Origin of the sequence: Lentzea aerocolonigenes (genome assembly GCF_000974445.1) — a bacterium.
Taxonomy (GTDB): domain Bacteria; phylum Actinomycetota; class Actinomycetes; order Mycobacteriales; family Pseudonocardiaceae; genus Lentzea; species Lentzea aerocolonigenes.
Window position 1 is genome coordinate 1 of the sequence record NZ_BBOJ01000007.1, and the last position, 230686, is coordinate 230686.

General features: G+C 69.6%; 180 protein-coding genes (1 of these 180 cut by a window edge). 84 read left to right on the plus strand and 96 right to left on the minus strand.

Going from position 1 to position 230686, the window contains the following annotated elements:
* From AOM45_RS14750 to AOM45_RS14760, 3 genes are all read right to left on the minus strand, one after another.
* Positions 1-626: IS110 family transposase (locus AOM45_RS14750; RefSeq protein WP_201779975.1), on the minus strand; the 626-nt coding region annotated here is incomplete at its 3' end.
* Between the two features lie 624 nt (positions 627-1250).
* Entirely contained in the window at positions 1251-2444 is a 1194-nt protein-coding gene (locus AOM45_RS14755) for an HNH endonuclease signature motif containing protein (RefSeq protein ID WP_059362458.1), read from the minus strand.
* Positions 2445-2815: 371 nt separating this feature from the next.
* Positions 2816-3418, minus strand: a complete 603-nt coding sequence (locus tag AOM45_RS14760; RefSeq protein ID WP_301314043.1) for a hypothetical protein — start codon at positions 3416-3418, stop codon at positions 2816-2818.
* Positions 3419-3531: 113 nt separating this feature from the next.
* Between AOM45_RS14760 and AOM45_RS14765 the strand changes: the two genes are divergently transcribed.
* A complete protein-coding gene (locus AOM45_RS14765; RefSeq protein WP_156093917.1) occupies positions 3532-4989 on the plus strand; it encodes a hypothetical protein in 1458 nt (485 codons plus the stop codon).
* Here the strand turns inward: AOM45_RS14765 and AOM45_RS14770 are convergent.
* The 3 genes from AOM45_RS14770 to AOM45_RS14780 all read right to left on the minus strand — a co-directional run bounded on the left by AOM45_RS14770 (position 4979) and on the right by AOM45_RS14780 (position 8648).
* A complete protein-coding gene (locus tag AOM45_RS14770; RefSeq protein WP_236703559.1) occupies positions 4979-5743 on the minus strand; it encodes an endonuclease/exonuclease/phosphatase family protein in 765 nt (254 codons plus the stop codon). The genes AOM45_RS14765 and AOM45_RS14770 overlap by 11 nt on opposite strands.
* Positions 5744-5795: 52 nt before the next feature.
* Positions 5796-7781: an elongation factor G gene (fusA, locus tag AOM45_RS14775; protein WP_030468686.1), complete on the minus strand. Its 1986-nt coding sequence runs from the start codon at positions 7779-7781 to the stop codon at positions 5796-5798.
* A 240-nt stretch (positions 7782-8021) separates the two neighbouring features.
* Positions 8022-8648 (minus strand): hypothetical protein, encoded by a 627-nt coding sequence (locus AOM45_RS14780; protein ID WP_156093916.1) that lies wholly within the window; start codon positions 8646-8648, stop codon positions 8022-8024.
* A 51-nt stretch (positions 8649-8699) separates the two neighbouring features.
* Between AOM45_RS14780 and AOM45_RS14785 the strand changes: the two genes are divergently transcribed.
* From AOM45_RS14785 to AOM45_RS14800, 4 genes are all read left to right on the plus strand, one after another.
* Complete coding sequence (locus AOM45_RS14785; RefSeq protein WP_030468684.1) at positions 8700-9287, plus strand: SGNH/GDSL hydrolase family protein; 588 nt, start codon at positions 8700-8702, stop codon at positions 9285-9287.
* Between the two features lie 71 nt (positions 9288-9358).
* Positions 9359-10507 (plus strand): xylose isomerase, encoded by a 1149-nt coding sequence (gene xylA, locus AOM45_RS14790; protein ID WP_030468683.1) that lies wholly within the window; start codon positions 9359-9361, stop codon positions 10505-10507.
* A 1-nt stretch (position 10508) separates the two neighbouring features.
* Positions 10509-11891 (plus strand): xylulokinase, encoded by a 1383-nt coding sequence (gene xylB / locus AOM45_RS14795; protein ID WP_030468682.1) that lies wholly within the window; start codon positions 10509-10511, stop codon positions 11889-11891.
* A gap of 79 nt (positions 11892-11970) precedes the next feature.
* Positions 11971-13110 (plus strand): ROK family protein, encoded by a 1140-nt coding sequence (locus tag AOM45_RS14800; protein ID WP_030468681.1) that lies wholly within the window; start codon positions 11971-11973, stop codon positions 13108-13110.
* Here AOM45_RS14800 and AOM45_RS14805 read toward each other — a convergent pair.
* Positions 13067-13384 carry a DUF6223 family protein gene (locus AOM45_RS14805; protein ID WP_030468680.1) on the minus strand — a complete coding sequence of 106 codons (318 nt, stop codon included), beginning with the start codon at positions 13382-13384 and terminating at the stop codon, positions 13067-13069. The genes AOM45_RS14800 and AOM45_RS14805 overlap by 44 nt on opposite strands.
* A 132-nt stretch (positions 13385-13516) precedes the next feature.
* Between AOM45_RS14805 and AOM45_RS14810 the strand changes: the two genes are divergently transcribed.
* The 3 genes from AOM45_RS14810 (at position 13517) to AOM45_RS14820 (ending at position 16538) form a co-directional block, all read left to right on the plus strand.
* On the plus strand, positions 13517-14599 hold the full coding sequence (locus AOM45_RS14810; RefSeq protein ID WP_030468679.1) for a sensor histidine kinase: 1083 nt from the start codon (positions 13517-13519) through the stop codon (positions 14597-14599).
* Positions 14596-15249 (plus strand): response regulator, encoded by a 654-nt coding sequence (locus AOM45_RS14815; protein WP_030468678.1) that lies wholly within the window; start codon positions 14596-14598, stop codon positions 15247-15249. The genes AOM45_RS14810 and AOM45_RS14815 overlap by 4 nt, the downstream gene beginning before the upstream one ends.
* Positions 15250-15332: 83 nt before the next feature.
* Positions 15333-16538, plus strand: a complete 1206-nt coding sequence (locus tag AOM45_RS14820) for a pentapeptide repeat-containing protein (protein WP_051783763.1) — start codon at positions 15333-15335, stop codon at positions 16536-16538.
* Here AOM45_RS14820 and AOM45_RS14825 read toward each other — a convergent pair.
* Positions 16514-17347 (minus strand): patatin-like phospholipase family protein, encoded by an 834-nt coding sequence (locus AOM45_RS14825; protein WP_051783762.1) that lies wholly within the window; start codon positions 17345-17347, stop codon positions 16514-16516. The genes AOM45_RS14820 and AOM45_RS14825 overlap by 25 nt on opposite strands.
* 155 nt (positions 17348-17502) lie before the next feature.
* Here AOM45_RS14825 and AOM45_RS14830 point away from each other — a divergent pair, with 155 nt between their 5' ends.
* Complete coding sequence (locus AOM45_RS14830) at positions 17503-20049, plus strand: MGH1-like glycoside hydrolase domain-containing protein (RefSeq protein ID WP_236703561.1); 2547 nt, start codon at positions 17503-17505, stop codon at positions 20047-20049.
* On the plus strand, positions 20046-21428 hold the full coding sequence (locus AOM45_RS14835; RefSeq protein ID WP_030468674.1) for an alpha-amylase family protein: 1383 nt from the start codon (positions 20046-20048) through the stop codon (positions 21426-21428). Before AOM45_RS14830 ends, AOM45_RS14835 begins: the two co-directional genes overlap by 4 nt.
* Here the strand turns inward: AOM45_RS14835 and AOM45_RS14840 are convergent.
* Complete coding sequence (locus AOM45_RS14840) at positions 21370-22380, minus strand: AI-2E family transporter (protein WP_035910738.1); 1011 nt, start codon at positions 22378-22380, stop codon at positions 21370-21372. The two genes, AOM45_RS14835 and AOM45_RS14840, sit on opposite strands and share 59 nt — an antisense overlap.
* The gene (locus AOM45_RS14845) at positions 22380-22796 is read right to left on the minus strand and encodes a DUF7144 family membrane protein (RefSeq protein ID WP_059362462.1); all 417 of its coding nucleotides are present in this window, start codon (positions 22794-22796) and stop codon (positions 22380-22382) included. Before AOM45_RS14845 ends, AOM45_RS14840 begins: the two co-directional genes overlap by 1 nt.
* Positions 22797-22944: 148 nt before the next feature.
* Between AOM45_RS14845 and AOM45_RS14850 the strand changes: the two genes are divergently transcribed.
* Genes AOM45_RS14850 through AOM45_RS14860 form a run of 3 tightly spaced genes read left to right on the plus strand, consistent with a single transcriptional unit; the run spans position 22945 to position 25757 of the window.
* Positions 22945-24765, plus strand: coding sequence for a glycoside hydrolase family 15 protein (locus AOM45_RS14850; RefSeq protein WP_030468671.1), 1821 nt, complete (start codon positions 22945-22947; stop codon positions 24763-24765).
* Positions 24766-24801: 36 nt separating this feature from the next.
* Positions 24802-25287, plus strand: a complete 486-nt coding sequence (locus AOM45_RS14855; protein ID WP_030468670.1) for a DUF1269 domain-containing protein — start codon at positions 24802-24804, stop codon at positions 25285-25287.
* On the plus strand, positions 25284-25757 hold the full coding sequence (locus tag AOM45_RS14860) for a potassium channel family protein (RefSeq protein ID WP_051783758.1): 474 nt from the start codon (positions 25284-25286) through the stop codon (positions 25755-25757). Before AOM45_RS14855 ends, AOM45_RS14860 begins: the two co-directional genes overlap by 4 nt.
* Here the strand turns inward: AOM45_RS14860 and AOM45_RS14865 are convergent.
* The 3 genes from AOM45_RS14865 to AOM45_RS14875 form a co-directional block, all read right to left on the minus strand.
* Positions 25723-27012 (minus strand): MFS transporter, encoded by a 1290-nt coding sequence (locus AOM45_RS14865; protein WP_030468668.1) that lies wholly within the window; start codon positions 27010-27012, stop codon positions 25723-25725. The genes AOM45_RS14860 and AOM45_RS14865 overlap by 35 nt on opposite strands.
* Before the next feature lie 76 nt (positions 27013-27088).
* Complete coding sequence (locus AOM45_RS14870) at positions 27089-27793, minus strand: hypothetical protein (RefSeq protein ID WP_030468667.1); 705 nt, start codon at positions 27791-27793, stop codon at positions 27089-27091.
* On the minus strand, positions 27790-28791 hold the full coding sequence (locus AOM45_RS14875) for a hypothetical protein (RefSeq protein ID WP_030468666.1): 1002 nt from the start codon (positions 28789-28791) through the stop codon (positions 27790-27792). The genes AOM45_RS14870 and AOM45_RS14875 overlap by 4 nt, the downstream gene beginning before the upstream one ends.
* Positions 28792-28926: 135 nt before the next feature.
* Between AOM45_RS14875 and AOM45_RS14880 the strand changes: the two genes are divergently transcribed.
* The gene (locus AOM45_RS14880; protein WP_156093915.1) at positions 28927-29151 is read left to right on the plus strand and encodes a hypothetical protein; all 225 of its coding nucleotides are present in this window, start codon (positions 28927-28929) and stop codon (positions 29149-29151) included.
* A 22-nt stretch (positions 29152-29173) separates the two neighbouring features.
* The gene (locus AOM45_RS14885; protein WP_081902222.1) at positions 29174-31765 is read left to right on the plus strand and encodes a winged helix-turn-helix domain-containing protein; all 2592 of its coding nucleotides are present in this window, start codon (positions 29174-29176) and stop codon (positions 31763-31765) included.
* Positions 31766-31845: 80 nt separating this feature from the next.
* Here AOM45_RS14885 and AOM45_RS14890 read toward each other — a convergent pair whose 3' ends face one another.
* The 7 genes from AOM45_RS14890 to AOM45_RS14920 all read right to left on the minus strand — a co-directional run bounded on the left by AOM45_RS14890 (position 31846) and on the right by AOM45_RS14920 (position 36752).
* On the minus strand, positions 31846-32046 hold the full coding sequence (locus tag AOM45_RS14890) for a hypothetical protein (protein ID WP_030468663.1): 201 nt from the start codon (positions 32044-32046) through the stop codon (positions 31846-31848).
* 21 nt (positions 32047-32067) lie between these two features.
* Positions 32068-32349: a hypothetical protein gene (locus tag AOM45_RS14895; protein ID WP_030468662.1), complete on the minus strand. Its 282-nt coding sequence runs from the start codon at positions 32347-32349 to the stop codon at positions 32068-32070.
* 657 nt (positions 32350-33006) lie between these two features.
* A complete protein-coding gene (gene ligA / locus AOM45_RS14900; protein WP_030468661.1) occupies positions 33007-35001 on the minus strand; it encodes an NAD-dependent DNA ligase LigA in 1995 nt (664 codons plus the stop codon).
* A gap of 57 nt (positions 35002-35058) precedes the next feature.
* Positions 35059-35529 (minus strand): DUF6653 family protein, encoded by a 471-nt coding sequence (locus tag AOM45_RS14905; protein ID WP_030468660.1) that lies wholly within the window; start codon positions 35527-35529, stop codon positions 35059-35061.
* Positions 35522-36100, minus strand: a complete 579-nt coding sequence (locus tag AOM45_RS14910; protein ID WP_035910735.1) for a TetR/AcrR family transcriptional regulator — start codon at positions 36098-36100, stop codon at positions 35522-35524. The genes AOM45_RS14905 and AOM45_RS14910 overlap by 8 nt, the downstream gene beginning before the upstream one ends.
* Positions 36101-36136: 36 nt before the next feature.
* Positions 36137-36367, minus strand: coding sequence for a hypothetical protein (locus AOM45_RS14915; RefSeq protein WP_030468658.1), 231 nt, complete (start codon positions 36365-36367; stop codon positions 36137-36139).
* A 10-nt stretch (positions 36368-36377) separates the two neighbouring features.
* Positions 36378-36752, minus strand: coding sequence for a MerR family transcriptional regulator (locus AOM45_RS14920; protein WP_030468657.1), 375 nt, complete (start codon positions 36750-36752; stop codon positions 36378-36380).
* Positions 36753-36869: 117 nt separating this feature from the next.
* Between AOM45_RS14920 and AOM45_RS14925 the strand changes: the two genes are divergently transcribed.
* The gene (locus AOM45_RS14925) at positions 36870-37892 is read left to right on the plus strand and encodes a glycoside hydrolase family 5 protein (RefSeq protein WP_030468656.1); all 1023 of its coding nucleotides are present in this window, start codon (positions 36870-36872) and stop codon (positions 37890-37892) included.
* Here AOM45_RS14925 and AOM45_RS14930 read toward each other — a convergent pair.
* The 4 genes from AOM45_RS14930 to AOM45_RS14945 are packed head-to-tail and all read right to left on the minus strand — an operon-like array spanning position 37846 to position 41555.
* A complete protein-coding gene (locus AOM45_RS14930) occupies positions 37846-38838 on the minus strand; it encodes an acyltransferase family protein (protein ID WP_156093913.1) in 993 nt (330 codons plus the stop codon). The genes AOM45_RS14925 and AOM45_RS14930 overlap by 47 nt on opposite strands.
* Positions 38835-39788, minus strand: a complete 954-nt coding sequence (locus tag AOM45_RS14935) for a D-alanine--D-alanine ligase family protein (protein ID WP_051783756.1) — start codon at positions 39786-39788, stop codon at positions 38835-38837. The genes AOM45_RS14930 and AOM45_RS14935 overlap by 4 nt, the downstream gene beginning before the upstream one ends.
* Before the next feature lie 55 nt (positions 39789-39843).
* Positions 39844-40953 (minus strand): alanine racemase, encoded by a 1110-nt coding sequence (gene alr / locus AOM45_RS14940; RefSeq protein ID WP_051783754.1) that lies wholly within the window; start codon positions 40951-40953, stop codon positions 39844-39846.
* Positions 40938-41555, minus strand: coding sequence for a M15 family metallopeptidase (locus AOM45_RS14945; RefSeq protein WP_030468652.1), 618 nt, complete (start codon positions 41553-41555; stop codon positions 40938-40940). Before AOM45_RS14945 ends, alr begins: the two co-directional genes overlap by 16 nt.
* Positions 41556-41699: 144 nt before the next feature.
* Between AOM45_RS14945 and AOM45_RS14950 the strand changes: the two genes are divergently transcribed.
* The 3 genes from AOM45_RS14950 (at position 41700) to AOM45_RS14960 (ending at position 44459) form a co-directional block, all read left to right on the plus strand.
* Positions 41700-42494: an MBL fold metallo-hydrolase gene (locus tag AOM45_RS14950; RefSeq protein ID WP_030468651.1), complete on the plus strand. Its 795-nt coding sequence runs from the start codon at positions 41700-41702 to the stop codon at positions 42492-42494.
* Positions 42495-42515: 21 nt separating this feature from the next.
* Positions 42516-43367: an NAD(+)/NADH kinase gene (locus AOM45_RS14955; protein WP_030468650.1), complete on the plus strand. Its 852-nt coding sequence runs from the start codon at positions 42516-42518 to the stop codon at positions 43365-43367.
* A 150-nt stretch (positions 43368-43517) separates the two neighbouring features.
* A complete protein-coding gene (locus tag AOM45_RS14960; RefSeq protein ID WP_030468649.1) occupies positions 43518-44459 on the plus strand; it encodes an alpha/beta fold hydrolase in 942 nt (313 codons plus the stop codon).
* Here AOM45_RS14960 and AOM45_RS14965 read toward each other — a convergent pair.
* A complete protein-coding gene (locus tag AOM45_RS14965; RefSeq protein ID WP_081902228.1) occupies positions 44440-45747 on the minus strand; it encodes an MFS transporter in 1308 nt (435 codons plus the stop codon). The genes AOM45_RS14960 and AOM45_RS14965 overlap by 20 nt on opposite strands.
* 149 nt (positions 45748-45896) lie before the next feature.
* Here AOM45_RS14965 and AOM45_RS14970 point away from each other — a divergent pair, with 149 nt between their 5' ends.
* Genes AOM45_RS14970 through AOM45_RS14985 form a run of 4 tightly spaced genes read left to right on the plus strand, consistent with a single transcriptional unit; the run spans position 45897 to position 49118 of the window.
* Positions 45897-47099, plus strand: coding sequence for a cytochrome P450 (locus AOM45_RS14970; protein ID WP_030468647.1), 1203 nt, complete (start codon positions 45897-45899; stop codon positions 47097-47099).
* Between the two features lie 4 nt (positions 47100-47103).
* Positions 47104-47763, plus strand: a complete 660-nt coding sequence (locus tag AOM45_RS14975; protein ID WP_030468646.1) for a TetR/AcrR family transcriptional regulator — start codon at positions 47104-47106, stop codon at positions 47761-47763.
* A gap of 15 nt (positions 47764-47778) precedes the next feature.
* Positions 47779-47973: a ferredoxin gene (locus AOM45_RS14980; protein ID WP_030468645.1), complete on the plus strand. Its 195-nt coding sequence runs from the start codon at positions 47779-47781 to the stop codon at positions 47971-47973.
* Positions 47970-49118, plus strand: a complete 1149-nt coding sequence (locus tag AOM45_RS14985) for an NAD(P)/FAD-dependent oxidoreductase (RefSeq protein WP_035910731.1) — start codon at positions 47970-47972, stop codon at positions 49116-49118. Before AOM45_RS14980 ends, AOM45_RS14985 begins: the two co-directional genes overlap by 4 nt.
* On the opposite strand, the gene AOM45_RS14990 is transcribed toward AOM45_RS14985, so the two are convergent.
* Entirely contained in the window at positions 49066-50055 is a 990-nt protein-coding gene (locus AOM45_RS14990; protein WP_030468643.1) for a PucR family transcriptional regulator, read from the minus strand. The genes AOM45_RS14985 and AOM45_RS14990 overlap by 53 nt on opposite strands.
* Before the next feature lie 97 nt (positions 50056-50152).
* On the opposite strand from AOM45_RS14990, the gene AOM45_RS14995 reads away from it, so the two are divergent.
* Positions 50153-51097 (plus strand): alpha/beta hydrolase, encoded by a 945-nt coding sequence (locus tag AOM45_RS14995; RefSeq protein WP_030468642.1) that lies wholly within the window; start codon positions 50153-50155, stop codon positions 51095-51097.
* Positions 51098-51276: 179 nt separating this feature from the next.
* Positions 51277-52467: a glycoside hydrolase family 5 protein gene (locus AOM45_RS15000; RefSeq protein WP_030468641.1), complete on the plus strand. Its 1191-nt coding sequence runs from the start codon at positions 51277-51279 to the stop codon at positions 52465-52467.
* A gap of 367 nt (positions 52468-52834) precedes the next feature.
* Here AOM45_RS15000 and mmuM read toward each other — a convergent pair whose 3' ends face one another.
* Entirely contained in the window at positions 52835-53722 is an 888-nt protein-coding gene (mmuM, locus tag AOM45_RS15005; protein WP_269083645.1) for a homocysteine S-methyltransferase, read from the minus strand.
* Positions 53723-53732: 10 nt separating this feature from the next.
* Positions 53733-54152 carry a hypothetical protein gene (locus AOM45_RS15010; protein ID WP_030468639.1) on the minus strand — a complete coding sequence of 140 codons (420 nt, stop codon included), beginning with the start codon at positions 54150-54152 and terminating at the stop codon, positions 53733-53735.
* A gap of 307 nt (positions 54153-54459) precedes the next feature.
* Here AOM45_RS15010 and AOM45_RS15015 point away from each other — a divergent pair, with 307 nt between their 5' ends.
* The 10 genes from AOM45_RS15015 to AOM45_RS15060 all read left to right on the plus strand — a co-directional run bounded on the left by AOM45_RS15015 (position 54460) and on the right by AOM45_RS15060 (position 68485).
* Positions 54460-57102, plus strand: coding sequence for a glycoside hydrolase family 9 protein (locus AOM45_RS15015; RefSeq protein ID WP_156093912.1), 2643 nt, complete (start codon positions 54460-54462; stop codon positions 57100-57102).
* Positions 57103-57283: 181 nt separating this feature from the next.
* On the plus strand, positions 57284-58306 hold the full coding sequence (locus tag AOM45_RS15020) for a LacI family DNA-binding transcriptional regulator (RefSeq protein ID WP_156093911.1): 1023 nt from the start codon (positions 57284-57286) through the stop codon (positions 58304-58306).
* 402 nt (positions 58307-58708) lie between these two features.
* A complete protein-coding gene (locus AOM45_RS15025) occupies positions 58709-59989 on the plus strand; it encodes an ABC transporter substrate-binding protein (RefSeq protein WP_030468636.1) in 1281 nt (426 codons plus the stop codon).
* A complete protein-coding gene (locus tag AOM45_RS15030; RefSeq protein WP_030468635.1) occupies positions 59989-60948 on the plus strand; it encodes a carbohydrate ABC transporter permease in 960 nt (319 codons plus the stop codon). Before AOM45_RS15025 ends, AOM45_RS15030 begins: the two co-directional genes overlap by 1 nt.
* On the plus strand, positions 60945-61763 hold the full coding sequence (locus AOM45_RS15035; protein ID WP_030468634.1) for a carbohydrate ABC transporter permease: 819 nt from the start codon (positions 60945-60947) through the stop codon (positions 61761-61763). Before AOM45_RS15030 ends, AOM45_RS15035 begins: the two co-directional genes overlap by 4 nt.
* 2 nt (positions 61764-61765) lie before the next feature.
* Positions 61766-63145, plus strand: coding sequence for a GH1 family beta-glucosidase (locus tag AOM45_RS15040; RefSeq protein WP_081902221.1), 1380 nt, complete (start codon positions 61766-61768; stop codon positions 63143-63145).
* Positions 63142-64161 carry a LacI family DNA-binding transcriptional regulator gene (locus tag AOM45_RS15045; protein WP_030468632.1) on the plus strand — a complete coding sequence of 340 codons (1020 nt, stop codon included), beginning with the start codon at positions 63142-63144 and terminating at the stop codon, positions 64159-64161. The genes AOM45_RS15040 and AOM45_RS15045 overlap by 4 nt, the downstream gene beginning before the upstream one ends.
* An 87-nt stretch (positions 64162-64248) precedes the next feature.
* Positions 64249-64584 carry a hypothetical protein gene (locus AOM45_RS15050; protein WP_156093910.1) on the plus strand — a complete coding sequence of 112 codons (336 nt, stop codon included), beginning with the start codon at positions 64249-64251 and terminating at the stop codon, positions 64582-64584.
* Between the two features lie 275 nt (positions 64585-64859).
* On the plus strand, positions 64860-66869 hold the full coding sequence (locus AOM45_RS15055; RefSeq protein ID WP_236703573.1) for a cellulose binding domain-containing protein: 2010 nt from the start codon (positions 64860-64862) through the stop codon (positions 66867-66869).
* A 17-nt stretch (positions 66870-66886) separates the two neighbouring features.
* Positions 66887-68485, plus strand: coding sequence for a cellulase family glycosylhydrolase (locus AOM45_RS15060; RefSeq protein WP_030468629.1), 1599 nt, complete (start codon positions 66887-66889; stop codon positions 68483-68485).
* 73 nt (positions 68486-68558) lie between these two features.
* Here AOM45_RS15060 and AOM45_RS15065 read toward each other — a convergent pair whose 3' ends face one another.
* The gene (locus AOM45_RS15065) at positions 68559-69389 is read right to left on the minus strand and encodes an alpha/beta fold hydrolase (protein WP_051783752.1); all 831 of its coding nucleotides are present in this window, start codon (positions 69387-69389) and stop codon (positions 68559-68561) included.
* 138 nt (positions 69390-69527) lie between these two features.
* Here AOM45_RS15065 and AOM45_RS52870 point away from each other — a divergent pair, with 138 nt between their 5' ends.
* Positions 69528-71162: a helix-turn-helix transcriptional regulator gene (locus AOM45_RS52870; RefSeq protein ID WP_051783750.1), complete on the plus strand. Its 1635-nt coding sequence runs from the start codon at positions 69528-69530 to the stop codon at positions 71160-71162.
* 73 nt (positions 71163-71235) lie between these two features.
* Here AOM45_RS52870 and AOM45_RS15075 read toward each other — a convergent pair whose 3' ends face one another.
* Positions 71236-71793 (minus strand): NADPH-dependent FMN reductase, encoded by a 558-nt coding sequence (locus AOM45_RS15075; RefSeq protein WP_030468626.1) that lies wholly within the window; start codon positions 71791-71793, stop codon positions 71236-71238.
* Positions 71794-71879: 86 nt separating this feature from the next.
* Here AOM45_RS15075 and AOM45_RS15080 point away from each other — a divergent pair, with 86 nt between their 5' ends.
* A complete protein-coding gene (locus AOM45_RS15080) occupies positions 71880-72482 on the plus strand; it encodes a TetR/AcrR family transcriptional regulator (RefSeq protein WP_051783748.1) in 603 nt (200 codons plus the stop codon).
* Here AOM45_RS15080 and larE read toward each other — a convergent pair.
* Genes larE through AOM45_RS15130 form a run of 10 tightly spaced genes read right to left on the minus strand, consistent with a single transcriptional unit; the run spans position 72469 to position 81782 of the window.
* Positions 72469-73269, minus strand: coding sequence for an ATP-dependent sacrificial sulfur transferase LarE (gene larE, locus AOM45_RS15085; protein WP_030468624.1), 801 nt, complete (start codon positions 73267-73269; stop codon positions 72469-72471). The two genes, AOM45_RS15080 and larE, sit on opposite strands and share 14 nt — an antisense overlap.
* Positions 73269-74408: a nickel pincer cofactor biosynthesis protein LarC gene (gene larC, locus AOM45_RS15090; RefSeq protein WP_035910725.1), complete on the minus strand. Its 1140-nt coding sequence runs from the start codon at positions 74406-74408 to the stop codon at positions 73269-73271. Before larC ends, larE begins: the two co-directional genes overlap by 1 nt.
* 58 nt (positions 74409-74466) lie before the next feature.
* On the minus strand, positions 74467-75147 hold the full coding sequence (gene larB / locus AOM45_RS15095; protein WP_030468622.1) for a nickel pincer cofactor biosynthesis protein LarB: 681 nt from the start codon (positions 75145-75147) through the stop codon (positions 74467-74469).
* The gene (locus AOM45_RS15100; protein WP_156093909.1) at positions 75144-76265 is read right to left on the minus strand and encodes a glycerate kinase; all 1122 of its coding nucleotides are present in this window, start codon (positions 76263-76265) and stop codon (positions 75144-75146) included. The genes larB and AOM45_RS15100 overlap by 4 nt, the downstream gene beginning before the upstream one ends.
* Positions 76262-77545 carry a nickel-dependent lactate racemase gene (gene larA, locus AOM45_RS15105; RefSeq protein WP_030468620.1) on the minus strand — a complete coding sequence of 428 codons (1284 nt, stop codon included), beginning with the start codon at positions 77543-77545 and terminating at the stop codon, positions 76262-76264. Before larA ends, AOM45_RS15100 begins: the two co-directional genes overlap by 4 nt.
* Positions 77545-78393, minus strand: a complete 849-nt coding sequence (locus AOM45_RS15110) for an amidohydrolase family protein (protein ID WP_030468619.1) — start codon at positions 78391-78393, stop codon at positions 77545-77547. The genes larA and AOM45_RS15110 overlap by 1 nt, the downstream gene beginning before the upstream one ends.
* Positions 78390-79235 carry a fumarylacetoacetate hydrolase family protein gene (locus AOM45_RS15115; RefSeq protein WP_030468618.1) on the minus strand — a complete coding sequence of 282 codons (846 nt, stop codon included), beginning with the start codon at positions 79233-79235 and terminating at the stop codon, positions 78390-78392. The genes AOM45_RS15110 and AOM45_RS15115 overlap by 4 nt, the downstream gene beginning before the upstream one ends.
* 32 nt (positions 79236-79267) lie before the next feature.
* A complete protein-coding gene (locus AOM45_RS15120; protein WP_030468617.1) occupies positions 79268-80236 on the minus strand; it encodes an aldo/keto reductase in 969 nt (322 codons plus the stop codon).
* The gene (locus tag AOM45_RS15125; RefSeq protein WP_030468616.1) at positions 80229-80981 is read right to left on the minus strand and encodes an SDR family NAD(P)-dependent oxidoreductase; all 753 of its coding nucleotides are present in this window, start codon (positions 80979-80981) and stop codon (positions 80229-80231) included. Before AOM45_RS15125 ends, AOM45_RS15120 begins: the two co-directional genes overlap by 8 nt.
* Positions 80982-81002: 21 nt before the next feature.
* Complete coding sequence (locus AOM45_RS15130; protein WP_030468615.1) at positions 81003-81782, minus strand: FadR/GntR family transcriptional regulator; 780 nt, start codon at positions 81780-81782, stop codon at positions 81003-81005.
* Positions 81783-81935: 153 nt separating this feature from the next.
* On the opposite strand from AOM45_RS15130, the gene AOM45_RS15135 reads away from it, so the two are divergent.
* The 8 genes from AOM45_RS15135 (at position 81936) to AOM45_RS15170 (ending at position 90738) form a co-directional block, all read left to right on the plus strand.
* Positions 81936-83201 (plus strand): ABC transporter substrate-binding protein, encoded by a 1266-nt coding sequence (locus AOM45_RS15135; RefSeq protein ID WP_030468614.1) that lies wholly within the window; start codon positions 81936-81938, stop codon positions 83199-83201.
* Positions 83202-83205: 4 nt separating this feature from the next.
* Positions 83206-84147, plus strand: a complete 942-nt coding sequence (locus tag AOM45_RS15140) for a carbohydrate ABC transporter permease (RefSeq protein WP_174517907.1) — start codon at positions 83206-83208, stop codon at positions 84145-84147.
* A complete protein-coding gene (locus AOM45_RS15145; RefSeq protein ID WP_030468612.1) occupies positions 84147-84974 on the plus strand; it encodes a carbohydrate ABC transporter permease in 828 nt (275 codons plus the stop codon). The genes AOM45_RS15140 and AOM45_RS15145 overlap by 1 nt, the downstream gene beginning before the upstream one ends.
* A 1-nt stretch (position 84975) precedes the next feature.
* The gene (locus AOM45_RS15150) at positions 84976-86142 is read left to right on the plus strand and encodes a mandelate racemase/muconate lactonizing enzyme family protein (RefSeq protein WP_030468611.1); all 1167 of its coding nucleotides are present in this window, start codon (positions 84976-84978) and stop codon (positions 86140-86142) included.
* 10 nt (positions 86143-86152) lie between these two features.
* Positions 86153-86500, plus strand: coding sequence for an L-rhamnose mutarotase (locus AOM45_RS15155; RefSeq protein WP_030468610.1), 348 nt, complete (start codon positions 86153-86155; stop codon positions 86498-86500).
* Between the two features lie 348 nt (positions 86501-86848).
* Entirely contained in the window at positions 86849-89212 is a 2364-nt protein-coding gene (locus AOM45_RS52875; protein WP_030468609.1) for a ricin-type beta-trefoil lectin domain protein, read from the plus strand.
* Positions 89213-89300: 88 nt separating this feature from the next.
* The gene (locus AOM45_RS15165) at positions 89301-90266 is read left to right on the plus strand and encodes a hypothetical protein (protein ID WP_156093908.1); all 966 of its coding nucleotides are present in this window, start codon (positions 89301-89303) and stop codon (positions 90264-90266) included.
* Between the two features lie 61 nt (positions 90267-90327).
* On the plus strand, positions 90328-90738 hold the full coding sequence (locus AOM45_RS15170) for a Calx-beta domain-containing protein (RefSeq protein ID WP_030468607.1): 411 nt from the start codon (positions 90328-90330) through the stop codon (positions 90736-90738).
* Here the strand turns inward: AOM45_RS15170 and AOM45_RS15175 are convergent.
* The 3 genes from AOM45_RS15175 to AOM45_RS15185 all read right to left on the minus strand — a co-directional run bounded on the left by AOM45_RS15175 (position 90716) and on the right by AOM45_RS15185 (position 97332).
* Positions 90716-93499: an AfsR/SARP family transcriptional regulator gene (locus AOM45_RS15175; protein WP_269083646.1), complete on the minus strand. Its 2784-nt coding sequence runs from the start codon at positions 93497-93499 to the stop codon at positions 90716-90718. The genes AOM45_RS15170 and AOM45_RS15175 overlap by 23 nt on opposite strands.
* Positions 93500-93556: 57 nt before the next feature.
* The gene (locus tag AOM45_RS15180; protein WP_063757053.1) at positions 93557-96667 is read right to left on the minus strand and encodes a glycosyl hydrolase family 95 catalytic domain-containing protein; all 3111 of its coding nucleotides are present in this window, start codon (positions 96665-96667) and stop codon (positions 93557-93559) included.
* A gap of 131 nt (positions 96668-96798) precedes the next feature.
* The gene (locus tag AOM45_RS15185) at positions 96799-97332 is read right to left on the minus strand and encodes a DEAD/DEAH box helicase family protein (protein WP_030468604.1); all 534 of its coding nucleotides are present in this window, start codon (positions 97330-97332) and stop codon (positions 96799-96801) included.
* A 124-nt stretch (positions 97333-97456) separates the two neighbouring features.
* Here AOM45_RS15185 and AOM45_RS15190 point away from each other — a divergent pair, with 124 nt between their 5' ends.
* The 3 genes from AOM45_RS15190 to AOM45_RS15200 all read left to right on the plus strand — a co-directional run bounded on the left by AOM45_RS15190 (position 97457) and on the right by AOM45_RS15200 (position 103483).
* Complete coding sequence (locus AOM45_RS15190; protein WP_030468603.1) at positions 97457-98470, plus strand: LacI family DNA-binding transcriptional regulator; 1014 nt, start codon at positions 97457-97459, stop codon at positions 98468-98470.
* Positions 98471-98970: 500 nt separating this feature from the next.
* Positions 98971-100731: an RICIN domain-containing protein gene (locus tag AOM45_RS15195; protein WP_236703579.1), complete on the plus strand. Its 1761-nt coding sequence runs from the start codon at positions 98971-98973 to the stop codon at positions 100729-100731.
* A gap of 169 nt (positions 100732-100900) precedes the next feature.
* Positions 100901-103483 (plus strand): glycoside hydrolase family 9 protein, encoded by a 2583-nt coding sequence (locus AOM45_RS15200; protein ID WP_051783742.1) that lies wholly within the window; start codon positions 100901-100903, stop codon positions 103481-103483.
* Positions 103484-103525: 42 nt separating this feature from the next.
* On the opposite strand, the gene AOM45_RS15205 is transcribed toward AOM45_RS15200, so the two are convergent.
* The 5 genes from AOM45_RS15205 to AOM45_RS15225 form a co-directional block, all read right to left on the minus strand.
* The gene (locus AOM45_RS15205) at positions 103526-106612 is read right to left on the minus strand and encodes an AfsR/SARP family transcriptional regulator (protein ID WP_051783740.1); all 3087 of its coding nucleotides are present in this window, start codon (positions 106610-106612) and stop codon (positions 103526-103528) included.
* A 206-nt stretch (positions 106613-106818) separates the two neighbouring features.
* Positions 106819-107340 (minus strand): RICIN domain-containing protein, encoded by a 522-nt coding sequence (locus AOM45_RS15210; protein ID WP_030468599.1) that lies wholly within the window; start codon positions 107338-107340, stop codon positions 106819-106821.
* A 102-nt stretch (positions 107341-107442) separates the two neighbouring features.
* Positions 107443-108231, minus strand: coding sequence for a hypothetical protein (locus AOM45_RS15215; RefSeq protein WP_030468598.1), 789 nt, complete (start codon positions 108229-108231; stop codon positions 107443-107445).
* Positions 108228-108758, minus strand: coding sequence for a SigE family RNA polymerase sigma factor (locus AOM45_RS15220; RefSeq protein ID WP_030468597.1), 531 nt, complete (start codon positions 108756-108758; stop codon positions 108228-108230). The genes AOM45_RS15215 and AOM45_RS15220 overlap by 4 nt, the downstream gene beginning before the upstream one ends.
* 110 nt (positions 108759-108868) lie before the next feature.
* A complete protein-coding gene (locus AOM45_RS15225; RefSeq protein WP_030468596.1) occupies positions 108869-111562 on the minus strand; it encodes an RICIN domain-containing protein in 2694 nt (897 codons plus the stop codon).
* A 352-nt stretch (positions 111563-111914) separates the two neighbouring features.
* Here AOM45_RS15225 and chvE point away from each other — a divergent pair, with 352 nt between their 5' ends.
* Genes chvE through AOM45_RS15245 form a run of 4 tightly spaced genes read left to right on the plus strand, consistent with a single transcriptional unit; the run spans position 111915 to position 118891 of the window.
* Positions 111915-113000 (plus strand): multiple monosaccharide ABC transporter substrate-binding protein, encoded by a 1086-nt coding sequence (gene chvE / locus AOM45_RS15230; protein WP_030468595.1) that lies wholly within the window; start codon positions 111915-111917, stop codon positions 112998-113000.
* A gap of 26 nt (positions 113001-113026) precedes the next feature.
* Positions 113027-114532, plus strand: coding sequence for a multiple monosaccharide ABC transporter ATP-binding protein (gene mmsA, locus AOM45_RS15235; RefSeq protein WP_035910767.1), 1506 nt, complete (start codon positions 113027-113029; stop codon positions 114530-114532).
* Complete coding sequence (gene mmsB / locus AOM45_RS15240; RefSeq protein WP_030468593.1) at positions 114529-115743, plus strand: multiple monosaccharide ABC transporter permease; 1215 nt, start codon at positions 114529-114531, stop codon at positions 115741-115743. The genes mmsA and mmsB overlap by 4 nt, the downstream gene beginning before the upstream one ends.
* 43 nt (positions 115744-115786) lie before the next feature.
* On the plus strand, positions 115787-118891 hold the full coding sequence (locus tag AOM45_RS15245; RefSeq protein WP_030468592.1) for a family 43 glycosylhydrolase: 3105 nt from the start codon (positions 115787-115789) through the stop codon (positions 118889-118891).
* Between the two features lie 102 nt (positions 118892-118993).
* On the opposite strand, the gene AOM45_RS15250 is transcribed toward AOM45_RS15245, so the two are convergent.
* The 6 genes from AOM45_RS15250 to AOM45_RS15275 form a co-directional block, all read right to left on the minus strand.
* Entirely contained in the window at positions 118994-120949 is a 1956-nt protein-coding gene (locus tag AOM45_RS15250) for a family 43 glycosylhydrolase (protein WP_030468591.1), read from the minus strand.
* Complete coding sequence (locus AOM45_RS15255) at positions 120946-122685, minus strand: glycoside hydrolase family 27 protein (protein ID WP_030468590.1); 1740 nt, start codon at positions 122683-122685, stop codon at positions 120946-120948. The genes AOM45_RS15250 and AOM45_RS15255 overlap by 4 nt, the downstream gene beginning before the upstream one ends.
* A gap of 68 nt (positions 122686-122753) precedes the next feature.
* Entirely contained in the window at positions 122754-124220 is a 1467-nt protein-coding gene (locus AOM45_RS15260; RefSeq protein WP_081902226.1) for a glycoside hydrolase family 62 protein, read from the minus strand.
* Between the two features lie 32 nt (positions 124221-124252).
* Positions 124253-125254: a cellulose binding domain-containing protein gene (locus AOM45_RS15265; protein ID WP_030468588.1), complete on the minus strand. Its 1002-nt coding sequence runs from the start codon at positions 125252-125254 to the stop codon at positions 124253-124255.
* A 161-nt stretch (positions 125255-125415) separates the two neighbouring features.
* A complete protein-coding gene (locus tag AOM45_RS15270; protein WP_030468587.1) occupies positions 125416-126468 on the minus strand; it encodes a LacI family DNA-binding transcriptional regulator in 1053 nt (350 codons plus the stop codon).
* A 127-nt stretch (positions 126469-126595) separates the two neighbouring features.
* Positions 126596-127354: a FadR/GntR family transcriptional regulator gene (locus AOM45_RS15275; protein ID WP_030468586.1), complete on the minus strand. Its 759-nt coding sequence runs from the start codon at positions 127352-127354 to the stop codon at positions 126596-126598.
* Between the two features lie 258 nt (positions 127355-127612).
* Here AOM45_RS15275 and AOM45_RS15280 point away from each other — a divergent pair, with 258 nt between their 5' ends.
* A complete protein-coding gene (locus AOM45_RS15280) occupies positions 127613-129988 on the plus strand; it encodes a ricin-type beta-trefoil lectin domain protein (protein ID WP_030468585.1) in 2376 nt (791 codons plus the stop codon).
* A gap of 67 nt (positions 129989-130055) precedes the next feature.
* Here the strand turns inward: AOM45_RS15280 and AOM45_RS15285 are convergent, their stop codons facing one another.
* Positions 130056-131438, minus strand: a complete 1383-nt coding sequence (locus AOM45_RS15285) for a glycoside hydrolase family 6 protein (protein ID WP_030468584.1) — start codon at positions 131436-131438, stop codon at positions 130056-130058.
* 544 nt (positions 131439-131982) lie between these two features.
* On the opposite strand from AOM45_RS15285, the gene AOM45_RS15290 reads away from it, so the two are divergent.
* The 8 genes from AOM45_RS15290 (at position 131983) to AOM45_RS15325 (ending at position 144398) form a co-directional block, all read left to right on the plus strand.
* Positions 131983-133374 carry a glycoside hydrolase family 10 protein gene (locus AOM45_RS15290; protein ID WP_030468583.1) on the plus strand — a complete coding sequence of 464 codons (1392 nt, stop codon included), beginning with the start codon at positions 131983-131985 and terminating at the stop codon, positions 133372-133374.
* A 104-nt stretch (positions 133375-133478) separates the two neighbouring features.
* Complete coding sequence (locus AOM45_RS15295; RefSeq protein WP_236703581.1) at positions 133479-134825, plus strand: glycoside hydrolase family 43 protein; 1347 nt, start codon at positions 133479-133481, stop codon at positions 134823-134825.
* A complete protein-coding gene (locus AOM45_RS15300; RefSeq protein ID WP_236703588.1) occupies positions 134801-136153 on the plus strand; it encodes an extracellular catalytic domain type 1 short-chain-length polyhydroxyalkanoate depolymerase in 1353 nt (450 codons plus the stop codon). The genes AOM45_RS15295 and AOM45_RS15300 overlap by 25 nt, the downstream gene beginning before the upstream one ends.
* Positions 136141-138987 carry a glycosyl hydrolase family 95 catalytic domain-containing protein gene (locus AOM45_RS15305; protein WP_030468580.1) on the plus strand — a complete coding sequence of 949 codons (2847 nt, stop codon included), beginning with the start codon at positions 136141-136143 and terminating at the stop codon, positions 138985-138987. Before AOM45_RS15300 ends, AOM45_RS15305 begins: the two co-directional genes overlap by 13 nt.
* Positions 138988-139032: 45 nt before the next feature.
* Positions 139033-140334 (plus strand): CE1 family esterase, encoded by a 1302-nt coding sequence (locus AOM45_RS15310; RefSeq protein WP_030468579.1) that lies wholly within the window; start codon positions 139033-139035, stop codon positions 140332-140334.
* Between the two features lie 29 nt (positions 140335-140363).
* Positions 140364-141641: a ricin-type beta-trefoil lectin domain protein gene (locus AOM45_RS15315; protein ID WP_030468578.1), complete on the plus strand. Its 1278-nt coding sequence runs from the start codon at positions 140364-140366 to the stop codon at positions 141639-141641.
* A gap of 112 nt (positions 141642-141753) precedes the next feature.
* Positions 141754-143094 carry a ricin-type beta-trefoil lectin domain protein gene (locus tag AOM45_RS15320; protein WP_051783738.1) on the plus strand — a complete coding sequence of 447 codons (1341 nt, stop codon included), beginning with the start codon at positions 141754-141756 and terminating at the stop codon, positions 143092-143094.
* Between the two features lie 2 nt (positions 143095-143096).
* Positions 143097-144398, plus strand: a complete 1302-nt coding sequence (locus tag AOM45_RS15325; protein ID WP_030468576.1) for a ricin-type beta-trefoil lectin domain protein — start codon at positions 143097-143099, stop codon at positions 144396-144398.
* A gap of 55 nt (positions 144399-144453) precedes the next feature.
* Here AOM45_RS15325 and AOM45_RS15330 read toward each other — a convergent pair whose 3' ends face one another.
* The gene (locus AOM45_RS15330) at positions 144454-146154 is read right to left on the minus strand and encodes an ABC transporter permease subunit (RefSeq protein WP_035910709.1); all 1701 of its coding nucleotides are present in this window, start codon (positions 146152-146154) and stop codon (positions 144454-144456) included.
* Positions 146151-147680, minus strand: a complete 1530-nt coding sequence (locus AOM45_RS15335) for an ABC transporter substrate-binding protein (RefSeq protein WP_236703590.1) — start codon at positions 147678-147680, stop codon at positions 146151-146153. Before AOM45_RS15335 ends, AOM45_RS15330 begins: the two co-directional genes overlap by 4 nt.
* A gap of 54 nt (positions 147681-147734) precedes the next feature.
* Between AOM45_RS15335 and AOM45_RS50875 the strand changes: the two genes are divergently transcribed.
* Entirely contained in the window at positions 147735-147959 is a 225-nt protein-coding gene (locus AOM45_RS50875) for a hypothetical protein (protein WP_156093907.1), read from the plus strand.
* A 118-nt stretch (positions 147960-148077) separates the two neighbouring features.
* On the opposite strand, the gene AOM45_RS15340 is transcribed toward AOM45_RS50875, so the two are convergent.
* The 6 genes from AOM45_RS15340 to AOM45_RS15365 all read right to left on the minus strand — a co-directional run bounded on the left by AOM45_RS15340 (position 148078) and on the right by AOM45_RS15365 (position 156876).
* Positions 148078-149103, minus strand: coding sequence for a LacI family DNA-binding transcriptional regulator (locus tag AOM45_RS15340; RefSeq protein WP_030468573.1), 1026 nt, complete (start codon positions 149101-149103; stop codon positions 148078-148080).
* 258 nt (positions 149104-149361) lie between these two features.
* Positions 149362-151092 carry a glycoside hydrolase family 6 protein gene (locus AOM45_RS15345; RefSeq protein ID WP_030468572.1) on the minus strand — a complete coding sequence of 577 codons (1731 nt, stop codon included), beginning with the start codon at positions 151090-151092 and terminating at the stop codon, positions 149362-149364.
* Between the two features lie 20 nt (positions 151093-151112).
* The gene (locus tag AOM45_RS15350) at positions 151113-151565 is read right to left on the minus strand and encodes a hypothetical protein (RefSeq protein WP_030468571.1); all 453 of its coding nucleotides are present in this window, start codon (positions 151563-151565) and stop codon (positions 151113-151115) included.
* A complete protein-coding gene (locus AOM45_RS15355; RefSeq protein ID WP_035910707.1) occupies positions 151565-152818 on the minus strand; it encodes a lytic polysaccharide monooxygenase in 1254 nt (417 codons plus the stop codon). The genes AOM45_RS15350 and AOM45_RS15355 overlap by 1 nt, the downstream gene beginning before the upstream one ends.
* Positions 152819-152829: 11 nt before the next feature.
* On the minus strand, positions 152830-155700 hold the full coding sequence (locus AOM45_RS15360) for a glycoside hydrolase family 48 protein (RefSeq protein ID WP_030468569.1): 2871 nt from the start codon (positions 155698-155700) through the stop codon (positions 152830-152832).
* A gap of 243 nt (positions 155701-155943) precedes the next feature.
* Positions 155944-156876, minus strand: a complete 933-nt coding sequence (locus AOM45_RS15365; RefSeq protein ID WP_030468568.1) for a pectate lyase family protein — start codon at positions 156874-156876, stop codon at positions 155944-155946.
* A gap of 167 nt (positions 156877-157043) precedes the next feature.
* On the opposite strand from AOM45_RS15365, the gene AOM45_RS15370 reads away from it, so the two are divergent.
* Positions 157044-157808 carry a pectate lyase gene (locus tag AOM45_RS15370; RefSeq protein WP_156093905.1) on the plus strand — a complete coding sequence of 255 codons (765 nt, stop codon included), beginning with the start codon at positions 157044-157046 and terminating at the stop codon, positions 157806-157808.
* Between the two features lie 33 nt (positions 157809-157841).
* Here AOM45_RS15370 and AOM45_RS15375 read toward each other — a convergent pair whose 3' ends face one another.
* From AOM45_RS15375 to AOM45_RS15400, 6 genes are all read right to left on the minus strand, one after another.
* On the minus strand, positions 157842-158987 hold the full coding sequence (locus AOM45_RS15375; protein WP_030468566.1) for an enolase C-terminal domain-like protein: 1146 nt from the start codon (positions 158985-158987) through the stop codon (positions 157842-157844).
* Positions 158984-160255: an ABC transporter substrate-binding protein gene (locus AOM45_RS15380; RefSeq protein WP_030468565.1), complete on the minus strand. Its 1272-nt coding sequence runs from the start codon at positions 160253-160255 to the stop codon at positions 158984-158986. Before AOM45_RS15380 ends, AOM45_RS15375 begins: the two co-directional genes overlap by 4 nt.
* Positions 160256-160264: 9 nt before the next feature.
* Positions 160265-161146 (minus strand): carbohydrate ABC transporter permease, encoded by an 882-nt coding sequence (locus AOM45_RS15385; RefSeq protein ID WP_030468564.1) that lies wholly within the window; start codon positions 161144-161146, stop codon positions 160265-160267.
* On the minus strand, positions 161143-162018 hold the full coding sequence (locus tag AOM45_RS15390; RefSeq protein ID WP_035910749.1) for a carbohydrate ABC transporter permease: 876 nt from the start codon (positions 162016-162018) through the stop codon (positions 161143-161145). Before AOM45_RS15390 ends, AOM45_RS15385 begins: the two co-directional genes overlap by 4 nt.
* A complete protein-coding gene (locus tag AOM45_RS52880; RefSeq protein ID WP_081902220.1) occupies positions 162015-164198 on the minus strand; it encodes a pectinesterase family protein in 2184 nt (727 codons plus the stop codon). Before AOM45_RS52880 ends, AOM45_RS15390 begins: the two co-directional genes overlap by 4 nt.
* A gap of 163 nt (positions 164199-164361) precedes the next feature.
* Entirely contained in the window at positions 164362-165537 is a 1176-nt protein-coding gene (locus AOM45_RS15400; protein ID WP_030468561.1) for an MFS transporter, read from the minus strand.
* A 73-nt stretch (positions 165538-165610) separates the two neighbouring features.
* Here AOM45_RS15400 and AOM45_RS15405 point away from each other — a divergent pair, with 73 nt between their 5' ends.
* Complete coding sequence (locus AOM45_RS15405) at positions 165611-166594, plus strand: LacI family DNA-binding transcriptional regulator (RefSeq protein WP_030468560.1); 984 nt, start codon at positions 165611-165613, stop codon at positions 166592-166594.
* On the opposite strand, the gene AOM45_RS52335 is transcribed toward AOM45_RS15405, so the two are convergent.
* The 6 genes from AOM45_RS52335 to AOM45_RS15435 form a co-directional block, all read right to left on the minus strand.
* Positions 166595-167563: a cellulose-binding domain-containing protein gene (locus AOM45_RS52335; protein ID WP_201779976.1), complete on the minus strand. Its 969-nt coding sequence runs from the start codon at positions 167561-167563 to the stop codon at positions 166595-166597.
* A gap of 98 nt (positions 167564-167661) precedes the next feature.
* Entirely contained in the window at positions 167662-169164 is a 1503-nt protein-coding gene (gene araA, locus AOM45_RS15415) for an L-arabinose isomerase (protein ID WP_059362465.1), read from the minus strand.
* Between the two features lie 17 nt (positions 169165-169181).
* A complete protein-coding gene (locus tag AOM45_RS15420; RefSeq protein ID WP_030474300.1) occupies positions 169182-169835 on the minus strand; it encodes an L-ribulose-5-phosphate 4-epimerase in 654 nt (217 codons plus the stop codon).
* On the minus strand, positions 169835-171517 hold the full coding sequence (araB, locus tag AOM45_RS15425) for a ribulokinase (RefSeq protein ID WP_236703605.1): 1683 nt from the start codon (positions 171515-171517) through the stop codon (positions 169835-169837). Before araB ends, AOM45_RS15420 begins: the two co-directional genes overlap by 1 nt.
* 1180 nt (positions 171518-172697) lie before the next feature.
* Positions 172698-173894, minus strand: coding sequence for an HNH endonuclease signature motif containing protein (locus tag AOM45_RS15430; protein WP_059362468.1), 1197 nt, complete (start codon positions 173892-173894; stop codon positions 172698-172700).
* Positions 173895-174516: 622 nt separating this feature from the next.
* Positions 174517-175500 carry a LacI family DNA-binding transcriptional regulator gene (locus tag AOM45_RS15435; RefSeq protein WP_030474303.1) on the minus strand — a complete coding sequence of 328 codons (984 nt, stop codon included), beginning with the start codon at positions 175498-175500 and terminating at the stop codon, positions 174517-174519.
* Positions 175501-175954: 454 nt separating this feature from the next.
* Between AOM45_RS15435 and AOM45_RS15440 the strand changes: the two genes are divergently transcribed.
* The 6 genes from AOM45_RS15440 (at position 175955) to AOM45_RS15465 (ending at position 181850) form a co-directional block, all read left to right on the plus strand.
* Positions 175955-176932, plus strand: a complete 978-nt coding sequence (locus tag AOM45_RS15440) for an ABC transporter substrate-binding protein (RefSeq protein ID WP_169792639.1) — start codon at positions 175955-175957, stop codon at positions 176930-176932.
* Positions 176933-177011: 79 nt separating this feature from the next.
* Positions 177012-178541 (plus strand): sugar ABC transporter ATP-binding protein, encoded by a 1530-nt coding sequence (locus tag AOM45_RS15445; protein ID WP_059362475.1) that lies wholly within the window; start codon positions 177012-177014, stop codon positions 178539-178541.
* A complete protein-coding gene (locus AOM45_RS15450) occupies positions 178538-179518 on the plus strand; it encodes an ABC transporter permease (RefSeq protein WP_059362478.1) in 981 nt (326 codons plus the stop codon). Before AOM45_RS15445 ends, AOM45_RS15450 begins: the two co-directional genes overlap by 4 nt.
* Positions 179515-180495, plus strand: a complete 981-nt coding sequence (yjfF, locus tag AOM45_RS15455) for a galactofuranose ABC transporter, permease protein YjfF (RefSeq protein ID WP_059362481.1) — start codon at positions 179515-179517, stop codon at positions 180493-180495. The genes AOM45_RS15450 and yjfF overlap by 4 nt, the downstream gene beginning before the upstream one ends.
* A 7-nt stretch (positions 180496-180502) precedes the next feature.
* Positions 180503-181375: an expansin EXLX1 family cellulose-binding protein gene (locus AOM45_RS15460; protein ID WP_236703610.1), complete on the plus strand. Its 873-nt coding sequence runs from the start codon at positions 180503-180505 to the stop codon at positions 181373-181375.
* A gap of 43 nt (positions 181376-181418) precedes the next feature.
* Positions 181419-181850, plus strand: a complete 432-nt coding sequence (locus tag AOM45_RS15465) for a nitroreductase family deazaflavin-dependent oxidoreductase (RefSeq protein ID WP_030473662.1) — start codon at positions 181419-181421, stop codon at positions 181848-181850.
* A gap of 19 nt (positions 181851-181869) precedes the next feature.
* On the opposite strand, the gene AOM45_RS15470 is transcribed toward AOM45_RS15465, so the two are convergent.
* The 3 genes from AOM45_RS15470 to AOM45_RS15480 form a co-directional block, all read right to left on the minus strand.
* Positions 181870-183348, minus strand: a complete 1479-nt coding sequence (locus tag AOM45_RS15470; protein ID WP_236703617.1) for a cellulose binding domain-containing protein — start codon at positions 183346-183348, stop codon at positions 181870-181872.
* Between the two features lie 199 nt (positions 183349-183547).
* Positions 183548-184765 carry a hypothetical protein gene (locus AOM45_RS15475; RefSeq protein ID WP_156094445.1) on the minus strand — a complete coding sequence of 406 codons (1218 nt, stop codon included), beginning with the start codon at positions 184763-184765 and terminating at the stop codon, positions 183548-183550.
* A 284-nt stretch (positions 184766-185049) separates the two neighbouring features.
* Positions 185050-186651, minus strand: coding sequence for a PHP domain-containing protein (locus tag AOM45_RS15480; protein ID WP_051784769.1), 1602 nt, complete (start codon positions 186649-186651; stop codon positions 185050-185052).
* Positions 186652-187041: 390 nt separating this feature from the next.
* On the opposite strand from AOM45_RS15480, the gene AOM45_RS15485 reads away from it, so the two are divergent.
* Complete coding sequence (locus AOM45_RS15485; protein ID WP_030473658.1) at positions 187042-188103, plus strand: AraC family transcriptional regulator; 1062 nt, start codon at positions 187042-187044, stop codon at positions 188101-188103.
* Here AOM45_RS15485 and AOM45_RS15490 read toward each other — a convergent pair whose 3' ends face one another.
* The 13 genes from AOM45_RS15490 to AOM45_RS15550 all read right to left on the minus strand — a co-directional run bounded on the left by AOM45_RS15490 (position 188104) and on the right by AOM45_RS15550 (position 207284).
* Positions 188104-189495, minus strand: coding sequence for an aldehyde dehydrogenase family protein (locus AOM45_RS15490; RefSeq protein WP_051784767.1), 1392 nt, complete (start codon positions 189493-189495; stop codon positions 188104-188106).
* Positions 189492-190817, minus strand: coding sequence for a flavin-containing monooxygenase (locus tag AOM45_RS15495; RefSeq protein ID WP_030473656.1), 1326 nt, complete (start codon positions 190815-190817; stop codon positions 189492-189494). Before AOM45_RS15495 ends, AOM45_RS15490 begins: the two co-directional genes overlap by 4 nt.
* Positions 190818-190859: 42 nt before the next feature.
* The gene (locus AOM45_RS15500; protein ID WP_051784766.1) at positions 190860-192008 is read right to left on the minus strand and encodes an MFS transporter; all 1149 of its coding nucleotides are present in this window, start codon (positions 192006-192008) and stop codon (positions 190860-190862) included.
* Between the two features lie 3 nt (positions 192009-192011).
* On the minus strand, positions 192012-192893 hold the full coding sequence (locus AOM45_RS15505; RefSeq protein WP_030473654.1) for an SDR family NAD(P)-dependent oxidoreductase: 882 nt from the start codon (positions 192891-192893) through the stop codon (positions 192012-192014).
* A gap of 168 nt (positions 192894-193061) precedes the next feature.
* The gene (locus tag AOM45_RS15510; RefSeq protein WP_030473653.1) at positions 193062-195074 is read right to left on the minus strand and encodes a cellulase family glycosylhydrolase; all 2013 of its coding nucleotides are present in this window, start codon (positions 195072-195074) and stop codon (positions 193062-193064) included.
* 12 nt (positions 195075-195086) lie between these two features.
* Entirely contained in the window at positions 195087-196541 is a 1455-nt protein-coding gene (locus AOM45_RS15515) for a glycoside hydrolase family 43 protein (RefSeq protein ID WP_030473652.1), read from the minus strand.
* On the minus strand, positions 196538-198598 hold the full coding sequence (locus tag AOM45_RS15520) for an alpha-galactosidase (RefSeq protein WP_030473651.1): 2061 nt from the start codon (positions 198596-198598) through the stop codon (positions 196538-196540). Before AOM45_RS15520 ends, AOM45_RS15515 begins: the two co-directional genes overlap by 4 nt.
* Positions 198595-200577, minus strand: a complete 1983-nt coding sequence (locus AOM45_RS15525; protein WP_035913896.1) for a beta-galactosidase — start codon at positions 200575-200577, stop codon at positions 198595-198597. The genes AOM45_RS15520 and AOM45_RS15525 overlap by 4 nt, the downstream gene beginning before the upstream one ends.
* The gene (locus AOM45_RS15530; protein WP_051784764.1) at positions 200574-202610 is read right to left on the minus strand and encodes a glycoside hydrolase family 31 protein; all 2037 of its coding nucleotides are present in this window, start codon (positions 202608-202610) and stop codon (positions 200574-200576) included. The genes AOM45_RS15525 and AOM45_RS15530 overlap by 4 nt, the downstream gene beginning before the upstream one ends.
* A 38-nt stretch (positions 202611-202648) precedes the next feature.
* A complete protein-coding gene (locus tag AOM45_RS15535; RefSeq protein WP_030473648.1) occupies positions 202649-203677 on the minus strand; it encodes a LacI family DNA-binding transcriptional regulator in 1029 nt (342 codons plus the stop codon).
* A gap of 6 nt (positions 203678-203683) precedes the next feature.
* Entirely contained in the window at positions 203684-204661 is a 978-nt protein-coding gene (locus AOM45_RS15540) for a carbohydrate ABC transporter permease (RefSeq protein WP_030473647.1), read from the minus strand.
* Complete coding sequence (locus tag AOM45_RS15545; RefSeq protein ID WP_236703626.1) at positions 204658-205605, minus strand: ABC transporter permease; 948 nt, start codon at positions 205603-205605, stop codon at positions 204658-204660. The genes AOM45_RS15540 and AOM45_RS15545 overlap by 4 nt, the downstream gene beginning before the upstream one ends.
* Positions 205602-207284 carry a type 2 periplasmic-binding domain-containing protein gene (locus AOM45_RS15550; RefSeq protein ID WP_051784763.1) on the minus strand — a complete coding sequence of 561 codons (1683 nt, stop codon included), beginning with the start codon at positions 207282-207284 and terminating at the stop codon, positions 205602-205604. The genes AOM45_RS15545 and AOM45_RS15550 overlap by 4 nt, the downstream gene beginning before the upstream one ends.
* A gap of 160 nt (positions 207285-207444) precedes the next feature.
* On the opposite strand from AOM45_RS15550, the gene AOM45_RS15555 reads away from it, so the two are divergent.
* Together AOM45_RS15555 and AOM45_RS15560 are read left to right on the plus strand one after the other, a co-directional pair.
* Positions 207445-210276 carry a glycoside hydrolase family 3 protein gene (locus tag AOM45_RS15555; RefSeq protein ID WP_030473644.1) on the plus strand — a complete coding sequence of 944 codons (2832 nt, stop codon included), beginning with the start codon at positions 207445-207447 and terminating at the stop codon, positions 210274-210276.
* A gap of 421 nt (positions 210277-210697) precedes the next feature.
* Positions 210698-211666, plus strand: a complete 969-nt coding sequence (locus tag AOM45_RS15560) for an acetylxylan esterase (RefSeq protein WP_030473643.1) — start codon at positions 210698-210700, stop codon at positions 211664-211666.
* On the opposite strand, the gene trpC is transcribed toward AOM45_RS15560, so the two are convergent.
* The 3 genes from trpC to AOM45_RS15575 all read right to left on the minus strand — a co-directional run bounded on the left by trpC (position 211659) and on the right by AOM45_RS15575 (position 214342).
* The gene (trpC, locus tag AOM45_RS15565) at positions 211659-212441 is read right to left on the minus strand and encodes an indole-3-glycerol phosphate synthase TrpC (protein WP_156094446.1); all 783 of its coding nucleotides are present in this window, start codon (positions 212439-212441) and stop codon (positions 211659-211661) included. The genes AOM45_RS15560 and trpC overlap by 8 nt on opposite strands.
* Positions 212442-212520: 79 nt before the next feature.
* Positions 212521-213213, minus strand: a complete 693-nt coding sequence (locus AOM45_RS15570) for a glycoside hydrolase family 12 protein (RefSeq protein ID WP_030473641.1) — start codon at positions 213211-213213, stop codon at positions 212521-212523.
* Positions 213214-213322: 109 nt separating this feature from the next.
* Positions 213323-214342, minus strand: a complete 1020-nt coding sequence (locus AOM45_RS15575; protein WP_035913894.1) for a LacI family DNA-binding transcriptional regulator — start codon at positions 214340-214342, stop codon at positions 213323-213325.
* A gap of 217 nt (positions 214343-214559) precedes the next feature.
* On the opposite strand from AOM45_RS15575, the gene AOM45_RS15580 reads away from it, so the two are divergent.
* Both AOM45_RS15580 and AOM45_RS15585 read left to right on the plus strand, forming a co-directional pair.
* Positions 214560-215561 carry a LacI family DNA-binding transcriptional regulator gene (locus AOM45_RS15580; RefSeq protein WP_030473639.1) on the plus strand — a complete coding sequence of 334 codons (1002 nt, stop codon included), beginning with the start codon at positions 214560-214562 and terminating at the stop codon, positions 215559-215561.
* A gap of 184 nt (positions 215562-215745) precedes the next feature.
* A complete protein-coding gene (locus AOM45_RS15585) occupies positions 215746-216648 on the plus strand; it encodes a cellulose binding domain-containing protein (RefSeq protein WP_030473638.1) in 903 nt (300 codons plus the stop codon).
* Here the strand turns inward: AOM45_RS15585 and AOM45_RS15590 are convergent, their stop codons facing one another.
* Complete coding sequence (locus AOM45_RS15590) at positions 216649-218835, minus strand: glycoside hydrolase family 95 protein (protein WP_035913893.1); 2187 nt, start codon at positions 218833-218835, stop codon at positions 216649-216651.
* Positions 218836-219112: 277 nt separating this feature from the next.
* On the opposite strand from AOM45_RS15590, the gene AOM45_RS15595 reads away from it, so the two are divergent.
* Positions 219113-220300 (plus strand): MFS transporter, encoded by a 1188-nt coding sequence (locus AOM45_RS15595; protein ID WP_035913898.1) that lies wholly within the window; start codon positions 219113-219115, stop codon positions 220298-220300.
* Here AOM45_RS15595 and AOM45_RS15600 read toward each other — a convergent pair whose 3' ends face one another.
* Positions 220301-221719, minus strand: a complete 1419-nt coding sequence (locus tag AOM45_RS15600) for an RICIN domain-containing protein (RefSeq protein WP_030473635.1) — start codon at positions 221717-221719, stop codon at positions 220301-220303. It lies immediately after the preceding gene.
* 249 nt (positions 221720-221968) lie between these two features.
* Here AOM45_RS15600 and AOM45_RS15605 point away from each other — a divergent pair, with 249 nt between their 5' ends.
* From AOM45_RS15605 to AOM45_RS15640, 8 genes are all read left to right on the plus strand, one after another.
* Complete coding sequence (locus tag AOM45_RS15605) at positions 221969-222709, plus strand: FadR/GntR family transcriptional regulator (protein WP_051784762.1); 741 nt, start codon at positions 221969-221971, stop codon at positions 222707-222709.
* Positions 222710-222887: 178 nt separating this feature from the next.
* Positions 222888-225266, plus strand: coding sequence for a non-reducing end alpha-L-arabinofuranosidase family hydrolase (locus tag AOM45_RS15610; RefSeq protein WP_236703634.1), 2379 nt, complete (start codon positions 222888-222890; stop codon positions 225264-225266).
* Between the two features lie 633 nt (positions 225267-225899).
* Positions 225900-226580 carry a haloacid dehalogenase type II gene (locus AOM45_RS15615; RefSeq protein WP_030473632.1) on the plus strand — a complete coding sequence of 227 codons (681 nt, stop codon included), beginning with the start codon at positions 225900-225902 and terminating at the stop codon, positions 226578-226580.
* Between the two features lie 29 nt (positions 226581-226609).
* A complete protein-coding gene (locus AOM45_RS15620; RefSeq protein WP_030473631.1) occupies positions 226610-227884 on the plus strand; it encodes an NAD(P)/FAD-dependent oxidoreductase in 1275 nt (424 codons plus the stop codon).
* A 54-nt stretch (positions 227885-227938) separates the two neighbouring features.
* The gene (locus AOM45_RS15625) at positions 227939-228883 is read left to right on the plus strand and encodes an ABC transporter substrate-binding protein (protein ID WP_059362484.1); all 945 of its coding nucleotides are present in this window, start codon (positions 227939-227941) and stop codon (positions 228881-228883) included.
* Entirely contained in the window at positions 228883-229806 is a 924-nt protein-coding gene (locus tag AOM45_RS15630; RefSeq protein ID WP_059362487.1) for an amino acid ABC transporter permease, read from the plus strand. The genes AOM45_RS15625 and AOM45_RS15630 overlap by 1 nt, the downstream gene beginning before the upstream one ends.
* Positions 229803-230570, plus strand: a complete 768-nt coding sequence (locus AOM45_RS15635) for an amino acid ABC transporter ATP-binding protein (RefSeq protein ID WP_059362490.1) — start codon at positions 229803-229805, stop codon at positions 230568-230570. Before AOM45_RS15630 ends, AOM45_RS15635 begins: the two co-directional genes overlap by 4 nt.
* A gap of 2 nt (positions 230571-230572) precedes the next feature.
* Positions 230573-230686, plus strand: partial view of a RidA family protein gene (locus tag AOM45_RS15640; protein WP_201779977.1) — the 5' end (the start) only. It continues 378 nt past the right edge of the window; the window shows 114 of its 492 coding nt (coding positions 1-114); the start codon lies at positions 230573-230575; the stop codon falls past the right edge of the window.

Sequence of the window (230686 nt, forward strand, 5' to 3'; positions counted from 1 at the left end):
CGGCGCAGGATCAGGCCGGTGACGGTGTCGATCTCGAAGCCGAACGCGTCGATCAGCCGGCACTGCGAGTTCACCCTGGCCCGCAACACCGGGTCCAGCGGGGCCGCCGCGAGCAGGGCACGCCCGCGCACCCCGAACAGGTCGGTGACCGGCAGCCGCAGGCCCTGCTTGGCCAGCACCGCGTGCACGCCCGCTTTCAACCCCGATCGCCGGCCGACCAGCCGGCACCGGTACCGGACCAGCTCACGTAACTCCCGCACCTCCGGCGGAGCGATCCACGCCTCGGGCAGGCGGCCCATACGCAGCAGGTCCGCCAGATCGGTGGCATCCCGCACATCGTTTTTCACCCGCCGGGTCGTGAATCCCTTGATCCCCAGCGGATGCGCCAGATGCACGTGCGCACCCGCTTCCGCGAGCACGTCCGCGGCCCAGTACCAGCCATAGGTGGCCTCCAGCACCACCTCCGGCTCCTCACCGGCCTTGGCGATCTCGGCCATCAACGCCATTGGATCGTTCACGATCCGCACCGCGTCCAGCCGCTCACCCTCAGCGGTCATCCGCACGATCACCGAACGAGATCGGTGCAGATCGATCCCGACGAACTGTTTCCCGTCATACTCAGACACAGGGGCCTCCCTTGCGTGAGGACTTAGGCAACCCGAGTGTCCGCTCGGGACCCACCAGGAGCGAGGCCCCGCTCCTTCATCGCATCAAGCCCCAATCGCAGTCATGCGTGGTTGCGTTGGGTTGTTCGGCTCACCCCATTGCCGCTTGCCCGATGACGCATAGCCCTGTCCGGCTCGGCTTCGCCATCGCGGTTGGTGGGGGCTCGGCTTCGCCGTTGTGACGTTGGTGGCGGGAGGTTCTGCTCGGCTTCGCCATTGCGGTTGGCGGGTGCTTGGCTTTGCCATTGCCGCGTTGTGGTGGGCGATTCAGCTTGGCTGCGCTGTTGTCGCTTGGCTTCGGCTTCGCGAGATTGACCCCCATTGGACGTGACCTCATTGAATTGACCCCGCGGAACTGTCTCCACGCGGTAGACGTATCACGCGGGAGGAAGAACCGGTCGCCTATGTAGGCGTTGGCCGGTCAGTGTTGGCGAGGCACCTCGGCGCGGTCGGGCAGTGGTGACGGCGGTGCCTGTCCGTGGGCATGGCGGCAGGCGTCAACGTCGCCTCGCCGTGCTCAGGCGTAGTTGATCAACACCGCCTCACAGGTGGTCAGGCAGCATCGCTGTGCCTGCCTGGCGGCGGTCAGGCGATGTTGATCGGGTTGCGTCTTGGCTTTTGTTGGGGGTCGAGCCAGTCGGGTGCGTAGAAGGTCGGGATGCCGTTGACCATCCTGACGTTCCACTTGCTCTGGTGGATGAGTGTGTGGTGGTGGCGGCAGAGCAGCACTGCGTTGTCGACGGAGGTGTCGCCGCCATTGGCCCAGTGCTGGACGTGGTGGGCGTCGCAGTGTCTGGGCGGCCTACCGCAACCGGGAAAGGCGCAACCCCGGTCTCGGGCGACCAGGGTCCGCCGGATCCCGGCCGGGAAGGTGCGGGTCTTGCGACCGATGTCCATCGGCTGACCCTGGCTGCCCAGCAGCAGCGGGATGATGCCCGCATTGCAGGCGAGCTGGCGGACCTGCTCGGCGGGGATGTGATCGCCGTTGTCGAGCATGCCCTGCCCGACCCGGTTGGCGAGGTCCTCGTGCCGCATCGTCACGGTCAGCGTGACCGGCTCGCCGCCGTGCTCGGGCAGCTGGTCGGCGCGCAGCATCAAGTCGATCAGGTCGGCGAGGGCGTCGCCTTCGCGTTCGGAGCGGCTGCGCTCGTCTGGGCCTTGCCCGGTGTCGGGGCGGGGCTTGGCCAGCGGATCCAGCAACGCCTCGTACTTCGCACCGGCGACCTTGTCCAGCTTCGCCCGGATCTCCAGCCGCCCGTTCTTCCACTGCATCAAGTGCTGATTCGTCGGCGGCGCGGGCTCAGGATCACGCGGCTCCGGATCGTTCTGGTAGAGGCTGTAGGCCAGTTTCGCACCCAGGGTGCGGACTGTGGCGGGCTCGAAGTCGCGGGCGTACCCCACCACCGTGACTTCATGTTCGGCGGGCACGGTCTTCATCACCGCCGCGACCGCCGCGACGTGGTCGACCGACAGCGCGCCCTCGGCCACCGCCTCCGCCGTGAGCGGAAGCTTAGGAGCGAGTTCGCTGCCGGTCGGGGTGATCTCATTCGTCAGCAGCGCGGCAGTGTCGATCCACCGCTTGGCGACGTGAATGTCCCAGCGGACGACGTGCCGCAACACCTTCGGCAAATCCTTGTAGCCGAGCTCGCTCGCGGCTCCGCGCCGATCCAATTCGGCGACGATCTGCAACGCGGCATTCTCACGGACCCGGATTTCCGTCACCTCGTCGACGAGACTGCGGAGCAGCTCGTCGGTGGAGAGGAGGCGGGTTTCGATCACGTGTTCTAATCTACCGCAAGATCACGACCAGATAACGGGTAAAGCCGCACACGATAGGGTGAACCAAGCGATGGCGAAGCCGAGTCGAACCGGGCAATGCGAACGCGGGCAAGCGGTAATGAGGTGGGCCGAACAACGAACGCAACCACGCACGCGTGCGATTGGGGCTTGACTTTGGGAGCGAGGTGCTAGCCTTTTCGGATCGGGCGGGTGCGGAGCATCCGACCTTTTCCGCCCGACACAGCGCCTCGCAAGGGCCCCGAAGTCAAGCCCCAATCGCAATCGTCGCGAAGCGGCGATGAAATGACCCGGCTCGTCATACAACCCACGCAACCACCACCGCAAAAGCGACCCGCGCACCCCAGAAAGCCTCAGTAAACGCAGGGCGGCCGGTACCCGTCGATCCTCAACCCGCGAAACTCCAGGTCATTGGGCGTCTTACCAACGAACACCAGCCCACGGGCATCATCAAGGGCCTCGGCAAGCGGATACGCAGGTGCGCCCAGCTCCGGCAAGACGGTCCACCGAGACGGCGCGAAGCTGAAGAACCGAGTCACCAGCCGCCCCCGCGTCGACGGGATCTTGGTGACCCACTTGTCACCGCCACTCCAGTGCGAGGCTGGCCGCAGCTGCGCGTACAGGTCGTCCCGAGCGCGGTAGGTCATCCAGAACCCACGAGACCCACTCAGGTCGGCCTGCGCCTCGAACTGGTTGCCGAGCCACACGACCATGACGTGCCAGTCGTTCGACAAAAACTTGATCTTCGCCGAGTAGCCGTGCGACCGAGGAACCAGGATGCTGCCGGTAGCAGGCGAGGTCGCACCCTCGCCACTGGCCAGCCACTGCTGCAACCGATCGATGGACGGCGTGTCGCACTCACGGCCGTGAGAGGCCGAGGCAGAAGCGGTCCCGGTCAGAAGGAGCAGCGCGTACGCGATCACCGCGACGCGGCCGAGCGTTGAGTTCATGCGCATCTGGCGGACGGTAGCGGAAATTGGTATGAACCATTCCGTTCACTGTTGACGCCGGCACGGTTACCCAGGACAGCGGATTGTGAGCCCTGTTCACAACAACCACTGTGTGCCTGGTGCACTCCGCCAGATGCATTGCATTGTTCAGCGTCATAACGGTTCTGACCGTTCAGCTCACCGCGCCGGCCGCAGCGTCGGAGGGCTGCTCCCCCACCATCGACGAGCGGAAGTTCGCCTCGGCCTCCACCTTGCGCGCGTTGAACGCCACCGTTGCCGCGTTCGGTGTCCGGTCGACCGGAAGCCCTGCCCACCAGCGCCTGATCTCCTGGCTGGAGCGTCACGTCGACCGGCTTCCCGGTGTGTCCGTGCGGTCCGAGCACTTCGGGATCCAGCGGTGGCAGCCCGGGCCCGGGCTGCTCGTGTCGGACGGCGTGGTTCCGGTCGCCGCCGCGATTCCCTACTCCGCGCCCGGTTTGCGCTCGGGTGAGCTGGTCAGGTTGCCCGCCGGCACGCCGATCACCGCAGCCAACGCGCGCGGGAAGGTGGTGCTGCGCGACTTCCCGGCCGTCGACCGCGGGTATCTCGCCGAGCCGTTCCTCAACCAGGACATGGTCGACGCGGGGCTTGCCGAGGCCGCCGGGGTGGTCGTCGCGTTTCCGTTTCCGCACGAGCAGGTGAAGGGCTACTGGGATCCTCATCTCGGCACGCACTACCGGGTGCCCGGTGTGTTCGTCGGGGCGGACGCGGCGGCGAAGCTCCAGGCCGGCGCCCAGACTACGGTCGGGGTTCTCGCGGCACGTGTACCGGCTGTGACGCGGTCGTTGGTCGCCACGCTGCCCGGCATCAGCAACGAGCGGATCGTGCTCGACACCAACACCGACGGTGTGGGGTGGGTGCAGGAGAACGGAACGGTCGCGCTCCTCGCCCTCGCCGAGCACTTCGCCCGCCTGCCGTTGCGGTGCCGGCCGCGGACGATCGAGTTCGTGTTCGCCACGGGGCACCTGCACCGGCCCGCCGAGGGCAGCGAGTTCCGGGCGCGGGCGCTCGACGCCGAGTACGACTCCGGGTCCGTGGCGTTCGCGTTCGTGCTGGAACACCTGGGCACGCGGGAGTTCCTGCCCGGCAACGGTTCTCTTCAGCCGACAGGCGCGGCGGAGCCGTCGGGGTGGTTCGCGGGCAGTCCCGCACTGACCCAGGCCGCTTTCACGGCGCTGTCCGGAAGGAGCGTGGATCGCACGTTCGTCCTGCCCGGCGCCGACGTCCCGGTGCCGGACAGGACGCCGCCGCAGTGCTCGTTCGGTGGCATCGGCACGCACTTCCACTCGCACCTGATCCCGACGATGGCGATGATCTCCGGTCCGTGGACGCTCTGGGCGCCCGCGTTCGGCGCCGAGGCCGTCGACCACGAACGGATGCGACGTCAGGTGCTCGCCGCCGGTGACGCCATCACGGCGCTGAGTCCCCTACCGCGGGACCAGATCGCAGGGCCGTACACCGACCTTCGAAGAGCGCGGGCCGGTGGCGCGCCGACGTGTTCGCACGACCTGCCGCCGGAGTGGGCACCTAGACCCTGATCAGCGCCTGCACCGGCAGGTGGTCGGACGGGTACTGGCCGTCGCGGTGGTAGGTGTTGATCGCGGCGGCCTCGACGGTGACGCCGCGGGTGAGGATCCAGTCGATGCGCGGGCCGTCCGGGACGAGCGGGCCGTAGCCGTGGAACGTCCCGTACGCCGGGGTGGTCTGAGGGCCCGCGAGCCACGAGTCCTCCAGCCCGTCGGTCAGCACGGAGTACGTCGGTGACGCCGTCGCCACCGCGTTGAAGTCACCGGTGAGCACGACCGGCAGCTTCAGCGTGTCGATCCGCTGGTGGACGAACTCCGCGCTGCGCAGGCGGGAGTTCTCCGACTCGTGGTCGAAGTGGGTGTTCACGACGACGAACTGCCTGCCCGTCGCGCGGTCGGCGAACCGGACCCACGTCACCATGCGGATCACGTTGTTGCCCCACGAGCGCGAGCCCACGACGTTCGGCGTCGCGGACAGCCAGTGGTGGTCGAACTCGAGCGGCTCCAGCCGGAGCGTGTCGAAGAAGATCGCCATGAACTCGTCGTGGCTGCCGCCCGCACGGCCGAGCCCGACCCAGTCGTAGTGGTCGGGCAGGTCGTGGGCGATGTCGAGCAGCTGGCCGTACAGGCCTTCTTGCGTGCCCAGCACCGCGGGCAGCTCGTTGAGCAGGAGCTGGGCCATCACGGGTCGCCTGGCGCGCCACGAGTTCGGCTCGGCGTCCGAGGCGTAGCGCAGGTTGAACGACATGACGGGCAAGGTCGACATCCGACTGAGCATGGCACAGGCCGGCTTCAGTTGAAGCCGGCCTGCGTTCCACCTACGCCGGCGCGTAGCCGGTCGGGCGGGCCGAGAACGTGCCGCGGCCCTGCGTCCGGCTGCGCAACCTCGTCACGTACCCGAACATCTCGGCCAGCGGCACGCTCGCCGTGACCACCGTCGTACCGGCCCTCGCGACGGAACCGAGGATCCGGCCCCGGCGCGAGGCGAGGTCACCCAGCACGCCACCGAGGTACTCCTCCGGCACGGTGACCGTGACCTCGGCGATCGGTTCGAGCAACGTCATCGCGCCCGCCTTCAAGGCCTCGCGCAGGCCCAGCCGGCCGGCCGTGCGGAACGCCATCTCCGACGAGTCCTTGACGTGCGTGGACCCGTCGGTGAGCGTCACGCGCAGCCCGGTCACCGGGTGGCCGAGCGGTCCCTCGGCCAGCGCGTCGCGGCAGCCCTGTTCGACCGCGCGGACGAACTCCTGCGGCACGCGCCCGCCGGTGACCGCCGAGCGGAACTCGAACCCGGTCTCCAGCGGCTCGGTGTCGATGACGACGTGAGCGAACTGGCCGGCACCTCCGTCCTGCTTCACGTGCCGGTAGACGAATCCCGTGACACCGGCGGCGACGGTCTCGCGGTAGGACACGCGCGGGCGTCCCGTGGTGATCTCGATGCGGTGGGTCGTGCGCGCCTTCTCCACCGCGACCTCCAGGTGCAGCTCGCCGAGGCCCGACAGCACCGTCTGGCCGGTCTCCGGGTCCGTCGCCACGCGCAGGGACGGGTCCTCGTCGACCAGGTGCGCGAGCGCCTCGGTCAGCCGCGCGTTGTCCGCGCTGGTCCGCGTCTCCACGGCCACGGACACGACGGGGTCGGCCGACACCGGCGGTTCGAGGAGCAGCGGAGCCGTTGGCGCGCACAGGGTCGTCCCCGTGCGAGCCGACTTCAGCCCCACCAGCGCCACGATGTCACCCGCGACGGCGCAGTCGACCGGCGTGTGCCGATCGGCCTGCACCCGCAGGATCCTGCCGATGCGTTCGTTCCTGCCGCCCACCTGGACCGTCTCTCCCTTGTGGAGGGTGCCCGAGTAGACGCGGACGAACGTCAGCCGCCCGGTGGCGGTGGCGTTCACCTTGAACACCAACGCCGCGAACGGCGCGTCCGGATCCGGTACCCGTTCCTCGCCGTCGACGCCGCGCACCGCCGGAACGTCCACAGGGGACGGGAGGTACGCGATCACCGCGTCCAGCAACGGTTCCACACCCCGGTTCCGGTACGCCGAGCCGCACAGCACGACGGTTCCGAGACCTCGCCGAGTCAGTTCCTTCAGCGCGTTTCTCAGGGTCTGCTCGGACAGTCCTCCGGCGAAGAACTCCTCCACGACTTCGGGATGCAGTTCCGCCACCGCCTCCTCCAGCAGGTGACGGCGCCGTTGTGCCTCTGCCAGCAACGTTTCCGGCACCGGCCCTTCGGTCAGGGAGTCCTCCCAGGTGAGTGCGACCATCCGCACCAGGTCGACGACGCCGGCGAACCCGTCCTCGGCACCGATCGGCAGCTGCACGACGAGCGGCACGGTGTGCAGCCGCGTTCGCAGCGACTCCACGGCCGTGTCGAGGTCCGCGCCGGGCCGGTCGAGCTTGTTGACGAACGCGATCCGCGGCACGCCGTGCCGGTCCGCCTGCCGCCACACCGACTCGCTCTGCGGCTCGACGCCCGCGACACCGTCGAACACGGCGACAGCGCCGTCGAGGACCCGCAGCGACCGTTCGACCTCGTCGGAGAAGTCGACGTGGCCGGGCGTGTCGATGAGGTTGATGCGATGACCGTCCCACGTGCAGCTCACGGCCGCGGCGAAGATCGTGATGCCGCGGTCGCGTTCCTGCGGGTCGAAGTCCGTGACGGTCGTGCCGTCGTGGACCTCACCGCGCTTGTACGTGGTGCCGGTGGCGAACAGAACCCGTTCGGTGAGGGTGGTCTTGCCCGCGTCGACGTGGGCGAGGATGCCCAGGTTGCGGACGGCGTTCAACGTGGTCGTGCGCATGGCTGAGTGCCTTTTCGTGGTGAAAGGACGTGCAGGTCAGCGCGATGAGCCGACGAACGGCGTGTTCGTCAGACGCTCCGGTGCCCGGCGCGCAGCGGGCAGCCGGGGTGCGAGGACACGAGGATCACGTCGAAGCGGGACGGGAGGACGACAACGGCGGTACGCACGGCCGGTCCCTCCTCGTCGCTCGGTGATGTTGATCGTGGAGTGTAGACACACGAACGCTCGCACGACAGCGGTTTATCGACTCAGCAGCGCCTGGGTCTTCTCCGCGACAGTGCTAACAACCGGCCACAGCTCGTTGTTCCGCCAGTTGGCCACACCGGCCGTCGCGATGGTGTCCAGGAGTTCGCGCAGCTCGTGGACCGCGTCCACCTCCTGCTGGTCGCGGAACACGTCGCCGAGCTCGAACGAGAGCCGCGGGTTCATGACGTCCTGGACGGCCCACTGCTGCAGGACGTGTCCCGGCAGCACCTGAGCGAGCCGGTAGTAGAAGTCGGCGCGCTTCAACGGCCGGCGCACCCCCGCGTGGATGGCCGCGTCACGTGCCCACCACTCGACGACCTTCTCCGCTTCCTCCCGCGACTCCCACTGCCGCAGCTCGCGCCGCTTCAACGGCTTGGTGAGCTGGCGCTGCACGGCCGGCTGGTAGACCCCGCGCACGCGGAAGTTCGTCAGGTGCACGCGCGGCAGGACCATCTGGGACACCGGTCCGGGGCTGCCGCGGTGCCGGCCGACCACGACGACGTCCTGCCCGCCGTCACCCCACTGCGGTGGCAGCACCCACACCTTCGTGCCGGCCGAGAAGTGCTTCAGGTCGGTGGCGGCGACGTTCGCGACCACGCACCACCCCAGGAGTTCGTCCACCGTCACAGTCTGCGGCGGAACACCGTTTCGACGCTCGCCGTTTTACGGGACATGCGTCTGCGTTTGCTCGGTGACTCCATCGCCGCGGGCGTCGGCAGCACGCGTGGAGAGGACACCCTCGGCCCACTGCTCGCCGCACGTCTCCGCGCGGCAGGACACCACGTCGACCTGAGGGTCCACGCCGTGCCCGGTGCCCGCTCTGCCGACCTGAAAGCGCAGGTCCGGACCGCGATCGCGGGCGGAGTCGACCTCGCCGTGATCGTCATCGGCGCGAACGACCTGACCAGGTTCGTCCCCGCCCACGTCGGCGCGCAGCAGCTGCACGACGCCGTCGCGGACCTGCGCGGTGCGGGTGCGCGGGTCGTCGTCAGCACCGCGCCCGACCTGAGCGTGGTCGCGCACGTACCGCCCGCGTTGCGCGCCGTCGTGTCGACCGTGAGCCGCGACTACGCCCAGGCGCAGCTGCAGGCCGTCATCCGGGCGGGCGGAGTCGTCGCGCACGTCGAACGTGCCGTCTCGGCTCGGTTCGCCGCTGATCCGGCGTTGTTCGCCACCGACCGCTTCCACCCGTCCGCCGCCGGCTACCGCGTCATCGCCGAGGCGCTCGCGCCCGCGGTCGAGGCAGTTCTGCAAGCCTGACCGATTGCGATCACGGCACGCGCGTCGTACTGTCCGCACTAAGTTCAAGCATTGAACGAATGAGGTGGATCATGACGGCGCCCACTCCGGCGGACAAGTTCTCCTTCGGTCTCTGGACCGTGGGCTGGCCGGGTCGCGACCCGTTCGGCGACGCCACGCGGCCGGACCTGGACGTGGTCGAGGCGGTGCAGCGGCTGGCCGAGCTCGGGGCCTACGGGATGTCGTTCCACGACGACGACCTGTTCGGGTTCGCGGCGACCAACCGGCAGCAGCAGATCGACCGGCTCAAGGCCGCGCTCGACGAGACCGGCCTGGTCATCCCGATGATGACGACGAACCTGTTCACCCACCCGGTGTTCAAGGACGGCGGATTCACCAGCAACGACCGCGGTGTGCGGCGGTTCGCGCTGCGCAAGGTGCTGCGCAACATCGAGCTGGCGGCCGAGCTCGGCGCGAAAACCTACGTGCTGTGGGGCGGCCGTGAGGGCTCCGAGTACGACACGGCCAAGGACGTGCGGGCGGCGCTCGACCGGTACCGCGAGTCCATGAACCTGCTGACCCAGTTCGTCACGGACCGGGGCTACGACATCCGGTTCGCGCTCGAGCCGAAGCCGAACGAGCCGCGCGGCGACATCCTGCTGCCGACGATCGGGCACGCGCTCGGGTTCATCTCGACGCTCGACAAGCCGGAACTCGTCGGGCTCAACCCCGAGGTCGGGCACGAGCAGATGGCCGGGCTCAACTTCGTGCACGGCATCGCGCAGGCGTTGTGGCAGGGCAAGCTCTTCCACATCGACCTCAACGGTCAGCGCGGCATCAAGTACGACCAGGACCTGGTGTTCGGCCACGGCGACCTGATGAACGCGTTCGCGCTGGTCGACCTGCTGGAGACCGCCGGCTACGACGGTCCGCGGCACTTCGACTACAAGCCGTCACGCACCGAGGACATCAAGGGCGTGTGGGACTCCGCCGCGGCGAACATGCGGATGTACCTGCTGCTCAAGGAGCGCGCCGCCGCGTTCCGCGCCGACCCAGAGGTGCAGGAGGCGCTGCAGGTCGCGGGCGTCGCCGACCTGGGCAAGCCGACCCTGAACGACGGGGAGTCCTACGACGACCTCCTCAAGGACGACAGCTTCGACCCGGAGAAGGCGGCCGAGCGCGGCTTCGGGTTCGTGCGGCTGAACCAGCTCGCGCTCGAGCACCTCGCGGGAGCGCGCTGACATGACGCTCGTCGCGGGCGTCGACTCCTCGACGCAGTCGTGCAAGGTCGTGGTGCGCGAGGCGGAGACCGGCGAGCTCGTCCGGGAGGGCCGCGCCACGCACCCGGACGGCACCGAGGTGCACCCGTCGCACTGGTGGGACGCGCTGCAGTCCGCGCTGTCGGACGCCGGAGGGCTCGACGACGTCGCGGCGCTGAGCGTGGCGGGCCAGCAGCACGGCATGGTCTGCCTCGACGAGGACGGCGAGGTCGTGCGGGAAGCGCTGCTGTGGAACGACACCCGTTCCGCAGCGGCCGCGGCCTCCCTGACCGACGAACTGGGCGCGCAGCAGTGGGCTGAGCGGATCGGCCTGGTGCCGGTCGCGTCGTTCACGATCACCAAGCTGCGCTGGCTCGCCCAGCACGAACCGGCCAACGCGGCGCGCACCGCGGCGGTCTGCCTGCCGCACGACTGGCTGACGTGGCGGCTGCGCGGCACCGGGGACCTGGGCGACCTGGTCACGGACCGCTCGGACGCGTCCGGCACCGGCTACTTCGACTCGGTGACGGACAAGTACGTGCCGGACCTGGTGTCGCTGGCGCTGGGCCGTTCCGACGTGGCGCTGCCGCGCGTGCTCGGTCCCGCCGAGTTCGTCGACGGCCCGGTGCGGCTCGGCGCGGGTGCCGGGGACAACGCGGCGGCGATGCTGGGTGTCGGCGGCGGCGCGGACGTCGTGGTGTCGCTCGGCACGTCCGGCGTCGTCACGGCGACGAGTGAGGTGCGGGCGTCGGACGCGTCCGGGATCGTGGCGGGCTTCGCGGACGCCACGGGCCGGTACCTGCCGCTCGCGTGCACGTTGAACGCCGCCCGCGTGCTGGACGCGACCGCCCGGATGCTGGGCGTCGACCTCGCGACGCTGAGCTCGCTGGCGCTGTCCGCCAAGCCCGGCGCGGAAGGCGTGGTGATGGTGCCGTACCTGGAGGGTGAACGGACGCCGAACCTCCCGGACGCGACGGGTGCGCTGCACGGCCTGACGCTGACGAACGCCACACCGGCGAACATCGCGCGTGCCGCCGTGGAGGGCATGTTGTGCGGGCTCGCGGTGGGGCTCGACGCGTTGGCCGAGCAGGGTGCGGACGTCACCGGTGTGCGGCTGGTGGGCGGGGCGGCGGTCTCGCCCGCGGTGCGGGAGATCGCGCCGGTCGTGTTCGGGGTGCCGGTGACCGTGCCGGCGCCGGGTGAGTACGTCGCGGACGGTGCGGCCCGGCAGGCGGCGTGGACGCTCGCCGGTGGGGCGACACCGCCGGAGTGGACGCTCGCGGAGAGCCGGCGGTACGAGGCGGACGCGGTGCCGGAGGTGCGGGCCCGGTACGCGGACGCGGCGCAGAAGTACCTGAGCCGATGAGCAGCGCCGAGGAGGTGCCGCACCCCTGCAAGCCCGGCGGGGTGCGGCTCCCCCGGTCGTCACCGCGATACTGGGCGCGATGACCACCGTCGACCACCTGCGACAGGTTCGCCTCGGCAACCTGCGAACGGTCCTGCTCGCACTCGTCGACCGTCCCGGCTCGCGGGCCGACCTCGCGGCCCGCACCGGTCTCACCAAAGCCACCCTCTCCAACCTCACCGAACCGTTGCTGGCCAACGGGATCCTCCTCGAGGAGCCCGCGGCCCTCACCGGCATGGGCAGGCCGTCCAAGCCACTGCGCTTCCACCCGGACGGACCGGTCGCGATCGGCGCGGAGATCAACGTCAGCCACCTCGCCGTCGAGACCCTCGGCCTCGACGGCGAGACCCTCCAGCGCCACCTCGTGCCCACCGACATCCGCAAATCCACGCCGGACGAGGTGCTCGACCGCGTCGCCGAGCTGATCAACCAGATCTCCGGACCGCGCAAGCACCTCGGCGTCGGCTTGGCGATCCCCGGCGTGGTGCACGACGGCGTCGTCGTCCGGGCCCCCAACCTGCCGAAACTCGTCGGCGCGCCACTCGCCGAAGGGCTGCGCCGCCGCCTCGGTCTCGACGTCGAGCTCGACAACGAGGCCAACGTCGCGGCGCTCGCGCACCTGTGGCCTCACCACCTCGCCGGCGAGGACTTCGTGCACGTCTCCGCCGACGTCGGCATCGGTGCGGGCGTGGTCCTCAACGGCGAGGTGTACCGCGGTGTCAGCGGGTTCGCGGGCGAGCTCGGGCACGTCGTGATCGAACGCGACGGTGTCCGGTGCACGTGCGGCAGCCGGGGCTGCGTCGAGCGGTACGCGGGTCTCGACGTCATCCTGCGCGAGGCGGGACGACGCCGGCTCGACTCGCTCCAGAAAGCACTCGACGCGGGTGATCCCAAGGCGCTCAAGGCGGTCCGCGACGCCGGAGAGGCGCTCGGGGTCGGACTGGCGACGCTGATGAACCTCTTCGACGTGCCGACGGTCGTGCTCGGCGGCAGCTACGCCGTGCTGCACGAGCACCTCAGCGCCGCCGTCCAGTCCGAAATGGACGGCCGGGTGCTCGCCGGCGGCGAGCGGCACACCCGGTTGATCGCCTCACCCCTCGGCGAGTTCGCCGTGGCGCGGGGTGCGGCGGGACTGGTCACCCGGCGCGCCGTGCACCAGCCCGAGCGCCTTTTCGCATAGCCAGTCCGCCCAGGCCGGCGGCGGCCAGCCCCACGACCAGGGAGAGGTAGCCACCGACGATGCCGTAGCCGGTGCCGGGGCCGCCCTTGGCCATGAGCACGACCAGCAGGCCGATCACCGCACCGACGGCACCCGTCCCCACCGCCACGACGGCACCCCGTCCACGCCTCAGAGCCAGCACGCCCAGCACAACTCCGACGATTCCGATCGCGGCGCCCACCAGCGACCAGGCACGTCCCGCGGTCATCTCATATGCAGCAACAGCAAGATTCATGGCAAGAGCATGTCTTCGGCGCCCACCGCGAGTCGTCGTGCGCGCGCAGACAACCACTACTGCGCTCGTAGTAGATCAACAGTCCTCCCCGTGCAGGATCTACCAGCGCGAACATCGGATTAAGGTGCACGCATGAACGCGCGTTGGCTGGACTGGGTGATCGCCGCCGGAGTGGCGGCGAGCCTCGTGACCGCCGGGCACCCCGCCACCGGGCCCGGTTACGCGTTGCTGGCCGCGAGCGGGCTCGCGCTGGCGGCGCGCAGGACGGCGCCGGTCGCGGTGCTGGCCGCCACGGGACTCCTCGCGCTGGGCTACCAGGCGACCGGCGCCGACGTGCCGGTGATCGCGTTCCTGTTCGCGGTCTACTCGACGATGAGGGCTGGCCACCGGGTCGTCACGCTCGTTGGCTCGGTCCTGATGCTCGCCGCGCTCCCCGTCGCGGCGCTCCTCTCGCCCCGCGACCTCACCACCTACGAGGCGTTCGCGCAGACCCGGGACGTCCTGCAGATCGCGTGGCTCATCGCCGCCGCGGCCGCCGGTGAAGCGCTCAGGCAGGCCGAGCGCAGGGCCGACGAGGCCGAACGCACCCGCGAGGAGACCGCGCGCCGCCGTGCCAACGAGGAACGCCTGCACATCGCGCGCGAGCTGCACGACTCGCTCACCCACCAGATCTCGGTGATCAAGCTCCAGGCCGAGGTCGCGGTCCACCTGGCGCAGAAGCGCGGCGAGGACGTGCCGGAAGCCCTCGTGGCCATCCGGGACGCGGGCCGGGAGGCGGCCAGGGAGCTCCGCGCGACGCTGGAAGCGCTCAGAGACGACGACAAGAACCCGCCGCACGGCATCGACGACGTCGCCGAGCTGGTGCAACGCGCCCGAGCCACCGGTCTCGACGCGCAGCTGACCATCGAGGGCCGCAACACCGACGTGCCGGCCGCCGTGGAACGCACGGCGTACCGGATCGTGCAGGAGTCGCTGACGAACATCGCCCGCCACGCCGCCGCCGCGACCGCGCAGGTCCGCATCGACTTCCGTCCCGACGCGCTGCTCATCCGTGTCGACGACGACGGCAAGGCCTCTCCCAAGACGTCCGAACCGGGCGTCGGACTGCTCGGCATGCGTGAACGCGTCACCGCACTCGGCGGCAGCCTCCAGGCCGCACCGCGCACCGAGGGCGGGTTCACCGTGCAGGCCGAACTCCCGGTGGCACAGCCGTGATCCGCGTGCTCCTGGTCGACGACCAGCCGTTGATCCGCAGCGGCTTCCGCGCGTTGCTCGACGCGGAGGACGACATCGAGGTCGTGGCAGAAGCGGCGAACGGCTCCGAAGGCGTCGACCAGGCCCGGCGGCACCTCCCGGACATCGCGCTGATCGACATCCAGATGCCGGACGTCGACGGCATCGAGGCGACCAGGCGCATCGCCGCCGATCCGGCCCTCGCGGCCGTCCACGTCGTGATCCTGACCAACTACGGCCTCGACGAGTACGTCTTCCACGCGCTGAAGGCAGGCGCGGCAGGGTTCCTCGTGAAGGACGTGCAGCCGGAGGACTTCCTGCACGCCGTCCGGGTAGCGGCCCGCGGCGACGCACTGCTCGCCCCGTCGATCACCCGCCGGCTGATCGACCGGTACGTCAGCCAGCCGCCGCGGCAGAACGTGAGCCTCGGGCAGCTCACCAACCGCGAACGGGAAGCCGTCGTGATGGTCGCTCGTGGTCTGTCGAACGACGCGATCGCGGCGGCCATGGTGATCAGCCCGCTCACCGCCAAGACGCACGTGAACCGCGCGATGACCAAGCTGCACGCACGGGACCGCGCGCAGCTCGTGGTCATCGCCTACGAGTCGGGCCTGGTGGTGCCGCAGGCCTGATGAACACGGGCTGGTCTGCGGTGTAACGCAGGTGAAGCCGAGCTCCGATCAGGTAGGCGAACCCGCGTGATCGGAGGTCAGCTTTGAGCTTCCCCAGGCGCCTCGTCGCCGTCGGGCTCGTGGGCACGGTGCTGATCCTGATCAGCCTGATCACGTTGACCAGCTGGCAGACCTGGGCCGGGATCGGCGACTTCCTCTGGCAGAACCGCATCCGGATCCTGCTGATCGGCCTGGGCTCGTACCTCCTGTTCGTCGCGATCAGGAACACCCGCCGGTTGATGGTCCGCCGACCGCGGTCGCCCGCGTTGAGACCCGCGGTCGTCGTCGGCGCCGGGGTGATCGTCGCCGCCGTCGGCTGGGGTGCGACGAGCTGGCTGCTGGCGGAGGCGAACAAGGCGCCTGCGGACGCCCGGCCGCAGGCCCGAGTCGAGGCGATCAAGACGGGCCTGAGCATCGGCGCGGGCACCGGTGGTGTGTTCGCGCTGCTGCTGGCGGTTCGGCGGCAGTGGCACCAGGAGATCACCGCCGCGGACACCAACCTCGACGCCTCGGAGAAGCGGATCACCGAGCTGTACACGAAGGCGGTCGAGCAGCTCGGCTCGGACAAGGCACCGGTTCGGCTGGGCGGCCTGTACGCGTTGGAACGGCTGGCGCAGAACAACGAGTCACAACGCCAGACCATCGTGAACGTGTTCTGCGCCTACCTGCGCATGCCCAACACCTACGAGTCGGCCAGTGACCAGGCGCAGGAGCGGGAGGTCCGGCTGACCGCCCAGCACCTGATCCGTGATCACCTGCACGCCGCGCAGAAGGGGTTTCCGCCGTCCACGTTCTGGCCCGGCATCCGCATCGATCTCACTGGTGCAGTCCTGGAGGATTTCAGCCTTGCCGGTTGCCAGGTCGGTCCGGCGAACTTCACCGACGCGACCTTCACCGGGACCGCCACGTTCGCCGAGGCCGATCTGCGCGGTCACGCCCTCTTCGCTCGAACGCGCTTCGAAGGATTCGCTCTCTTCGACGACACGACCTTCCCCATGGGCATCACGGACTTCGTCTCGGCCACCTTCACCGGACCCTGTTCATTGGACGGCGCTTCCTTCGGCACGGTGTACTTCCACAGCGCGACCTTCAAATCCAGCGTGACCGGCACGATCCACGCCTCCGAGGTGTATGGGCAACCAGGCACGGTCTACCTTTGCCCGCAGCCCGACCCGTTTCACCGCGATCCCTGCCCACCGCCGCCGAAACCGCCGGTGGACGGGGTTCAAGTCGCCCCGCAGGCCGGGTGAACGGGCCCAGGCAGACACCCGGCGGCCAGCCAGTCACGCGTGCTGACGAACGCCGCGTCGATCAACTCCTGCGCCCGCCCGAAGTCCCCTGGTGACACCCGCAACGGGCACAACGACGGCACCACCCGCAGGTCAACGGAATCCCGATACCGCTCCACGTCCAGCGCCAGCCGGTGGTTGACCAGCAACGTCAACGCCTGCAACGCGACCCCGATCGCACTGCGCGGCGGCGACGTCAACGCACACGCGTACCCGGTCGGGAGCACCCACACCTGGTCCGCCCCCAGCTCGACCGCGTGCGACACGGGATTGTTGTTCACCGCGCCGCCGTCCATCAGGTAGCGGCCGTCGAGCTGCAGCGGCGGGAACACCGCGGGGATCGCGGTCGAGGCGAGCACCGAGTCGACCGCGTTTCCCTTGGAGAGCAGCACTTCCGCGCCCGACAACACGTCGGTGGCGCCCACGTGCACCGGGATCGCCGTGCCGGTCAGGTCGATCGAGCCCAGCGACCGTTCCAGCACCCGGCGCAAGGAGGACTGCGGCACCAGGTGGTCGCGGAACCCCAGCAACCCGAGTAAGCCCTGCACCGGCCGAAGAGGGAAGACATCCGTCCGCCTCAACGAGACCCACAAAGACACGAGAGAGTCCACATCGGACGGATGCAACGCGAACCACACGGCGTTGGCCGCGCCCACCGAGGTGCCGACCATGAAGTCCGGGCGGACATCGGCTTCGGTGAGCGCGGCCAGCATGCCGACCTCAATCGCGCCCAAGCTCCCACCGCCTGCGAGCACGAACGCGGTCGCCATGTCCTCATCCTCCTCGCCGGGCAGGCGAACAAGCGAGGGGCCAACTCCTCCGCGACGGGTGGCGGCACGGCCCCGAACCATCCGCACCGGATGAACCGGCGCACCCGATCGTCCGGCGAGCCTGAACACCCCAGCGGAGACGAGAGGTGGGCGACGTGGTCAGTGCGGAGAAGCAGAGGCTCAACGAGGCCGGTCCGTGGCGGAGGTGGGGGCCGTACCTGAGCGAACGGCAGTGGGGCACGGTCAGGGAGGGGCACGATCCGAGTGATGCCTGGACGTCGTTCACCCACGAGCAGGCGCGGTACCGGGCCTACCGGTGGGGTGAGGACGGGCTGGCGGGGTTCAGCGACGACCGGCAGCGGGTCTGTCTCGCGGTGGCGTTGTGGAACGGCGAGGACCCGATCCTCAAGGAGCGGTTGTTCGGCCTGACCAACGGCGAGGGCAACCACGGCGAGGACGTCAAGGAGTGCTACTACTACCTCGACGCCACGCCGACGTCCTCGTACCTGCGGATGCTCTACAAGTACCCGCAGGCCGAGTTCCCTTACGAGGACCTGGTCGCCACCAACGCCGCGCGCACCCGGCTCGAGCCCGAGTACGAGCTGCTCGACACCGGGGTGTTCGACGACGACCGCTACTTCGACGTCGTCGTGGAGTACGCCAAGGCCGGGCCCGAGGACGTGTTGATGCGCATCACCGCGCACAACCGCGGGCCCGAGGACGCCACGCTGCACGTCCTGCCCACGCTGTGGTTCCGGCACACGTGGTCGTGGGGCGGGGACATCCGGCAGCCGACGCTGCACGTCTGCGAGCCGGGCACGGTCCGCGCGGAGCACCCCGACCTCGGCGTGCGGTGGTGGTACGTGGCACCGCCGGCGCCGATCCTCGTGACGGAGAACGAGACCGACAACGAGCGGGTGTTCGGTTCGCCCAACGCCACCCCGCACGTCAAGGACGGCATCGACCGGTTCGTGGTCCACGGCGACACCACCGCGGTCACGCCCGACGGTGTCGGCACGAAGGCCGCCGCCCACCACGAGCTGCGCATCCCCGCCGGACGCAGCGCCACGATCAGGGTCCGGATGACCGACACCAGTCTCCAGGACCCGTTCGACGGCTTCGACGCGACGATCACCCAGCGCCGAGAAGAGGCCGACGACTTCTACGACGAGGTCCTCGGCGGCGATCCGCGCGGTGACGAACGGCTCGTGTGCCGGCAGGCGCTCGCGGGACTGCTGTGGTCGCGGCAGTTCTACGCGTTCGACGTCGAGCGCTGGCTCACCGAACGCGGCACCGATCCCCTTGGGGCCGACCAGAACTGGCGGCACCTCGCCGCCGAGGACGTCATCGTCATGCCGGACAAGTGGGAGTACCCGTGGTTCGCCGCGTGGGACCTCGCCTTCCACGCGGTGCCGCTGGTGATCGTCGACCCGGAGCTCGCGAAGGAGCAGATCGAGCTGCTGCTCACCCGCCGCTACCTGCACCCCAACGGCCAGATCCCCGCCTACGAGTGGAACTTCGGCGACGTCAACCCGCCGGTGCACGCGTGGGCCGCGTGGTTCGTCTACCAGTACGACCACGACAAGGACTTCCTGGCGCGGGTGTTCCCGCCGTTGCTGCGCGCGTTCAGCTGGTGGCTCAACCGCAAGGACGCCGACGGCAGGAACCTGTTCCAGGGCGGGTTCCTCGGGCTCGACAACATCGGCGTGTTCGACCGCAGCGCTCCCCTGCCCACCGGCGGGCGCATCGACCAGGCCGACGGCACCGCGTGGATGGCGTTGTACTGCCAGAACCTCATCCAGATGGCGCTGGAGCTGGGTGAGACCGAGCAGGCCGCGACGCTGCTGGAGAACCTCGCGTGGATCGCGGCGGCCACCGGTCACGTCGGCAGCGGGTTGTGGGACGAGGAGGACGGCTTCTTCCACGACGTGCTGCGCCACCCGGACGGCACCTCCACGCCGTTGAAGATCCGGTCCGCCGTCGGGCTGCTGCCGCTGGCCGCCGCGACCGTGATCGGGGCGGACGTGCGGCGCGAGCACCCCGAGCTGATCGACGGCATGCGCGAGTTCCTCGACCGGCACCCGGCGGTGCGGGCCGCGTTGTGGGGACACGGCGCGCAGGCCGACGCCGAGGGCCCGGTGCTGTTCGCGTTGTTCGACGAGAGCCGCCTGCGCCGGATCCTCGCGCGGATGCTCGACCCGGAGGAGTTCCTGAGCCCGCACGGGATCCGCTCGCTGTCGCGCTGGCACGCCGAGCACCCTTTCGAGATCACCGTCGACGGCGTCGAGCACCACGTCGGCTACCTGCCCGCCGAGTCCGACAGCGGCATGTTCGGCGGCAACTCCAACTGGCGCGGACCGGTGTGGCTGCCGATCAACGTGCTGGTGATCAGGGCGTTGCTGCACCTGCACGAGTACTTCGGCGACGGCTTCACGGTCGAGTGCCCGACCGGGTCGGGACGTCACCTGAACCTGCGGGAGGTGGCGCGGGACATCGGCGAACGGCTGCTGGACACGTTCCTGTTCGGTGTGGACGGTCGCCCGGTCCACGGTGGACAGACGCGGTACCGGGACGAGCACTGGCGGGACCTGCCGTTGTTCTACGAGTACCTCCACGGCGACAACGGCGCGGGCATCGGCGCCAGCCACCAGACCGGGTGGACCGCGCTGATCGCCCTGCTGCCGCGGGAGGTGGCGCGATGAGCTGGCCGGACCAACCCGTCATCTACGAGATCAACACCGCGGTGTGGCTGGGCGAGCTCTCGCGGGCCGCGGGCAGGGAGATCACGCTCGGCGACGTGCCGTCGTCCGCCTGGCACGAGGTCACCCCGGCCGGGGTGGACGCGGTGTGGCTGATGGGCGTGTGGGAGCGCAGCCTGCTGGGGCTCGCGATGGCCAACGCGAACCCCGGTCTGCGGGCGTCGTTCCACGAGGTGCTGCCAGATCTGCGCCCGGAGGACGTCACGGGGTCGCCGTACTGCGTGCAGCGGTACGTGGTGGCTGAGGCGTTCGGCGGCGACGAAGGCCTGGCGAAGGCTCGGGCCGAGCTCGCGGCGCGTGGTGTGCGGCTGGTGCTCGACTACGTGCCGAACCACGTGGCGCCGGACCACCCGTGGGTGCTGAAGCATCCGGAGTTCTTCGTGCGCGACGACAACGGCGATCTGGAACGGGGACGGGACCCCTACTTCCCCGCCTGGCCGGACGTCGTGCAGCTCGACGCCTTCTCCCCCGCGCTGCGGTCGGCGGCGACGATGACGCTCAGCTCGGTCGCGGCCCGGTGCGACGGCATCCGCTGCGACATGGCCATGCTCGTCACCAACGAGGTCTTCGCCCGCACGTGGAACCGGACGCCGCCGGAGCAGGACTACTGGCCGGAGATCATCGGCGGGCTGCGGGCGGAACACCCGGAGACCGTGCTGATCGCCGAGGCCTACTGGGACATGGAGTGGGCGTTGCAGCAGCAGGGCTTCAACTTCTGCTACGACAAGCGCCTCTACGACCGGTTCATCAGCGGCGAGGGGCTTCGCGACCACCTGCGGGCCGATTTCGGCTACCAGTCACGGCTCCTGCGGTTCCTGGAGAACCAGGACGAGCCGCGCGTCGCGCACGAACTGCCGCCCGCCGCCGCCCGTGCCGCCGCGGTGGCGATCGCGACGCTGCCGGGAGCGACGCTGTGGCACGAGGGCCAGTTCGAGGGCAGGCGCGCCCGGCCGCCGGTGTTCCTCACCCGGCGGCCGGACGAGCCGCTCGACCACGACCTCGCCGCCTGGTACAGGCGGCTGCTCGCGATCGTGCACGACCACCGGGTGCGGCGCGGTGACTGGCGCCTGCTCGAGACCGAGGGCTGGCCGGACAACCAGTCGTGCCGGCAGCTGCTGACGTGGACGTGGACAGCGGCCGACGGCACCCGGCACGTCGTGGTCGTGAACTTCTCCGATCGTCCTGCTCAGGGACTGCTGCCGGTGGAGCTGCACCGCTACACCGATCTGCTCGACGGCATGGTCTACGAGCAGGACGACGATCTCAGTCCCCTGTACGTGGCGCTGGGGCCTTGGGGATGTCATCTCTTCGCGGCGGCCTGAGCAGGGCCGCCGCCCACCCCGCCGCCGGGTCGACGTCGACCAGCAGCACCTTCACCAGCACGGTGAGCGGTACCGCGAGCAACGCGCCGAGCGGGCCGAGCACCCAGGCCCAGAACACCAGGGCCAGGAAGGTGACGGTGGTCGACAGCCCGGCGGCGTCCCCGGTGAACCTGGGCTGGATCAACGACTGCACCACGAAGTTCAGCACTCCGTAGAACACCAGTACGGCCACCGCCCGGCGCGGGCCGTGCTGCAGCAGTGCCAGCACGGCCGGTGGCGCGACGCCGAGGAGGAACCCGATGTTGGGGATGTAGTTGGTGACGAACGACAACACGCCCCACAGCAGCGCGAGCGGAATGCTCAGCAACGCGAGCGCCACCGTGTCCAGCACCGCCACGACGAGCCCGAAGACCGTCGTGACGACGAGGTAGCGGCGGCTGCGGCGGACGAACTCGGTGAACGCCTCCCGCAGGTGCGGCCGGTCCACCGCGATGTCGGCCAGCCGCGAGTTCGCCCAGCCCACCTCGACCCCCAGGAACAGCAGCAGGGCCAACAGGAACACCAGGCTCGTGGTGAGGCTCGTCAGCTCGGTGAGCAGCCCGCCGATCGCGCCCATCAGCTGGCCGCGGTCGAGGCCGTTGATCGCCCGTTCGGCGCGCACGACCAGCTCGTCTCGCGCGAACTCCGGGAGCATCGACGCGAGCCGTGCGCCAGACACCGCGACCGTGACCGCCACGACCGCCAGCACGCCGTAGACCAGCACGACCACGGTGAGCGTCGCGAGCCACGGCGGCGCGCCGCGGCCGCGCAGCCACCGGTGCACGGGACTGATCGCGATGACGACCAGCAGCGCCAGCATCGCCGGCGCCACCAGCCACGCGACCGCCCGCACACCGGCGACCACGACGACCGCGGCCGCGCCACCGAGCAGGATCGTGAGTGCGCGTGGCATCAATGCCGTGACGGTTCGTAGGTCGTCGTTGTCGTGGACTTCGCCTCGGAACCGTGGACCACGACGGCCCAGATCACCGTGACGCACAGGGCGATGACGATCGTGGACCAGACCGGGTGAATCGACACGAACATCAGCTGCGCGACCGCGTTGACGACCGCGAGCACCACCGCGACCACTCGCGCCCACGCGGCACCGGACATCAGCGCGCCGCCCGCGAGCGCCACCAGGATCCCGATCAGAAGGGTGATCCAGCCCCACGCGGTGATGTCGAAGACGAGCACCTGCTCCTCGGTCACGACGTAGTACTCACCGCGGAACAACGCCACCAACCCCTCGATGGCGTTGAACGAGCCCATGACGATCATCATGATGCCCGCGAACCAGATCCAGCCGAGCCAGCCTGTCTCCCGCATCGTGCCTCCGTTGTCCGGAATGGGTTGTGCGGCCACCGTGACACCGGCGCGCGGTGCGGATCTTCACCCGTTCCGCGCGAGAGGCGGCGGGGTCCTCCGTCCCGGCGGGTGAAGACCTGTCGTGGCCTCGCCGGTGACTGTCGATCCCATGACGACACAACCCCCGTACCCGCTGATCGCCGACCACGGCCTGATCGGCGACCTGCAGACCGCCGCGCTGGTGTCCACCGACGGCACCGTGGACTGGTTCTGCGGCCCGCGGTTCGACTCGCCCGCGGTGTTCGCCTCGCTGCTCGACCGCCAGCGCGGCGGGTTCTGCCGCATCGCGCCCGCGGGTCGCACCGGACGTCAGCTGTACTTCCCCGACACCGCGGTGCTGATCACCCGGTTCATGACCGACGAGGGCACGGGTGAGGTGATCGACTTCATGCCGCCGCTGCCCGACCACGACGCGACCGACCGGCACCGGCTGGTGCGGATCGTGCGGTGCGTGCGCGGCCGCATGACGTTCGAGGTCGACGTGGCGCCGCGGTTCGACTACGGCCGCCGCGCCCACCGCGCCAGGATCACCGGCGACGGGGTGGTCTTCGAGTGCGGCCAGTCCGGCCTGGTGGTGCACGCGGTGCGCGAGCCCGGCGATCCGCGGCTGGTGTCCGGGGAGATCACCGCGACGCAGGACCTGCACGCGACCCTCTCCCTGGTGGAGGGGCAGACCCGCGGTGTCGTGCTGGAGTCCGGCGCCGCGGGTCCGCCGCGTGCCGTCACCTCCGCGCAGGCGCGTGAGCTGTTCGACGCGACCGTGCTGTTCTGGCACGGCTGGCTCGCCCAGTCGGCCTACCGCGGCCGGTGGCGCGAGGCGGTCGACCGGTCGGCGATCACGTTGAAGCTGCTCACCTACGCGCCGACCGGGGCGTTGGTCGCGGCGCCGACCGCCGGTCTGCCCGAGCAGCTCGGCGGTGAGCGGAACTGGGACTACCGCTTCACGTGGGTCCGTGACGCGTCGTTCGCGGTGTCGTCCTTGCTGCGCCTGGGTTTCACCGAGGAGGCGACGGCGTTCGGGCGGTGGCTCACCCAGCGGTGCGAGGAGGGCGGCCCGTTGAAGGTGATGTACGCGGTGGACGGGTCCGCTGATCTCAAGGAGCACGTCCTGGAGCACTTCGAGGGGTACCGCGGGTCGTCACCGGTGCGGGCGGGCAACGGCGCGGCCGACCAGCTGCAGCTCGACATCTACGGCGAGTTCCTGGACAGCGTGTACGCGGCGCACCTCTGCGGTGTGCGCGTGTCGCACCGGGGCTGGCACGCGGTGGTCGAGCAGCTGGAGTGGCTGGCGCAGAACTGGGACCAGCCGGAGGAGGGCATCTGGGAGACCCGCTCCGGTCGTGCCGACTTCACCTACGGCCGGGTGATGAGCTGGGTCGCGTTCGACCGGGCGATCCGCATCGCGTCCGCCGAGGGCAGGCCGGGGCCGGTCGAGCGGTGGCGTTCGATCCGCGACCGGATCTACGGCCAGGTCTGGGAACGCGGCTGGGACCGCCGGACGGGTGCGTTCGTGCAGCGGTACGGAGCATCAGCGTTGGACGCGTCGCTGCTGCGGCTGCCGCAGGTCGGGTTCGTCGCGCCGCGCGACCCGGTGTGGCTGGACGCGTTGGCGGCCATGGAGTCCCTCGTCCACGACAGCCTCGTGCTGCGCTACGACACCGAGGCCGCGCCGGACGGGCTGCGCGGGTCGGAGGGCACGTTCTCGTTGTGCACGTTCAACTACGTCTCCGCGCTGGCGTTGTCCGGACGGACCCGCGAGGCGCGGCTGGTGTTCGAGAAGATGCTCACCTACGGCAACCACCTCGGGCTCTTCGCCGAGGAGATCGGCCTGAACGGCGAACAGCTGGGCAACTTCCCGCAGGCGTTCACGCATCTGGCCCTCATCGACGCGGCCGTCACCCTCGACGAACAGCTCACCCCGCGCGGGTGAGGACTGCCGCCGCCGTTGTCTCGCACAGTTTCGGCCATGGCCACTTTGACCGTGTGGAAGTTCGACACCTCCGACGGGGCGCGCAACGCGCTCGACCTCCTGCAGAAACTCCAGGAGCAGCAACTGATCACCATCCGCGACACCGCGTACGTCTACTGGGAGGCCGATGCGAAACGCCCGAAGACCAAGGAGCTCGGCAAGCTCACCGGCGCGGGTGCGCTCGGCGGCGCGTTCTGGGGTCTGCTGTTCGGGCTGATCTTCTTCATCCCGGTGCTCGGCGCGGCGATCGGGGCCGGCGTCGGCGCACTGGCCGGATCGTTGTCCCGCGCGGGCATTGACGACGACTTCGTCCAGGACGTGAGGGAGAGCGTCACGCCGGGCACGTCGGCGTTGTTCGTCATGTCGGAGAACGCGGTCGTCGACCGGGTGGCCGACCAGTTCAAGCAGACGGGAGCCACGCTGATCACCACGAACCTCTCGACCGAGCAGGAGAAGCTGCTGAAGGAGACGTTCACCTCGTGACCTGGGCGGTGGTGCGACCGGCGGCGACTGTCGGGGTGCTGCTGCTGGTCTACTACCGCCTGCCGATGGACCAGCCGGAGGACGCGTACAGCGTGCTCCGGCTGGTCGCGGCTCTGCTGCTGGTCGGCGTGGTGTTCTGGTGGCAGGTGCGGACGATCGGGCGGTCCGCACGTCCCGGCTGGCAGGGCGTGCAGGCCCTCGCCCTCGTGATTCCCCTGTACCTCTTGGTGTTCGCTCAGGCGTGCTTCCTGCTGGCGAGACATCAGCCCGGCAGCTTCACCGTCGCGTTGGACCGGACGGACGCGTTGTACTTCGTCGTCACGGTGTTCTCCACGGTCGGATTCGGTGACATCACACCGGTTTCGTCGATGGCCCGCGCGCTGGTGACCGTGCAGATGGTGCTGAACCTGCTCGTGGTGGGAGTGGCGCTGAAGGTCATCCTCGCCGCGGTTCGCCGTCGCTCCGGATGAACAGCGCGAAGACGAGCCCGACGACGGCGAACAGCACGAGCAACGTGAGTGCCGCCCGGTAGGGGTGTCCGGCGCCGGTGAGGACCGAGCCGACGAGCGCGGTGCCGAACGAGGACCCGAGGTTCGACACCGCGCGCGACACCCCGGACACGTCCGCCTGGTCGGCGTCGGGCCACCGCGACTGCACGACGTTGACCGACGCGGTCAGCATGATCCCGATGCCCGCGCCGAGCAGGAACAGGCCGACCGGTTGCTGGAGCGTGCCGGCGATCGTGAGCACGAACCCGGCGCGGATCAACGTGCGCTGGGCGTACTTGCGGGCGAACCGGCCCGCGAGAGCCGAGGTGACGAGCATGCCGGCGGTGGCGGGCAGCAGGGCGACGCCGGTCTCGATCGCGCTCAGACCCTGTTGCTGCTGCAGGTGCACGGACAGCACGAAGAACGTGCCCTGCAACACCAGCCACTGCACCAGCTGCGTGCCGAGGCCGAGGTTCGAGGTGCGGTCCTTGAAGAGTTTCGGCTCGCACAACGGGTTGCTGCTCCGGTTGATGTGCCAGGCGAACGCGGCCAGCACCACCGCGCCCGACCCGATCAGCAGCCACGTTGTGCCCTGCCAGCCGTTCACGTTGGTGCGCAACACACCCAGCACGAGCAGGAACAGCCCCGCACCCGACAGGAACGCGCCCAGGAGGTCGAACTTCCCCGGCGTGCCCGCGGTCTTCGGCAGGTTCCTGGCGAGCACGATGATCACCGCCACCACCAGCACCTGGACGCCGAACGACGCGCGCCAGCTGAACGTGCTCGTGATCAGCCCACCCAGCAACGGTCCCGCCGCCGCACCCAGCCCGCCCGCCCCGGACACCACGCCGAATCCTCTGGCCCGAGCCGTCGGGTCGGTGGCGAGCGCAGTGACGAGGATGTAGATGGGCGGGATCATCAACGCCGACCCGACGCCTTCGAGCAGCGCGTAGCCGACGAGCAGCAGGCCGGGACCGGGGGCGAACGCGGCGAGCAGCGCGCCGGTGCCGTAGATCGTGAGGCCCAGCACGAAACACCGGCGGCGGCCCCACAGATCGGTGAGCTTGCTGCCCGGCACCATCAGCGCGGCCATGACGAGCGTGAACATCGTGATGGTGGTCTGGACGCCGGTGATCGTCGTGCCGAGGTCGTGCGCGATGGTGCTGATGGCGACGTTCATGTTGGTGGCGGCGTAGCTCGCGATGAACTGGGCCAGCGCCAAGGGGAGGATCTTCACCGGCCACCGCCCGCGAAACCGTCTTGATGAAGGGAACCTTCATCAACGTTGGTGCGGGCCCGTTCGGGGGACGCCGTCACACGCCCTCCCCCACCCGCAGGTGCCCGGCTGCCTTGCCCAGCAACGAGTGCACGACCCGCAGCACGTCCGCCACCCGGTCCCGGTGCTCGCGCAGCACCTCCACCTGCCGTGCCGCCTCCCGCAGCATCCGATCCGCCCGCATCCGCGCGGTCTCCTCGATCAGCTGGGCGTCGCGCAGGGATTCCTTGCGCCGCAACGCCAGCGCCAGCTCGAAGTCCTCCTGGACCTGGGCGCGCTGCCTGGCCGCGGCCTCGTCGAGCGCGAGGCGCCGCGCCTCGCCCTCACGGACCAGCCGCGTCATGCGTTCGCGGGTGGTGGCGAGCAGGTCGCGGTGCTCGGCGTGGGTCTGCTGCGCGGAAGCCCAGACGTGGTCCTCGATCGCGCCGGCCCGCTCGACGATCGCGGCGGCCTCCGTCAGGGCCGCGTCGACGGCGTGCCGGAGACGTTCGCCCACCGCCTCGGGTGACAGCGGCTGACGGCACAGGCGGTCGATGCGGTCGCGCAACGCCCGGTTCTCCTCGCGCGCCGCCTCCAGGTTGCGGGCGAGCGACACGGCTCGTGCCTCCGCCGCGTCGCGATCGGCTGCCAGCAGGGTGAAGTCCCGTTCGGCCTCGCCCACGTAGTACTGGACCTGGTCGCGGCGGTAGCCGAGCCACGCGACGTCGAACCCGGTGCGCAGCGGCAGGAGCTCGGTGGTCATGAGCGCACCAGGGCCAGGCGCGCGCGGCACAGGCCGCCGATGTTCTGGAACGGCGCGGACGGCACTCCAGCGGTGATCACGTGCACCCGCGTGCCGCTCAACAGAGCGGCGCGGACCGCCACGTCGGCGAGCAGGCCGCAGCGACGGGACGGGGACCACCCCCTCGCGACGTCGGTGGGAGCGGGGCCGTACCAGGCGGTGGCCGTGACGTCCTCCGGGTAGCCGACGATCAGATCGTCCAGACGGCCCGCGGCGAGAGCGTTGAGGGTGTCGTCGACGCCCTCCACCGAGAGCTGCCGGACACGACCGCGTTCGTTGAAGTCGGCCAGCACGCCTTCGACGGACGACCGGGCGGCCGCGCGGGTCTCGGCGGCGATGCGGTTCGGGGTGAGGTCGCGACCGGTCCAGCGGACCACGACGTCGCGGCGGACGGGGGCGGGCAACGCCTCCCACAGCGTGCCCACCACCTCGTCCTCCCCCGCGACCACCAGGAGCCTGGCCTCCTGGCGGTCGAGCATCTCCGCGCACGCGGCGGCGGCGGACCGCACGCCTTCTGGCCACTGCGGTTCCGGGTAGTTCAACGAGATCCGTTCGGTGCCGCCCACGAGGTCCGCGCTGCACCGCCCGGCGGTCACGGCGACGCGCGGCGGGCGTTCCTGCAACCAGGCGAGCACCGGCAGGACGTGGGCCGGTGAGCTGAACCAGGCGAGGTCCAGATGGCGCAGGCCCGGCGTGTGGAAGACGCGTGCCGGCAGTTCCTCCCCCGCGAACGCCACGAGCGTGTCCGCCGTCGGGTACAGGGATCGGGCCCGGTGCAGCACTTCGCCGATCGTGTCGACCAGTTCCGGGCCGGCGCCGTCGCTGCGCAGCTGGTCCGCCAGGCGCAGCCAGCGCGCCCGCCACGACCTCAGCGGGCTCGATCCCAGGTAGACGGAGGCGACGGGACGAGCGGGACGGACGACGTCGATCAGGTCGCGCAGCGCGAGTCGATGGCTCATGAGGCACAGGTTCTGCGGGCGGGCACATCCGCTGCTTCACCCGCCGCAGGTGAACCCCCGCGCCGCTACCGCCCGCGGAGGGGGAGGCCACACACGTGTCCGGGCGAGCAACGTCGGTGCTGGAGGTGACCGATCTTGAGACGTGAACCCAACCGTTCTCGTTCCCGGCGCATCGTGTTCGTCGTGGCCGTGCTCCTCGCCGTCGTCGCCACGGGCAGCAAGGAGGAGTGCGGTCCGCCGAGGACGACCGGGACGCTGGCGACGCTGTCGTTGCTCCCCAGGCTGATGGGCGTACTGGGACGGGGGCTGTGGCTGATTTCCGTTTCCAGCGGTTCGATCACGCGATCATGCCCTGACTAATCCCATCGGGAGACAAAACGCGATGTCCGACAGTTCGGAGTGCGAGCCTCACAGCCCCGAGACCGGCCAGGCGAAGCTGCGCGTGCCCACCGCGGCGACACCTCTCGTCCGACGCGGAGCTCTGCTATCCACAGTGGACGACCACGTGTCGTCCGCGCCGGTCACGGTGGTGACAGGCCCTGCGGGGTGCGGCAAGACGACGCTGCTCGCCGAGTGGGCGCGCCGCCGTGGCGACCGCGTGGCGTGGCTGACGCTCGACGAGCACGACAACCAACCGGCGCGGCTGCGGGCCGCCATCCGTGACGCTCTCGGCCTCACGGACGCGATCCCGTTGACCGAACCGGCTTTCTCCTCCGCCGTCGTCGCCGCGTTCGACCAGGTGCCCGCTTCGGTGTGCCTGGTGCTCGACAACGTGCACGAGATCCGCGACGCCGAGGCGCTCGCGAGCATCGACCTGCTCACCCGCCGACCACCGGACCGGTTGCGCCTCGTGCTGCTGGGCCGTTTCCCTCCTGCCCTGCACCTCGGCCGCCTGCACCTGGAAGGGCGGCTGCGCGAGGTGCTGCCGGACGAGTTCGCGTTCGGGCGCGGCGAAACCGAGGCACTGCTCGCGGCGCACGGCGTGGAGCTCTCGCCGGCCGATGTCGATCTGCTGCTCAGACGCACGGAAGGGTGGATCGGCGGGTTGCGCTTCGCGGTGATGAACCTGGCGGCGGGATCGGCCAAGCCGGACGAGCTGCTGATGTTCGCAGGTCTGGACCAGGTCGTGAGCCGCTATCTCGGCGAGGAGGTGCTGGCGCGGCACCCGCAGCGGGTGCGGGACCTGCTCGTCGCGACCAGCGTGTGCGACACGGTGAGCGCGGAACTGGCCGGCGCGCTCACCGGTCACCCCAGCCCCGGCGTGGTGCTGGACGCGTTGGAGCGCACCAACTCGTTCGTCAGCAGGCTCGAGGCGGCGCCGGAGTGGTACCGCTGCCACCCGGTGCTGCGCGCGCACCTGTCCGCGGAGCTGCGCCGGTCCCGTCCGGCGGACGAGATGGCGCTGCACCGGACGGCGGCGCACTGGTACCACCACAACGACGAACCGGCGGTGGCGTTGCGGCACGCGTTGCGGGCGGGCGACGACCAGCTGACAGCGGAGATCGTGGAGCACTCGGTGCTGCAAGAGGTGCTGAGGGAGGGCAGCGGCCGGTTGCGGGCGGTGGTCGACGCGGTGCCCGTCCACGTGCTCGCGCGGCCTCAGGTGGGTGTCGTCGCGGCGCTGGTCGCGATGGACGCGGGTGACGTCGCGGCCGCGGACCGGGTGCTCACCGGGCTCGGCGGCGAGTCGCTCGCGTTGCGGCAGGACAGGGTGCGGGTGCTGCACGCGACGGCGTTGTTGCGGCGGGGCCGGTTCGACGCGCGGCTGGGTGAGGCGTTGCGGGTGATGGCACGCACGGCGGCGGGGCGTGGCGGCACCGACGCGGAGGTGGCGGCGTTGCTGAACCGCGGGGTCGCGGCGATGTTGTCGGGTGATCACGCGGGTGCGGAACACGATCTGGTGCGGGCGTCGGCGATCGCGCGGCAGGAGCGGTTCGACCACGCGGTGCTGGACTGCCAGGTCCATCTGGCGGCACTGACGAGCGCGTCCGGGGACATCCGGGCCGCGGCGAGGCAGGCGGGTGAGGCGCTGGAGTTCGCCGCCGAGAAGGGCTGGCAGTCGCACTTCGTCTGCGCGCTCGCCTACACCCTGGTCGGGGTGCAGGCGTACCTGAGGCTGGACGACGCCCGCGCCGTGGAGCTCGCGGGCCGCGCGGTGCTCGCGCTGGGCGACCGTCCCGATCCGGCGACGTCACTGGCAGTGTCCACATTGGACGCCGCGGTGTCGTTCCCGACGGCGGGCGACCCGCGCGCGGTCGTCGGCCGGGTCCGCGAGCAGTGGCAGGACGTCGCCGGCAGACAAGTCGTACCACCCGTCATCGCGCACATCGCCCCGGCCGTGCAACGGATCGCCCTGCGCTCGGGAGACGAGCAGTGGGCGTCGGCGATGCCCGAACAGGTGGAGGCGATGTTCGGTCCGTGCGGCGAACAGGCGGTGCTGCGCGCGGTCGTGCACACCCATCACGCCCGCGTGTCCCAGGCACGCAAGGCCGTCGAACCGTTGCTGTCGGGCGATCTGCCCGCCCTGGCGGTCCCGACGGTCGTCGACGGCTGGTTGCTGGAGGCCGTGCTCGTCGACCGTTCCGGCGACCAGCGACGCGCGCACGAGGCCGTGACCCGAGCGCTGGCCGCCGCCGAACCGGTCGGCGCGCTGCGCCCGTTCCTCAACGCCGGCAAGCCGGTGCGCGACCTGCTCGCGCGCGGCGCCGGACGCTTCGGCAGGCTGGAGTCGTTCGCCACCACCACGATGACCGCGCTGCCGGCCGCGTCGACGGCCTCCACCGACGTGCTGACCAGCCGTGAACGCGACCTGCTCCTCGAACTGCCGTCGATGCGCACGACCGAGGAGATAGCCGACTCGCTGTTCGTGTCGGTCAACACGGTGAAGACGCACCTGCGCGGCATCTACCGCAAGCTCGGCGTGAACCAGCGCCGCGACGCGGTGCTCGCGGCCAGGCGGCTGGGCCTGATCTGACTTGGCCCCTTGGGGCACGGCGGCCCTGAGCGCCACACTTGATCCACGCGAACCCCGCCGACACGATCGCCAGGTTCGTCTCACTCGCAATCGCGAGCCGCTTCCGCGCCAACGGCACCCCCGGCCGTGCGCTGCTCAGCGCTGCGCACGACCGGGCGGGGTGCCGCCACCTGCCGGAGCTTCGCCACTTCGGACGCGGCGAGCAGGAACGCGCCGAAGTTGGAGGTGTCGTCGCGCCTCACCGGCTGATGGCCGGACGGCTGCTTCCCGATGCCCCGCACGTACCCGAGTCGGCCGCTTCCTTAGAGCGCGACGCGCACCATCCCGTTCCAGCCCGTCATCGCGACCGGCCGACAGGTGGCCGCGTTCAGCACACCCACCCAGGCCGGCCCGCAGGTGAAGAACGCCGTGCCGCTGGTCTCCGGGCCGGGACAGTTGGTCGGGTCGCCGAGGTTGCCCCCGGCTGCCCGCCGCGCCTGCGCGAGCCTGGCGGCCATGTGCCTGAAGTCGTTGAGGTAGCCGCCGCGGTAGGGCGCCAGGCAGCGCGTGCAGAGCCGCACGACGACACCGGTGAGGCAGCCCACAGATCATCCGGAAACACCAGGGGCCGAGGTGCCGTTGTAAAGATTGGTCGGTGTGGTCCGTGTCCCCCGGGCCTCACCTGAATCGCCTTCGCGGAAGACCGTCCGGCTGGTACCGCGTCGAGCCACTCGCCGAGAGGCGACCGCCGCACCGACCACCCGAAGCCCGCCCCAGGACGTCACACCCCCTCAACGACCTGGCGGCACACCGCCCTCAAGCCGCCTACCCCCAAGACGGCTTGAGGGCCACCCGCTTCCCTTGCACAGCCACGGTTTCCTGCGTCACACGGGTGAGCGCGCACACAGAACACCGAAGCTCGCCACCAGATCGTCATCCCCCAACGGACGACCTGGTGGCACCCAGCCCTCGAGCCGTCCACCTCCCGCAGGCGACTTGAGGGCAACCCGCTTTCCCTTGCACAGCCACGGTTCCCTGCATCACACAGGTGAGCGAGCACACAGAACACCTGGAAACACAACGGATCCCCGCGCCGTTGAACACAACGGTCGGTGCGGAACGAGTCCCTGGGCCCCAACACAAGAGCCTTCGCGGAACACCGTCCGGCTGGAGCCGCGTCGAGCCACCCGCCGAGAGGCGACCACCACGACCTGCCCCCAGGCTGCCGTTCTCCCCCGGTCAGCGTGGGGGCTTCCCACTTCTCAGGCGACCCCGGCGGCGATCAGCTTCTTCCAGATCTCGCCCTGGTCGACCACCTCGACGCCGAGCTTCTCCGCCTTCGTCAGCTTGCTCGCCCCGACGCCCTCGCCGGTGATCAGCATGTCCGTGGTCGAGGACACCGACGACGCGGCCGTTGCGCCAGCGCGTTCGCACATCTTCTGGAACGTCGGGCGGGTGACCTTCTCGCCGGAGCGCGGGTCGCTGATCGAGCCCGTGATGACGACCGACTTGCCCTCCAGGGGTGCGCCGGCCACCACGACGGGTGGCAGGTCCTCCTCGCGGACGTCGAGGGAGACGCCGCGTTCGCGGAGGCGTTCGATCTCCGGGCGCAGGCGGGCCAGGTGCTGGTTCAGGGACTCGGCCACCTTCTGACCGATGTCCTCCACGTCCACGAGCTTCTCCACGCCCGCGTCCGCCACCTCTTCGAGCGAGCCGAAGCCCGCGCGGCACAGGCGGGCGGCGGTGCCCTCGGAGGCCATCGGGATGGACAGGCCGATGAGGGCGCGGCGCAGGCCCACGGAGCGGCTGCGTTCGATCGACTCGATCATGCGGGTGGCGGAGACCTCGCCCACGCGGTCGAACTCCAGCAGGCGTTCCTTGGTGAGCGTGTAGAAGTCCGACGGGTTCACCAGGTCGCCGGTCTCGGCCAGGCGCTCGATCCAGACCTGGCCGATGGCGTCGATGTCGGCGGCGGCGCGGGAGGACCAGTGGATCAGGCGGCGCACGGTCTGGGCCGGGCAGACCGCGTTCGTGCAGAACAGCTCGCGGCTGTTGCCCTGCTCGGTGAGCGGCTGCGCGCACGACGGGCACTCCGACGGCGGCACGATCTCCCGCTCGGCTCCCGTGCGCTTGGACTCGTCGAGCACGCCCGCGACGAACGGGATCACGTCGCCCGCGCGGCGGACCAGGACCGTGTCGCCGATCTTGATGCCGCGCGAGCGGATGACCTCCTGGTTGGCCAGGGTCGCGCGGGTCACCGTGGTGCCGCCGACGAACACCGGCTCCAGCCACGCCACGGGAGCGATCTTGCCGGTCTTGCCCACGTCCCACACGACGTCCATCAGCACCGTCGTCTTCTCCTCGGCGGCGAACTTGTACGCGATCGCGCCGCGCGGTGAGCTCGAACGGGTGCCCGCGGCGGCGAACGCGTCACGGTTGGCCAGGCGCAGCACGGCGCCGTCGAGGTCGTAGTCGAGGCTGTTGCGCGCCTGCTCGATGGCTCCGATGAGCTCCTGGGCCTCCGCAGCGGAGGAGCAGTGCTTCATGTCCGCCACGCTGAAACCGAGCTTGCGCAGACCGGCGTCCAGGTCGGCGTCGGCGGTCTCCGGGTCCGTCGTCAGGTCGAACGCGAAGAACTGCATGCGGCGGCCCTCGACCGCCTTCGGATCCTTCGCGCGCAACGTGCCCGCGGCGGCGTTGCGCGGGTTGATCAGCGGTTTGTCCGGGTTCTTCCTGTTGTACGCGTCGAAGGTCGAGCGCAGCATCACGCACTCGCCGCGCACCTCGACCCGGCCGGGCGCGTCGACCTTGTCCGGCACGCCGTCGCACAACGCGCGCGTCAGGAACGTGACGTCGTCACCCGTCGTGCCGTCGCCGCGGGTGACCGCGCGGGCCAACCGGCCGTTCTCGTAGACCAGCGCGAGCGACAGCCCGTCCAGCTTCGGCATCACCACGACCGGCTGGCCGGGGAACCGGGAGAAGAACGACTCGACCTGCTCGGGCTTGTTCGCCTTCTCCAGCGACAGCATCGGCCGCGAGTGCCGCACCGGCGCGTGCAGCACCGACGGCGCGCCCACGTGGTCCAGAGGGTTGTCCTCCGGAGCCAGCTCCGGGTGCTCGGCGACCAACGCGCGGAACTCGTCCTCGATCGCGTCGTACTCGGCGTCCGCCACCAGCGGCTCGCCCTGGTAGTACGCGTCACGCAGCTCGACGATCCGCGCGGCGAGCTCCTGAATCCGGTCCCCAGCTGCACTCATGAAGGGGACGTTACCGGGGAGCACCGACAATTTCGTGCAGCCGCGATCGAGCGCTGCTCAAGCCCCGTTCACGCGCTCCCAGAGCCACCCGAACCGGTCAATGCGCCACAACTGGGCGCCCACGACCAGCGTCGCCCCGAACACCGTCGGCCACACCTGGAGCGCCACCAGACCCCAGATGATCAGCGCGAACCCCACCGACCCCGCCGCCACGAGCAGCCGCAGCACCGCGCGGTGGTCAGGAGGTATCGCCACCCGCTTCTCCAGCCAGGCGCGCTCGCCGTAGATCCCGCGCTCCGTCCAGCTGCGCGGCGCGGAAACCGGCGGGAACACCTTCACGTTCAGCCAGAGCCACACGACCACGACGAAGATCGGCACCAGGCACCACGCGCCGATCCACGTCCGGCTCCAGATCGCGAGCAGCATCGCCGGGATCGCCGCGAACCGGGTCCACACGCTCCACGGGTTCGCGTGCCGCCGCCACGCCTCGTCGTCCATCCGGAACGCACGAGCCACGGACTCAACCATCCCCCACCCCCTTGAAGGCCGACAGGAACCTGTCGTCGGCGAACAGACCGTGCGTCAGCATCTCCAGCCCGGCCACCGCACCCCGCACGGCCACGGAGGTCTCCGCCGGATCACCACCGAGGTGCCGGCCGACGTGCCCGCTGAGCACCAACGGCGCCAGCAGCCAGGCCACGTACGTCACGGCACGAGCGCGCGCGTCCGAGCCGGGCCGGACCCACCCCTCCGCCTCGCCCTTCGCCAGCCACGACTCGGTGCGCGCGACGATCGAGTCGAACAGCGCCGAGGCGCTCTCGGTGCCGTCGAGCAGCGAACGTGCCAGGTAGCGGCGCACGGGCGTGGCGGCCTGCAGGACCTCGGCGAGATCGGCCTCGGAGTCCACGCCTTCGAGCGCGTACTCGTCGCACGCCTGCCTGAGCCCGTCCTTCGACCCGAAGTGGTGCAGCACCAGGGCCGCCGACACACCGGCATCCGCGGCGACCGCGCGCACGGACGTCCCCGCCACGCCGTCGGCACCGAACCGCGCCAAAGCGGCATCTCTGATCCGGGCGCGCGCCGTCAGGTCTGAACGCATGTTCAGAGTATTGAACAAACGTTCAGCCCGCGCAAGTCAGTCCCGCGGCCCCCGCAGCGTCAGGACCACCCGCAGCACGTGCTCGACGGCGGCGGGGAACACCGCGCCTCTCAGTTCGTCGCGGTGCGCGAGCGTCAGCCCGGCGAACTCGAGCATCCGCTCCGGCCCCACCCGCCCGACCACGAGCGCGGCGACCTCCTCCAGGTCGAGGCCCGGATTGTCGAGGCGGGTCAACGCGAACTCGACGATCAGCTCGTCATCGGTCACCGGTCACCTCCTACGGCGCGAGCATCCTCTTGAAGTCAGGACACTCGACCAACGGCTCGTGCGTGCACGTGGACGCGTGTTCGAGACTTTCACGCATCCGCTGCAGACGAGCGATGTCCTCACCGAGAGTCGCGACCTTCTCGGCGATGGTCGCCTGCAACACGGCGTCGCCGGCCCTCGCCACCAGGAACCGCCTGATCTCCGCCACCGAGAAGCCGGCGCGGCGGGCGCAGTTGATCAGCGTCAACCGTTGCAGCACCTCGGGTTCGTACGTGCGGCGCAGCCCGTTGCGGCCGCTCGACGTCAGCAGGCCCTTCTTCTCGTAGAACCGCAGAGCCGACGGTGCGAGCCCTGACTTCTCCGCGACTTCGGCGATGTCCAGCACGCTTCGAGGCTATCCCTCGATCTTGATGTTCCTCGAACATTTCCCGAACCACGCCCGGTTCCGGCTCCGGCACCGTATCGCCCCGAACGGTTCTTCCGATCTTGTGAGGGGGCTTCCATGAAGCTGAGACACGTGGTTTTCGGTGTGACGACAGCAGTCGCGCTCTTGTTAGGCAGCGTCCCGGCGTCGGCCGGCGCCGCGCCGGGGCGTCTCTCGGTGTCCGGCGCCGAGGTGATCGATCCGTCCGGAAACCCGATCGTGCTGCGGGGCTACAACTGGGGGCACTGGGGCACGGTCCAGCCGCAGGACGCGGGCGACCACGTCGCGGCGGGCGCCAACTCGGTCCGGATCCCGTTGCGCTGGTGGGGAGTCTGGAAGGACGACGTCGACAGCCGCGACCCCGATCCGGGCAATCCCAGCCACATCAAGCCAGGACACCTGGCGGTGCTCGACCAGATGATCGAGCAGGCGAGCTCCTCCGGCATGTGGATCACGCTGTTCGTCGACTCGAACTACGGGCAGGGCGCGGGCGGGCGGCCTGACAACTTCTGGACCAACCCCGTGATGAAGCAGCAGTTCAAGGAGGTCTGGCAGTTCCTCGTGCGGCGCTACAAGACCAAGCCGCACATGGGCGCGTTCGAGATCCTGCCCGAACCGAAGCCGGTCGGCCAGAGCGACGGCGAGGTGAAGGCGTTCTACGACGAGATGATCGCCGCGATCCGCACGATCGACCGCAGGACGCCGGTCGTGGTGGGACCCAACGACAACTACAGCTGCAGCCGTCTCGACGGCGCCCACACGACGGTCGACCCGAAGGTCATCTACACCTGCAACTACTTCATCTTCGAGAACCCGCTCAACCGGATCGGCCAGATCACCGGCTTCCGCGCCAGGCACGACGTCCCGGTGTGGATCAACCAGATCGGCATCGAGAGCGGCGACACCGACGCCAAGGCGAAGGCCCGCGAAGTGCTCGGGGCCTTCGACACCAACCGGATCGGCTGGGCGTGGTGGACCTACCGGCTCAACGGCACCAACGCCTTGACGCACGGCATCTACTACCTCGACCCGAACGCCCCGGACGGCTGGGCGGTCAAGAAGGACTGGCTGAGGCTGGTGAACGGCTACCTCGCCGCATGACCGGCTCCTCCACGTAACGCCAGCTGAGCGCCGCCGCCACGATCGTGAGGACCGCCGCGATCGGCCCGGCGGCGGCGCCCAGCTCCGGCCGCAGCCACAGCGTCAGCGGGTAGTTCCACAGATAGGCGCCGTAGGACAGCACTCCCAGCGCCACCAGCGGACGGACCGGCGTCGCCACCTCCTCCCACTTCGACCACGCCAGCAGCAGCACCGCCGTGCAGCCCGCGATCGCCGGACCCGCCACCAGGTACGTCAGCACGTGGCCGCGCAACGGGATCACCGACAGCACCGACAGGCCCGCCAAAGCGATCGGCACCGCCCAGCGCGGGACGCGGGTCAGCTTCAGCCTCGTCGCCGCGCCGATCACGAAGCACACGAACCACGACGTCGGCAGCGCGTAGGCGTTGTCGGCGTCGGGCCACAGCCAGACCAGCGTCGCCGTGCACGCCGCAAGTGCTCCGAGCGCCGTCACGACCAGCACCGCGCCGGTCCGGTCGCGCACCCACGCGAACGCCAGCAACGCCGGCCACAGCAGGTAGAACTGCTCCTCCGTCGCGAGCGTCCAGCTGTGGAACGCCGCCGGGCTCACCCCGCCGATCGGCAGGTTGCCGGTGAACGTCAGCAGCACCGCAGCCGTCCGCACCAGTTCGTCGCGCTCCCCCAACGGGTCGAACACGAGCGTGACCACCACGAAGACAACCGTCAGCGCTGCCAACGCCGGCAACAGCCTGCGCGCCCGCCGCAGGTAGAACCGCTTGAAGTCGACGCGCCCCCTGCTCTCCAGCTCCCCGGTGAGCACGCCGGTGATCAGGTAGCCGCTCAACGTGAAGAACACGACGACCCCGACCACACCGGCACCGGGGAACACGTCGGGAAACGCGTGCCGCAGCATCACGAGCAGAATCGCGACGCCGCGCAGCACGTCCAGCCCGGCGATGCGCCTCACCGCACCGCTCCCCTGATGAGCTTGTCCAGCAGGTCCGGATAGGACAGTCCGGCGGCCGCGAACATCTTGGGCACCTGCGACTCCGCCGTCATGCCCGGCATGGTGTTGACCTCGTTGAGCACCAGGCCGTCGTCGGTGAGGAAGAAGTCGACGCGCGCCAGCCCGCGGCACCCGAGCGCCTCGTAGACCTTCAGGGCGGCGTCTTCCAGGGCCTTCAGCTCGGTGTCCGCCAACGGCGCCGGGATGAGGAACTCGGCACTGCCGTCGTACTTCACGGTGGTGTCGAAGAGACCGGGCACCTGGATCTCCAGCGGTGGCCCTGTCCTGCGCCCTTCGTCCGGGTCGTCGAGTACCGCGATGTCGATCTCCCGGCCTTCGAGCACCTCCTCGACGAGCACCCTGTCGTCGAGCTCCAGCGCCTGGCGGACAGCGGGTTCGAGCTCCCCCTCCTGCTCCACGAGCCGCACCCCGAAGCTCGACCCCGCCGCCACCGGCTTCACCACGACAGGGCCGGTGAAGTCCACAGTGGACGCGTTGGTGACCAGCCTGCCCCGCGCCGTCCGCACCCCGACGGCCTCGGCGACGAGCTTGGTGGCCCACTTGTCCATCGCGAGCGCACCGGCCCGCAACGGCGAGCCCACGTACGGAATCCCCGCCAGCTCGCACAACCCGGCCAGCGTGCCGTCCTCCCCCAACGGCCCGTGGACCAGCGGCAGCACCACGTCGCAGCTCGCCAGCACGTCGAGCGCGGCGGCGAGGCTGCCGGACGCCGACGTGTCCAGGACCTGCCCGCTCTGTCCGCACCAGCGGCCGTCGCGACCGATCGTGAGCGCCACGACCTCGTACTTCGCCGGATCGAGCGCGGCCCGCACCGACGCCGCCGACGCCACGGACACGTCGTGCTCGCAGTTCTGTCCGCCGCCGATCACGGCAACGCGGATTCCCTTCACAGCTGCACCCCGGATTCAGGTTTGGTTTTGGTCAACACTGAAGTAATAGAGACGATCATCCGACCAGCCGCCGCACCCGCGGGCCGATGCCGGTCACGACCTCGTGCGGGATGGTCCCCGCCCACCGCGCCCAGTCCGCGACCGTCGGTTCGCCCCGCTCCCCCGGCCCGAACACCACGGCCTCGTCCCCCGGCGCCACGGCGTCGTCCCCGACGTCCACCACGACCTGGTCCATCGAGATCACCCCGACGACCCGCCGGCGCCGTCCCGCGAGCCACACCTCCGCGGCCCCCGAAGCCGCCCGCGGCAGCCCGTCCGCGTACCCCACCGGCAGCAGCGCCAACGTCGTCGCACGGTTCGTGACGTGCGCATGTCCGTAGCCGACGCCGGTCCCCGCGGCCACCCGCCGCACCTGGACCACCGGTGCGGTGAACCGCAACGCGGAACGCAGCCGGGTGCTCCCGGACGGGTCGATCCCCACCAGCCCGGCCCCGATCCGGACGACGTCCAGATGCGTGCCGGGGTCCGTCAGCGCCGCGCTCGTGGCCGCCAGGTGCCGCACCGACGGCAGCAACCCGGCCTGGCGCGCCATCTCGACGCCGCGCAGCAACGCACGCTTCCCGGACTCATTCGCTCCAAGCGTGTCGGCACACGGCAGATGTCCCATCACTCCGACGACCGAGACCTTCCCGGCCAGTTCCGCACGACGAGCGGCCGACATCAACGCCAGCCACTCCTCCGGCGCGGCGCCGTCGCGCGCCATCCCGGTGTCCAGCTGGAGGTGCACGCGCACCGGACCGGCCCGTTCGACCGCGGCCAGGTGCTCGAGGCTCGGCACGCTGAGGTCGATCCCGTACCGCACCGCCTGGTGCACGTCGACGTCGACCGGGTTGAGCCAGCTGAGCACCGGAACGTCCACACCGGACTCCCGCACCGCCACCGCCTCGGCGAGCGACGTGACGCCGATCCACGTCGCACCGGCGGCGACCGCCGTCCGGGCCACGTCGCCGAGACCGTGCCCGAACCCGTCCGCCTTCACCACGGCCATGACCTCGCCGCGAGCCAGCGCCACGAACCGCCGGGTGTTGTCCGCCACCGCAGCGAGATCGACGGAGAGCGAGGGTGACGCCGACGCCTGGCGCAGGCGCGTCACGAGCGCGCCCACGCAGGCACCTCCACCGGTCCGTAGACAGCGTTGTCAGCGCCGCTCAGCAACGCCCAGTAGCGGTCGCCGTAGGACCAGTGCCACCACTCGGTCGGGTAGTTGACCAGGCCGGCGCTGCTCAACGCGTCCGCCAGCACCGTCCGGTTGCGGCGTGCCTCGGCGTCCACCGGCGCGGCGAAGAAGCACGCGCCGTCGCTCTCCTCGGGCGTGGCGTCGACCTCCGTGCCCATCCACAGCTCGACACCCGACGTCGTGACGAGCGTGAGGTCGACCGCCGCACCGGCGACGTGCGGGGCGACGGCCAGCGGCGCCACGAACCGGCTGGACAACCGGTCCAGCTCGACCGCGTCGGCCGCGGGGTGGAGCTCGCGCAGCTCGGCCGTGTACCGCTCGATGATCGCGCTCTGGTCGGCGGCGCTGCGGTGCCCCTCGACCACGCGCAGGTCCACACCGGACGGAAGCAGCGCGCGGGCCACGTCGAGCCGCCGCGCGAGGCCCTCGCGCACCAGCACGCCGGGCGCGAAGTCCAGTGGTACCAACGGATCCCCGTTGTCGAGCACGCGAACGGCGCGCACGACCGGATCTGCGAGCAGGATGGTCATGTGGCCAAACTAGGAACGCGCGGCCACGGCGAACTCGTCCTCGCGGCCACCCCCTCACGCCGAACGGCCGGTTCGACGACGTCCACATCGGCCGTTCGGCCGAGGGCTTGACTTGAACCGCGATTCAAGTCGCATCCTCTGCACATGAAGATCCACCACCTGAACTGCGGTTCCGTGCGCCGGATCGAGCCGACCTACGAAGGTCTGCCGAGCGCGCACGCCGTGAACCACTGCCTGCTCGTGCACACGGACAGCGGACTCGTGCTCGTCGAAACAGGACTCGGCCTCGACGACGTCCGCAGTCCGGAAGACACCCTCGGCGCGGCCTGGGTGGAGATGGCCCAGCCGGTGCTGGACGAGCAGGAGACCGCGATCCGCCAGATCGAACGGCTCGGGTACGACCCCGCCGACGTCCGCGACGTCATCGTCACGCACCTCGACGTCGACCACTGCGGAGGCCTCCCGGACTTCCCGCACGCCACGGTCCACGTCCTGGCCGCCGAACTGCGCGCGGCGATCGCGGAGGCGCCGAGCCGCCGCTACCGCCCGGCGCACTGGGCGCACGGTCCACAGTGGCGCACCTACGAGTCCGCGGACGGCGAGTGGTTCGGCTTCCCCTCCATCCAGCCCCACGGCCTGCCCGAGGAGATCAAGCTCGTCCCGATGGGCGGCCACACCGCGGGCCACACCGGCGTCGCCGTGCACGACGGCTCACGGTGGTTGTTGCACTGCGGCGACGCCTACTACTACCACCGCGAACTGGATGAACACCCCGAACCGCACCCGATTCTCGACATCGTGCAGACCGGGTCCGAAGTCGACCACGACCAACGCGTCAGCACCCAGGACCGTTTGAGGGCGCTGGCCCGCGACCACGCGAGCGAGGTGACGATCTTCAGCGCACACGACCCGTGGGAATTCGGCAGACTGGCGTCGTGACTCGACAAAGGACGAACTGACGTGCACGCCGCCGGCCTGGTGCTGCACCCGCAACGAGACTCCGCCGCCGCCGTCGAGGCAGTGCTCGGCTGGGCGGCGAACCGCGGTGTCGAGATCCTCGGCATCTCCGACGAGATCCAGCGACTCCGCTGCGAGGCCACCCCGGTCTCGCCGGAGGAGCTGGGCCGTCGCGCCGACCTGGTCGTGAGCCTCGGCGGCGACGGAACGATGCTGCGCGCCATGCGCCTGGCCGACGGCGAACGCGCCCCGGTCCTGGGCGTCAACCTGGGCAAACTCGGCTTCCTGGCCGAGGTCGACGTCCCGGATCTGCCGGCCGCTCTGTCCGCTATTGACGCCCACGACTTCACCGTCGAGCCGCGCCTGGCCGTCGACGCGGTCTTCGGCGACCAGAAAGTCACGGCGTTCAACGACATCGCCGTGGTCCGCATCCCCGGTGAGGGCAGCGCACGGGTCGCCGTCCGCGTGGCCGGCCAGCCGTTCGTCAGCTACGCGGCGGACGCGGTCATCGTCGCGACCCCGACCGGCTCGACCGCGTACAGCTTCTCCGCGGGCGGCCCGATCACGAGCCCGTCCGTCGAGGCCCTCCTGGTCACCCCGGCCGCACCGCACTCCGCCTACAGCCGGGGCGTCGTGCTGTCCGTGCGGGACGACGTGGAGCTCGACCTCCTGCCGTCCAGCGGCCGGTTGGCGGTCGAGGTGGACGGCATGGTCGCGGGCTACGTCTCATCGGGCGACCGCGTGTCGTTGCGCGCCCGCCCCGCCGCCGCCCGCGTGGTGCGGCTGGGGATGACGACGTTCTACCAGCGGGCGCGGCGCAAGCTGCAGCTCACGGACTCGGCGGAGCTGACGTGAGGCTGCGCGACCCCGCGCGCGATCAGAACCGCGGGATCAAGGGAGCGGTCTGGCCAACTGCGGCCCGTCAACTCACTCGTTGAGGCGGGCTTCTCGACCTAGGCTGCACCCCTGCCCGGCGAGCGCCGGGCAGCAGATGGGGGTCTGAGAATGTCAGAGTTGAGCAGACGCGGTGTGTTCGCGCTGGGCGCGGGCGTCGCACTCGGAGCAGGCACCGGAGTCGCGGCCGCCGACACGAACCGCGAGGCGGACCTGCCCGGTTTCAAGCACAACTACGCGCAGGTCAACGGCGTGCGCCTGCACTACGTCACGGGTGGGCGCGGTGAGCCGCTCGTGCTCCTGCCGGGCTGGCCGCAGACGTGGTGGGAGTACCACCAGATCATGCCCGCGCTCGCCACGAGGTTCCGGGTGATCGCGGTCGACCTGCGCGGGATGGGCGGGTCCGAGAAGCCCGCGGGCGGCTACGACAAGAAGACGATGGCGGCCGACATCCACGCGCTCGTGAAGCACCTGGGGTACGAGAAGGTCGGCCTCGCCGGGCACGACATCGGCAGCCAGGTCGCGTTCAGCTTCGCGGCCAACTACCCGGCCGCCACGCGCAAGGTCGCGTTCATGGACGTGCTGCACCCCGACGAGGGTTACTACCAGCTCCCGCTGCTGCCGCCGCCCGGCCAGTTCAGCCTCTGGTGGTTCGCGTTCAACCAGGTGCAGACGCTGCCCGAACAGCTGCTGGCCGGACGGTTCCGCCACCTGATCGACTGGCTGTTCGCGAACACCGCGTTCAACCCGGACGCGATCGACGAGCGGTCGCGGCAGATCTACGCGCGGGCCTACAACTCGCCGGACGCCATCCGCGCGAGCAACGGCTGGTACCAGGCGTTCCACCAGGACATCGCCGACGGCAAGACCTACGCCAAGCTGACGCCACCGGTGCTGGGGCTGGCCTCGGTGCTGTCCATCGAGCAGTTCAGGGCGGCGCTGCCGAACTTGGCCACCGATTTCAAGGCCGTGCAGATCGACGGCGCCGGGCACTGGCTCGCGGAGGAGCAGCCCGACGCCGTCGCCCGTGAGCTCACGCAGTTCTTCTCCTAGGGATGAACGCCGCGACCGCGCACGCCAGCAGCGCGGTCGCGGCACCCATCCCCATGATCAGCTTGAAGCTGAACGGAACCGTCACCTGCGTCAGCACCACGCCCGCCACCGCGCTGGAGACCGACGTGCCGATCGCGCGCATCAACGTGTTGAGGCTGTTCGCGGCGGCGGTCTCCGACGTCGGCACAGCCGACATGATCAGCGCGGGCATCGCGCCGTACGCCAGGCCGATGCCGGCGCCCATCACCGCCGACACGACGACGAGCTGCCACACCGCGGACATCAGGATCACGCCCGTGCCGTAGCCCAGCGCCACCACGACCGTGCCGAGCATCAGCGTGGCGCGCGGACCACGGGCCGTCGTGATCCGCGCGGACACCGGTGCCATCAGCATCATCACCAGGCCGGACGGGACGAGCACCAGGCCCGTGACCAGCAGCGACTGGCCGAGTCCGTGGCCCGTGGACGCCGGGAGCTGGAGGATCTGCGGCAGCACCAGTGACTGCGCGAACATCGAGAACGCGAACACGGCCGACGCGACGTTGGTCAGCAGCACCTGACGGCGGGCCGTGGTGCGCAGGTCGACCAGCGGCTGGGCCGACCGCAGCTCCCACCAGCCCCACAACCCCAGCGCCACCGCCGCGCCGACGAACAACCCGGTCGTGGCGGCGCCGCTCCACGTCGAGGCTTTGGACACGCCCAGGAGCAGGCAGACCAACGCGACGGAGAGCCCCAACGCACCCACGAGGTCGAAGCGGCCTCCACTGCGCACCGCCGACTCCGGCACGCAGGTCAGCACCGCCGCCAGCACGATCACGCCGGCCGCGGCCGAGGTCCAGAACAGCAGGTGCCAGTCGCTCTGCTCGGCCAGGAACGCCGCCGCGGGCAGGCCGAGCGCGCCGCCGACGCCCAGTGAGGCGCTCATCAGGGCGGTCGCCGACGCCAGTCGTTCGGCCGGCAGCTCGTCGCGCATGATGCTGATGCCGAGCGGGATGACCCCCACGGCGAGCCCTTGCACGACGCGTCCGGCGATCAGCGGGACGAGCGAGTGGCTCAGCGCCGCGATCACCGAACCCGTCACCAGCATGACCAGGCTCACGACGAGCATGCGGCGCTTGCCGTACATGTCGCCGAGCCGGCCGACCACGGGTGTCGCCACCGCGCTGGCCAGCAGCGTCGCGGTGATCAACCAGGTCGTGTCCCCCGGCGACGAGCCCAGGAGCTGCGGAAATCTCGGCAGCAGCGGGATGACCAGCGTCTGCATCAGCGACACGACGATGCCGCCCATCGCGAGCACGGCCACGACCACGTTGGGGCGCGTCACCGGACGCGTTTCTTCGAGGAGCACGCCATCAGTCTAAGTCAGTCGCTTGACTTAATTCACGTGGGTGGGCAAGTTGGAAGAGAGAACAGCTCCCACCACGAAGGAACTCCCGAATGTCCGAAGTAGACGAACTGCCCCGGTTCCCGTTCCCCGTCGACGCCGCGCTGGAGCCACCCGCCGAATGGGCCGAGCTGCGCGCGAAATGTCCCGTGGCGCACGTCCAACTCGCCAGCGGTGACGAAGCGGCGCTGATCACCCGGCACGCGGACGTCAAGACGATCCTGTCCGACCCGCGGTTCACCAGGCCGACCCGCGGCGACGACGCCGCGCGCATGACCGACACCGAGGAAGGCGGCATCTTCAACAGCGAGATGTCGGCGGTGATCCCCCAGCACGGCGAGGCGCACCTGGCGTGGCGCCGCAGCATCGGCAAGTGGTTCACCGCCAAGCGGATGAACGCGCTGCGCCCCGGCATCGCGGCGATGGCCGAGCAGCTGATCGACGACATGGTCGCCAAGGGCGCGCCCGCGGACCTCAAGGCGAGCCTCGGTTTCCCGCTGCCCGTCTGGGTCATCTGCGACATGCTCGGCGTGCCCGACGCCGACCGCGACCGGTTCTCGCACTGGTCGGACGCGATGCTCAGCATGACCCGCTTCTCCGCCGATGAGATGAAGGCGGCGGAGCTGGAGTTCGGGATGTACATGGCCGCGCACATCGCGGCGAAGCGGGAGAACCCCGGCGACGACCTGCTCAGCGCGCTGATCGCGGACCCGGAGCCGATGTCCGACGTCACGCTGATCGCCACCGGCATCGGACTGCTGGTCGCGGGCCACGAGACGACCGCGAACATGATCACGAAGATGGTCGCGATGCTGCTGGAGGACCGCGGCCGGTGGGAGTCGCTGCTCGCCGACCCGGCGCTGGTGCGCACCGCCGTCGAGGAGTCGATGCGCATGGACGCCAACGCGGGTCTCGGCATGGCCCGCTACATCACCGAGGACGTCGAGATCGGCGGCACGGTTCTGCCGCGCGGCACCACCGTGATGTGCAGCATGGCCGCGGCGAACCGGGACGAGGACGCGTTCGAGCGGGCGTCCGAAATGGACCTGGCCCGCACTCCCAACCAGCACCTGGCGTTCGGCGCGGGTGCCCACGCGTGCCTCGGTCAGCCGCTGGCGCGCACCGAGCTCCAGGTCGTGCTCGAAGTGCTGCTCCGCAAGCTCCCGTCGCTCGACCTGGCCGTCGGAGTGGATGATCTGCGTCGAGTCGAGGGGCTCGTCGTGGGCGGGCTCGTGGAACTACCGGTGCGATGGTGACGTGATGAACAAGGTCGACGACAACCCGTCGAGGGCGGAGCGGGCGCACGCAACGCGTGAGCTGATCCTGACCGCGGCCGAACGCCTGTTCGCCGAGCACGGGGTGCTGGCTGTCTCGAACCGGCAGGTCAGCGAGGCCGCCGGACAGGGCAACAACACGGCCGTCGGCTACCACTTCGGCACCAAGGCCGATCTCGTGCGCGCCATCGCCCGCAAGCACCTGGCGCAGATCGAGGAGCGCCGCCAGGAGGTGCTCGCCCGGATCGGTGACAGCACGGACGTCCGGGACTGGCTGTCGTGCCTCGTGCGGCCGGTCACGGACCACCTGGCGGAGGTGGGCAGTCCCACCTGGTTCGCCCGGTTCGGCGCGCAGGTCATGACGGATCCGACGCTGCGGCCGATCATCGTCGACGAGACGCAGTCGTCGCCGTCGATGGTGCGGGTCCTGGCGGGCCTGGAGACCTGCCTGCGGCACCTGCCGGACGACGTGCGGGCCGAGCGGTTCGACATGTCCCGGCAGCTGCTCGTGCACATGATCGCCGAACGCGAGCGCGCCCTCGCCGACAACACCCCCACGCCGCGTGCCAGCTGGCACGACGCCGCGACCGGCCTCGTCGACGCCCTCGTCGGGATGTGGCTCGCGCCGGTCACCAACGACTCGTAGTGAGGAACACCGAACGTGAAGATCACCGTCGACCAGGACAAGTGCTGCGGCGCCGGAACGTGCGTGCTGCTCGCCCCTGACGTGTTCGACCAGCGCGATGAGGACGGCATCGTGGTGCTGCTCGACTCCCAGCCGCCGGCCGGGCTGCACGCGCTCGTGCACGAGGCCGCGAGCGTGTGCCCGGCCTCCGCCATCGCGGTGAGCGAATGACGCTGATCGTCGGCGCCTCGGCCGCCGGTCTCGCGACCGCCGAAGCGTTGCGCCGCAAGGGGTACACCGGCCGTCTGACGATCCTCGGCGCCGAGCCGCACCTGCCGTACGACCGGCCGCCGCTGTCCAAGCAGGTCCTGTCCGGCACGTGGGAACCCGCGAAGGCCCAGCTCCGGCCGGCCGAGGCGCTCGCCGCCCTGGACGCCGAGTTCGTGCTCGGCGACCCGGCCGTACACCTCGACGTCTCCGAACGGGCCGTGCACACGGCTTCCGGTCGCGTGCTCAAGGCCGACAACGTCGTGCTGGCAACGGGTCTGCGCCCGCGCACGTTGCCGGGCCAGCGCACGCTCCGGACGCTCGACGACGCGGTGGCGTTGCGCGCAGACCTGCTGAAGGCCAAGCGCGCGGTCGTCGTCGGCGACGGTGTGCTGGGTGCGGAGATCGCCGCGACCGCACGGCAGATGGGCGTCGCGGTGACGCTGGCAGGCCCGCAGCAGGCGCCGATGGCGCTCCAGCTCGGGCCCGTGGTCGCCGAACTGCTCGCCGAGCTGCACACCGCGCAGGGTGTCGACCTCAGGCTCGGCGCCGCCGTCACCGGGGTCGAGGACGACGGCGTGCTGCTGGAGACCGGTGAGGTGCTGCCCGCCGACCTCGTCGTGGTGGCGTTCGGCTCCGCTCCGGCGACGGACTGGTTGCAGGACAGCGGACTCGTGCTCGGCAACGGCGTCGTCTGCGACTCCCGCTGCCGTGCCGCCGACGGCATCTGGGCCGTCGGCGACGTCGCCCGCTGGCACCACGAGACGCTCGGCAGGCTGGTGCGGCTGGAGAACCGGACGAACGCCACCGAGCAGGCCATCGCCGTCGCCGGCAACGTCCTCGGCGCCGACCAGCCCTACACACCCGTGCCGTACTTCTGGACCGACCAGTTCGACGCGAAGATCCACGTCCACGGGTTCGTCGCGCCGGGAGCGTCCGTTGTGGAGGGAAGTCTGGCCGAACGTCGTTTCGTGGTGCGCTATCACCGCGGCGGCGAGGTGGTCGGCGTGCTGGGCTGGAACATGCCCAAGCATGCCAGGCTGCACCGCCAGGAGATCACTCCGAGTTGTCGCGCACCCGTCGCAGCATCAACGCCAAGTAGAGCCTGAACCGTCCCGAGGCCGAGTCGAGCTCGAACCCGAGCGCCGACTCGGCCCGGGCCAGGCGTGCCGTCATCGTGCTGTGGTGACGGTGCAACGCGGCCGCGGCCTGCCGCACCGAACCGGTCGCGCAGAGCGCGTCGAGTGCGATGATCATGCCCGGTTCCGCAGCGAGCCCGTCGAGCGCGCGGACGTCCGGAAGTGCCGCGATGTCCGCGCGGTCGAGCCGCTCGGCGAGGAGGCCGAGGCTGCCGAGCTTTTCCCACCACACGACCGGCTCACCGTCCGATGTGTACCGCAGCGCGGTGCGCGCGGCCTGCCACGACTTCGCGGCGTCGATCGCGGGCAGCAGCGGGCCGATGCCGAGGCGCCCGGTCACGTCCGGCACCTCCGTCGTGAGCACCGCCTTGACCGAACCCAGCTGCGCCGACCGGCCGGCCACCTCACCGGTCGCCGCGAGCACGCGCAACGGTGCCGTGGCGCCGATGCCGAGCAGGTGCAGGGCCCGCGACCGTTCCGCGGTGCCGACGCCTTCGGAGAGGACCAGTTCGACGAGCGCGGGATCGCCGAGCTCCGGCAGCGGAACGCTCGAGTGGTCGAGCAGGACGGCGGCGGCGATCGCGAACCGTTCGAGCAGCATGTCGTCCAGAGGTGCCGGCGAGCCCTCGCGCGCGACCCAGACCTCGACGCCGCCCTCCAGCGGCCGCACCGCCGCGCGCGCCGGCACCGGCCCCGTCGTGACGGCACCGCCCGCGTCGGCCCGCAGGCACAGTCCCTGTCCCGGCGCGTGCAGGCCGACCGGGCAGCCGGCGAGCTCGGACGTGCTGCGCACCAGGGTGTCGAGGCCCGCGCGCTCGGTGATGAGGCGATCGAAGAACCCGATCACCCGCACCGCGTTCTCCGCGTCGGCGTCCAGCCCGGACAACCTCAGCAACAGGCCTCTCATCCCGTCACCATAACCCCGACAGGTGGCTGGTGAGGTGCCCCGAACGCCCGCCACGTGTCGGCTGCCCGTCCCGCCGTCCAGAGCCGAGGATCGCTTCATGAGCTACGCCATCGACCCCGAACTGCTCCCCTGGCTCGACATGCTGCCGGGTGTGGTCCTGAAGGACTACGACGCCCTCCTGACCGCTCGTGCCGGGCAGGCCCAGCTGAGCGAAATCATGCCGTCCTACGAGCCGGCGAACCAGATCGACGTCCGCGACACGACGGTCCCCGGCCCGTCCGACGCCCCGGACGTGCCGGTCCGGATCTACACCCCGGCGAACCTCGAGGCACCCGTGCCGGGCCTGGTGTACATCCACGGCGGCGGGTTCGTGCTCGGCGACCTCGACATGTTCCACGCGCACGTGCTGCGGCTCGCCGACGAGCTCGGCATCGTCATCGTGTCGGTGGACTACCGGCTCGCGCCCGAACACCCCTTCCCGGCACCCGTCGAGGACTGCTACGCGGCGCTGAAGTGGGTCGCGGCCAAGGCGGAGGAGCTCGGCATCGACCCGGCGCGGATCGGCGTCGGCGGCGAGAGCGCCGGTGGCGGCCTCACCGCGGGAACCGTGCTGCTGGCGCGCGACCGCGGCGGCCCCGAGCTGTGCTTCCAGTACCTCGGCATCCCCGAGCTGGACGACCGCCTCGACACGGAGTCGATGCGCGACTACGTCGACACCCCGCTGTGGAACCGCCCCAACGCGATCTTCAGCTGGGCCAGCTACCTCGGCGCCGAGCCCGGCGACGTCTCCCCCTACGCCGCCCCGGCCCGTGCCACCGACCTCGCCGGCCTGCCGCCCGCCTTCGTGACGACCTGCCAGTACGACCCGCTGCGGGACGAGGGCATCGAGTACGCCCGCCGCCTCGCGCACGCCGGCGTGCCGACCGAGCTCCGCCACTACCCCGCCACGTTCCACGGTTCCTCGTTCATCGAGAGCGCGGCGATCACCCGCCGGATGTTCGCCGACGAGGTGGAGGCGTTGCGCCGCGGTCTTCGCGTCTGACCCGCACGTACCCGCGCGCCCTCTGCGGACGCGCGGGTTCTTTTGTTCGACAGTCGATTCGTCGAATTTCGCGATTTCCGCGGCGCCGTGGTCGAAATGATTGTTGAAATGTTGACGCCCAGCTGAACACCGCCCTACGGTTTTGGAAAGCGCTTTCCAATTCCCGGGGAGAAACACCCATGGTCTCGAAAGCACGGAAGATCAAAGTCGCTCTTCTCACCGCCGCGCTGGCCATCGCCGGATCCGGCCTGACGAGCCCGGCAGCGGCGGACGTGCAGCTCAACGCCGCGCAGATCGTCTCCGACATGGGGGCGGGCTGGAACCTGGGCAACCAGCTGGAGGCCAGCTCGAACGGAGTTCCGAACGAAACGGCGTGGGGTCAACCCGTCATCACGCAGGCGCTCGTCGACAAGGTGAAAGCCGCCGGGTTCAAGACGATCCGAATCCCGGTGTCCTACCTGAACAAGATCGGGCCCGGCCCGAACTACACGATCGACGCCGCGTGGCTGAACCGGATCCAGCAGGTCGTGAACTACGCCTACAACCGCGGCCTGCACGTGCTCATCAACATGCACGGCGACGGGTACAAGACCGTCAACGGCGCGTGGCTCATCTGCGACGCGGGCAACCAGACGGCGATCAAGGACAAGTACCAGAAGGTCTGGCAACAGATCGCGACCAGGTTCGCGAGCTACGACCAGCGCCTGATCCTCGAGTCGATGAACGAGAACTTCGACGGGCAGTGGGGCGCGCCGACGCAGCCGTGCTACTCGAACATCAACGCCTACAACCAGATCTTCGTGGACACCGTGCGCAGGGCCGGCGGGAACAACAGCTCGCGGTGGCTGCTGGTGCCGGGCTGGAACACGAACATCGACTACACGACGGGCAACTACGGCTTCGTGCTGCCGACCGACCGGTACCGCTCGCCGTCCATCCCCAGCACCGAACAACGGCTCATGATCTCCGTGCACTACTACGACCCGTGGGACTTCACGGGCGAGGAGAGCACCAAGATCACGCAGTGGGGACGCGGGGCGACGAACCCGGCCAAGAAGTCCACGTGGGGCCAGGAGGACTTCCTGGACGCGCAGCTGAAGAAGGTCTACGACAAGTTCGTCACCAAGGGCTACCCCGCGGTCGTCGGTGAGTACGGCGCGATCGACAAGGCCTTCGCCGACTCCTCGAACCCCCGGTACCGCGCGGACTACGTGCGTGCCGTCGCGGCCACGGCCAAGAAGTACGGTGCGGCTCCCGTCTACTGGGACAACGGTTACAACGGCCAGTACGGGTTCGGGTTGTTCGACCGGGCGTCCGTCACCGTGACCCAGCAGGGCATGATCGGCGCCATTCTGAGCGGAGTCGCCTGATCACGTGACTGTTCGACGCCTCGTCCGAGTCGGGCGGGGCGTCGAACGGTCAGTTGCCTGGTCACGAGCAACTCTCAACGGGCTTCCCGTGCGCGCCGACGGGTCGTCCGCTGCGTCTCCAGTCGCCGCTGGGTCTCGCCGACACCGCCGCACGGACGAGCCCGCTCACCCCGGACGGCGTTCCCAGCCGTACCCGCTCACGCAGTCAACGTTTGAAGCCCCCGGCGACACCGCTCACCCTGCCAGCGTCTCCGGCACCCAGCCGACGCCGCTCACCACGGCAGCGTCTCCGGCTCCCGGCCGACGCCCGCGCTCACCCCGCCGGCATTCCGAGCCAGCTGACCGACGCCCCCGGCCGCAGCCGCGCTCACCCTCCGAGCGCGCCCGCCAGCACCCCGATCGCGTCCGGCCCGGTCCGGCAGCACCCACCAACCAACCGCGCCCCGCGCCCGGTCCACTCCCCGGCGAGCCCGGCGAACCCCGTCCCGTCCCCGGTCCAAGCCCGCTCCGCCGCGTCCCACTCCTCGCCGCTGTTCGGATAAACCACCACAGGCAACCCCGTGGCCGACGCGACCGACACCGCGTGGGCGACGTCCTCCGGCGGGCAGCAGTTCACGCCGACCGCGATCACCTCGTCGACGCCCGCGGCCACCGCGAACGCCTCCTCCAGCGGCTGGCCGGCGCACGTGCGGTCGCCGCGGATGCTGTACGAGAGCCAGACCGGCACGCCGCTGCCCCTGACCACCTCCAGCACGGCCTCTGCCTCGTCGACGTCCGGGATCGTCTCGACGGCCAGCACGTCCGGGGCGGCCTCCACCAGCGTCTCGATGCGGGGGCGGTGGAACTCCACCAGCTCCTTCACGCTCAGGCCGTAGCGGCCGCGGTATTCCGAGCCGTCGGCGAGCATGGCGCCGTACGGGCCCACCGACGCGGCTACCCAGCGTTGTCCGTCCACATCGGACGCGGCGGAGCGGGCCAGTGAGACGCTCGTGTGGAGCAGGCGGGCGGTCTCCACGAAACCGATGCCCTGCTTGGCGAAGCCCTCGAAGGTCACCTGGTAGCTCGCCGTGATGGCGACCTCGGCGCCCGCGCGGTAGAACGCCAGGTGGGCATCGCGCACGGCGTCGGGGTCGGTGAGCAGCAGCCTGCCCGACCACAGCGCGTCGGACAGGTCGTGCCCGGCCAGTTCCAGTGCCGTCGACATTCCGCCGTCGAGCACGACGACCCGGTTCGCGAGCGCCTCTTCCAGTTCCACGTGGACGATCCTACGAGCCTGCGCTCCCGCTCACCGAACTGCCCGACCTGGTCACGTGGCAGGTGACGACAGCGCCGCTCCAGCAGTGGAACGTCAGCGTCACCCGCGCGTTGTCGTTGGTCTCGGCGAAGAACTCCGGCGTGAGCGTGGTGACGCCAGTCGCGCAGTTCGGTGCGAGGATCCGGTCGAACTCCTTGAAGGTGAACGTGGTTCCGTTGGTGTTCAACCTCCACTGGAAGGACGTGCGGCCGGACGGCCACGTCCAGATCAGCCGCCAGCCGTTGACGCGGTCGCCGACGGCGACGTCAGCGGTGAAGCCGTTCTCCCACTGGCAGCCCGGTGCGGCGGCACGGGCCACCACCGCCAGGCCGACGGTCGCGGCCACCGAGACGAAAGCCGCCGCCAGCGCGACGCTGCGCCATCCGGTCATCAGACTCCTCCCGAATTCTGGGAGCGTTCCCAGACGAGGCCGACCGCGACGCCAGGACCAAGAACGGGGGACGAGCGCGTCGAATTGTGGTCGAACACCGGCACGAACCTCGCGATGCGGTTCAGCGCCATTCGAGTCGAATTGTCGAACACGTACGGGATTTCCACGGGAATCCGGAAAAATCATGACGGCATTTCAGCTCCACCCCCTGTCGGAACGCTTTCGTGACCGTTACAGTCCCGAACCTGGGAGCGCTCCCAGGCGGCGCTTCGAACTCCTGTCATCGGAGGCTCACGTGCAGAGTCGCATGTCGAGAGCTGTGACAGCCGTCCTCCTCGCGCTGGTCGCGGGGCTGGCCGGTCCACTCGCATCACCGTCGGCCGCCGCGCCCGCGTTCAACTACGCCGAGGCGCTGCAGAAGTCGGTCTGGTTCTACGACGCACAGCGGTCGGGGAAGCTGTCACCGGACAACAGGGTGAGCTGGCGCGCGGACTCGGCGCTGCGCGACGGTTCGGACGTCGGACTCGACCTGTCCGGCGGTTTCTACGACGCGGGCGACCACGTGAAGTTCGGGCTGCCCTTCGCGTTCAGCGTGTCCATGCTCGCCTGGGGAGCCGTCGAGAACCGGGACGCCTACGCGAGCTCCGGCCAGCTCCAGCACCTGATGGCGAACCTCAGGCACGGCGCGGACTGGATCATCAAGGCGCACCCGTCCCCCAACGTCGTCTACGGGCAGGTCGGCGCGGGCAACCCCGACCACGCCTGGTGGGGATCGGCGGAGGTCATGCCCATGGCCCGGCCGTCGTACAAAGTGGACACCTCGTGCCCCGGCTCCGACCTCGCCGGCGAGTACGCGGCCGCGATGGCGTCGGCGTCGATGGTCTTCAAGGACACCGATCCGTCCTACGCGGCCACCCTCCTCACGCACGCCAAGCAGCTCTACTCGTTCGCCGACACCTACCGCGGCAAGTACAGCTCGTGCATCACCGACGCCGCGAACTTCTACAACTCCTGGAGCGGCTACCAGGACGAACTGGCGTGGGGTGCGATCTGGCTGCACCGCGCGACCGGTGACGCGAGCTACCTGACCAAGGCCAAGGCGGAGTACCAGAAGCTCGGCACCGAACCGCAGAGCTCCGAACGCTCCTACCGGTGGACCATCGCGTGGGACGACAAGTCCTACGGCGCCTACGTTCTGATGGCCAAGCTCACCGGCGAGCAGACCTACATCACCGACGCCAACCGCTGGCTGGACTTCTGGACGACCGGGTACAACGGCAACAAGGTCCGCTACTCCCCCGGCGGCCAGGCGGTGCTCGACAGCTGGGGCTCACTGCGCTACGCGGCCAACACCGCGTTCGCCGCGCTCACCTACTCGGACTGGCTGTCCACACGCGACAGTGCGCGGGCCAGGACCTACCACGACTTCGGCGTGCGGCAGGTGAACTACGCGCTCGGCGACAACCCTCGCAACTCCAGCTACGTGGTCGGGTTCGGCACGAACCCGCCGCGCAACCCGCACCACCGCACCGCGCACGGGTCGTGGGCCGACAGCATCCAGGAACCCGTCACGAGCAGGCACGTGCTCTACGGCGCGCTGGTCGGCGGCCCCAGCACCAACAACGACGCCTACACCGACAGCCGCAGCGACTACGTGATGAACGAGGTCGCGCTCGACTACAACGCCGGCTTCACCGGTGCGCTCGCCCGGCTGTACAAGGAGTTCGGCGGCACCCCGCTCGCGAACTTCCCGGTCGCCGAGACGCCGGACGGGCCGGAGCTCACGGTGCAGGCGTCGGTGAACCAGGGCGCCGCCCAGTTCACCGAGGTCAAGGCGTTCGTGCTGAACAAGACCGCCTGGCCCGCGAGGACGTTCAACGGCACCCTGCGCTACTACTTCACGCTCGACGGCACCACCACGCCGAGCCAGATCAGCGTCACCACGAACTACAACCAGTGCGGCGCGGCGAGCCCGCCCGTGCAGCACCGCGGCTCGATCTACTACGTCGAGATCCCGTGCTCCGGCGTGGCTCCGGCCGGGCAGTCCGCGTACCGCAAGGAAGTCCAGTTCCGCATCACCAGCACCGGGACGTGGGATCCGGCCAACGACTGGTCCTACGCCGGGCTGGGCAGCGGCAACACGGTCGTTCAGACCGACAGGATCGTGCTGCGCCAGGACGGCAAGACGGTGTGGGGCACCGAGCCCGGCGGCGGCGTGTCCGACAACGACCCGCCGACCGTCCCGACCGGACTGACCGCCTCGAACGCCGCCAGCTCCAGCGTCACGCTGAGCTGGACCGCGTCGACCGACAACGTCGGCGTCACGGGGTACGAGGTCCTCGACGGCACCGCGGTCGTCGGCCAGTCGGCCACGACGAGCCTCCAGGTCACCGGTCTCACGCCCGACACGCAGTACACGTTCGCCGTGCGGGCGAAGGACGCGTCGGGCAACGTCTCCGCCGCGAGCACGCCGGTCACCACCCGGACGTTGCCGGGCGTGAGAAGCACGCTGACGGCGCAGCACAGGGGCACCGGCGCCGCCACGTCGAACCAGATCACCGCCACGCTCCAGCTGACCAACCGCGGCACCACACCGGTCGGCCTCACCACGACGACGCTGCGGTACTGGTTCACCGGCGACGCGCCGTCGCCGAGCTACCAGGTGTGGTGCGACTGGGCGCAGCTGGGATGTGCGAGCGTCCAGGCACGCGTGGTCAAGCTCTCGACCGCCCGTCCGGGAGCCGACGCGTACCTCGAGGTGTCCTTCACCGCGGGCAGCCTCGCCGCTGGTGCGAGCACGGGCGAGATCCAGGTGAGGGTCGCGAAGTCCGACTGGTCCGGTTTCACCCAGTCCGACGACCACAGCTACCGGATCAGCAACGGGCTCACGGACTTCGACCGGGTCACCGCGCACACCGGCGGTGTCCTCGCGTGGGGTGCCGAGCCCTGACGATCTTCGGAGCGGGGCGTTCTGCGCGCCCAGGCGTCCCGCGCCGAGCCCAACCCCGGCCACTGGCCGGCCCTCCCGCGTCCCCGGTACAGCGGCGTACCGGGGACGCGCTCTCACGGCCGACACGCGGCCGGTTCGGTCGAGTTCGAACTGACGGCCGCTGACTCCTACGATGTGCGGCATGACGGAGATTGACCGGCAGCGACGACCCGGCCCGCGGATCGATGAGGTCGCCCGGCTGGCCGGTGTGTCCAAGTCGACGGTCTCCAGGGTGATCAACGACGAGCAGTACGTGAGCGCCAAGGCCCGCGACGCCGTGCACACGGCGATCACCCGGCTCAAGTACAGCCCGAACCACGCCGCCCGGTCCCTCGCGGGCAGCAAGGCGAACGCCATCGCGCTGATCGTGTCCGAACAGGGCAGCAGGGTGCTCGGCGACCCGTTCTTCGCGGGCGTGCTGCGCGGCGTGCACGCGGAGCTCTCCGGGCGGCGCATCCAGCTGCTGCTGATGCTCAGCCGGCCGGAGGACCACGACGACCTCCTCGGCTACCTGGCGGGCGGTCACGTCGACGGAGCGCTGCTGGTGAGCCTGCACGGCGACGACCCGTTGCCGAACCTGCTGCACGAGATCGGCCTGCCGGTCGTCGTCGGCGGCCGCCCGCTCGGCACCGCCTCCGTGCCGTTCGTTGACTCCGACAACTTCACCGGCGGCCTGGACGCCGTGCGCCACCTGGTGTCGCTGGGCCGCAACAGGATCGCGACCGTCGCCGGCCCGCGCGACATGGCGGCGGGCCTCGATCGGCTCAGCGGCTGGCGCCGGGGCCTCGGCGAGGCGAAGCTCTCCGCGGACCTCGTGGTGGAGGCCGACTTCACGCCGGAGAGCGGCGCCCAGGCGATGACCGAGCTGCTCGACCGCGCGCCGGACATCGACGCCGTCTTCGTCGCCGCCGACATCATCGCGCTGGGCGTGTTGCAGGTCCTGCACGCCCGCGGCAGGCGGGTCCCGGAGGACGTGGCGGTGGTCGGGTTCGACGACTCGCTGCTCGCCTCGACCGCGACGCCGCCGCTCACCACGGTGCGGCAGGACGTCGAACAGCTCGGCCGCACGATGACGTGGCGGCTGCTGGGCGAGCTCGCCGGCGAGGAAGGGCTGCCGCCGTCGCTGTTGCTGCCGACCTCTTTGGTGCGTCGCGCGAGCGCCTAGGAAATCAGCGCGTACGACAGGTCGGAGCACTCGTCAGGGCCGAACGGCACGGCGCTGTTGCTGCATGCGCCGAGCCGATCCACGCGCCTGCCAGAGCGCCGCCGTCACCCGTTGGTCCGTGCGTCCACATCGTCCTTCGGCTGCCTGGACCACACGTCGCTGACGCGGTGCGTGCCTGAGGAAGCACTCAGTGTTAACCCATCGGACACACTTCCGGGAACGCTCCCAGTTGTCCCAACTGTGACCTGAGCCATGAATGGCGAGGTCATCCCGGTGTCAAGGCCCGAAACTGCCTGGTGCCGCCAGGAGTGTGGCTTGACACACGTTTGAATCCAGGGCGACACTCTGCCGCATCTGGGAGCGCTCCCAGAACCCGCCCGCCGAGACCAGAGGAGTTCTCCCGTGCGACACCGTTGGGTCAGCGTGCTGATCTGTGCCGCCGTGTCCGCCGCCGCCACCACTGCGTGCGGGTCGGGCGGGGCCAGTCAGTCCGGGGACGGAAAAACCGAACTCACGATCGCCACGTTCAACGAGTTCGGCTACGAGGACCTGTTCAAGGAGTACGAGGCGGCCCACCCGGACGTCAAGATCACTCAGCGCAAGACCGGACAGGGTCAGCCGCACCACCAGAACCTGTTCACCAAGCTGGGCGCCGGATCCGGGCTCGCCGACATCGAGGCGATCGAGGAGGGCTACCTCAGCCAGGTGATGTCGAAGTCCAGCCAGTTCAACGATCTCAAGGAGATCGGCCCGGCGGTCGAGGGAGACCGCTGGCTGAAGTGGAAGACCGAGGCCGTCACCACCAAGGACGGCAAGCTGATCGGCTACGGCACGGACATCGGCCCGCTCGCGATGTGCTACCGCAAGGACCTGTTCGCGCAGGCCGGTCTCCCGTCGGACCCGGAGGGCGTGAAGGCGCTCTTCGCCACGTGGGACGCGTACTTCGCGGCCGGTGACCAGTTCATCGCCAAGGTTCCGGGTGTCGCCTGGTTCGACAGCGCCGCCCAGGTCTTCAACGCGATGCACAACCAGCACGAGACCGGCTACTACGACAAGTCCGACAAGCTCGTCGTGGACACCAACCCCGACATCAAGGCCGACTGGACCGCGGTGACCACCGCTGTCTCGAAGGGGCAGTCGGCCAGGCTCGCGGCGTTCAGCCCCGAGTGGAACACCGGCTTCAAGCTCGGCAAGTTCGCCACCAAGACCTGCCCGTCGTGGATGCTGGGCGTGGTCGAGTCGCAGGCGGGCCCCGAGAACAAGGGCAAGTGGGCTGTCACCGACGCGTTCCCGAACGGTGGCGGCAACTGGGGTGGCTCGTACCTGAGCGTGCCGAAGCAGAGCAAGAACGCCAAGAAGGCCGCCGAGCTCGCGGCCTGGCTGACGGCTCCGGAGCAGCAGATCAAGGCGTTCAAGGCCAAGGGCACGTTCCCGAGCCAGGTCAAGGCTCTGAGCGACCCGGCTCTGCTGGAGCAGACCAACGCCTACTTCGGTGACGTCAAGGCCGGCGCGCTGTTCGCCACGCAGGCCAAGAAGGTCACGGCCGCGCAGTACAAGGGCCCGGCCGACGGCCAGATCCAGGAGACGGTGTTCAGCCCGGCGCTGCAGTCGGTCGAGCAGGGCAAGAGCGCCGACGAGGCCTGGAAGACCGCCGTCGAAGGCGCTCAGAAGGCGGCCAAGTAGTGACCGCCGTTCTCTCCAAGGTGGACCGCGGGCGAGCTGACGAGGCTCGCCCGCGGCCCCCGCGGCGACACCGTCTGTCCAAGCTGGACACGAAGGTCTCGCCGTACCTGTTCGTCGCGCCGTTCTTCCTCCTGTTCGGCGCGATCGGCATGTTCCCGTTGCTGTACACGGCCTACGTCTCCCTGTTCGACTGGGAGGTCGGCGCCGACGAACCGACGTTCATCGGGCTCGAAAACTACAAGACGCTGTTCGCGGACGACCAGTTCTGGAACGCGCTGTTCAACACGTTCAGCATCTTCGTGCTCTCCAGCGGTCCGCAGATCGTCGTCGCGGTCGCGCTCGCCGCGCTGCTGAACGAGAACCTGCGGGCCCGCACCGGCTGGCGGATGGGTGTCCTGCTCCCCTACGTCGCGAGCCTCGTGGCGCTGACGATCATCTTCGGCAACCTGTTCGGGCCGCAGTACGGTCTGGTCAACGACGTGCTCTCGGCCGTGGGCATCGGTCCGATCGACTGGCAGGCCGACACGTTCGGCAGCCACATCGCGATCGCGTCGATGGTCAACTGGCGCTGGACCGGCTACAACGCGCTGATCGTGCTCGCCGCGATGCAGGCCATCCCCCGTGACATCTACGAGGCGGCGGTCGTCGACGGCGCGAGCGCGCTGCGGCGGTTCTTCAGCATCACGCTGCCGTTGCTGAAGCCGACGCTGATCTTCGTGATCGTCACCTCGACGATCGGCGGTCTGCAGATCTTCACCGAGCCCAAGCTGTTCGAGCCGTCCGGCGGCAGCGGTGGCGGCGCGGAGCACCAGTACCAGACCGTCGTGCTCTACCTGTACCAGTCGGCGTTCCAGGGTCTCGACCTCGGTTACGCCTCCGCCATCGCCTGGGTGCTGTTCCTGATCATCATCAGCGTCGCCGGCCTCAACTTCTTCCTCACGAGGAGGGCGGTGCGATGACGAACCGCAGACCGTCTTTCCTGATCTACGGGTTGCTCGGCGCGTTCGTGCTCGGCTCGGCCTTCCCGTTCTACTGGTCGTTCCTCGTCGCGAGCCGCGACAACGCCGTGCTGACCGGGGACTTCACGCTGATCCCCGGCGGGAACTTCTTCTCCAACGCCATGCGGGTGTTCGACACCATCCCGTTCTGGAAGGCGCTGGCCAACAGCTTCATCGTCTCCGGGACCGTGACGGTGTCGGTGGTGCTGCTGTCCACGCTGGCCGGGTTCGCGTTCGCCAAGCTGCGGTTCCGCGGGCGCGGTGCGCTGTTCCTGTTCGTGGTGGCAACGTTGGCAGTGCCCACCCAGCTCGGCATCATCCCGCTGTACATGGCGATGGCCGAGTTCGGCTGGGCCGGTGAGCTCGAAGCCGTGATCGTGCCGAACCTCGTCACCGCGTTCGGTGTGTTCTGGATGAGGCAGTACCTGCTCGACGCCGTTCCCGACGAACTCGTCGAGGCTGCCCGCATGGACGGCTGCAGCCTGTGGCGGACTTTCTGGCACGTCGCTCTTCCCGCCGCCCGGCCTGCCGCCGCGATGCTGGGCGTGTTCACGTTCATGCAGTCCTGGAACGACTTCCTGTGGCCACTGGTCGTGTTGAACGCCGACAACCCGACCCTCCAGGTGGCCCTGGAGAAGCTCCAAAGCGGGTACTACGTCGACTACTCGCTCGTACTCGCCGGAACGACACTCGCAACGGTTCCGGTGCTCATCGTGTTCCTCGTGCTCGGGCGGCAGATCGTCGCCGGTGTGATGCAGGGCGCCGTCAAGGGGTGAAAATGGAGAACATTGTTTTCCCACAGGGTTTTCTGTGGGGAGCCGCCACCGCTGCGTTCCAGGTGGAGGGTGCGACCGAGCTCGACGGCCGCACCGACTCCATCTGGGACGAGTTCTGCCGGCAGCCCGGCAAGGTGGTCGGCGGCGACTGCGGTGAACCCGCCGCCGACCACTACCGCCGGTTCGAGCAGGACGTGGCGATGATGGCCGATCTCGGGCTCAAGGCGTACCGGTTCTCGATCGCCTGGCCGCGGGTGCGGCCGGACGGCGGCGACGTGAACCCGGCCGGGCTCGACTTCTACAAGCGGCTGATCGACACGTTGCTGGAGCACGACATCGTGCCGTGGCCGACGCTGTACCACTGGGACCTGCCGCAGAAGCTCGAGGAAGCGGGTGGCTGGGCCAACCGCGACACCGCGTTCCGGTTCGCCGACTACGCGGCCGCCACCGTGGAGGCGCTCGGTGACCGCGTCGGTACCTGGACGACGTTGAACGAGCCGTGGTGCTCGGCGTTCCTCGGCTACGCGTCGGGCGTGCACGCGCCGGGCCGCACCGACCCGCGCGCCGCTGTCGCCGCCGTGCACCACCTGTTGCTCGGGCACGGGCTCGCCTCCACCACGATCCGGGCCGCGGCACCGGACGCGAAGGTCGGCATCACGCTGAACATGTACCCGATCATCCCGGTCGACCCGAGCGATCCTTCGGACCTCGACGTCGCGCGCAGGCTCGACGGGTTGCAGCAGCGGATCTTCCTGGACCCGTTGCTGCGCGGCGAGTATCCCGCCGACATCCTCGCGGACCTCGAGCCGTTCGGGTTCGGCGAGCACGTGCGCGACGGCGACCTCGGCGTGATCTCCGCACCGATGGACATGCTCGGCGTCAACTACTACACCGAGCACTACGTCAGCTCGTCGCCCAACGGCAGCGAGCCCGGTCCGTCGCCGTGGGTGGGCGTGCAGCACGCGTCGTTCCCCCGCCGTGACGCGCCCAGGACCGACATGGACTGGGAAGTTCATCCGGACGGTCTCACCACCGTGCTGCTGCGGCTGCACCACGACTACCCGCGGCTTCCGCTCTACATCACGGAGAACGGCGCCGCGTTCCGCGACGACTTCTCCGGCAACGGTGCGATCGACGACGTCGACCGCACCGGCTACATCGCCTCGCACCTGCGCGCCGCTCACACGGCGATCAAGGCGGGGGTCGACCTGCGGGGCTACTTCTGCTGGTCGCTGCTGGACAACTTCGAGTGGGCCGAGGGGTACGCGAAGAGGTTCGGCATCGTCCACGTCGACTACGCCACCCAGATCCGGACCCCGAAGATGAGTGCGAGGTGGTTCAGCAGGGTGGCCCGCGACAACGCGCTCGTCAGCGTCTCATGACGGAAGGCAGGAGTCGCCGCCCCGGCCCGCGCATCGAGGAGGTCGCGCGCGTGGCCGGGGTGTCGAAGTCCACCGTCTCCCGGGTGATCAACGGAGAGAAGTACGTCAGCGAGCGGTCACGCCTGGCGGTGCACCGCGCGATCGCGATGCTCGGCTACAGCCCGAACCACGCCGCGAGGACCCTCGCGGGCAGCAGGGCCAACGCGATCGCGCTCGTGATCTCCGAACTGGGCAGCCGGGTGCTCGCCGACCCGTTCTTCGCCGGCGTGCTGCGCGGGGTGCACGCCGAGCTGGCGGGCCGGCACGTCCAGCTGCTGATGATGATGAACCAGCCGCTCGACGGCGAGGACCAGGTCGCCTACCTCACCGGCGGGCACGTCGACGGCGCGCTGGTGGTGAGCCTGCACGGCGAGGATCCGTTGCCGCGCACGCTGCACGAGACGGGGCTGCCCATCGTGGTGGGCGGCCGCCCTCTCGCGGGCGGCGCCGTCCCGTTCGTCGACTCGGACAACTTCAACGGCGCGTTGCAGGCGGTGCGCCTGCTGGTTTCCCTGGGCCGCACGAAGATCGCCACGATCGCGGGCCCGCACGACATGGCCGTCGGCATGGACCGGCTCAGCGGGTGGCGGTGCGGGCTCGCGGAGCACGGCATGTCCGTGGCCCTGGTGGTGCACAGCGACTTCACGCCGGAGAGCGGCGCGCTGGCGATGGAGGAGCTGCTGCGCAGAGCACCCGATCTCGACGCGGTGTTCGTGGCGGCCGACATCATGGCGCTGGGCGCGTTGAGAGTGCTGCAGGCGCGCGGTTACCGGATCCCCGACGACGTGGCGGTCGTGGGGTTCGACGACTCGGTGCTCGCGTCGACCGCCGTGCCCCCGCTCACCACCGTGCGGCAGGACGTCGAACAGTTCGGCCGCACCCTGACCTGGCGCCTGCTCTCCGAGCTCTCCGGCGACGAGAAACTGCCGCAGTCGATCCTGCTGCCGACCTCGCTGGTGCGCAGAACGAGCGCCTGACCTCCGCGCGAATCGAACACATTCGACGCGAAAGCAATTTCGCTCCAGCCTGAACCACAGTCAGGAGCAGGCCGTATTCACCACTGCGTGAGAACAGAGCGGGGGTTGCGAATGCAGGCAGGCAGGTTCTTCGACGAGTCACCGGACGACGCTCCAGCGCTGCCGGAAGAGGCGGTTCTGCGCGTGCTGTGGATGACCGCACAGGGAATGGTGTGGCCGTGGCTGTTGCAGAGCATGTGCCGCCCGGACGCGATCAAGCAGGCCCTGCAGGCGGAACTGATCTGGGCACCCGTCGGTGACCACCTCGGCTACCACATCACCGACGCGGGCAGGCGGCGGATTGTCGAGTGGTACCAGGAAAATCGTCCTGGGCGAGGTGCGGAGGACAACGCCGGCCACTGGCGTGCGGTCACCCAACGCTGACCGCACCGACAGCGACGCACCAGTGCGGGGTGTCGTCGCGGGCCCTGGACTCGGGCGCGGGTCCAGGGCCGTCGGCTGTGCACGGATGCTTTGTGCCCCAACGAAAACCCTCGCCGTTCGACTCGAATCGACTCGGGCAGCACACCATCAGGCGCTCCGAAACCTGAGCAGGGCAACAGAAATTCGTCGAAGGCTCCGAACGCCGTCTTGACCGCCGGCGCTCGAAGCCTGAGTCTGGGAGCGCTCCCAGACTCAGCGACGAGGACGTGATGCGCATGGCACGCCGCCGGCTCCTTCTGGTGATCGCGCTCGTCGCGGCCTGTCTGCCCGGGGTGGCGGCGGCGGCACCGGACGCCACCGTCGTGGTCAACGCGAAGGCGGCACTGGCGACCGTGCCGGACACCGCGATCGGCGTGAATCACGCGATCTGGGACGGCCAGCTCGGCACGAACGCGGTGAACGACCTGCTCGGCGACGCCGGCGTGCGGATGATGCGCTACCCCGGCGGTTCGTACGGCGACATCTACCACTGGAAGGACCACACGGCCCCCGGCGGGTACGTGGCGCCCAACACCGACTTCGACACGTTCATGGCCGGTGTGCGCAGGGCTCAGGCACAACCGATCATCATCGCCAACTACGGCACCGGCACACCGCAGGAAGCCGCCGACTGGGTCCACTACGCCAACGTGACCAAGGGCTACGGCGTGAAGTACTGGGAGATCGGCAACGAGCTCTACGGCAACGGGCACTACGGGGCCAACTGGGAGGCCGACAACCACCCTGACAAGAGCCCTGCCGGGTACGCCAGGGAAACCGTCGCGTTCGCCCAGGCGATGAAGGCGGCCGACCCCACGATCAAGGTCGGCGCGGTGCTCACCACCCCCGCGAACTGGCCGGACGCGATCGTCGGCACCGGGGACGCCTCGAGCTGGAACCAGACGGTGCTGTCGATCGCGGGCCCGCACGTGGACTTCGTGATCGTCCACTGGTACCCCGGCGGGTCCACGACCGCGCAGTCCCTGGCGAGCGCCGACCAGGTTCCCGACATGATGTACCTGCTGCGCCGGCAGATCACCCAGTACGCGGGGCCGGACGCGGACCGGCTCGGCATCGCCATGACCGAGATGAACGCCACGTACGGCCGCAACACCCAGCCGGGCGCGCTCTTCGCGGCGGAGGCCTACACGTCGTTGCTGGAGAACGGCGTCTTCACCGTCGACTGGTGGAACGTCCACAACGGAGCGACCAAGGCGTCCACTGTGGCCGGTCAGCCCGACTTCGACGACTTCGGCCTGCTCTCCAGCGGAACCTGCCTGGAGAACGGTCCCTGCGAACCGGCGCTCAACACGCCGTTCGCGCCGTACCACGCGCTGAAGATGCTGAGTCTCTTCGCCAGTCCCGGCGACCAGCTCGTCCGTGCGGGCTCAGGTGATCCGGCGATCAGGGCGCACGCGGCACGCCGGCCCAACGGTGATCTCTCCGTGCTGCTGCTCAACTCCGACGAGAACAACTCGCGCACGGTCGCCATCGACTACGCGGGTTACACGCCGTCCGCGAGTGCGCCGACCGTCCACACGTTCACCAACGGCGCCACCGGTGTCACGACGTCGACGGACGGCAGCGCGACGACCAGGACGCTGCCTCCGTTGTCGCTCACCACGCTCGTCCTGCATCCGTCGCACCCGGCCCGGCTTCCCGCCGCGCCCGGCAAGCCCAGCGCCTCCACCACCGACCGGACGGCGACGATCGCCTGGCCGTCCGTGCCCGGTGCGGTGAAGTACGAGATCCACCGCCAGCTCGGCACGACCAGCGAGCAGTGGGGCGAGACGCCGGGAACCTCGTTCACCGCCGCGAACCTCGACCCCGGCAGCAGGTACACCGTCAACGTGCTGGCCCGGGACGCCGCGGGTGCGCTGTCGTGGGCCTCTCCCCCGCTCACCGTCACCACCGGCAGCCCGGCGCAGAGCACCTGCACGGTCCGGCTGTCCAACGTGACCGACTGGGCCAGCGGGTGGGTCGGCAACGTCGAGATCACGAACGGCGGCACGCAGCCGATCGCCGACTGGACGCTGAACTTCACCTGGCCCACCGGCCTGCAACAGGTGTCGTCGGGCTGGAACGCGACGTGGGCGCAGTCCGGGAAGACGGTCACCGTCACCGGCTCCGCGCGCATCGAACCGAACGCGACGGTCAGCACCGGGTTCGTCGGCGCCTACACCGGGCCGAACATCCAGCCGTCGGCCTTCACGCTGAACGGAACTCTCTGTCACACGGCGTCTTGAACCACGAAGGAGAGCGCATGAAGCTGCGGCACAACGTTGTGGGCGCGCTGATCGCGGCTGTCGTGGCCGCGGCCGGGATGGTCGCCATCGGCACCGCCCCGGTCACGGCGGTGGCGGCCGCCGGCGGCACCGGCACCGGGTACCTGCACACCAGCGGGAACAAGATCCTGGACAGCACCGGCGCGACGATCCGGCTGACCGGCATCAACTGGTTCGGGATGGAGACCGACAACAAGACCTTCCACGGCCTGTGGGCCAGCCGCACGTGGCGCCAGCAGGTCGACCAGATGGCGCAGCTGGGCTACAACACGTTGCGCATCCCGTACTCGAACGACGCGCTGAAGCCCGACGCCAAGGCCACCGGCATCAACGACTACAGCAATCCCGACCTGGTCGGGCTGTCGCCGTTGCAGATCCTCGACAAGGTGATCGCCTACGCGGGCCAGAAGGGGATGCGCGTCATCCTCGACCGGCACCGGCCGACCAGCGCCGGGCAGTCCGCCCTCTGGTACACGGCGGGTGCCCCGGAGACCACGTGGATCAACGACTGGAAGATGCTCGCCCAGCGCTACGCGGGCAACACCACGGTCATCGGCGCCGACCTGCACAACGAGCCGCACGCCGAGGGCACCAACCCGGCCGCGACCGGTTCCTGCTGGGGTTGCGGCGACACCGCCCGCGACTGGCGGCTGGCCGCCGAACGCGCGGGCAACGCGATCCTGGGTGTGCAGCCGAACTGGCTGATCTTCGTCGAGGGCGTGAGCTGCCCGAGCGGCGGACTCTCGAACGTCTGGGACGGCGACCCGTCCAACGACGAGGACTGCGGCTGGTGGGGCGGGAACCTGTCGAAGGCGGGCCAGTTCCCGGTGCGGCTGTCCGTGGCCAACCGGTTGGTCTACTCCCCGCACGAGTACGCGACGTCGGTCTACAACCAGCCGTGGTTCAGTGCGCCCAACTACCCGGCGAACATGCCGGGGATCTGGGACAAGTACTGGGGTTACCTGTACAAGCAGAACATCGCGCCGCTGATGATGGGCGAGTTCGGCACCACGCTGGCCAATCCGGTCGACAAGGTGTGGCTGGAGAACCTCATGGCCTACACCGGGACCGGCGTCAACGGCATGTCGTTCACCTACTGGTCGTGGAACCCGAACTCCGGTGACACGGGCGGCATCCTGAACGACGACTGGACCACGGTCAACCAGGCGAAGCAGAACATCCTGCAGCCGTACCTCATCCCGCCGGCCGGTGGTCCCGGCCCGACGACCACCACCACCACCACCACGACCGGCGGCGGTGGCACCGGCGCGTGCAAGTCGGCGTGGAAGCTCGACAACTCGTGGCAGGGCGGCTTCCAGGGCGCGTTGACCGTCACCAACACCGGGACGGACGCGGCCAACCCGTGGAAGGTGACGTTCACGCTGCCCAGCGGGGTCACCATCTCCAACGGCTGGAACGGCACCTTCAGCCAGAGCGGCGCCACGGTCACGGTGACCGCGCCGTCGCACGCCCCGTCGCTGGGTGCTGGGGCGTCGGTGTCGCTCGGCTTCACGGCCAACGGCACGACGGCGGCGCCTTCCGCGGTGACGCTCAACCAGTTACCCTGCACCGCCTGACGCTGAACGCACGCGGGGCGCTTTCGTACGCCAGAAGCGTACGAAAGCTCCCCGCGTGTACTTCTGCAGCGATTCAGACGGTGGCGGCGGCGCTGTGCCGTGAGACGAAAGCGGCGATCGGCTCCGCGACGGCCGCGGGAGCCGTGGTGACGGAGAAGTGGTCGCCGCCCTGAAGGACGGACTCCTCGCACCCCGGGAACAGCTCGCGCAGGAAGGCCCTGGTCGCCGGGGTGATCGCGTTCCCAGGGGCGGCGCTCCAGGAGAGCACCGGGCAGTCGATCACTGCCGCCTGCTCGGGCCCGTAGCTCCACCCGACCAGTGCGGGCGCTTCTCCCTCGACGAACGTGGCCGCGTCCCTCATGCCCTGGTCGACGACGCCCGGACCGGCTGCTCGCGCGGCCGCACGCCAGTCCAGCCCGGTCGGCTCGAAGAGCGCGTCGAAAGCGCCCGCGACGTCGCCCGCCTGGTAGTGCCCCGCCATCGCCTCGAACGCGGGCCCCAGCGTTCCCAACAGCTCCGCGTACTCGCTCGCCACCAGCCAGCTGCTCGACGGCAACGGCTCGAGCAGCGCCAGCGAGCGCACCCGGTCCGGGTGGGAGGAGGCGAGCACGAGAGCGATCATCGCGCCCTCGGAGTGTCCGACGACGTGTGCCCGGTCCACGTCGAGGTGGTCCATCAGGGCGATGATGTCGGCCGCCTGCACGTCGAACCCACCGGCCGGTCCGCCCGTCGTCCCGTACCCGCGCCGGTGGTGGCGGATCCTCCTGCACTCGCCGAACGCCGGTTGTGCCGCCAGCGGGCGGAGGAAGTCCGCGTAGATCGCACCGTGGACGAACAGCACCGGTTCGCCGTCGCCCTGATCGTCGTAGGCCAGTTCGATGCCGTTCACGTTCGTCGTCCTCATCGGAACCCCCTTGGTTCGAAGTGGTGGGTCCGAGACTCGCCGTCCGAGGGGCCGGGCGGATCGGCACTGGCTGCCAACCCGGGGTCCGGGGCGTGGGTACAACTACCCAACTCCACTTCGGAGGGTCATTCTGAAGGCGTGAAGGCCGTCGCCACGGCTCACCTCACCCGTGCTCGGGAGCTGCACCGCGACTCCCGCTGGGAGGAGGCGTGTACCGAGTACGCCGTGGCCGACACCGAGGACCCCCTCGCCGTCGAGGACCTGGAGTCGTTCGCCGAGGCGGCCCAGGTCTGCGCCAGGAGTGACGAGGCGGTCACCCTGCTCCGGCGCGTGTTCGACCTCCGCGTCGGCCGCGGCGAGCTCGACGAGGCGGCGCAGGTCGCGTTCTGGCTGTGGTGGGTGCTGTTGAACACCAACCAGCACGTCGAAGCCAACGGCTGGCTCAGGCAGACGGGCCGCGTCCTCGGCCCGGTCACCAGTCTGTGGCTGAGGATCCCCGAGGCGATGTTCGAGGCGACGACGGGCGACCGCTCCCGTGCCGAGGAGCTGCTGGGGGCGGTCGTCGGCGAAGGCCGGGGCGAGGTGATCCCCTGGGCGTTGTGCCTGTGGGGCCAGACCCTCATCGACGGCGGGCGGCTGGCGGACGGGCTCGACCGCCTGGAGGAGGCGATGGCCGTGCTGCTCGACCACGGCCTGTCGCCGCGCGTCACGCCGTGGATCTACTGCGCCGCCGTCCGCGGGTGCTGTCTCGCCCGCGACTTCGCGCGTGCCAGGGCGTGGAACCGGTCGATGGCCAGGTGGCTCGACTCGTTGAGCAGCCTGCGAGGCGCGTATCTCGGGAACTGCCGCATCTACCGTTCGCGGTTGATGTGCCTCAACGGTGCCTGGCCCGCTGCCCTCGACGAGATCGCCGAGGTCTGCGACGACCTCGACGGCCACACCGGGTGGATCTGCGGTCACGCGTACTACCAGCTCGGTGAGGTCCGCCGGCTGCGCGGCGAGTGGGTCGCCGCGGAGGACGCCTACCGGCGCGCGGCGGAACACGGCTGCCCGACGCAGCCCGGACTCGGCCTCCTGCGGCTCGCGGAAGGGGACGTCGGCGCCGCGTCGGCGGGTGTCCGCCGGGCGCTGACCGAGGTGATCTCGAAGCCCGACCGCCTCGACCTGCTGGAGGCCGCGATCGCCATCCACCTGGAGGCGGGGAGGATCGAGGCGGCCAGGGACGCGCTGGCCGAGTTCGAGGAGATCACGGCGGAGCTGGCGATGCCGGTCATCGAGGCCGGACGATCCGCCGTCGCGGGCGCGCTGGCTCTCGCGGAGGGTGATCCCGCAGGCGCGTTGCCACTGCTGCGGCGGGCCGTCGGCACCTGGGAGGACCAGAACGCCCCGCACGAGGTGGCCAAGCTGAACGTCCTGATCGGCAGGGCCTGCCACGCGCTCGGCGACCACGACGGCGCGCGGCTCGAGTTCTCCGCGGCCAGGAAGACCTTCGAACGGCTCGGTGCGCGCCCGGACCTGGCCGCGCTGGACCGGGTCGTCGCCGCACTGGACGGTGCGGCCGGAGCGCACGGGCTCACCCGGCGCGAGACCGAGGTCCTCCGGCTCATCGCGCGTGGCAAGGCGAACCGTGCGATCGCCGAGGAGCTGCACCTCAGCGAACGCACGGTCCACCGTCACGTTTCCAACATCTTCACCAAGCTCGACGTCGACTCACGCACCGCGGCGGTCGCTTACGGGATCAAGCACCGCATCGTCGAGATGGGCACCCTCTGAGGCTGAACGCACGCGGGGCCCTTTCGTGCACCAGGAGTGAACGAAAGCGCCCCGCGTGTACTTCTGCAGCGATTCAGACGGTGGCGGAGGTGCGGGCGGCCAGGCCCTCGATGACGCCGCTCAGCTTCTCGGTGACCTCGGGGTCGTCGACCGGGTGGAGCTCGGCGAAGCGGACCACCGAGGAGGGGATCGACAGCGTCAGGTCCTCGGCGACCTCGGCACCGGCGATCTTGGCGGCCTTGCGGGCCTCGTCCTGGGCCCACACGCCGCCGTACTGGCCGAACGCGGTGCCGACGACGGCGACCGGCTTGCCGGCCAGGGCACCGGCGCCGTAGGGCCGCGACAGCCAGTCGATGGCGTTCTTCAGCACGGCGGGAATGGTGCCGTTGTACTCGGGCGAGACCAGCAGCAGTGCGTCGGCGTCGGCGGCTGCCTCGCGGAGCTTGATCGCGGCGGCGGGGACGCTGCCCTCGGCGTCGATGTCCTCGTTGTAGAACGGCACCGTGTCCAGACCGTCGTACAGGCCGACCTCGACGTGCTCCGGCGCGATCTGGGCCGCGGCCTCGGCGAGCCTGCGGTTGGTCGAGCCGGCGCGGAGGCTGCCGACGAGGGTGAGGATGCGGACGGCCATGACGAACTCCCAGTTGCAAGCTGTGGTTGAACGGTCCTCAGCGTAAACGGGACGCGGCCCGTTTATCTTCCGGCTAGGCTGCGAAGGTGATCGACGGCACATCTCTGCCCCTCCTGGGCGCCGAAACGCCCCTGCGTGCGGACGCCGTGCGCAACCGCGCCCTCCTGCTGGAGGCTGCGGCGCGGCTGGCGGCCGAACGCGGCGCGGGTGCCATCACGATGGAGACGGTGGCCGCCGCCGCGGGGGTCGGGAAGGGCACCGTGTCGCGGCGCTTCGGCGACCGCAACGGACTGCTCCAGGCCCTGCTCGACCACACGGAGCAGGTGTTCCAGAAGGCGTTCCTCAGCGGTCCACCGCCACTGGGACCCGACGCGGACCCGGCGACGCGGCTGCGGGCGTTCGGACCGGCTCTGCTGCGCCACGAACACGCCCAGCACGACCTCTACCTGGCCGCGGAGCCCGCGGGTGACCGCAAGTTCACGGTCCCGCCTCGCCGCCTGCGCCACACGCACGTCGCGGCGCTCGTGCGCGCGGTCCTCCCGGACGCCGACGCCGAACTGCTGGCCCACACCCTGCTGTCCACAGTGGACGTGGTGCTGGTCGACCACCTGGTCCGCGGGCACGGCTTTTCGCTGGAACGGGTCGAGGCCGGCTGGCACGACCTGCTCGACCGGCTCACTCGTGGTTGAGCGCCCCTGACCGGAAGACCGCGAGCTCGGCGCGTTCGAAACCCGCCGTCTTGACCAGGTCGGCCAGTGCCTGCTCGATCGCCGGTGTTTCGGCGAGGTGCTGGTCGAGCTCGACCCGTGCGACGTCGCCCAGGTCGCGGACTCGGAGGTCCCTGCTCGGGGTGCCCGCTTCGGCGAGCCACGCCCTGGTCGCCTGCTCCGCGCGTTCCACCCTCGCCAGCCGCGCGGGCGTGATCGTCAGCCCGTACCGCACCCGGCTGGCCAGGCACGGTTGCGCTGGTTTGTCCCACGTGGACAGTTCCCAGTGCAGGCTCACCGCCCGGACGTCGGCCTTCGTCATCCCGAGGTCGCGCAACGGCGTGTGCACCCCGATCTCGTCACCGGCCCTGATGCCCGGCCGGAACGGGTCCCTCGCGTCGTCGGCGTTCGTCCCGGTCGCGACCGCCGGGATGCCCTGCTCCCGCGCGACCTCGGTGATGGCGTCCAGGACGGTGGACTTGCAGAAGTAGCAGCGGTCGCGGCCGTTCGCGACGTAGCCGGGGTTGTCCAGCTCGGTGGTGCCGGGCGCGATGTGCCGCACGCCGAGGTCCTGGGCGAACGCGGCCGCGTGCCGCAGTTCGGCGGCGGCGAGGCTCGCGGAGTCGGCGGTGACCGCGAGGACCGCCGCCGGCCCGTTGGCGCGGACCGCGGCCGCGAGGACCAGTGCGGAGTCCGTGCCTCCGGAGAAGGCGACGGCGACCGGCCCGATCTCGGCGAGCTCGGCGACGAGCCGGGTGGCGATGTCCATCAGGGCTGCTCCTTCTCCGCGGCCGCCAGCACCGCCCGCAACGGCAGCCCCGTCTGCCTGGCCACCGCGACGGCGTCGTCGTACTCGGGTTTGCCGCGGTGCGGACCGTGCTTGCGACGCACCGGCATGCCGTGCACGAGCACGGTCTCGGTGGTGCGCGCGACCGCGGTGCGCCGGACCGTGGTCCACCGCACGCCGAGGGTTCCGGTCTCGGCGAACAGCAGCCGTTCGACCTCTTCGGCGGCCTCCGGGGTCACCAGGGCGTGCAGGACGTGCGCCGGCCGCCCCTTCTTCATGACGGCGGGGGTGATCCAGCTGTCGAGGGCACCCCGCTCGAGCAGCAACTCGGCGACGTGCCCGAGAACCTCTCCGGTGATGTCGTCGAGGTTCGTCTCCAGCACGACCAGGTCCCGCACGTCGGCCTCGGCCTCACCGAGCCGGACGACCGCGACGTTGGGCCGGTCGGGCAGCGTGCGCGTGCCGGCGCCGTACCCGGTGGCGCGCAACAGCATGGGAGGCGGGGGTCGGTAGTCGGCGTTCAGGGCGCGGAGCAGTGCGGCGGCCGTGGGCGTGACCGTCTCGCCGGTCAACGACGTCCCGGTGACCTGCGCGCCTTCGAGCAACTTCGCGGTGGCCGGAGCCGGGCACGGCAGGAGTCCGTGGGCGGTGCGGATGGTGCCGGTGCCGAGCGGCAGCGGTTCGCAGTGGACGGTGCGGACTTCGAGAGCGTGCAGCGCGGCGGCGACCCCGACGACGTCGACGAGGGTGTCGTGGCCGCCGAGCTCGTGCAGGTGCACCTCGTCGGAGTGCTCGCCGTGCAGCCGGCCCTCGACCTCGGCGATGGCTCTCAGGGCGGCGACCGCTGTGTCGGCCACCGCGCGGTTGCGGACTCGGCCGGCCATGGCGATCAGTTCGGCGGCCTTGCGGGAGGTGGCGTGGTCGGAGACGGACACCGTGGCCTGGGCGGCGGTGAGGCCGTGAGTGGTGACGCTCGGGACGGTGAGGTCCCAGCCCGTCAGGCCGGTGTCGGTGATCGCGGCGCGGATGGCGTCGAGCGGGGCCCCGGCGTCGACCAGGGCGGCGAGGAGCATGTCGCCGGCCAGGCCGGTGAACGGGGAGATGACGCAGATGCAGGTCATGGGGCGCTCCGGCGGGCCGCGTGGGAGGGGTGGGGTGAGGTGTTACAGCTGACGAGGGTCACGACGTGCTGCTCCGGCACGCCACCCGCGACAACCGGAACGCCGCCATCGCCGCACCGAACCCCGAGTCGATGTTCACCACGGTGATCCCGGCCGCACACGACGCGTGCATCGCCAGCAACGCCGTCACGCCCTCCAGCCCCGCGCCGTACCCGGTCGAGGTCGGCACCGCGACCACCGGGCACGCGACCAGGCCGCCGATCGCGCTCGCCAGCGCGCCCTCCATGCCCGCCACCACGATGACGGTGTCCGCGGCGCGCAGGCGGTCCTGTTCGGCGAGGAGGCGGTGCAGGCCCGCCACGCCCACGTCCGTGACGAGGGTGACGTCCAGGCCCACCGCCGTGGCGATCGCGGCGGCTTCCAGGGCCACCGGCTGGTCCGCGGTGCCTGCCGCGGCGACGACGACTGTGAACGTCGTGCGTGGTGCTGGGCGCCACACGAGCAGGCGGGCCGACTCGTCGTACGAGCCGCCCGGCACGGCGTCCAGAACCTCGGAAGCGGACGTGACACGCGTGACGAGGACCGGGCCGTCGTTGTGCTGCAACAAGGTTCGCACGATCGACACGATCTGCGGAGCTGTCTTGCCGGTGCCGTAGACGACCTCGGGGAGTCCCTGGCGCGCCTCGCGGCCGACGTCCACGCGTGCGAAGCCGAGGTCGACCGCATCGGATCCGGTCACGCCGCTCCTCCCCGCTCCACGACCGAAGTCAGTTCGCGGCCGATCTGCGCCAGCAGCTCGGGAGCCCGGGAGATCGCGGGTTCCAGGGCGCCCGCGCGCTCCAGCAACGACCACGCGCCGACGATGCCCGCCGATCGCAGGTCAGCCACCTGGAGCCGGACGTCTCCCGCGACCACGACGACTGGTACGCCGTGCCGGGCGGCTGCCTCGGCCACGCCCACGGGTGCCTTGCCGCGCAGGCTCTGCGCGTCGAACCGACCCTCGCCGACCACGACGAGCGAGGCGCCGCGCAGGGCTTCCTCGAGGCCGATCTCGCCCAGCACGAACTCGGCTCCGGACACGCGCTGGGCGCCGAGGGCCGCCAACGCCGCGAAACCCGCGCCGCCCGCCGCGCCCGCGCCGGGTGACGAGCTCATGTCACGGCCGGTCGCGCGGGTCATCACCGCGGCGAACTCGCGCAGGCCGCGCTCCAGCACCTCGACGTCGCGCGGTGAGGCGCCCTTCTGCGGGCCGAACACCGCGGCAGCACCGGAAGGACCGGTCAACGGGTTGTCCACATCGGACATGAGCGACACGCGCGCCAGACGTAACCGGAAGTCCAAAGAGGACAAGTCGACGTGCGCCACCCCGGTCAACGCGGCACCGCCCGGACCCAGCGGCACGCCGCGGGAGTCGGTGATGCGGGCGCCGAGTGCGCGCAGCAGGCCCGCTCCCCCGTCGGTCGTCGCGCTGCCGCCCACCGCGAGGACGATGTCGAGGCAGCCGTGGTCCAGCGCGGCACGGATCAACGCGCCGGTCCCGTGGCTGTCGGCCACGAGCGGCGCCGGTTCACCGCCCGGCAGCAGGTCGAGCCCGCTGGCCCTGGCCATCTCGATCACCGCACGGGTGCCGCGCACCGCGAACGCCGCACGCACCGGACGTCCGGTCGGCCCGGTCACGTCGGCCTGCACCTCGCGATAACCGGCCCGCGCCAACGCTTCCAGCGTTCCTTCGCCGCCGTCGGCGACCGGCATCGCCGTCGCGCGCCCGCCGGCCTCCGCAACACCCTTCACGACCGCCGCGCACGCCTGTGCCGCGGTGAGGCATCCCCGGAACTTGTCCAGGCACACGAGAATCACCGGCGCACCCCCTCGACGTAAGGAATCGTCTGCGGCCCCTCCGGCAGCACACAAAGCCGAGCGTCCGGTCCTGCCGCCGCCAACGCCTCGGCCACCGCGAGAGAAATGTCCGCGGTCTGCGACAGATGTGCGGTCGCCAGCTGAGCATCGCTCAGGTGCGAGGTGCGCATCACCACCCGGCAGTCGGCCTGGATGCGGGCCTGGATCTGCACCTGCCACTGGTCCGGCACGGTGACCTCCCGCGACGAGATCTCGGCGAACAACGCCGCCGGCGAGTCCGCGGAGGCCAGCACCTCGCGGTACGAGCCGTGGTCGGGGAACCCGTCGCGGCACTCGGCGGCGCACACGATCGTGCCGCCCGGCTTCACCACCTCGTAGGCCGCCGACATCCCCTTCACCGCCTGGTAGAGGTTCTGGTCCAGCGGATAGCCGGAGTTCGTCGTCACCACCACGTCGAACAGCTGCGGCACCGGCTGCATCGCCACCGAACGAGCCGTGCGCACGGCGGCGGCGTGCATCGCCAGCAGATCACCACCGAACGCGGCGACGACCTCCTTGTCCTGGTTCAGCACCACGTCGAACCCGAACGTCACCCCGGTCGCGGCCGCGATGGCACGCACGTCGTCGTGCACCGGGTTGCCCTCGATGATCCCCCACGTCGCCCGCGGGTGCCCGATCCGGCGCGCGTCGTGCAGCACCAGCACGGTCTCCAGCGCGGCGAGGCCGGGCGCGACCAGCTTCGGCCCGCCGGAGAACCCGGCGAAGAAGTGCGGTTCGACGAACCCCGTGGTGATCCGCACGTCCGCGTCCACCCACTCGCTGTTGAGCCACACCGGCACGTCCGCACCGAGCGTTCCCATCCACGTCAGGCTCGCGCGGTCGCGGGCGTCGTGGTTCACGATCCGCACCGTGTCGACCACCTCGTCACCGAACATCGCGCGCAGCTCCGCCTCGGTGTTGCCGCGGTGCGTTCCGGTCGCGACCAGCACGACGACGTCGGCGAGGTCGACCAGTCCGTCGAGCTCCTCCAGGATCGCCGGGATCATCAGGTGCCTGGGCTGCGGCCGCGTCCCGTCGCAGGCGGAGATCGCGACGGTCTGGCCGCGGCGCACGCGGTCCCGCAACGGCGGACCCGCCACCGGTTCACGCAACGCCCGGCGCAGAACTTCCCGCGGCGGCGCGGAAACCGGGTGGTGCTTCGGCGTCACGACCGTCGTCACCGCCGGGTCGACGCGCAGGTCCAGCCCCGTCTCGCCGTAGGCCAGGCGCACGGTGTCCATCACTTCGCTCCCAAGTAGACGCGCTCCGCCGTACCGCCGAACACGAGGTCGCGTTCGGCGGCGCTGAGCCCGGAGGTCAGCTCCTCCGCGACCTGGACGACCTCCTCGTAGGACGCCGCGAGCAGGCAGACCGGCCAGTCCGTGCCGACCATCAGCCGCTCGGGGCCGAACGCCTGCAGCGCAACGTCCACGTAGGGCCGGAAGTCGTCGACAGTCCACTGAGGACCTGCTTCCGTGACGAGACCCGACAGCTTGGCGGTCACGTTCGGCAACGCCGCGAGTGCCGCCAGATGCGCCGACCACGGCTCCAGCGAGCGTCCGGCGATGTCCGGTTTGGACAGGTGGTCCAGCACGAACACCAGGTCCGGCACCGTCCGCACCGCCTCGAGCGCCGCGGGCAGCTGGTGCGGGCGAGTCAGCACGTCGTAGACCAGCCCCGCGTCCCGCACGGCCCGCAGTCCCGCGATCACGTCGGCGCGCAGCAGCCAGTGCGGGTCCGGTTCGGCCTGCACCAGGTGCCGGACACCCACCAGCCGGTCGCCGCCCGGTCCCGACCGCAGCCGGTCCAGCTGCTCGGCGACGTCGGGCGCGGTGAGGTCGACCCATCCGACGACACCCTCGATCAGGTCGGAGTTCCCCGCCACCGCGAGGAACTCCGCCGTCTCGTCGACGTCGTTGAGCACCTGGACGAGCACCGTGGCGTCGACCCCGGCCGGTCCGGCCACCGCGCTCAGGTCCTCCGGCCCGAAGTCGCGCCGGATCACGTCCAGCTCGTCGAGCCACTCCTGCGGCCGCGCGGAGAGATCCCACAGGTGGTGGTGGGCGTCGACGCGCCGCGCCGCGGTCATGCCTGACCGATCCGCTGCCGCTGCACGCCGAGCCGGTCGATCGCGAGCTCGACCGAGTCTCCGGCGCGCAGGTACTCGAAGTCGTTCACGCCGAGCGCCACCCCCGCGGGCGTACCCGTGTTCACGACGTCACCGGGTTCGAGGACCATGAACTGGCTGAGGTACCAGATGACGTGGTGGACGCCGAAGAGCATGTTCTTCGTGTTGCCGTCCTGCCGCAGTTCGCCGTTCACACTCAGCCTCAGGCCGAGCGCCTGCGGGTCGCCCACCTCGTCGGCGGTGACCAGCCACGGCCCCAGCGGGTTGAACGTCTCGCAGGACTTGCCCTTGGTCCACTGGCCGCCGCGTTCGATCTGGAACTCGCGTTCGCTGACGTCGTTGGAGATCGCGTAGCCCGCGATGACCGCCGCCGCGTCCTGCGGGCTCTCCAGGTACCTCGCGGGCGCGCCCAGCACGACCGCCAGCTCCACCTCGTAGTCGGTCTTCACGCTCCCCCGAGGCACGAGCACCGTGTCGTCCGGCCCGACGACCGTGTTGGTGTTCTTCATGAACACCACGGGTTCGGCGGGCGGTTCCGCCGACGTCTCCGCCGCGTGGTCGGAGTAGTTGAGGCCGATGCAGATCAGGGCGCCGGGACGGGCGACGGGCGCGCCGATCCGCAGGCCCGTGACGTCCAGCTCCGGCAGGCCGGGCAGGGCGTCGCGCACCCGCGCCACGCCACCGCCCGCCAGGAAATCGCCGTTGATCTCACTCGTCACCGGGCGCAGGTCGCGCGCCTGGCCCGCGTCGTCGAGCACCGCGGGGATCTCGGAGCCCTTCTCACCCACTCTGAGCAGTCGCATCGCCGTTCCTCAATCGTTCGTGTGGAAGCTGGTCACGGGGTCGGCACGCCGACCTCGATCAGCCGTGCGTCACGCAGTTCCGCCCACAGCGCGGCGGGGACAGGAGTCGTGAACACGGCGACGTTCGCGCGGATCTCGGCCTCGGTGCGGGCTCCGATCAGCGCACCGGTCACCGCGGGGTGACCGAAGGGGAACCACAGCGCCGCGGCCGGCAGCGTCGTGCCGTGCCGCGCGCAGATCGCGGCGATCCGCCTCGCCCGGTCGAGGACCGCGGCCGGGGCCGTGCGGTAGTCGTACGTGGCGGTCTGCGGAACCTCCTGCGTGGCCAGCAGACCGGAGTTGAAGAGCCCGGCGGCGACGACCTCGACGCCGAGCCGCGCGCACAGCGGCAGGAGCTCGGCCAGCGCCGGCTGTTCCAGCAGGGTGTAGCGGCCCGCGAGCAGGATCGTGTCGACGGTGTCCGAACCGGACTCCAGCACGAACCGGGCGAGCATCTGCCACTGGTTCATCCCGATGCCGATCCTGCTGATCACGCCCTGCCGCCGCAGTTCCACCAGCGCGGGCAGGGCCTCGTGCACCGCCTGGTCCCAGTGGTCGTCCGGGTCGTGCAGGTACACGACGTCCACGCGGTCGAGCCCTAGTCGTTCCAAAGAGGACTCCAGACTGCGGCGCACACCCTCCGCGCTGAAGTCCCACACGCGGCGCTGGGTCGCCGGCACCGCGAAGCCCTCTGGATCGAGCCCGCGACCGCCGGGATCGGGCACCAGCAGGCGTCCCACCTTGGTGGACAACAGGAACTCGTCCCGCGGACGGTCCCGCAACGCGGCGCCGAGCCGGCGTTCCGCCAGTCCCAGCCCGTAGTGCGGCGCGGTGTCGAAGATCCGGACACCGGTCTCCCACGCCGCGTCCACCACGGCACGGGCCTCGCGCTCGGTCACTTCCGCGTACAGGTTGCCGAGCGGGGAGGTGCCCAGTCCCAGCCGGCTCACGACATCAGCCACGCGGACGCAACCGCAACGCGTCCATACCGCCGTCCACGGCGAGCACGGTTCCGGTGGTCGACCCCGACAGAGGGCTTGCGAGGTAAGCGATCGACGAGGCGATCTCGTCCGCGCTCACCAGCCGGCCGTGCGGCTGCCTGGCCTCCAGCGCCGCCAGCTCGGCTGCCGGGTCCGCGGCCGTGTCGAGCAGCCTGCGCACCCACGGGGTGTCGGCCGTGCCGGGCGCGACCGCGTTGACGCGGATGCCCTCACGGATGTGGTCGGCCGCGATCGCGCGCGTCAAGGCGTGCACCGCGCCCTTGCTCGCCGAGTACACGGCCCGCTGCGGCAGACCGGCCGTCCCCGCGATGGACCCGGTGTTGACGATGGCGGCGGCACGGGAGTTCCGCAGGTGCGGCAGACAGGCACGCGCCACCCTCGCCATCCCCAGAACGTTGACGTCGAAGACCTTCAGCCACTCGGCGTCCGTCGCGGCGGTCACGTCGCCCTGCGCTCCGATGCCCGCGTTGTTGATCAAGACGTCGATCCCGCCGAAGTGCTCGACCACCGCCGCCACCGCGTCGCGGACGCTCTGGTCGTCCGTGACGTCCGCCCGCACGAACAACATCGCCTCCGGCAGGTCGTCCGCCGCCAGGTCGAGCACCGCGACCCGCGCACCGCGGCCCGCCAGCAGCTCGGCCGTGCTGCGGCCGATGCCGGAGCCACCACCGGTGACCAGCGCCACCAGCCCGTCGAAGTCACTCATGTCGCGTCCGTTCATCCGTGGTCAGCGCTCCAGCCGGCTGGGGTCACCCGCAGCGCTGCGCCGCACGAGCCACGCTTCGGTGATGTGCTCGTACATCGCGGCCGCCGCACCCTCCGGGTCGTGCGCCGCGATCCGCTCGTAGATGCGGCGGTGTCCCTTGTTCGAGGCCACGCACAGCGCGCGGTCGGTCCGGCCGGTGTACCTGGCCGTGTGGAACACCTGGCTCTCCAGCGCCCGCACGACGCCCCTGGCGATGCGGTTGCCGGATGCCCGCATGATCGTGTCGTGGAAGAGGTAGTCCTGGTCGCGATAGGACGCCGGGTCGTCCACCATCTGGTCCATGAGGTCCACGAAAGCGCTCAGCGCGTCCAGCGTCTCCTGGTCGGCGGTGCGGGCGGCCACCAGCGCCATGTCCGACTCGAGCAGCCTGCGCGTGACGACGAGATCGTCGAGGACTCCCAGCGTCTCGTCCTCGGCGATGACCGCCCCGAGGACGAGCTCGTCGAGCATGTTCCACGACGACGGTTCCGTGACGATCGTGCCGGCTCCCTGGCGGACCTGCACGAGACCCTTCTCCTGCAGCACTTTCATCGCCTCGCGGATGACGGTCCTGCTCACCGAGAACGTCTCGCACAGCACCGGCTCCGGCGGCAGCGACGTGCCGGACGGGTGATCGCCGCGCACGATCCGTTCGACGAGCTCGGTCGTGATCGCCCTGGCCAGGTTCGCGGGCCGGCGCGCCCAGCCCGGGGCGGCGAGCGCGCTCACGGACGCGCTCGGTTGCTGGCCTGATGCCGTCATCGTTCCTCCGTTGCACCGCTCGCCGACGGGCTGAGCGTCCGGCCGAGTGTAACCACAAACGGCCGTTGACGTAATACGTCATACGAATTACGTTCAGCAGCACCTCGCCGGACCAGTTGTCGTCCGGCCACCGAAATCGAGAAGTGAGCCTCAATGAAGCAGCGCACACTTTGGACCACGGCCCTGGTGGTGGGCCTGACGCTGACGGCCGGCTGCGGAAGCGCCGCCGGACCCGGTTCGTCCTCCGGCGGTTCGAGCGACAAGCTGGTGGTCTGGGACTGGAAGTCCGGTGACCCCAAGGCGGCGGGCTACGTCGAGAAGGCCAAGGCGGACTTCGCGAAGAAGCACCCCGGCGTGAACGTGGAGTTCGTGGCCCAGCCGTTCGACCAGTACTACACCCTGCTCGGCGCGGCCATCCAGGCCGGCAAGGGACCCGACGTCATCCTCTTCAACGGTGGCGGGCAGATCCGCGACCGCTCCGACGCGCTCGCCCCGCTCGACTCCTACGTCGCCGACGACAAGCAGCGGCTGGCCGGCTGGGACGCGTTCACCAAGGCGGGCAAGGTCTACGCCGAGCCGGTGACCCTGCAGGGCCACCCGATCTACTACAACAAGGACCTCTACCAGAAGGCCGGCATCGACGCTCCCGCGAAGACCTGGGACGACTTCGTCAAGAACTGCGGCGTCGTCACCGCGAAGACCGGCGCCAAGTGCTTCGCGCTGGGCAACAAGGAGGGCGTCGGCATCCAGTTCTTCCTGTCCGCCATGGGATCCGCCGTCCTGACGCCGCAGGAGTACGACGACTGGATCGCGGGCAAGCGCAACTGGTCCTCACCTGACGTCAAGCGCATCTTCGAGCTGTGGAAGCAGACCGCCGACGCCGGGCTCAACACCGACGGCGCCAACTCCACCGCGATGTTCAACGACGCGTTCGCCGCGTTCAACTCCGCCAAGGCCGCCAACGTCATCGGCCTGATGTCGGACGTCGGGCACTGGAAGGACTTCGCCGAGTTCCTGACCCCGGAGAAGCTCGGTGTCATGCAGGCGCCCCTGGTCAACCCCGCGGCGAAGCCGAGCCTGCCCTACGACGGCGGCATCGGGTACGCGGTCGCGAAGTGGACGAAGGACCCGAAGCTCGCCGCGGACCTGGTGCGGTCGCTGACCTCCACCGAGGCGCTCAAGGCGTTCTACGTGGACGGTGGCGCGATCGCCTCCGACACCACGATCGACACCTCCGCGGGCGGTCCCGCCGTCAAGACCATCGTCTCCGAGGTCAAGTCCGGCAAGCCCGCCTTGCACGTCGCCCTGTCGTCCAAGACGATCGATCTCATGGGACGGCTCTCCCAGCAGTTGCTCAGCGGCTCCACCACGGTGGACGACGTGCTGCAGCAGCTGGCGGCGTCGGACAAGACGGGCTGACGTCGTGGCGGCACCCTCTCTGTCTCCGGCGGGCTCGGTCTCGGCCGAGCCCGCCGGGGTGCGGCGGCGCACTCGCGTGGGCTCGCGGGCCGAACGCCTGGCACCGCTGGTCCTCGTGGCACCGGCCGTCCTGATCATCGTCGTGCTGCGGTTGTGGCCCCTCGTGCTCGGGGTGAACTTCTCGTTCACCGGCGACGGCGACCGCAACGGGATGATGGTCGGCTTCGCCAACTACCTCACCCTGTTCAGCGACCCGTTGTTCCGCACGGCGTTGCGCAACGTCGGTCTGCTCGTGCTGCTGCTGCCGGTGGCGGTCGCGATTCCGGGTCTGCTCGCGACGTTCATCTACCTGCGGGTGCCGGGACATCGGCTCTACCGCGGTGTCTACTTCTTCCCCGCCGTGCTCTCACCGGTGATCGTCGGCGCGATCTTCAACCTGCTGCTCGCGTTCGACGGTCCGCTCAACCGGCTGCTCGGCGGTCTCGGCCTGGGACCGGTGGACTGGCTCGGCGATCCCGGCGTGGCGATCTTCACCGTCGTCGGGGTGCACGTCTGGGCGACGTTCGGCATGGCGCTGGTGGTCTTCCTCGCCGGGTTCGCCACGCTCGACTCGTCCCTGCTGGATGCGGCCAAAGTGGACGGTGCGTCGTTCGCGCAGACCATCTGGCACGTGATCGTCCCGAGCCTGTCGCGCACCATCCAGTTCGTCTTCGTCACCACCATGATCGGCATGCTGACCTCGATGTTCGGTCTGCTGTACGTGATGACGAGCGGCGGGCCGGAGGGGTCGACCTACCTGCCCGAGTACTACATCTGGATCCAGCAGGGGCAGATGAACCAGCCCGCGCTGGCCTCCGCCGCCTCCACCGCACTGTTCCTGATCATGCTCGTCGTGGGGCTGGCTCAGATCGGCATCCTGCGACGTGCCGCCGGCAAGGAGGACTGATGTCCGGCTCCCGGTTGACCAAGTGGGTCGTCGCCGTCCCGATGGCCGTGCTCGCGCTGGCCACCGTGTATCCCCTGGTGTTCACCACCAACGTGGCGATGAAGACCCGCCGCGACTACACCCTCGACCGGTTCTCCCTGGCGGACTCGCTGCGGTGGGACAACGTCGTCAAGGCGTGGACGAGCGTGGGGATGTCGAAGTACTTCCTCAACTCGGTGGTCGTCGTGGCGTGCTCGGTGGCGCTGTTGCTGCTGCTCGGGTCGATGGCGGGCTTCGCGTTGGGACGGCTGCGTTTCCGCGGTTCGTCCACGCTGTTCCTCGGCATCCTCGCGGCGCTGTTCGTGCCGTTCCAGGTGATCATGGTGCCGCTCGCGCGGATCATGGCCGACAGCGGGCTCATCGACACGTATCCGGGGCTCGTCCTCGCCTACGTGGCCCAGTTCCTGCCGTTCACGATCTTCCTGCTGACCAGCTACTACTCGACCGTGCCCGCGGAGATCGTCGACGCGGCCCGCATCGACGGGAACACCGTCTACGGGGTCTACTGGCGGATCATGCTGCCGATCGGCGCGCCCGCGCTGCTGTCCGTCGGCGTGCTCAACGCCCTGTTCTGCTGGAACGACGTGCTCATCTCGTTGTTGATGATGCCGTCCGCCGAGCACCGCACCCTGATGGTCGGAGTCACCTCGTTGCGCGGGCAGTACTCCGACGACATCCCCACGTTCGCGTCCGGCGTGCTGATCGCCGCGATCCCCGTGCTGGTCGTCTACCTGTTCCTGCAACGACAGATCGCCGACGGTGTCACCGCCGGGTCCACGAAGGGCTGACATGCGCATCACTGGTCTGCGGACCCTCACCACGATCCACGACTGGGGCCGGCCGGTGGGGGACGCCAACGGCGTCTACGCCGACGGCGTCGTACGGGTCCCGATCGTCGTCGTCGAGACGGACGCGGGCATCAGCGGCGTCGGCCTCGGGCCGCACGTCGAGATCGAGAGCGTCTTCTCCGCCATCGAGGGCGAGGACCCCAGGTCCGTCACCGCCCTCTACGACCGCATGCAGCGCCGGATGTTCAAGGCGGGTCACGCGGGCGCCGTGTTCGGCACGATCGGAGCGCTCGACACCGCGCTGTGGGACATCAAGGCGCAGGCGGCGGGAGAACCGTTGTGGCGCCTGCTCGGCGGCCGCGACCGCCGGGTGCCGGCCTACGCCTCGGCGCTGGACATCGCGCTCGACGACGACGAGTTCGTCTCGGTGTACCAGGAGTACGCCGACCGCGGGCTGCGCGCGGCGAAGATCAAGGGCGGTCTCGACGTCGAGCACGACACGTACCGCCTCGGCCTCGTCCGCGACGTCCTCGCGAAGGCCGGCCGCGGCACGAGGCCGAGCCTGATGCTCGACGTCAACGAGACCTGGACGCGCAAGCAGGCGGTCCGGTACGTCAGCGAGATCGAACGCACCCACGACCTGACGTGGATCGAGGAACCGGTCCGGCGCTGGGACGCCGAAGGGCACGCGGTGGTCGGCCGCGGCATCCGCGCCTCGGTCGCCACCGGCGAGAACCTGACCGGGCTCGAACAACACCGGTCGCTCATCGCGGCGGGAGCCGTCGACGTCGTGCAGACGGCCGCGGTCTGGGGCATCACCCACTTCCTGCGGGTCGCCACCCTCGCCCACGCCCACGACCTGCCCGTGAGCCCCATCGGCACCACACCGCTCGGCCTGCTGCACGCCGCCACGTCCGTGCCCAACCACCTGGTGAGCGAACTGCAGGACCTGCGGCCGCCGCTCGGCGTCTCCGTGGACGCGCACGTCGAGGGCGGGGCGTACGTGCTCGGCGACACCCCGGGCCTGGGCCTGCGCGTCGACGAGGAAGCCGTCGCGGCGGCGAAGCACCTGCTCCCCCACCCGCTCTCCGGCGGCTCCCACATCCGTCCGGACCGCGCCGGACACCGCCTCCACGTCGTCGAACCGGACGCCCCCGTCACCGCCTGAGGAGACCACAATGGACAGCCCACAGCGCTTCGGCATGGTGATCCGTCTCCGCGACGAACACCGCGAGGAGTACCTCCGGCTCCACTCGGCCGTGTGGCCCGGCGTCGAACGAGCGATGCTCGACGTCGGCATCCGGAACTTCACGATCTTCCTGCACGGTGACCTGCTCTTCGGCTACTACGAGTTCCACGGCGACGACCACGACGCCGCCCAGGCGAGCATCGCCGCCGACCCGGAGACCCAGCGGTGGTGGACGCTGACCGACCCGTGCCAGGAGTCCCTGGCCGAGCCGGGCTCCGGCCACTGGTGGGCACCGATGCAGGAGGTCTGGCATCTGGAGCCGCCCACCACCGCGTGACGCCCTGAGGGCCCGCGCCGACGTCCGGCTCGGCGCGGGCCCGCACACCGGTGTCGCCCGTGAGCCGTGCCGCGGCCGTCGTGGGCCGGGCACCGCGGCGACGTGAGCCGTGCCGCCAGGTCCCAGCCGCCGCGGGCCAGACGCCGACACCGGCACAACACGGCAACGTGAGCCGTGCTGCGAGGCCGTGAGCCGTGCCGCCCACCACACACCACCACCGGCACAACGCAGCAACACGAGCCGCGCCACCACGCACCGGACGCCGACTCCGGCACAACCAACACAGTCTCCGGCCGCTGTGACGGCCGGTGTTCTCGCACGCCCCTTTCCCCCCGAATGGAGCCAGCAATGAAGCTGCTCGCTTCCCTGATCGGCCGGTCCGCCGCCGCCGCTCTCTTAGCGCTCGGTGGCATCACCGTCGCCTCGGCCCCCGCCACGGCCGCCGTCATGACCACCCTCTACGCCTCTCCCACCGGATCCGGCACGGCCTGCTCGTCCGCCCAGCCGTGTTCGATCACGCAGGCCCAGGCGTCCGTGAGGACGCTCGTCCCGACGATGACCGGCGACGTCGTGGTCCAGCTCGCCGGCGGCACGTACACGTTGAGCTCACCGCTCACCTTCACCGCCGCCGACTCCGGCACCAGCGGCCACACCGTGATCTGGCAGGGCTCGCAGGGTTCGGTCATCTCCGGCGGCCAGAAGGTCACCGGCTGGACGCAGGCGGACGCCGCGCAGAACATCTGGAAGGCGAACGTCGGCACCGGGTTCGACACCCGCCAGCTCTACGTCGACGGCAAGATCGCGACGCGGGCCCGCACCGCGGTCAACCGGTCCGACTTCACGCTCACGTCCAGCGGGATGACCTTCACCAGCAGCGCGTTGTCGTACCTGAACAACCTCGGCAACAAGAACAGGGTCGAGCTCGAGTCGGCCAACTCGTTCACCGACCGGTTCACGCCGGTGCAGTCGATCTCCGGCAACACGATCACGATGCAGCAACCCGCGTGGGACAACAACACCTGGGGCTGGGACACCGTCCAGTTCCCGTTCAACCAGGCGGGGTTCTGGCTGGAGAACGCGCGGGAGTTCCTCGACGCCGAGGGCGAGTGGTACCTCGACACGGCCACCGGCACCCTCTACTACAAGCCGTTGGCGGGCCAGAACATCGCGAACGCCGACGTGCGGCTGCCGCGGTTGCAGTCGTTGGTGAACGTCGGCGGCACCTATGACGCGCCGGCCCACAACATCTCGTTCAGCGGCCTGCAGTTCTCGCACACGAGCTGGCTGTTGCCGAGCACGAACGAGGGCTACGCCGACCAGCAGACCGGCGGCTACATCCGGGGAACGTGGAGCACCAGGCCTTCGAACGCGTTCAGCACCTGCGGTTCCGGCTGCTCCCAGTTCGAGTCGACCCGTCCCGGCTTCAGCCAGATGCCCGCGGCCGTCCAGGTGTCGGCCGCCAACGCCATCACCTTCAGCGGCAGCAGGTTCACGAACATCGGCCAGGTCGGCGTCGGCATCGGCAACGACGCCAACGGCCACACCACCGGTGTCGGGCTCGGCGCGAACAACATCACGGTCACCGGCAGCACCTTCGAGCAGATCTCGGCCGGCGGCATCGTCGTCGGCGGCCTGCGGGCCGACGCGCACCACCCGAGCGACAGCCGCATGACGGTCCAGAACATCACCCTCAGCAACAACAAGGTCCACGACGTCGCTCTCGAGTACCGCAGCCACGTCGGCGTCCTGGTCACCTACGCCACGAACGCGACCATCTCGCACAACGAGATCTACAACCTGCCGTACTCGGGCCTCAACCTGGGCTACGGCTGGGGCATCAACGACCCCGGCGGCAGCCAGGAGTACCAGAACCGCGGCACGTACAACTACCAGCCGCTCTACACCACGGCGACGACGGCGAAGAACAACCTCGTCCTCGGCAACCACATCCACGACACGATGACGACCATGTCGGACGGCGGCGGTTTCTACATGCTGTCCGCGAGCCCCGGCACGGTGCTCAGGCAGAACTACTTCAGGTCCATGAACCGCGGCTTCGACATGTACTTCGACGAGGGGTCGCGCTACGTCTCGGTGACGGGCAACGTCTACCAGGGCGGCTGGAACTGGGCTCACGCGAACGCCAGCGACAACAACCACACCGGTGACCTCACGCTTACGAACAACTGGTCCGACCACGACGGTGCCGACATCACGAACGGCACGCGCGGCAACACCGTCACGGGCACCGTCTTCGTCAGCAACGGCGCCTGGCCGAGCGGCGCGCAGAACGTGATGGCGGCCGCCGGCGTCCAGCCCACCCAGAACGTGAAGATCCTCGGCCAGCAGTCGGGCCGCTGCGTCGACATCAACGGCGCTTCGACCACCAACGGTGAACAGGCCCAGCTGTGGGACTGCTCCGGCAACACCAACCAGCGGTGGACCTACACGTCGAACAAGCAGCTCGTCGTGTACGGCAACAAGTGCCTCGACGCCTTCGGTGCCGGGACCGCCAACGGGACCGCGGCCGTGATCTGGGACTGCAACGGCGGCGCCAACCAGCAGTGGAACGTCAACGCCGACGGCACGATCACCGGTGTGCAGTCGGGGAGGTGCCTCGACGCGATCGCCCTGGGCACCACCAACGGGACCAAGCTGCACCTGTGGGACTGCTGGGGTGGCGCCAACCAGCAGTGGAACCTGATTCCCTGACCGGTTCCGCAACAACAGCACGACAACCGAGCTACAACAGCACGCAGGTACTCCTTCGGTGAGCAAACCACAACCGAGGGAGGACATGGTGAGAACCAAGCTGGCGGCGGTGCTGCTCGGAGTGCTGGCGGTCGTGGGGCTCGTCGTCGTTCCGGCGGCGAGCGCCACGCCGTTCTACCGCGATGTCTACATGCGGGACAACGCCGGCGACGTGGGCAACGAGCCCAGCGCCGGCAGCATCTACACCAGTCCCGACATCAAGGTCTGCTGGACACCCGTGCCGTGCGCGGTGTCGCAGAACCCCAGAGTCGGGCTGAACAACTACGTGTTCGTGACGTTGCGCCGCAAGCCCGGCGGCATCGGCAACGTCGACGGCAACCTCGTGCTGTACCGCAGCAACCTCGGCGGCGGGACGGCGTGGCCGGGCGGCTGGACGTACATCAACAACATCGGCGCCAGCGTGCCGGTGGGCGGCACCACGGTCATGCTCACCTGGCCGGGCTGGAACGTGCCGGGTCCCGCGCACTTCTGCCTGCTCGCGCGCTGGGTGTCCCCCAACATCGACCCGATGACGTTCGCCGAGGGACCCAACACTCAGCTCAACGCCCAGCGGAACAACAACATCGTGTGGCGCAACGTCAACTCGGTGCGGGTGTTCCCGGACCGGCCGTACTGGGTGACGTACACCATCGGCAACCCGAACCCGTTCGACGGCAGGCAGAGCCTGATCCTCGAGCAGCCGGAGCGGCCGTTCGCGGGCAGGGTGACGATCGATCTCGGCCAGGAGCTCACGGCCAGGTGGCGGGCCGCCGGGCAGAAGGGCGCCGGGCTGAAGCAGGTGGGCGAGACGCAGTTCCAGATCGTCGAGCCGAAGCTCGCCCGTCTCGACGGGCTGGCGCTCAAGGGTGAGGAGCGCATCGAGATCGGCCTGACGTTCGAGACCGACGTCGAGGCGGAGCCCGCGGTGCTGCAGGTGCGCCAGGTCGACGAGCGGGAGGGCGACCTCGGTGGCGCGGAGTACCGGATCAACGAGAAGGAGAACGACAAGGAGTGAGTATCAGCCCCGGCAGGTCCGTCTCCGTTGAGCGGAGACGGACCTGCCGAAGGGGTGCTCAATGAAGACGCTCATGGTTCTGTTGCTGCTGTTGCTGGGAATCGTTCCCGCACAAGGAGTACCGGACTGCGACCAGCCCGACTGCCCGATCGTCGTGGACGCCCAGGACGGCCCGGTGCACGAGAGAGCGGACGACTACTCCGCTGTGGTGAAACTGCGCAACGGGGCGGCGAAGCAGAACGTCGAAGTGGCGTACAAGTTCGTCGACGGCACGGCGAAGCTGGGTGAGGACTACAAGGCGGCGCCGAACGGAACGGTCACGATCAAGGCGGGTCAGACCAGCGCCCGGATTCCGTACACGGTGCTGCGCGTCGACGGTCAGCAGAAGCAGTTCTACCTGCAGATCACCGCGGTGAAGCCGGGCGAGATCGGCAAGGCCGTGGGCGTGTTCACGATCGGCGGCAAGAGGTGAACAGCGCCAGGGCCTGAGCCCAGTGCCTCGCGGCCTCGGTCCACCGCCCGCACCGGCCCTCCAGGTCGGCCGCCGTGCGGTGGACCGAGGCCTCCTCGAACTCGTCGGGTGCCTGGGCACGCGCGGCCAGTGCGGCCACGAGGTGGTCGCGGGCGGCGGCGAGGTCCCCCAGCGCCAGCTCGGTCTCGCCGAGGTGGTGCAGTGCCGACGCCTCGCGGTGGCGGTCGCCGAGCGCACGGCACACCTCGAGAGAGGCGGTCAGGTGTTCCCGTGCCACGGCCGGGTCGCCGAGCGCGAGCTGCGTGACACCGAGGTGGGCCAGCGCGTCGGCCTCGAAGCGGTGGTCGGTGACCTCACGGCTGATCCGCAACGCGTCACCGAAGTAGCGCAGTGCCGGTGCGCGGTCGGCGAGCTGGTGGAACGCGTTGCCCAGCGACATGAGGGTCGCCGCCTCCAGCCGGGAGTTCCCCTTGGCGCGGAAGGTTTCCAGCGCCGCGAACAACGGTTCGACCGCCAGGTCCGGCCGGCCCATCCGCACGTAGGTGTAACCGAGGTTGCGCCTGGCGAGCGCCACCCCCACCTCGTCGCCCGCGGCGCCGTGCACCCGTGTCGCCGCCTGGTACGACTCCAGCGCCTGCCCGAACTCGCGCAGCTCCGAGTGCGCGTTGCCGATGTTGTTGTGCAGCCGCGCTTCCCCGCGCAGATCACCTGCCTCCCGCACCAGCGCGAGCGCTTGTCGTTGCACCACCATGGCTTCGGCGATGCGTGAGGTCATCTGCAACGCGATTCCGAGTCCGCGCAACATCTCCGCCTCGGCGCGCGGGTCGCCGAGCGCGCGGGCCGCGGTGACGGCGTGCTCGCACTGCTCGACGCGAGCGGCCCAGTTGCCGCGCGCCTCGAAGTAGCTCGTGAGCAGGTACGCCAGCTGCCACGTCTCCCGGTGCAGCCCGCGGCGGGCCGCGAGCCGGATCACGTGCGACATGTTGTCGCGCTCGGCGTCGAGGCAGGCGAGCACTTCGGCCCGGTCCGCGGTGAACGGGAGGTCGTCGCACGGCGCACGGGTCACGAGGTCATGCCGCGGGTTGAGCACCTGGCCGGCCGCGTGGGCGATCGTGAGGTACCGGTCGAGCATCCGCTCCACGCCGTCACCGAGGTCGCCGCTCTGCCGGGCGAACAGGCGGACCAGGTCGTGCAACGCGTACCGGCCGTTGCCCACCTCGCTGACGAGGTGCGTCGCGACGAGCTCGTCGAGGCCAGGGCCCAGCGCGTCGGCGAGGTCGGCGGGGAAGCTCGCACCGGGATGTTCGCCGAGCACGCGGAACAAGCGCGCCGCAGGTTCGCTCAACGTGCGGTGTGCGCTGGCGAACACGGTGCGCACCGTGCGGTCGTCGCCGTCGACCGTCAGCACGTCCAACGGGTCGTTGCGGGTCAACTCCCGGACCAGGTCCGCGATCCGCCTGCCGGGCCGGACCGCGAGACGCGCGGCCGCGATGCGCAACGCGAGCGGCAATCGTCCACAGTGGACGACCAGGTCCGTCGTCGCGGCCGACTCCGCGTGCACCCTGGTCTCCCCGAGGATCCCGGTCAGCAGGGAATGCGCCTCCGGCTCGCTCAGCAGGCCGAGCCGCACGGTGTGCACGGCGTGGCGCGTGCCGAGCGCGGAGAGCGTGTCGCGACTCGTGATCAGCAGCAGGTTGCCCTGGTCGCCCGGCACCAGCGGCAGCACGTCACGCGCGCGGCGCACGTCGTCCAGCACGATGAGCACCCGCTTGCCGTGCAACAACGTCCGGTACAGCGCGGCCGGATCGGCTGACACGCGATCCGACGGAACGCCGAGGCTGTGCAGCATCTCGGTCAGCGCCTGGGCGGGCGTGAGCCGTTGCAGGTCCAGGAACACCTGCCCGTCGGGGAAGCGTTCGGCGACGCGGTGCGCCCACTCGACCGCGAACGTGGTCTTGCCGACCCCCGCCACACCGGAGACCACGACGATCGGCGGCAGGCAGGCCAGTTCGGCGAACTCGGCGGCACGGCCGGTGAAATGACCGGCGCGGGCGGGCAGCTGGGCCGGTTTCGCGCTCTGCAACGCGGGGTCGCGGCGCAGGATCGCGGTGTGCAGCGCGGTGAGCTCGGGGCCGGGGTCGGTGCCGAGCTCGTCGGCGAGCCGGGATCTCAGCTTCCGGAACGCTTCGAGCGCGTCGGCGTGCCTCCCGTCGAGGTGCAACGCCCGCATCAGCAGGCCGACGAGCCGTTCCCGCGTGGGATGGCTCCCCACCAGCCGTTCGAGCTCCGCGATCGCGTCCTGGTGGTCGAGCCGGTCGGCCCAGTGGACCTCCAGCGCGGTGATTCGCTGTTCCCGCAACCGGTGGATCTCCGCGCGGCCCCAGCCGAACAGCTCGGTGCCGGCCGCCGGCTCACCCCGCCACAGGCTGAGGTCCCTCGTCCGTTCGAACAGCTCGGCGTCGACGGTCGCGTCCAGCTGGTAGCCGCCGGGCTTGGTGACGAGCGCGCCGGGCAGGCCGCAGTCGGCGAGTGCCTGCCGCACGCGGGCGACGTAGCTGTGCAACGACCGCACGGCCGTGCGCGGCGGATCCTCGCCCCACAACACGTCCACGAGACCCTCGACCGGGACCGTGGCACCCGCGCGCAGTGCGAGGACCGCGATGATGCCGTGTTGCCGCGCACCGCTCAGTGCGGCCCGCCCGTGCGGGCCGCACACCTCGACCGGCCCGAGAATCCGGACCTCACCACGTGGTCCCCCCACGTGGTGAACGGTAGCCCGCAGGCAGGACCTGGCGGCAGTGCGGATTCGCTTATGGCGTCACAAGGTCCACCGCTGCGCACCGGACCCGTTGCAGCTCCACAGCTGCACCCGCGTCCCGGTGACGTCGAGGCACTTGCCGCCGATACCGGTGATGGAACCGTTGGCCTGCAACGACCACTTCTGGTTCGGACTACCCGAACAAGACCACACGATCACACTGGTCCCATCCGCCGACGAACCACCCGACGCGTCCAGGCACAGGCCGCCGTTGCCGGTGATGGAACCGTTGGCCCCGTTGAGGGTCCACCGTTGCGCGGTACCGCGGTCGCAGTCGGCGATCCTGACCTGGGACCCGGACGTGGCGGCGGCGTCGAGACACCTTCGTGCCGCCGGGTTGACCAGCGCGGTCGACCACTTCTGCGTGGCCGAGTCGGTGCACGTCCACAGTCTGACCTCGGTGGCGACGTCGAGGCACTTGCCGCCGATACCGGTGATGGAACCGTTGGCCTGCAACGACCACTTCTGGTTCGCACTACCCGAACAAGGCCACACGATCACACTGGTCCCATCCGCCGACGAACCGCCTGAGGCGTCCAGGCACTTGCCGTCCTTGCCGACCAACGCGTTCGTCGCCTCGGCGTAACGCCAGTCCTGCGAAGCGGCGCTGGTGCAGTCGGACACCACCACGTGGGTGCCGTCGGCGCTGCTGCCGCCCACCGGGTCGAGGCAACGGCCCGCGTTGCGCACCGGGTTGGCCGGCGGTGTGCCGGTGGCCCGGTAGGAGCGGCCGGCCACGGCAGCGAAGGTGACGCGGTCGCCGTTGCGGGTGCCGCTCACCGCCTGTCCTGTCGAGGTGTCGACGAGTGTGTAGGCGCCGGAGAAGATCGCGTTGCGCAGGGTCAGGCTGCCGGAGAACGCCGGGGTCGCGGTGAAGTCCACGCCGCCCGCGCTGGTCCAGGACGCGTCCACGGTGACGTTGCCGCGGGCCTTGAGGCCGCTCACCGAGCCCGACGTCCACGCGCCCGGCTTGGCGGGCAGGACGTGGACGTCCCCGTTCTGGCTCTGCAGCAGCATCTCGGTGATGCCGGCGGTCGCGCCGAAGTTGCCGTCGATCTGGAACGGCGGGTGGGTGTCGAAGAGGTTGGCCAGCGTGGAGTTCTTGAGCTGTTCGGAGAGCATCTTGTGGGAGTGGTCGCCGTCGAGCAGCCGCGCCCAGAAGTTGACCTTCCACGCCTTGCTCCACCCGGTTCCGCCGTCGCCGCGCGCGGTCAGTGACACCTTGGCGGCGTCACCGAACGCCGAGCCCGCCGTGATCTGCCGGCCGGGGTGCAGCGCGTAGAGGTGCGAGATGTGCCGGTGGTCGTCGGTCCTTGCGTCCAGATCCGCTTTCCACTCCTGGAGCTGACCCCAAGAGCCGACCCGCAGGCCGGGGTCGAGCTTGTCCAGCGCGGCCTGCACCTGAGCGCGGAACGTGGTGTCCACGCCGAGAGTGGAGGACGCGGCGACGGTGTCGTTGAACAGGCCCCACACGATCTGCTGCGCCATCGAGTCGCCCGCGGTGAAGTCGCCGTGCTCCGGCGAGTACGACGGCGTGGCGACGAGCTTGCCGTCACGCGGGTCGGTGCGCAGGTTCGCCAGCCAGAACTCGCTGGCGCCCTTGAGCAGCGGGTAGACCCTGTTGAGCAGCGCCGGGTCTTGGCCGAACCGGTAGAGGTCGTAGAGCTGGGAGGCGAGCCAGCCGTTCGCCTCGGGGAACCAGAACGCCGTCGCCCAGTCGTGCACGCCCGTGAAGCCGAACGGGTTGGTCTCGTTCTGCACCACCCAACCACCGGTGCCGAAGACGTTGGCGGCGCTCGCCTCACCCGGTGCCTTCATCTGTTCCACGAACCTGACGTACGGCTCCGCGGTCTCGGCCAGGTTCGCCTGCGCCGCGTGCCAGTAGTTCATCTGGACGTTGATGTTGGTGTGGTAGTCCGACGCCCACGGCGGCGAGGTCGACTGGTTCCACACGCCCTGGAGGTTGGCGGGCAGCGAACCCGGCCGGGACGACGCGATGAGCAGGTAGCGGCCGTACTGGTAGAACAACGCCTCCAGCGCGCGGTCGTCCGCCGAGGTGCCACCCGTGTACGCGGCGCGCAGGTCGTCGGTGGGCTTGTCCGGCATCACCTGGCCGATGTTGAGCTTCACCCGGTCGAACAACGCCTTGTGGTCGGCGACGTGCTCCGCGCGCAACGTCGCGTACGACTTGGCCGCCGCCGCGTCGACCGCGGCCGTGACCGCGTTCCGGGGGTCGGCGCCGCGGTAGGACGGGTAGGTGTCGGCGTAGTTCGTGCCTGCACCGATGACGAAGGTCGCGCTGTTCGCGCCCGACACCGTCACCGTGCTGCCGCTGCTGGTGACCGTTCCGCCGTCGGTGAGCACGCGGATCTGCGCCTCGAAGATCATGCCGTTGTCGGCGAGCGTGCCGCGCACGGTCAACCTGCCGTTCGACGCGGACGCCGTGAAGTCCGACCGCGGTGAGCTGTACCGGAGCGTGAACGACACCTTGCCGGACTGGTTCGCGCCGAGCCGCCCGACCATCACCTCGCCCGGGTAGCTCGCGAAGTACTCGCGGTTGTAGGCGACTCCGCCGTCGGTGTAGCTGACCTTGGCGGTGGCGTCTCCGATGTTGAGCTCACGCCGGTAGCCGGTGGAGGAGCCGGACTGACCGGCCAGGTCCAGGTGCAGGTCGCCGAACGTCTGGTAGGCGCCGAACCCGGACTTGCGCTGGCCGAGCTTGCCCGCCACCCAGTTCGGATCCGCCTTGCCGTCGCGGTTGATCACGTCGACGACCTCCTGCAGCGCTCCCGGCCGCGGCGAGGTCCAGTTGCCGAAGTTGTACCCCGGTGAGCCGGGGCCGCCGGTCCACAGCGACTTCTCGTTGAACTGCAACCGTTCCGAGGACGTGCCGCCGAAGACCATCGCCCCGAGCGCGCCGTTGCCGATCGGCAGGGCACGGCTCTCCCAGTCGTTCGCCGGTTCGTCGTACCAGAGGGTGTTGCCGTCCGCCGCGGCCTGCGCCGAGGCGGTGGGGACGGCCGAGGGCCGCAACGCGACACCCGTCGACGCGACCACCGTCAGCGCGGCGGCCACGGCCAGCAGCCTGGTACCCGACCTGAGCCTGCCCATATCGCTCCCTTGCGATAGATCGGAGGACTCGCCGTGATCAGCGTTCGATCCCTGCGAATGCCGAGCATGATGCGGGAGCGGTGGTCACTTGCACAAGAATTGATCGGATGAATGTCGAACGTGTTCGACGCTCAACGATTCAGCCAGCCGGTCGCCGCGACGACCTCACGAGCGATCACGGCCACAGCCCGGCCGTCGGTCGCAATGCGGACGACGTCTGTCGGTGCGGCTTCCGCCAGATGCACGGCCATGGTGGCGCTGCGCTGGAGGTGTGCGTCGAGCTGGCCGCCGATCTCGCGCGCGGTCAGGCGGTTCCGGGCCGTGGCGTCCTCGGCGGTGAGGAGCACCGAGGTGATCCGAGGGGTGCCGCCCATCGCTCTGGCGATCAGGTCGGGTTCCAGGACCGAGACGGTGTTGGTGTAGATGAGCCGCCGGTAGCCGAGCCCGGCGTAGTTGCCCCACAGCGCGGCGAGGTTGGCCTCCGTCATCTTCGTGCGGGAGGGGTCGTCCGGCGGCGCGGGAAACGCCTGGTCGAGGTTGTCGCCCTCGACCAGGCAGTGGGAGACGCCGGCGGCCTGCAACTGCGCGGAGACCTCCCAGCCGACCGTGGTCTTGCCGACGCCGGAACGTCCCCCGATTAGCAGTGCTTCGGTGTGATCAGGCACGAGGCCCACTTCTACCGCTCCGAACGGCGTTCGACACTGGTCGAACCGATTCGACCGTCGTGGCGCGTGCCTTAGGATGCCGGGAAGTCGAACCGGTTCATTCGACACGGCCAGGGAGACGGGCATGAACATCGGAGAGATCGCCAAGCGGGCCGGGGTGTCCCGCAGCACCGTGTCGTACGCGTTGAGCGGCAAGCGACCGGTGTCTGCGGCGACCGTGCGGCGGATCAACGACGTCATCGCCGAGCTCGGCTACCGCCCCAACGCCAGCGCCCGCGCACTCGCCGAGGGCCGCACGCGCACGATCGGGCTCGTCATCCCGCCCGCGAGCGCCCGCCTGACCGACGTCCAGCTCAGCTTCGTGGCGAGCGTCGTCGAGGCCGCCGCCGCCCACGACCTCGACGTGCTCCTGTCCCCGAGCGGCGGCGACCACGACAGGTCGTTCGAACGGATCGTCACCGGCCGCCGCGTCGACGGCGTGATCCTCATGGAGATCCTGCTGCACGACCCGAGGGTCGAGCGCCTCACCAGCACCGGCCTGCCGTTCGTGACGATCGGCCACGTCGAGGACCCGCGCGCGTCCTGGTGGGTCGACGTCGACTACGGCGGCCTGATCAGCCGCTGCGTCCGCCACCTCGCCGACCTCGGCCACACCGACGTCGTGCTGATCAACCGCTCGGACGAACTGGTCGCGTCGGGCTACGGCCCCGCGGTGCGCGCCACGAAGGCGTTCCTCGACACGGCGGAGGAACGCGGCCTGCGCGCCCACGACGTCTGCTGCGCCGACGACCCCGCCGCCGGTCTCGCGTGCTTCGAGCAGATCCGGGTCAGGCTGCCGGAGGTGACGGCGGCGGTGACGATCAACGAGGCCGCGCTGCCGGGCGTGCAGCGCGCGTTGCACCGGGCCGGCCTCGACGTGCCGGGCGACTTCTCGCTGACCGGGGTGATCGCGGACCGGCTGGCCGAGGACTTCCACCCACCGCTGACCGCCGCGGACGTGCCGGCGGGGCAGATGGCGCAGCTGGCCGTGGACCTGTTGCTGGAGCAGATCGGTGACCCGTCGGCGACGCCTGGGCACGCGTTGCTGGCGCCGTCCGTGACGCTGCGGTCGAGCACGGGGGCTCGTCGGGGGCGGTGACGCTGCGGTCGGGCACCGGGGCGCGTCGCGAGCGCTGACGCAGCGGCCGCGCACGGGAGCGCGACGCGGACAGCGACGCTCCACTCGAGCGCGGGGACGCGTCGCGAGCGCTGACACCGGCCGCGCCACCTGCGCCGCCGATGACGCTGCACCCGGTACGGGCCTCGGTCGAGTCGCCGGCTGCGCGACGCCCCTCGCCGACAACGCTGTCAAACCTGGCGACACCCAGGCACCCGCCACCGGCGACACCGCACCCAGCCCCAGCGCCTGCCACCACCGGCGACACCGCACCCAGCCCCAGGCCAGCCCCGCTCCCACCGCGCACCCCACCTCCTGACGATCACCCATGCGAACCGGTTCGATCCGACATACCCTTGCCCTGACACTCCCTCTGCGCGTACTTTCACTCCTCGATCGAACCGGTTCGACTCTCCGTTCCCCTGACCAGTCACGGAGTCCTCATGGTTCACCGACGAACCAGCACAACCCTGGCGGCAGTCTTGGCATCAGCGTTCGCCTTCATCCCACCGGCCCAAGCCGCGAACGAGTCCATCAGCGTCAACTTCTCCGTCACCACCGGCACACCCACCTACCGCGCCTCCGGCTGGATCTACGGCATGACGGAGAACGGCACGGGGCCCGCCGACCACTTCTTCAAAGACGTCAAGTTCCGCTACATGCGGGCGGGCGGCGCCCAGCTCGACAGTCCCGGTGGCTGGGTGTCCGGCAAGTACGACCGCCGCTGGAACTCGACCAGGGCCCAGCTCCAACGCACCCGCCAGCTGGGTGGTGAGTTCATCCTGCTGGTGCACGACCTCTGGGGCGCCGACGGGTATCCGATCTCCCGCTTCCCCGGCGACAACGGCGACTGGACCGACTACGACAACTTCCTCACCCGCGTGATCGACGACGTGCGGGCGACGGGTGCCACCGTTCAGTGGGACCTGTGGAACGAGCCCAACATCACGGCGTTCTGGAACCGTCCGCAGTCCCAGTACTTCGAGCTGTGGCGGCGCACCTTCCAACGCGTCCGCGCGGCCTTCCCCGCGCAGCCGATCGTCGGACCGAGTCTCGCGGGCGTGCCCTCGACCGGCGGGTGGTGGACGCAGTACCTGGACTTCATCAAGTCCAGCAACACCGTTCCCGACATCATCAGCTGGCACTCGCTGCCGAGCGACCCGGTGACCAACGTGGCGGTGGCGAACCAGACGCTCGACGCGCGCGGCATTCCACACCCGCGTCCGTACCAGATCAACGAGTACGGCGCCGGCGACGAGCAGAACCCCGGTGACGGCTCGTGGTACGTCGCGCGGCTGGAACGTGCCGGCGCGGACGGGCTGCGGGCCAACTGGGCCAGCTCCGGGAACCTGCACAACGACCTCGGCAACCTGCTCGTGCGCAACGGAACCGGGCAGCACCAGCCCAAGGGCGAGTGGTGGGTCTACCGGTTCTACGGCTCGCAGACCGGACAGATCGTCTCCACGACGCCCAGCCAGTCCTACGACCCGTTCGCCACCAAGGCGAACGGCGTGGCGAAGGTGCTGGTCGGTGGTGGCGGCACGACAGGCAACGTCGCGGTCGGCCTGCAACGCCTCGACGCCACGTCCGGCATCGTGCAGAACAACCAGGTGCGGGTGCTCGTCCAGCGCATCCCGTACAACAACGGCGGTGCCGTCCAAGGTCCGGTGACCGTTCAGGACTCCGTGATGTCGTTGTCCGGCACCGGAATCACGGTCAACGTGCCGCACAACACCCTCGAAGAGGCGTTCACCGTCACGGTGCTGCCACCGTCGAGCACCGGCTTCCAGTCCGTCGCCGCGGCCCAGCACTCCCAGCAGTGCCTGGACAACACGGACCTGAGCACGGCCGACGGCAACCAGCAACAGCAGTTCCCCTGCGAAGGCGGCGACCAGCAGCTGTGGAACTTCACGCCGGTGCAGGGTGTCGCGGGCACCTACACCGTCGTGAACCAGCAGTCCGGCAAGTGCCTGGACACCTCGTCCACGGCGGACGGCGCCCCGGTCGTGCAGCAGACGTGCTCCCCCGGCTCGACGAGCCAGCAGTACGCGCTGCGCAAGGTCACCTACAGCGGCAACGATCCGCACGACTACCAACTCGTCGCGCGCAACAGCGGAAAGTGCGTCGACGTCAACGGGATCTCCACCGCCGCGCGCGCCCGGATCATCCAGTGGACCTGCAAGTCCGCGAACCAGAGCAGTGAGCTGAACCAGACCTGGCGGCTGTGGGGGTCGAGCTCATGACCTTCTCCCCTCGGGAGTTCGGCTGAGCCGCACGGAGCAACGTCACCGGTCCGAGCGGTCTTGAGAGGTAGCGACCGAACGGCGCTTGTCGGCGCCGTTCGGGTCGCCCTACGGTCATGTGGGAGCGCTCCCAGAAGCCCCGTCGACGAGGACGGAGAACCTCACAGACATGAGATCGCACCCATCACGTCTACTCACCGCGGCAGTGCTCGCGGTGTTGACTGCGACCTCACTCCAGTTCGCGGGCACCGCCGCGGCAGCGGAGTACGAGCGCGTGCTGAACGGAAAGTTCGACAGCGGCTCCGCCGATCCCTGGTGGAGCAGCGCCGGCGTGACCAACCGCGTGACCGGTGGCGAGCTGTGCGCGGCCGTCACCGGAGGAACCACCAACCCGTGGGACGCACTGATCGGCCAGAACGGGATCCCGTTCGAGAGCGGGCAGTCCTACACCTTCTCGTTCGACGCCTACGCGACCACCGCGCAGACCGTCGCCGCCGCGGCGGGTGAGAGCGTGAGCCCGTACCGCGGGATCGCCAAGCAGGACTTCGCGCTCACCACGGCCAAGCAGCACTTCACGTTCACCTTCACGTCCACTCTGGACTTCCCGGACGCGGGCAACGGCCAGGTCGCCTTCCAGCTGGGCGGTCAGACGTTCGCCAACACCATCTGCGTGGACAACGTCTCGATGATCGGCGGCGTGAAGCCACCCGGTGGCGTCAACCCAAACCCCACCAAGAAGGTCCAGGTCGACCTGGTCGCGTACGTGCCGGGCCTGCCCAAGCGCGCGACGCTGGTCTCCACCGCCACCACGGCGCAGCAGTGGACCCTCAAGAACTCCGCGGGCGCGACGGTGGCCACCGGTCAGACCGCGCCCAAGGGAGCGGACGCCACCTCCGGCGACTCGGTGCACCTGATCGACTTCTCGTCGTTCGACACGCCGGGCACCGGGTACACGCTGTCCGTGGGCGCGGACAGCAGCTTCCCGTTCGACATCTCCGCCGACCCGATCAAGAAGCTGCGCTACGACTCGCTGGCGTTCTTCTACCACCAGCGCAGCGGCACGCCGATCGACGCGCAGTACGTCGGCAGCGAGTACGCGCGCCCGGCCGGTCACGTCAACGTCGCGCCGAACCAGGGCGACAACAACGTGCCGTGCCGCGCGGAGATCTCGTGCGGGTACACGCTCGACGTGCGCGGCGGCTGGTACGACGCGGGCGACCAGGGCAAGTACGTGGTCAACGGCGGCATCGCGGCCTGGCAGCTGCTCAACTCCTACGAGCGGGCGGTCCGGCTCGGTGACGCGTCGGCGTTCCGCGACGGCACGCTGGCCATTCCGGAGAAGACCAACGGCGTGCCCGACCTGCTCGACGAGGCGCGCTGGGAGGTCGACTTCCTGCTGAAGATGCAGGCGCCGGACGGCATGGCGCACCACAAGATCCACGATGCGGCGTGGACGGCGCTGCCCACCCGTCCCGAACTGGACGACCAGCCGCGCAGGCTGTCCGCGACCAGCACCGCGGCGACGCTGAACCTGGCCGCCGTCGCCGCCCAGGCGTCCCGGCTCTGGCGCGACATCGACGCGACGTACTCGGCGAAACTGCTCGCGGCGGCGCGCAAGGCGTACACCGCGGCCAAGGCCAACCCGGCCAAGCTCGCCGACCCCAACGACAACGTCGGCGGCGGCGCGTACGACGACAAGACGGTGACCGACGAGTTCTACTGGGCCGCCGCAGAGCTGTACACCACCACCGGTGACAGCTCCTACCGGGCCGACGTGACCTCGTCGCCGCACTACAAGGCCGCCGGTCTCACCAGGGCGGGCTTCTACTGGGGCGGCACGGCGCCACTGGGTGACATCACGCTCGCCGTGGCACCCAACGGTCTTCCCGCTGCCGACGTCACCGCGATCAAGTCGGTGTTCGCCTCCGTGGCGGACCAGCACCTCACGGCCATGGGGCAGATGGGCTACGCCACGCCGTACGACAACAGCGCCGACGGCTACGTCTGGGGCTCGAACTCGGCGGTGCTGAACAACGCGCAGGTCCTCGCGCTGGCACACGACTTCACCGGTGCCGCGAAGTACCGCGACGGCGTGTTCGAGGCGCTGCACTACCTGCTGGGCCGCAACCCGCTGAGCACCTCGTACGTGGCGGGCTACGGCGACCAGGCGGTCCGCAACGTGCACCACCGGTTCTGGGCGAAGCAGAACGACGCGACGCTGCCGATCGCGCCGCCCGGGTCCCTGTCCGGCGGCCCGAACAGCGCGCTGCAGGACCCGGTGGTCCAGCGGCTGCTCGTCGGCTGCCCGCAGCAGAAGTGCTGGGTGGACGACATCGGCGCCTACTCGGTGAACGAGGTGGCGGTCAACTGGAACTCCGCGCTGGCCTGGGTGACCGGCTGGGCGGCGGAGAAGTCCGGCAAGCCCACCACGCCGCCGCCGTCGGACTGCGAGGTCAAGTACGACGCCACCAAGTGGCAGGGCGGCCTGTCCGCGCACGTGGCGCTGAAGAACACCGGCACCACCGCGTGGACGTCGTGGAAGCTCGCGTTCTCCTTCCCCGGCACGCAGAAGGTCACCACCGGGTGGTCGGCGAACTGGAACCAGAGCGGCCGTGACGTGACCGCGACGAACATGTCGTGGAACGGCCAGGTCGACCCCGGCAAGTCCGTCTACATCGGATTCAACGCCTCCGGCGGTGGAGACGACCCGAAGACCTTCACCATCAACGGCAAGACCTGCAAGACCGGCTGACCGGACACCGCCGGGGACGGCTCACCCGCCGTCCCCGGCGGTTCACCGGGACAGTCTTTCCCGCACCACAACGGCTTCCGGCATGCGCAGGGCGTCGTAGATCGGCAACGCGGCGGTCCAGAGCCGGCGTGCCTCGGCGAGTTCGCCGGTGCGTTCCCGCGCGACCGCCATCGCGTCCAGCGACAGGGCTTCCTGCTCGCGGTCCTCCATCTCCCTGGCGTGGGCCAGCGCCTGTTCGTGACACACGAGAGCTTCGGCGAACCGGCCGGACGCGCACGCCGCGCGGCCACGTCCGTTGAGAGCGGCGCACTCGAGCTTGCGGTCGCCGAGCTTCACGGCGAGCGTCTCCGCCTGCTGGTGCAGAATTGCCGCCTCCTGATGTCGCCCCATGTGCTCGTGGGCGTCACCGAGGTTGATGAGCACCTCCGCCTCGCCGACGGGATCACCGATCTCGCGGAACACCGTGATCGCGTGCCCGTGGTGTTCGAGCGCCTCGTCGTGACGGCCCCACTGCGAACAGATCCGGCCGAGCTCCGTGTGCGCCACCGACTCGGCCGCGCGGTCGCCGATGTCGTGCAGGATCCGCAACGCGCGCTGGTGGTGGTCGTGCGCTTCCTCCAGCCGTCCCTGACTCTGCAGGACGGTGCCGAGGTCGTTGAGGATCCGTCCCTGCCCGACCCGCTTGCCGATCTCCGCGTAGATCTCGGCCGCCTGCCGGTAGCACTCCACGGCCTCGTCGCGCCTGCCGAGGCTGTACTGCACCTGCCCGATGCTGGCCAGTGCGACGGCCTCCTGGCCGCGGTCGCCCGTCTTGCGGCCCAGGGCCAGTGCCTGGCCGTAGGTGGCGAGAGCGTCGTGGTAGTGGCGGACCCGGCTTTCGTGGTGGCCCAGCTCTTGCAGCGTCTGAGCCTCCCCCTGCGGGTCCCCGAGGCTCCGGAACAGCCGCAGCGCCTGGCGGTAGTGCTCCCCGGCCTCGCTGTAGGCACCGGAGCGGGCGTGCGCGCGCCCGAGTTCCAGCAGGGCACGGGCCTGATCACCGAAGTCCTCTGCCGCCGAGAGTGCGCGCTGGTGCACCGAGAACGCGTCGGTGTTGTGGTAGCCGACGGTGAGGTGCCCCGCTATCGCCTGGGCGATCCTGACGGCGTAGCCGACGAGCTCACCAGCCGCCGTCCGCGTGATCGCGACGAAGGTGAGCCGTTCGGTGTCCAGCCAGGTTTTCGCGGCCTCGGCCGTGAGTGGCGGACCAGCGGTCTCGCCGCGGCGCCGCTTCTCGTCCGGGTAGAGGACGTCCACGGCGGCCAGGGCACCGGTCAGGTAGTGCTCGTAGAGGTTCTTCAACGCGACCTGGCGGTCGAGTTCGGTGAGCCGCTGTCCGGCGCGCTCCCGGGCGAAGACGCGCAGGAGGTCGTGCATGGTCCAGCGGCCCGCGCCGGACCGCTCGACGAGATGGGCGCCGTGCAGGACGTCGAGCAACGACCGGGCGTCCGCGCCGGCGAGCGCGGAGACGGCGGCGGTGTCGGTGTCGCGGCCGGGATGCAGGCCCAGCAACCAGAACAGCCGGTTCGCGGCCTCCGGCAGGTGCCGTTCGGACCAGGAGAACACGGCGCGCACCGCGGTGTCGGCGTCGGCACCGGCCTCCAGGCTGTCCAGCCGGCTGCGCTCGTCGGCGAGGTCGTCGAGGCCGACGCGTCCGCGTCGCGCCACGAGCTCCGCCGCGATGCGCAGCGCCAGCGGAAGCCTGGCGCACTGCGCCGCGAGGTCGTCGAGCTCCGCCGGGGTGGCCACCCCGGCGCCGATCAGCAGCCGGAGTAGTGCGGCCGCCTCCTCGGCACCGAGCACGTCCAGCCCGACGCGGCCCGCCCCGTCGCGAGCCACCAACCCCACGAGGTCGTCGCGACTGGTCACCACGACCGTGCTGTCCGGTCCGGCCGGAAGCAGCGGACGAACGTGCGCGGCGTCGCGCGCGTTGTCGAGCACCACGAGGATCCGCTTGCCCGCGGTCAGGCTCCGGAAGAGCGCGACCTGGGCCTGCGGGGAACCGGAGATCTGGTCGGCGGTGGCGCCGAGAGCGGTCAGGAACCCGAACAGCGCCTCCTCCGGCGGCAGCGCACCCGCGGGGTCGAAGCCGCGCAGGTCGACGTGGAGCTGCCCGTCGGGGAACCGGTCGGCGACGTGATGCGCCCAACGAACCGCCAGCGCCGTCTTGCCCACGCCCGCCGTGCCGCAGACCGCGACCACGGCGACCGTGCCTCGTCGCGCGGCGGCGACGGCGTCGAGGGCCGCGAGCTCGGCCTGCCGTCCGGTGAAGCCCGCCACCACGGGCGGCAGCTGCGCCGGGCGCGGAGCGGCTGCCGCGGGCGCGACCAGCAGCCGGGCGTCGTGCGCGAGGATCGCCTCCTGGATGCCCGTCAGCACCGGTGACGGTTCCACACCGGAGTGCTCGACGAGCCCGCGGCGCGCTCGCTGGAACGCCTCCAGGGCGTCCGCCTGGCGGCCCGCGCGGTACAGGGCCGTCATCAGCTGTCCCCACAACCGTTCGTTGCCGGGATGGACGGCCGTGAGATCCGCCAGCTCGGTGACCAGCTCCGCTCCCGCCCCGGCAGCCAGGTCGGCATCCACCCGGCCCTGCACGGCGTCGAGACGCAGGCCGTCGAGCCGGGTCCGCTCCGCCTCCAGCGCGGCGATCCCGTCGAACTCGTGGTACGCCGTCCCCCGCCACAACCGCAGCGCGGCGGTCAACCGCTCGTGCGCGAGAGGGATCGCGCCGTCCGCCAGAGCCGCGCGCCCTTCCCTCGCGAGCCGCTGGAACCGGACCGCGTCAACGACGTCCGGCTCCAGCAGCACGTACCCCGGTGCGCGGGTCGAGATCAGCTCCGCCAGCGGCCCCACGCCCCGGCGCAGCCTCGAGACGTAGGTGCGAACCGTCCGTTCCGCGTCGGCCGGCGGCACGGGCCCCCACAGCTCGGACACGAACATCGCCACGCTCACCGGCCGGCCCGCGTACGCCGCGAGCAGCGCGAGCATCGCCCGCAGTCGCGGCCCGCCGGGATCCAGCAGGGTGCCGCCCGCCTCCACCTCGAGCGGCCCCAGCACCCCGAGCACGACGTCAGGCGCCCGCTGCCCCGCCATCCAGTCCCTGTTCCACCACACCGAGAAGAGCCACCGGTCCGCCAGACCCCTCGCTGTCGCTGGCGATCCGGTGATCGTAGCGGTGTCGTGAAACCCGTTGCGGCGCAGACTGATCCGCTCAGCGGCCGTGCTCCGGTCGGCGCAGTGCGAGCCGTCGTGCGGCCCTGTTGGGGGCAGGGCCGCACGACGGTTCCCCCCTCGGCCGGTCAGACCGGGAAGACACCGAACGCTTGGGAGACGGTGCCGTTGCAGACCCAGATCTGCACCGCGAGGCCTTCGTCGGTCCGCCCGCCGGGCACGTCGAGGCAGTGGGTCTTCGTACCCGCGACGCGAGACTTGAGCGTCACGAAGTCCGGCAGGTCCCGTCCGGCCTGCCACCGCTCGTTGCTGCTCCTGTTGCAGGGCCACTGGCCGACCGACGTCCCGTTCGCGGCTCCACCTTGCACGTCCAGGCACTTCAGCGTGACCGCGTTGCGGATCTCGAAGATGTGGTCGTCGTGGTCGATGAAGTCCCATCGCTGGAACGCGTTGTTGCGGTCGCACTGGACCTGCACGACGACCGCGCCGTCTGCCCAAGACCCGCCCTGGGGCTGCAGGCACTTGCCGCTGACCGACGACCGGATCGTCACATCGAAGTGGTCGTCCGCCAGCGCCGGCGCGGCCGCACCGACCGTTCCCGCCACGGCCGCGACGAACGCCAGCGCTGACGTCGTGATCCGCCTTCTCATTCAGCTACCTCCGTGAGTGACGACGCCGGATCGTTCACGGCGTCGTCACTCACGATGGCGGGCCCCGTCGACAATCCGTCGACAGTCGGTCGACACGCCCGCTCATTCCGAGGTGAAGCGCCCCTTGACCGTGAAGGCACCGGCCTGCCCGACGTAGCCGTCGGCGCGCGCGTCACGCTTGCCCGCGTCGTGGTTGTACTGGGCCGCGAAGGTGTGCACCCCGACCGGCATCGTGCGGCCGGGCTTGAGCTCCCAGCGGTAGATGACCGCGCCGTCGGCCTCCTTCACGGTGACCGTGAAGTCGTCGGCGGGCATGGTCTGCCACTGGCCGGTGGTCCGCACACCTCCCGTCTGCACGACGCGCAGCTCCAGGCTGACCGCGGTGAGCGGCTGGGTGGTCTTGAACTCCACCCTGCTCTGCGCCCAGTTGGGGTGCTGGTGCAGATCGACGAAGCCCAGCGTCGACAACGGCCCGTCCGACACGGGTTTCCCGCTGAGCGGAGCCGGGTCGATCGCGGACGACGTGCTGCCGGTGGTCTGCTGGACCGGCGGGTTCGGCGCGGGCGGAGCCACGGTGCTGCCGGTGGTGCCGACAGCGGGGGTGGTGCTCGAGGTCGTGACGCTCGAGCTCGCCGTCGGAATCGTCGCGGTGTCGTCCGGAGGTGGCCCGGTCCGGACGATCGCGGCCACGGCGATGCCCGCCACGGCCAGTGCTCCCGCGGCGGCCAGACCGGCGAAGGTCACTCTGGTCCACGACCTCGCGATGCCCGGCTTCGCGGCGGACACCTCGGCTCCCGCCATGGCGCGGTCCACCCGTGCCAGCATCCGGCCGCGGTCCGGCCGGTGAGCCTCGGCGGCCTCGCGCAGCTGCCTGCTGATGCTCTCGTTCACCGAGTCCCCCTCCCCGTCATCACGTCTCCGGCCGCGTGCGGGCCGAGGATGCGTTCCAGCTCCGCCATCCCCTTTGAGGTCTGGCTCTTCACCGCGCCCACCGAGATCCCCAGCGCCAGCGCGGTGTCCTTCTCCGACAGGTCGAAGGCGTGACGGAGGATGACGCACGCCCGTTTGCGGAACGGCAGGCGGTCCAGCGCCGCCCGCACGTCCACCACGGCGGCCAGGTCCGGCCCGTGCGTCTGCTGTGGACCGCGGGAGAAGAACAGCGCGATCCGCCTGCGCTCACGAGTCGCGCTGCGGATGCGTTCCCGCGCCAGGTTCGCGACCACACCGCGGGCGTACGCGAGCGGGTTCTCCGCCGCGCGCAGCCTGTCCCAGCGCTGCCACAGCGCGACCAGGGCGTCCGCCGCCAGGTCGTCGGCGGCACCCGCCTCTCCCGTCAGCAACCAGGCGAAGCGGGCCAGTTCGGCGTGGTGACGCTCGAAGAAGTCGTGGAACTCCGCCGATCTGTGGTCGACGACCATGTTTCTCGGTTGCCCTCTCCCTGCCACGCCTGCATCGGGCGGCAATGTACCTGTTGCCGAAGTGGGCCGGGCGGCCACGGTCCGGGGCATGGACCGTGGCCGTCCGGTGATCAGGACGGGTCCCCGTACAGGACACCGCGGCCGTTGCTGCCGACGTAGACGCGGCCGAACACCTCGGGATCACCGGTGATGACCCCGCCGACGGTCCCGCCGAACTGGTTGCGGTCGTCGTTGATCCGCGTCCAGGTCGTGCCGCCGTCGACCGAGCGGAAGATCCCGGTCACGCCGTTCACCGTGCCGATGAGGTAGAGCGCCGGGTAGCGGGCACCGGCGGCCGCCTTGCCGAAACCGACGGAGTCCGCCCTATGCACGCCGGCGAGCTTCTTGAAGCTCATGCCGCCGTCGGTGGAGTGCGAGAGGCCGTCGTGGCTCGCGATCCACAGGTCCCCGGTGGCGCCGGGAGCGGCCTTGAGACGTCCGGCGGTGAGCCCACCGGCACGGGCGGCGAAGTTCCTGCCGCCGTCGGTGCTGGCGAACACCGTGCTGCCGCTGAGCGCGTAGAAGGTTCCGGGCGTGGAGCGGTCAGCCACCACGGCCGTGCCCGCGGGCAGGCCGGTGGACGCCTTCCACGTCTTGCCCCAGTCGGTGGAGACGTGCGGCAGCTGACCGGACGCGGTCCACACCAGGGTGCCGCCGTCGGCCGAGATCGCCGCCGTACCGCCGCCCGCCCCGCTCACGGGCGAACCGGCGAACGGCTTCCAGGTGACGCCGCCGTCGGTGGAGTACGCGCCGCGTTCCTCGTTGCCGTAGCCGACGCGGACCACCACGTTCGGCTTGGCCTGCGCGAAGTCGATGCCGGTGGTGTTGGTGAACCGCGGTCCGTCGGTGGCCCCGGACGGCACCTTCGCCAGGTCGTCGTGGCGGAACCCGCCGACGTCGCCGAGCGCGCTCACCAGCTTGCCGCCCGGCGGCACGACCAGGCCGAGCACCGCGGTCTCCTCCAGGCCCTTGACCGGGACCGACCAGTGCGTGGGTCGTCCGCTGTCGGCCGCGGTCACGTCCTTGCTGGCCCACAGGCCCGATCCGGTGCCGTACAGCGCGTGGCCGGAGTCGAACGGGTCGATGGCCAGCGCGCCCATCCAGTGACCGATGCCGGTGCCGACGTACGGTGCCGCGGAGGCGTCGCGCTCGGACGTCGCTCCCAGCGCCTTCCAGGTGTCACCGCCGTCGGTGGTGCGGAACAGCTCGTCCGACGGCCACCAGCGGCACAGGGTCGTGACCATCACCGTGGACGGGCGCTGCGGGTCCACCGCGAGTCCCGCGTACCCGAAACCGGTGCCGGGCATCGGCGAGATGTCCTTCCACGCTCCGCTCGACGGCGTGTGCTTCCAGACCGAACCCGCCTTGACCCCGTTCGGGCCGGGGACGTCGGTGTACGTCACGTAGAACGAGCCGTCACCGGAGAGCACGCCGTGGTGGGGCAGCTGGCCGGTGGGCTGGCCGGGCACGGCGGTCCAGGTGGCGCCGCCGTCGGTGGAGCGGTACAGCGAGGTCGTCCGGTCGGCGACACCCACGTAGATCGTCTTGCTGCCGGCCGGTCCGAACGTCACGAAGGACAGGCCCACTCCGCTGCTGCCACCGTCCTTCACCGGGAAGGACGACACCTGGTTCCAGGTCGCACCCTGGTCGGTGCTGCGCCACAGCCCGTTCTTGCGGGTGCCCAGGTAGAGCGTGCGGTTGTCGGCGGGGTCGATCGCGAGCCGCTCGCCCATCGACCGGCCGTCCTCGTTGGCACCGAGCTTGAACGGCAGGTCGGTGCGCTGGAACGTCCTGCCCTGGTCGGTGGACCGCAGGATCGCGCCGTTGCCCGCCCACTCGTTGGTGTAGGTGCCGGTCGCGAGGTACAGGCGGTCGGGGTCGACCGGGTCGGTCGCGACGCTCTCGATGCCGAGCAGGTTCCAGTCCGCGGCCCAGTCGGTCAGCGGCACCCACTGGCCGGCATGGGCGTCCCAGCGATACGCACCGCCCATGTCGGTCCGCGCGTACAGCAGGCCCTTGCGGCTGGGGTTGAAGACGAACCCGGTGACGAAGCCGCCGCCCGCGATCTGCACGTTGCGCCAGGAGTACCCGCCGGAACCGGTCGCCGGGGTCGACGGCGGCGGGGTGGACGTGGTGGCGGACGGCCTGGACGCGGCGGCTGCCACGACGGGAGCGGACGGTGCGGCCGGTTTGTCCGCCTTCGCGACCTTCCACCGCTGGTCGTCCCCGCCGCGGTCGTCGGCCTGGACGACCGCCTGGCCGTCGCCGTCGTTCGCGCACAGCACCTTGCCGCTGCTGCGCGAGACGATCTTCACCGCCCCGCCGCCGACGTCGGTGAGCTTCCACTGCTGGTGCTCGGCTCCGGTGTCCGACTGCTGTTCGACGCCTGCCTGCGCCGCCGAGCCGGTGCGGACGCCCAGCACCTTCCTGCTGTTGTTGTTGACGAGCTGGTAGTAGCCGCCGTCCACGGGCTTGAGCCGCCACTGCTGGCTCGCGGCGTCGGGGCTGCGCTTCTCCTGCTGGATCCGCACACCGTCCGCCGCGTCCGCCCCGGCCACGTCCAGCGCGTTGCCGCTGCGCACCGAGACGAACTGGTAGTAGGCGGCGGCGTCGACCGTCACGGGATCGGAGTCGCTCCACACCACCCCGAGGTAGGAACCGGCGATCGCCGACACCCCCAGCGCGGCGGCGATCGCCGTCCTGTGCCTGCGTGCACGCGGCCCGACACCACCGCGCCGGCCCTGGGCGGACCTGGTCTTGCTCATGGCAGCACTCCTTGATCGTCTGCAGCTCTGCCCCTGAGTTGCCGCCGCTCGCGGAAAGGTTGCCGCGTCTTTCTCAGCGCCGTCCGTCGCCGTACGCCGGCCGGTCCGAGCCGGGTCGTGGCGTAGGGCGCGGCAGCGACCTGCGCCAGGTCCCGCCGGTGTTCCAGTGCAGGCCGCACGTGACACACGACCTCACGGCTGATCTCGTCGCCGACGTCTCTGTTTCGTAAATTCTGTGAGCGCTAACAGGTCTGGCCTGGCGTTATCTAGATGTCACTTGACTGGTCCATTGTTAGCGATAACACTCGCCGCCTACAGCATTGTTGCCTGCCGGTGACATCAAGGAGAACCGATGAGGCTTGTCCAGATCGCGGCCGCCACCGCGCTCGCCGTGACCCTCTCCGCGTGTGGTTCCGCGGAGAAGACGGTCGACCAGAAGGGCGGGTCGAACGACGGCGCACTGGTCGGCGTGACCATGCCCACCCGGTCGTCGGAACGTTGGATCCACGACGGCGACAACATCAAGAAGGCGTTGGAAGGCAAGGGTTACAAGGTCGACCTCCAGTACGCGGAGAACGACATCCCGACCCAGGCCAACCAGATCGAGAACCAGATCACCAAGGGCGCCAAGCTCCTGATCGTGGCCTCGATCGACGGCACCGCGATCACCTCGCAGCTGCAGCAGGCCGCCGACGCCAAGATCCCGGTGATCGCGTACGACCGGTTGATCCGCAAGAGCCCGAACGTGGACTACTACGCCACCTTCGACAACTACAAGGTCGGTGTGGAGCAGGCCAACTCGCTGCTCGCCGGTCTGAAGACGCGCGGTGAGGGCCCGTTCAACGTCGAGCTGTTCGCGGGCTCGCCGGACGACAACAACGCCACGTTCTTCTTCAACGGCGCCATGTCCGTGCTGCAGCCGCTGATCGACCAGGGCAAGCTCGTCGTGAAGTCCGGCCAGAAGGACTTCAAGACCGTCGCGATCCTGCGCTGGGAGCCGGCGACCGCGCAGAAGCGCATGGAGGACCTCCTCACCTCGACCTACGGCGGTGCCAAGGTCGACGGCGTCCTCTCCCCCTACGACGGTCTGTCGATCGGCATCCTGTCCGCGCTCAAGAGCAGCGGCTACGGCACGCCCGCCCAGGCGTACCCGATCGTGACCGGCCAGGACGCCGAGGTCGCCTCGGTGAAGTCGATCATCGCGGGTGAGCAGTACTCCACGATCCACAAGGACACCCGCAAGCTCGCCGAGGTCACCGTGACCATGGCGGACGCGGTGCTCAAGGGCGGCAAGCCCGAGGTCAACAACACCAAGGACTACGACAACGGCAACAAGGTCGTTCCGTCGTACCTGCTGCAGCCGGTCACCGTCGACAAGTCGAACTACCAGAAGGAACTGATCGACAGCGGCTACTACACCGCCGACCAGCTCAGGTAACCATCGTGTCTGACGAAATCCTGGTGATGCGCGGCATCACCAAGAGGTTCGCAGGGGTCACCGCGCTGCACGACGTCTCGTTGAGCGTGCGGCGCGGTGAGATCCACGCGATCTGCGGAGAGAACGGCGCCGGCAAGTCCACGCTGATGAAGGTGCTGTCCGGGGTGCACCCGGACGGCTCGTACGACGGCGAGATCCTCTTCGAGGGCGAGCCGTGCGCGTTCAACGGTGTGCGGGACAGCGAGCGCCGCGGCATCGTGATCATCCACCAGGAGCTGGCGCTGTGCGGCCAGCTCTCCGTGGCGGAGAACCTGTTCCTGGGCAACGAAAGAGCGCGGCGCGGGTTCATCGACTGGAACCGCACCAACCACGAGGCGCAGGCACTGCTCGACCGCGTGGGGCTCCGGGAGAACCCGACGACTCCGGTCAACGACCTGGGTGTCGGCAAGCAGCAGCTGGTCGAGATCGCCAAGGCACTGTCCAAAGAGGTCAAACTGCTGATCCTGGACGAACCGACGGCGGCGTTGAACGACGACGACTCGCAGCACCTGCTGGACCTGCTCGACGGCCTGCGCGACGAGGGCATCACCTCCGTGATCATCTCGCACAAGCTGGGCGAGGTCACCAGGATCGCCGACACCGTCACGGTGCTGCGCGACGGCAAGACCATCGAGACGCTGCCGGCCGAGGGCCTCAGCGAAGAGCGGATCATCGCGGGCATGGTCGGCCGCGACCTCGAGCACCGGTTCCCTCCCCGCACGCCCGACATCGGCGAGGAGGTGCTGCGCATCGAGGACTGGACGGTGCACAGCCCCGCCCAGCCGGATCGGGTGGTCGTCGACAACGCCACGTTGTCGGTGCGGCGCGGTGAGATCGTCGGTCTCGCCGGACTGATGGGCGCCGGTCGCACCGAGCTCGCGATGAGCGTGTTCGGCCGCACCTACGGCGTCGGCATCTCCGGCCGGGTCGTCAAGGACGGCCAGGAGATCGACACCCGCACCGTGCAGGCGGCGATCCGCAACGGGCTCGCGTACGTCAGCGAGGACCGCAAGCGGTACGGGCTCAACCTGATCGAGGGCGTGCAGCGCAACGTCTCCGCCGCCGCGCTGGAGAAGCTCGCGACCCGTGGGTGGGTGAACGAGAACGAGGAGTACACGGTCGCGGAACGGTTCCGGAAGTCCATGGGCATCAGGACGGCCGCCGTGTCGACGCCGACCGGCACGCTGTCCGGTGGCAACCAGCAGAAGGTCGTGCTGGCGAAGTGGATGTTCACCGACCCGGACGTGCTGATCCTCGACGAGCCCACGCGCGGCATCGACGTCGGTGCGAAGTACGAGATCTACTCGATCATCAACGACCTCGCCGCACAGGGCAGGGCCGTGCTGGTGATCTCGTCGGAGCTGCCGGAGCTGCTGGGCCTGTGCGACCGCGTCTACGCGCTGTCGGAAGGCCGCATCACCGGTGAGGTCAGCCGCGAAGAGGCCACGCAGGAACGCCTGATGCAGTACATGACACGAGGACAGAACTCATGACCACGAAGACCGCGCCGCAGACGGTCGCCGCACCGGCGACGCCGTCCAGCCGCCTCTCGATCAACCTGCGGCAGTCGGGCATCTACGTCGCGTTCGCGCTGATCATCGTGCTGTTCACGGTGCTGACCGACGGCGCCCTGCTGCAGCCGCAGAACATCTCGAACATCATCGTGCAGAACTCGTACGTGCTGATCCTGGCGATCGGCATGATCCTGGTGATCATCGGCGGGCACATCGACCTCTCGGTCGGCTCGACGGTGGCGCTCACGGGTGCGATCTGCGCGGTGCTGACCGTCCAGTGGGGACTCCCGTGGCCGGTGGCGGTGCTGCTGACGCTGCTCTCGGGCGCGCTCATCGGTGCGGCGCAGGGCTACTGGATCGCCTACTTCGGCATTCCGGCGTTCATCGTCACCCTGGCCGGCATGCTCGTGTTCCGCGCGCTGACCCTGACCACGCTCGGCAACCAGGGCATCGGCCCGTTCCCCGACGAGATCCGCTCGCTGGCCAACGGCTTCACCGGTGGCTACCTCGGCAACGTCGCCCTCGGCCCGCTCGGCGGCGCCGACCTGGTGAGCCTGCTCGCCGGTCTCGCCTGCGTGGCCGGGTTCGCGTTGTCGCAGTGGCGCAAGCGCGCGGCCCGGCTCGGCTACGGCCAGACCGTGGACCCGATGCCGGTGTTCGTGCTCAAGCTCGTGGGTGTCGCGGTCGTCGTGATGGCGGTCGTGGTGCAGCTCGCCCGGTTCCGCAACCTGCCGTGGGTGCTGGTGCTGCTCGCGGCGCTCGCGCTCGGCTACTCGTTGATGGCGAACAACTCCGTGTTCGGACGGCACATCTACTCGATCGGCGGCAACCTGCAGGCCGCCACGCTGTCCGGCGTGAAGGTCAAGGCCGTCACGTTCTGGGTGTTCGTCAACATGGGCGCGCTGGCCGCGCTCGCCGGTGTCATCTTCGCGGGACGGCTCAACCAGGCCGGCCCGACCGCGGGCACGGCGTTCGAGCTCGACGCCATCGCCGCGGCGTTCATCGGCGGTGCCGCCGTGCAGGGTGGTGTCGGCAAGGTCGTCGGCGCCATCACCGGCGGCCTGATGATGGGCGTGATCAACAACGGCATGTCCCTCATCGGCGCTCCCAGCGAACGCGTGATGCTCGTCAAGGGACTCGTCCTGCTCGCGGCCGTCGCCTACGACGTCTGGACCAAGCGACGCGCCTGACAGTTCTGCTCCACACAACAAAATCCGGAAGGCAACAACAACGATGTTGTTATCCCTGCGCCATTTCGGCGTCGTTGTCGCCGTGACGGCCGCGTTGGTGACCATCCCTGCCACCAACGCGGCCTCCGCGGCCGAGTCACCGCTGCGCATCGCGGCGAACGCGTTGTCCGTGCCGAACCTCGACGAGGTCCGCGGGAACCTGACCCTGCCGACCGCCGGTGAGAACGGCACAACCGTCACGTGGACCTCGTCCAACCGCAAGGTGATCACGCCGACCGGAGAGGTGAGTCGTCCGCCCGCGGGCGGCAAGGCCGCCAAGGTCGTGCTCACGGCGAAGGTCAGCAGCGGCAAGCAGAGCACCTCCCGCTCGCTCACCGCGACCGTGCTCCCGCTGCCAGCCAAGGAACCACTGGCCGGCTACGGCTTCTTCTACTTCACCGGTGAGGGCAGCCCGAACGGCGAGCAGATCTACGCCGCCGCCAGCAACGGCAACAACCCGTTGCAGTTCACCGAGCTCAACAACGGCCAGCCGATCCTCAAGTCGAGCCTCGGCGAGCTGGGCGTGCGCGACCCGTTCATCCTGCGCTCCCCCGAGGGCGACAAGTTCTACCTGCTGGCCACGGATCTGAAGATCAACGGCGGCAACGGCTGGGACGCGGCGCAGCGCCACGGCAGCCGGTCGATCATGGTGTGGGAGTCGACGGACCTGCGGAACTGGTCGCGCCAGCGCAGCGTCGAGGTGTCCCCGCCGACCGCGGGCAACACGTGGGCCCCCGAGGCGCACTGGGACGCCAAGCGCGGCACCTACGTCGTCTACTGGGCCTCGAAGCTGTTCGCGGAGAACGATCCCGGCCACACGGGCGACTCCTACAACCGGATGATGTACTCGACCACGCGCGACTTCGTCACGTTCAGCCCGGCGAAGGTGTGGATCGACCCGGGCTACTCCGTGATCGACTCGACGGTCATCGAGGACAACGGCACGTTCTACCGGTACACCAAGGACGAGCGGAACAACACGTCGACCACGCCGTGCAGCAAGTTCATCACCGCGGAGAAGTCGACCGACCTGCTCAACCCGAAGTACGACTTCGTCGCGGAGTGCATCGGCAAGGCCACCGCGACCAGCCCCGGCCTCTCCGCCGGTGAGGGCCCGACCGGGTTCAAGTCCAACACCGAGAACAAGTGGTACCTGTTCATCGACGAGTTCGGCGGCCGCGGCTACGTGCCGTTCGAGACCACCGACCTCGCCTCCGGCAAGTGGACGATGTCGACCGGCGCCAAGCTGCCCGCCTCGCCGCGGCACGGCACGGTTCTCCCGGTGACGCAGGCCGAGCTCACCCGTCTCACCGCTGCACCGGCGCCGGTCAAGGCCGACGCCAAGGGCCTCGTCGCGCACTGGCCGCTCAACGCCGGCTCCGGGTCGGTCGCGGCCGACGCCACCGGGCACGGCTACGACGGCGTGCTGGCAGGCAAGACGTCGTGGTCCGGTGGGGCGTTGTCGCTGAACGGCGGGCACGTCCAGCTGCCGAACAACATGCTGACGGGCGCCGCGGCGGCCACCGTGTCCGCCGACGTGTGGATCGATCCGGGCCAGCAGACGCCGTACTTCCTCTACGGGTTCGGCAACACCGCGCCCGACGGGGCCGGCAAGGGCTACCTGTTCAGCACCGGTGACACGTACCGCGGCGCGATCGCGACCGGGAACTGGTCGACCGAGCAGGGCGTGAACTCGGGCAAGGCGTTGCCGCGCGGTGTCTGGAAGAACGTCACCCTGACCGTCGGCAACGGCGTCGAGGTGCTGTACCTGGACGGCGTCGAGGTCGCGCGCAACGCGAACGTGACGACCAAGCCGTCGGACATCGGCGGTGGCGTGACGGCGGCGAACTACCTGGGCCGCTCGGTCTACGCCGCGGACAGGAACCTCCTCGGCAAGATGAAGGACGTCCGGCTCTACAACCGCGCCCTGTCTGGTGCGGAGGTCGCCGGCCTGCCGTCGAACAGCACGGTGATCACCTCGGTCACGCTCGCGTCCTTGAAGGCGCCGGCGATCATCGACTCGGCGGCGAACACCGTGGTGCTGCCGGTCAAGCCCGGTACGGACCTGCGCCGGCTCGCCCCGCAGTTCGGTCTCGCTCCTGGCGCGAAGATCACCCCGTCCGGAACCGTCGACCTGCGCAAGCCGAAGAAGTTCACGGTCACCAACGCGTCCGGTGACCGTCGTGAGTGGACGGTCGAGGCCCACGAGATGCGCAGCCCGGTGCTGCCGGGCCTGAACGCGGACCCGAACATCATCGCGTTCGGCGACACGTACTACATCTACGCGACCACCGACGGGTTCGACGGCTGGAGCGGCACCAAGTTCTCCGCCTGGTCGTCGAAGAACCTCGTCGACTGGAAGGACGAGGGCGTGATCCTCGACCTCGGCCCGGACGTCAGCTGGGCGGACAGCCGGGCCTGGGCGCCCACGATCGTCGAGCGGGGCGGTAAGTACTACTTCTACTTCTGCGCCGACGCGAAGATCGGTGTCGCGGTGTCCGACAAGCCGGCGGGCCCGTTCGTCGACTCGGGCAAGCCGCTGATCGCCCGCAACCCCGGCGGTGGCCAGGCGATCGACCCGGCGGTGTTCGTCGACAAGTCCGGCCAGGCGTACCTGTACTGGGGCAACGGCGAGGCCTACGTGGTGCCGCTGAACGCGGACATGGTCTCGTACGACGCCACGAAGATCACGCGGCTGAACGGCCTGGACGAGTTCCGCGAGGGCCTGTTCATGGTGGAGCGCCAGGGCACGTACTACCTGAGCTGGTCGATCGACGACACCCGCAGCGAGAACTACCGCGTCGGGTACGCGACTGCCACGAGCCCGCTCGGCCCGTTCACCAACCGCGGCCTGATCCTCCAGAAGGACCCGAAACTGGGCGTTCTCGGCACCGGTCACAGCTCGATGCTGCGCGTGCCCGGCACCGACGACTGGTACCTGGTGTACCACCGCTTCGCCATCCCCGGCGGGGACGGGACGCACCGCGAGACCACGATCGACCGGATGAGGTTCAACCGCGACGGCACAATCGCGCCGGTGGTGCCGACCCTGGAGAGCGTGGCGCCGCAGAAGATCCGGCGGCAGAACTGCCGGATGTTCTACAGCTGACCGCGCGCTTGTCGTGGATCCCGCACCGGCCGCTGGTGCGGGATCCGCGGCGCCTCACGTGCGGATCCCGCACCGGCGATCCGGTGCGGGATCCGCCGCATCTCACGGGGTCGACAGCTCGAACCGCTGCACGTTCACCGCTCCGCCCAGCGCCTGCGTGGCGTGGTTGAAGATGCCGAACCGGTACCCCATGAAGAACTGCCACTCGCTCTTCAACGTGAAGGCCGTCCCGAGCGGCGTGAACGTCACCCCGTCCGTGCTGTAGGAGAACCGGGCCTGCCTGCCACTCCCCGGCCGGATGTCCGCGTTGGCGCGCAACCAGATCCGGGTGCCGGTGAAGTTCGCGCTCGCGATCTCCGTGCCGGTGCCGGTGGTGTTCCAGTTGCCGTCCATGGTCAGCCCGTTGACCATGACGACCCGGTTGCGGCCGTTGTCCCGCTTGATCCCGATCCACGCCGACGAGTCGCGCAGCATCGCGAGTCCGGTGCGGTCGCCGTCGCGCATCGACGTGAGGTCGAGCGTGACGGTGCCGGTGGACGACGGTCCCTGGATCCGGTGGGTCAACGTGTTGCGGGCGTTGTACAGGTCATTGGTCACGGTGGCGGTGGACAACCGCAGGCCGTTGTTGACGCTGTACTTCGTGGTGTCCGGGTTGTGGTTCCACTCCCACTGCGGCCCCAGTTGCGTGCCCTGGAACGTGTCCACCCCTGTCATGGGTTTGACCTGGCGTGGCGGGGCCGGCAGGTTCGGCATCGGGTAGGTCGCGCCCCAGCCTCCGTTGACGGTGGTGATGCGCGGCCAGCCGTCGGCGGTCCAGGTGATCGGCGCGAGCACCGGCATGCGGCCGCCCGGGTAGGCGTCGATGAACGCCATGTAGTACCAGTCGCCGTTCTGCGTCTGCACCAGGCCGCCCTGGTGCGGCACTCCCGCGCCCTGCACCGGAGACGGCATGTTCAGCAGCACCTGCTGGACGGTGTACGGGCCGAACGGGCTCGACGCCTTGAGCACGTACTGGCCGTTCGCGGGCCTGGTCAGCCAGATGTAGTAGCTGCCGTTGCGCTTGTAGAACCTGGCGCCTTCCAGGGTTCCGATGTTGGAGGGCGTCTGGAACACCTGCTGCGACCGCACCTCGGACTTCCCGTCCGCCGAGAGCTGCGCGACGCTGATCTGGGTGTTGCCGTACGCGACGTACATCGTGTCGTTGTCGTCGACCAGCATCCCGGCGTCGTAGTAGCACTTGTTGATGGTGGACAGCTTCGACCACTGCCCGTCGACCGCGGCGGCCGTGTAGATGTGGGTCTGGGCGAAGTCGATGCACCCACCCCAGTAGAACGTGTTGTTGCTCTTGCGGTGGTTGAGGAACGACGCCCAGATGCCGCGCACGTAGCCCCTGCCGCCGTTGAGGTCGTACTTGGCGCCGAAGTCCAGTCGCGGCACCGAGTGTCCGGCGTACTCCCAGTTCACCAGGTCGTAGGAACGCAGGACCGGCGCGCCCGGCGAGTAGTGCATGGTCGAGGCCGAGTAGTAGTACGTGTCGCCCACGCGGATGATGTCGCCGTCCGCGAAGTCCTGCCACATCACCGGGTTCTTGAACGTGGTGGCCTGTGGCGGCGTGGTCGTGGTGGTAGTGGTGGTGGTCGTCGTCGTGGGAGTTCCGGTGTCGTTGCAGGTGACACCGTTGAGCCGGAACGACGTCGGGTCGGGGTTGGCCGAGGTGAACGTGCCGTTGAAGCCGAACTCGGCCTTGCCGCCGGCCGGGATCGCCGCGTTGTGGGAGACGTTGCGCGCTTTCACCTCGCCGCCGCTCTGCGTGATCTCGGCGTTCCAGTGCTGTCCGACCTGCTGGCCAGAGGCGTAGGTCCACTCGAGCGTCCAGCCGTTGATCGCGTCACCGGTGTTCGTGATGGACACGGACGCGCCGAAGCCGCCCTGCCACTCGGAGGTCTTGGTGTAGGTGACCGAGCAGCCGGGAGCGGCCTGCGCGGCCGTGCTCGCGGCCAGTCCTCCTGCTACGAGGGTGAGTGCGGCGAGCGTCGCCGCGACGGGTGCGCGCCTCATGATCGTGACCACCTCTGGTTGGTCTGACCGTTGCAGGTCCACAGCACGAGCCGAGATCCGTTCGTCGTGCCCGACCGTTCTACGTCCAGGCACAGGCCCGCGTTGGCGTTGCGCAGTGATCCGTCGGATCCCAGCGTCCAGCGCTGGTTCGCCTGGCCGTTGCACGACCAGATGATCACGCGCGTGCCGTTGGCGGTGCCCTGGTTGTAGGCGTCGAGGCACTTGTCGCCGAACACGCGGACCTCACCGTTCGGCCAGCTGGTCCACTGCTGGCTCGCGGGGGTGAGGCAGTCCTGGATCACGGTGTTCGCCCCGGCGGCGGTGGAGGAGTTCTCGACGTCGAGGCAGCGGTTCGAAGCCGCTCCGCGCAGCCGCGAGGTGGTGGCCTGGATCGGGCTGCCGCCGGTGACCTTGAAGGCGACGACACCGTGCGCGGGGACCGAAGCGGAGATCGCACCCGAGCTCGCCGACGTGCCGCCGGTCCACAGGTCGGTCAGCGTCAGGTTCGTGCCGGACACGCCGATCTGGGCGGCCGTGGTGCTGATCGTCGTCGTGCCGCTCCCCCGGTTGAACAGGCCGACGGCGACCGTGCCGTCCGACAGCGGCTTGACGAACACCTCGGTGGCGCCGTCGTCACGCACTCGCCGGCCACCGGCGCCCAGAGCGTCCTGGTTCACCGCGATCAGCCGCGAGTTGCGCAGGATCGCGCTCACGTCGGCCGACATGGTGCGGATGTCGTTGCCCGCCATCAGGGGCGCGGCCATCAGCGACCACAGCGTGAAGTGCGAGCGGGACTCGGTGAGGGAGAGTCCTGGCCGTCCGACGACCAGCATGTCCGGGTCGTTCCAGTGGCCGGGGCCTGCCTGGACGGCGAGCGGGGCGGTGATGTCGAGGACGTTGCCCACGCCCATCGGGTAGCTGTTGACGTTGTTGTTCTGCCAGATGTCGAGCAGGTCCTCGGTGGTGCGCCACAGGTCGGCGACCTCGCCCCAGTTGTACTTGTCGCCGGTCGGGCTGTGGAAGCTGTTGGAGTTGATGCTGTAGACGATCGGACGTCCGGTGCCGCGCAACGCGTCCCGCATGATCGTGAACCGGGCGATCTGCTCGTCGCGGGTGCCGGCACCCGAGCACCAGTCGTACTTGAGGTAGTCGACGCCCCACGACGCGAACGTGCGGGCGTCCTGGACCTCGTGCCCCTTGCTGCCGGTCGCGCCGGGGAACGCGCCGGTGCCCTGGGCGCACGTCTTCTCGTTCGGCGCCTGGTAGATGCCGAACTTGAGGCCACGCGCGTGGATGTAGTCGCCGAGCGCCTTCATGCCGCTGGAGAACTTCGTGGGGTGCGCGCGGAGGTTGCCCTGGCCGTCGCGCTGCGGGTCGAACCAGCAGTCGTCGACGACCACGTACTGGTAGCCGGCGTCGCGCATGCCGGACGAGACCATCGTGTCGGCGGCCTGGCGGACCTGGGCCTCGGTGATGCCGCAGCCGAAGCTGTTCCAGCTGTTCCAGCCGAGAGGCGGGGTCAGCGCGGGGCTGCCGGGTGCGGCCGGGGTGACGTGCCCGGCGTCGGTGGCGGCCGCGGAACGGGCGGCGCGGGCCGCGGACGCGGCGTCGACCCCCGTACCCGCGGCGGACGCGGCGTCGGCGACCAGTCCGGTGCCCGCGGACGCGGCGGGTGCGGTGATCGTCGCGAGTGCTGTCAGCGCCGCGGCAACGAGGTGCGGCAGTCTCCTGGGCATCATCGCCCCTTTCTCGAAGCAGGGAGACGCCGCCGGTGCGGGTTTCCGGCGGCGTCGGTCCTGGGGTGTCAGCAGGTCGAGTTGGTCTGCGTCAGCAGGCCCAGACGCCAGGGCCAGTGGTTGTACTCACCACCCGCGCCCGGATCCATGCCCTGGTAGAGGAACTTGAGCTGGCAGGGGTTGATCTCCATCGTCTGGTCCACGCCGGCGCGGATCATCTCGCCGTGGCTGATGTCGCGCGTCCACTGTCCACTCGGGAACGTGACGTTGTTGCTCCTGGCGAACGGGTTGGACTCCTCTGCGGCCAGTGCGGTCCACGGGCCGGTGATCGCGGGCGCGGTCCAGGTGCGGAACCAGCGCCTGCCGTCGGACCCGATGGCCTCGTGCACCAGCAGCCACTGGTTCTTGCCCGCCACCTTGTAGACGTTGGAGGCCTCGAACAACCTGTTCTTGTTCGAGTCCTGCAACGCGATGACGGTGTTGGTGAACCCGTTGGGGAACTGGGCCATCGTCGTCTCGGAGCGGTAGAGGTGACCGTTGTCGTCGGACGAGAACAGGTAGCACTTGGCGGTGTCGCACACCAGCCAGAAGTCGACCCAGTAGCCGTTGCCGATGTTGTCGCGGATGATCTGCGGCATGCCGTTGGCGTAGAAGTTCTTCGGTGCCGACCACGACGACGGGTTCGAGATGTCCGTGGTCGTGGAGTACGACGCGTTCGAGCCCGTCTGGTAGACGAGGTACCAGAGACGTTGTGGCGCGAAGTAGAACACGTGCGGTGCGGCCTTGTAGCCACTGCCGACCGGTGTGCGATCGAGGTAGTAGTGCGGCGCCGAGGCGGCCTGCGACCAGTCGCTGAAGCTCGTGTACATCAGGTTGTAGCCGTTGGTGTACACCGAGGCGAACACGTGGTACTTGCCGTTGTAGTACACCACGCTCGGGTCCTTGACCGAGTACACGGTCGGGTGCGCGCTGTCCGGCTTCGGACTGATCAACGCACCGCTCGACGACCAGCGGAAGCTCGACGGCAGGTTGCCCACCGGCGGGTTGTCCGTTGTCGTCGTCGTGGTGGTCGTGGTCGTGGTCGTGGTGGTCGGGCCGACGTCTCCGGTGCACAGCGTGCCGTTGAGGGTGAACGCAGTGGGGTTCGGGTTGGTCGTGCCGGTGGAGGAACCGTTGAACCCGAACTCGACCCGGCCGCCCGTCGGGATCGCCGGGTTGTACGAGACGTTGCGGGCGGTGACCTCGCTGCCCGACTGGGTCACCTCGGCGTTCCAGGCCTGCTTCACCTGCTGGCCGGCACCGAAGCTCCAGGTCAGCGTCCAGCCGTTGACGGCGTCACCGAGGTTGGTGACGACGACGCCGGCGGTGAACCCACCGTCCCATTGCGACGGTGCGGAGTAGGTCACCGAGCACCCCGGTGCGGCCGCGGCGGGAGGCACCGTCACGGCGGCGAGCGCGGACATCGCGACGATCGGCACGGCCGCCAAGGCCGTGAGCCGGACACGGCGGGAGCGGAACAGTCGTGCGAGGAACATGATCACCCTTCGTCGTCGGAGGGAGGCAGGGGTCACGGACTGGCGCAGGTGGCGGCACCGACGGCCGGCGCACCGGAACCGGAGGCGAGGAAGCCGAACGTAGCGGTGGCGCCGGGGTCGACCGTGCCGTTGTAGGCGGCGTTCGTGACCGTGACCGACCCGCTGGCGGTGCCGCCCCAGATCTGGCCGATCGCGTGGCCGCCCGGCAGGGTGAACCGGACCGTCCAGCCGTTGATCGCGGCCGCGGTGGGGTTGGCGACGGTGACCTCGGCCTGGAAGCCTCCGCTCCAGGTGCTGACGATCTTCGACGTCGCCGTGCACGTGCCACCGGGCTGCTGCGGGTCGCCGATGCTGCCGGGCACCGAGGCGAGGGCGTTGTACCAGACCGTGGCCATCTTGCTGTAGCCCGCGGCGTTGGGGTGGATGCCGTCGGGGAGATCGGAGATCGGCACCGCCGGGTACATGTCGACCACGTGCACCCGCTTGCCCGCCGCCGCTTTCGCCCGCAGCAACGGCACGATGGCGGCGTTGAAGTTGCGCACGGTGCCGTCGGCGAACCGGATCGGGATGATCGTCGCGACGAACACCTCGGCGGACGGCGCCTGGTTCGTGATCTTGTCCACCAGCGCGGACAACCGTCGCGGTGCGCCGGCCGGGTCGCTGCCGTACATGTCGTTGGTGCCGATGTGCAGCAGGATCGTGCGCGGGGTGTAGGTGCGCAGCCAGTTGACGACGTTCGCGTCGATCTGCGCGATGGTCCAGCCGGGGTGGCCCTCGTGGTTGCGGTCGGGCATCGAGCCGGGACCGTCCGCCAGCGAGCCGACGAAGTCGACGTTGCGCCCGGCGGCCCGCAGCTTCGTGCCGAGATCGAGCCGGTAGCCGCCGATCGAGCCGCCCTGGGTGATCGAGTCGCCCAGCGGCATCACGCGCACCGGGTCGGCCGCCTCCACAGTGGACTGATCGGCGACAGCGGGTGAGACCGCCAGCAGGGTGGTGATCAGCGCGGCGCACAGAGCCTTGAGCGGGTTCGGCATGACAGAGCCTTCCCGGGAGGAACCGGACACGTGGTCTGTCAGCAATGTAACGAGGCCGTCACACTCGGTCAAAGCTAAACTTGTGAGCGTTAACGTTTAGCAAACAGCGTTCGACACTGTCGAATTCCGTTCGATGCCAACAAGATCTGTTAACGCAAACATCAGTGCGGCGGAGCCACCGACGCACCCTCTCGCACCGGCATCGGCACACGGTGGATCATCGGTGCCCGAGCACGGCGTTCACGCCGTTCCACCATCTCCACCAGCACCGCGACCGCACGCGCGCCGAGCTCGTAGTGCGGCAGGGCGACGGTGGTGAGCCGCGGGCGCATCCACGAGGCGATCGGGTGGTCGTCGAACCCGATCACCGACACGTCACCGGGCACCGACAGCCCGGCCTCACCCAGCGCCTGGTACGCCCCGAACGCCAGGCGGTCGTTGAAGCAGACCAGCGCCTTGGGCAGGTGGTGGCGCAGGAGCTCCCTGGTGGCGTCGTACCCGCACTCCGGAGTCCACTTCGGACACCGGTGCGCACTGACCACCTCGACGCCCGCCGACCCGAACACCTCGTGCAGGCCGAGCAGGCGCTCCACGGCCGCGATGCTGTTCGGCGGCACGTCGTACGGCCCTGGCCCCGCGCCGATCAGGTGCACACCGCTGTCGTGCCCCGCGTCGACGAGGACGTGCGCCGCCGACCTGCCGCCCCGCACCTCGTCGGACACGACGGACGGGGTGTCGCGTCTCGTCGCGGCCGCGGCGTTGAGCAGCACGGCGGGCCCGTGGTGCAGGCAGTCCGGCACCGCGACCGCACGCGTGTACATGGCGGCGAAGACGATGCCGTCGGCCCGCCTGTCCCGCATCGCCTCGACGAGGTCCCGCTCGACCACCGGGTCGCCGCCGGACTCCCCCACGAACAGCATGAACCCGCGCGCGTAGGCGGCGTCGACAGCGCCCTTGACCATGTCGCCCGCGAGGCCCGACGAGGCGACGGTGTCGGACACGAACCCGATCGTCCGCGACAGCCCCTCCGCAGGGCTCTGCGTCACGGTCCCGCGCCGGTAGCCCAGCTCCTGCGCCGTGGAGAGCACCCTCCGCTCGGCCGCCTCGGAGATGCGCAGCTCCCGCGCACGCCCTGTCATGACGAGCGACGCCGTCGTGACGGAGACGCCGCTCGCCGCCGCGACGTCGGCCAGTGTCACGCGCGTTCGTCCCATCACAGATCCGCCTCCCGCTGCCGTACGGGCCCCGGCCCAGGTCTCCTGGCCGGAGGTTCCACGAAACACCTGCGGTCACACGTGCTGCCGAACGGTCCCGGCGGAAGGGAGGCGTCCGGCGTGCGGGCTACCGTTCCAGGCGGCCCGGATCGCCCGCCTCACCGCGGCGCACCAGCCACGCCTCGGTGATGTGGGTGAACATGGCTTCAGCCGCACCGTCCGGGTCTCTGGCCGCGATGCGTTCGCAGATGCGCCGGTGCCCCTTGTTGGACGCCGTGCACAGGTCGCGGTCGCTGCGGCCCTGGTAGCCGGCCGCGTTGATCACCTGGCTCTCCAGCGACTTGATCACGCCGCGGGCGATGCGGTTGCCCGACGCCTGCATGATCACGTCGTGGAACAGGCGGTCGTGCTCCTCGTAGCTGCGGGTGTCGTCGACGAGCTCGTCCATCCGGTCCACCAGCGCGGCCAGCCGGTCCAGGGCCTCCTGATCGGCCGTGCGCGCGGCCACCTGGGCCATGTCCGACTCCAGCAACCGCCTCGTCACGACGACGTCGTCGAGGATCGCGAGGGTCTCGTCCTGCGCGATCGTGGCGCCGAGCACGAGCTCGTCGAGCATGTTCCACTGCGTTCGCGGGGTGACCGTCGTGCCCGCGCCCTGGCGGACCCGGACCAGGCCTTTCTCCTGCAGCACCTTCACCGCCTCGCGGATCACGGTCCTGCTCACCGAGAACGTCTCGCAGAGCACCGGCTCGGGCGGCAGGGTGGCGCCAGGCGGGTAGGTGCCGCGCACGACCCGCTCGACGAGCTCCGCGGTGACCGCCGCCGCGAGGTTCGCCGGTCTCCTGGTCCAGCCGGGGCCGGCGGGCTCTGACCGCGTCGCTGCCATGTCGCCTCCGTTGCGCTGCACAGCCCTGTTGTACCGGACTCGACATTATACGTAACACCATTGACGTCACACGTCATACGAGTTACGTTCCGATTGACCTGAACGGCAGAACGGCGCGGGGTGCCCGGCCGCGCTGCCGCGTGGTGCCGCAGTGGCGAAGTTCTGACGCCACAACAACTCCCCGACAGTCCACAAAGGATACCGAGCTGCCCGAGTCCGCCGCCACGGGAGGGTGATCCAGCCACACCAGGAGGTCCCTTGTCCACGTCCTCGTTCTCCGCTGTGCGCGGGCGGATCGCCGTCGCCGCCACAGCGGTGGTGATCGCCGCGCTCGCCACCGCCCCTCCCGCCTCCGCGGCCACCACGACGCTGTACGCCTCCCCCACCGGCACCGGAACCACGTGCACCACCGCGGATCCGTGTTCGCTTCCGGCGGCGCAGGCGGCGGTGCGGTCGCTCACCGGTTCGATGTCCGGTGACATCGTCGTGGAGCTCGCCGACGGGGTGTACCGGCTGAGCCAGCCGCTGCGGCTGACGGCCGCGGACTCCGGCACCAACGGCTACCGCGTGCTGTGGCAGGCCGCCGCGTCGGCGCGCCCGGTCATCAGCGGTGCCAGAGCGGTCACCGGGTGGTCGGTCGCCGACGCCGGGAAGAACATCTGGCGGGCGAACATCGGCACCGGCGTCGACAGCCGCCAGCTGTACGTGAACGGGGCGATCGCCACCCGTGCGCGGACGCAGGTCAACCGCTCCGACTTCACGTTCACCGACACCGGCATGCGCTTCTCGAACAGCGCGCTGAACTACCTCAACAACCTGGCGAACCAGAACCGCGTCGAGGTCGAGAGCGTCAACTCGTTCACCGACCGCTACTCGCCGGTGCAGAGCATCAGCGGCAACTTCCTCACGATGCAGCAGCCCGCGTGGAACAACAACACGTTCGGCTACGACGCTCTCAACAACCCGTTCCGGGCCGGGCCGCTCTACCTGGCGAACGCCTACGAGTTCCTCGACGCGCAGGGCGAGTGGTACATCAACCCCGGCCAGGGCGCGGTCTACTACATCCCGCGCGCCGGGCAGAACATGAGCAACGTCAGCGTCGAGCTGCCGGTGCTGCAGTCGCTGGTCAACGTCGGCGGCACCTACGACGCGCCCGCGCGGGACATCTCGTTCAGCGGCATCACCTTCACCGGCACGTCGTGGCTCGGCCCCAGCAGCAACCAGGGCTTCGCCGACCAGCAGACCGGTGCCTACATCTCCGGCAACTGGAACTGGCCCGCCGACCGGCTGAACTCGTGCAAGAGCGGTTGCCCGGCGTTCGAGGCGGTCCGGCCGCACTGGTCCCAGATGCCCGCCGCCATCCAGATCTCCGCGGCCAGCGGCATCACCTTCACCGGTTCCCGTTTCACCAACCTCGGGCAGACCGCGATCGGCATCGGCAACGACGCCAACGCGCACGCCAGCGGTGTCGGGCTCGGCGCGTCCGGTATCACGATCACCAGGTCGGAGATCGACCAGAACTCGGCGGGCGGCGTCATCGTCGGTGGCGTGCGCGCCGACGCACACCACCCGAGCGACCAGCGGATGGTCAACCGGGACATCACGGTCAGCTACAACCGCATCCACGACCTCGGCATCGAGTACCGCGGCAACGTCTCGGTGCTCAACACCTACGTCAGCACCGCGACCGTGGCCCACAACGAGATCTACAACATGCCGTACTCCGGCCTGTCCCTCGGCTACGGCTGGGGCGCCAACGACGCGGGCGGCAGCAACCACTACGCCAACCGAGGGCTGTACAACTACCAGCCTCGTTACTCGACGCCCACCACCGCGTCCAACAACAAGCTGCTCAACAACTACGTCCACGACGTCATGCAGCAGATGACCGACGGCGGTTGCATCTACACGCTCGGATGGAACCCGAACGCGGAGATCAGCGGCAACTACTGCTTGCGCACCAACGGATGGTTCGGCCTCTACTTCGACGAGGGCTCCAAGTACTACCGCGCCACCGGCAACGTCTTCTCCGCCACCGGCACGTGGGCCACCGCCAACTACGGCGGCGGCGAGAACATGGGCAACTGGACCGTCACCGGCAACTGGTCGACCAACGGCAGCAGCAACGTGAACAACGGCGACCGCGGCAACGTCGTCAACAACAACACCGTGGTCTCCAACAACAACTGGCCGGCCGGCGCCCAGGCCGTGATGGCGAACGCCGGACCCGGTGGCACCGGTGGCGGCGGCCGGGAGAACGTCACGGTCGTCGGCACTCAGTCAAGCCGTTGCCTGGACGTCGCCAACACCAACAACAACACCCAGGCACGGCTCTGGGACTGCAACGGCGGTACGAGCCAGCGCTGGAACCACACGTCCGCCAAGCAGCTCACCATCGGGGGCAAGTGCCTCGACGCCAGCGGCAACGGAACGTCCAACGGCACCGCGGCGATCCTGTGGGACTGCCACGGCGGCCTGAACCAGCAGTGGAACGTCAACGCCGACGGCAGCATCACCGGCGGGCAGTCCGGGTTGTGCCTCGACGCCAGCGGGAACGGAACCGCGAACGGCACGCTGATCCAGCTGTGGACGTGCCACGGCGGCACCAACCAGAAGTGGACCCTGCGGGCCTGACACCAACGATGAACGGCGCTTTTGTCCACACGTGAACAAAAGCGCCGTTCATCGAGCAAACCAGGGGTCAGGAGCAGGCGGTGTTGTTCAGGGTCGGTGACGCGAACGGTGGCGTTGAGCCGTTGTAGTTCGCGTTGTAGCCGATCGTGGTCTGGCCGCCGGACGGGATCGAGCCGTTGTAGTCGACGTTGGTGACCCTGACGACGTCACCGGTGTCGTTCCACGTCCCGCTCCAGCCGTTCGTGACGGTGGCGCCGGGAGCCGAGAACGTGAGGGTCCAGCCGTTGATCGCCGCGCCGCGGTTCTCGATCACGATCTCCGCGTTGTAGCCGCCCTGCCACTGGCTGAGCACGCGCTGGGTCACCCGGCAGCCGCCGCCGGGGTTGTTGTTCGTCGTGGTCGTCGTGGTCGTGGTCGTCGTCGTGGTGGTGGTCGGGCCCGCCGCCATCGCCAGCTCGTAGGCGCGTTGCGGCACGAACTGGCCGGCCGGTCCGATGCAGCCGTCCGACTCGCCGGGCAGCTTCACCCACAGGAAGGCGGCGATCTTCGAGTCACCGGTGTTCGTCGTGCTGGGCGTGCCGATCGCGCGTCCCGGCGGGTCGCACCACTCGCTGCCCTGCGGGCCGTTGCCGTTGCGGCTCGTGTCGACGACCGCCTGGAGGCGTCCGTCGCCCACCGCGTTCAGCACGGACTTGGCGAAGTTCACCTCGTTGGCCGTGCGCTGGTAGTTCGACACGTTCGTCGAGATGCCGTCGGCGCTGTTGGAGATGTCCGCGCCGCGCAACCGGTTCGCGGCCTCCGCCGGAGCGAGCCAGGCGGAGTGCCCGATGTCGAAGTACACCTTCGCCTGCCCGGAACCGGACTTGAGCTTCTTGCCCGCGTAGGCGATGGACGCCTTCGTCTGGTTCTGCTGGTCCGCGCTCTGGCAGTTCGTCATCAACGGCAGCACGTCGGGCTCGAGCACGATCGTCGCCGGACGACCGGCCAGGCCCGCCGCCACCTCGTCCACCCAGGCCCGGTACGCCTGGTGGGACGGCGCCCCTCCACCGCTCGCACCGCCGCAGTCGCGGTTGGGGATGTTGTAGACCACCAGGATCGGGATCTTGCCCGCCGACGCCGCCGCGCCGACGAACGAGCTGACCTCCGAGCGGACCGACGAGGTGTTGGTGGTCGTGTACCACCGCGCCTGCGGCACCGAGGCGATCCGGTCGCGGATGACCGCCGCCCGCGAGTCACCGGGGTTGGCGGCCACCCACTTCGCGCTGGAGCTCGACGGGTCGACGTAGAACGCCGACTCCGCGGCGTGGACGGTCGTGCCGCCTCCCACGGCCAGGACGACGACACCGGCCACAAGAACACCGGCGCCCGCGCATGCGCCGGTCGCCCGCTTCCACCGTGACGCGGTGCCGTGGGGGCGGGGAGAAGGCGGCGACAGATCAGTTGCACTCATTCAGGTCCTCGCAGCGTCGTTGCTGATGCGGAACTAACACTCATGAGAGCGCTCTCACACACGGGCCGCAGCAGCTCCGCGACCTGGGGAAAGCGAATTCAGGCTCGGGCAAATGTAACCACGGCCCCCGGCACGGTCAATGCTAAAGCTGTTAGCTAGAACTTTAGCAGGTGTCGATTCGACGATTCGACGAATGCGATTCGATCGGGTGTTCCTGGGCTCCTGGGAGCGCTCCCGGAAGATTTGTACTCCGTTCAGCTCAATCTTTCCGCAAAAGCGCCGCCGAGTCCTTGTGAGCGTGAACACAGAGCTGTCACACTTCGAGACGGCGCACGTGGGTGAAGGAGACGGCAGTGAACATTCCCGGGCGCACGCGAGATTCCGGTGGCTACACCCGCAGGGCACCACACCTCGGGTGACAGCAAGGCGGCACCTTCAACGCACACACCGAGAAGCGGCACCGCCGCACCGGAGTCCACGTGTGAATCCGATCATCCCAGCCATCCCTCCCGGCATTCCCGGGCGTGTTTCGAAAGTGTGGAAGATGAAACTGACATCGAGGTCAGTGTCACTTGTCCCGATTGCTTCGACAGTGGCGGCGGCGACCATCGCCGCATCGTTGATCCTGACCACCAACGCGAACGCGGCAACCACTCTCGGCGCTGCCGCGGAGCAGAGCGGCCGCTATTTCGGCACCGCGGTGTCCGCGAACAAGCTGGGCGACTCGACGTACGTCGGGATCCTGAACCGCGAGTTCAACATGGTCACGGCCGAGAACGAGATGAAGATCGACGCGACCGAGCCGAACCAGAACCAGTTCAGCTACGGCAACGCGGACCGGATCGTGAACCAGGCGCGCAACCAGGGCAAGCGGGTGCGCGGGCACACCCTCGCCTGGCACTCGCAGCAGCCCGGCTGGATGCAGAGCATGTCCGGCACCGCGCTGCGCAACGCGATGCTCAACCACATCACCAAGGTCGCGACCTACTACCGCGGCAAGATCTACGCCTGGGACGTGGTGAACGAGGCCTTCGCGGACGGCAGCAGCGGCGGGCGTCGCGACTCCAACCTCCAGCGCACCGGCAACGACTGGATCGAGGCCGCGTTCCGCGCGGCCCGTGCGGCCGACCCCGACGCGAAGCTCTGCTACAACGACTACAACACCGACGACTGGTCGCACGCCAAGACCCAGGGCGTCTACCGGATGGTCCAGGACTTCAAGTCCCGCGGCGTCCCCATCGACTGCGTCGGCTTCCAGTCCCACTTCAACCCGCAGAGCCCGGTTCCCTCGAACTACCAGACGACCCTGCAGAACTTCGCCAACCTCGGCGTCGACGTGCAGATCACCGAGCTGGACATCGAGGGCTCCGGCAGCGCCCAGGCGTCGAACTACGACCGCGTGACGCGGGCCTGTCTCGCCGTGACGCGGTGCGCCGGCATCACGACGTGGGGCATCCGCGACACCGACTCGTGGCGCTCTTCCGGCACCCCGTTGCTGTTCGACGGCGGCGGCAACAAGAAGGCCGCCTACACGTCCGTGCTGAACGCGCTGAACGCGGGCGGCCCCGGCCCGACGACCACCACGACGACCACGACCACCACCACGACGACGACCACCACCACGACCACCACCAACGGTCCTGGCCCCGGCGGCTGCACCGCGTCGGTGTCGCTGAACCAGTGGGGCGAGGGGTTCGTCGCCACGGTCAAGGTCACGGCCGGCTCCTCCGCCCTGCGCGGCTGGCAGGTCGCGACGACCCTGTCGTCCGGCACGGTCACCAACTCGTGGAGCGCGAACCGCAGCGGCAACAGCGGAGCGATCACCTGGTCCAACGTGGACTACAACGGCTCCGTGCCCGCCGGTCAGTCCACCGAGTTCGGCTTCCAGGGCACGGGTAGCGGGGCGAACCTGAACCCCTCCTGCACCGCGAACTGACTCCACCGCACCACAGACCGCAGGGCTGCTCCGCGGGAAGGACGGGCGCCGCGGAGCAGCCCTGCTCCCACCTGGAGACGATGATGGCCGAGAAACGAAAACTCTTGACGAGACTCGCACTCGCGGTGGGCGTGGTGCTCACGCTGGCCGCCCCGGCGCACGCCGACAACCCGATCGTGCAACACGTCTACACCGCCGACCCGGCGCCGTTGGTCCACAACGGACGGGTCTACCTCTACACCGGGCACGACGAGGACGGCTCCACCTGGTTCACCATGAAGGACTGGCGGGTCTGGTCGTCGGCCGACATGGTCAACTGGACCGACCACGGCTCCCCCATGAGCCTGAACACGTTCAGCTGGGCGAAGCAGGACGCGTGGGCGGGGCAGGCCGTCGAGCGCAACGGCAAGTTCTACTGGTACGTCCCGGTCGTCACGAAGGCCACGGGGCGTCCGGCCATCGGTGTCGGCGTCTCCGACAGCCCCACGGGCCCGTTCCGCGACGCCCTCGGCCGGCCCCTGGTGGAGAACGGCGAGATCGACCCGACGGTCATGATCGACGACAACGGTCAGGCGTACCTGTACTGGGGCAACCCCAACCTCTCGTACGTCCGCCTCAACACCGACATGATCTCGTACTCGGGCGGCATCACCCGGATCCCGCTCACCACGGCCGGGTTCGGCACGCGCACCGGTGACGCGAACCGCCCGACCCTCTACGAGGAGGGTCCCTGGGTGTACAAGCGCAACGGCCTGTACTACAACGTCTTCGCGGCGAAGTGCTGCTCGGAGTTCATCGCCTACTCCACCTCGCCCGGCCCCACCGGACCGTGGACCTACCGCGGCACCGTGATGCCCACGCAGGGCAGCAGCTTCACGAACCACCCCGGCATCGTCGACTTCAAGGGCAGCTCGTACTTCTTCTACCACAACGGCGCGTTGCCGGGCGGTGGCGGCTTCACCCGCTCCGTCGCGGTGGAGAAGTTCAGCTACAACGCCGACGGCACCATCCCCACGATCAACATGACCACGACGGGACCGCCGGCGGCCGACACGCTCAACCCCTACGTCCGGCAGGAAGCCGAGACCATCGCCTGGGGCAGCGGCATCGAGACCGAGGCCGCCAGCGAGGGCGGCATGAACGTCGGCTTCATCAACAACGGTGACTACATCAAGGTGAAGAACGTTGCTTTCGGCGGCGGGGCAACGACCTTCTCCGCACGGGTGGCGTCCACCGTCGCGGGAAGCTCCGTCGAGGTCCGCACCGGCGGCCCCAACGGCACTCTCGCCGGCCGCTGCACGGTGCCCAACACCGGCGGCTGGCAGAACTGGACGACCGTGTCGTGCGGGGTGAGCGGGCTGACCGGAACCCAGGACCTCTACCTGAGGTTCAGCGGTGGCAGCGGTTACCTGTTCAACCTGAACTGGTGGCAGTTCGGCGGTGCGCGATGAACGCCAGGGCTCATCAGGACGGTCTTCGCATCGCCGCCCTCGTCGCGGCCGCGCTGCTGCTGATCGCCGCGGTGGCGCTCTCGCTGGTGCCGCAACCCGCGGTGGCCGCGTCGCTGGCGCGGGTCACGAACTTCGGCACCAACCCGACCAACCTGAACATGTACGTCTACGTGCCAGACAGGGTCGCGCCGCGGCCCGCGCTGCTGGTGATGGTGCACTACTGCACGGGTTCCGCGAGCGCCGTCCACAACGGCAACGGACGCGACTACGTGACGGCGGCGGACCGGTACGGATACGTGATCGTGTACCCGGAGGCGACGCGGGACGGCCGCTGCTTCGACGTGTCCACCGCGAACGCGTTGCGCCGCAACGGAGGCAGCGACTCCACCGGGATCATGTCGATGGTGTCGTACGCGCGTCAGCGCTACAACGTCGACCCGGCACGCATCGTCGTCTCGGGTTTCTCGTCCGGCGCGATGATGACCAACGTCCTGGCCGCCGAGTACCCGGACGTGTTCAGCGCGGGTGCGGCGTTCTCCGGTGTCCCGGCGGGCTGCTTCGCGACGACGAACGGGTCGTTGTGGAACAGCCAGTGCTCGGGCGGGAACCTGCTGAAGACCCCGCAGCAGTGGGGTGACCAGGCCAGAGCGATGTACCCCGGCTACACCGGCCGGTACCCGCGGATGCAGCTGTGGCACGGCACGAACGACACCACGCTGGCGTACCCGAACTTCGGTGAGGAACTCGACCAGTGGACCAACCTGCACGGGGTGAGCAGGACGCCCTCGTCCACCGACCAGCCGAAGCAGAACTGGACGCGCACCCGGTACGGCACCGGCGTCGAGGGCGTCAGCATCCAGGGCGTCGGCCACGACCTGCCGATGGCGGGCATGCTCGCCTACTCGATCGCGTTCCTCGGCCTGGACAGCAACCCGCCCACCACAACGACAACGACAACAACCACGACCACCACCACGACGACGACCACCACCACAACCACGCCGGTGCCGTCTGACGGATGCAAGGTCACCGCTTCGGTCAACCCCTGGAACACCGGCCTGACCGAGACGATCACCATCACCAACACGTCGAGCACCGCGGTGAACGGGTGGCAGCTGCAGTTCACGCTGCCCGGTGGACAGGCCATCACGGGCGGCTGGAGCGCCACCTACTCCCCCGCCACCGGTCAGGTGACCGCGCGCAACGTCGACTACAACGCCCAGATCCCGCCGAACGGTTCGGTGTCGATCGGCTTCCAGGCCACCCACACCGGCGACACCGCGGCCGCCGGCGAGTTCACGCTGAACGGACTGTCATGTCAGAACTGAACCGGCGGCAGCTCATGAAGCTCGGCGCGGGCGTCGTGCTCACGCAGGCGGGCTGGACCGCGACGCCCAGCGCGAACGCGGCGGACGTGCGCGCGGCCAACGACCTCTCGCTGTGGTACGACCGCCCGGCGGGGTCCGACTGGCTGCGCGCGCTGCCGGTCGGCAACGGCAGGCTGGGCGCGATGGTGTTCGGCAACACCGACACCGAACGCCTCCAGCTCAACGAGGACACGCTCTGGGCGGGCGGCCCGCACGACTACAGCAACCCGCGCGGTGCGGGCGCCCTCGCCCAGATCAGGCAGCTCGTGTTCTCGAACCAGTGGACGCAGGCGCAGTCGCTGATCGACCAGACGATGCTGGGCAGCCCGGCGGGGCAGCTGGCGTACCAGCCGGTGGGTGACCTCCGGCTGGCGTTGCCGTCCGCGACCGTGTCGGGATACCAGCGGTCGCTCGACCTCACGACGGCGACCGCGGTCGTGACCTACACGGCGAACAACGTGCGGTACAAGCGCGAGGTCTTCGCGAGCGCGCCGGACCAGGTGATCGTGATGCGGCTGACTGCGGAGACGCCGGGGTCGATCTCGTTCACCGCGTCGTTCAGCACTCCACAGCGGGCGTCTGCGTCCACTGTGGACGGCACGACCATCCAGCTCGACGGCGTGTCCGGCACGCAACGCGGCATCGCGGGCGCGGTCCGGTTCGCCGCACTGGCCAAAGCCGTGACGGAAGGCGGCACCACCACGAGCTCGGGCGGAACCCTGCGCGTCGCGAACGCCAACGCGGTGACGCTGCTGATCTCCATCGCCACGAGCTACGTCGACTTCCGCACGGTCAACGGCGACCACCTGGGCATCGCCCGCGGTCGCCTCAATGCCGCGCAGGGTGTCCCCTACGACACCCTGCGCGGCCGTCACGTCGCCGACTACCAGGCGTTGTTCGGCAGGGTCACGCTCGACCTGGGCCGGACGGCGGCGGCCGACCAGCCGACCGACGTCCGGATCACCCGCCACGCGAGCACGAACGACCCGCAGTTCTCCGTGCTGCTGTTCCAGTACGGCAGATACCTGCTGATCTCCTCGTCCCGGCCGGGTTCGCAACCGGCGAACCTGCAGGGCATCTGGAACGACCAGATGAGCCCGTCGTGGGACTCGAAGTTCACCATCAACGCCAACCTGCCGATGAACTACTGGCCCGCGGACACCACCAACCTCGGCGAGTGCTTCCAGCCGGTGTTCCGCATGGTCAACGACCTCACGGTCACCGGCGCCCGCACGGCCCAGGTGCAGTACAACGCGCGCGGCTGGGTCACCCACCACAACACCGACGCCTGGCGCGGTTCCTCGGTCGTGGACTTCGCCGCGGCCGGCATGTGGCAGACCGGTGGCGCGTGGCTCTCGACGCTGATCTGGGACCACTACCTGTTCACCGGCGACGTGGCCTTCCTGCGCACGTACTACCCGGCGCTGAAGGGGTGCGCGCAGTTCTTCCTCGACACCCTCGTCACGGAACCGAGCCTCGGTTTCCTCGTCACCAACCCGTCGAACTCGCCGGAGCTCAACCACCACGCGAACGCCAGCGTGTGCGCCGGGCCGACGATGGACATGCAGATCCTCCGCGACCTGTTCGACGGCTGCGCCTCCGCGTCGGAGGTGCTCGGTGTCGACGCCGACTTCCGCACCCAGGTGCGGGCGGCCCGGCAACGGCTCGCCCCGATCAAGGTCGGCTCGCGGGGCAACGTCATGGAGTGGCTGTACGACTGGGTGGAGACCGAACGCGAGCACCGGCACGTCTCGCACCTCTACGGCCTGCACCCGAGCAACCAGATCACCAAACGCGGCACTCCCCAGCTGCACGCCGCGGCGCGCAGGACGCTCGAGCTGCGCGGTGACGCGGGCACGGGGTGGTCGCTGGCCTGGAAAATCAACTTCTGGGCCCGGCTCGAGGAGGGATCCAGGGCGCACGACCTGCTGCGGTCGCTGGTGACGACCGACCGTCTCGCGCCCAACATGTTCGACCTGCACCCGCCGTTCCAGATCGACGGCAACTTCGGGGCGACGTCCGGCATCGCGGAAATGCTGCTGCACAGCCACAACGGCGAGCTGCACGTGCTGCCGGCGCTGCCACCGTCCTGGCCCGCGGGCAGCGTCACCGGCCTGCGCGGGCGCGGCGGCCACACCGTCGGCGCGACCTGGGGTGCCGACGGCGCGATCACGCTGACCGTCACGCCCGACCGCGACGGCACCGTCCGCATCAGGAACCGGATCTTCACCGGCACGTTCGAGCTGCAGGACACGACGACCGGCACGGCGGTCCAGCCGACGAAGCCCGAGCCCGACGTGGTGACGTTCGCGGTCCAAAGCGGACACACCTACCGCGCGACCGGCCGGGGAACCGGGTCCGAACCGGTGGTGCGGCCGGGCGTGTACTACCGGCTCGTCGCGAAGCACAGCGGGAAGTACGCCGACATCAGCGGATCGTCGACCGCGGCGGGCGCCCTGCTGCAGCAGTGGTCCCAGACCACCGGGCTCAACCAGCAGTTCGACTTCCTCGACTCCGGTGGCGGCTACTACCGCGTCCGGGCCAGGCACAGCGGTCTCGTGCTCCAGGTCGCGAGCTCGAGCACCGGCGCCGACATCACCCAGCAGACCGACACCGGCGCGACGAGCCAGCAGTGGCGCGTGGTCGACCAGGGCGGCGGCGTGATCAGCCTGCTCAACCGGCAGAGCGGCCTGGCCATGGACGTCTGGCAGGCGTCGACCGCCGACGGTGCCCGCGTCTCCCAGTGGACCCAGAGCGGAGCCCAGAACCAGCGCTTCCAAGTCCAACCAGTCTGACCACCGAAGGGACAACGATGTTCCACCAGCACGAGGGACCCTGCCATGTCCCGGCATAGAATCGCGATCGCTCTCGCCGCCGCCAGCGCCGTGGTCTTCCTCGGCGCGGCGGGCATCGCGCTCGGCGGCACCACCCCCGGCCACGTCACCGCGGCGGCGGGAACAGCGGGGTGCGGCAAGGCACCCGCACTGAACAGCGGCCCGCACACCATCAACACCGGTGGGCAGAACCGCTCCTACATCCTGAGGGTGCCTGCGAACTACGACAGCAACCGGCAGTACCGGTTGTTCGTCGGCCTGCACTGGCTCGGCGGCACCGCCGACAACGTCGACTCCGGCGGATCCGACGGCTACAACTGGTCCTACTACGGACTGCGCAAGCTGGCCGACGCCGCCAACAACGGCACGATCTTCGTCGCGCCGCAGGGCAACAGCAACGGCTGGGCCAACCCCGGCGGCCAGGACCTCACGTTCATCGACGACCTCACCCGCCTGCTCGACAACAGCCTGTGCATCGACACGACCCAACGCTTCGCCGGCGGCTTCAGCTACGGCGGCGGCATGTCGTACGCGATCGCCTGCGCCCGAGCCAACGTGTTCCGCGCGGTCGTGGTCTACTCCGGCGCACAGCTCAGCGGGTGCAGCGGCGGCACGCAGCCCATCGCGTACATGGGCATCCACGGCGTCAGCGACAACGTGCTGAACATCAGCCAGGGCCGGGGACTGCGCGACACCTTCGTGCGCAACAACGGCTGCACAGCGCAGAACGCACCCGAACCCCGTGCAGGCAGCCGCACGCACATCATCACCAACTACAGCGGTTGCCGTGCGGGCTATCCCGTGGTGTGGGCGGCGTTCGACGGCGGGCACACGCCGGGTCCGATCGACTCGGGCGGAGACGGCTGGCGGACCTGGACGTCCGGTGAGGCGTGGAAGTTCATCACCCAGTTCACGGGCGGCACCGACCCGACCAGCACTACGACGACCACAACGACCACCACCACGACGACGACGAACCCGCCCGGTGACGCGGAATGCCGGGTCAGCGACAAGATCAACGCCTGGAACACCGGGCTGACGTCGGAGATCACCATCACGAACACCGGCACCGCGCCGGTCAGCGGGTGGTCGCTGGTCTTCACCCTGCCCGGCGGGCAGACCATCACGAGCGGCTGGAGCGCGACCTACTCCCCCACGTCGGGTCAGGTGACGGCGAAGAACGTCAACTACAACCCGGACATCGCGCCCAACGCCTCGATCAGCATCGGCTTCCAGGCCACCCACGGCGGCAACGCCTCTGCACCGACGTCGTTCGCCCTCAACGGCAAGACGTGCGCAGTCGCCTGACCATCACCACAGGGAGTGCGAACAAACCCATGCGACGGAACACCATTCAACGAGCGTGGTCGCTGGTCGCGGCCGTCACGCTGGCGTTCGCCGGCGTCAGCGTCGCCGCGGCCGAAACGCCCTCGGTCCTCGCCGGGACCGCGGGCTGCGGCAAGGCACCGACACTGCGCAACGGCAACCAGACCATCCAGAGCAACGGCAAGAACCGCTCGTTCATCCTCAGCATCCCCGACAACTACGACAACACCCGCCAGTACCGCCTGATCTTCGGGTTCCACTGGTGGGGCGGCACCGCGGACCAGGTGGCGGGCGGCGGCAGCGACGGCGCCGTCTACGCCCACTACGGGCTGAAGCAGCTGTCGAACAACTCGGCGATCTTCGTCGCGCCGCAGGGCATCGGCAACGGCTGGGCCAACACCGGCGGCGAGGACGTCACGTTCGTCGACGACATGCTCCGCCGGATCGAGAACGACCTCTGCGTGGACACCGCGCAACGGTTCTCGCTCGGCTTCAGCTACGGCGGCGCCATGAGCATCTCGCTCGCGTGTTCCCGCCCGACCGTGTTCCGCGCGATCGCGGCCATCGCGTCACCGGGCGAGATCAGCGGCTGCGCCGGTGGCACCGCACCCGTGGCCTACATGGGCATCCACGGCATCAACGACAACATCGGCTCGGGCCGCGGCCAGCGCGACCGGTGGGTGCGCAACAACGGCTGCACGCCGCAGAACGCCCCCGAACCAGGCCCCAACAGCCGCACGCACATCACCACCACCTACTCCGGTTGCCGAACCGGCTATCCGGTGGTCTGGGCTCCGTTCGACGGTGGCCACCAGCAGGGACCGGTGGACGGCTGTGCGGGCTGCGAGAGCGGTGCGCGCAGCTGGGTGAAGAGCGAGGTGTGGAAGTTCTTCACCGGTGACACGACGCCGGCGCCGACGACGTTCCGGCTGCGCGGCGAGGCGTCCGGCCGTTGCCTCGACGTCAACGGTGCGGGCACGGCCAACGGCACGCAGATGATCACCTGGGACTGCCACAGCAACGCCAACCAGCAGTTCACCCAGAACGGCCAAGCACTCCAGGTCACCGGCAAGTGCCTGGACGCGCCCAACAACGCCACCTCCGGCACCAGGGTCCGGATCTGGGACTGCAACGGCGCCGCCAACCAGGGGTGGACCATCACCACCACCGGCACCGTCACCAGCGTCCAAACAGGACTCTGCCTCACCTCGGGCGGCACCGCCAACGGCGCCGCCGTCACCGTGGCGACCTGCCAGGGCGGCACCAACCAGCGCTGGGCCAAGGCCTAGCACGAAAGACGGGTGAGGGCGGCCTCCAGCAGCGGGGCCGCCTTCACCACTCCGCCGCCAGTGTGATGAACGAAGGGGACAACGATGTTCCACCAGCACAAGGAGCCCTGCCATGTCCCGGCATAGGATCGTGATAGCCCTGGCCGCAGCCAGTGCCGTGGTCTTTCTCGGCGCGGCCGGAATCGCGCTCGGCGGCACCACACCCGACGGTCGCGTCGGCACCACCGCGGCCACGCCGGGCTGCGGCAAGGCACCCGCACTGAACAGCGGCCAGCACACCATCAACAGCGGTGGGCAGAACCGGTCGTACATCCTGCGGCTGCCCCCGAGCTACGACAACAACCGCCAGTACCGGCTGTTCGTCGGGCTGCACTGGCGCGGTGGCACCATGAACGACGTCGACTCCGGCGGAACCGACGGCTACAACTGGTCGTACTACGGACTCCGAAAGCTGGCCGACGCCGCGAACAACAGCACGATCTTCGTCGCTCCCCAGGGCAACGGCAACGGCTGGGCCAACCCCGGTGGGCAGGACCTGACGTTCATCGACGACCTCACCAGGCTGCTCGACAACAGCCTCTGCATCGACACGACCCAGCGCTTCGCCGGCGGCTTCAGCTACGGCGGCGGCATGTCGTACTCCATCGCCTGTTCCCGCGCCAACGTGTTCCGCGCCGTCGTCGTGTACTCCGGCGCCGAACTCAGCGGATGCAGCGGCGGTACCCAGCCCATCGGGTACATGGGCATCCACGGCGTGAGCGACAACGTGCTCGGCATCGGCCTCGGCCGCGGTCTGCGCGACAGGTTCGTGCGCAACAACGGCTGCACAGCCCAGAACGCACCCGAGCCGGGTGCCGGCAGCCGCACGCACATCATCACCAACTACAGCGGCTGCCGCTCCGGCTACCCGGTCGTCTGGGCGGCCTTCGACGGCGGGCACACCCCCGGCCCGATCGACTCCGGCGGAGACGGCTGGCGCACGTGGACGTCCGGTGAGGCGTGGAAGTTCATCACCCAGTTCGCTCCCGGCGGCGGCCCGACGTCGACCACGACGACCACCACCACGACACCTCCGAACCCGACGACGTTCCGGCTGCGCGGCGAGGCCTCCGGCCGTTGCCTCGACGTCACCGGAGCCGGCAGCGCCAACGGCACCCAGCTGATCACGTGGGACTGCCACACCAACGCCAACCAGCAGTTCACGCAGAACGGCCAGGCCCTCCAGGTCCTCGGCAAGTGCCTCGACGCACCCAACAACGCGGGCTCCGGCACGAGGGTCCAGATCTGGGACTGCCACGGCGGCGCCAACCAGAGCTGGAACGTCACCACCGACGGCACCGTCACGAGCGTCCAAACGGGACTGTGCCTCACCTCCACCGGCACCGCCAACAACGCGTCCGTGACGGTGGCGACCTGCCAAGGCGGCACCAACCAGCGCTGGGCGAAGGCGTGACCATGCGACTGAACGGAACACCTCGCCGGACGGCGTGGCTGGTGGCGGCGGCCACCGCCGCACTCGTGCTCTCGGGTCTCAGCTCCGCCAACGCGAGTCCACCGCGGGTAGCCGGGGACCAGGCCGCGCAGGCAGCCACTCCCGGCTGCGGCAAGGCTCCCACCCTGCGCAACGGCAAGCTGACGATCCAGAGCGGCGGCAAGAGCCGCTCGTTCATCCTCAGCATCCCCGACAACTACGACAACACCCGCCAGTACCGCCTGGTCTTCGGTTTCCACTGGTACGGCGGCACGGCCGAGCAGGTGGCGGGTGGCGGCAGCGACGGCGACGTCTACGCCCACTACGGCCTGCGGCGGCTGGCCAACAACTCGACGATCTTCGTCGCACCGCAGGGTCTCAACAACGGCTGGGCGAACTCCGGCGGCGAGGACGTGCGGTTCGTCGACGACATGATCAGCCGCATCGGCGGTGACCTCTGCGTCGACACCGCGCAGGTCTTCGCGCTGGGCTTCAGCTACGGCGCCGGGATGAGCGTTGCGCTCGCCTGCGCCCGCCCGACGGTCTTCCGCGCCATCGTCTCCATCGCGGGCGGGGAGATCAGCGGGTGCGCGGGCGGCACCGCGCCCGTGGCGTTCATGGGCATCCACGGCCTCGGCGACAACATCGCCGGCGGACGGGCGCTGCGGGACAGATGGGTCCGCAACAACGGCTGCACGCCGCAGAACGCCCCCGAACCCGCGCGGGGCAGCAACACGCACATCACCACGTACTACTCGGGGTGCAAGACCGGCTATCCGGTGGTCTGGGCACCGTTCGACGGCGGCCACCAACAGGGACCGGTGGACGGCTGCGCAGGGTGCGAAAGCGGGGCGCGCAGCTGGGTCAAGGCCGAGGTGTGGAAGTTCTTCACCGGCGAAACACCTCCTGTCCCGACCACGTTCCGCCTGCGCGGCGAGGCGTCTTCACGGTGCCTCGACGTCAACGGAGCGGGCACGGCCAACGGCACGCAGATGATCACCTGGGACTGCCACAGCAACGCCAACCAGCAGTTCACCCAGAACGGCCAGGCACTCCAGGTCACCGGCAAGTGCCTGGACGCACCCAACAACGCCACCTCCGGCACCAGGGTCCGGATCTGGGACTGCAACGGCGCCGCCAACCAGGGGTGGACCATCACCACCACCGGCACCATCACCAGCGTCCAAACAGGACTCTGCCTGACGTCCGGCGGGACGGGCAACGGCGCGGCCGTCACCGTGGCGACCTGCCAGGGCGGCACCAACCAGCGCTGGGCGAAGGCCTAGCCAACCACCCTCAAGGGGTTGAGGTGAAGGCGGCCATCGAGCGCGGTGGCCGCCTTCACTCTGTGCGGGTCGTTCCCGAGACCGCGACGACGGAGAGCAGCACCAGCGCCCCGGCCGGAGCGAGAACGGTCCACGGCGCCAGTTCGAGGTACGGCTGGTTCTCCGACAGCAGCCGGCCCCACTCGGGCGTCGGCGGCTGCTCGCCCAGGCCCAGGAAGCCCAGCGAGGCCAGCACGAGAACCGTGGTGGGCAGGCGCAGCACCGCGTTGCGCACCACGGCGGGCAGCACGGCGGGCAACAGGCTGCGCCGCATCAGGTGCACCGGGCCCGCCCCCATCGACTTGGACACGCGCACGTGTTCGGTGGCCCGCTCCTGCTCGAACAGCGCGGCGGCCTGGACGGCGTACGGGGTCCAGGCGACGAGGCACACCGCGCACGCCGCACCCCACACCGACGGCCCGGTGACCGCGGTCGTCAGCAGCCCCGCGAGGACCGCCGGCAGCGTCGAGGTCACCTCGGTGAGACCCGCGCCCGCCCGGCCGGTCATGCCGAGCAGCAGTCCGATGAGGACACTCACGACCGTCACCGCCAGTGCGAGCGCGGTCGTGCGCAGCGCACCGTGTCCCAGCCGGGCCAGCAGATCGCGGCCGAGCGCGTCCGTGCCGAGCGGGTGCGCGATCGACGGTGCCGCGAGCCTGGCCGCCGTGTCGACGTGCAGCGGGTCGCGCGCGAGACCCGCCACGACCAGCGCCAGCAACACGAGCACGCAGGTTCCGCCGACCCGGCGGACGAAGCGGTGCGGCCGCGGTGCCGGCGGGTTCAGCGCGGGCAGGGCGCCGTCGCGCAGGGCGGGACCGAGCAGGCGACGGCGCACGGCACCGACGGCGACGCCCGCGACGACGCCGAGCAGCACGAGGACCAGGGTCGCGGTCTGCAACGGCGGGAGGTCCCTCGCCACCGCCGCGTCCAGCGCGAGCCTGCCGAGACCGGGGATGTTGAAGATCTTCTCCACCGCGACCGCGCCACCGACCAGTGCGACGACGGTCGGCAGCAGCTGCGGGAGCACGCCCGCCACCGCGGCCCTCAGCCCGTGCCGCGCGATGTGGGACGGCGGAAACCCGCAGGCGTGCCAGAACCGCACCCACTGCTCGGTGAACACGGCGGGCAGCGACTGGTCGAGCAGGCCGCCGATCACCGCACCGGACGGCACTCCCAGCGCGAGCGCGGGCAGCACCATCGACGACGGCCCTTCCCAGCCACTCGACGGGAACCAGCCCAGCCACACCGCGAACACCGTCGCGAGCAGTGAGGCGAGCAGGAACTTGGGCAGCGCGGCCAGGAACGCGGCCACCGCACCCGACCGCTCCTGGCGCAGCCGCAACCGTCCGCCCAGCCGCACCGTGCGGGCGCAGACCAGTGCGGCCACCACGACCGTGACCACCAGGGCGCCGAGCATGAGCGTGGCCGAGACCGCGAACGCCGTCATCACCTCGGGCAGCACCGGCGCGCCCGACACCCACGACACCCCCGCGTCGCCGCGCGGCAGTCCGCCGAGCCAGTGCACGAGGTGCGGCAACGGCCCCTGGTCCAGGCCGAGCTCCTCGCGCACCGCCGCGAGCTGCTCAGGAGTCGGGTCCTGGTCGGCCGACCGCGCGCGCAGCACGGCCAGAGCGGGATCGGAGCCGGACAGCCACGGCAGCAGGGCGACCGCCGCCAGCAGACCGGCCCCGGCCACGACCCGGCCGACGGCGCTCACCTGAGGTGCGTCGCGGCGGTGATCAGCGTTCGTTCACGCGGATCCAGCGCCACGTTCTCGACGCGCGTGCTGATGCCCTGCACGGCCTTCTCGTGCACCAGCGGCACCACGGCGTCCGTGCGCAGGATCTCCGCCTCCGCCTGCATGATCTTCTGCTGCCGCAGCGCGGTGTCGCTCTCCTGCGCCGCTGCCGCGATGGCCTGGTCGACCTTCGCGTCCTTGAGGCGGGCGATGTTGTAGACACCCGTGCTGGTGAAGTCGCTCGCGAGGAACGCGACCGCGTCACCGGTGTCGAGCAGCGTCACGCGCGAGAACACCAACGCGTCGTACCTGCCGGCGAGCAGGTCGGCCTCCATCTGCGTGTACTCGCGCACGTCCTGCTGCACTGTGAACCCGGCCTTCTCGAGCTGCTGCTGGAGAACGGTCGCGACCTCGGGCAGTTCGGCGCGGTTGGTGTAGGTGGCGAGCCTCAGCGTCCTGCCCGCGGTCTTGGCCTTGACGTCGGTCGCGGCGTCCGCCCGCCCGGTCACCGCGACCCGCTTGTCCGCGGCCCATCCCACAGCCGGGCCGAACAACCCCTTCGCCGCATCGGCATAGCCACCGAAGACCGGCCCGACGACAGCGGAGGAGTCCACCGCGGCACGAGCGGCCGCACGCAGCGTCGCGTCGGCGAAGATCCCGTCCCCGGTGTTGAGCACCAGGCTGTCGGTCCGCACCGACGGCACGTCGTGCCGCGTGTCCCCGGCCAGCAACTCGGCCTGGGAGGTGGGAATCCACTCGGCGACGTCGGCCTCACCGGACCGCAGCGCGTTGGCCCGCGCGGTGCCGTCGGCCACCCAGGTCACGTCGACGCCCGCGAGCTTCGCCCGGCCACCCCAGTAGCCGTCGAAGCGGTCCAGCGTCGCCGAGCTCTTCCCGTTGAGCTTCGAGATCTTGAACGCCCCGGTGCCGGTGCCGACGGGACTCACCGTGCCGTCCTGGGCGTAGGCCTTCGCCGCGAGGATGCCGAGCGCGGGACTGGCCAGCCGCAGCGGCAGCACGGGATCGGGGTTGGTCGTGCTGATCATGACGGTGTCGGCGTCGTCGGCCTTGGCGGTCAGCGTCACGTCGCTGAGCACCCTCGGCTTGACCTTGGCCGCGGCGGCGTGCCCGAGCGCGGCGACCACGGACTCCGCGGTGACCTCGGTGCCGTCGTGGAAGGTGGCCTTGCGCAGCTCGAAGGACCAGGTGGTCGCGTCCTTGCGGCTCCAGGAGGTGGCCAACGCGGGCGCGGCGGCACCCTCGGCGTTCAGCGCGGTGAGCCCTTCGGCCACGGAGAGCTTGCTCAGCACCGTGGCGTCGTTGCTGAACGGCGACAGCGCCTGCGCCGGCGGCACCGCGAGCGCGACCCGCAACCGTGCCGAGCCGTCACTCGTGCCCGAGCCGCTGGACACGAAACAGCCTGTCAGCAACGGGGTGAGGGTGAGCAGGGCGCAGAGGCCGGTGACGGAGCGCATGGAAGTCCTGTCGGGCAAGGGATCGGTCACGTCACCCTATGAGGCAAGCCTAACCAAATGCGCCGGGTAGTGGTTGAAATCTCAATGACCACCTGGGTAGGCACCGGTGTCGCTCAGCCGCCCGCGAACAGGGACAGCGTCTCGACCGGCTCCGCGGAGTCGCCCGCGCTGTCCACAACGGACAAGAAGAGAGGAGTGCGCGCCGCCGCTCCGCCGCCGGGCGACACGCACTCCTCCAAGGCGATCATCGAGTCGCGGCAAGGGCTGTGCGGGCCGCATTTCCACACAGCCGTGACGCCGTTCCCGTGACCGCCCGCCTCTCCTCACCGATCCGCATCCCAGCCGATCCGCATCTCAGCCGGCCCGCGTCCACGACCGGCCCCGGCCTCGGCCGGCCGCGCCTCTCCGCAGCCGACCAGCACCGTCCTCAGCCGGCCGCACCCCTGGCAGCAGCCGGATCCGGAGTGCTCGCCCGACGCGACAACCGCGGCGGCAACAGCATCAGCGGTGGCGGCTGCTTGCCGTCGAGCTTGGCCACCAGCAGGTCCACCGCGTGCCGCCCGAGCTCCTCCGCGGGCAGCCGCACCGACGTGAGCGGCGGTGACATCTGCTCGGCGAGGTCGTCCGGGCAGATCGCCACCACGGCGACGTCGCCGGGCACCTGCCGTCCGGCCGCGCGCAGGCACGCGCTGATCCAGCCGAGCGCCGCCTCGTTGTGCACCACCAGCGCCGTCATCGACGGATGTGCGCGGATCAGCGCTTTCACCGCCCGCAGCACCGAGTCGTGGTCGTCCTCGACGGACAACGCCGTCGCCGCCACTCCCCTGCGCATCGCGGCCGCGCTGAAGCCGTTCATCGTCCGGTGCGCGAAACCCGCGTTGCGGCGGTAGACCGCACTCGGCGCGCCCAGGAACCCGATGGAGCGGTGCCCGAGGTCGGCGAGGTGGTCGACGCACTTCGCGCCGGCCGCCTCGAAGTCGAGGTCCACGCAGGTGAGGCCTCGCGCCGCCGTCGGGTGTCCGATGAGGACGGACGGCTTCGACAGCTGACGCAGCAGCGGCACCCTGTCGTCGTCCATCTCCACGTCCATCACCAGGAAGCCGTCGACCTGGGAGCTGTTCGCCGCCCTGCGCAGTCCTGCCGCGCCGTCGTCCGCGGTCATCAGCAGCAGGTCCATGTCGTACCGGCGCGCGGTCGTCACGGCCGCGCTGACGAACCGCGTCACGGCGGGCAGGTGCACGCCCGCGCGCAGCGGCAGGACCAGCCCGATCACGTTCGCACGACTGCCGGCGAGGGCCCGGTCGGCGGCGTGCGGCTGGTAGCCCAGCGCCCTGATGCTCTCCCGGACGCGGGACTTCGTGCCGGCGGAGATCGACCGCTTGCCCGTGAGGACGTAGGAGACAGTGCTCGGAGCGACCCCGGCATGCCGCGCGACGTCCGCGATGGTGACCACACCGCCTCCTTTCACGCATTCACTCACAGAGCGTTCCGTCACCATAGGGAGCACGTTCAGATGACATCAAGAGACGTGTTCGCGTTAACATTTCTCGTCCCCTTGTGGTCCAGACGAATTCCGTACTGTCTGGAAACTTGCCGGACAGAACGACAGACCGGTCGTCGTGAGCACGCTCACAACCTCCGACCTGCGCCCCGAGCGGGCTCCTGCGCGGGCGGAAGCCGCGCAGGAGCCGTCTTCAGGACAGCTCGGTCGTCACAGCGCCGGGTAGGCGTTGCGCATGAGCTCCTGGAACTGAGCGGAGAACCACTTGCCCGACAGCGGGGCATCCGCCAGCGCACCCGACATGTTGTTGCCGTTGCGGATGTTGCCGGTGTAGGTCGGGTCGCACATCTTGTCGGCGCCCTTGCCCTCGTTGTTCGGGATCTCCTTGCTCGCGCCGTCGGACTCACCCGGCGGCTTCATCCACACGTACGCGTCGATGCCCGCGGCGGGGGCCGCCTTCGGCCGCTCGCCCAGGCCGGCACCGGACTGGTTGCACCAGTTGCCGAGGTGGATGCGCCGGTCCAGCTTGCCGCCGTTGACGTAGGTGTCCACCGTCGTCTTCGGCCCGGGGCCCGTCGGCCGCGCACTGCCGCCCCAGCCGTTGCGGCTGGTGTCGATCAGCATGCCGACGTTCGCGTCGAAGCCCGCCTGCACGGCCCGCTGCCGGAACGCCTGCGCGTAGGACAGCTCGTCGACGTAGCGGTTCCAGTCCACCCACTTCGACTGACGCACGGACGTGCCGTTCACGGAGTCGTCGATCGTGAAGTACGGCTCCTTCAGCGCACCGTAGTTCGCGGTGTTGGCGATGAACCCGTGGACGTTCGCCTTCGTGCTACCGGACGCGTTGGCCGCCTGGAACAGCAGCTCGGCCGTCGGGCCGAAGTTGTCGTCCCAGCCGATCCAGCCGTGGTGGCCGATGTCGAGGTAGTTGTAGACGTTCGGGATCGCGCCCAGCTTCGCGAGTGCGTAGCCGACACCGGTGATGTAGTTGCCGTTCGCCTTCATGACGTCGCACGCGTCGACCTTGGTCGGGCGGGGCGTCACGTTGGTGATCAGGTTCGGCAGCGAATCGATCTCGACCGTGGTGACGATCCTCAGGTCCTTGTACGCGGGCTTCGCGAGGATCGCGGCGATCGGGTCGATGTACTCCGTCTTGTAGCGGTCGATCTCGGTGGGCTTGAGCTCACCGTTGGACGCGAGCGCCGAGCAGTCGCGACCGGGCAGGTTGTAGATCACGAACTGGATCACGAGTGGTGAGCCCGCCGCCTGGCGCACCGCCTCGTTCAGGTGTCCTTCGATGCCACGGCCGTCGACCGTGCCGGTGATCGCCGCGATGCGGTCGATCCACACACCGGTCGGCTGGTTCGCGACGCGGCTGCCGCCCGGCTCGGCCGCGGCCTTCGCCGACCAGTCCGGGTTCACGTACATCTTCGCGTTCGCGTACGGGTTGTCGACCCGGTTGCCGGGGTTCGGGTTGGGGTTCCCGCTCGTGGTCGTCGTCGTGGTGGTCGTGCTCGTCGGCACCACGCCCGTGCACGTCGTCCCGTTGAGCGTGAACGTCGCCGGGTCGGTGTTCGTGCCGCTGTAGCTGCCGTTGAAGCCGATCTCGGTGGCCGCGCCGGTACCCAGGCTGCCGTTCCACGACATGCTGGTCGCGGTCACGTCCGCGCCCGACTGCGTCCAGTTCGCGCTCCACCCCTGGGTCACGCGCTGCGAGCCGGGGAACGTGAACTTCAGGGTCCAGTTCGACAGCGCGTCACCCAGGTTGGTGATCTTCACCTTGCCGCCGAACCCGCCGCCGCCCCAGTTGTTCGCCGTGTAGTCCACACGGCAACCCGGTGCCGCGCCCGCGGGTGCGCTGAGCGCCACCCCGAACGTCGCCACGGCGCAGGCGACCACGACACCCGCCGCGGCCCACCGCCTCTGTCCGTTGAGCCTCATTGCTCAGGATCTCCTGTCTCTCAATGGTGTTTGATCGCGATGAGCGAGCACGCGGTGGGCGTGCACTCGAGTCTTTTCAGGCCGAGGTGCTCCATGCCGGTCACGCCGGTGATCGCGAACCCCTCTCCGAACACGAGGTCCGGGTCGCCCCGCACCTCGCCCCGCACCAGCGCGGCGCGCCACGCCTCCTCCAGTCCAGGACGGAGAACGAGCAGCCCCAGGCGTTCGTAGGGCGGCTTCACACAGGTGCCCCACTCCGCGATGTACGGCCCGTAGACCTTCGCCCGCACCGAACCCGCGAACGCGGCGAAGTCCTCGCCCTTGCGCACGTCGGTGCATTCGCCGGTGACGTCGTTCAGCCACGCGGCGATGCCGTCGACGCCCTTGCCGGGGTCCGGGGCCGGTCCGGCGCGTGCGACCAAGACGGCGCACACGACCGAACCGACCACGAAGAGGGCGAGGAGGACCCTCATCACGGGATGGCGCAACTCACGCCGTTGAGCGTGAAGTTCACGGGATCCGTCACCGCACCCGACGTGTTCACGTTGAACCCGAACTCCGTCGTGCCACCGGCCGCGATGTCCGCGTTCCACGCGGCACCCTTGGCCGTCGCCTTCCCGCTCGCCACGGTGACCGTGGACGACCAGGACGACTGGAGCTGCTGCCCGCTGGGGAAGTCCCAGACGAGCTGCCACGCGCGCACGGCTTCCGAGCTGCCGTTGGCGATCTTCACGTTCGCCGTGAAGCCGCCGTTCCAGGTGCTCGGCTTGGTGTAGGTGACCGTGCACGCGCCGGGTCCGCTGCCGGTGCGCACCGTGACGCCCGCCGACGACGGCGAGGCGTTGCCCGCCGAGTCGACCGCGACCACGCGGAAGGTGTACTCGGTGTTCGCGGTCAGCCCGCGGACCGTGGCGGAGTTCGTGGTCGAGGTGGCCACGACCTGGTCACCGCGGTAGACGCGGTACTCCGACACACCGAAGTTGTCCGACGACGCCGTCCAGTCCAGCCGCGCGGAGCTGCCGGTGACCGAGGACGCGACCGGCGTACCGGGAGCGGTCGGCGGCTGCGTGTCCGGCACGCTGCCCCCGAACACCACGTCCGAGCAGCTGTAGAACGCCTCCGGGCTGTCGGAGCGCTGCCAGAGCGAGTAGATGATGTGCCGGCCGGACTTGTTGGGAAGCTTGGCCTGCCAGCTGTACTCGCCGTTGCCCAGCGGCGGGTTGGTGATCTTGTCGAACGGCACGGGTTCCAGGTCCGACCACTTGAGCGGCTTCGTGACGTCGAAGCCGTCCTTCGTGACGTACTGCTCCCACGTGCCGGGGTGCGGCGCCCAAGCGTTGTACTTGAACGTCACCGAGGCGTTCGCCGTCACCTGGGTGACCGGCCAGTCCGCCCGCGGCAGGTTGTAGGCGTCGTACTTCGTGGTGGGCCCGCACAGGCTGCCGTCGGGGATGATTTCACGGTGCCGCCCGGCGGCGTTGCTGATCAGGTTGCCGTACCAGTCCCACAACGGCTGCTTCCCGCCCTGGGCCACCGCCGCGATGCACGCCGGGTTGGTGGGCTGCAGGTCACCGCCACCGCTGCCGGCGCGACCGTCCTGGTAGCAGAGGTACGTGCGGCTGCCGGGCCAGACCATCGAACCGTGTGCGAGCGCGGGAGCGCTGGTCTGCACGAGGAGAGCGCCGATCGCCGCGGCGATCGCCAGGAGTGCGATTGGTTTTCTCATGTCGATCCTCCTCACCCGTAGATCTCTGCGTGCAGGGAGAACGCGGTGGCGATCTCGGTCTGCGCCCAGAAGCGGTGGTAGGTGAACGTCGGCGCAGGTCCACCGTCCAGATAGGACTGGACCTTCGGCCACTGCGGGTCGTTGCGGAACATGGACCGCATCGACAGGAACGACGAGTTCTGCCCGATCTGGTCGCCGTTCGGCATCTTCCCGGTCCAGCCCGGCGGCACGTACGGTCCCTCACCGGTCGTGGCGTTGTACGTGTCGTCGAACCGCTTGTAGTCCTCGCGGACCTCCGGCGTCGCGATGCCCAGGCTGTCCTGGTGCGCGAGCAACGACGTCAGCAGCGCCTCACCGGTCGTCTTGGCCTGGGCGTTGCCCGACTTCGACGCGTAGTTCAGCAGCACCTTGGCGAGCGACGCCGCCGTGCCGACGTCCTGGTTGCGGTTGAGGACCCGCACCCGCAGGTTCGCGTTCGCACCAGGGTTGGTGGCGTTCCACGTGTCCGGCGCACCGGTCCACTCCAGGTCCGCGGGGATCTGGAAGTTCGTGCCGGTCGTGGTGTTCGCGATCGCCCACGGCACCCACTTGTCGAGGATCTTCTTGGCCCGCGCGTCACCGGTCAGCCGGTAGAGCGCGGCGGTCCTCTCCAGACCCCACACCTGGAAGCCGAACCACCGGTTCGACGGCGGGTCGCGCCACACCGGGTGGGCGTCGTAGTACATGCCGTAGAACGTCGGGGTGCCGGCGGGAGGCGCGGCGTACTGGCCCTCCCAGCTGTTCGTGACACCACCGGCGATCGCACCGTCGGCGGACTGCAGCCACTGCAGCATCTCGAGCTGCCGGCTCAGGCTCGTCGCCCAGTCCTGCTGCCCGGTGGCCGACTTCGGCTTGAGAGCCGGCACGTTCGCGAGAGCGTGCGCTGCCAACGGGTTCTGGTAGCCCTGGTGCGAGGCGCCGTCACCGATGCGCCACGACCAGCCGGCCGACGTGTCGTACGCGCCGCCCCAGGCGTAGTACCAGGACATCAGGTAGTGCGCACTGTTCTTCCCGGTCCCGGCAGGGCAGGACGGGCTGGAGCAGTTGCCGATCTTCTTGAAGTACTTGTCGTACATCGCGTACCGCAGGTAGTCGCCCATCTTGGCCGACTTGCCCATCTCGTTCGCGATGTCACCGGCCTTGCCCTGCGCCGTGGCCCACTGCTGGGCGAGCAGCGCCACCTGCACCACGCGGGCGTCCGCGTCGGGAGCATTGGTGTACTTCCACTGCTTGGCGTAGGAGGAGTCCTTGGTGAACAGGTCCAGGTAGCCGTTGGGGCCACCGTGCTTGAACGTGTCGCAGGAAGGCTGCGGGATGGTCTCCCACACCGACTCCGACGAGCCGCGCTGGTAGGTGTTGATGTACGACGGCGCCGTGGTGCCGTCACCGCACCGGCCGAAGCCGTAGGTGTTGTCGACGTCGAGCAACCAGTGCATGCCGTAGATGTCCGAGTTGCCGTACGCGGACTTCAGCTCGCCCGCGATCGGGTCGGAGCCCACCGGGACGCTGCTGTCGAGCACCGCCGGGTACCGGTCCATCCTCGGGTGCTCCGGCGCGTAGGTCGCGGGCTTCGAGGCGTTGTAGGAGTCGTTCGTCGGCTGGTCGGCCTTCGCCGGGATGATGAACTTCTCCATCGAGGCGAACGCGGACTTGAACGGCGCCCAGTCACCGGTGACGCGGCCGTAGCTCGCTTCCAGCCACAGGTAGTAGCTGTAGGCCTCGGACGTCGTCTGGTGACCGTGGTCCGGTGCCTCCACCATCAGCGTCTCGACCGAGTGGTACGGCACGAGCAGGTCGCCGAACTTGCGGAAGTAGCCGCTGGCAGGGTCCTTGATCTTGTTGTACTGATCCAGGAAGGCCTTGTTGAAGTCCGAAGTGGACGGATCGATCTCCTTGGCCGTGACGCTCGCCGGGCTGTGGCCGGGTGCCGACGCCGTGAACGTGGCGGTCGCGAGCTCACCACCGTTGTTCGCCGAGGTCACCGTGACCGTCTGCTTGGCGGTGCTGGAGAACGTGAGCGTCGCCGGGGTCGCCGTCAGGTCCGTGCTGCCGCTGCGGGCGATGGTGACGGTGACGGGCTGGCTCGGTGCCGTGGCCAGGGAGACGTCGAACGTCGCCGACTGACCCTGCTTGACCGAGACCGTGCTGGGCGTCGCCAGCACCGCGGGTCCGGCCAGCACCTTGACCGAGGCCGGCGCGGACGTGCTCGCCAGACCCTTGTCGTCGGTGGCCCGTGCGGTGATGACGTGGTCGCCCGCCGTCGGCGAGGTCCAGGTGCCGCTGTACGGCGCGCTGGTGTCCGTCGCGATCAGCTGGTCGTCCGCGTAGAAGTCGACCTTCGCCACCGCGCCGTCGTCCGTCGCGGTCGCCGCCAGCGGGATCTGCGCGGGCAGGGTGTAGGTGCTGCCCGACGCGGGCGCGGTCAGTGCGACCGTGGGAGCCTTGTTCGGGCCGGTGCAGGACACGCCGTTGACCGCGAAGTCCGTGGGTGGCCGGTTGGTCGCACCCTTGCTGCCGTTGAAGCCGACCTGCGCCGTGCCGCCGGCCGGGATCGTGCGCGCCCAGTCCGGGTTGGTCACGGTCACGACCGCGCCGTTCTGCGTGAAGTTGCCGTTCCAGCCCTGCGTGACGCGTTGCCCGTCGGGGAACGTCCACGTCAGGTTCCAGCCGTTCAACGCGTCTCCGTCGTTGCGGATGGACACCGCCGCGCCGAATCCGTTGTTCCACTCGTTGGTGACTTGGTAGGTGACGCTGCAGGCCACCGCGGCCGGTGCCGCCACGGCGGGTACCCCGCCGGTCAGCACCACCGCCGCAACCGCCAACGCCACTGTTCGTCGAGTCATGCCGCCGCCCTCTCGACAACTGGGAGCGCTCCCAGAGTTCACGGCACTGTAACGTGGGCCACATCGGCCAACTGGCCCCCGGTGCAGTCGAATCTGGCCCGAAAAGTCCTGCCCGGTAAGCCTTTCGGCGCAACACCGGTTCGTCTGCGAGATCCTCTTACTGCTCTCTTCGAGTGGAATTCTGGGAGCGGTCCCAGAGGAGGGTGGGGGCGCCCTCACCACGAAGGGCGCCCCCTGTTCTCATCAGCCGCGGCCGGCTCCCGCCCCGGCCGTGACCACGCTCTTCACGCTGCTCGCGCCGTCGAGCGGGTACGAATAGGGAAGGCTCTTCACCGAGCCGCCCTGGTCGCCCGCGCCCGAGTTGACGAAGTGGTTGTTGCGCGCGACGAGCGCACCACCGGGCGAGCTGCCCTCACCGCGGTGGAACGGATCCTTGGTGTTCTCGAAGTAGTTGCTTTCGACGAGTACACCGGCCTCGACGGTCGACGCGACGCCGTAGTCGGTCACACCGCCGTAATAGTTGTTGTAGACGTGCACCGGGTTGCCGAACCGCACGCGCGGGTGCCGTTGCTGCGTGCCGGCGAACCAGTTGTGGTGGTAGGTCACCCGCAGCTTGCCCCTGTCCTCCGAGCCGTTGCCGTCGCTGTGGCCGAGCAGCATCGTCTTGTTGTGACTGGAGAACTTGTTCCAGGACACGGTGACGTAGTCGGACGCCCGCTTGACGTCGACCGCGCCGTCGTAGCCGTTGGAGAAGCTGCTGTGGTCGACCCACACGCGGGTGGAGTACTGCACGTTGATCGCGTCGTCACCCCAGTCGCGGAAGTTGAGGTTGCGGACGATCACGTTCGACGCGTTGCTGATGTTGAGGCCCTGACCGGTGATCGTCGCGCCCGACCCGACACCCTCGACCGTCTTGTTCGAGGCGATCTTCGTCATGCTCGGCAGCGAGATCGTGCCGGACACCCGCACCACCGCCGGGCTCGACGACCCGACGGCCGCGACGAACGCCGCCGCGGTGGTGACGGTGACCGGGGAGGCACTGCCACCACCGGTCGTGCCACCGCCCTGGGTGGCCCAGCCGACCAGACCGAACGGTGCGGCGGACGCCTGCGGGGCGGAGATCACGCCGGCGACCAGAGCGGCCACCGAAACAATTGCTGCGCGTTTTGGAATCATTCCACGCTCCTGTGAGTGAGCGGCGGTGCATCCACGGAAGCAGCTCGCAACATTCCGGTCAACCATTTCGAAGGTATTCGAGTCGAACACATCGACAATGGTTGACAAGAAACAGCAAACGCCTACCATCGATTTACCGCCGCGCATCCCCTGCATGCGGAGCGCACATGAAGAAACTGACAACAACGGTGTTGGCAGCGGCCTTCGCCCTGTTTCTCGCACCACCGGCACAGGCAGCGGGCAGCACCTTTCCCACCCCGACCGGCCAGAAGCCGGTCAGCGCCACCGTCAAGGTGCCGTCGGGCACCTACGACGGTGGCATGAAACGGTTCTACGGCACCGGGAACCTCGGTTCCGGAGGCCAGAACGAGAACCAGGACCCGATCTTCCAGCTGGCCGACGGCGCGTCGCTCAAGAACGTCGTGCTCGGCGCACCGGCTGCGGACGGCGTCCACTGTCTCGGCACCTGCACGCTCACCAACGTGTGGTGGGAGGACGTCGGCGAGGACGCGGCCACGTTCAAGGGCACGTCGTCGTCGCAGACCATGACCATCAACGGTGGTGGCGCGCGCAAGGCGGCCGACAAGGTGTTCCAGCACAACGGGCCCGGCACGATGGTCATCCGCAACTTCCAGGTGGACGACTTCGGCAAGCTCTACCGGTCCTGCGGCAACTGCAAGACGCAGCACAAGCGGAACGTCGTGCTGGAGAACATCACCGCGTTCTCCCCCGGCAAGGCACTGGTGGGCATCAACACCAACTACGGCGACACCGCGCGGTTCTCCCGGATCACGATCGTCGGTGACAGCAGCAAGAAGATTGCGATCTGCGACAAGTACCAGGGCGTCACCAGCGGTGAACCGAAGAAAATCGGCACGGGTGCGGACAGCACCAACTGCCTGTTCAAGTCCTCGGACATCACCTACCGCTAGCGGAAAAGCCCCGGCAGCCGGCCGGGGCTTTTCTCACCACACTTCAAGTGTGTGAACTCCGATGTGCTCCAAATTCCAGTCGTCACCGATTCCCGGCCGAGCCGAGAACGTGACGTTCCCGTTCTCGTCGAGCGGATCGGCGATGCTCAGGCGGTGCGGCGGTGTCCGGTCGAAGTCGACGTGCGGGTGCAGCAGACCGCGTTCGTACCACCGGCCGGCGTCGGTCGCGCCCAGCACGGTGAGGCTCGCCGATCCGTTGCCGTGGATCTCGCAGTCCACGTTGAACGCCTCCGCCAGGTGCACGGTCTTGAGCACCGGCGTGATGCCACCGGCACCGACCGGCCCGACCCGCAGGATGTCGCACGCCCCCGAGGTGATCCACTCGGCGCGCGTGTGGTGCTTGCCCCACGCCACCTCCGGGCCGATCACCGGGATGTCGAGCTGGTCCGCGAGCCACCGGTAGGAGCTGGTCGACGCCTCCTCCATCGGTTCCTCGAACCAGTAGAAGTCCAGCTCCTGCAACGCCTTTCCGAGCCGCAGCGCCTCGGTCCGCGAGTACCAGTGGCTCGCGTCGAGCATCAGCGCGACGTCCGGTCCGACCGCCTCCCGCACGGCCCGGCACGCCTCGATGTCACGGGAGACGCTGGGAGCGCCCGGCACCGGTGGCATCCAGGTGTGCAGCTTGATCGCCCGGTAGCCTGCCGAGACCAGGTGCTTGGCGAAGTCGGCGTAGTCGTCCGGCGTCGCGAGCCCGTCGGTGTCGCCGCACATCGTGCTGGCGTAGGCGGGGATCCGAACGCGGGCGCCGCCGGCGAGCTTCCACGCGGGCAGCCCTGCCTTGCGCGCGACGAGGTCCCACAACGCCGTGTCGACGAAACCGAGCGCACGGTCCGTGAACCCGCCGCCCGATCCGCGTTGCCGCCGGGCCATGAGCCGCCACAGGCGTTCGCGGTCCCACGGGTCCTGCCCGGTCAGCACCGGCCGCACGTGCTTTTCGAGCACCGACGGCCGGAGGTGGTCCGGCTGGATCGGGCAGTACCCGGTGGCGCCGTCGGCGTCGGTGATCTCCAGCAACGCCTCGGTGACCTCGTGCTCGGGCGCCGGATGCCGGTGGCCCTCGGGGTCCACGGCCGTGCACGCGGTGGTGGTGAACGTGCGCACGGCCACGCGTTCGATCACTTCCGCTTCTCCCACTCCTGCTGGGCGGTCGTGAGCTTGGCCGCGAGCTGGTTCAGGAACTCCTGCGCGGGCAGCTGGCCCAGCAGCACCTTCTGGTACAGCGGCTCGGTGTCGGTCTTGGTGATCGACGAGTACTCCGGCAGGTAGACCGGCGCGGGCACGAGCACGGTCGCCGGGTCCTCCAGCACGCCGAGCGCCATCTTCACGGCCGGGTTCTTCTGGATCCACTCGGCACCGCGCACGTCGGTGTTCGCCGGGATCTGGCCGACCTTCTCGTTCCAGTACCCGTTGCTCTCCGCGGAGGTCAGGAACTCGACGAACTTCCAGGCCGCGTCGGTGTTCTTGCTGCCCTTGAACACCGCGAAGCCGTCGGTCGGGTTCGGCACGACGGTGCGTTTGCCGGACGGGCCCTTCGGCAACGGCATGGCGGCGACCTTCTGCGGGCCGAGCGCCTTCATGACGTCGGCGGTGGAGCCGAGGTTGTGGTGCATCATCGCGACCGTGCCGCCGGTGAACTGGGCGACCATCTGCGTGTAGTTGTTGTTGACGTCCGCTTCCGGCGTGGACTTCTTGTAGATTCCCGCGATCTTGCCGACCAGCTCGGCGTTGCGCGGGTCCGAGACCGTGCTCTTGCCACCGTCGTAGAACTTGTCGACGCCCGAGTAGGAGTAGGCCTCGGCGAGCAGCTGGAAGATCGAGCCGGCGCCACCGCGGATGGTGAACCCGTACTTGTTGTCGGCGGGCTTGGTGAGCTTCGCGGCCGCGTCGATCAACTGGTCCCAGGTCTCGGGCGCGGCGATCTTCTGCTCGGCGAACAGGTCCGAGCGGTACCAGACGACGTCGAGGTTGCCCGACGCGGGCGCGGCGTAGAGCTTGCCGTCCATCGAGGTCTGCCGCACCGTCTCCAGCAGGCCGGGCAGCAGCTTCCCCTTCAGCGGTCCCGACTCCACCCGCTCGTCCAGCGGCTCCAACGCCTCCTGCCCCACCAGGTGCGCCAGGTACGAGGTCGTGACGCCGCCGACATCCGGTGTCGACCCGCCCGCGATGGCCGTGTCGTACTTCTGCTGCACGGACGAGCTCGGGATGCCGACGTACTCCACCTTGATGTTCGGGTTGGCAGCCTCGAACCGCTTGATCAGCTCTTCGTAGATGGGCGTGCGGCCGGGCCCACCGTTGTTGTCCCAGAACGTGATCGTCGTGGGCCCGTCCTGTCCTCCGGCGGAACACGCGCTCAGCACGAGCGCCAGTGCGACCAGCATTCTTCTCATGTTTCTCCCCTATCCCTTGACCGCACCGGCGCTCAGTCCCTGGACCAGGAACCGCTGCACCACCGCGAAAACCAGCACGACCGGTACCGCGGCGACGACACCGCCGGCCGCGAGCGCCCCGAAGTCGGTGTTGAACTCCCCCAGCGCGTAGCTGAGGCCGACGGGCAGCGTGAACTTGTCCTGTTTGCTCGCGAACATCAGCGCGAACAGGAAGTTGTTCCAGGCACCGATGAATGCGAACGACCCGACGGCCACGAGCGCGGGTCGCAGCTGCGGCAACGTCACGGCGAAGAACGCGCGCAGCCGCGAACAGCCGTCGACCATCGCGGCTTCCTCGAGCTCGACCGGGACGTTGCGGACGAACCCGCTCATCAGGATCAGCGCGAGCGGCAGCTGGAACGCGGTGTCCGCGATGACCAGTCCGGTGAGGCTGTTCAACAACCCGGCGGACTTGAAGATCACGAACAACGGGATCAGCAGCATGGCGCCGGGGATGAACTGCGTGCACAGCAACGCGAGCAGGAACACCCGCTGGCCGCGGAACCTGAAGCGCGCCAGGGCGTAGCCGCCCATCAGGGCGAACACCGTGACCACGACGAGCGTGCCGAGCGCGATGATCAGGCTGTTCTGGAAGAACAACCCGAACCCGATGCCGTTCCACACGGTGTCGAAGTGCTCGAACGTGATCGGCCACGGCACGAGCGCGGTCTCCCCCGCCGGCCGCAGCGCGAACACGAGCATCCAGTAGAACGGGATGAGCGTGAACAACAAGTAGAGCAGCAGCGGGAGGTGCAGCCGGAGGTACCGGCCGGGATCGCGGTGCTTCTTGCGCCGCGGCGGCACCGGTGGCGGCGGCGAGACGGTCGCCGGACGGGTGAGGGTCTGGGTCATGCCCGGCTCCCGAACTTGGACAGCCTCAGGTAGAGGATCGAGAAGAACAGCAGGATCACGAAGCCGGCCATCGTGAGCGCCGAGCCGTAGCCGAAGTCGTGCGAGTCGACGGCCTTGCGCGCCACGTACAGCGGCAGCGTGGTGGTCTGGTTCGCCGGGCCACCGCCGGTGAGCGTGTAGATCAGGTCGACGTTGTTGAACTCCCACACCGCGCGCAGCAACGTCGACAGCACGATCGCGTCGCGCAGGTGCGGCAGGGTGACGCTGACGAACCGGCGCCACCGCCCGGCCCCGTCGACCGACGCCGCCTCGTACAGGTCGTTCGGGATGGTCTGCAGGTCGGCGAGCAGCAGGATCGCGAAGAACGGCACGCCGCGCCACAGCTCGGTGACAACGGTCGCCGGGAACACCGTGGCCGGGTCGCCGAGCACCGAGGTGCCGGGATCCCCGATGCCCCACTGCGCGAGCTGCTGGAAGATCCCCGTCGACGGGTTGTAGAGCAGGATCCAGATGCCCGTGGTGAGCACGCCGGACACCGCCCACGGCGAGAACACCAGCGACCGTGCCAGCGCGCGGCCGACGAACGTCTCGTTCACGATCAACGCGAGGACCAGGCCCAGCACCAGTTGCAGGCCCACCTCGACGACGACCCACTTGGCACTGAACGCGAGGCTCTGCCAGAAGAGCTGGTCCTCGAACAGCATCCGGCGGAAGTTCTCGAAGCCGATGAAGCCGTTCTTCCACGGCTGCGTGACGGTGTGCTGGCGGAGGCTGAACCACCCGACGCTCGCGATCGGGTAGACCAGGAACACCGCCATCAGCACCAGGGTGGGAGCGATGAGCGCGTACGGCGCCCAGGTGCGAGTCCTCACGCCGGGTTCCACCCACTCAGGTAGGCGTTCTTCGTGTACTGCTTCGCTTGCTCGTCGGTGAGCTGCGGCCGGTCGGTGCCGGTGCCCGCACCGGGGCCGGTGTTGCGGTACTCCGCGAACCTGGCATCACGCCACGGGAAGCCGGACATGTCCGTCCACGGCACGGGCTTGATCGCGGCGGGCAGTTCGGTGTTGCGGATGACGACCTGGGCGATGGCCTCCGGGTCGCCGCCGGGGTGCCACGGCCTGCCGAGGAAGTACGTTCCGGCGGGCGCGTCGCTGCGGATCTTCGAGTTGACGATCAGGAAGCCGTGCTGGTTGGCACGTTGCGTGCTGGCCGCGGTCACGTACCCGTTCGGGTCGCTGCCGCGGGTGAGCGCGGTGATCGTCGCCCGGTCGAAGACGGCGGTGGCACGGCCGAAGATGAAGTCGACGTCACCGGTGATCGCGCAGTCCCGGTAGTACTGGCGGGACCTCGTGGTCACGTTCGGGCTGTCGGCGTACAGCGTGTCCTGGTGGCCTTCGAAGTGCACGCGGTCGAAGAACATCCGGTCGCCGGTGGCCTTCACCGCGACGGCCTGGGTGTTCGTGATCTCCGGGTGCTGCCTGCGGTCGAAGGAGTTCCGGAACGTGAGGTCGCGCGCCTCGAAGTCGTCCGCGGCGATGGTCGCGGTGGCGCTGCCGGACGTGCCGTACGTGGTGCCGTCGGGTTTCTTGGTGCCGTTCGCGTTGTCGTAGTCGATCACGACGTCCTGCGCGCGCCCGGTGGCACCGCGCAGGGTCAGGCCGCGCTTGCTCGCCGGGATCTTGACGACCTCGCGGTACACGCCCTTCGGAATCGTGATCACGGCACCGGCCGGCGCGGCGTCGATCGCGGCCTGTACGGTCGCGAAACCCTTGCCCACCACCAGATGCCGGCCAGCCGATTGCGCGCCGGCCTTCAGGTTCCTGATCCGGTGCGCGGGTTCGAGGCCTCGGTTGAGCGTCGGCGTCCAGCCCGCGTCCGTGCCGAGCTTCTTCTCCGGGTTCGCGGCGTTGAACGCGTCCACCAGGCTGGTGGGCCTGCCGTCGACCAGGTTGCCGGTGTCGGTGATCGCCGTGCCGCCCCAGTTGTAGACGATCTTCTCGGGGGCGATGCCGCGGATGAGGTTGTTCTGCGCGTAGATCTGGGACTTCACGCCGACGCCCCAGCTGTACACCTGCGAGCCCTCGTACAGGTTGTCGTAGACGTGCACCTGACCGAACCGCACTCGGGGCGCGCGTTCCTGGACGTTGCGGAAGACGTTGTGGTGCACCGAGACGCGCAGCTTGCCGGGGTCGGTCGTGGAGCTGTTCGACGAGCCGATCAACATGGTCTTGCCGTGCTCGCTGAAGATGTTGCGGGACACCGTGACGAGGTCCGCGGCCGAGGTGATGTCGAGCTGGCCGTCGTGCACCTGGTACGGCCGCTGGAAGTACAGCGGCTGGGTGCTGTCGACGTTCGGTTCGTCGGTGAACGTGTTGTGGTCGACCCACACGTGCTCGGACTTCTGCACGGACACCGAGTCGTAGAGCGAGTTCCAGTTGCCGGGCGGCGAACCGGGGCTCGAGTCCGTGGGATCCCACTGCGGGAAGCAGTCGCTGGTGTCGCGGAACGTCAGGTTGCGCACGATCACGTTGCGCGCGCCGTGGATCCGCAGGCTGCCACCGGTGATCCCGGCGCCGCGGCCGGTGCCGATGATCGTGGTGTCCGAGCCGACGTTCAGCGCGATGGTCGCCTCCTGCCGCTTCGCCGACGCGGCCCTGGCGTTCTCCAGCGGTCCCTCGGGTTCGCGCTCCCAGCCCCAGACCGCGGGGTCGTAGGCGGCGAGGTACCCGGCCAGGGTGTAGCCGTCGGCCGCGTAGTCCTTGCACGCCAACGGTTTCCCGGTGTCGTCGGTGTTCGCGTCGATCACGCCGCTGACCTTGATGATCCGCGGCGCCGGGGAGACCAGTGCCGCGACCAGTTCGGCGCGCGTGCGCACCTCGTGCACGTTGCTCGCGGGGGCGGCCGCACCGCCGGTCGTGCCCGGCCCGCTGGAGGCCCACCCGTCGCCCGCGGGCAACACCTCCCTGGCCGGGTCGTGGCCGGCGTGCGCGGGGAGGCTCACCGCCCCGACACCTGCGCACGCCAAAACCAGCGCGCCAACGAAAAGCCGCATGACGGAATACCCTTCAGAAAGGATTCACATTCTTGAACACCGTCCACGATCGTGAAACGGATATTACGAATGTGTCCGCCGTGCGTCAACGGAGCGAATTCATTCGACAATTCAGCGCGGCATTCGACGACCTGTCGAGTCGAATGCCGTCGAATTGCCGAATTCAGGACTCGGCGGGCCTGCGCATCGCAGGCACGAGCGCCAGTGCGGGCAGCAGGAGCAACGGCACCACCAGCAGGCCGCGCAGGACGCCGACGTGGTCGCCGAGCAGGCCTACGAGCGGCGGTCCCGCCAGGAACGCCGTGTAGCCGATGACGGCGACGACGCTCACGCGGGCGGCCGCGCGTTCCGGCTCGTCCGCGGCGGCGCTCATGCCGACCGGGAAGCCCAGCGCGGTGCCGAGCCCCCACACGGCCACGCCGGCCACCGCCACGAGCGGAGATCCGCCGAACACCGCCAGCGCCACCCCGGACGCGGCCAGCAGCATCGTGGTGACGAGCACCGGCACGCGACCCCAGCGGTCCAGCGCGATCGTGCCGAAGATCCGGCCGAACGTCATCGTCGTGACGAACACGCCGAACACGATCGCGCCCGTCGCGGGGTCGACCTGGTAGCCGTCGATGAACGCCACCGCCACCCAGTCGTTCGCAGTGCCCTCGGTGAACGCGAGCACCAGCACGAGCAGCCCGATCAGCAGCGTGCGCGGCTCCCGCCAGGCGGCCATGACCCCGCTGCTCTGACCCTGCTCCGCCTCACCGGCCAGTTTGTAGGCGCGCGCCGCGAGCAGCGTGCCTGCCGCGACGATCGCCGCCACCACGGCCAGGTGCGCGGTCACCGGCAGGAGCACCCAGGCGGCCAGGGACGCGAGACCGGCGGCGGCCACGGTGCCGAGGCTCCACATGGCGTGGAACCGCGGCATGACCGTGCGGCCGAGAGCGCGTTCCACCTCCGCCGCTTCCACGTTCATCGCCACGTCGCACGTGCCGGAGCCGTACCCGAGCACGAAGATCCCGATCCCCGTCAGCAGCACCGACGGGAACGCCCCGATGCCGACGCCCGCTGTGGCAAGCCCCGCGGAGACGACCACCGCCGACACGTACACCGTGCGCTTGGGCCCGAGCCGGTGCGTGACCTCTCCGGCGGTGAGCATCGCCAGGAACGCGCCCGCGGACATGGACAGCAGCAGCAACCCCAGCGCACCCGGCGTCAGCCCGAGCGCGTCGCGGGCGGCGGGCACGCGGGCGAACCAGGTCGCCACGGCCACGCCGTTGAGCCCGAAGGTCACCGCGACGCCTGCGGCAGCGGATCGGACCTGATCGCGTGACACGGTGACCGCCATTCCGGTACCCCTTTCTCGATACACAAAGTACATACCCCACACATGAGAGCGCTTCCACCGCAATACTGCGGAGATGACGGCAGAACGCACCGCCACGCTGGACGACGTGGCAAAGGCCGCAGGCGTGTCACGGGCGACCGCCTCACGTGTGGTCACCGGCCAGGGCCCGGCATCACGACACGCACGCGACCGCGTCGCCGCGGCCGTGGCCGCGCTCGGCTACGTGCCGGACGCCGCCGCCCGCGCACTGGTCACCCGCACGGGCACACGCCTCGCCATCGCGGTCATCGGCCACACCGCCGCCGTGCTCGACGATCCGTACGTCGGCCGCGTGCTGACCACGGCCGCGCACGTCGCGGCCGAGCGCGAGGTCGGGGTGTCGCTGCACTGGTTGCCCCTGAACGATCCCGGCTCACTCGCGAGGCTCGCCGACGGCCGCGGGCTCGGCGGCCTCGTGGTGGTCAACCCGACGCGGCCGGCGCTCGAGACCGTGCCGCGGAACCTGCGCGGCCGGGTGGTCGCGATCGGCGTCGGCGCACGTGACGTGCCGTCGTTCGACGTCGACAACCGCGCCGGGACCGAGGGGGTGGTGCGGCACCTGGTGCGCACCGGCCGGCGCAGGATCGCGATGGTCACCGGGCCCGCCTGGCTGCCGTGCGGAGACCGTGCCGTCGAGGCCTACCGGCAGGTGCTGCACGACAGCGGCGGCGAACCCAGGGTCGTGCCCGGTGACTTCACCGCCGTCCGCGGTGCCCGCGCGGCGGCCGAGATCATGGCGCGGTGGCCGGACACCGACGCGGTGTTCGCGTTGAGCGACCTCACCGCTCTGGGTGTCCTGGACGGACTGCACGCGCTCGGCGTGCAGGTGCCGGGCGACGTGGCGGTGGCGGGGTTCGACGACATCGCGTTCGCCGGTCTCAGCCGCCCGGCGCTCACCACGAGCACGCACCCGGTGGAGGAGATCGCCACGGCGGCGGCCCAGGCCGTGCTCGACCGGCACAACACCGGCCGAGCCACGTTCTTCCCGTCCCGGCTCGTCGTCCGGGACAGCGCCTGATCACTCCACCGTGCAGGCCTCGCCGTTGAGGGCGAACACGCCGGGGACGGAGTTCCTGCCGCGCACCGAACCGTTGAACCCGATCTGCACCGAGGCACCGGGCGCGATCTGCGGGTTGTAGTTCGCGTTCACGGCGTTGACGGTCGCACCGGACTGGCGCGACGTGGCGTTCCACATGCCGTCGACGGTCTGGCCGTCGGCGAAGCTCCACCTGAGGGTCCAGCCGTTGATCGTCGACGTGCCGGTGTTGCGCACCGTCACGCTGGCCTGGAAGCCGCCGGGCCACTGGTTGGTGACGCGGTACGCGACGGCGCAGACACGGGCGGGCGGACGTGGCGTCGTGGTCGTCGGGCGGGGCTGGGTCGTGGTTGGACGGGGCTCCGTCGTGGTCGGTGACTGAGGCGGGAGCGCCGCTCTGGTGGTCGTGCCCGGCGTTCCCGGAGTTCCCGGGGCGTTGGGGATCGGCGGAGCCGCGAGGGGCGGGGCGGCGTCGAGGCCGTTGCAGGGCGGGCCCCAGAGCCCCCTGTTGGCGGCGGCCGCCTCCGTCTCGGCGCTGATCAGCGGTCCGCCGTCCGCACCCTCCGCGCGCAGCACGCCGCGCTGCACCGCGAGCAACGCGTAGTCGGTGCCGTCCTCCAGCGTCAGGTTCACCTCGCCGGACAGGAAACGGTTGATCCGGACGGCGCTGGCCAGCAGGGTCGACCTGGCGAACGCGAGCGCGCCCGCCGACCAGCAGTCCGGCGGCGCCGCGAGCTGAGCCACACGCACCGCTGTACCGTCGGCGAGCTCAACGGTCCGTGCGTCGAGCACGTCACGCACGAAGTGAAGGACGTTCTCGGGCCGTGTGTCCTCGTTGATGAGCGAAGGCTGCTTGACGGGCATGCGGGTGGACGGCGCCGACTCCGGCGGTCCTCCGGTACACGCTCCGGTGAGCAGGACCACAACCACGAGCAACTGCCTGCGTGACACCACTAACCCCTATTGTCGTTGAATCTTGAACGACAATAGGGGTTCAAGCGGCCCGTGGAATCGACCGTTCGGAGTGGACTGCTGCGTCCTAATTCGAGTCAGTTGATTCCGTTTGCCAGGCGGTGGTACGCCGAATTCCAGCGCAACCGGTCGAGGAAGGACGCCGGCGTGGTGTCGGCGTCGATCAGCACCAGTTCGGTCGCCGCCATGGTGGCGAAGTCCCGCAGCGTCTCGGCCCCGACCGCGTGGGTCATGACCGTGTGGTGGGGTCCGCCGGCGGTGAGCCAGCACTCGGCCGAGGTGGACAGTGACGGTGCGGGCTGCCAGACCGCGCGGGCGACGGGCAGGTTGGGCAGCGGCTCGTCGGGTGGGACGACGGTGACTTCATTGGCCACCAATCGGAAGCGGTCGCCGAGGTCGGCCAGGCCGATCACGACGGCGGGTCCGGGGGTGGCGTCGAAGACGAGTCGGACGGGGTCTTCGCGGTCGCCGATGCCGAGCGGGTGGATCTCGCACGACGGCTGGTCGGCGGCGATGGTCGGGCAGACTTCGAGCATGTGGGCGCCGAGGATCTTCGGGGTGCCGGGTCCGAAGTGGTAGGTGTAGTCCTCCATGAACGAGGTGCCGCGGCCGGTTCCGGTGCCCATGGCCTTGACGGCGGCGAGCAGTGCGGAGGTCTTCCAGTCGCCTTCGCCGCCGAAGCCGTAGCCGTCGGCCATGAGCCGTTGGACGGCGAGGCCGGGGAGCTGGCGCAGTCCGCCGAGGTCCTGGAAGTTCGTGGTGAACGCGCCGAAGCCGCCTTCGTCCAGGAAGGACCGCAGGCCGATCTCGATGCGCGCGGCGTAGCGCAGCGAGTCGTGCCGCTCTCCCCCGCGGGCGAGTTCCGCGGCGAGCCGGTAGGTCTCGGCGTAGTCGGCCACGAGCAGGTCGATGTCCGCGTCAGCGACGGCGTCCACCTTCTCCACGAGATCGTTCACGCCGTAGGTGTTGACCGAGACACCGAACCGCAGCTCCGCCTCGACCTTGTCGCCCTCGGTCACCGCGACATCGCGCATGTTGTCACCGAACCGAGCCAGCTTCAACGACCGCAGATGCGCCACACCCGCCGCCGCACGCGCCCAGCCGTCGATGCGCTCGGCCAGGTGCGGGTCGCTCGCGTGACCCGCCACCGTCTTGCGCGCCACGCCGATCCGCGTCTGGATGTAGGCGAACTCCCGGTCGCCGTGCGCGGCCTGGTTGAGGTTCATGAAGTCCATGTCGATGGTCGACCACGGCAGGGCTTCGTTGAGCTGGGTGTGCAGGTGCAGCAACGGTTTGCGCAGCAGGTCCAACCCGGTGATCCACATCTTCGCCGGGGAGAACGTGTGCATCCACGCGATCACACCGACGCACGACGGGTCGTTGTTGGCCTCCTGCATGACCGCGCGGATGGCCGCGGAGTCGGTCAGCACCGGCTTCCACACGATCTCGGTGCTGATCCGGCCGCTGTCGCTGAGCATCCGCTGGATCTGCTGGGACTGCGCGGCCACCTGGTCGAGCGTCTCGGGACCGTAGAGGTGCTGGCTGCCCGTGAGGAACCAGATCTGGGGCTTGCCCGGCATGTGCTCTCCTTCTGGGCTCACTGGCCGTAGACGTTCTGGTAGCGCTGGTAAAGCCGGTCGACGTGTTCCTGCTCGATCGGTTCGGCCTTGCCGAGTTGGAGTGCGAAGTGGACGGTGCGTGCGACGTCCTCGAGCATCACCGCGGACTTCACCGCGGCCCGAGGCGTGGCACCGACGGTGAACGGTCCGTGGTTGCGCATGAGCACCGCGGTGGACCTGCTGGTGCGCAGGGTTTCCACGATGCCCTTGCCGATGGAGTCGTCGCCGATCAACGCGAACGGGCCGACCGGGATCTCCCCGCCGAACTCGTCCGCGATCATCGTCAGCACGCACGGGATCGGCTCCCCGCGCGCCGCCCACGCTGTCGCGTAAGGGGAATGCGTGTGCACCACCCCGTTGACCTCGGGCATGTGACGGTAGACGTAGGCGTGCGCGGCGGTGTCCGACGACGGCGCGTACTCGCCCTCGACGAGCTTGCCGTGCAGGTCGGTGACGACCATCGCGTCCGGCCCGAGGTCGTCGTAGGACACACCCGACGGCTTGATCACCATCAGGTCCTGACCCGGGACGCGCGCGGACACGTTGCCCGCGGTCCAGATCACCAGCTCGTACTTGGTCAGCTCGCGGTGCAGGTCGGCGACCGTGCGGCGCAGCTCCGACGTGACGGACATCAGTTCTTCGCCTCCAGTGCGTCACGGCGGTACTGGCGCAACCGGTGCATGACGTCGTTGGCGCCACGCCCGAAGTAGTCGTGCAGCTCGAGGTAGTCGAGGAACAGCCGTTCGTAGGCCTCGACGTTCTCGGGGATGGGCGTGAAGACGTTGCGGCGCACGGATCCCATGGCCTTGGCGGCCTCGCGGATGTCCTCGAACGCCCCCGCGGCCACCGCCGCGTGCATCGCCGAACCGAGCGCCGGCCCCTGCGCCGAGCCGATGACCGACAGCGGCAGGTTCACGACGTCGGTGTAGATCTGCATCAGCAGGGCGTTCTTGATGAGCCCGCCCGCGATCACCAGTTCGGTGACCGGCACGCCGGCGTCGGTGAAGGTGTCGATGATGACCCGCGTGCCGAACGCCGTGGCTTCGAGGAGCGCCCGGTAGACGTCCTCGGCCTTCGTCGCCAGCGTCTGCCCGACCACAACCCCCGACAGCTCGTGGTCGACCAGCACGGACCTGTTGCCGCTGTGCCAGTCCAGCGCGACCAGCCCGTGCTCACCAACCCGTTGCGTGGCAGCGAGTTCGGTGAGGAGTTCGTGCACCGTGATGCCGCGCTCGTTCGCCTGCTCGTGGTAGGCGGGCGGAACCTGGTTCTTCACGAACCAAGCGAAGATGTCACCGACACCGCTCTGCCCGGCCTCGTAACCCCACAACCCCGGAACAATGCCGCCGTCCACGACACCGCACATGCCAGGAACCTCACGCAGCACATCGCCGCTCATCACGTGACACGTGGACGTGCCCATGATCGCGACCATCTGCCCCGGCTCCACCGCCTGCGCGGCCGGAGCGGTCACGTGCGCATCGACGTTGCCGACCGCGACCGCAATGCCCTCGGGCAACCCGGTCCACTCGGCGGCCTGCTTGGTGAGAGTCCCGGCCTTGTCGCCCAGCGCGGACAACGGGTGGTCGAGCTTGTCGGCCACGAAGTTCTCGAACTGCGGGTTGAGCTGCTTGAGGAAGTCCTCGCTCGGATACGCACCGTCCTGGTGAATCCCCTTGTACCCGGCCGTGCAGGCGTTGCGCGTGTACGTGCCCGTGAGCTGCCAGATGATCCAGTCGGCGGCCTCGACCCAGTGCTCCATGGCCGCGTAGACCTCAGGCGCCTCCTCCAGCACCTGCAGCCCCTTGGCGAACTCCCACTCGGAGGAGATCAATCCGCCGTACCTCGCGAGCCACGGCTCCTTGCGCTGCCGGGCGAGCTCGTTGATCCGGTCGGCCTGCCCCTGCGCAGCGTGGTGACGCCAGAGCTTGATGTAGGCGTGGGGATTCTCGGCAAACTCCGGCAGGTCGCACAACGGCGTCCCGTCAGCGGTAACCGGAACCATCGTGCAGGCCGTGAAGTCCGTCCCGATGCCGATCACCTGCTCCGCCGAGATCCCGGCCGCCTCAACGGCCTGCGGGACGGCGGTGCGCAGGACGTCGAGGTAGTCGGCCGGAACCTGCAGCGCCCACTCCGGCGGCAACGGCCGCCCAGTAGCAGGCAGAACCTGGTCCACCACACCATGGCGGTACTCGGACACGGCGGTACCGAGCTCGGCACCATCACGGACGCGCACGACCACGGCGCGGCCGGACAGGGTGCCGAAGTCGACACCCACCACACACGCGTCGCGGTCGATCGTCTTGTCAGTCACGCGCTGAGTGTTATCGCTAACATTCGGTCCGTCAAGATGCCCCGCACACATCGTGATTTCCCAGCGAGCACGGGAAATGGTAACGGCGTGAGCGCACGACAAAACGCCCACGCCAGGAGGGCCGCTCCGGCCTGGTCGCCTCGGCTGCTCCGGCTGGCTTGGCTGCCCCGGCTGGCCTGGCTGCCTTGGTCGCCCCGATCAGCGGATCGGCTGCGGGCCGGTCGGCTGATCACGGGATGGTGGGTTGGACTACGAGCCTGGTCGACTGACAGCGGATGACTGGTCAGCCGCAGGGCCCGGTCGGCCGGTCGGCCCGTCGGCCGGTCGCGGATGGCGCGGGTCGGCTGGTTGCGACTGCTTGGTTGCGTTGGAGCGTGCCGAGTGCCGTTGCGCGGGGTCGGCTTGCGCTGGAATTTGGGCGGGTCGGCTTGGGGTGGTTCGGCGCGGGTTCCAGCGGGGTGGTCACCTTTTGCTGGTTCGTGTCGCTTTATGTTGGTGGTCGCTTGGGCCGTATGACGAGCCGGGTCATTTCATCGCCGCTTCGCGACGATTGCGATTGGGGCTTGACTTCGGGGCCCTTGCGAGGCGCTGTGTCGGGCGGAAAAGGTCGGATGCTTCGCACCCGCCCGATCCGAAAAGGCTAGCACCTCGCACCCAAAGTCAAGCCCCAATCGCATTCGTGCGTGGTTCCGTTTGTTGTTCGGCTCACCTCATTACCGGTTGCCCGCGTTCGCATTGCCCTGTCCGGCTCGGCTTCGCCATCGCGGTTGTTGGGGGCTCGGCTTCGCCGTCGTGGCGTTGGCAAGGGAGGTTCGGCTCGGCTTTGCCATCGCCATCTTCCATTGCCATTGCGGCTTGCCTTCGGCTTCGCGAGATTAGCCGTACTGGATGCGGCCTCGCGGAGACAGCCCCGCGTGACGAGAGAAACGCACGGGAGGAGCAAAGTGCTGGGAGAGAAATAGCCGTCCGTTGCAGCCGTTGGTCAGCAGCGCCGGCCAGGCGACTGGCCGTGTCGCGGAGGCGTAGGCGAGGTGACTGGCCGTGCCCTGGACAGCATTCATCAGCCTGCCTCGCCGTGGTCAGGACGCCTTCATCGACACCGCCCCCGTAGGCCAGGCGGCCTTCATCGACACCGCCTCCCCGTAGCCAGGCGGCCCGCACCAACACCGCTTCGCTGTGGTTAGGCGGTGTTGATCAGGTTGCGCCGGGGACTTCGTTGGGAGTCAAGCCAGGCCGGTGGGTAGAACGTCGGCATCCCGGTGACCAGCTTGACCTCCCACTCGCTCTGGTGGATGAGCGTGTGGTGGTGGCGGCAGAGCAGCACCGCGTTGTCCACCGACGTGTCGCCGCCGTTGGCCCAGTGGCGAATGTGGTGGGCGTCGCACTGCCTGGGCGGTCTGCCGCAGCCCGGGAAGGCGCAGCCCCGATCCCTCGTGACGAGGGTCCGGCGAATTGCAGCCGGGAAGGTACGGGTCTTGCGGCCGACGTTCAGCGGCTGGCCCGCTCCGCCCAGGACCATCGGGATGATGCCCGCGTTGCAGGCCAGCTCACGCACCTGCTCGACCGGGACGCGGTCGCCGTTGTCGAGGGTGGCGTGGCCGACCTGGTTGGCCAGGTCCTCGTAGGGCATGGTCAGGGTCAAGGTGACTGGTTCGCCGCCGTGCTCCGGCAGCTGGTCGGCCCGCAGCATCAGATCGACCAGCTCGGCCAGGGCGTCGCCCTCGCGTTCCTCGCGGGAGCGCAGGTCCGGGCCCTCTTCAGCGGTGGTCGGGCGGGGCTTGGCCAAGGGATCGAGCAGCGCCTCGTACTTCGCGCCGGTGACCTTGTCGAGCTTCGCGCAGATCTCCAGTCGCCCGTTCTTCCAGAACATCGAGTGCTGATTGCCCAGCGGCGCAGGCTTGGGGTCGCGGGGCTCCGGGTCGTCTTGGAAGAGGCTGTAGGCGAGTTTCGCACCCAGGGTGCGGACGGTGTGGGGCTCGAAGTCGCGGGCGTAGCCCACCACGTCGGCTTCGCGGTCGGCGGGCACGGTCTGCATCACCGCCGCGACCGCCGCCACGTGCTCGACCGACAGCGCGCCCTCGGCCACCGCCTCCGCCGTCAGCGGAAGCTTGGGGGCGAGTTCGCTGCCGGTCGGGGTGATCTCGTTGGTCAGCAGGGCGGCGTTGTCGATCCAGCGCTTGGCGATGTGGATGTCCCAGCGGACGACGTGCCGCAGCACCCGCGGCAAATTCCTGTAGCCGAGTTCGCTCGCGGCTCCGCGCCGATCCAATTCGGCGGCGATCTGCAACGCGGCATTCTCACGAACCCGGATTTCCGTCACCTCGTCGACGAGACTGCGGAGCAGCTCGTCAGTGGAGAGGAGGCGGGTTTCGATCACGTGTTCTAATCTACCGCAAGATCACGGCAAGATAACGGGAAAAGCGGAACACGATAGGGTGAAACAACCAGTCTGATCCGCAAAGCCGAAGGCAAGCGGCGAGGGCGAAGCCGAGCCGAACCGGGCAATCCGAACGCAGGCAAGCGGTAATGAGGTGAGCCGAACAACAAACGCAACCACGCACGCTTGCGATTGGGGCTTGACTTTGGGAGCGAGGTGCTAGCCTTTTCGGATCGGGCGGGTGCGGAGCATCCGACCTTTTCCGCCCGACACAGCGCCTCGCAAGGGCCCCGAAGTCAAGCCCCAATCGCAATCGTCGCGAAGCGGCGATGAAATGACCCGGCTCGTCATACGACCCACGCGCCCACCAACACAAAGGCGACCACACCAGCAAAAGGTGACCAACCCCGCTGGAACCCGCACCGAACCACCCCAAGCCGACCCGCGCACGCCCAACGCAAGCCGACCCCCGCAAGCCGACCCGGCGCTACGCCACCCGGTTCGTTCCAACGCCCCCGGCACGCCCCAACGCAAGCCGACCAGCACCACTCAAGCACCCGCCAACTCAAAGTCGACCAACGAGTGGCGACCACCCCCGCAGGACCAGCCGCCACCCCACCCCTCACGCAGGCGGCGCTACGCTCGCCCGAGTGACCAACACCGGCGCAATGGCCCGCCGAGGCCGAGCCGTCTCCCCATCGCTCAACTGCTCCAGCAGCAACCCCAACGTCTCCCGCGCCACCGCCGCGAAGTCCGGGCGCACGGTCGTCAACGGTGGGATGAAGTACGCGGCCTCGGGCACGTCGTCGAAGCCGATGACGCTCACGTCGTGCGGCACTCGACGGCCCCGTTCGCTCAGCGCCAGCAGCAGGCCGAGCGCCAGGTGGTCGTTCGAGCAGAACACCGCGGTCACCTCCGGCATCCTCGCCAGCATCTGGCCTGCGCGGTGGCCCGATGCCGCGCTCCAGTCCGCCGTCACCAGCGGTGGCACCTCGGCGTTGGCCGCCTCCAGGGCTCGGCGCCAGCCCTGGGCCCGGCCCGCCGCGTCGAACCAGTCGGTGGGGCCTGACACGTGCCAGACCGTTTGGTGGCCCGCTTGGAGCAGGTGGGTTGTCGCCTCGAACGCGCCTGCCGCCTGGTCCACCGTCACCAGCGGGGTCGGGCGGTCCGGGTCGCCGTCGACCGTCACGAGCGGTACGCCTGCCGGGACGTCGGCCAGGGCGTCGGCGGCCGAGCCGTTCGGGGCGATCACCACGATGCCGGCCACGCGTTGGTCGCGGTGGCGTTCTACTGCGGCCGCGATCGAGTCGCGGTCCAGCACTGTCACGCGGCGGACGCTCACGGCGAAGCCTGCCTTGCCGGCCGCTTCCTCGAAGGCGGACAGCAGCGAGGCCGGGCCGTACAGCGTCGAGTTCTGCGCCACCACGCCGATCAGCTGGGTCTTGCCGGTGACCAGCGCCCTCGCCGCGCGGTTGGGGCGGTAGTCGAGTTCCTTGATGGCCGCCTGCACGCGCAGTCTGGTCTGCTCGCGGACGTTCGGGTGGTTGTTCAGGACGCGCGAGACCGTCTGGTGCGATACCCCTGCGAGTCGTGCGACGTCGGTCATCGCGGGGTCACGCGAGGTCTTCTCCACGAGCGGGCTCCGATCCCTTGGTCTAGACCGATATGTTAGCGATAACACCAGTCAGTCAGGATGCGACACCTTTATCGCCTTCCTCATTTCAGGCCGAACATCGCACGTCAGCGGGTTTTTGAGGCAGCCGATCCGCCCTGCTGACCACCGATCGCTCGATGATGCGTGAGGTGCCCCGTTGCACCAACACACACTGGCCGGCAGGCGACTTCGGCAGCGAGAAGGCGCCGCGAGCGCGCTGCGGACCAGGGCGTCCGCTGCACGCAAGTGTGCCTCTCGTGCTCGAAGTGAGCGCTAACATAAGGCTGCGAACTCGTTACGAGCAATGGCTTGACGCGCCGGATGTGAGCGTTCACTGTTGTCCACCTGACAGCCGCGGGCACGTGGCCGGGCTCCGCGACACCGTAGTCACCTCGGAGGAATCGCTGTGCTGAAGAAGATCACGACAGCCGCCAGCGTGATCGCGCTGTGCGCGCTCGCCGCGTGTGGTTCTGGTTCTGGCGGTGCCGGCAACGGCACTGGTTCATCCGGTGGCGACGCCATCACGATGGGCTTCGCCCAGGTGGGCGCGGAGAGCGGCTGGCGCACCGCCAACACCAAGTCGATCCAGGAAGAGGCCAAGGCCGCCGGGATCGACCTGAAGTTCTCCGACGCGCAGCAGAAGCAGGAGAACCAGATCAAGGCGATCCGCTCCTACATCCAGCAGAAGGTCAAGGTCATCGCGTTCTCCCCGGTGGTGGAGACCGGCTGGGACACCGTGCTGCTGGAGGCCAAGCGGGCCAACATCCCGGTCATCCTGACCGACCGCGCGATCGACTCCGACGACACGTCGCTGTACAAGACGTTCCTCGGCTCGGACTTCGTGGAGGAGGGCCGCAAGGCCGGTGACTGGATGGTCGCCAACGCCACCGGCCCCACCAACGTCGTCGAACTGCAGGGCACCACGGGCGCGGCTCCCGCGATCGACCGCAAGAAGGGCTTCGAGGAGAAGATCGCCTCCAAGCCCGACATCAAGATCGTGGCGTCGCAGACCGGTGACTTCACCCGCTCCGGCGGCAAGCAGGTCATGGAAGCCTTCCTGAAGTCCCAGCCCAAGATCGACGTCGTCTACGCGCACAACGACGACATGGGCCTCGGTGCGATCGAGGCGATCAAGGCCGCGGGCAAGGTGCCCGGCAAGGACATCAAGATCATCACGGTGGACGCGGTCAAGGACGGCATGACCGCCCTGGCCAACGGCGAGATCAACTACATCGTCGAGTGCAACCCCCTGCTCGGCAAGCAGCTCATGGAACTCGCCAAGAAGGTCGTCAAGGGCGAAGACGTCCCCGCACGGGTCGTCACCGAGGAAGGCGCCTTCAACCAGGAACAGGCCAAGGCAGCGCTCCCCACGCGCCAGTACTGATCCCACCAAAAGACTGCGGGACCCGTCGCTCTGCCCAAGTGGCGACGGGTCCCGCACCCCAATGACGAGGGCCCCAGCCATGACCGAGTCACTGTCACCGGTCGTCGAGATGCGAGGCATCAGCCTCGCGTTCCCCGGCGTGAAGGCGTTGCAGGACGTCGACTTCCGGCTGTTCCCCGGCGAAGTGCACGCCCTCATGGGCGAGAACGGCGCCGGCAAGTCCACCCTGATCAAGACCCTGACCGGCGTCCACCGGCCCGACAGCGGGCAGGTCGTCCTGGCGGGCACCGACGTGGCGTTCTCCTCCCCCGGCCAGGCGCAGGAAGCCGGGATCAGCACGGTGTACCAGGAGGTCAACCTCTGCGCGAACCTCACGGTCGCGGAGAACATCCTGCTGGGCCGCGAACCGAGAAAGCTCGGCGGCATCGACTTCCCCGCCATGCGCAAGCGCGCGGCGGAAGTGCTGTCGCGCATCGGAGTGCACATCGACCCCGCGTCGAGCCTCGGTGAACACCCGATCGCCGTGCAGCAGCTCGTCGCCATCGCCCGCGCCATCACGATCGACTGCCGGGTGCTCGTGCTCGACGAACCGACGTCCAGTTTGGACGCCGGCGAGGTCGCCGAGCTGTTCCGCATCATGCGCGTCCTGCGCGACGAAGGCGTCGCAATCCTCTTCGTCTCCCACTTCCTCGACCAGGTCTACGAGATCTCCGACCGCATGACGGTGCTGCGCAACGGAACCCTCGTCGGCGAGCACCTCAGCGCGGACGTCGACCGCCGGGCGCTCATCGCCCAGATGATCGGCCGCGACCTCGGCGCGCTGGAGGCGATCGAGGAAGCCGCGGAGAAGCACCAGGCCGACGGACCCGTGCTGGTGCAGGCGGAAGGCCTCGGCCGCCGTGGCGCGATCGAACCGTTCGACCTCGACATCCGCGCGGGCGAGGTGGTCGGCCTCGCAGGGCTTCTCGGCTCCGGCCGCACGGAACTCGCGCGGCTGCTGTTCGGCGCCGACAAGGCCGACTCCGGCCGGTTGCTCGTCGACGGCAAACCGCTGCACCTGCGCGGACCGCGCTCCGCGATCGCCGCCGGCATCGCGTTCAGCTCCGAGGACCGCAAGGGCGAAGGGCTAGTCGCCGACCTCAGCATCCGCGACAACCTCGTGCTGGCCATGCAGGCCGCCCGCGGCTGGACCCGCCCGCTGTCCCGCCGCGTCAAGGACGAGCTCGTCGAGAAGTACGTGGCGGCACTGGACATCCGGCCCGCCAACCCCGACGCGCTCGTGCGCACGCTCTCCGGCGGCAACCAGCAGAAGGTCCTCCTGGCCCGCTGGCTCGTCACCGAACCACGACTGCTCATCCTCGACGAGCCGACGCGCGGCATCGACATCGGCGCCAAGGCCCAGATCCAGCACCTCGTCACGACCCTCGCCGCGGAAGGCACCGCGATCCTGTTCATCTCCGCGGAACTGGAAGAGGTCGTCCGCATCGCCGACCGGATCGTCGTCCTGCGCGACCGGCACAAGATCGCCGAGCTCGACGGCAGCGCGAGCCTCGACGAGGTCGTCGAGCTGATCGCCGGCGGTGCCGCACCGGAGAAGGTGGCGTCATGAAGAACCGGTTGCTCTGGCCGCTGATCGCACTCGCCGCGCTGCTGGTGCTCAACCTCGTCGTGACGCCGTCGTTCTTCGCGTTGCGCATGCAGGACGGCCACCTCTACGGCGGACTCGTCGACGTGCTCAAGAACGGCGCACCGACCCTGCTGATCGCCCTGGGCATGACGCTGGTCATCGCCACCCGCGGCATCGACCTCTCCGTCGGTGCCGTCGCCGCGATCGCCGGTGCGGTGACCTGTGTCCACATCGGATCCTCCGGTGACGCGGGCACGGCGTTCGTCGGCATGGCGATCGCGCTGGTGCTCTGCGCGGTGCTGGGCCTGTGGAACGGTTTCCTGGTGGCAGGACTCGGCATCCAGCCCATCATCGCCACCCTGGTCCTGATGACCGCGGGCCGTGGTGTCGCCATGCTGGTCACCGAAGGTCAGATCATCACCGTCAACAACGACCCGTACCGCCAGGTCGGCGCCGGGTTCGTGGTGCTGCCGATCTCGATCCTGATCGCCCTCGCGGTGCTGGGCCTGGTCGCGTTCACCACCCGCAAGACCGCACTCGGCATGCTGATCGAATCTGTCGGCGTGAACCCCGAGGCCTCCCGCCTCGCCGGCGTGAAATCGAAGACGATCATCTGGACCGTCTACGTCTTCGCCGCCGTCTGCGCGGGCATCGCGGGCCTGATGATCAGCTCGAACGTGAGCGCCGCCGACGCCAACAACGCGGGCCTGTGGATCGAGATGGACGCGATCCTCGCCGTCGTCATCGGCGGCACCTCGCTCGCCGGTGGCCGCTACTCGCTGACCGGCACCCTGCTCGGGGCGCTGATCATCCAGACGCTGACCACCACCGTCTACACGATCGGCGTCGCACCCGAGGTCACGCTGGTCTTCAAGGCGATCGTCGTCATCGCGGTCTGCCTCGTGCAGGCACCGAAGGCCCGCGCCGCACTCAGCTTCCGGAAGGTGGCCGTCTCATGACCGCTCTCGCCCAACGAGTGCCGTCACGGTTCCTCCCCGTCCTCGCGACCGTGATCCTGTTCGTCCTCGCCTTCGGCGTGGGCTCGGTGCGGTACGACGGGTTCGCGTCCGGTCAGGTCATCGCGAACCTGTTCATCGACAACGCCTTCCTCATCGTGCTCGCCGCCGGCATGACCTTCGTCATCCTCAGCGGCGGCATCGACCTCTCCGTCGGCTCCGTCGTCGCACTGTCCACAATGGTCACCGCCGCCGGACTCCGCGCAGGATGGCCGGTCCCCCTGGTCATCATCGCCGTCCTGCTGATCGGCTCGACGCTCGGACTGCTCATGGGCCTGGTCATCCACAAGTTCGACATCCAGCCCTTCATCGTCACCCTCGCCGGCATGTTCCTCGCCCGCGGCCTCTGCTTCCTCATCAGCGTGGAATCCGTCTCCATCAAGGACACCACCTTCCGCGACGTCGCCACCGCCGTCATCGAACTGCCCGGCGGCGTCACGATCACCTACAACGTGATCATCGCGCTCCTGGTCGTCCTCGCCGCCCTCTACGTCCTGCACCGCACCCGCTTCGGCCGCACGGTCTACGCGGTCGGCGGCAACGAGCAGTCCGCACTGCTGATGGGACTCAAGACCTCACGAGCCAAGGTCGGCGTGTACGTCATCAGCGGTTTCTGCTCCTCGCTCGCGGGCCTGCTGTTCAGCCTCTACATGCTCTCCGGCTACGGCCTGCACGCCGTCGGCATGGAACTCGACGCCATCGCGGCGGTCGTCATCGGCGGCACGCTGCTCGCCGGCGGCGTCGGCTACGTGCTCGGCGGGCTGGTGGGTGTGCTGGTGCTCGGCACGATCCAGACGCTGATCTCGTTCCAGGGCACGCTCAGCTCGTGGTGGACGAAAATTGTGATCGGTGTCCTGCTGCTGGTCTTCATCGCCGTGCAGCGAACTATGATGCGTGGCCGCTTCCGTTCCCTCGCCTAGGAGTCACATGCTGGTCAGACGGTGGCCGATGGCCGCAGTGCTCGCGTTGGTGGTCGTGGTCGCCGGTGTGGTGGGCGTGGTCGCGCTGCGCGGCCAGCCCGGTGTCGCGGGCGAGGCCGTCGCCGCAGCCGGTGTGAGCGCCGCGGCGGACCTCGGTGAGGCCACGTCCGTCCCGAGCAGCTCGGTGAGCCCGACCACGACGACGAGCACCACCACGACGACAGCCTCCGCACCACCGAAGGCACCGACCCCGGCCGCCGCACCCCTGGCGGGAAAGCTCCAGCCGGGCGTGACCCGCACCGGGGTGGCGACGTTCTACGACTCCAACGGCAGCGGCGCGTGTTCGTACGACGCGAGCCCCGACCCGCTGACCGCGGCGATGAACTGGTCGGACTACGAGGACTCCGCGGCGTGCGGTGCGTACGTCCTGGTCAAGGCGGCCAACGGCAAGAGCATCACCGTGCGGATCACGAACCTCTGCCCCGCGCCCTGCCGGGTCGGGCAGCTCGATCTGAGCGCGCAGGCGTTCGCCCAGCTGGCACCACCCGTCCAGGGTGAAATCCCGATCACCTGGACGCTCGTGAGCCCGGCGCTGTCGAAGAAGATCTCGATCCGCTACAAGACCGGCTCCAGCCAGTACTGGTGCGGCATCCAGGTCATCGACCACCGCAACCCGGTGGCACGGCTGGAGGTCCAGGCCGGCGGGCAGTGGAGGCAGCTCAAGCGCGCCGACTACAACTACTTCCTCTCCGAGAACGGGGCGGGCTGCGGCGGTCAGGTCGCGGTCACCGACCTCTACGGCGAACGCCTGGTCCTGAACGCCCTTCCGGTCAAACCGGACGTGATCCAGCCCACCACCGTGCAGTTCGCCCAGCACTGAGCGGGCGGGGAATGCCGTCCGCGAGCACATTGTTGATCGTGACATGGCGAACGAGACCGTGGAGCTCAGCCCCACCGAGTGGGTGCAGAACCAGACGAAGAAGATCCTGGAGACGGGAACCACCGAGGGCATCAAGGTGCTCGGCAAGCCGATCGTGCTGCTGACCGTGCGCGGGGCGAAGAGCGGCAAGCTGCGCTACACCCCCGTCATGCGCGTGGAGCACGACGGCAGCTACGCCGTGGTGGCGTCCAAGGGCGGCGCACCCGAGCACCCCACCTGGTACCACAACATCGTGGCGCACCCGGAGGTCGTCCTGCAGGACGGCACGGTGGTGAAGAACTACGTCGCCCGCGAGGTCGACGGCACCGAGCGGGCCGAGTGGTGGGAGCGGGCCGTGGCGGCCTACCCGTCCTACGCCGAGTACCAGACCAAGACCGACAGGCAGATCCCGGTTTTCGTGCTCGACCCGAAGTGACGGGCAGGCCGCGCCGCGACTACCAGCCGAGGGACAGCCCCGCGAGGTAGTCGCCGAGCTTCGTGGCGATCAACCTGTGGTCGCGCGCCGAGAAGTGCCAGTCGCACCCGAGCAGGTCGAGCGCCGAGTCCGCGAAGTTCCAGTACCGGACTCGGCTGTCGCCCTGGTTGGTGCGGTCCTGCACGACCTGGCGCGCGGCGTCGGCGAACGCCCCGGACGCTTGGGGCACGCCGACGATGATGGTCGTGCCCGAGCCGTAACGGGTGCGCAGCTTCTGCAGGAAGGCGACGTAGGCCGAGCGGTACGCCGCCACCAGGCTTTCCTGGGTGGGCCACTGCTCGCCGGGCCTGAGCGCGGTGGAGAAGTCGTTGGTGCCCAGGCCGACCACGACGACCTGCGGCTTCCAGGTGCCGGGGTTCTGCCAGACGTCGCCGTCGACGTGCAGCAACGCCCGGTCGTAGTACGTGCGGTAGCTCGTGCCGGGGTCTCCGCCGTTGTAGTTGCGCACCATGCCGCGGCCGGAGAACGCGTTGACCTGGTAGTCGGCGTTCAGCGCGCGGGCGGTGAGGGCCCCGAAGCTCACGTCGGTGTTGGTGTTGCGGGCGACGCCGCCGTTCGAGGAGCAGTCGCGGGTGGTGGAGAGGTTGCCGTAGCCGGCGGTCAGCGAGTCGCCGATGAACTCGATCTGCCGGGACCTGGCCGCGGGCTTGGCCAGGATCGACCCGCCGCTCGCGGCGACGAACCCGCCGAACTCCCCCGCCGCCCACGGGCTCTCGGTCCGCTTGACCAGCCGGACGCGGTGCTCGGCGTTGCTGAGGTTGTTCACCCAGTGCGTGACCTTGCCCGGCGTCACCAGCGTCGCGACGGTCGTGCCGTCGACCTGGACGTCGTAGTCGTTGTTCGAGTCGTTCAGGACGACCCCGACGCCGGTGCCGCGGAACCGGCCCTCGAAGTAGACGCCGGGCCAGCTGTACTGCCCGGACTTGGTGACGCGGCCCGCGGTGTGCGCCTGGGCCAAGCCGTCCGGTGGAGGCGGCGCCTGACCCGTGCACGAGGTGCCGTTGAGCGCGAAGTCGGCCGGGGCCGGACTCGTCGAGCCGTTCACGACGAAGCCGATGCCGGCGCTCGCGCCGGTGGCGAGCGAGCCGTTGTAGTTCACGTTGTCGACCGCGACCTGCGCGCCGGTCTGGCGCACCGTCCCGTTCCAGATCTGCGAGACCGTCTGCCCGCCGCCGAACGACCACGTGAGACGCCAGGAGGTGACCGGGTCACCGAGGTTCGTGACGTCCACCTTGGCGATGAAGCCGCCCTGCCACTCGTTGGTCACCTCGTAGGCGACCTTGCACCCGGTGGCGGCCGAGGCCTGCGGGACGCTGATCGTGACTGCCGCCAGCGCGGCGGTGAGGACGGCCGCGGCCGCCGACTTGGACCGGTACACCTGTGTACCTCCGTACATCCACTGTGGACGGATGAGGAAGCCTGCGAAGCGCTTCGACACGAAGCGTAGCGAACAACCTTGTCGGTTCACAGGTGGTTGTGCCGCAACGTGTTCACGCGAATCGACAACACCTGCTCGAACGCCGTCGAACCCCCGCGTTCGAAGGATTCGACGATCGTGGTCGAACGTCGTCGAACCGCGGGTCCACAATGGACCAGGATCCACAAAGGCGTGCCCCGAACCCGTTACCCGTGAACGGCTACGGTCGTGGGGCCTGCTCAGCCGGGTCGGCGCGACGCGGGGACGTGCGCGCGCCGTAGCGGGCCAGGTAGACCGCGCGTCCCGCGAGGCTCACCTCGAGGTGTTCCAGCACCGGTTCGAAGAACGTCTTGCGCTGGGCGGCATCGGTGACGATGGTCGCGATGAAGTACAACGTCGAGAAGGCGGCGATGAACAGGCACACCTGCACCAGGTCGTTCGCCATCGGGAGCTGGACGCCGAACAGCTCGCCCCGGGCGGGATCGTGGCCCACCCACGACTTCACGGCGGCGTCCGGCACGGTGAGCTTCCCGAGCACGGCGAAGGCCGCGAAGACCACCGCCGCGAACACCAGTGCCTGCAGCATCTGCGTGAGCAGCAGGATCAGCAGCATGTTCGCGCGCTCCAGCCCGGTCAGCGGCGGCGTGGTGCCCTCAGCCGGCGCGCTCGCACCGCCGAACGGATCAGCGGGCAGAGCACTCACCCGGTGACTCCAGCCGGTGCTCAGCTCGCGGAGTTCCGCGGCGAACACCGACCGCAGGAACAGGCCGCCCAGGACCGCGAAGAAGCCGAGAACCAGCAACATCCGGCTCCTGGAGATCTGCCCGGCGCTCTGCCAGATCTCCGCCGTGTAGAAACCGAACGTCGTCACCAGCAACAACAACGGCATGGCGCGGCTGGTCATCGTCCCGACGCTTCGCAGCTGACGCAGCGCCGCCCGCAGTGCCCACCCGAAGATCGACCCCATGCCGACCGCGGTCAGCACGAGCAGCGCCGCCACCACGAGCAGAGCGGCGAGGCTGCCCGTCAACGCGGGTATCAAGATGGCCGAGCCGTCGAGCAGGGTGGCCGCGAACGGCCACACCACCACGTAGCAGCCGATGATCACCAAAGCGACTTCGAAACCGCGGTCGTCCAGGGCTCGATCGCGTGCCCAGCCCGCGGTGAGCCACGCACCGACGGCGGGGAAGACGACCGACCCGGCCAGCGCCACGGTGTAGAGCACCAGGAAGAGGGGATTCTCGAGCCGCGACTGGAACTCGGCGTCCCCGTCGACGAAGGTCAGCACGGCGTACAGGACGTCGGTCAGCCCCAGCCACACCACGGCGGGAACGATGCGGACCGCGAGGTTCTTCTCCAGTCCACGCACCACCGCGGGCAGGCCCCGGCGGCGGAACCACTGCTCGACCTTGCGCGAGTCCAGTTCGGACATACCCATGTGTTCGATCATCCCCACCAAGTCGGGCGCCACCTCCAGCTCGTGATGAACGGCACTTTTGTCCATTTGAGACGGACAAAAGCGCCGTTCATCACGCGCGTTGCAGCCAGGTGGCCGGTGGTTCCGGACAGTCGGCGCGTGCGGCCCGCAGTACCGGTGCGGTGTGCTGGAAGCGTGCACTATAACCGCGAAGGGATTCCACGAACATGCTCAGACCCTGCGTCGTCCGTACCGAGGCGCGGTGGGTGCCGCGCCTCACCACTCCCGGGCGCGGTACCCGCCGTTCAGCGTTCTGCAGCGGCGAAAACCGGGTTCGAGTAGAACCAGAGGTCTTCCCACGGGTCGGACTTGCCGGCCACGTCGATCGCCGGACCGGCCGGATCCACAGCCGCTCCGTGGTAGCCCGGAGCGCTCCGCTTGCCGTCGGTGCCGCGGACCCGGACGTAGAACGGCCCGTCGACGGTGATCCGGTGGACCAGTTCGACGGTGCCGGTCCGCCGCCGGACATCCCATGACCGCACGACTTTCGTGTGCGGTGTGTGGAACACGGACCGATCAGTGACGGGGCCGGTGATCCCTCCGACGATCAGGTCGACCCGCGCGAGCTGGGGCACGAAACCGGCGAAGTTGGGCTGGTCGGCCACATCGATCCGCACCACCACCTCGACCACGTCACCGCGCCGCACCCGCAGCGTGCCGCCCATCGCGACGCCGCCCGCGCCGGATCCGCGCCGGCGCAGCCGCACGTCCAGGCCGGCCACGAGATCGCCGAGGCAGACCCACATCCGGCCGGCCCGCATCGCCCGCATCACCTCGCGGTGCCCGCGGTGCGTCACGCCGACCCAGGTCTTGTTGTAGGCGCCCGGCGGGAACGAGCTGTACTCCGTGACGGGGCGACCGGCGTTCACCGGGTCCGGGAAGCGGCCGGTGCTGTTGAACGTGTGCCCTTCGCTGTCGTACGGCACGTTGTCGTAGCCCTGCTGGTCCAGCTTGTCGACCGGGTTCTTCATCCAGTCCCCGCAGCCCTGGTGGCCGTCCGAGGTCGTGGTGATCCACCACGGCTTGCCCTCGGCGAGCAGGCTGTCCCAGAGGCCGCCGACCGTGGAGGTGGCCCAGTCGAACCCTCCCCAGGTGCGGTAGCTCTCGGCCGGATAGCCGGGGAACGAGAACTTGCCGGGGGCCGAGTCGTACAACCCGCGGCCGCGCGCCATGCCGGGCGCCGGCAGGCCCGCCGCCTGGTGACCGGGCGCGCCCTCCATGCCGATCACGACGCTCGGCGCGGCGTCCCTCCAGTTCCTGGTCTCCTGCGGGGAGTTGATGCCCAGCCGCGACGGGTGGTTCGGCAGCACGAGAGCGTCGTCGATCCGGCGCGCGGCCACGGCGTCCTTCAGAAACTTCAACGCCTCCAACGCGATCGCCTCGTTGGCGGGCGTGCCGTCGCGCGTGCCGTTCACCCGCGCGTCGAACCGGGTGACGAACTCCTGCAACACACCGGCCTCGTTGCGACCGGGAGCGAGCATCAGCGTGGTGTGCTCGCCCGCCGGGATGTTCCACTCCAGGCCGGTGAACACCAGCACGTCCTCGTACGCGCGCCGCGCCGCCGCGATGTCCGACGTCAGCGGAGGAACGCTGTGCGTCGCGAACGGGACGTTGCCGTGGTCGGTGATCGTCAACCAGCTCAGGCCGTGTCGCCGCGCGCGTTCGACCTGGGTGGCCACCGGGTACATCGCGTCGTTGCTGTACTGACTGTGGATGTGGTGGTCGCCTGCCAGCCAGAGGTACCCGTCGCGGCGCTCGTCGTGCGCGTGGGCCGGTGTGCCGCTGAGCACGGCTCCGGCCGCGAGACCGGAGCCCAGCAGGAACCGGCGCCTGTCGGTCTGTCCCATGATCACGCACCGCTCGCCGGTGGTGCGGCCACGGCGGGGACCGCGGCCGACGACTGCACACTCGCCGCCAACAAGCCAACGACAGCAACAGATCTGGTCATTCGGACCACGCGCACCGCACGACTCCTGACTCATGTTCGAGCACGACGCCGCGAGGCTAGATCGACGCGAAGAACTTTCACATATCGCGGACATGACAACTCCGTGTACACAAAGCAACGAACACCGGGAAATCCGCGCATCGCTCGGTTTTCGCGAAAGACCGTCCACTGCGGACCTGGCGTCCGACAGTCGAATTCGACGACCGGCGGGGTGCTGTTCCGGCGAACGGGTGAACGGGCATGATTTGCGTGCTGCCCGGAGCGCAGCGACGAGGAAAGGACCTGTGCGATGCCCGCCCAGCCGCACGCCGGAGCCGGCCCGACCAACCGCAGCACGTCCGCGACCATCGCGCCGTTCATCCTGCGGTACCTCGTCACGGTCACTGATGACCTCAGCGCGGATCTGCGGCCGGCGCTCGCGCACGCCGGTCTGGACGAGACCGTGCTGGCAGCGGCGGACCTGCGGGTGTCCTACCGCCAGGGCAGCGAGGTCATCCGGCACGCCCTGCGCCTCACCGGCAACGACCACCTGGGACTGCGGGTCGGTGCCCGGCAGCACCCCGCCGCGTGGGGCCTGATGGGGTTCGCCCTCATGGCCGCCGACACGCTCAAAGACGCCGTCGAGACGGGCGTGCGGTTCCAGAACCTCTCCGGCGCGATGGTGGTGTGGTCGGCGGGGCAGGCCGACGACGGCTTCACGCTGTGGGCCGACCTGCCTGATCCGGCGGTGGACCCCGGCGTCGGCACGTTCCTGATCGAGGAGGCCTTCGCGAGCGTCGTCACCGTCACGCGGTTCACGCTGGCCGAGTTCCGGCCGCGGCAGGTGGAGTTCGCCTTCCCCACCCCGCCGGACACCACGCCGTTCGCCGACCTGTTCCGCTGCCCGGTCCGCTTCTCCGCACCTCGCAACGCTCTCGTCTTCCCCGCCGGGTCCGGGCGCACCGAGATGCCCTCCCGCGACCCGGTCACCTACTCCTCCACGCTCGCGGTGCTCGAGAGCCAGGTGGCGTCCCGGCGCTCCCGCCAGGACCTGCTGGAGGTGCTGGAGGTCTCGATCGCGCAGAGCCTGCCGGACGTGCCGACCTTCGCCGAACAGGCGCGCAGGCAGGCGACGGGTGAACGGACGTTGCGCCGCCGTCTCGCCGAGTGCGGCACCACCTACGAGGCGCTCGTCGACGGCGTGCGGCGGGAGCGGGTCGAACAGCTGCTGCGGCAGCCAGAGCTGACGCTGACCGACATCACGCGCCGGACCGGGTTCTCCGACGTCCGCGCGCTGCGCCGGGCGATCCGCCGCTGGCACGACATGACCCCGTTGCAGCTGCGCGGCACGGTGCTCGACCAGGACGACTGATCAGCGCGTGCGCACCCACGTCGTCTTCTCCCTGGTCCACTGGTCGAACGCGGTCGTGGACTTCTCCGCGCCACCGAACCCCGACTGCTTCCAGCCGCCGAACGGCGTGGTGATGTCGCCTTCGCTGTAGGAGTTGACCGAGATGACGCCCGCGTGGATGCCGCGTGCCAGCCGCCAGGCGAGGTCGATGTCCCGCGTCCACACCGAGGCGGCGAGACCGTAGTCGGTGTCGTTGGCGAGCCGGACCGCTTCCTCCGCGGTGGTGAAGGTCTGGACGGTGACGACGGGCCCGAACAGCTCGTCGGTGAGGACAGCCGATCCGTAAGGGACGTCGGTGACCACGGTCGGCGGGTAGTACGCACCACCGGGGTGCAGGCCGTCCGGCAGGTCAGCGGCGTGCACGCGGGCACCGGCCGCGCGGGCCTCGTCCACCGCCTTCGCCACCCGGTCCCTGGCGGTGTGACTGATCAGCGGGCCGATCCGGGTCGCGGGGTCGGCCGGATCACCGACGACCAGTGCGCCGACGGCCGTGACGAACCGGTCCACCACCTCGTCGGCGATGTCGCGGTGCACCAGGACGCGGGAGCCCGCCGTGCAGTTCTGGCCGGCGGTGAGGAACGCGGCGTCGACCATGTTCTCGACGAGGTCGCCGAACCCGAGCGCGTCCGCCATCAGCACCTGCGGGCTCTTGCCGCCCATCTCCAGCGACACGCGCTTGAAGTTCGTCAGCGCGGCCGTGGCGAGCACGAGACGTCCGGTGGCGGTCGAGCCTGTGAACGAGAGTGCTCCCACCACCGGATCACCGGCCAGTGCGACACCCGTGACGGCACCGTCGCCCGGCAGGACCGTCAGCACGCCGCCGGGCAGACCGGCCTCCTCGGCGAGACCCGCCAGGCGCAGTGCCGACCGCGGTGTCTGCTCGGCGGGCTTGAGCAGCAGGCAGTTCCCGGCGGCGAGCGCGGGGCCGATCTTCCACGCGGCCATGGCGAGCGGGTAGTTCCACGGCAGGATCGCGGCGACCACCCCGACGGGCTCGCGGGTGATGACGCCGAGGTGGCCGGGGCCGGTGGGGGCGACGCGGCCGAAGACCTTGTCCGCGGCCTCGGCGAACCAGCGCACCGACTCGATCGCTCCCGGTACGTCACAGGTCCGGCACTCGGTGATCGGCTTGCCCGCGTCCTCGCAGTCGAGCCGCGCGAGGACCTCGGCGTCGCGTTCCATCAGGTCCGCGAGTCGCGACAGGACGGCCGCGCGTTCTCGCGGTGACCGCCGCGACCAGCTCTCCTGGGCCAGCGCGGCGCGTTCGGCAGCCGCGGTGACCTCGGCCTGGGTGGTGACGGGCAGGGTGGTGATCAGCTCGCCCGTCGCGGGGTTGCGGACTTCGAGGCTCACACCGCCTCCTCGTACCGGAACGCGGCGGGCGCCGGAGGCCTGCCCTCGGTCGGCCAGCCCATCTCCCTCGCCAGCTTCGTCACGTGCTTCAGGTACGCACCGCTGTCGACGTACCCGGTGTGCCGCGGCGAGTCGACGAACTTGAGGCCACCGCTGAGGTCGGGCCGGTCCTCGCGGATCATCCGCGTGAACCGCTCGGGTCCACTTCGGACGTACGAGGCGATGAGCTGCGCCTGGAGGTCGAAGAGCTGGTAGGCGCCCGAGTTCGTCTCGATGAACCCGACCCCGCACAACCCGCGGTGCTCGCGGGAGAACACCGACAGGTACAGGTCCGGGTGCTGTTCGTCGCCGAAGTACCGCTGCGCCACCGGAACCGCGTGGCGGTAGCCGGTAGCGAGCAGGACGAGATCGAACTCGTCCCAGGTGCCGTCGGTGAAGACCACCGTCTTGCCGTCGGTGTGCGCGATGCCGGGCTTGGCCGTGATGTCGCCGTGCCGCAGGTGGTGGATCAGCATCGAGTTGACGACCGGGTGCGTCTCGAACAGCCGGTGGTCGGGTGCGGGCAGGCCGAGCCGCGCGGGGTCGCCGTCGAACATCCTGAGCAGCGCGCCGAAGACCTTCTGCTCCAGCCACTTCGGCAGGTGCGGCCCGGTGTCGGACAACGTGTCGACCGGGCGGCCGAACAGGTGCTTGGGGATGAACCAGTAGCCGCGGCGCATGCTGATCACGGCGTGGTCGGCGGTGCGTGCGGCGTCGCAGGCGATGTCGCAGCCGGAGTTGCCCGCGCCGACGACGAGCACCCGCTTGCCGCGCAGCTCGGCCGCGTCGCGGTAGCCCATGGTGTGCCGGACCTCGCCGGTGAAGTGTCCCGGCAGCTCGGGGATGTTGGGGTGCCACTGGGAACCGGTGCACACCACCACCTGCGCGTGCACGGTGCTGCTGCCGTCGGCCCTGGTGACGGTCCAGGTGCCGTCGGCGTTCTTCTCGACGTCGCGGATCTCGACGCCGAACTCGATGCGCTCGGTCAGCCCGTACGCGGCGGCGAAGGACCTGAGGTAGCTCAGGACCTGCCGGTGTGAGGGGTAGTCCGGGAAGTGGTCGGGCATCGGCCACCCGCCGAACGCCGACCTGGTCTTGCTGGAGATGAAGTGGGCGGAGGAGTACATCGGGCCGCCGGGGTTGTCGATGTCCCAGATGCCGCCGACCGCGGTGTGCCGTTCGACGTGCGTGTACGGGAGACCCCTGTCGGCCAGTGCCCTGGCCACCGCGAGCCCGGCGGGCCCTGCTCCGATCACGCACGTGTCAAGTTCGTTGTCGTCCACGAGCCCGCCTTTCTCTTTCAGCTCAACGTATTGATGTGACGCTCACGGGGAACTGACCGCATCGGCCACAACAGGGACCTCAGCGGCCGCTGTCGTCATCCGCAGCAGCGGCACCGACACGATCACCATGCCCATCGCGAACACCGCGCCCAGCACCGCGGCGCCGGCGTTGTCCAGCAACAGCCCCACCACCAACGGCCCCGCGCCCGTGCCGAGGGCCGAGGCACCGCTCAGCGCGGCGACCAGGCGTCCGGACGGGTCGAGCACCGCGGCCGCGGCGATCATCTGCACCAGCACGGCCAGCTGACACGCCTGCCACACCACCACCGCGACCGTGAACAGGACGGGCTCGTCGCTGATCACCGCCACCGCCATCGCGACGGCTTCCACCACCACGAACGCCGCCATCGACCGCAGCCGCCCGAACCGGCGTGCGGCCGGTGCGCCCACCACCGCGCCGGCGAGTGCCACGACGCTCGACACCGCCAGGACGACGGACACGGTCGTGGTGTCCATGCCGACGTGTTCGCGGCCGAAGATCGCGGCGTAGGCCCACGCTCCCTGGGTGATGGCCCACAACGCGGCGGTGCCGAGCAGGAGGACCACCGAGGGCTTGCCGGGTCGCGTCCCTGCCGCTGTCACGACCGGGCTCTCCGGCAGCCTCGCCACCAGGAACCAGGCGGGCGCACAGCTCGCCGCCAGCAGGAAGAACCCGGCACCTGCCCACCAGTCGTTCGCGATCGGCACCGCCACGATCATCAGCGCGGCGATCGCGACCGTGCCGGCGACGGCCACCGCGGACGCCTTGCCGGAGTCCTCCACGGCCGCCAGTGCCGCCGTGGCCGCCGCGTAGACGACACCGAGTCCGGCTCCCAGCACGAGGTTCGTCAGCAGCAGGGTGACCGGGTCGGCCGCCACGCCGACCCACAGCGCCCCGAACGCGGTGAGCGCCAGGCCGAACCTCGCCATCGCGACCCGCCCCGGCCTCGCCGCGCGGGCCGCGAGCAGCAGCGTCACGACGGCGGTCGCGGTCAGCTGGGCCGCGCCGATCAGGCCGGCCCCGGCGCCCGCCAGCCCGGCGCGGGAGGCGAAGTCGTCGATGAACACCGGCATCACGTTCGTGCCCGCGCTGCCGACCGCGACGCCGGCGACCAGCGCGACCGCGACCCCGAGGGACAAGTTCTTCGCCACCGCTCAGCCCGCGCGCTCGGGCACGAGCTCCCAGCTGCCGCCGTTGCGCCGGGCCAGGCCGCGGCGCTCCAGGTCCTCGAGGTAGCGGACCATCCCGCGGTCACCGCGCTTGCGGAACAACGGCAGGATCTTCGGCAGCAGGTTGGGCACGAGCATCGCGAGCCGGGTGGTCCACGACTCGCTCGGCCGGGCGTAGGCCTCCAGCCGCGGCTTGTCGAGCATGCTGACGGCGGCCGCCACCACGTCGGACGGCTGCTGCGGCGGCTCCTGGAACTGCATGGAGTTGCCGCCCTCGACGGCCTCCCGGCGCAGCATCGGCGTGTCGGTGGCCGACGGCAGCACCGATCCCACCAGGATGCCCTTCTCCCGCAGGTCGAGACCGATCGCCAGCATCGCGCCGCGCAGCCCGAACTTGGACGCGCAGTACACCGGCGTCTCGCCCAGCGGGAAGATGCCGGCGATCGACACGGTGCTGATCACCCGCGGGTCGCGGGACTTCCACAACAGCGGGATGGCGAGCCGCGTGGTGACCAGCGGCGAGGTCGTGTTGAGCGTGATCTCCCGCTCGATGCTGGCGATGTCGCGCTCGTCGAACCGTTCGGTGCTGGTCATGCCGACGTTGTTGACGAGCACGTCGAGCCGGCCGTACTCCTCGCCGATCCGCTCGAGCACCTGCTCGATCCGCGCCCAGTCCATCAGGTCGCAGCCGATGCCGAGGTGGCCGCCGCCCGGCAGTTCCTCCGCGACCTTCTTCGCGCGGACCTCGTCGATGTCGATGACGACGCACTGGGCGCCGCTGGAGGCGAACCGCCGGCACATCGCGCTGCCGATGCCGCCGGCGCCTCCCGTGACGGCGATGACCTTGTCCCGGAAGTCGTAGCTCATGGCGGTGACCACCTCTTCGTGACTCGTTTTCTCGTTGTCACGAAGCTATTGGCGTGCGGCGGCGCTGGAACTGGCCGGCGAGGCCACAGAGGGAACCGCAGCGGCCAAACGCGGAACCGCCGAAGACCGTTCGCGGCCTTCGGCGGTTCCTGTCTCAACTGGAGCGGATCAGGCGGTCGTGCCGGTGACCGCGCTCCCCGACTTCGTCACGTGGTAGGAAACCTTGGTGCCGCTCCAGTAGTGGAAGGTGAGCGTCACTCGCTGGTTGTCCTTGACGTTGCTGAAGAACTCCGGCTTCAGGGTGGTCAGGCGGTCGGTGTAGTTCGGCGCGAACGCGTAGTCGTACTCCTTGAAGGCCGTCCAGTCCTGGGGGCCGGCGAAGGTGCCGTCGTCGTACTTGGCCTCCATGGTCGCGAGCTGGTCGCCGCGGAAGTTCGTCGGGATCTCGAACTTGCTCGTCGTCCCGGTCGCGTCGGACAGCACCGGCGCCTCGTAGGTGATGACGTAGAACCGCCACGGCACGCCCTGGGAGAAACGGGCCGTGAGCACGGCGTTGACACCGTAGGTCCGCGAGCCGCTCAGCTTCGTCAACGCCGGCGCGGTCAGGGTCAGCTGGTCGCCGTCGATCGTGTAGTCACGGCCACGCGACAACTCGATGTTTCCGTTGTACAGCCCCGAGAACTTCGCCCCGTTGAGGTTGAGCGCGATCGTCCTGGCGGTGATGGTGCTCGGCTTCGCGAGGAACACCTGGTCGGTGGCCGCCGTGGCGGACCGGGTCGTCCAGCTCGACTTGATCTGCGCGAAGAGCTGCGGGTCCTTCCACTGGAACGTCGTGCGGTCGAAGTGCTGACCGTTGTCCCACAACATGGTGGTGATCTTCTTGGTGCGGGCGTAGTAGCCGACGTACTCGAAGAACTTCAGCTTCTCGCCCTGCTCGATCGTGCCGACGTGCCGGTCGAACCCGAGCAGCCCGAACTCGCCGAGAATCACCGGGATGCCCTTGGCGATGAAGCTGTTGTGGACGCGGTCGAACGAGTCGGTGTCGAACTGCTGGGCGGTGGCGTCGTAGCGGATGCCGCCCGCGACGTTCGCGCTGAACGGCCAGTAGCCGTAGGAGTGCACGGTCGCGATCAGGTTGGGGTCGTGCAGGCCCTGGATCTGCTCGACCAGCGGGTCGACGTACTGCTGCTCGGTCGAGGTGTGCAGGGTCGGCAGGACCAGCAGGCGGGTGGCGTCGTTGCCGCCCGAGCGGCGCACGATGTCGTGGAACGCGGCGTTCAGCTCGGCGTTGAGCGCGATCTCCTGGGGCTTGCCCGTGCTCCCGGCGAACTGCGGCTCGTTCCAGCTCTCGAACATCAGCTTGGGCCCGAACTCGGTGAACGCGGGCGTCAGCTGCTTCCAGATGCTGGTGAACTGGGCCAGCACGCGGTCGTGCTCGGCGGGCATCTTCGACATCCACTGCCACGAGTCGTGGTGCACGTTCATCAGCACGTACAGGTCGCGTGCCAACGCCCAGCGCACGACCTCCTTGACGCGGGCGAGGTAGTCGGCCTCGATCGTGTAGTCCGGTGCCGGGCCCTGGTGCTGCCCCCACGTCACCGGGACGCGGATGCTCCGGTAGCCCTGCGCCTTCACGTTGTCCAGCAACGCTTCCGTGACGCGCGGGTTGCCCCACGACGTCTCGTCGGGGCCGGTGGCGTCGAGCGTGTTGCCGAGGTTCCAGCCCGGCTCCATGGCCGCCGTGTGCTCCATCGCGGTGAGGCTCGGTCCGCCGTGGACGCACGTGACACCGTTGAGCGAGAACGACAACGGCGCCGTGTTGGCGTGGCCCCAGGTGCCGTTGAGGCCGAAGGTCACCGTCGCGTTCGTCGCGATCTTGGCGTTGTGGCCGGAGTTCTTGGCCGTGACCACGTCGTCGGACTCGCTGACCTGGGCGTTCCAGCCGTGGCCGAGCTGCTGGCCGGTCGGCCACTCCCACTTCAGCTCCCAGCCGTCGAGTGCGGGGCCGAGGTTGGCCACGGCGACTTCGGCGGTGAAACCTCCCTGCCACTGGCCCTTCACCGTGTACGTGACGCGGCAGCCCGCCTCCGGTGCCGCTGCCGACGCCGGGGCGACGGCCGTGGCCAGGATCGTGCACCCGGCCACCACTACACCGAGAACTGTCCGTGCTTTGCGGAACATGAACCCTCGCAATCAGGTGAGCGGCTGGTAGTCGAACCAGTCGAATCCGACGGTGCCCGCGGTCGCGTACATGCCGATGACGCGGCCGGTGAAGCCTCCGGAGACCTCGGTCGAGAGGTACTTGCCGTCGAGCGTGGCGAGCGAGGTGACCGTGCCGTCGGCTTCCTCCACGCCGAACGTGAGGGTGTCGGGCCCGGAACGGGCCTCCCACATCGTCTTCCTCTCGTCCACCTGCACGACGAGGACCACCGGCCCGTCAGGTGCCGGGCGGGACGCGACCACGGTGCGCAGCGGGCCGATGCGGGCGAGGACCCGGACCTCTCCGGACGCCACCTCGATCTCGTAGTGGTGTTCCTCGTCCAGCCGGACCGCGAGACCGCCGCTGCCCTCCGCCGGGTCCAGCAACGTCCGGGCGCGGCAGGACAGGTGCTGCTGACGCCGGCCGACGAAGATCACCGCCGGATCGTCCACAGAGGACCCCCGCGCGTGCAGGGTCAGCCACCCGGAGCGTTCCTTCGTGGTGCAGTGCTGCTCGGAACGGTCGCGCAACGACACCCAGCACGGTCGCAGCTCACCGGCGTCGAAGTCGTCCAGGTCCGCCACGGCGCCGGGGTCGCCGGACGTCAGCTCCCCCACGACCGGCCAGCCGTCGGACCAGGTCACCGGCGCCAGGAACGTCTCACGGCCGAGCACGTGCCATCCCGGCGTGCCCCCACCGGGCCGCACGGCGAGCAGCACCATCCACCACGACCCGTCCGGTGCCTGCACGAGATCGGCGTGGCCGGTGTTCTGCACGGGCTCGTCGGTGCTGCGGTGCGAGAGGATCGGGTTGGCGGGACACGGTTCGAACGGGCCGTTCGGGGACGGGCCGCGCGCGATCGAGACGGCGTGGCCGCGCTCGGTGCCGCCCTCGGCGATCATCAGGTACCAGTGCTCACCGATCCGGTACAGGTGCGGTGCTTCCGGGGCCTTCGCCTTCGGGGTTCCGGACCAGAGCCGTTGCGGCGTCCCGAAGGTCTCGCCGGTCGACGGGTCGATCCGGTACTGCTGCACTCCGGCGACAGTGCACCAGCAGTTGCCGTCGTCGTCCCAGGCGAGGTCCGGGTCGATGCCGCCGACGTCCGGCAGCAGCACGGGGTCCGACCACGGTCCCGCCGGGTCGGTGGTGGTGAAGACCATGTTGCCGCCGCCGTGGCTCACGCTCGTGACGATCAGCCAGAACCGGCCGTCGTGGTGGCGCAGCGTCGGCGCGTAGATTCCGGCCGACGCCGGCGTTTCCGCGGTCAGCCGCAGCTGGCTCGGCCGGTCCAGCGCGTTGCCGATCTGCGTCCAGTGCACCAGGTCGCGGCTGTGGAAGACCGGGATGCCGGGGAAGTACTCGAAGCTGGAGCAGACCAGGTAGTAGTCCTCCCCCACGCGGCACACGCTGGGGTCGGGGAACATCCCCGGGATCACTGGCTGGGTCACCCGTCAACTCCTCTGGTCGTGAGCCGGTACAGCACCGCGGACGGTGCGGTGGGGAGGGTCAGCGTCAGCTCCGCGGTGTCCTGCCGCCACCACGCGACCGCGGGCGAGGCGGACGGGTAGAGCCGTTCCACCACGACGTCCACATGGGACAGATTGGGCAACTTCAGGACCGTGGTGTCCTCACCGCCACGACGCCAGACGGTCAGGTACGTCGTGGACGACGTCGACGCGGCGAGGGCGAGCCACGGGTCGTCCCAGCCGGGAAGTCCCAGTGGCCACGAGGGAACGGACTGCGGCAGGTCGGCGCGGACGGCCTTGTACACCGCCACCGCCTCGTGCACGAGCGCACGCGCCTCTGGTTGCAGGTCGGCGATCCGGCCGGACAGGTGGATCCGGCCCAGGAGCGCGTTCGTCATGGTGAACGCGACCTCGTCGAGCGAGTGCTCCGGCTGCGGATAGGCCCAGACCGCGGCCTGCTCCGGGGTCATGGCCGTCGGCGCGGCGGCCGCGATCGACGCGTAGCGCTCCAGGTGCTGCTGGTCGCTGGTGGACTGCAGCTGCGTGCGCGACAGCAGCGCGTGGTCGATGCGCATGCCGCCGGACGCGCAGTTCTCCAGCACCAGGTGCGGGTGACGGTCCAGCACGCCGTCGAGCCAGTCGAGGTGGGCGCGGTTGTGGCCGAGCAGCCCGTCCGCGGGGCTCTCGCCCTCCCGCGAACTGGTGCCGGAACCCGGGTTGATGTTGTGGTCGAGCTTCAGGTATCCGACACCCCAGCCGGCCAAGCGGTCCACCACCTCGTCCAGGTGGGCGCGGGCGGCGGGGTGGCGCAGGTCGAGGTGGTGGCGGCCGACGTCGGCGACCCGCACGCCGTCACGGCGGAAGAACGCCTCGTCGGGCAGACTCCGCGCGAGCGGACTGTCGACGCCGATGACCTCGGGCTCCAGCCACAGCCCAGGAACCATGCCGCGCTCCTGGATCCGCGTCAGCACCTCCCCGAGCCCGCCGGGGAAACGGCTGCGCGACGCCTGCCACGCACCGACCGTGCCCCACCAGCTCTCGCCCTGCTCGGCGTACCAGCCGGCGTCGATGACGAAGTACTCCGCACCGGCGTCGGCCGCGGCGTCGATCAACGGCAGCAGCTCGGCCGTGGTCGGGTCGCCCATCAGGCAGTTCATGTAGTCGTTGAAGATCACGGGCAGGCCGGTGTGGTCGGGATGCGGCCTGCGGCTCGCGCGGCGGTACCGGGTCAGCGCGGCGAACGCGTCGTCCGGCCCGCCGTCGGCGCTGAACGCCAGCGAGACGGGCACGGTGCGGAACTCCTCACCCGACGCCAGCACGCGGTTCCAGCCGTGCTGGAGCTCCACCGGCCCGGACAGCGCCACGTAGCCGGTGCCGCCGAGCTCACCGCACTCCCAGGACCAGCCACCGCCGTTGTGCTCGATCTGCCAGACCCACGTCCGGCCCGTCTCGCGGTCGGTGAGGCCACCCATGGGCAGGTGGCCGTTGCTGGACCACACTCCTTTGCCGGCAACGGTGAACGCGCTCTTGTGCCGGTAGTCGGCCAGCCGTCCGTCCCGGTCCGGTGAGCTGAGGCGCAGCGGTTCACGCCGCCACCGGCCTTCGGCGTTCCAGTCGTTCTCCGCCCACAGCACGTCGGCGCTGTCCGGCGGGCCGGCCGTGAGACCGCCCAGCACCAGCGAGGTGACCGACTCCAGCCGCAGCGGAGCACTCCCCTCGTTGCGCACGGCGACCTCGGCGCGGACCGCGGGAACGCCCTGCGGTGAACGGAAGGTCACCTCCACGGCCAGACCGCTCACGTCGTCGTGCAGGTCGAGGACGAGCACCTCCCAGTCCTTTTCGGACGGTGTGCGGTGGCCGCGGTACCGCAGCCGTCCGCCGATCACCGTGTCGACGAGGCGGTTGCTCGACCAATGACAGCCGTGGTCCGTGGTCGTCACCTCCACCAGTGGCAGCGACGTGCCGCTGCGGCGCACCCCGTCGTCGGTGACGTCGAACTCCCACTCCAGGGCTTCGTGGCCCCAGCGGATCGTGATCATCGCGGCCGCCTCTCCCGCAGCACGGCGCAGCCGCCCGGCGGCAGTGTCGCCACCGGTTGCCCGGTGAGCAGGTCGTGGGTCCTCGCGAGCAACGGCACGGTGTCGGCGCGGTGGTTGAGCACGACGTGCCAGCGGTCGCCGTTCGCGGCCTGCCGGGTGACCGCTTCGACGCCGGGAGGCAGGCCCGGCAGGACCGGGGTGACCCCGGCGTCGTCGAGCAGCTCGGCGACGAGCGCGCCGTAGTCCGTGCTGTCGAGCCGGGTGGACAGGTACCAGGCCGTGCCCCTGCCGCACCGGTTCTTGGTGATCGCCGGGGATCCCGCGAGCATTCCGTGGGTGTAGGTGGCGACGACCTCCGCACCTTCCGGCCACAGCGACTCGCTCCACACCGTGCCGTGCGCACCGTCGGAGAGCGTGATCCGCTCGTCCTGCCGCAACGGCCGGTACTCCACGACCCGGATGCCGAGCGCCTCCCGCAGGGGTGCGACCGGATAGCCACCGAGCCGTGCTTGGGCGCGGTCGTCGACGACTCCGCTGAAGTGCTGGACGAGCAGCGTGCCCCCGCCCTCGACGTACCGGCGGAGGTTCTCCGCGCCGGCGTCGGACAGCAGGTACAGCGCCGGGGCGAGCACGAGCCGGTAGCGGCCCAGATCCGCTTCCGGGTGGGCGAAGTCGGCGACCAGTCCGGCGTCCCACAACGCGCGGTGGGCGGCGCGGAGCGAGGAGTGGTAGTCCAGGTCGGACGACGGCAGGCCGTCCGAGTTCAGCGCCCACCACGCGTCGGAGTCGTGCAGCACGGCCACGTCCGCGGTGACGGTCGACCCGGCTAGCTCGGCGAGGGCGGCGACGGCGGCACCGGTCTCCTTCACCTCGGCGAAGACGCGGCTGTCCGGTCCGGCGTGCGGCACCATCGCCGAGTGCCACTGCTCGGCACCGGCCTTCGACTGGCGCCACTGGAAGAACAACGCCCCCTCCGAGCCGCGCGCGATGTGGCTCAGGGAGTGCCGCAGGATCTCGCCGGGGTCCTTGGCCAGCGTCCGGCCGCGGTCGTAGACGGTGCTCGTGCCCTGTTCCATCAGCAGCCACGGCCGCCCGCCCGCGAACGACCGGGCGCGGTCGGCGGTGAAGGCGGCCTCCGCGGCCGCCTCCAGGCCGGGCGCGGACGGGTAGAAGTCGATGGAGACCAGGTCGACCTCGCGGCTCAGCGCCCACAGGTCGATGTTCTGGTAGCCGGGCAGCATCATGTTGGTCGTCACCGGCCGGTCGCTGTGCGCGCGGATCGCGTCCCGCTGCTCCGAGTAGGCGGCGACCACCTCGTCGGAGAAGAACCTGCTGAAGTCCAGCAGGAGCCCGGGATTGCGGTGCCACTGGGTGGCGCGCGGCGGCAGGACCTGCTCCCAGCTGCCGTAGCGCTGGCTCCAGAACGCGGTCCCCCACGTCTCGTTCAGCACGTCCAGCGAGCCGTACTTCGCGCGCAACCACACGCGGAACGCGGCGGCGGTGTGGTCGCACCAGCACAACGTCACGTACTCGTTGTGCACGTGCCACAACGCCACGGCCGGGTGGTCGCCGTAGCGTTCGGCGAGCGCGGAGGCGATGCGGCGGGCCGCGGCGCGGTAGGCGGGAGCGCTGAGGCAGTACGTGTCGCGGCTGCCGTGCACCAGCCTGGTGCCGTCCCGCGTGACCGGCATGGCGTCCGGGTGCGCCAGGGTGAACCACGGCGGCGGCGAGGCGGTCGGGGTGGCGAGGTCGACCGCGACTCCGTTGGCGTGCAGGCGATCCAGGTGCTTGTCGAGCCACTCGAAGTCGTAACGGCCTTCCTCTGGCTCCAGCAGTGCCCAGGAGAACACGCCGACCGTGGCCAGGTTGACCCTGGCCTCGCGCATCAGCTGGTCGTCCTCCTTCCACACCTGCTCGTCCCACTGCTCGGGGTTGTAGTCGCCGCCGAACGCGAGGCCGCCCAGCCGGTTGGTGATCACGCCTCCTCCCGCACGGGCAGGCTCGCGCCGTCACGCAGGAACAGCGGGATGCGATCGATCGGTGCGGCGACGGTGACGGTCCGGCCGCCCTCGTGCTCCTCTCCGCTCCACACGTCGGCCCACCGCGCACCGGCGGGCAGGCAGACCTCGCGCTCGCGGACACCCGCCTCGGTGACCGGCGCGACCAGCAGGTCGGGTCCGAGCAGGAACGCGTCCTCGACGTCCCACGCCGCCGGGTCGTCCGGGAACTCGAGGAACACCGGCCGCATCGGTGGCACACCGGTCTCCGAGGCCGTGCGCATCTGCCGCATCACGTACGGGCGCAGGCGTTCCCGCAGCCGCAGGTGCGCGGCGAGGATCTCGTAGGTCTCCTCGCCGTAGGACCAGACCTCGTTGGCCAGACCGGTCATCGCGGGCTCCAGCACCTGCTCGTCACCGCGGAAGCCGTGCAGGCGGAACAGCGGGCAGAACGTGCCGTACTGGAACCAGCGCACCAGGACCTCGCGGTAGGCGGGGTCGTCGGGGTCACCGCCGTGGAAGCCGCCGATGTCCGTGGTCCACCAGGGAATGCCGGACATCATCACGTTCAGGCCGGCCTTGATCTGGGTGCGCAGCGAGGCGAAGTCGGTGGCGATGTCCCCGGACCACAGCGCGGCGCCGTACCGTTGCGCGCCCGCCCACGACGAACGGTTGAGCGAGATGATCTCGGTCTCGCCGGCCGCCTTCAGTCCGTCGTGGACAGTGCGGGCGTTCTCGCGCGGATACAGGTTGCCCACTTCCAGCCCGGGACCGGCGTGGTAGCGCAGGTTGTACTGGTGGCCGGGCTTGAGCTCGGGTTCACCGGCGTCCAGCCAGAACACCTTGACGCCGAGCTCGTGGTAGCCGCGCCGGATGCGTTCCCAGACGAACTCGCGGGCCTCCGGGTTGGTGGCGTCGTAGAACGCGACCTGGGCGGAGTACGCGCCGAGTCCCTTGTCCGGCCAGTCCGCGTGCGCCATCGGCCCGAACTCCGTGCCGATGAAGAAACCCTGGTCCAGCATCGGGTGGTAGTTCTCGCTGGCGGGGCTCACCGACGGCCAGACCGAGACCATCAGCTTGACGCCCATCTCGTCGAGCTCGCGGACCATGCCCGCCGGGTCGGGCCATTCGGCGGGATCGAACTTCCACTCGCCGAGGTGCGTCCAGTGGAAGAAGTCGCAGACGATCACGGACAACGGCAGCCCGCGCCGCTGGTACTCGCGGGCGACCTCCATCAGCTCGTCCTGGGTGCGGTAGCGGAGCTTGCACTGCCAGAAACCCGAGGCCCACTCGGGAAGTTCGGGGGCGTGACCGGTCGCGTCGGCGTAACGGCTCAGCACGTCGGCCGGTTGTCCGGCGGTGATCCAGTAGTCGATCTGCCGGGCGCTGTCGGAGACCCAGCGGGTGCCGGTCTCGGCCAGCTCGACGCGGCCGATGGCTGGCGAGTTCCACAGCAGGCCGTAGCCGCGGTCGGAGACCAGCAACGGGATGGTGACCTCGGCGTTGCGCTGCACCAGGTCGATGACCGCGCCCTTCTGGTCCAGCAGACCGTGGGTGTGCTGGCCGAGGCCGTAGAACCGTTCTCCCCGGTAGGCCTGGAAACGCTGCTCCAGCCGGTGGTAGCCGTTGCCCGTCGCGGTGGCGAGCCGCGGGCCGGGCCACCAGAAGTGCGCGGACTGCTCGGCGAGCAGCTCGGTGCCGTCCTCGGTCCGCAGGAACGTGAGCCGTCCGGCGGACGCGCCGAGCTCCGGGGTGAGCTTTCCCTCGGTGCCGGCGTCGACCCTGACGGTGATCCTGCCGTTGACCAGCGTCGCGTGGTGCTCGGCGATCTTGATCTCCGCGTCGCCGCCGGAGGGAGGGGTGTCCAGCAACGCTCCCGGCAGGTCCTCGGCCAGCGGACCGCCGGGGGTCGCCCTGACCCGGACGGCATCGGGGCCCCACGCCTCGACGCGCAGGGTCTCGCCCTTGGCGCGCCATTCGAGCGCGGTGCCGAGGTCTCGGAAGTGTGTGGGCATGCGGGAGCTCCTCGCGTTCGTGGGGAGTGCGGAGAAGGTCAGGACTGGCGCGGCGCGGGCCCCGTGCTGTCCCTGACGGTCAGCACGGGCGTGAGCAGGACCCGGTCGTCCGCCGGCCGGTCGCCGGCGTTGACCGCCGTGATCCTGCGCATGATCTGCTCGACGGCGACCCGGCCGAGCTCCTGCGCGGAACCGGTGACCGCGGTGAGCCTCGGCGCGAACTGCTCGGCGAGCTGGTCCTGGCACAACGCGATCACCGAGACGTCCTCGGGCACGGTCCGCCCGCTGGTGCGCAGCAGGGTCAGCAGCGGTCCGATCGCGCCTTCGTTCTGCACCACGAAACCGGTGGTGCCGGGGCGGTCGGCGAGGATGCGGGCGAGCGTTCCGGCGGTGCTCTCGTAGGTGCCCTCGCACGACCGGTGCAGGAACCGCAGACCGCGCTGTTCGGCACGGCCGCGGAACCCGGTGAGCGTGCGCTCGGCGTAGCCCGCGTGGCGGTGGTAGACCCCGGAGCCGTAGCCGATGAACGCGACCTCGCGGTGGCCGAGGTCGGCCAGGTGGTCGGCGCACAACGCGCCGGCCGTCGCGAAGTCGTGGTCCACACAGGACAGTCCACGCGCGTCGTCGGCCAGGCCGATCAACGCCGCCTGCGTGCCGAGTGACCGCAGCACCGGGATGCGTTCGTCGTCCAGCTCGACGTCCATCATGATCAGGCCGTCGGCCAGGCCGCTGCCCGCGATCCGGCGCACCCCGTCCGGGCCCTCGTCGTTGGTGATCAGCAGGACGTCGTAGCCGTGCTGACGGGCCGCCATCGTCACCGAGATGGCGATCTCCATCATCACCGGGACGTAGACGTCGGTGCGCAGCGGCACCATCAGCGCGACGATGTGCGATCGCCGCGCGGCCAGGGCGCGGGCACCGGCGTTGGGGTGGTATCCGAGCTCCCGCACGGAGCTCTGCACCCGCTGCCGGGTCTCCTCGGAGATCGCGCGCTTGCCGCTCAGCACGTAGCTCACCGTGCTGGACGACACGCCCGCGTGCCTGGCCACGTCGGCAATGGTCACCATGAAAGTTCAGCCCTTGATAGCACCGGTCAGGACGCCCGTGCGGAAGTGCTTCTGCACGAACGGGTAAACGATGAGCAGCGGAACCAGCGTCAGCACCACGACCGCCATCTGCAGTGACAGCGGCGCGGTCTGGGCGAACTGGGAACCGAACCCGGCGTTGACCGAGCCCGGCATTCCGTTGCCGCGGTTGACGTAAGTCAGCAACACGTACTGCAACGGCCACTTCTCGCTGTCCGTCGGCATGTACAACATGACGTTGAAGAACGAGTTCCAGTAGCCGACGCCGTAGAACAGCGCCATCACCGCCGTGACGGCACGGGAGGTGGGCAACACGATGGACCACAGGATCCGCCAGTCCCCCGCGCCGTCGATCCGTGCCGCCTCGATCAGGTCCAGCGACGTGCTCGAGTAGAACGCGCGCAGGATCAGGATGTTGAACACGGACACCGCACTCGGCAGGATCAGCGCCCACCACTGCCCGTAGCCGCCGAGTCCGGTGACGACCAGGAACGTGGGGATCAGGCCGCCGTTGACGAACATGGTGATGATCAGCAACGTCAGGATGAAGCGGTGCCCGAGCGACCGCGACCTCGACAGGCCGTAGGCGCACATGACGGAGACGACCATCGACACGATCGTGCCGACCGCGGTGATGCCGAGACTCACCAGCAGCGCGGTGCGCACCGTCGAGTCCGCGAGCATCACCTTGTAGGCCTCGAGCGTCAGTCCGTCCGGCCAGATCACGAGGCCGCCCGCCCTGTTGACCGCCGCCTGGGTGGACAGGCTGGTCACCACGATGATCCACAGCGGCACCAGCATGATCAGCAGCACGCCGCCGAGGGTGATGCCCTTGGCGGCCTCACCGCCCAGCGTCGGTGGTTCCTCCCAGGCCGGGCGTTCGGTCCGCCGCCTGCGGCGAACCTCCTGGGGCGCGGAGGGTTTCGGGCCGGTGCCCGTGTCGGTGCGTTCGATCGCCAGAGTCATTTCCGGTACAACCCGTCTTCGCCGAAGGCGTGCGCCAGCTTGTTCGCACCCCAGATGAGCAGCAACGAGATGACGCTCTTGAACAGCCCCGCCGCCGCGCCGTAGCTGTAGTCGTTGGTGGCGATGCCGTAGTAGAACGAGAAGGTGTCCAGCACTTCGGCCGCGTCGTGGCCGACCGCCACCCGCTGGATCAGGAACTGCTCGAACCCGACGGTCAGCGCGTTGCCCAGGCGCAGCACCAGCAGCAGCACGATGACCGAACGCAGACCGGGCAGCGTGATGTGCCACAACCGCCGCCACCGACCGGCTCCGTCGGCCGCCGCCGCCTCGTAGAGATCGGTGTTGATCGCGGCGAGCGCCGCCAGGAACACGATGATCCCCCAGCCGGCCTCCTTCCAGATCACCTGGGAGGTGACCAGGAGCGCGAAGCTGTCCGGGTCGGTCATGATGTCCCACGTGCCGATGTCGTTGTTGCGCAGGAAGTGGTTCACCGCGCCGGCACCGCCGAGCATCTGCTGGAAGATCGTGATCGCCAGCACCCACGAGAAGAAGTGCGGCAGGTAGACCACGGACTGGATGAAGTTGCGGATCCGCAGGGACAGCACGGAGTTCAGCAGCAGCGCCAGCGCGATCGGGACCGGGAAGAACAGGATCAGCTGGACGAAGCTGAGGTACAGCGTGTTGCGCACCGCTCCCCAGAACAGCGGGTCGCCCATCAGCCGCTCGAACTGGTAGAAGCCCGCCCACGGGCTGTTCAGGACCCCGGCCAGCGGGTCGTACTCCTGGAAGGCGGTGACGAGCCCGAACAACGGCACGTAGTTGAAGGCCACCAGCAGGAGGACGGCGGGCACCGTCATCAGGATCAGCGACCGGTCGCGCCGCAACCTGATCCGCCAGTTCAGCCTCGCAGGCCGTTCCGCGCGGCCTGATCGGAGCGTGGTCACTGTCCCGTGCCGAACTTCTGCAGGACGTTGTCGTTCATCCACTGGATCAGCCGGTCACCACCACCACTGGACTTCCAGGTCGTGGCCGCGTCCTTGAGGTCCTGGATCGACTTCTTGCCGTGGATGACGTCCTTCAGGGTGTCCTCGACGGGCTGCGCGGCGTCGGCCGTGGCCTGCGCCTGCGGCATGCTGATGTTCATGCCCCAGAAGACCGGCTTGGAGAGGGCCTTCACGTTGGCGGCCTGCCAGGCGGTCATGTCCTTGGTGACGTTCGGCGCGGACTGGTTGCTGATGACCGCGGAAGGGGCGGCGAGGAACGGGTAGGTCTGGGCCTGGACCTCCTTCTGGCCCGCCTCCGTGGGCTTCGGCGCCCCGTTCTCCACGGTGAAGTGAGTGCCCTCGACCCCGAAGTTGACCATCGTGTACTCGGCGGACCCGAACGGCGCGGCCAGGTAGTTCGCGACGGCCAGCAGCTCCTCGATCTGCTCCTTCTTCAGGTTGGCGTTGAAGTAGCTGATGATGTCGGTGGCCGAACCCACGTCGACGCGGGGCGCGCTCTTGCCGTCCGCGGCGAAGAAGTTGAAGGCGCCGCGGCGGTAGTTCGGGTTGGCGGCCTGGCCGGACTGGTGGTCGGCGAGGTTCCACGCGCCGGTCCCGCCACCTCCGATGAGCGCCTTGCCGGCGTAGAACCGGGTGTTGCCGCCGGCGTTGTCGCCTGCCAGCGCGTCGGGGTGGATGTACCCGGCGACCGCGAGCTTGCGGTGCCAGTCCGCCGCGTCCAGGAACTCCTGCGTCTCGAACAGGTGGACGAGCTTCCCGTTGTCCACCTTCCACTTCAGCGGTGCGCCGAACGCCGTGTAGAAGTACCGGTACACGTCGTCGAACGCCCAGACGCCCGCCTTCGCGTCGGTGAGCTCCTTGCCGAGGTTCATCAGGTCGTCGGCCGACTTCACCTGGTCGGCCGTGATGCCCTTGGCCTCCAGCACGTCCCGCCGGTAGAAGATGCAGCCGGCGATCTTGTACCCGGTGGAGAACGCCGGGATCCCGTACAGCTTGTCGCCCCAGGCACCGGCCCGCCACGCGGCGGTGGGGATGGCCGCGAGGTTCGGGTACTTCTTGATGTTGTCACCGGACAGGTACGGCGTCAGGTCCGCGAGCTGGTTCCCGACGAGGCCGCCGGTGTTGAAGTTGGAGTTCCACCAGGCCGGCAGGTCGATCCAGTCGGGGAGCTTCTTCGCCGCGGTCATCGTCGGAATGATCGTGTTGTAGTTGTTGCCGTCGGCGGGCTTCATCTCGAGCTGGACGCCCAGCGCCTTGTTCATGGCCTGGTAGAAGGCGTTGTCGGCGGGCGGGATGGTTCCCCACAGGGGCGTGACCGCGGAGTACTTGCCGCCCTTGCCCGGCACTCCGGAGACCGTGGCGACCCGGTTGGCCGGGTAGCTCAGGAAGCCGGGATCCGTCATGACGTCGGGGCCGCCCGCCACGGAGGCGATGTCCGGCTTGATCGACGTGTTCGGCACGTAGGCCGGCAGCACGGCGTTGAGGCCTGACCCCGAGTTCACGCCGGCCCGTGACGGACCTCCTCCGCCACAGGCCGACAGCAGCGGTCCCATCGCGACAAGACCCGCGGCCGAGATCGTGGCGCTCAGAAAGTTCCTGCGGTTCAACTCCATGCCCATGGCGGAACCGATCCTTCGTCGTCGAAGTGTCGAAGCGCTTAAACAGATGATGGGCAGGTTAGTGACGCAGCTCCCACTTAACAAGACCGTTGACAGCGGAAACCCAAGCGTGCCACCGTCGAAACGCTTCACCGCTAGCTCCGACCTGAGGGGTTACCAAGTGGTTTCCGAGTCCGTGTTCGCCGCCGAGACCCTGCCGTTCCGCGACCCCGCGCTGTCGACGCGCAAGCGCATCGACGATCTGCTCGGGCGGCTGACGCTCGACGAGCGGATCGCGATGCTGCACCAGTACTCACCGGCCGTGCCGCGGCTGGGCGTCGCCGCGTTCCGCACGGGCAGCGAGGCACTGCACGGCGTCGCCTGGCTCGGTGTCGCCACCGTGTTCCCGCAGGCGGTCGGGCTGGGCGCGACCTGGGACGAGGACCTGGTGCACCGCGTCGCCGAGGCCACGTCGGTCGAGCTCAGGGCGTTCCACTACCACCGCCCGACGGCGATCGGCACGGGCCGGAACAGCCTCCAGGCGTGGGCGCCGGTGCTGAACCTGCTGCGCGACCCGAGGTGGGGCCGCAACGAGGAGGGCTACTCCGAGGACCCGCTGCACACCGCGCGCCTCGGCATCGCGTTCTGCCGCGGGATGACGGGCGACCACCACCGGTTCCTGCGCACGGCGACCGTGCTGAAGCACTACCTGGCCTACAACAACGAGGACGACCGCTGCGTCACGTCCTCGGGTGTGCGCCCGCGCGTGCTGCAGGAGTACGACCTCGCGGCCTTCCGCCCCGTGATCGCCTCCGGTGCCGCGACCGGGGCCATGGCCGCGTACAACCTGGTCAACGGCCGTCCGTGCCACGTCACCCCGCTCATCGAGACGGAGCTGCGGCGCTGGGCGGAGCCGACCGGGCACGAGCTGTTCGTGGTCAGCGACGCCGAGGCACCGTCCAACCTGGTCGACCCCGAGCACTACTTCGACGACCACGCGGAGTCGCACGCCGCCGCGCTGAAGGCCGGCATCGACAGCTTCACCGACCACGGCGAGGACAGCGGCACCCCGATCGGCAGGCTGCGCGAGGCGCTCGACCGCGGCCTGATCGACTCCGCTGACGTGGACCGCGCGGTGCGGCGGCAACTGGAGATCCGCTTCCGCCTCGGCGAGTTCGACCCCGATCTCGACCCCTACGCCTCGATCGGTCCCGAGGTCATCGACTCCCCCGGACACCGCGCCCTCGCGCTGGAGGCCGCGACCGAGTCGATCGTGTTGCTGCGCAACGAAGGCCTCCTGCCGCTGCAAGGCGCCCCGCGGATCGCCGTGATCGGTCCGCTCGCGGACACGTTGTGCGAGGACTGGTACAGCGGCACGCTGCCGTACCAGGTGACGGTCGCGGGCGGGCTCCAGGCGGTGCTCGGTGACCGCGGCGGCGCGGTGGTCGTGGCCGACGGCGCCGACCGGGTCGCGCTGCGCTCGCGCACGAGCGGCGAACTGCTCGGCAAGACCGCGTTCGACGTCGTCGACTGGGGCGACGGCGTGCTGACGTTCAAGTCGGTGGAGAACGGCCGCTACCTGAGCCTCAAGCGCGAGGACGGCTCGCTCGCCGCGGACCAGGAGCAGATCAAGAGCTGGGACGTCTGCGAGACGTTCCGCCTGGTGCCGGTGGACGACTCGGTGTTGTTCCAGAACGTGTTCACGGGCCGGTACGCCGTCGTCGACCCCGTCGACGGCCGGGTCAGCCTCACCGCGGAGACGCCGGAAGCCGCCGAACGGTGGGAGCACGAGCTCCTGCGCGACGGCACCGCCGAGGCGCTCGCGGCCGCCGTGTCCGCCGACGTGGCCGTGGTCGTCCTCGGCAACCACCCGCTCATCCACGGCCGCGAGACCGAGGACCGCAGGAGCATCGCGCTGCCCGCCTCCCAGGACTCGCTGCTGCGCGCGGTCGCGGGCGTCCGCGAGGACACCGCGCTGGTGGTGATGAGCAGCTACCCCTACGCCCTGGACTGGGCGGACGAGCACCTGCCCGCCGTGGTGTGGACGTCCCACGGCGGGCAGGAGACAGGCCGGGCGCTGGCGGCGGTCCTGCTGGGCGAGGCCGAACCGTCCGGGCGGCTGCCGCAGACGTGGTACCGCGGCGACGACGAGCTCCCGCACCCCCTCGACTACGACATCATCAAGGCGGGCTGGACCTACCAGTACCACCGCACCGCGCCGCTGTACCCGTTCGGCCACGGCCTGTCCTACACGTCGTTCGCCCACCGCGATCTGATCTTGTCGTCGGACACGATCACTCAGCACAGCTCCGTCGACGTCTCGGTGACGGTGACCAACACCGGTTCGCGGGCCGGCAGCGAGGTCGTCCAGCTCTACGTCCGCGCCCTCGGCGCCCGCTACGAGGCCCCGCGGCTGCGGCTGGCCGACTTCCGCAAGGTCAGGCTCGACGCGGGTGAGAGCCGCGTGCTGACGTTCCGGCTGCCGGCCGACCAGCTGGCCCACTGGGACGTGGCGACCGGCGGCTTCACCGTCGATCCCGGCGCCCACGAGGTCCTGGTGGCCCGTTCCGCCGACGACGTGGTGCTCACGGCGCCGCTGACCGCGGTGGGCCCGCCTCCCGCTCCTCGCGCAGCTGTCGACCACCGCGTGCTCGCGGCCGACTTCGACGACTACGAGGGCGCGACCCTGGTCGACGCGACCCTGACTTCCGGAGACGCCGTCACCGCGGCGGGTTCGCCGGCGACGCTGTGGTTCCGGTCCGTCGACCTGTCCGGTGCCGTCCGGGTCGAGGCGGAAGTGGCCTGGGACAACGGTGATCCGGCCGAACGGCTGGAGTTCTGGGCGGGCGAGGAGCTGCTGGCGTCGCTCCCGGTGCCGGTGACCGGCGGCCGCTACACGTGGGCGACCGCGGCGGCCTCCCTCGAGGTGCCGGCGGAGGGGGTGCACGACCTGAAGGTGGTGCTGCACGGCACGTTCCGGCTGGAGGCTTTCCGGTTCTCCGCGGCCGGGTGAGACCGGTGGCCCGCCGAACCGGCGGTGGCGGGCCACCACCTTTCCCCTCTGCCAGAGTCGCTGGGCAGAGGCGGGGTGGCTCCGTCCCTGGAGGGCCCACCCCTTCTGCCTGGGCCACCGGGCAGAGCCGGGGTGGCGCGTCCACCCCTTCTGCCAGGCCACTGGCGGAAACCGGGTGGCCCGTCCCTGGCGGGAGGCGGGCCACCCACTTCATCTCCTCTGCCGGGGCACAGCCGGCAGAGGCCGGTGGCCCGCCGAACCGGCGGTGGCGGGCCACCACCCTTCCTCTCCACGTCACCGGGAGAGGGCCGGGCGGCCCGTCCCTGGCGGGCGACGGGCCGCCCCCAGGCGTCTGCGAGTACCACCGACCTTCGAGTTCGTGGTACTCGCAGACGTCCACACCACCTTCGAAGGAGCCTCGATGCCGTTGACCGACCTCAGCCTCGACGAGCTCGTCCAGTACCGCCCGGACCTGCCCGGCCCGCAGGACTTCGACGCGTTCTGGGACCGCACCCTCGCCGAGGCCCGCGCCGCCGGTGGCGCGGTCAAGGCCGACCGGGTCACCGACCACCTGCTGCGCACGGTCGACGTCGACGACGTCCGCTTCCCCGGTTGGAACGGCGAACCGGTGGCCGCCTGGCTGCTGCGGCCGCGCGGCGTCGAGGGACCGCTGCCCGTCGTCGTCTCGTTCATCGGCTACAGCGGTGGCCGCGGCCTGCCGACCGACCACCTGCTCTGGCCGTCCGCCGGGTACGCCCAGCTCGTGGTCGACAGCCGGGGCCAGGGCCACGACACCCCGGACCGCGACCCGGGAGGCCCGCAGTGGGTCAAGGGTTTCCTGACCAGGGGCATCGACTCGCCGGAGAACTACTACTACCGGCGGCTCATGACCGACTGCGTGCGCGCCGTCGACGCGGTGGCCGAGCTGCCGGGGCTGGACCGGGAACGGGTGATCGCCGCCGGCGGCAGCCAGGGCGGCGGGCTGGCGCTCGCGGTGGCAGGGCTGACCCGCGTCGCGGCCGTGATGCCGGACGTGCCGTTCCTGTGCCATTACCGGCGGGCCGCGGACGTGTGCGGCGAAGGGCCGTACCAGGAGCTGGCCGAGTACCTGCGCTGGCACAGCAGGCATCTCGTGGAACCGGCCTTCGCCACCCTCTCCTACTTCGACGGCGTCCACTTCGCGCAACGGGCGACGGCGCCGGCGTTGTTCAGCGTCGGGCTGATGGACCCGATCTGCCCACCGTCCACTGTGTACGCCGCGTTCAACCGGTACGCGGGCGACGACCGGACCATGACCGTGTGGCCGTTCGCCGACCACGGCGGTGGGTACGGCTCGAACCCGGTCGCGCAACTGGAGTGGTTGCGCGACCGCGGTCTGGGCGTCAGCTAGCGGAGCCGATGAACTCGCGCACCGACGACCGCGGATCACCCGACCGCACCAGCGCCTCCCCCACGAGCACGACGTCCGCGCCCCACCCGTGGTACTCCGCGACGTCCTCGGGCCCCGTCACCCCGGACTCCGCGACCCGGACCGAACCCTCGGGCAGGTGAGGGGCCAGCTTCTGGAAGACCGCGCGGTCGACCTCCAACGTCGTCAGGTCGCGCGCGTTCACCCCGATGACCTCGGCGCCGATCGAGGCCGCCCGCGCCAGCTCGTCCTCCGTGTGCACCTCGACCAGCGGGGTGAGGCCGAGCTCGCGGGCCAGGCCGTGCAGCTCCTCCAGCTGGCCGCCGGGCAGCGAGACCACCATGAGCAACGCGAGGTCCGCGCCCCACGCCCGCGCCTCCCAGAGCTGGTACGGCGTGACGATGAAGTCCTTGCGCAGCACGGGAACGCCGACGCGCGCCCGGACGGCGGCGAGGTCGTCGAGGGAGCCGCCGAACCGGCGCTGCTCGGTGAGCACGCTGATCGCCGCCGCGCCGCCCGCCGCGTAGTCCGCGGCCAGCGCCGCCGGGTCCGCGATGGTGGCGAGCTCGCCCTTGCTGGGGCTCTTGCGCTTCACCTCGGCGATGATCGACACACCGGGCGCGCGGAACGCCGGCAGCGGGTCGAGGGCGGGCGGTGCGTCCGCGGCGCGTGCCTTCACCTCGGCGAGCGGGAGCTCGCTCTGCCGCCCCGCCAGATCCTCGCGCACACCTGCCAGGATCCCGTCCAGCACCGTCACGATCATGCCCTTTCGTCGGCGAACACCTGCTCCCAGCTTGCCGTACGGGCAGCCGGGAGCAGGTGTCGCCTCTCCGGCCTCAGCCGAACGAGACGGAGTAGCTGTTGGTGTTGAAGTTGAGGCCACCGCTCGACGAGGTGATCTCGTAGCCGAACTGCACCGCGCCGACCGTCACGTCGCCGAACCAGCCGCGGCCGCGGATCCAGTCCATCACCGCCTTGACGTCGACCTGGCCGGCCCCGGTGTTGGAGGTGCGCACGAACGAGAACACCTGGTTCGCGCCGTTCGAGCCGCGGTAGACGTTCCAGCTGTGCCCGCCCACCGAGACCGACGCCTGCCAGGACCCGATCGGGCCGACGGCGCCGACCTTGTTCATCCACAGCATGATCTCGTAGGCGTTGTTGTCGGCCCAGATGTCGTACGCGGTCGTGTAGGCGCCGGCGTTCGGGTACGAGACGTTGAAGCTGCTCGACAGGCTTCCGAGTGAGCTCAGCCTCCGGTTCACCATCCTCTCCGAATGCGGGTACGCCTTGATCCCGCCGGTGTTGGGATGGTTCGCCCAAACGCCCCAGTTGCTGTAGGAGTTCGCCCAGATCGTCTGGGGGCCGTAGCCGCTTCCCCAGATGTTGTTGCGCACCGTGTAGCCGCCGTTCGACCAGGTTCCCCACCTGTCGGAGGAGCTCCAGGTAGCCGCCTGCGCGGTGCCCGCAGCCACGGAAACCGTCAGCACGGCCGCCATCGCGACAATCAGCGCACGCATCAGTTTGTTCATCGAACTTCCCTTCCGCACCTCATTGAACGGAATTCGCGCCGCCACAGGATTCGAAGCGGTTCGCTCGATTTAAAGTAACATCGAAATCATCGAACACAACCGCACGAAACTATTCGACTGCATTCGTCGCAAAATTATTCTGGATCCCGTTCTTCGCACCCGTACGACTCAGCAGCTTCGGCGGCAGCAACGTGAGCGACGGCGGCTCGTGGCCCGCCAGCTTGGCCATCAGCAGCTCGACCGCGTGCCGCCCGAGCACCTCGGCCGGCAGCTGGACCGACGTCACCCGCAGCCGCTCGGCGAGCTCGTCCGGGCAGATCGCCACGACGGCGACGTCCTCCGGCACCCGCCGCCCCTCGGCGCGCAGGCACTCCACGACCCAACCGAGCACCGCCTCGTTGTGCACGACCAGCGCGGTCATTCTCGGCAGCTCCCGCAGCAACGTGCTGACGACGGCGCGCACCGAGCCGTGGCGCTGCTCGGCGGGCAGAGCGGTAGACGTGACGCCGCGCCGCATGGCCGCGGCGCTGAAGCCGGTGAGGGTCCGCTGCGCGAAACCCGTGTTGCGCGTGTAGACAACGCTTGGGGCGCCGAGGAATCCGATGCTGCGGTGACCGAGCCCGGCGAGGTGGTCGACGCACCGCGCACCCGCCGCCTCGAAGTCGAGATCGACGCAGGTGAGGCCCTTGACCGTCGCCGGATGCCCCAGCAGGACGGCGGGCTTGCCGAGCTCGCGCAGCACCGGCACCCGGTCGTCGTCCATGCCCACGTCCATGACCAGGAACCCGTCGACGCCCGCCACCCGGCGCAGTCCCGCGGCACCCTGGTCGGCGGTCACCAGCAGCACGTCCATGTCGTGCGCACGGGCGGCGGTGGCCACCGCCGTCACGAACCGCATGACCACCGGCAGGTGCACGCCCTCCCTCAACGGCAGGGCCAGCGCCAGCACGTTCGCACGGCCGGAGACGGGCTCTCTCGCGCCCACGTGCGGCCGGTAGCCGAGCTGCTGAATGCTTTCCTTCACCCGCACGCGGGTCCCGGCCGAAACCGGGCGTCTGCCGCTCAGCACGTAAGAAACCGTGCTGGGAGCTACCCCCGCGTGTTTCGCGACGTCCACGATGGTGACCACGCCGACACCTCCGGCCAGGACGAATCGAAGCGCTTCGAACGTAATTCGGAATGTGACACAGCCGAAACTCGCGCGTCAAGCAAATGACCCGTGTTCGACGATTTCGACGGAAACGGCGTCGATGTTCAACGGCCCGTTCGACTCCCCGGACCCTCCCGCAGCCCCCGCACGCCACCTACGATGATCGCCACCAGTCGAGACGACGAGAAGGGCGGGCATGATCACAATCAAGGAGGTCGCCCGCCACGCCGGCGTGTCGATGAGCACGGTGTCCTACGTGCTCAGCGGGAAGCGGAGCATCTCGGAGGAGACCAAGCGCCGCGTCGAGCAGAGCATCGCCGCGCTCGGCTACCACCCGAACGCCGGTGCGCGGGCGCTCGCCTCGAACCGTTCGCAGGTGCTCGGCCTGGTCGTCCCGTTGCACTCCGACCAGAACCTGCCCGTCATCATGCAGTTCGTCTCGTCGATCGTGGCCTCGGCCCGCGACTACGACTACGACGTGCTGGTCCTCACCAAGGAGGCGGGGCCCGGCGAGGCGCACCGGGTCACCGCGCGGTCGATGGCGGACGCGATCATCGTGATGGACGTCGAGAGCGCGGATCCGCGCATTCCTGAGCTCCGTTCCATCGACGCGCCGGTCGTGCTGCTCGGCATGCCCGACGACCACGAGGGCCTCAGCTGCGTCGACCTCGACTTCGAGACCGCCGGCAGGCAGATGGCCGGGCACCTCGCGGAGCGCGGCCACCGGTCGATCGCGCTGATCGGCTCCCCGCCCGCCGTGTACGAACGCGGCACCAGCTACGCCGCGAGACTGCTGCACGGTTTCCAGAGCGAGACCACCAAGCGGAGCATGCCGGCCTCGGTGCACTCGTGCGCGCCCGGCTACGACTCCGTCTCGGCCTGCCTGGACGCCGTGCTGCACCCCGACCGCGGCATCACCGGCCTGGTCGTGCACAACGAGGCGGTCCTCGGCACGCTGCTGCTCGAACTGCGGCGCCGGTCGCTCGACGTGCCCGCCGACCTGTCGGTGATCACGCTGTGCCCCGACGACGTCGCGGCGACCCTGCCCGTGCCGCTCACGTCCATCGCCGTTCCCGCGCAGGAGCTCGGAGCGATCGCCGTCGAGATGGTGATGACCAGGCTCACCCAGGAGCAGGCACCGGAGGTTCGCCTGCTTCAGCCGCGCCTCACCGACCGCGGCAGCACCTCCGCCCGCTGAAAACGATTTCTCCTTCGCGTTCGACATTATTCGACTCGAATGCGGTCGAACGCGGCTACATCCCATTTACGTGAAAGTCCTTCCCCACCGAACCCCTGCGTCGTAGCCTGCCCAGACGAAGATCCACCGTTCGGCCGAACCCGATTTGGTTCGATCGCCGACACCGCCGCGCCGCAGAGGAACAATGAGACGACTGCTGGGTGCCCTCACCACAAGACCCACCGGCTGGCTGTTGGCAGTCGCCGTTCTGCTCCTCGGCGCGGCCGGGGCGTGCGGAGGGGACGGTGAACAGGCGGCCCCGGCGCCCACGACGACGACACCGTACGTCCCGCAGATCATCGAACCGCCGGACAAGACGGGGTTGACCGTGCGGCAGGTCGTCGACGTGCGCACGGTGCAGTTGTCCGACGGCGAGGAGGTGCGGGTCAAGGGACTGGCCGCACCCGACACGTGCTGGGCCGACGCGGCCGCCACGTTCGCGAGGTCGATGCTGCTGGAGAAGCCGGTCGAGACCACACCGGACGGCGAGGCGCTGGTGTCGCTGCGGCTCGCCGACGGCACCGACTACGGCCTGCTCGCCGTCGAGCTCGGCATGGTGCGCAACGAGGCGGCGGACGACCGCGCCATGAGCGAGGCCGAGAAGACCGCGTCGACCAAGAAGCTCGGCCGGTGGGGGCCACCCTGCACCGGTCAGACGTCCGCCGCACCGGCGCCGGCTCCCGGTCCGACCACCACCACGACCACGACGGTCGCGGCCAAGCCCGTCAGCGGATGTTCCGTCGCCTACGTCATCACGGACAGGTGGCCCGGCGGTTTCCGCACCGACGTGACGATCCGCAACACCGGCAACGCCCCGCTCAGCGGCTGGACGTTGCAGTGGAAGTTCGCGAACGGCCAGACGGTGTCGGAGATGTGGAACGCCACGTCGAAGCAGTCGGGTCCGGACGTCTCGGCGACCGCGATGAACTACAACCAGACGATCGGCGCCGGAGAGTCCGTGCTGATGGGGTTCACCGGCTCCAGCGGCAACACCAACGCCGCGCCGGGTGCCTTCAGCCTGAACGGTTTTTCCTGCAAGCTCGGCTGATCACACGGGCACCTCGGCCAGCCCGCCGTCGAGCACCTGGCGGACGCCCGGCCGCACCTCGACGTCCGCACGCCGGTCGCGGTACCGCACCGCGACCGTGCGCCGCGCCGGGCAACCGTGCAGCGCCACCGCCGTCAGCTCACCTTCGCACCAGGTCAGGTCGACCGTGAGCCCGCCACGAGCACGCAGCCCGAGCACCGTGCCACGCCGCCACGCGGGCGGCAGCGCGGGCAGCAGCCACAGTTCGCCGACGTGGCTCTGCAGCAGCATTTCGGCGATCGCGGCCGTGATGCCGAAGTTGCCGTCGATCTGGAACGGCGGGTGGGCGCAGAACAGGTTCCGGTAGACACCGCCACCACCCTTCGCGGTGACATCGGTGAGGAACAGGTCCAGCAGTTCCCCTGCCCGCTGCCCCTCGCCCAACCGCGCCCACAACGCCGTCTTCCAGGCCAGGGACCACCCGGTGCCCGCGTCGCCTCGCTCCAGCAACGCCTTCCCGGCCGCCGACGCGAGCTCGGGTGAGCGTTGCGGATCGATCCGCCGGCCGGGGTGCAGACCGACGAGGTGCGACACGTGCCGGTGACCCGGCTCGGCGTCCGGCAGTTCGTCCGCCCACTCGAGCAGCTGACCGCGGCTGCCGATCGGAGGAGAAGGCAGCCGTGGCAACAGGTTCCGCGCCTTCCTCACCACGTCGTCCTCGATGCCGAGGACTTCGGCGGCCGCCACCAGCCGGTCGAAGAGCTCCCACGTCAGCGTCAGGTCCATTGTGGACCCAATACCGACGGCGACCGGTTCGCCGCCGGCGAGGTAGTGGTTCTCCGGCGAGGTCGACGGCGCCGTCGTCAACGCGCCCTCGTGCTCGACGAGCCAGGCGGCACAGAACTCGGCGGCTCCGCGCAGCACCGGCCAGGCCCGCTCGCGCAACCACTCCACGTCGCCGCCGAACTCGAAGTGCTCCCACAGGTGCAGGCTGAGCCACGCCGCCGCCATCGGCCAGTTCGCCCACGCGGGATCGCCCGTGCCCGCACCGACCGGCGTGGCGAGGCACCACGGATCGCTGTTGTGGTGGGCCACCCAGCCGGGCGCCCCGTACAGGCTCCGCGCGACGTGCTCGCCCTGTGCCGCGAGCTGTTCGACGAACTCGAGCAGCGGCTCGTGGCACTCGGGCAGACCGGTCGTCTCGGCGGGCCAGTAGTTCATCTGCAGGTTGATGTTGAGCGTGTAGTTGCCGCGCCACGGCGGGTCGACGTGCGGGTTCCAGATGCCCTGCAGGTTCGCCGGCAGCGTGCCCGGCCGTGAGCTCGTGATCAGCAGGTACCGTCCGAAGTGGAACGACAGCGCCGCCAGCGCCGGGTCACGGGCCGCGATCCGTTCGTCGAGGGGCTCCTCGGGCGCGGGTCCGAGGTCGAGGTGGACGCGGTCGAACAGTTCCCGGTGCGCGGCAACGGACTCCTCCCGGAACCGGTGCCAGCCGAACTCGCGCGCCTGCTCGACGCGGGTGGTGGCGAGCCGGGCGCACTCGGCGGGATCGCGTTCCGGCTCGGCGCTGGGACCGCGGTAGCCCGCCTCGGTCGCCACGTAGACCGTGACCACGTCCGGACCTTCGCGGTCGATCGTGGTCGCCACGGCGTACGCCATCCCGGTCGCGCCGGACAGCCCGGCGACCTCGCCGGCGGTGAACCCGTTGCCGCCCAAGGCGTTGCTGAGCCGCACCGCCACGTCGGCAGCCCCGCGCACCCGCCAGGCCAGCACGTGCAGGCCGGCGTGGCAGACCGCCTCCCGCAGCACGTCGGCCTCGCCCGCGCGGTAGGTCACCGAGTACACGCCGGTGCGCAGGTCGAGCGCGCGCCGGTACCCCGTCCGGGCACCACTCGTGCGGACGTCCAGCCGCAGGTCCGCGAGCGGCAGGTAGCGCGCGGTGTCCGGGCCCTGGACCGTTTTCAGCAGTGCCTCGGCCCCCACCGGATCTCCCGCCAGAGCGAGCTGCCGCGCTCGCGCCACCACGGCCGGGTCGCCGTCCGCGGGTGGCAGGGGCTCCCCCGACCACAGCCGGTCGTCGTTGAGCTGCACCAGCTCGGTGTCCACACCGCCGAACGCCATCGCGCCGAGCCTGCCGGTGCCGAGCGGCAGCGCCTCCTCCCACACCGACGCGGGCTCGCGGAACCACAGGACGTCGTCAGCGCTCATGCTGTTTTCCACATCCAAATCGAAGCGATTCGACGCAACCGAGAGGAAAGCTCGCACAAGGCCTCGGCACAGTCAAGGCACGTCGGCGCGGACAAGCCGGAATCCACGGGTTTCGACCCGTTCGCCGTCGAACGAGCTCGTCCGTTCGATCCAGGTGAAATGGAACACACATTCATCGATGGCCATTCCGCGATATGTGCCGATCTGTTCGGAACGCTAAGTTGATTTCGACGTGAATGGTGCCGCCCGGCGGTCGGGCAGATGAGTGGAGTTCGGCGTGACGGCGGTGCGTGAACGAGGGCGGGCACTGGCACGGGTGGGCACGCTCAGCCCGGTCGCCCGTCTGCTCGTCGGCAGCCAGCTGCTGTTCAACGTCGGCTTCTACCTCGTCGTCCCGTACCTCGCCGGTCACCTCGCGAACGACCTGGGGCTCGCGGGCTGGCTCGTCGGCCTCGTCCTGGGCCTGCGGACGTTCAGCCAGCAGGGCCTGTTCGTCCTCGGCGGCACCCTCACCGACAGGTTCGGCCCGAAACCCGTCGTCCTCGCGGGCTGCGCCGTGCGGGTGGCGGGGTTCGCCGTGCTCGCGGCCGCGACGTCGTTGCCCGGCGTGCTGGGCGGCGTGGTGCTCGTCGGCCTCGCGGGCGCGTTGTTCTCCCCCGCCGTGGAGTCGTCGCTGGCTCGTGAGGCGGGCCCGGACGGCCGCGCCGACGCGTTCTCGGTCTTCGCGGTGTGCGGTGAGATCGGTGCGGTCGCGGGTCCGCTGCTCGGCGTGGTGCTGGCCGGTCAGTTCCGCGTCGCCTGCGTCGCGGGCGCGGCGTTGTTCATCGGGATCGGGCTGCTGCACCTGCGGTTCCTGCCGCGCCTGCCCGGCGAGCACCGCGACGAACCCGTGCTGGACGGCTGGCGCGAGGTGCTCGGCAACCGGGTGTTCCTGGTGTTCGCCGCCGGTTACTCCGCCTACCTGGTGTCGTACAACCAGCTCTACCTGGCGCTGCCCGCCGAGCTGAACCGCGTGGGCGCGGACGACAGGATGCTCGGGTTGCTGTTCGCGCTCGCCTCGACGCTGATCATCCTCGGCCAGCTGCCGGTGTCCGCCCTCTCGCGCAAACTTCTCGGCAGGACCGGCGCGCTCGTCGGCGGGTTCGTCCTCATCGGACTCGCGTTCGCCGTGGTGGCGTTGCGCCCGCCGGGGGTCACGGGCGCCGTCGCGTTCGTCGTGCTGCTCATCTTCGGCCAGATGCTCGTCGTGCCACGGGCGAAGGAGCTCGTGCCCGTGCTGGCGGGCGAACGCAGGCTCGGCACGTACTTCGGTGTGCTGGCCTCCGCCGGTGGTGTGGCCGTGCTCGTGGGCAGCACGGCCGGTGGCGCCCTGCTGGAACACGGCCGCGTCGCCTGGGTCGTGCTCGCACTGCTTCCCATGGCGGGCGCCTGCGTGCTCGCCGCTCTCGCGCGCCGTGCCTGGTGATCAGCCCGCCACGATCCGCCACTGCTGGTTGGAACTGTTGCTGTCGCTCCACTGACCGAGGTTCGACCCGCTCGCCGTGCGTCCCATGCCGTCCAGGTACAGGCCGGTGGCACGGTTTCTGACGCGCACGTCGTTGCCCCTGCTCGTGCCGGTCACCACGGTCCACTGCTGGCTCGTGCCGGTGTTGCCGGCGCGCTGGCCCGTGTCGGAGCCGTTGGACGTGCGGCCCGCGCCGTCGAGGTAGAGCCCGGTGGACGCGTTGCGGAACCGGACGTACGCGCCGGTGTTCTCGACGATCCACCGCTGGGTGGCGCTGCCGCTGTCGGCTTCCTGGCCTGCCGCGGAGTCGGCGGTCCGGCCCAGGCCGTCGGCGTACCGGCCGCTCCCGATGTTGCGGATCCTGACCGTGGTGGTGCTGTTCTCCGCGAGCCCCCACGCGTGGTGCAGCCGCTGCAGCCCGGACTGGTTAGTCAGCGACAACGTGGTGCCGCTGCGGGTGGTCAGGCTGTACCAGTCACCGTCGCGCAGGCCGGGCCAGTACACGCTGCCCATTCCGAGGCTGCGCAGCTTCGCGCTGACGCCGCGGACGTAGTCGGCCATGTACGACCCGCTGGGGATGCTGTAGTCGATGGCGTCGAAGGACACGCCGTTCTTGCTGCCCGGCCCCATCGCGCCGCCCCACTCGGTGGCGATCGTGCGGCTCGCGTAGTTGCCGATGTAGCTCGCGATGTGGTCCGCCCACTGGGTTTCGCTCTCGTACCCGGCGAAGAACGAGTAGTCGTGGACCGCGAGCAACGTGCCGTTCAGCCTGCTGTCGCCGCCGACCGCCGGAACGTTCTGGGCGAGGCCGGCGCCGTCGAGGATCACCCGGCCGCGCGGAACGCTCGAGTACCTGCCGAGCCAGGAGTTGTACATGTTGTTGAGGTCGCTCGTGCCGTAGCCGTGCGGCTCGTTGATGACCTCGAAGTAGGCGTTCGGGTGGGAGCCGTACTTCGCGACGACCTTGTCCCACATCTGGTTGAAGGCGTTGACGTTCTGCGGCCTGCCGCCGGTGTACGCCCAGTACGCCAGGATCACGTTGCCCTTGCCGAGCGCGGTGTCGATCGCCCCGGTGTAGGTGGCCCAGTAGTTGGCCACCGTCGGTTCGTTGATGGGCAACCGGACCGTGTTGGCACCGGTGATCGAGTAGAGCTGGCCGACCACCCGGTCCGCGACGGTGGCCGCGGACGAGTAGGTGTCCGACGCGCTGAGCCCGGACGGGTACAGCACGCCGTTGACGAAGTTGTCCCTCTGGTCGGCCCAGTTCACGCCGCGGAACCCGGCCGTGGAGGCCTGTGCCGCGGTGGAGGTGCCAGCCATCACCCCCACCGCGACCAGGAGGGCCAGCAATGCGGAAAGCGCTTTCCTGAAACGACTCATCGGCTGCTCCACTGCGTTGTGTCACTGATCGAGGTCGTCCGACCGCACTGCGTGTCCGATGGCCATGAGAGCAGCCGCGCCGAGCCGCCGTCAAGAAAATGAGCATGCTCATTTGGGCCGCTCGGCCGGGTGTAGCCGACTCTTCTGACCTCGGTCGATTCCGCGTTCGATGGATTGTCCTGGCCGTTCGACACACCTGTACCCTCGGTGGGACGGACGAAAAGTCTTACTCATGAAGGAGCCGTCTCGGTGGATGCAGAAGCCGCGTACGCGCCACCCGCCTCGTACCGCCCCGGCTACGAGCTGGTGGCCGAGCGGATCCTCGAGCTCATCGCCGAGCTGGAGCTGCGCCCCGGTGACCGCATGCCGACCGAGAACGAGCTGGCCGGCCGGATGGGGACCAGCCGGACCGTGGTGCGGGAGGCGGTGAAGATCCTCTCGGCGCTCGGGAGGGTGCGCGCTCACAAGGGACGCGGGCTCTACGTGGCCGACGACGAGGGCATGCTCGGCTCGTCCCGGTGGGGCGGCTTCTTCCTGCCCACCGACCTCGACCACGTGTACATGCTCTTCGAGTTCCGCAAGGTCCAGGAGGTCGCCGCCGCACGGCAGGCCGCCACCAGGGCGACACCGGCCGAGCTGCGCGCCGTCGAGGTGGCGGCGGAGCTGTGCCGGAAGGGGCACGTCACCGGGCAGGACGCGATGTTCGACCAGGGCGACGACGACTTCCACCTGGCCGTCGCGGCCGCCTCGCACAACCAGTTCCTCGTCGCCGCGGTGCGCGAGGCCCGCCGGTTGCAGCGGCAGTCCAACGTCATCGGGCTGAACGGCGCGGTCGGCGGACATGCCGCGGAGGCCGTCCAGGAGCACGCCGCGATCTACCGCGCGATCCGCGACGGTGACGCCGACGCGGCCGGCGCCGCTGCCGCCGTGCACGTGGACAGGACGCTGGAGGACTACCGGCGCGAGATCCAGCGCCGCGTCTTCGGCTGACCTGGACCCGCCTTCCGGATTTGTGCTACAACCGTTTCGGTGCTCGATGTGATGTGTCGCACTAAGTCCTGACACACCGCCGCGATCGCCGTCGTGTCCGCCGCACGACCGCACACCCGACGCCGCAGAACTCGAATAACCCCATGGAACGAGGGTTGCGATGTTCAGCAGTCCATCCGTGCGACGGCGGACCCGGTCGGCGACAGCCGCACTGGCAGCCGGCGTGCTCACAGCGACGACATTGGTGCTGTTGCCCGGTTCCGCGGAAGCGGCGGCGAGCACCCTCGGTGCCGCGGCAGCGCAGAGCGGCCGGTACTTCGGAGCCGCGATCTCCGCGAGCCACCTCGGCGAACAGGCGTACGTGAACACGTGGGGCACGGAGTTCAACAGCGTCACGCCGGAAAACGAGATGAAGTGGGACACCGTCGAGCCCAACCGCAACCAGTTCAACTTCGCCCCGGCGGACCGGATCGTGAGCCAGGCGCGCAGCCGGAACATGTCGGTCCGCGGCCACACCTTCGTCTGGTACCAGCAGATTCCCGGCTGGGTCAGCGGCCTGAACGGGAACGACCTGCGCTCGGCGATCGCGAACCACATCAACCAGGTGGCCGGTCACTGGAAGGGCCAGATCTACGCCTGGGACGTGGTGAACGAGGCGTTCGAGGAGAACGGAACCCGGCGCCAGTGGTTCGTCCAGCAGCGGCTCGGCGACGGCTACATGGAGGAGGCGTTCCGCACCGCCCGCGCCGCCGACCCCAACGCCAAGCTCTGCTACAACGACTACAACACCGACGGCATCAACGCGAAGAGCACCGGTATCTACAACATGGTGCGCGACTTCAAGTCACGCGGCGTGCCGATCGACTGCGTCGGCTTCCAGAGCCACCTCGGGCAAGGCGCGAACCTCAGCAGCTACCAGGCGAACCTGCAACGGTTCGCCGACCTCGGCGTCGACGTGCAGATCACGGAGCTCGACGTCGGCGGCTCCGGTTCCGCCCAGGCCGCGACGTACCGCACGGTGGTCCAGGCGTGCATGGCCGTGTCCCGCTGCACCGGGATCACCCCGTGGGGCGTCACGGACAAGTACTCGTGGCGGTCGGGCGACACCCCGTTGTTGTTCGACGGCAACTACAACAAGAAGCAGGCGTACACCGCAGTGCTCGACGCGCTGAACGGCGGCGGCGGTGGTGGCGGCGATGGCACGCTGCGCTCCGTGTCCGCGGGCAAGTGCCTGGACGTGCCGAACTCCTCGACCAGTCCGGGAACCCAGCTGCGGATCTGGGACTGCCAGACCACAGCGAACCAGCAGTGGACGCGCTCGGCCTCGGGTGAGATCTCGGTCTACACCGGCGACTCGAAGCGCTGCCTCGACACGTCCGGCACGGGCAGCGGCGCGAACTCGGTCATCGCGAACTGCAACGGCGGCAACAACCAGAAGTGGAACGTCAACAGCAACGGCACGATCACGAACGTCCAGTCAGGACTGTGCCTGGACGTCTACGGCCGGGGAACCGCCAACGGCACCAAGGTGATCATCTGGACCTGCAACGGCGGCACCAACCAGCAGTGGACCGGCCTGAAGCCACCGAACCCCGGCACCGGCCCGCTCCCGTCGCGGTACACGTGGAGCTCCAGCCAGCAGCTGATCTCACCGAAGTCCGACGCGACGCACAACATCGCGGGCATCAAGGACCCGTCGGTCGTCTACCACGACGGCAAGTGGCACGTCTTCGCCAGCGTCGCGAACGCGGCCGGCTACAACATGGTGTACCTGAGCTTCACCGACTGGTCGCAGGCGAGCGCGGCGCCTCACTTCTACCTCGACCAGTCCGGGATCGGCACCGGCTACCGGGCGGCACCCGAGGTGTTCTACTTCGCGCCGCAGAACCTCTGGTACCTGGTCTACCAGGACGGCAACGCCGCCTACTCGACCAACACCGACATCAACAACCCGGCGGGGTGGACCGCGCCGAAGCACTTCTACCCGGACGTGCCGCAGATCATCCGGGACAACATCGGCAACGGCTACTGGGTCGACATGTGGGTCATCTGCGACTCGGTCAACTGCCACCTGTTCTCCTCCGACGACAACGGTCACCTCTACCGGTCGCAGACGACGGTCGGGAGCTTCCCGAACGGCATGAGCGAACCGGTGATCGCCCTGCAGGACTCGGACAGGTACCGGCTGTTCGAGGCGTCCAACGTGTACAAAGTGGACGGTTCGAACCAGTACCTGATGCTCATCGAGGCGATCGGGTCGCAGGGCCGGTACTTCCGCTCGTGGACGTCGGGCAGCATCGCCGGACCGTGGACGCCGCTGGCCGACGCGGAGGCCACGCCGTTCGCGGGCCCGGCCAACGTGACCTTCCCCAGCGGCCTGTGGACGCAGGACATCAGCCACGGCGAGATGGTCCGGACCGGCACCGACCAGACGCTGACCATCAGTCCGTGCAAGATCCGCTACCTCTACCAGGGCCGCGACCCCAACTCCGGTGGCGACTACAACAGCCTGCCGTGGCGGCTGGGCCTGATCACGCAAACGAACTCCGCCTGCTGACCGGCTGAACGTCGTCCCCCGCACCAGACGAGCGTCAGCCGGCCCGCCGCCGCACGCTGCTCGGCAGCGGACTCGCCGCACCGGCCGCACTGGGCCAGGTCGCGTGTGCCGAGACAGTGCACACCGAGGTCGCCGATCTCCATCAGGCGCCGGCCGGGGACCGCACGAGCTCGCCGTTCCGCCTCGACCTCACCGGCACCTGGAAGTGCAAGCACGTCAGCCGCGCGGCCGACCGGGACCAGAACTCGACCCGGGTCTGGGCGTGGTCAGGCTCGTGAACCGGCAGAGCGGCCTCAGCCAGAGGTTCGGCCTGCAACGCCTCCGGGTTGGCGGTGGGTGGTTGTGGTCGCCGGCGCGGCCACAACCACCCGCGCTGCCGCTCCCGCCACCACCTCGGGGGCCAGCGCGTCTACGCGGGCAGTTCTCCGCGGCCGCCCGCAGTACGTCGGTGAAGACACGGTCCGGAACGATCCGCCGATCAACTGACTGACGCGGCGGCTGCCGCAGGCAGATGTGGGCGGGCCCGGTCTCACGTCCGGCTGGGTCGTGTGCCGATGGTGCTCCTTGACACACAGTTGGCAGCCCTTCAAGATGGTCGACAATCGACAAACGACGGTCGACACAGGAGGAAAAGTGAAATTCGAGAGCAAGCCGAAGTTCGTCGCGTTCGACATGAACGGGACGTTGATCCACTTCCGCATCAACGAGGTGATCCGCCGCGTCCTGGGTGACCGGCTCCCCGCCGAGATCGCCGACGAGGTCCTGAAGACCGGCAACGAGTTCCGGTACGACGAGACCCTGGGCGACTACAAGCCGTTCCACCAGGTCATCGCTCACTCGCTGGAGCGCACCCTGCACCACTTCGGCCTGGGGTACCGCGCCGGTGACGCCGAGGCGGTGTACGAGCAGATCCCCACGTTCACGCCCTACCCCGGTGTCACCGAGGCGCTGAACCGCCTGGCCGAGGAGTTTCCGCTGGTCATCGTGACGAACACCGACGACGTCCACGCGCCGAGCCTCGTGGAGAACCTCAAGGCTCCGTTCGAGGTCGTCATCACCGCCGAGCAGATGGGCTGCTACAAGCCGCGGCTGCACGCGTGGCGGTACACGCTGGACAAGCTCGGCGCGACGCCCGACGAGATCGCGTGGGTCTCGGCGAGCCCGAAGTACGACCTCCGCTCCGCGACCGTCATGGGCTTCGACAAGAAGGTGTACGTGGACCGCGGCTTCGAGCCGGACCACCCGTGGCTCGGCGCCAGGCGGATCACCGACATCGCCGACCTCCCCGTCCTCTTCGGTCTGCCGCGTCCCTGACGCACGCTCGAGACGACTGGAGAGCAGCGATGAAGTTCACGCCTTACTGGCTCGACACCGCTCCGCAGGGCCCTGACCGGTCGCGGACCGACATCAGCGGCCGCGTCGACGTCGCGGTCGTCGGAGCGGGCCTCACCGGTCTGTCGACGGCGTTGCACCTGGCCCGCAGGGGTGCCGACGTGCACGTCTTCGAGAAGGAGACGGTGGGCTGGGGCGCGTCGGGTCGCAACGGCGGTATGGCCACGACCGGCCTGTCGATCGGCTTCCGCGACGCGGTCGGCCGGTACGGGTTGGACACGGCGAAGGCGTATTTGCTGGCCTACCACGACGCGGTCGACACCGTGGAGAAGGTCATCGGCGACGAGGGCATCGACTGCGACTTCGCCCGCACCGGCAAGCTGAACCTCGCGTCCAAGCCCGCTCACGTCGACGGCATGCGCAAGACCGCCGACATGCTGTCCGGGCTCGGTTTCGAGCACCGCGTGGTGAGCAGGAACGAGCTTCGCGCGGAGATCGGCTCCGACCGGTTCCACGGTGCGCTGGTCGACGCCAGGAGTGCCGGGCTGCACGTCGGCAAGTTCACCAGGGGACTCGCCGAGGCCGCGGTGCGGGCCGGCGCCACGATCCACGAGAAGGCGCCGGTCGAGCGGTTCCGGCGGCTGGGCGGGGCGAAACACGAGCTGGTCACACCGCGGGGAACCGTGCAGGCGGACCAGGTGCTCGTGGCGACCAGCGGCTACACCGGCAGGCCGTTCCGCTGGCAGCAGTTCAGGATCGCGCCCGTCGGCAGCTTCATCATCGTGACCGAGCCGCTGGGCGAGGACGTCTGCGACGAGCTGCTGCCGACCAGGCGGATGGCGTCGACGTCCAGGAACCTGTTGAACTACTTCAGGATCACGCCGGACCACCGGCTGCTCTTCGGTGGCCGCGCCCGGTTCACCATGTCCAACCCGCAGTCGGACGAGAAGTGCGGGCGCATCCTGCAGAAGGCGATGACCGAGGTCTTCCCGCAGCTCGCGAACGCGCGGGTGGACTACTGCTGGGGCGGTCTGGTCGACATGAGCATGGACCGCATGGTGCACGCCGGCGAGCACGACGGACTGTTCTACTCGCTCGGCTACTCCGGCCACGGCGTGCAGATGGCCACGCACATGGGCAAGCAGATGGCCGAGTACCTGAACGGAACGACGAGTGCGAACCCTTGGCGCGACTTGAAGTTCACCCGCATCCCCGGGCACTTCGGACCGCCCTGGTTCCTTCCTTTCGCAGGCGCTTACTACAGGTTCAAGGACCTCATGAAGTGAGCGGGCCACCCTCGTCCCGCACCTCGTTCCCCCGTATGAAGAAGGACGGCCACCATGCGAGTCACCACACCACTGCGTGCCGCGTTCGCCGCGACGTCCCTGACTCTCGCGCTGGTCGCGTGCGGGTCGGGAGGCGCTCCGCAGACCGTTCAGCAGAGCGGTGAGCCCGGCCAGTCGGTCGAGCACACCGATGACATCTCGGCCGGTGTTCAGGCTGATCCCGCCGCGGTGAAGCTGCTGCCCGAGTCCGTGAAGTCCAAGGGCAAGATCTCGGTGGCGATGGACCTGTCGAGTCCACCGACCACGTTCATGGCGGCGGACAACAAGACGCCGATCGGGTTCAACCCGGACATGGCGCGGTTGATCGCGGCCAAGCTCGGGGTGAAGCTGCAGATCGACAACGTCAAGTTCGACACCATCATCCCCGGTCTGCAGGGCGGCCGGTTCGACTTCACCGCGACCACCATGGGCGCCACGGCGGAGCGGCTGAAGGTGCTCGACATGGTCAACTACTTCCAGACCGGCACCGGCGTCGCGGTCCCCAAGAGCAACCCGCAGAAGCTGGCCGTCCATGAGTTGTGCGAGCGTCGTGTCGGCGTGCAGTCCGGCAGCACGCAGGAGCTCAAGTGGCTGCCGCAGCTGACCGAGAAGGACTGCACGAGCCAGGGCAAGCCCGCCATCACGGGCGTGACGCTGCCGAGTGTCACCGACGCGCTGACCCAGTTGTCCTCCAAGCGTCTCGACGCGGTGATGTACGACTTCACCTCGCTCGCCTGGGCGGCCAAGCGGCAGCCGAACGTGCTGGAGGTCCTCCCGGAACGCGTGGTCACCACGAATGTGAACGTGGCGCTGCCCAAGGGTTCTCCGCTGACCCCGGCGGTCCAGGCGGCGATTCAGTCCATCATCGACAGTCCGAAGTACGCCGAAGCGCTTGACCGCTGGGGCTTCCAGGGCCTGGGCATCAAGACCGCGGCGCCGGCCGCCCCGCTGGGGCAATGATGTCGACGGCCACCACCGGTTCGAAGACCGGAACCCAGCCGTTGCCGGACCTGCTGCCGGAGAACAAGAAGCGGATCACGCCGAAACGTCCGCGCGACTATCTCTGTTGGGCGGTCGCCATCGCGATCGTCGGCGGCCTGGTCACCACGACGGTGACGAACGAGAACTACCAGTGGCCGGTGGTGTTCAGCTACTTCACCACCGAGGCCATTCTGGACGGTCTGGTGCTGACGCTGGTCCTGACCGTGGCCAGCATGGTGCTGGGCACGCTGCTCGGGTTGCTGCTCGCGGTGATGCGGATGTCGCACCAGGCGCCGATCTCCGGCCTGGCGCGGCTGTACATCACGTTCTTCCGCGGCACACCGGTGCTCGTGCAGCTGATCTTCTGGTTCAACATCGCCGCGCTGTACCCGAACATCACCATCGGCATCCCGTTCACCGACATCTCCACACCGGTGGACATGAACGCGCTGATGACTCCGCTGACCGCGGCGATCGTCGGTCTGACGCTGAACCAGGCCGCGTACATGGCGGAGATCATCCGCGGCGGGTTCGCGTCGGTGAACCGCGGCCAGTACGAGGCCGCGGACTCGTTGGGCATGAGCGGGTTCACCCGGCTCCGCCACGTGATCATCCCGCAGACCATGCCCGCGATCATCCCCGCCACCGGCAACCAGGTCATCGGCATGCTCAAGGAGACGTCCCTGGTCAGCGTGCTCGGCGTGGCGGAACTGCTCAACAGCGCACAGTCGATCTACGCGCGGACCTACCAGACCATTCCGCTGCTGATCGTGGCGAGCCTCTGGTACCTGATCATGACGATGGCGCTGAGCGTGCCGCAGTCGATGATCGAACGCCGCTTCTCCCGCTCGACCCGCAGGCCCGCCCCGGTGGCCGTCGCCACGAAGGAGTCGTTGCTGTGAAAGCCGACGGAACGATCGAGGCACGCCAGTTGTACAAGAGCTACGGCAGTCACGAGGTGCTGCGCGGGATCGACCTGTCGGTCAAGGCCGGCGAGATCTCCTGCATCATCGGGCCGAGCGGGAGCGGGAAATCGACACTTCTGCGCTGTGTCAACGGGTTGGAGACCATCGACCGCGGTGTGCTGCGGGTCAACGGAGAGGACTTCGGCTACGTCGAGAAGGACAACGCCTACCACGCCGTCTCCCCGCAACGGCTGGCCGAGCAACGCTCCCACATCGGGATGGTCTTCCAGCAGTTCAACCTGTTCCCCAACATGACCGCCGAGGACAACGTCATGTCCGGACCGGTGCTGGTCAAGAAGACCGACCGCAAAACCGCCCGTGAACAGGCCCAGAAACTCCTGGCCCAGGTCGGCCTCGCCGGATGCGGCCACAAGTACCCCGCCCAGCTGTCCGGCGGCCAGCAGCAACGCGTCGCCATCGCCCGCGCACTGGCGATGCAGCCCAGCATCATGCTGTTCGACGAACCCACCAGCGCCCTCGACCCCGAACTCGTCGGCGAAGTCCTCGCCGTCATGCGCGACCTCGCCCACCACGGCATGACCATGCTCGTCGTCACCCACGAGATGGGCTTCGCCCGCGACGTCGCCGACGAAGTCCTCTTCATGGACGACGGAATCGCCGTGGAGCGCGGCGACGCCCGCGAAGTACTCGCCAACCCCCGCGAAAAACGAACCCAGGAGTTCCTGGAAAGGGTGCTGTGACTGTGATCGAAAGTGCTGTGAAGGCAACGGATCGGCTCCAGGCTCTCGGTCTGGAGCTGCCCGCCCTCGGATTCGGTGCGAGCCCGCACTTCGTGAACCACCGGACGGTGGATTCG

What these genes read in the sequence shown, in the direction of transcription:
- ligA (WP_030468661.1), bottom strand. Translation starts at nt 35,001, where the DNA reads ATGAGTGCAGCTGGGGACCGGATTCAGGAGCTCGCCGCGCGGATCGTC.
- AOM45_RS15060 (WP_030468629.1), top strand. Translation starts at nt 66,887, where the DNA reads ATGAAGCTGCGGCACAACGTTGTGGGCGCGCTGATCGCGGCTGTCGTG.
- AOM45_RS14845 (WP_059362462.1), bottom strand. Translation starts at nt 22,796, where the DNA reads ATGCGGGAGACAGGCTGGCTCGGCTGGATCTGGTTCGCGGGCATCATG.
- AOM45_RS15110 (WP_030468619.1), bottom strand. Translation starts at nt 78,393, where the DNA reads ATGACCGCGGCGCGGCGCGTCGACGCCCACCACCACCTGTGGGATCTC.
- AOM45_RS15260 (WP_081902226.1), bottom strand. Translation starts at nt 124,220, where the DNA reads ATGTTCCTCGCACGACTGTTCCGCTCCCGCCGTGTCCGGCTCACGGCC.
- AOM45_RS15145 (WP_030468612.1), top strand. Translation starts at nt 84,147, where the DNA reads ATGTCCGGCTCCCGGTTGACCAAGTGGGTCGTCGCCGTCCCGATGGCC.
- AOM45_RS15365 (WP_030468568.1), bottom strand. Translation starts at nt 156,876, where the DNA reads ATGATTCCAAAACGCGCAGCAATTGTTTCGGTGGCCGCTCTGGTCGCC.
- AOM45_RS15465 (WP_030473662.1), top strand. Translation starts at nt 181,419, where the DNA reads ATGGCGAACGAGACCGTGGAGCTCAGCCCCACCGAGTGGGTGCAGAAC.
- AOM45_RS15290 (WP_030468583.1), top strand. Translation starts at nt 131,983, where the DNA reads ATGAAACTGACATCGAGGTCAGTGTCACTTGTCCCGATTGCTTCGACA.
- AOM45_RS15275 (WP_030468586.1), bottom strand. Translation starts at nt 127,354, where the DNA reads ATGGCAGCGACGCGGTCAGAGCCCGCCGGCCCCGGCTGGACCAGGAGA.
- AOM45_RS15325 (WP_030468576.1), top strand. Translation starts at nt 143,097, where the DNA reads ATGCGACTGAACGGAACACCTCGCCGGACGGCGTGGCTGGTGGCGGCG.
- AOM45_RS15625 (WP_059362484.1), top strand. Translation starts at nt 227,939, where the DNA reads ATGCGAGTCACCACACCACTGCGTGCCGCGTTCGCCGCGACGTCCCTG.
- AOM45_RS15170 (WP_030468607.1), top strand. Translation starts at nt 90,328, where the DNA reads ATGAAGACGCTCATGGTTCTGTTGCTGCTGTTGCTGGGAATCGTTCCC.
- AOM45_RS15155 (WP_030468610.1), top strand. Translation starts at nt 86,153, where the DNA reads ATGGACAGCCCACAGCGCTTCGGCATGGTGATCCGTCTCCGCGACGAA.
- AOM45_RS15530 (WP_051784764.1), bottom strand. Translation starts at nt 202,610, where the DNA reads ATGCCCACACACTTCCGAGACCTCGGCACCGCGCTCGAATGGCGCGCC.
- AOM45_RS14840 (WP_035910738.1), bottom strand. Translation starts at nt 22,380, where the DNA reads ATGCCACGCGCACTCACGATCCTGCTCGGTGGCGCGGCCGCGGTCGTC.
- AOM45_RS15485 (WP_030473658.1), top strand. Translation starts at nt 187,042, where the DNA reads ATGCCCGCCCAGCCGCACGCCGGAGCCGGCCCGACCAACCGCAGCACG.
- AOM45_RS15630 (WP_059362487.1), top strand. Translation starts at nt 228,883, where the DNA reads ATGTCGACGGCCACCACCGGTTCGAAGACCGGAACCCAGCCGTTGCCG.
- AOM45_RS15580 (WP_030473639.1), top strand. Translation starts at nt 214,560, where the DNA reads ATGATCACAATCAAGGAGGTCGCCCGCCACGCCGGCGTGTCGATGAGC.
- AOM45_RS52880 (WP_081902220.1), bottom strand. Translation starts at nt 164,198, where the DNA reads ATGCGGCTTTTCGTTGGCGCGCTGGTTTTGGCGTGCGCAGGTGTCGGG.
- AOM45_RS15315 (WP_030468578.1), top strand. Translation starts at nt 140,364, where the DNA reads ATGCGACGGAACACCATTCAACGAGCGTGGTCGCTGGTCGCGGCCGTC.
- AOM45_RS15540 (WP_030473647.1), bottom strand. Translation starts at nt 204,661, where the DNA reads ATGACTCTGGCGATCGAACGCACCGACACGGGCACCGGCCCGAAACCC.
- AOM45_RS14945 (WP_030468652.1), bottom strand. Translation starts at nt 41,555, where the DNA reads ATGACCATCCTGCTCGCAGATCCGGTCGTGCGCGCCGTTCGCGTGCTC.
- AOM45_RS14825 (WP_051783762.1), bottom strand. Translation starts at nt 17,347, where the DNA reads ATGGCGACCGCGTTCGTGCTCGCAGGCGGTGGGAGCTTGGGCGCGATT.
- AOM45_RS15510 (WP_030473653.1), bottom strand. Translation starts at nt 195,074, where the DNA reads ATGTTCCGCAAAGCACGGACAGTTCTCGGTGTAGTGGTGGCCGGGTGC.
- AOM45_RS14950 (WP_030468651.1), top strand. Translation starts at nt 41,700, where the DNA reads ATGAAGATCCACCACCTGAACTGCGGTTCCGTGCGCCGGATCGAGCCG.
- AOM45_RS15535 (WP_030473648.1), bottom strand. Translation starts at nt 203,677, where the DNA reads ATGGTGACCATTGCCGACGTGGCCAGGCACGCGGGCGTGTCGTCCAGC.
- AOM45_RS15220 (WP_030468597.1), bottom strand. Translation starts at nt 108,758, where the DNA reads ATGGTCGTCGACCACAGATCGGCGGAGTTCCACGACTTCTTCGAGCGT.
- AOM45_RS15250 (WP_030468591.1), bottom strand. Translation starts at nt 120,949, where the DNA reads ATGAGGCGCGCACCCGTCGCGGCGACGCTCGCCGCACTCACCCTCGTA.
- larA (WP_030468620.1), bottom strand. Translation starts at nt 77,545, where the DNA reads ATGGACACCGTGCGCCTGGCCTACGGCGAGACGGGGCTGGACCTGCGC.
- AOM45_RS15245 (WP_030468592.1), top strand. Translation starts at nt 115,787, where the DNA reads ATGTTGTTATCCCTGCGCCATTTCGGCGTCGTTGTCGCCGTGACGGCC.
- AOM45_RS15405 (WP_030468560.1), top strand. Translation starts at nt 165,611, where the DNA reads ATGACGGCAGAACGCACCGCCACGCTGGACGACGTGGCAAAGGCCGCA.
- AOM45_RS15345 (WP_030468572.1), bottom strand. Translation starts at nt 151,092, where the DNA reads ATGAGGCTCAACGGACAGAGGCGGTGGGCCGCGGCGGGTGTCGTGGTC.
- AOM45_RS14850 (WP_030468671.1), top strand. Translation starts at nt 22,945, where the DNA reads ATGACGACACAACCCCCGTACCCGCTGATCGCCGACCACGGCCTGATC.
- AOM45_RS15550 (WP_051784763.1), bottom strand. Translation starts at nt 207,284, where the DNA reads ATGGGCATGGAGTTGAACCGCAGGAACTTTCTGAGCGCCACGATCTCG.
- AOM45_RS15045 (WP_030468632.1), top strand. Translation starts at nt 63,142, where the DNA reads ATGACGGAAGGCAGGAGTCGCCGCCCCGGCCCGCGCATCGAGGAGGTC.
- AOM45_RS15125 (WP_030468616.1), bottom strand. Translation starts at nt 80,981, where the DNA reads ATGAGTGACTTCGACGGGCTGGTGGCGCTGGTCACCGGTGGTGGCTCC.
- AOM45_RS14990 (WP_030468643.1), bottom strand. Translation starts at nt 50,055, where the DNA reads ATGAGAGGCCTGTTGCTGAGGTTGTCCGGGCTGGACGCCGACGCGGAG.
- AOM45_RS15370 (WP_156093905.1), top strand. Translation starts at nt 157,044, where the DNA reads ATGAAGAAACTGACAACAACGGTGTTGGCAGCGGCCTTCGCCCTGTTT.
- AOM45_RS15270 (WP_030468587.1), bottom strand. Translation starts at nt 126,468, where the DNA reads ATGGGACGAACGCGCGTGACACTGGCCGACGTCGCGGCGGCGAGCGGC.
- AOM45_RS15400 (WP_030468561.1), bottom strand. Translation starts at nt 165,537, where the DNA reads ATGGCGGTCACCGTGTCACGCGATCAGGTCCGATCCGCTGCCGCAGGC.
- AOM45_RS15255 (WP_030468590.1), bottom strand. Translation starts at nt 122,685, where the DNA reads ATGCCCAGGAGACTGCCGCACCTCGTTGCCGCGGCGCTGACAGCACTC.
- AOM45_RS15460 (WP_236703610.1), top strand. Translation starts at nt 180,503, where the DNA reads ATGCTGGTCAGACGGTGGCCGATGGCCGCAGTGCTCGCGTTGGTGGTC.
- AOM45_RS15480 (WP_051784769.1), bottom strand. Translation starts at nt 186,651, where the DNA reads ATGGGACAGACCGACAGGCGCCGGTTCCTGCTGGGCTCCGGTCTCGCG.
- AOM45_RS14995 (WP_030468642.1), top strand. Translation starts at nt 50,153, where the DNA reads ATGAGCTACGCCATCGACCCCGAACTGCTCCCCTGGCTCGACATGCTG.
- AOM45_RS15210 (WP_030468599.1), bottom strand. Translation starts at nt 107,340, where the DNA reads ATGAGAAGGCGGATCACGACGTCAGCGCTGGCGTTCGTCGCGGCCGTG.
- xylA (WP_030468683.1), top strand. Translation starts at nt 9,359, where the DNA reads ATGACGGCGCCCACTCCGGCGGACAAGTTCTCCTTCGGTCTCTGGACC.
- AOM45_RS15620 (WP_030473631.1), top strand. Translation starts at nt 226,610, where the DNA reads ATGAAGTTCACGCCTTACTGGCTCGACACCGCTCCGCAGGGCCCTGAC.
- chvE (WP_030468595.1), top strand. Translation starts at nt 111,915, where the DNA reads ATGAGGCTTGTCCAGATCGCGGCCGCCACCGCGCTCGCCGTGACCCTC.
- AOM45_RS14885 (WP_081902222.1), top strand. Translation starts at nt 29,174, where the DNA reads ATGTCCGACAGTTCGGAGTGCGAGCCTCACAGCCCCGAGACCGGCCAG.
- AOM45_RS15310 (WP_030468579.1), top strand. Translation starts at nt 139,033, where the DNA reads ATGTCCCGGCATAGAATCGCGATCGCTCTCGCCGCCGCCAGCGCCGTG.
- AOM45_RS15320 (WP_051783738.1), top strand. Translation starts at nt 141,754, where the DNA reads ATGTCCCGGCATAGGATCGTGATAGCCCTGGCCGCAGCCAGTGCCGTG.
- AOM45_RS15150 (WP_030468611.1), top strand. Translation starts at nt 84,976, where the DNA reads ATGCGCATCACTGGTCTGCGGACCCTCACCACGATCCACGACTGGGGC.
- AOM45_RS15305 (WP_030468580.1), top strand. Translation starts at nt 136,141, where the DNA reads ATGTCAGAACTGAACCGGCGGCAGCTCATGAAGCTCGGCGCGGGCGTC.
- AOM45_RS15180 (WP_063757053.1), bottom strand. Translation starts at nt 96,667, where the DNA reads ATGGGCAGGCTCAGGTCGGGTACCAGGCTGCTGGCCGTGGCCGCCGCG.
- AOM45_RS15130 (WP_030468615.1), bottom strand. Translation starts at nt 81,782, where the DNA reads ATGACGGCATCAGGCCAGCAACCGAGCGCGTCCGTGAGCGCGCTCGCC.
- AOM45_RS14875 (WP_030468666.1), bottom strand. Translation starts at nt 28,791, where the DNA reads ATGAGCCATCGACTCGCGCTGCGCGACCTGATCGACGTCGTCCGTCCC.
- AOM45_RS15285 (WP_030468584.1), bottom strand. Translation starts at nt 131,438, where the DNA reads ATGAGTGCAACTGATCTGTCGCCGCCTTCTCCCCGCCCCCACGGCACC.
- AOM45_RS50875 (WP_156093907.1), top strand. Translation starts at nt 147,735, where the DNA reads ATGACCACCTGGGTAGGCACCGGTGTCGCTCAGCCGCCCGCGAACAGG.
- AOM45_RS14960 (WP_030468649.1), top strand. Translation starts at nt 43,518, where the DNA reads ATGTCAGAGTTGAGCAGACGCGGTGTGTTCGCGCTGGGCGCGGGCGTC.
- AOM45_RS15190 (WP_030468603.1), top strand. Translation starts at nt 97,457, where the DNA reads ATGAACATCGGAGAGATCGCCAAGCGGGCCGGGGTGTCCCGCAGCACC.
- xylB (WP_030468682.1), top strand. Translation starts at nt 10,509, where the DNA reads ATGACGCTCGTCGCGGGCGTCGACTCCTCGACGCAGTCGTGCAAGGTC.
- AOM45_RS15560 (WP_030473643.1), top strand. Translation starts at nt 210,698, where the DNA reads ATGCCGTTGACCGACCTCAGCCTCGACGAGCTCGTCCAGTACCGCCCG.
- AOM45_RS15520 (WP_030473651.1), bottom strand. Translation starts at nt 198,598, where the DNA reads ATGATCACGATCCGCTGGGGCCACGAAGCCCTGGAGTGGGAGTTCGAC.
- AOM45_RS15355 (WP_035910707.1), bottom strand. Translation starts at nt 152,818, where the DNA reads ATGAGAAAACCAATCGCACTCCTGGCGATCGCCGCGGCGATCGGCGCT.
- AOM45_RS15035 (WP_030468634.1), top strand. Translation starts at nt 60,945, where the DNA reads ATGACGAACCGCAGACCGTCTTTCCTGATCTACGGGTTGCTCGGCGCG.
- AOM45_RS14870 (WP_030468667.1), bottom strand. Translation starts at nt 27,793, where the DNA reads ATGACCACCGAGCTCCTGCCGCTGCGCACCGGGTTCGACGTCGCGTGG.
- AOM45_RS14965 (WP_081902228.1), bottom strand. Translation starts at nt 45,747, where the DNA reads ATGGGCGGCATCGTCGTGTCGCTGATGCAGACGCTGGTCATCCCGCTG.
- AOM45_RS15205 (WP_051783740.1), bottom strand. Translation starts at nt 106,612, where the DNA reads ATGGCGGGGCAGCGGGCGCCTGACGTCGTGCTCGGGGTGCTGGGGCCG.
- AOM45_RS14810 (WP_030468679.1), top strand. Translation starts at nt 13,517, where the DNA reads ATGAACGCGCGTTGGCTGGACTGGGTGATCGCCGCCGGAGTGGCGGCG.
- AOM45_RS15585 (WP_030473638.1), top strand. Translation starts at nt 215,746, where the DNA reads ATGAGACGACTGCTGGGTGCCCTCACCACAAGACCCACCGGCTGGCTG.
- fusA (WP_030468686.1), bottom strand. Translation starts at nt 7,781, where the DNA reads ATGCGCACGACCACGTTGAACGCCGTCCGCAACCTGGGCATCCTCGCC.
- AOM45_RS14835 (WP_030468674.1), top strand. Translation starts at nt 20,046, where the DNA reads ATGAGCTGGCCGGACCAACCCGTCATCTACGAGATCAACACCGCGGTG.
- AOM45_RS15385 (WP_030468564.1), bottom strand. Translation starts at nt 161,146, where the DNA reads ATGACCCAGACCCTCACCCGTCCGGCGACCGTCTCGCCGCCGCCACCG.
- araA (WP_059362465.1), bottom strand. Translation starts at nt 169,164, where the DNA reads ATGCCGGGCAAGCCCCAGATCTGGTTCCTCACGGGCAGCCAGCACCTC.
- AOM45_RS15450 (WP_059362478.1), top strand. Translation starts at nt 178,538, where the DNA reads ATGAAGAACCGGTTGCTCTGGCCGCTGATCGCACTCGCCGCGCTGCTG.
- AOM45_RS14970 (WP_030468647.1), top strand. Translation starts at nt 45,897, where the DNA reads ATGTCCGAAGTAGACGAACTGCCCCGGTTCCCGTTCCCCGTCGACGCC.
- AOM45_RS15380 (WP_030468565.1), bottom strand. Translation starts at nt 160,255, where the DNA reads ATGAGAAGAATGCTGGTCGCACTGGCGCTCGTGCTGAGCGCGTGTTCC.
- AOM45_RS14975 (WP_030468646.1), top strand. Translation starts at nt 47,104, where the DNA reads ATGAACAAGGTCGACGACAACCCGTCGAGGGCGGAGCGGGCGCACGCA.
- AOM45_RS14925 (WP_030468656.1), top strand. Translation starts at nt 36,870, where the DNA reads ATGAAGCTGAGACACGTGGTTTTCGGTGTGACGACAGCAGTCGCGCTC.
- AOM45_RS15200 (WP_051783742.1), top strand. Translation starts at nt 100,901, where the DNA reads ATGAGATCGCACCCATCACGTCTACTCACCGCGGCAGTGCTCGCGGTG.
- AOM45_RS15360 (WP_030468569.1), bottom strand. Translation starts at nt 155,700, where the DNA reads ATGACTCGACGAACAGTGGCGTTGGCGGTTGCGGCGGTGGTGCTGACC.
- AOM45_RS15015 (WP_156093912.1), top strand. Translation starts at nt 54,460, where the DNA reads ATGTCGAGAGCTGTGACAGCCGTCCTCCTCGCGCTGGTCGCGGGGCTG.
- AOM45_RS15055 (WP_236703573.1), top strand. Translation starts at nt 64,860, where the DNA reads ATGGCACGCCGCCGGCTCCTTCTGGTGATCGCGCTCGTCGCGGCCTGT.
- AOM45_RS14855 (WP_030468670.1), top strand. Translation starts at nt 24,802, where the DNA reads ATGGCCACTTTGACCGTGTGGAAGTTCGACACCTCCGACGGGGCGCGC.
- AOM45_RS15590 (WP_035913893.1), bottom strand. Translation starts at nt 218,835, where the DNA reads ATGAGCGCTGACGACGTCCTGTGGTTCCGCGAGCCCGCGTCGGTGTGG.
- AOM45_RS52875 (WP_030468609.1), top strand. Translation starts at nt 86,849, where the DNA reads ATGAAGCTGCTCGCTTCCCTGATCGGCCGGTCCGCCGCCGCCGCTCTC.
- AOM45_RS14910 (WP_035910735.1), bottom strand. Translation starts at nt 36,100, where the DNA reads ATGCGTTCAGACCTGACGGCGCGCGCCCGGATCAGAGATGCCGCTTTG.
- AOM45_RS14805 (WP_030468680.1), bottom strand. Translation starts at nt 13,384, where the DNA reads ATGAATCTTGCTGTTGCTGCATATGAGATGACCGCGGGACGTGCCTGG.
- larE (WP_030468624.1), bottom strand. Translation starts at nt 73,269, where the DNA reads ATGGACATCGCCACCCGGCTCGTCGCCGAGCTCGCCGAGATCGGGCCG.
- mmsB (WP_030468593.1), top strand. Translation starts at nt 114,529, where the DNA reads ATGACCACGAAGACCGCGCCGCAGACGGTCGCCGCACCGGCGACGCCG.
- AOM45_RS15135 (WP_030468614.1), top strand. Translation starts at nt 81,936, where the DNA reads ATGAAGCAGCGCACACTTTGGACCACGGCCCTGGTGGTGGGCCTGACG.
- AOM45_RS15115 (WP_030468618.1), bottom strand. Translation starts at nt 79,235, where the DNA reads ATGCGACTGCTCAGAGTGGGTGAGAAGGGCTCCGAGATCCCCGCGGTG.
- larC (WP_035910725.1), bottom strand. Translation starts at nt 74,408, where the DNA reads ATGACCTGCATCTGCGTCATCTCCCCGTTCACCGGCCTGGCCGGCGAC.
- AOM45_RS15445 (WP_059362475.1), top strand. Translation starts at nt 177,012, where the DNA reads ATGACCGAGTCACTGTCACCGGTCGTCGAGATGCGAGGCATCAGCCTC.
- AOM45_RS14785 (WP_030468684.1), top strand. Translation starts at nt 8,700, where the DNA reads ATGCGTCTGCGTTTGCTCGGTGACTCCATCGCCGCGGGCGTCGGCAGC.
- AOM45_RS14985 (WP_035910731.1), top strand. Translation starts at nt 47,970, where the DNA reads ATGACGCTGATCGTCGGCGCCTCGGCCGCCGGTCTCGCGACCGCCGAA.
- yjfF (WP_059362481.1), top strand. Translation starts at nt 179,515, where the DNA reads ATGACCGCTCTCGCCCAACGAGTGCCGTCACGGTTCCTCCCCGTCCTC.
- AOM45_RS14905 (WP_030468660.1), bottom strand. Translation starts at nt 35,529, where the DNA reads ATGGTTGAGTCCGTGGCTCGTGCGTTCCGGATGGACGACGAGGCGTGG.
- AOM45_RS15265 (WP_030468588.1), bottom strand. Translation starts at nt 125,254, where the DNA reads ATGCCGAACCCGCTCAAGGCTCTGTGCGCCGCGCTGATCACCACCCTG.
- AOM45_RS15020 (WP_156093911.1), top strand. Translation starts at nt 57,284, where the DNA reads ATGACGGAGATTGACCGGCAGCGACGACCCGGCCCGCGGATCGATGAG.
- AOM45_RS15505 (WP_030473654.1), bottom strand. Translation starts at nt 192,893, where the DNA reads ATGAGCTACGACTTCCGGGACAAGGTCATCGCCGTCACGGGAGGCGCC.
- AOM45_RS15040 (WP_081902221.1), top strand. Translation starts at nt 61,766, where the DNA reads ATGGAGAACATTGTTTTCCCACAGGGTTTTCTGTGGGGAGCCGCCACC.
- AOM45_RS15435 (WP_030474303.1), bottom strand. Translation starts at nt 175,500, where the DNA reads ATGACCGACGTCGCACGACTCGCAGGGGTATCGCACCAGACGGTCTCG.
- AOM45_RS15000 (WP_030468641.1), top strand. Translation starts at nt 51,277, where the DNA reads ATGGTCTCGAAAGCACGGAAGATCAAAGTCGCTCTTCTCACCGCCGCG.
- AOM45_RS15420 (WP_030474300.1), bottom strand. Translation starts at nt 169,835, where the DNA reads ATGTCCGTCACGTCGGAGCTGCGCCGCACGGTCGCCGACCTGCACCGC.
- AOM45_RS15600 (WP_030473635.1), bottom strand. Translation starts at nt 221,719, where the DNA reads ATGAGTCGTTTCAGGAAAGCGCTTTCCGCATTGCTGGCCCTCCTGGTC.
- AOM45_RS15570 (WP_030473641.1), bottom strand. Translation starts at nt 213,213, where the DNA reads ATGAACAAACTGATGCGTGCGCTGATTGTCGCGATGGCGGCCGTGCTG.
- AOM45_RS15065 (WP_051783752.1), bottom strand. Translation starts at nt 69,389, where the DNA reads ATGAGGACGACGAACGTGAACGGCATCGAACTGGCCTACGACGATCAG.
- AOM45_RS14800 (WP_030468681.1), top strand. Translation starts at nt 11,971, where the DNA reads ATGACCACCGTCGACCACCTGCGACAGGTTCGCCTCGGCAACCTGCGA.
- AOM45_RS15350 (WP_030468571.1), bottom strand. Translation starts at nt 151,565, where the DNA reads ATGAGGGTCCTCCTCGCCCTCTTCGTGGTCGGTTCGGTCGTGTGCGCC.
- mmsA (WP_035910767.1), top strand. Translation starts at nt 113,027, where the DNA reads ATGCGCGGCATCACCAAGAGGTTCGCAGGGGTCACCGCGCTGCACGAC.
- AOM45_RS15010 (WP_030468639.1), bottom strand. Translation starts at nt 54,152, where the DNA reads ATGACCGGATGGCGCAGCGTCGCGCTGGCGGCGGCTTTCGTCTCGGTG.
- AOM45_RS15075 (WP_030468626.1), bottom strand. Translation starts at nt 71,793, where the DNA reads ATGGCCGTCCGCATCCTCACCCTCGTCGGCAGCCTCCGCGCCGGCTCG.
- AOM45_RS15225 (WP_030468596.1), bottom strand. Translation starts at nt 111,562, where the DNA reads ATGAGCAAGACCAGGTCCGCCCAGGGCCGGCGCGGTGGTGTCGGGCCG.
- AOM45_RS14770 (WP_236703559.1), bottom strand. Translation starts at nt 5,743, where the DNA reads ATGTCGACCTTGCCCGTCATGTCGTTCAACCTGCGCTACGCCTCGGAC.
- AOM45_RS15475 (WP_156094445.1), bottom strand. Translation starts at nt 184,765, where the DNA reads ATGGGTATGTCCGAACTGGACTCGCGCAAGGTCGAGCAGTGGTTCCGC.
- AOM45_RS14760 (WP_301314043.1), bottom strand. Translation starts at nt 3,418, where the DNA reads ATGCGCATGAACTCAACGCTCGGCCGCGTCGCGGTGATCGCGTACGCG.